Genomic DNA, 178,218 nt, shown 5'->3' on the forward strand with positions numbered 1-178,218 from the left:
TCACTATTAAATCCCTGTATTATATCATAATTTAAAATTTTGTTATATTCATCACAATTTTGATCAACAATAATACCAAATTTTAAATTAAGTTTATTAGATATAGATTTTTTAATATATCCAAGTTCATTTGCAACTTCGATAACTTTTTCTCTAGTTTTTTGACTTATATCTGTTCCACCATTGAGGGCTTTAGAAACAGAACTTATAGATATTCCTAAACTATCCGATATATCCTTAATCGTTACCATATTTTCACCCCTTAAAAATCTAAATTTATCAACATGCATTATAGATTTTTTCGTAAACAATCTTAAATTCTTTATAAATTTTACAAAAAATAACCAAATTTTTTATTATACTACATAATGTTGACAACTTAAAAAAAATTCCTATATACTTAGCTTAATTTAAGATTTAAGCATATATATATAAAATTTTTATTTAAAGGATGGTATACAATGAGTACAGGATACTCTATTAAAATAGATAAGGATTCCCAAAAATTTTGGGAAAATCAAAAAATAGCTGAATTCAATTTAACAGATGATAAAGAAAAATTATATATTCTTGAAATGTTCTCATATCCATCAGGAAGTAATTTACATGCTGGACATTGGTTTAATTTTGGGCTAGTAGACTCTTATGCACGATATAAAAAAATGAATGGATTCAATGTATTTCAACCAATGGGATTCGATGCTTTTGGCCTCCCTGCGGAAAACTATGCTATAAAAACTGGGATACACCCTAAAGATTCTACAATGAAAAATATAGATAACATGAGACTACAGCTTAGAAATATGGGAGCAATATTTAATTTTGAAAATGAAATAATTACATGCACACCTGAATACTACAAATGGACTCAATGGATATTTCTAAAACTGTATGAAAACAATTTAGCCTACAGAAAAAATGCTCCTGTTAATTTTTGCCCTTCTTGTAATACAGTTCTAGCAAATGAACAAGTTATAGATAATTCCTGTGAAAGATGCTCGACTGAAATCAAAAAGAAAAACTTAACTCAGTGGTTCTTTAAAATAACTGACTATGCTAATGAACTAGTAGACAAATTAGATTCATTAGATTGGCCAAACAAAACAAAATCAATGCAAAAAAACTGGATTGGAAGGTCATTTGGAACTATAGTTAATTTTTCTATCGAGAATTCCATTAAAACATTTGATATATTTACTACAAGGGTCGATACTCTTATGGGAGTTTCTTACGTAGTTTTAGCTCCTGAGCACAACTTAGTTTTGGAAATAACTACTGAATGTAATATAAATAAAGTTAAAAATTACATAGAAGAATCATCTAAACAATCAGAAATAGATAGAATAAGTTCATCTAAAGAAAAAACGGGAGTATTTACTGGATCTTATGCAATTCACCCAATATCAGGTAATAAAATTCCTATTTGGGTTTCGGATTACGTTATAGCAACCTACGGAACTGGAGCTGTTATGGCAGTTCCAGCACATGATGAAAGAGACTTTGAATTTGCAACTAAATTCAATCTTCCAATAAACAAAGTTATTTCAAATAGTAAAAATGATAAACTTCCCATGACTAAAAAAGGAATATTAATAAATTCTCTACAATTTGATTCATTATCATCAGATGAAGCTAAAAATAAAATTACTAAACACTTAGAAAGTATGAATAAAGGTGGTTTTAAAACTACATTTAGGCTTCGTGACTGGCTAGTATCTAGACAAAGATACTGGGGAGCTCCTATACCTATTGTATATTGTGACGATTGTGGAATTGTACCAGTTCCATACTCATCACTTCCAGTAGAGCTTCCTTACAATGTTAATTTTAAATCAAATGGTAAATCTCCACTTGAAGAATGCTCTGAATTTAAAGAAACAACTTGTCCAAAATGTAATAAAAAAGCCACAAGAGAAACAGACACACTAGATACATTCGTCTGCTCTTCATGGTATTACTTAAGATACGTTGATCCCAAAAATGAAAATTCTCCATTCAATACTGATAATGTCAATAAAATGCTCCCTGTTGATAAATATGTCGGAGGACCTGAACATGCTTGTATGCACCTTTTATATGCAAGATTCATAACAAAAGCTCTACGTGATATGGGATATTTGAACTTTGATGAACCTTTCATATCCTTAACTCATCAAGGACTAATACTCGGTCCTGATGGATTTAAAATGAGTAAGTCTCGAGGAAATACAATTTCCCCAGACAAATATATAGAAGAATACGGATCAGATGTATTTAGAATATACTTGATGTTCTCATTTACATACACAGAAGGGGGAGCTTGGAGTGATGACGGAATAAAAGCTATTCATAAATTTATACAACGAAGTGAACGACTCATAAATAGGGCATTAGACATATTAAAAGACAAAAATTTTGATTTTGTATATAATGAAGATGTACACAAAGAACTTCTATTTGCTCTTAATACTTCAATTAAAATGATAAGAAATGACATAGAAGAACTTCAATTTAATACTTGTATTGCTCATTTTATGAAACTTACAAATGAATTTTCAAAATATTTAAACACAAATAAAATAACTTATGATGTTTTAAATAATCTGCTGTTAAATTATATAAAAATATTTTCACCATTTGCTCCTCATTTCTCTGAATATTATTTTGGTATAATTAAAGAATTAAATAATGAGCCGAAAACTTCTGTATTCTTTGAAGAATATCCTAAGGCAAATCAAAAGTACTTAACTCGAGATGAAGTGGAAATTGCTATACAAATTAACGGAAAAATTAAAACCAAAATATATGTAGAAACAAACTCTAGCGAAGAAACTATTAAAAATATTTCTTTATCAAATAATGAAATATTGCCCCATATAAAAGGAAAAAATATAACCAAAGTTATAGTAATTAAAAATAAACTTGTAAATATTGTTGTAAAATGATAAAAAATATTATAAAATTTTTAAGTATCAAATACCATGGAGGTAGAATATATGAACTTTGTAACTATTAGTAATGAAACTTTTAATGAGTTTAAAAAATTACTTTCAGACAATGATATAGATTCAAATATAATCAGAATCAATTTAGCAGGTATGGGATGTGGGGGGCCAACATTCAATATCGTGTTATAGATGAAAAAAAAGAAAATGATATATCATGTACAATTGAAGATATAACATTTATTATATCTAATGAATTACATGATAAATTTGGAGACTTCGTAATAGAAGGCACTGCTGAAAATAATAAAGGCTTAGTTTTAAGACCTATAAATAAGCCTAGTGGCGGTGGATGTGGCAGCTGCGGTGGCGGATGTCAATAAATAATAAAAAATGCTTAGATTAAAATCATTAATCTAAGCATTTTTTATATAAAATTCCCCTACAAATTTACATTCAAAATTTTAACTCTATTATAAATCTTGTAAAATAAATAAAAATAATATAGAATATACAGATAGATTAATTTACATAAACATTATGAATAAACTCTTTTAAAAACTTGATGAAACTTTCTAAATACAAATTTTAAAAATTTTTTCTACGAAAGTAGGCATTTGATGAAAAAAGTCAATATAGGAAAGATAACTGAGTTTTCCAACTTTAATAATGGAAATGACGGTATTACTATTTACAAAAAAAATAAATTAAATATGAAGTACTATGAATTTACAAGAGATGGTATACATGTTTGGTTTGATGTCCCATCTATGCGCAATATAACATACATAACTAAAATATATATTGATGATCAAAATACTTTGAAGGGATTTTCTTGTTCTTGTACATATAAAAATACGATAAATGATGTTTGCAAGCATATTATAGCTAGTTATATATTTTTCTTAAATGAACTTAAGGATAATATTAAACCTAATGTAATATACGATTTTTCACAATTAGACCAAATAAACAAATTAAATGAAGAAAATACATTAGATATTGATATAGACTATTTTAAAATAGATTATTTTGTATATGTAAATGATATTAATGATATCATGTTAGAAATTAAACTTATATCAAACAAAACTTATTCTGTATCAGATATATCTGAATTTCTAAATTCTATATTATCATCACATCCATACAGTATAAATAAAAATACTTCGTTAAATATAACTACAAATAGTTTCAATGAAAAAGATAGAATTTTTATATGTAAATTATTAACTATATATTCTCTCATCAAAATCAATGCTGTGATTATAGAAAATATATTTTCTAACCAATATATAAAACTAAACTCTTATCTATTTGAGAGTTTGGTTACCTCTTTAGGGGAAGATAATTTACATATAAAATTTAAACACTTATTATTTGAATCCTGCAAAATAATAAAAGAAGATTTAGATATATCTCCTGTTATATCAACGGATGAAAATAATAATATAACGCTATCTTTAAAGGCACTAAATATTATTGAATTATTTAGCAATAAACCTTATTTCTATTATGATGGAACAATATTTGAAACTTCACTCTCATTTATAAAAAATTATAATTGTATAAAAGAGTTAGTTCTACGCAACAACACTTCCTATTTTACAATAACTGATGATAATAAAAATATATTCCTTAATCAGATCATACCAAAACTATCTTTAAATTTTAATTTAAAAATTTCAGAAAGTTTAAATAACATACTAAATATTGAGGAATGTAAATGTAAATTCTACATAAACAAAGTTTCGAATGATATAGTCATAATAAAGGTTATATTTAATTACAAAGATTTAAACATAAACCCACTGGATACTAGCTGTCTTAATACATCTATCCTTAGAGATTATAATATTGAAAATAAAGTATTAACTACATTAAATAGACTTAGTGAATCTAAAAACTCAATTTACTACATTATTAAATCACCTGAAAAAATAATTGATTTTAAAGAAAATGGAATTCCTACGCTTAAAACCTTAGGAGAAATTTATTACACAAAAAAATTTAAACAATACAAAATAATTTCTTCATCTTCTTATAAAACTTCCTTTAGTATAGGGTTAAATAATCTATTAAATATATCATTCTCATTTGATGGAATAACAAATGATGAATTATATTCTGCAATTAAAAACATACGAAAAGGTGAAAAATACCTGAAATTGAAAGATAAGGGTATCCTAAATCTGGAAAATGATTACTTAAAACAGATTAATTCAATCCTTAAAGATTTAGATATAGATGAAAAAGAACTTAAGAATGATTCATTAAATATTGATAAGTATTATGCATTTTACATAAACAACACATATTCAAATAATTTTAAGTCAATGGGTGAATTAACTAAAAATGAAAATTTCTTAAAAATAACAGATGATCTTTCTAACATTTCTAATATTGATTTATCTCCTCCGAAGAATTTAAACGCTTCTCTTAGAAATTATCAATTAGAAGGATTCAAATGGATTAAAACACTAAAAGAATACAATTTATCTGGGATCTTAGCAGATGAGATGGGACTTGGTAAAACTCTACAAACCATAGCATTTCTTCAAAAAGAATACGAAAATAACTCACTTGAAAATGCAATAATAATCTGCCCTAAGTCTCTTATATACAACTGGTTTGATGAGATTAAAAAATTTGCCCCAAATCTTAAAATTCTTATATTTAATGGAAACAAAAATGTTCGTTCAAAACTCATAAATGAATTTCAAAATTACGATATCATATTAACTTCTTACGGAATAATTCAAAAAGATATAGACCTCTTAAAGTTAAAAAATTTTAATATTTGTATAATAGATGAAGCTCAAAATATAAAGAATAAATCATCCAAAAACACAATCTCTTTAAGAGAACTGAATGTAAATTACAAATTTGCATTAACAGGTACTCCCATAGAAAACTCCATAGAAGAACTATGGTCTATATTTAATTTCCTAATGCCAGGATATCTATATTCCTATTCAAAATTTAGATCGATATATGGGGATCAGGAAAATTATACTTCATCTAATTTAAACAAAAAAATATCTCCTTTCATATTAAGGAGACTTAAAAAAAATGTATTAACTGAACTTCCACCTAAAATTGAAACTAAAATAATGATTGATTTAAATAATGAACAAAAAAAATTATACTATTCATACATAAATAAATTTAAAGAAGAATTTAATTTTGAAAATAACAGCTCAAATGATAAAAATCTTAAATTTAAAATGCTAAGTGCATTAACACGTTTAAGACAGATTTGTTGTGATCCTAAGGTAATATCTGAAGATTATTCCTATGGTAGTTCCAAAATAGATACATTAATGGAAATAGTAAATGAACACATTAAGAATAACAAAAAAATTATAGTATTTTCAAATTTCACAACCGTACTTGGAATTATTAAAGATAAATTCATAAAAAATAACATTAAATATACATACTTAGATGGAACAATTCCTTCCAAAGATAGAATTGATATTGTAAATGATTTTAATCAAAATGATTATAATATATTCCTAATTTCTCTTAAAGCTGGGGGATTTGGTTTGAATATAACATCTGCTGAAATTGTAATTCATTTTGATCCTTGGTGGAATAATGCTGTTGAAGATCAGGCCACAGATAGAGCACATAGGATTGGACAAAAAAATACAATTCATGTTATAAAATTAATAACTAAAGGAACTATTGAAGAGAAAATATTTGAGATACAGGAGAAGAAAAATATATTAATAAATTCTATAATAAGAGATAATGAACTAGAATATAATTCAATCTCTAAAATGTCTATTGAGGATCTTAAAAATTTATTTACAATTGATACATTATAGAAAACCTGTAGCAATAATTTTTGCTACAGGTTTTCTAGTATATCCTATTCCTTTTTGAAAACTTAGTAAGCATCAATAAGAGTCCAACTATCAAAAATATGTTTAATGAAAATCTACCAAAAAATAATATAAACAATGATATTCCAGCAATAACAGTAAATTTAACTAGACTATGTAAAATTCGGTTCATTACTTATTCACCTCATAATAATAGTCTAAACGGTAATAATATTATTACACCTTGTAAATATTGAGAATAAACCCCATTTATTAAATAAATCCAATTTTTTTCTTAACTTTCCTAAGCATTCTATAAGATGCTTCTCTTGCCTTATCTGCACCATTTTTGTAAACACTCTCTAAATAATCCTTATTATCCATAAGTTCCTTGACCCTATTTTGTATTGGAATAAGTTCATCTATTAATGCATCTGAAACCTCATTTTTCAACTCCCCATAACCCTTATTTTTAAATCGTTCTACAATATCATAAGTGTCCTCTCCAGTTATAGATGATAATATATTAACTAAATTTTTAATACCCAATTGTTCATTACTATAGTTAATAGTTCCTATAGAATCCGTAATACTCCTAGATATTTTTCTTCTTATAAGACTCTCATTATCTAAAATTTTTATGTATGAACTCTCATTTTCATCAGACTTAGACATTTTTTTATCTGGACTTTGAAGATTCATTATTCGAGATGATGTTGAGCTTATATAAGGATCTGGTATTTTAAATGTATTTGAATAAATATTATTAAATCTTTCTGCAAGGTCACGCGCTAACTCTAAATGCTGTTTTTGATCTGATCCAACTGGAACGAGATCTGTATTATAAAGCAATATATCAGCCGCCATTAAAATTGGATATGTAAACAATCCAACTGGTATAGACTCACCTGATTTTAATGACTTTTCCTTATATTGAGTCATTCTAGATATCTCTCCCATATATGTAAAACAATTTAATATCCAAGAAAGTTCGGAATGAAAAGAAACGTGAGATTGGATAAACAATGTATTTTTGTTCGGATCTATTCCTGATGCGATATAAATTGCTAAAGTTTCTAATATTTTTTCTCTAAATTTTTTAGGATCCTGTCTTATAGTTATAGCATGCAAATCTACAATACAAAAAAAACAATTATATTGATATTGTAATTTTAACCAATTTTTTATTGCCCCAAAATAATTACCAATAGTTAAATCTCCTGATGGTTGTATACCACTAAATATATTTTTTATATTATCAATCAATTTAATTCCCTCCCTAAATTAAAAAGAGATCTTATAAATAAGATCTCTTTCTAAAACTATCTTCTTACTTCTCTTCTTTGATTCTTTCTTGCACGTCTGCAATCTGGACATCTTACTGGATCATTTTCAAATCCTTTTTCCTTAAAAAAGTCCTGCTCCCCTACCGTGAACACAAACTCTTTTCCACAATCTTTACAAGTAATATTCTTATCACTCACGCTAAACACTCCTCACGTTCATAGGAATTATTTGAATGGGACCCCTTATCCTCTCATATCAAGAATTTATGAACGAAAGAATGTGTGCCTTAAACCAAATCTATTCCTTATATTTATTACAAATGTAATTATATACTTAATTTATAAACAATTCAATATAAAAATTTATTATTTTTTTTATAAATGTAATTATATATTCTATATTTCTATACTAATTTCTACATATTTTTTATTAAATTAATAAACATTATATATTTAGTTAATAATAAAGATGAAACTTTTATATAAAGAAGGTGTTTAAAATGACATCATCAAAGGATACGATCAACAATACTCCATCCATAGAGCTTGATGTATATAAGAAGCTTGTAAAAGAAGAATCTGATAGATTAAAACAACAAAACGATTCTCTTCAGTATAAACTTTCAATAACAAGCAATCTACTTGATATAAGCAAATATTTAAATACACGTATTGCTAATGATAATATTTTTAATGTAATAAATGACGTTGCAATAGCTATATTTGGAGTTAAATATTCCACAATTATAGTAAAAGAATCAGAAAATACTTACTTAAACATTTCAAATGTAAATAGTAAGAATTATAAAAACTTTAACTTTATGCACAAGTTTTTTGGAGAAGAAACATTTCTCATATCATGCAAACAAAAATTAAATATAGACTCCATAAAAGAACATGACTCTAAATCTCTACTTGGTTATCCAATATTCCGTAAAAAAGAATTTGTTGGATACATGATACTTGAGCATCCGTACGAAAATTTCTTCGATACTCATAAAGTTCATTTCTTGGGAGCTCTTGCAGATCTTTTAGCTATGACATATGAAAACTATATGTTATATAAACAATTAGATGAAAAATCTAAAAATGATCCCATATTAAATATTCTAACAAGAGCTGAATTCATAAATAGATTAAATAAAATTATAAACAAAAAACCTCAAAAGGATTTTGCATTAGTTATGATAGACGTTGATAATTTTAAACATATAAACGATTCACATGGACATATATTCGGAGATTCTGCTTTAATACAAACAACAAATGTTATAAAAGAACTCTTAAATGAAAATGATATATTTGCAAGATATGGAGGGGATGAGTTTATCTTATATACAAACTCATTTGACTCCATAAAAGAATTAGTAACAAAGATTGAAAAACTAAGAATGAGCGTTGAAAAAAATACAATTGAAGTTAATGGATCTAAATCAAGTGTTACTATGAGTTTTGGGATATCTGTATATCCATATGATGGTAAAACACTCGATTCTTTATTAAATTTTGCTGATAATATGCTATATAAGGCTAAAGAAAATGGAAAAAATAAAGTAGAAATAAATTTATAATTTATTGATGCCCTTATGCGTTGTATGTATAATATAACTTGCAGAGATTTTTAGGGAGTGATTAATTTGAACTTATTTGCAATATCAGACTTACATTTATCATTTAATTCTGAAAAACCAATGGATGTTTTTGGAAAAATATGGATTGATCACTTTAATAAAATTAAGGAAAATTGGTTAAAACTAGTTTGCGATGATGATTTAATTCTAATATGTGGAGATACGTCATGGGCAATGAACATAAATGATGCCATTCCAGACCTTAATTGGATAGATAATCTTCCTGGTAAAAAAATCATCATAAAAGGCAACCATGATTTTTGGTGGACTAGTATAAATAAATTAAACTCTATTTACGAGAATATAAAGTTTATTCAAAATAATTATATTTCATTTAAAGAGTATGCAATCTGTGGAAGTCGAGGTTTTAATATAGATATTCTAAACTCACAAGATGAAAAAAATCATCTAAAAATATTGGAGAGAGAAAAAGTAAGAATGAATTTATCCTTACGCTCTGCTAAAAAAGATGGATACGAAAAAATAATTTATATGAGTCACTATCCCCCTTTTTCAATAAATAATATCTCTCCAAATAAAAATATTTTTATAAATATATTGAATGAATATAATGTGGAAATAGTCATATATGGACATATCCACAATAATTTTGAAAAATTTTATGATAGAAAGATAAATCATACAAAATACTACTTAACATCTTGTGATTATTTAAACTTTATTCCCCTAAAAATCTTATAAAATTATTTATTTTCTAGCTAATGGGTGATTATTATGGCTATAAAACAATGGAAAACCTTTCTTATGCCATACCAACAAGCTGTTGAGGAACTAAAAATTAAATTTAAAAGTATTCGTAAAGAGTTTAAATTTAAAAATGAGTATTCCCCTATTGAGTTTGTTACAGGTAGAGTTAAAGAAGTGGCTAGTATACTTGAAAAAGTTAAGAAGTTTAACATTCCTATAGATAGAATAGAATTTGAACTCGAAGATATCGCTGGAATTCGAATAATGTGCCAATTTGTAGATGATATAATGAAGGTAGTAAATATAATAAGAAAACGAAAAGATTTAACTATTCTATATGAAAAAGACTACATAACAAATGTAAAAGAAAGTGGTTACAGAAGTTACCATATCATAATTAAATATCCTGTTAATTTATCCATAGGATGCAAAGAGATCATATCAGAAATACAAATTAGAACTCTTGGAATGAACTTTTGGGCAACAGCAGAACATTCCTTAAACTATAAATATAAACAGCATATACCTAATAATTTAAAAAATAAACTCAAACAAGCTGCAGATACTGTATACAAACTAGACGAGTTAATGATGCAAATAAAAGATGAGATAAGAGATGCTCAGAGATTATTTGATGTTAAATCACACATAGTTTCAAATATAACTGATGCTCTAACGAGTTTAATATCACTAGGTGGACTAAAAGAGTTTACAAATTATCAAATGCAACTTACAGCGCTCATAGAAATTGGAGATGTAAATCAATTAAATTCTCTGCTACTTAAAATACAGAGGGATATCGATAAATATAAAAATTTTTAAAGACTTCTAAACATATTTAGAAGTCTTAATTTATACTAACGAGGTTTAATAATGAATAATTTTATAGATGAAATTAAAAAAAGAAGAACATTTGGTATAATATCACATCCAGATGCAGGTAAAACTACTTTAACAGAAAAATTATTATTATATGGTGGGGCGATACGTCTTGCTGGATCTGTTAAAGCTCGTAAATCTTCAAAACACGCCACATCTGATTGGATGGATATAGAAAAACAGAGAGGAATATCTGTTACAAGTTCAGTTCTTCAATTTAACTATGATGGATTTTGTATAAACATATTAGATACCCCTGGACATGAAGACTTTTCAGAAGATACATATAGAACTCTTGTGGCATGCGATTCTGCTGTAATGGTTATAGATGGTTCAAAAGGTATTGAGTTACAAACAAAAAAACTATTCCATGTGTGTGCCATTCTAAACATACCTATTTTTACTTTCATAAATAAAGTTGATCGTGAAATTAAAAATCCTTTTGATTTAATTGAAGAAATTGAACAAGAACTAGGTATAAATTGCTATCCTATGAATTGGCCAATTGGATGTGGAGATAATTTTAAAGGAATATATCAAAGAGATGAGGAGAAGATATATACATTCTTAAATAAAAATCATGGACAAGATATTATAGATTCATATGACGGTAATTATAAAGAAGAGATTTTCAAAGATATATTAGGAGAACAATTACACAAAACTTTAATTGAAGATATAGATCTATTAAACATATTAGATACACCATTTGATCATGATAAAATATTAGAAGGTAAAATTACCCCTGTATTTTTCGGATCTGCAATAACGAATTTTGGAGTTGAAATATTTCTAAAAAACTTTCTTAAATATTCTTCAATTCCAATTAAACGTGAATCTACAATTGGCTACATTTCACCTTTTGAAGATTATTTCTCAGCATTTGTGTTTAAAATACAGGCAAATATGAATCCAAAGCATAGAGATAGAATAGCATTTATGAGAATATGCTCAGGTAAATTTCAAAAAGGTATGGAAGTATCTCATATACAAAACAACAATAAAATTAAGCTTTCTCAACCCCAGCAATTCTTTGCTCAAGAAAAAGAACTAATAGATGAAGCATATGCAGGAGATATAATAGGTGTATTTGATCCAGGTATATTTTCAATTGGTGATACACTAACAACTTCAAAAACTCAATTTAAATTCAATGGTATGCCATCATTCTCTCCTGAATTATTTGCAACTATTAAACCAACTAATTCAATGAAAAGAAAACAATTTTTAAAAGGAGTTACTCAAATTGCCCAGGAAGGAGCTATACAAGTATTCAGAGAATTTAACTTTGGTATGGAAGAAGTTATAATTGGAGTTATTGGAAATCTACAATTCGAAGTTCTTGAATATAGATTAAAACACGAATATAACACAGATATTAAAATAAACAAAATCCCTTATTCTTTCATAAGATGGATTGAAAAATCAGATGTTCCAGTTGATAATTTAAATCTAACTAATGATACTAAAAAAGCAATAGATTTGAAAGGTAGAAATATATTGATATTCCAAAATAATTGGGAAATACAATGGGCATTAGATAAAAACCCATCAATTATTTTATCTGATATAGGAAAATTTCAAGATTAAAATATTAATAAAATGTTAATACTAACCTTAATTAAAATTTAAAAGGAGTTGTTTTCTTATGGATAGAAAGTATGGTCCTAAGATACGTATATCTGATAAAACGAACAAGGCTATTGAAAATTATAATAAGGTTAATAACACTAATATTCCAAACCCTAAAACAGACCCTATCGTTGTTAATAATATAGCTTCTATGGAATTTGATTATACAGAGGAAGATTAAATGTGCTTCATTGAGGCACATTTTTATTTTTTATAACGAATTTTAGAATTCAAAAATAAAGTATCACTTTAAATGCACATAACATAAACTTACATATTATCATTAAAAAATATTTTCTAAGGAGAATAATGGAATGAATTTATTAATTATCGGTGGAGATGAGAGATCAATATGCTTAAAGAACATACTTGAGAATAATAACTTTAATACACATTCCTTATTTTTAAACACGGACAAAAATGAAATTAAAAATTTAAACAATTTCGATACAATTTTCCTCCCAATACCATTTGAGAGAAACTCAAAATTAAATGCACCATTTTATAATGAAGAAATAAACCCCTCATATATACTCGAAAAGCTAAAACATTTTAATGGAACAATAATTGGAGGATTTGATAAAAAAAGTGAAGATTTCTTTATAAACGAAAATTTAAACTTTAAAAATATATTAAAAGATGAAACTTTCACATTAATCAATGCCATAATAACAGCTGAAGGCTCAATAGAAAAATTAATACATGAAAGCGAGAAAAGCCTATTTGAGTCAGATGCATGTATATTAGGGTATGGACGAATAGGAAAAGCCCTTGCTAGAAGAATAGATCCTATATGTAATAAATTAATAGTATATAATAATCCATCTATAAATTTAACTCATACAAGAATAGATAACATAAAATCTTACCAAATTAAATATTTTAAAGATCATGCATCACAATATGACATAATAATAAACACCATACCTCATTTAATTATAAATTCAGAAATCTTAGATAATTTAAACCAAAACACACTAATATTAGATCTTTCATCTTATCCTGGTGGCGTTGATTTTTCTTATGCCAAAAAACTTAAAATAAAAGTTATACATTACTTAGGAATACCAGCTAAAGTCTCAAAATATAGTTCATCAAATGCAATTTTCAATTTCTTTTTAAAAACTTTAAAATAGGCTGAATAATTTGTTTACTTTCTTCTAAAAATAACACAGAAGGAAGTGATTATACATGGATCCTAGAGATATTTGGGATGTAGAAGATATATTTGATTTAGTTGAAAATAATCATAACAAATTCAACAATAATATAGAATACAATGAATTTGAAAATAATAAAGATGATAATTTTTATGATTTCTCAAACGATGATTTACCATATTAAAAAGGCTAGTTTAAAAACTAGCCTTTTTAATTTAATAAATTTAATATGTAGAAATTTTTCTTGCCTCTTTTTAAAATAACTTTCCCATCTTTAAAATGCTCTTTCTTTAATAAAAAATTTGAATCAGTTATCTTTTCATCATGTATTGAAACTCCACCCTGAGATATAAGTCTTCTTCCTTCAGACTTTGATGGTAATATCTTAAGATCAACCAAAACATCTAAAAATAAATTTCCACTTTCTTGAATCTTAATATAATAATTAAGTGCCCCTTCTAAATTTCCAATACCTGAAAATAAAGCTCTAGCTGCTTCTTGACATTTAATAGCCTCATCTTCACCATGTATTATTTTAGTAACCTCAAAGGCTAAAACCTCCTTAGCCTTATTTATTTCAGCACTCTCAACTTTACATAAATCTTCTATCTCATCTAATGGTAAAAATGTTAACATCTTTAATGTTCTCTCTACATCACCATCTCCAATATTTCTCCAATATTGATAAAAATCATATACAGATGTTTTTTCCTTATCAAGCCATACAGCACCACTCTCTGTCTTACCCATTTTTTTACCATCACTTGTAAGAAGTAAATTACACGTCAAAGCATACACCTGTTTACCTGTCTTCTTCTTAATTAAATCCATACCAGCTATCATATTTGACCATTGATCATCTCCTCCGAGTTGCATTATACAATTATACTTCTCATTTAAATACAAAAAATCATATGCTTGCATAATCATATAATTAAACTCAATAAAACTTAATCCCTTCTCAAGTCTCTGTTTAAAACACTCTGCTCTGAGCATATTATTAACAGAAAATTTGGTACCGATTTCCCTAAGGAAATCAATATAATTAAGTTTTAAAATCCAATCAGCATTATTAATCATAATAGCTTTATTATCCGAAAAATCTATAAACTTTTTCATTTGATTTTTTATCTTATGTAAATTATCACTTATTGTATCGACAGATAACATTTTTCTCATATCTACTTTACCTGTGGGATCACCAACCATAACAGTACCACCGCCAACAAGTACAATAGGTTTATGACCATACTTCTGCATATGAGACATAAACATAAGTGTCACAAAATGACCAACAGTTAAACTATCTGCTGTAGGATCATATCCTATATAAAAAACCACTTTTTCATCATTTACAAGTTTCTTTATTTCTTCTAAATGAGTGGCCTGTTTAATAAAACCCCGATTCTCTAATTCATTAAATAAACTCATACTAAATTCCTCTTATTCCAAAGTTTTATATGCTCATTATATCATAGAATAACATTTTATAATAGAAATCGTATCACCAATAGTAATATACTCTTTATTCATTATTAAAAAAATGACTTTTACACAGTTACAATGTGCAAAAGTCTCCAATAATAAATTTATATAGTTAAATCTATTATTTTTATATCTTTATCTTTAAATCTTATAAACTTATCTTTATATTTTTCACCATTTATTTTTAAACAATGATTATGTCCTTTTCTAACAACAATTCTAAAATATTCATTAAACAAACTACATTCTACTGTATAACTACTCCAAAAAGAGGGTATACGAGGTTCTATATAAAATCCATCCTTTCTCAGAATTATACCCAAAACCTCTTCAACAACTATCCTATAAAATAATGAAGAAATATAATTAAAATCCTCATTTACTACCTTAAATAAACTATTTCCCCTAAATAATAATTTGTATGGAATTAAATAAGGTTCATATCTATATATATTTACATCATTTCTACTTGTTGTTCTTAATATAGGGTTTAAAAACTTCATATACTTGTATGCCTTATCATTGAAATTAAGCCTAAGTAACTCTTTTACAAATAATAATAATGTTTTATTATTTTGAATACTATCAAATTCTTTTACAATATTAGTTGTTTTATCAAAATACTCCCTTACAAATCCTAAATCATCATTAACCAAATATTTTTCAATAGTAAACATTACCTTATCAATAGTATCCGGTATAATTCCCAAAGACAATACTTGTGGCAATAAATATACCTCATTATAAAATTTACTACTATCTTTAACATTTAAATTATTTATATAAAACTCTCCATTAAAACATTCATTTCTAATAAACTCTAATAAACCCTTCTTAGTTGCAATAATTAACTCCTTAGTGCTTATATCACCCATATTTATAGATATATCCAAAAAAGAATCTAAAGTTTTGTATAACATAAATAATACTTTAGTTTCATTAATATCTATACCAATTAATGACCTAAATTCAACAAATTTATTTATAATTATCAAACATTTGTCATATATAGTAGAAAATTTAATCACTGAACTCTTATTATCATTATTATTTAAGAACTTTATATCCAAATTCAATAAATCAATATCATTAGTTACTTTTATATAATCAGTAACTAAATATACTAAATTTAATAAATCATATGGATTTGAATTTATTTCAAAATTTTTATTTAAATAACTCCATTTATCCTTAAATTTACCATCTTCATACATGTTTGAAAAAACTTTAATTATATTCCTTTTACTTTTATCAGGATTTATATAATTATAAATTAAACATTTTTCCATTAAATCAATACATGAATTCAATTCACCCTTAGATGAACTATTCAATAAAAATTTCTCATTAGTATTTTGATGTAATACCCAACCATTAATAAGAATATCTACAAAATCATCAGGAGTATTTATTTTAAATTTTTTATATTCCTTTTTTAACAACTCATCATTCTCATCATTCAATGCATCAAATAGAGTAGGATTTTTTATAAATTTATTAATTTCATTATTTATATTTTCAATATTATCATCGTAACCTAAAATTACATATACATTTTTTTCTTCATTAGACTTTAATTCTAAATCTCCTAAAATACATAAACATGAATCTGAAAATATGCCTGACAAATTACTAAGTTTATCCTTATACATACCAATAGGATTAAAATATCCTTTATTAATACCCAAAAACTCCCTCTTACTACCAGTAAAAGATACATTATCACATCCAAATAATTTTAAATAACTCTTAATATTACTAAAATCTTTAGATAAACTATTCTGTCCATACATGTATTGTAAATCAAAATCTACATATGTATATAATTTTTTGGAATAATCATTGTTGGCAGACAATAATAGTGGTGCAAAATAACATACATTTAATAGCTTATCGTATGTAGAAAGATTCTTAAAATTAATTCTTATTACCTTATACTTCTTATCTTTAGGTATAAAATATTTAACTTCTGTTTGTAGATCATTATATTTATTTTTTATTTTAGTATAATTAAATGAATTATATACTACATAATCTTCACCATTGCTAATAGGATTTAATGTTGGAGACCATACCATATCTCCATCTTTTATATAAATGCACTCTCCCTTATAATTATAATTATCCTTCCCCAATTCTTCAGTAAGTAAAAATTCTCTACATTCAAAAGCCCAAGTGTTAACAAACCCTTTAGATGATATAATAGTGAAAATATATTTACTACTTAATATATTCCTATAATAATTTGGAGTTATATTTGTTTCATTCAGTTTGAGTATATACTCAAAATTATTTTGATCAAATCCTCCATAAGAATTATAAAATTTGAGTTTCCTCTTAGGCATATCATATTTTGTTACATTATCATAATTAACAATTTCATCAGATACTTCAAATAAATATTTACCAAATAAAGTACTATTACCAAATATATCATTATGATTATTACCTATTTCAACTAATCTATTACTTCTCTCTTCCCTTAAAATTTCTTGAAAATCCTTAATTTTAAACCCAATCTGGTTATATATACTCTCTCCTCCAGAAACTATATGTAAATTAGAAATATTTTTTACGATATCGCAAGCACTCTTATACAAACTAGATAAAATCACATATATACCATTATCCACATTTATTTTATCCTTCAAATTATACTTTAATATAATCCTATCTATTTCATTTTCTATATTTTTATCATAACTTATATAACTATTTAAAATTATCAAATTAATTTCTAACTTATTTATTGAAAAATAACAAAAAGCTTTAACTAAAATTTCTAAATTATCTAAATCTCTAAATGAATTAACCTCTATAGATAAAATTGGTATATTAGGATTAACATTATGTGAAGTTAGATCTTTAATATTTAACTTATTATTAATAACTTTATTATTATCTAATGAACCATATATTATAGATGATGTCATATAATTAAATAAAGATAATTCTACTAATGTTATATTTAAATTAGACATCATCGATTTTAAATTATATATATTATTCTGAAATAATCCATCCATAACATCTATATTTCTATATTTATCAATAATACTACATAAATCCATTTTACTTTCATTAATTGAGTTTAAAAAATATACACTTAAATGATCATATGGATCTAATTTTATTCTGCTCCTTAAACTCATAATAACATCATTACCATTTGAAATATAATTTCCATATGAAGATCCTGCATTCATAGAAATTGGAAATTGAATTGTTCCATTTCTTCCTATAAAGCCTTCTTTCTTACCTTCAAACTCTACATGGTTTAAATTACCATTATCAAAATATATACTATGACCTATAAATAAATCATTATTTTCATTACCACATATACATATATTCTTATCATTAATATAATCTATACTATGATTTATAATATCACTTTCAAAATAACTAGTTATTTCTATATTCTTTTCATTAGATGTTAAATTTTTTAATATTACCTTCCTTATCTCTATATTCTCATCTTTAGATACTGTAATCTCACTTATAACATTTATTGTTTTATTTTTACATATAAATCTAACCTTATTAAGATCAAATTCACATATATAATCTAAATTATCATTCTTACATGGCAAATATGTATTACTAAATAACTCATGCTCATCTAAATCTTTTATGTAAATATTCCCCCATGAATTCTCATTGGTAAAATCTCTACTTAATTTTGAAACATACTTACCTTTATATTTTAAATATCCTCCGCCACTACTGCTAATACACATAGAATAATCATCATTAGAGTAAATTTGCATATCACATATATCATTTTTTCGATATTTAACTACTCTAGGAATAAATTCATTTTCTAATGAATCTATGCTTCTCACAAAATTAAATTCATCATTATCTTTTTTAATATTTATATTTAAACTACTCTCATTTAATAATTCTCCTATACTTTGAACATCTACTATATTTTCAAACCTACTCTGAAATACGTCATCCATTAATAAATTTGAAAGTGCCATCAAACTCATTCCTTGATGATGTGCCATATAGTTTTTTACAATACAATATCCATTGTTATTGTTTATCCTAGATTTAGTAAAATCCAGCGCTTCGTAAAATCCATATCGTCCTAATGCTCCTAATTTACGCAAAACATTTAAATTCTTCATAGAACTTACGTAATCCACCATTAAACTCATTATGCTTGAATATGAACTCACAACTAAATTATCTAAATCTTTCTTAATAGACAAATTAGGAACTCCAAATGCCTTATACTGATAATTTAATTCACTATCTAATTCATAAAAACATGATTCTGATATGCCAAATGGTATCTTATTTAAACTTGCATATTTAATTTGTGATAATACACATCCTCTATACGTATCAAAAAACATAGTCCCAGGATATGCTCGCATATATAACATAGGCATTAAATATTCAAACATAGTTCCACTCCAAGATAATAAACTACAGATACCATTTTGTTTAATCCCATTTCTTCCCAATTTAAACCAATGATCAATAGAAATATCCTCTTTAGCAATACCTAAAAAACTTGCAATCCTAACTTCTGACGCTAATAAATCATAACAATTTTCATCTAATCTATCGTTATCACAATCATATCCTATAGACAACAAATTTTTCCTATCATTATATAAAAATTTAAAATCCATTAAATTAATTTTACTAGATAATCTATCAATTAAAGAATATATATTACCCGTTAATCTCTTAATATTGTCCAATATATTCGAAATCCTTATATCTACCAATTCATTTCTAACAGAGGAATTATTATAATTAAGCTTATATTCTAAGATCTTTTTTTCAAGTTCATTTAAATTAACATCTATAAATAACTGACCAAACTTATTTATTTTAAAATTATTTATCTCATTGATATTACAAGTTAATCCAAGAATCTCATTCAAAAAACTATTTGAAGTTTCATTTATCTTTATATGCCAATACACATCATCACCATTTTTACTTAAACTATCAATATTCTTATTTGATTCATTTAACATATTCTTTAAAAAATTAATGTAACTACTATAATCCGTACACATAAATCCAGACGCTATAATATCTCTATATAAATGATCCTTGCTAAAATTACTTGATAAATAACTAAGTTCTTCAAAAGTTTTTATTAAGTCAATATGTATAATAGGCTTATTTAACATATCCTCTAATGATTTCCTAACCAAATAATAGCTAGCAAGCAAATTACCACTATCAACTGTAGAAATATATCTATTACAAAGTGAAATATTATTCTCTATATCATACCAATTATATAGATGCCCCCTATGCGTTGGAAGCATATCTATAGAATCTAATATATGTTTCAATTTATCTACCATATCGATAAGTGTTATAAACCCAAAATCTCTTCCCGATACAAAAGAAGTTAAACTCATTCCTATATTAGTAGGTGATGTTTTTTTAGCTACTCCAATAAATGGATCTTCCTGATAATTATCACATACCAAATAATTTGTGCTTTCATTTACAAAATCTTCAAAATAAGCAAAGATACTCCTTGATAACGATCTTAAAAATATATTTTGCTCACTACCAATACGTGGCTTTCTTATCCTATACTCCTGAGATAATCCATATGCAATAAATGGGGATAGTACAAATATAAACGATGGAATAATCATCTCATATAATTTATAATAAATACTTAATCCTAAAAATAATGATCCTAAAATTAAAGCTGGAAACATGAATATTAAATAATTTAACAATAAATTATTAGTTTCTTTCTCAACCTCACTAAATGATTTCCACTCCAATAAATTTTTCTTTGTAAAAATAAGTCTAACAAAAACCCTAACCATAGCATCAAAAGTTATATATGCCTGATATGGTATAATCGAAAACATTACGAAACTCTGTATCAGTCTATCTTTTAATTCATTAAAACTAAATAATATTTTATCACTTGATACTTTAATCAAATTAATAGATGGTATAGTTAAAATAAATGGAAATATTATCCCTAAAGTTAATATACCGTAATATAAATTTTTCTGTCTTACTCCTATAAAAAACAATCCAATGATAAGAATTAAATAGCTTATAGGTAATAAAATCTTCCTCAAATTATCTAATATTTTATATTTAGAAAGATTATTAATGCCTCGTCCGTTTATTAAATAAGGTATTAATTGTAAATCTCCCCTATTCCATCTGTGTAATCTCATGAAATTAGATAAAATATTCGATGGGAAAGACTCTTGAAGTTCAATGTCAGAACTAAAGGAAACTCTTGAAAAACATCCCTCTATTAAGTCATGACTTAATATTCTATTTTCAGGTATAACATCCCATAATACCTTATCAAAAACATCTATATCTATAATTCCCTTTCCAATAAATATACTCTCGAAGAAAATATCATGATATATATTAGAAACACTTGAATTATATGAAGATGTTTCCGTATTACCGCAAAATAATCTCGAATAAATAGTATTTAAAGAACTCTTAAATGAAATCGACACTTTAGGTTGGACTATACCATATCCTCGTACAACCTTATTTTTATTATTTATATTTTTAACAACGGCTCTATTTAAAATATGATCTATTGCTCCAATTAACTTAAAAGCTGAATTTTTTATAAGTTTAGTATCAGAATCAATTGAAATTATATATTTTACATTCTTTAGTTCCTCATAATCTAAAATATTATTTTTATAACTGCTCTCCCTACCCTTGAGAAATTTTATAAATTCCATAATTTTGCCACGTTTACGTTCCCATCCCATATAAACCTTATTGCTTTCATTATAAATCTTATCCCTTATGAAAATATAAAACTTTTTATTGTGAAATTTATATTTACTATTTAAATCTTCAATTAATTTATTCACATATTCTAAAATTATACTATCTTCAGATTTATCATAAGAAATTGTATCAGTATAATCCAATAATAAAGAAAAATATAAATTATTATTTCTATTACATATGTATGCTAATTCTAAATTTTTTACAAGATCTTCCATATCTGATTTATTAGTCAATAATGCTGGAATAACAATAACTGTCTTTGAAGTATCTGGTATTTTCTTAGAATAATCCATTTTAGGCACAAATCTTTTCTCTACTTTAGCTAAAAATATATAATTAATAAAATTAATCCATATATCACTAACTATTAACAATACAAAAAAACTAAAAATAAACAAAATATACTTATTTTTAAACACATTATTTAAACTATACAATATAGCTACTCCGCTTAATATTATTGAAGAAAATATACATAAAAAATAATTTATTCTATTACTTATAATATTTCTTTTAACCTTATTAAATCTATAACTTCCATTATCAATTAAATAATATCCAATATGCCTAGAATAACTAGTATCTCCATTAGAACTTAACTTCACAATGTTCACTGCTTCTTCATATTCATTTAATTTATTTATTTTACACAATTTTTGCAAAACATATCTATAATGATTTCTACTTTCATAATCCATATTAGGATATACCCCAGATGGATCTTTTAAAAACTCTTTATGAACAGAGCTAACTTTCTCTAATTGAAGTTTCCAATTAAAATCAGATAAATCTTTTAAATGCTGTATATAAATACTTATTCTAATCCTATTATCTTTCAAATTATCTAAATTTTTTTCTTTAAATTTCTCATAAGTTAATTTTTCATTATTCAATATATTATCTAAAAATTTATTTATCAAATTATTATCAATTCTATTATCTTCCACAAGTTTCATAAAATAATCCAATGTATATAAAGAAATATTATTTTTTAATAAATATGATAATTTATTTGAAACTGATTTAAACCTTCCATTGTTTATATATTTAATAACATTATTAAATAACTTATAACCTTTATAATAATCCTCTTCAATTTTTCTTATATCATTTGCTAAATTAAATATTTTTTCTAATACTACATAATTTAAAAAAAACGGTATACTCCATAATTCATCTAAACTCGGTTTATACTTACTCTCATATAAGTTCAATTCATTAAAAAATTCTTCCTCTCGCAAAACAGTTTTTAAATTATTACAAAAATCGTTACAAAATAAATAAACACTAGGAAAATAAATATCATTTAATTTTATACAATTAAATTTTCCATTTCTAAAATACTTGCTCTCTAATAAATTAGTAATCCTATTTTGAATATACAAAAAATTATCCGTTAACCATAAAGAAGCTTCAGTTACATTACATCCCAAAGATTTTACTAACTCAATATACTTTATATTATCTAAAAACATCTTATTTTTACCCTTAAATGTACTAGCTAAATTAACTCTTTTTCTATAAATATTACTATATAAAATGTTCTCATCTGATAACATGCCATTTATCATATTATATCCCCTTTTCTAGTTAAAGACTGTAGCTTTTCCTATGATTTTTTGAAATATATTCTATTATTACCAATTTTTTATTATATATTCACTTTTTAACATTAATCCAATAATTAACTATTGATGTTTTTAAAACATTAGTGATATAATAAATTTGTTATTAAAATAACACTATAGGTTATTTTAATAACAAATATGAATATTTTCTTATTAAAAATAGTAATATAATTAAGTAATTGCTGCTATTATTTAGTACTACTATCTATTACTTAATAATTTAGAATTGGAGGATAATAATATCAATGAAATCAAAAAATCAAATACAAGAAAAAGAAACTTCAAATATAAGCTTAGTTATTAATTCTCTAGTAAATAATGCTAAAAAAGCTGAACAAAAACTTTTGAAATTAAATCAAAATCAAATAGATAAAATTGTATCAGCTATGTGTATTGCTGGTGCTGATAAAAACATAGAATTATCAAAATTAGCTATCGAAGAAACTAAACGTGGAGTTTTTGAAGACAAGGTTATTAAAAACCTTTTTGCTACTGAATACATTCATCATGATATTAAACATATTAAAACTGTTGGAATTATAAATGATGATCCAACTAAAGATTATTTTAATGTTGCTGAACCAGTTGGTATTATCGCTGGGGTTACTCCAGTTACAAATCCAACATCAACTGCTATGTTTAAAGCTATAATATCAATCAAAACAAGAAATCCAATAATATTTGCATTCCATCCGTCCGCCCAAAAATGTAGTTCAGAAGCTGCTAGAGTAGTTTATGAAGCTGCTATATCTGCTGGGGCTCCAGAACACTGCATTCAATGGATAAACGAACCATCCATCGAAGCTACTAATTTACTAATGAATCATCCAGAAATAGCTCTCATTTTGGCAACAGGTGGATCCGGAATGGTTAAATCTGCATATAGTTGTGGAAAACCTGCTTTAGGAGTTGGCCCTGGAAATGTTCCAGCTTATCTTGAGAAAACTTGTAACCTTCAGAGAGCTGTATCAGATATCATCATATCCAAAACTTTTGATAATGGTATGATTTGTGCATCAGAACAAACTGCTGTAGTAGATGAAGAAATCTCAAAATATTTTGAAAAATTAATGAAAGAATTAAATTGCCATTTATGTTCTGAAGATGAAATTAAAAAACTCGAAAAATATGCATTTCCTGAAGACAAAAACTCTTGTGTCTTAAATGCCAATATAGTCGGAAAATCAGCTAATGAGATAGCTAAAGAAGCTGGTTTTGAAGTTCCTGAAAAAACAAAGATATTAATTGCAAAAATAGATTCTATAGGCCCTAACTCTCCTCTATCACGTGAAAAATTAAGTCCTATTCTCTCATATATCATTGTTAAAAACTCTGATGAAGGAATCGAAAAATCTTGCCAAATAGTCGAGTTTGGAGGTCTTGGACATTCTGCAGCTATTCATTCATCCAATGAAGATATTATTAAAAAGTTCTCAGAAAAAGTTAAAGCTGGAAGAATAGTTGTAAACTCACCATCAACTCATGGAGCTATAGGTGATTTATATAATTCAAATAGAGCATCCCTAACATTAGGATGTGGTTCTTACGGTAAAAATTCGATAATATCTAATGTTACATGTGAGAATTTAATCAATCTAAAGAGAGTCGCAAGGAGAAAAACTAATATGCAATGGTTTAAAATACCAAAGAAAATATTCTTCGAATGGGGTTCTACCTCATACCTAGAAAAAATGCCTGATATATCTAAAATAATGATAATTACTGATGCTGGAATGGTCAATCTTGGATATGCAGATATAGTTGTAAATCACTTAAATAACAGAATAGATAAAGTAAGTATTGAAATTTTCTCTGATGTTGAACCAGATCCATCTGTTGAAACTGTATTTAATGGTGTTAAAGCTATGAACAGATTTAAACCTGATTGTATCATTGCTTTAGGTGGAGGATCTGCAATAGATGCCGCAAAATCTATGTGGTTATTCTATGAACACCCAGAAATAAACTTCAATGATATAAAACTAAAATTTGTTGATATTAGAAAAAGAATTTACAAATTCCCTAAACTTGGTAATAAAGCTCAATTAGTTGCAATACCTACAACATCTGGAACAGGATCAGAAGTTACTTCATTCTCAGTAATTAGTGATAAAACTAAAAATATCAAATACCCTCTAGCTGATTATGAATTAACTCCTAATGTAGCTATAATAGATCCTCAATTTGTTATGAGCTTGCCAAAATCTGTTACAGCAGACACTGGACTTGATGTTTTAACTCATGCAATTGAAGCATATGTTTCAATATTAGCATCAGATTATACAGATGCCTTAGCTATAAAAGCTATACAATTAGTATTTGAATACTTACCAAGAGCATTTAAAAATGGAAATAATGATAAAGTCGCTCGTGAAAAAATGCATAACGCTTCTTCTATAGCTGGAATGGCATTTACAAACGCCTTTCTAGGTATAAATCACTCACTTGCTCATAAACTTGGAGGAGAATTCCATATACCTCATGGACGTGCAAATGCTATACTCTTACCTCATGTAATTAAATTTAACTCTGAAACACCAACAAAACTTCCATCATTCCCTAAATATGAGAAGTTTATTGCACATGAAAAATATGCAGAGATTTCAAGATCTCTAGGACTTAAAGCTTCTACTACAGAAGAAGGTGTTAATAGTCTAATTAGTGCTATTAAAAAGCTTATGAGTGAACTTGAAATGCCGACAAAAATTTCTGAATGTAATATAAATAAAGAAGAATATATGAGCAAAATAGAATTACTTGCTCTCAAAGCATTCGATGATCAATGTACTGGGGCAAATCCAAGATATCCTCTTGTTGAAGAATTACACGAAATATACAAAAATATATACTAAAAAAGAGTGCATCACTGCACTCTTTTCTTATAACCATTTATAATATAAAATTCTCTTCTATTACTCTCACCTAAAACTTTAGCCCACTTACTCTCAAAAGGAATATCATCCTTTAATATTAAATTAATCTCTTCTATTTCTATATTATATTTATAATATAACGGTCTAAAAATATTTCTAAAATACTCATCATTAAATAAAGGCAAATTCCTCTTTTCTATCTCCATCTTTTCAAATTTATCATTATAGGAAAAACATATTTTAATCATTCCACCATCTATCAATAATTTAGATATATTATGTACAATACCTAGTTCTTCCTTAAATAAACCTTCAAGTAAACTACCCCAAGGTAAATTTATATAAACTTCTGAAAACATATTATATAATAAGTTATCTATATTCTGAACATTCATAATAATATAAATTAAATTACTTACCTTATTTTTATATTGCTTAATTGCATACTTTTTCATAGAATTTCCACAAGAATCTAACCCAATATAAAAATTATTTTTATTATCCAATGCACTAAAATATACAAATGCTCCCTGTCCTGTACCCAAATCAATTATCAACTTATCATACGACTTTATCTTATCTAAAAAATCTTCATTACCTAACTCAATTTCCTTACTACTCCTAAGTATCCTCATAATTCACCTCAATAAATAAGGATAATTTAACCAAAATTAAATTATCCTAAAATCTAGAAATTATTTTAAAAATATAAACGCTTCTGGTCCCAAAGGTAATTTTAAAACCATCCATAATACTAATAATATGATCCAACTTACTAATAAAGCTATCGAATATGGCAACATTAATGATATTAATGTACCTATTCCACTTTTTTTATCATATTTCTTAACAAGCATTGCAATTATTGGGAAATATGGAAGCAGTGGAGTTATTATATTTGTAGTTGAATCACCTATTCTGTATGCCATCTGAGTAAACTCTGGACTATAACCTAGCCTCATAAATAATGGAACAAACACAGGAGCTATTATGGCCCACTTAGCTGATGCACTTCCTATAAATAAATTTATAAAACCAGTTATAATTATAAATCCTATTATGAGCGGTATTCCTACAAACCCTATATTCTCTAGAATTTCAGCTCCATCTACTGCAATTATTGTAGCAATCTTACTTTTCTCAAATAAATTTATAAACTGTGCTGCAAAGAATGACAATACCAAATATGACCCCATAGATGACATAGATTTTGACATAGCATTGATGATATCACTATCTTTCTTAATTTTCCCTGATCCAATCCCAAAAAACACTCCAGGAATTAAAAATAACAGCGCAAGTATAACAACAATACCACTAATAAATGGTGATTTATTAATTATTGAACCTGTCTCTGGATTCCTAAGCATCCCACCAGGCAAAAGTCCTATTCCAATTATGATACAAAATACCAATAAAGAAATTCCTGCATATAAAAGACCTTTTTTTTCACTTTTAGTAAACTTAAATGAATTCTCATCTTGAACTTCAACTTGCTCAACTAAATTATCAGGATTTTGATTTTTTTCAAGTCTTGGAATTATTACATATTCGGTTATAAGTGTTCCAACTATAGTTATTAAAAAAGTAGAAACTACCATAAAATAATAATTACTTGTTGGATTTACCATATATGATGGATCTATTATATTTGCTGCTGATTGACTAAGTCCACTTAATAATGGATCTATAGTTCCTATAAGAAGATTTGCTGAAAATCCCCCAGAAACACCAGCAAAAGCAGCAGCAATACCGGCTATAGGATTTCTACCAAAACTCTTAAATATTATAGCACCTAGTGGAACTAACACAACATATCCGGCATCAGAAGCTACATTAGACAAAACTCCTAAAAACACAACAACAATTGTTATCAATCTTTTTGGAGTGCTTAATATAAGTTTCTTTATTAAAGCATCTATTAAACCAGTTCCTTCAGCCACTCCAACTCCGAGCATAGAAACCAACACGACACCTAAGGGCGCAAAACTTGTAAAATTAGTAACTATACTGGTCAGAAAATTAGACATAGCTTCTTTTGTAAGTAAATTTGTTACCTGAACTTTAACTGCCTCAGATACACCATCTTTTAATGTTTCATACTCAGCTACAATGTTCATATTACTTAAAATATAAGAAGCAATAACAGTTATTATACTTAATAAAACAAACAATGTTACTGGATCTGGTAACTTATTACCTACAACCTCAATAAAATTAAGACTTTTATTAAGTATCCCAACTTTTTTATTATCTAATGAATGTTTCTCTTTTCTACTTCTTTTTTGAGTCAAATTATTTATCTTCCTTTCATTTATAAATATTTTAAATTATAATACTAATATCTCAATATTATTTTAGTATTTGAACAATTATTATACAATATTATTATAAATATCTCAATGAAAAAAACATTTTTTTGTTAAATTATATAATTAAAGGAGATTCTTAAATGTCAAATATAAAACTTTGCGTATTTGATTTAGATGGTACACTTTTAAATTCTAACAAGGAAATTACAAAGGAAACACTACAAGCTTTGCAAAAACTAAAAAATAAAAATATACAATACACAATAGCAACTGGAAGAATAGACATCCTCGCTAGAAAGTATCAAAAACAAATAAAATCCAACTTACCTATAATATCTTGTAATGGATCTCTCATACGTGATTTATCTAATAATATACTTTATAAAAAATCTTTAGATTTCAATATTGTTAAAAATTTAGTAGACTTCTATAATTTAAATAATCTAAACTTTATGTTATATACTGAAACTGCTATATTAAGTACGCCCAATAATCCAAGATTAAAATTACTAGAAAAACTAAATCTATCATCGGATCTAAAAGATAAATTTGAAGTTGAAATAATACATAAAGATATACAAAACTATTCTAATCTATCATTTTTAAAATCACTAACACACATAGATAATAGAGAAAAACTTTTAAATATAGAATCTCAATTAAATAAAAAATTTAAAAATTTATCTATTGTATCATCAGATGAAAAATTACTCGATATAATGCCTCCAGGTGTAAATAAAGGAACTGCACTCCATAATTTATGTAAAATATTAGACATCGATAAAAATGAAATTATTGTATTTGGTGATAACTTTAACGATATAGAAATGATTAATTTTGCACATATATCTGTTGTCCCTTCAAACAGTGAACAACATATAAAAAATATGGCAACATATGTAACAAAAAGTAACGACGATAATGGTATTGCCTTTGCAATAAATGAATTCATACTAAAGAGTGTGTAGTATAAAAATACTACACACTCTTTAATTTAAGATTAATAGCCCCTACAATATCATCAACAATATTTTTAATCATATCCATATCTTCACCTTCAGCCATGATCCTAATTAAATTCTCTGTTCCGGATTCTCTAACTAAAATTCTACCATTCCCTGAAAGCTCATTCTCATATCTATTTATCAAGTCATTAACTTCTTTATCCTCTTTATATATCCTTTTATTAAATTCATCAACCTCTATATTAACTAATAATTGTGGAAATTCCTTTATAACTGAACATAAATCTTTTAAACTCTTTCCTTTTTCCTTAACTATCTTGCTTATTATTAAAGATGTTAAAATTCCATCACCTGTTTTATTATCAAAAAGTATTATGTGCCCAGATTGCTCTCCTCCAACTACATAATCATTCTCATTCATGTTTTGAAAAACATACTTATCTCCAACACCTACTGTAGATATAGATATATCAAACTTATCTAAAGATTTATAAAGTCCCAAATTACTCATAACTGTTACGACTATTGTATTCTTATTTAAAATTCCTTGTTCCTTAAAATAAATAGCAATTAAACCCATTATATGATCACCATTTATTATATTACCCTCATGATCAACAGCTAAGCATCTATCTGCATCTCCATCATATGCAAATCCTAAATCGCAATTATTTTCAACAACAAATTTAGATATCTCATCCATATATGTAGATCCACATTTATTATTAATATTAACCCCATTAGGATAATCGTTTATAATCAAAAACTCAGCACCTGTAGCCTCAAATACTCTTCTTGCAATAGAATAAGCTGCACCATTAGCACAATCTACACCAATTTTCAACCCACTTAAATCATTTTTTCCCAAATTACTCAACAAAAAATCAATGTAATCGGTAATCATTTCACTAGAAAATTCAATTTTACCAATATCATCAAAACCATCCATATTGCTAACATTTAATAAATTAAAATACAAATTCTCAATTTCATTTTCTAAATCATCATTAAGTTTTACACCATTACTATCAAAAAACTTTATTCCATTATACTCATATGGATTATGTGATGCAGAAATCATAACACCACCAAGCAACTTAAATTTTTGAATTAAATAAGCTATAGCTGGTGTAGGAACATTCGATACTCTTATAACATCTATACCAGTAGATGCTATACCTGCACATATACTATACTCAATCATAGAGCTTGAAATTCTTGTATCAATGCCCACAACTATTTTTCTATTATCTATCACACCTTTAGATAATACCTTAGCTCCACACTTACCAATATTATAAGCAAGTTCTCCAGTTAATTTAATATTTGCGATTCCTCTAATACCATCTGTACCAAATAATTTACCCATAAATTAACTCCTTATTTACACAAAATCATATCCTATTTTCAAAGCCCTTTTATTATCTTCAATACTAAATTTAGCATTAGTATAACTAGTAAAAACATCAAATATAGAATCCATAGATATTTTATTCATAACCTTAATTAAAGATCCAAGCATAACAATATTCCCAAAAACCTTTTCTGATATACTTTTAGCCATACTCTGAATAGGTATATCCAAATAATTAACACTTGATCTTCTATTATATGATTTAACTATATCTGAGTTAATAAGCATAAATCCACTATCCAAAACCTTACTTTCATATTTATTAAAAGATGGATAATTCATAGCAACCATGTATTTAGGCCTAAGTACAATCGGCGATAAAATCTTTCTATCACTCATTACAACAGAACAACTTGCTGTTCCTCCTCTCATTTCTGGGCCATAGGATGGGAACCATGTAACATTTAATCCACTCTCAAGTGCAGCATAAGACAACATTTTTGATATAAATAATATACCTTGTCCCCCAAAACCAGAAAATAAAACTTCCAAATTCATATTATCAACTCTATTCCTTAAATATTTTAATATCAAATTCTTTACACATATTCTCTTCAACCCATTTTAATGAATCTACTGCACTTTTTCCCCAATTAGTTGGGCATGTTGATAATATTTCTATTAAACAAAACCCTTCACCATTTCTAACATACTCAAAAGCTTTACTTATGGACTTTTTAGTATTTATAATACCCTTTAAATTATGAGTTGAAACTCTTTCCAAATATCTAACACTCTCTATAGTTTCAAGCATTTCACATATCTTAATAGGAGTACCATAATGATCCTTATTTCTACCCATAGGAGTAGTCTCTGTAACCTGACCATTTAACGTCGTAGGTGCCATTTGCCCTCCTGTCATTCCATAGGTTCCATTATTTATAAATATAACAACTATATTTTCTCCTCTTGAAGCTGCATGTATAATTTCAGAAGTCCCTATAGCAGCCAAATCCCCGTCCCCTTGATAAGTAAATACAACTCTATCTTTTAAAAGCCTTGACACAGCAGTTGCTACTGATGGTGCTCGTCCATGTGCCGCACTAATAAAATCACAATTTATATACTCATATATAAAAACTGAACATCCTACTGATGCAATCCCAACTGATTTATCTAATATATCAAGCTCATCTAAGACTTCAGCAATAATATTATTTATTATTCCATGAGTACATCCTGGACAATAATGACTCTTAACATCTATAATTCCTTTAGAAGGTTTAAACTTTATACTCATTAACTTCTCCTTTAATAATACCTTTCACATATTTGATTACACTCTCATAATCTATTATATCTCCAGAAACCTCTGCATAAGAATAAACTTTATTATTACCATAAGAAGATAAAATTACATCTTCAATCATTTGTCCAAAATTCATCTCAACACATAAAAATCCATATTTAGTATTCTCAGACATATGCTTTATAATATCATAAGGAAATGGCCATAAAGTTATGGGTCTAATTATACCAACTTCTATATTTTCCTTCTTTAATTCCTCAGCAGCTTTTTCACATGTTCTTGAAATCATGCCAAAACATACCAAAATAATATCTACTTTTTTATCTAAATAAATTTTTTCATATCTAATCTCATTTTTCTTTATTTGTAAATATTTATTACTAAGATTATCCATATGCCTCTTCAAATCATCATTATCTAAATTTAATGATTTTATTATATTTCTATTCTTCCTATGTAATTTACCATTTGAACTCCATGGCTTTAAGCTTATTATATCACTTAACGTATGCACCCTATCTTCATATTCATCCTCTATATCTAATGACTCCATAACTTGTCCGAGAGTACCATCTAAAAATATAATTACTGGATTTCTATATTTATCAGCTAAATCAAACGCCTCTATCGTTAAATCATATATTTCTTGAACACTGTTTGGCGCTAAAACAATGGCTCTAACTCCTCCATGCCCCAATCCTTTAGTCATAAAAAAATAGTCCTGTTGAGAAGGTTGTATTCCTCCTAGTCCTGGTCCAACACGGCACACATTAACTATAACGCATGGAAGTTCAGATCCAACTATATAAGATATACCTTCCGCTTTTAAACTCATTCCAGGACTAGCTGTTGAAGTCATAACCCTAAATCCTGCTGCTGCTGCTCCATAAACCATATTAATCGCAGAAATTTCACTCTCAGCTTGAATAATTAGCCTATTATGTTCCGGCATTTTTTTTGATAAATATGCAACTAGCTCTGTCTGCGGAGTTATAGGATATCCAAAAAACGCATTACATCCAGCTCTTATAGTAGCCTTCCCTAAAGCTTCACATCCTTTACATAAAATTCTCAATATTATTACCCCTCATTATTAATTATAGTTATTACTGAATCTGGACATATCCTAAAACAAGATCCACATCCTATACATTTTTTTTGATTATCTAAAGTTATCCTAGCAAAATTATATCCTATTATATTTAAATTATCTGACATACTTATTATCCCTTTAGGACAAAATGTCTCACATAATCTACATCCTTTACACCTATCTTCCCTAAATAATACTTTATAAATAATTATCACCTCCATTCTAACATTAAAATTTAATTCTACTGATCAATTTTACTAACCTTAACTTTTATAACTACAGAATTTTTATTATCAATAGTTTCTATACCACTTGCTATCTTAAAAGGTACTTCTATTATGGAGTTTTCAGTTATTTCTGACAAATTTACACTCTCAGATGAAATTTTATATATATTTGATATAACATCCTCTATACCTATTATTTTTATTACCTTAGGAATAACTTCAACACTTTCTAGTTTCAACCCTTCTGGTAAATTATTAATAAATGGTACATCAATTTCTACTTCTTTCATAGCCCTAACCATAATATACATCTCTACAACATCTGGATATATATCTAAAAACTCATTTATTTCCTTACCATCTTTATTTAAAAATTTAACCTTTAAACTCTGATATATATCCTGTTTTAAATCGGTAAAACTTGCGTTAACAACTGCTTTATCTACTTCATTTACATATTTAGATGCTCCCGATACTATAACATATTCAGGAGTTATTACAGGTTCAAAAGAATAAAATCCATCTATATTAACATTATCAATTACTTTATCTATAGATACTCTTTTCTCAACAAATTCATCTATTTGAACTTTAATATCCAAATCATTAGGCTTTGTTATAGATATATTTGGAGGAATACTCCTTATATATCCCCTAACTATATTTTCACCCTTTTGAAGATCATATAAGCTTAAGTCTAAAAATATCTCAAAATTATCAGGTTTCAAATTATAAATATCATTTGCCTTACCTTCTACACTCAAATTAACCGTAAATTTTTGATTAGGTAAAACAATCAATCCATTTTTCTTAAGACTCAAACTATTTATAACATTAACAGGTATGTTATAAACTTTAGTAGTTAATACAGGATTCAAAGAGATAACTATATATACCCAAAGTATAAATGAAATTACAAAACATAATATCTTCACAATTATTCCTTGTGTTTGTTTTTTACTTTTCCCCTTATCCAACCTTTTACCCTACCTTTAAATGATGATGTTTTTAAGCTATTATACTCAAACATCCTATTTAGTAAAGAATTTAACTTTTCAAAATCATAATTTCTAGTTATCTTACCATTTACGAATAAAGATATAATTCCTGTTTCTTCTGATACCACAATAACAGCAGAATCACTTACCTCGGATATACCAAGAGCAGCCCTATGACGTGTCCCCAAACTCTTATCTATATTTTGATAACTCAACGGAAGGAAACAACCAGCCGCCTCAATTAAACCACCCTTTATAACTATAGCTCCATCATGAAGAGGACTATTAGGAAAAAATATAGTCTCTATTAACTCAGATTTTACCTTCGAATTAATCGTTGTACCACTCTCTATAATATCTCCAAGTTTTGTATTTCTCTCGATTACAATCAATGCTCCAATATTTTTATTAGACATGTTCGCAATAGCTTTACATATTTCCACTATAAAATCATTTTTAATATACTCATAATTTTTATTATATCTATTTCTATCTGAAAATGCACTCCTGCCTAAATGTTCTAAAGCCTTTCTTATCTCTGGTTGAAACAATATAACAATTGTCAAAACTCCTATAGTTAAAGTATTTTTTAATATTGAATATACCATAGTTAAATTTAAAAGATAACTAATAGGCATAAGAAATAACATAAATAAAATACCCTTTAACAATTGTTCCGCTCTTGTTTCTTTTATTAACATGTAAACCTTATATAAAGCATATGCTACTATAGATATATCTATTAAATCAAATAGATTAATATTTTTTATAGTATTAAAAACTATATTTAAAAAACCCAATTATTTACCTCTTTTTTCTTTTTTAAGAATTTATTAACTAAATAAATAATATAATAAACTAACTAATTTTAAAAGGGGAGAAAATTTTGTATATAAAAAAAACTCTATTTAAATTTATATCCATATTCCTATTTGTTATTTTTTTTAGTATATGTTGTTTTATAACATACTTAATTATAAAGAAAGAACATAACCATAAATATAAATTAGATTCCTATATATCATATCTAAATAGCACATATAAAATTTTAGATAATGATATAAATTCCGAGGAAAACATAAATAAATCTCTTGATAACATAAATATAATGCAAAAATCTAAAAAAAATTTAAATACATCTATGAAATTAAATGAGATAGAAACATTTAATCACCTAATACATTCCTCTGAATTATATATTAAACAATTACAAAACCTCAAAAATGACAAAAACACTATAAATGAAAATATAGTTTCCTTAAAAAACTATTTTGACGATATATTATCTAGTCTGAAATCTTTACCCGCAAATTCAAATTTATTAAATGAAATAATTGAAACAATCACAAATGTACAAACTGCATATGAAAATAATTTTTATACAGAAAAAATAAACTCCATATCAAATGTAAACTTACATAATTTTATAAATAAACTCAATTCTATACTGTATGATTTTCTCCCACTTATGGAAAACATAGAGGAAAAACTAAATCAGGCTAGAGAAAATAAATATGATTATCAGCTAATTATTAATAAGTTAGAAAAAAATCTAACTGTAAATGATAATCTTAAAATATCTTTGTCGAAATTACCTATTCCACAAGATGGACTCAATTTATACCATCAAATGGAGGAAATCTTAGAAACATACAATGAATATAATACAAAATTAAAATACTGTATTAAAAATGAAAATTTATCAAAAAAAGAAGAATTGACTAAAGAATTTATAGGTAAAATATATGAACAGACAGATTATATATATTCAAAACTTTTAAACCAATATAACACCTTAAAGCATAAAATAGATTCTAAATTAAGTATCTCAACTTACTTATATAAATAAACTAATAATTTTCAAAATTTTTGTACAAAATAAAAACGATTTACTATACCTTTAAATTTTTCGGAGGTATTTATGAACAATTTAAAATTTATAGCATTAAGTTTATCGTTAGGTACAATGACAATAATTCTTCCTTTCATAAACACACAAGCCCTACCTATATATGATGATACTAATGAAAAACAAATAATTACTCCATTAAATATGTTTAATACTGAAAACAAACACATCAAAAGAAACCAAAAGGAAGAAATGAGTGAAATCTTAGTAAAATTATATAATAATTATAATGCAATTTTAAAGAGAGGTCTGGAAATAAATGATGTGAAAAATTCAGATCTATATTTTAATATAACCAAACAAAAATCTAATATAAAAGAATTATTGTATAATATTATAAATTATCCGTACTATATTGTTAATTCAGAAATAGAACAGAATTTTTTAAAATCTAATATATCATTTTGCAACTTAAGTAAAATATATATGCAAGAAGAAAATTTAAATCGCATATTCAATATTACAAATATAGATGAGATAAAATATGATTTAAATAATATATTAGATATTATAACATTATCCGTAGATATAGTAAAAAATTTTGAAGGAGAATATAATAATGACTTCTTAAATGAAAGTACTCTCCATCTAAATTTCTTAGTTCATAATAACATATATGATATGGATTCATTCAATGAAAATAAATATACTATTAAAAATTTAATAAATAAAATATCTTCATATATTGATAATATTTTAGTAGAATATAGATAATAAAAGAGATGCTATTTAAGCATCTCTTTTATTATCTATTCTTATTAACAAAATCAACTAAGTCTTTCTTTTGCATAGCACCAATAAACCTATCACATACCTCCCCATTCTTAAATAAGATAACAGTTGGTATACTCATAACCCTATATGTTCTAGCACTTGTACTCTCATCAACATTCATTTTAACACATTTTACGTCGCTAACTTCTTTAGAGAACTCTTCAAATATAGGCGCAAAATTTTTACAAGGACCACACCAATCTGCATAAAAATCTATCAAAACAATCCCTTTATGCTCTAAAACTTCTGTTTTAAAATTTGTATCATTAACCTGAATCATATTTTTTTACTCCTTAATAAAAGTTTCCTTAGCTAATATTTTACCTTCCTCCATCATCTTTTTACCATTTGAAAACACGTATTTTAACTCATAATCTTTATTATCTACAAGTATAAAATCCGCATCATTATATCTCTTTATTTCACCTTTATAATGTAATCCTAAAATATTAGCCACATTTTTAGTTACAATAGATATTATATCACTTTTCGGCAAAGAATTGCTAATTAATAATTCTTTAATTTCATTGTAAAGAGATTTTGGTTTTCCTATTCCGATACCAGCAAACTTTCCATCATCACCAATAATAGGAAGACTACCTTGAGCATCTGAAGAACAAGTAATATGAGATATTGCTACTCCATCAGATATAATATTTGGCAATATATTACTAACTCTTAATTCTTCTTCTTCTTTTATTCCTCTAACATAACTACTAGTTAAATCAAAGTATCCACCTTTTATTCCATATTCAATCGCACTATTTAAAAGTTTTTTATTCCTATTAACATGTGTTGGTATAATCTGATCCAAAGATATATCCTTATTCATACACAATTCAAATAAATATTTTAAACCATCTTCAGAATCTCCTATATGTATGTGGACAATACCTTTTTTATTTGCCAACAATCCTCCAACTCTTGCATCATAAATAACCTTAATAAATTCTTCAAAACTTGGTTTAGAAGATCTATAATCAGATAAAGCAATTTCTCCAACTCCAATTACTTTAGGAATTAGCATTAAATCACTCTTTATGCTATTTGTTATAGTCTTAACTGGTATTTCATAAGATCCTGTATAGATATATGAGCTTATTCCTTCTTCCTCAAGTCCATATGCTTTAGCAAGTAAATTATTCATATTTCTACATATACTATCCGTACCTAAACATCCAACAACTGTTGTAATACCACCAGATATTAGGTCAAAAAAATTAATCTCAGGAGTCCTACTCTTAAATCCAGATTCTCCTCCACCTCCTGATATATGAACATGTGAATCTATAAGTCCTGGGAACATAATTAATCCAGTACCATCAATTATTTCATATTCAGTAAAACAATTACCATACTTAAATTCATCATATATACCCTCTATTTTATTAAATAAAATAACAACATCTTTTTTCCCAATATTATCTGGAGAATATATTTCCACATTTTTAACTATAGTTACAATTAAAATCGCCCCCATAAAAATAATATATAAATTATTTCTTATTTAATATTTCTAATATTTGCTTTTTTGCTGGCAGAATAGATGTTGCAGACATAGAAAATTCATCTAATCCATATTCTAATAATTTCGGAATAGCCTCCTCATCTCCTGCCATTTCCCCACACATTCCTACCCATTTTCCTTCAGCATGTGCTCCGTCTATAGTCATTTTTATAAGAGACAGTACCGATGGATTCATTGGATTATATAAATATGATACTTTTTCATTCATCCTATCACATGCAAGTGTATATTGAATTAAATCATTTGTACCAATGGAAAAAAAATCAACTTCTTTTGCAAATTCTCTGGCAGAAACTGCTGTAGAAGGTATCTCAACCATAATCCCAACTTCAATAGAATCACTTACATCATATCCCTCATTAATAAGTTCACTTCTACATTCTTCTAAAATTTTCTTACACTGTGTAAACTCCTCAATACATGAAATCATAGGAAACATGATCTTAAGATTACCATAAATAGATGCACGTAAAAGAGCTCTCAACTGTACCTTAAATATATCAACTCTATCTAAACAAAGTCTTATCGCTCTATATCCTAAAAATGGATTCATCTCTTCTCCAACATTTAAATAACTTAATTTCTTATCTCCACCTATATCCAATGTTCTTATAACAACAGGCTTACCATTCATTTTATCAAGAACTTCTTTATAAGAATTAAATTGTTCTTCTTCAGATGGCATAGAATTTCTATCCATATATAAAAATTCAGTTCTAAATAAACCTACACCATCAGCTCCATTTTCAATTACCTGATCTATATCTTTAACAGATCCAATATTCCCACATATCTCAATATGCCTCTTATTAAAATCATAAATTTTAATATCTTTTAATTCCTTTAATCTCTCTTTCTCTTCTTCATACATCTTTATCTTAGATTTAAATTCATTAATTTCACTATCACTTGGGTTTAAAATTACAACTCCGTTGATACCATCAACTAAAATTTCATCTCCAGATTTGACAATTTCAGTTATATTACCCATCCCAACAATTGCAGGTATTTCCATAGTTCTTGCCATTATAGCAGAATGTGAAGTCCTCCCTCCAATATTGGTTAAAAAAGCACATACTTTTGATTTATCCAATTGTGCTGTATCAGACGGTGTTAAATCATGTGCAACAACTATAGTGTTATATTCATTAATACTTACATCATTACTAATACCTAATAAATTTCTTATTATCCTATCTCCAACATCTTTAATATCTGTAGCACGCTCTCTCATATATTCATCATCAATACTTGACATTATTGATACTAACTCATTTCTAACCTCATCTATAGCATAATCTGCTGTTATAGCTTTACTCTTTATAATATCCTTAGCCTTATCTATAAATTCAGGATCATCAAGTATCATCTGATGACTTTCAAATACTAAAGATTCCTCCTTTCCTACTTCAATTTCAGTCATCTTTCTTAAGGTCTCCAATTGTTCTCTAGTTTTATCTAAAGAAACATTTAATTTTTTTATTTCACTTTCTACATCATCAATTTTTGATTTATTAATTTCTATCTTTATATCTTTCTTTATAAATGCTTTTCCTATAGCATACCCCTTAGAAGCCGCAATTCCCTTCATCATAATAAAGAATTCCTCCCATAAAATACATAAAAAAAACAATAAATTACTTTTAAAATTATATAATTATAATTCATTTTCATTTATAATAAATATACTAAAGTAATAAATATACAATAACTATTTTTACAATAATAAGTGTAAAACTTTTCCCAAATATATTCAAGCACAATTATGACAAATATTTATCTCTATACTACTGAAAAAAAATATTTCCTAAGTTCTGAATACTTACTACTTAAAAATTTTATTATTTGCTCTCTATTATGTTTTTTATTTATATCACAATTAATATATTCTTCGTTACGACATATAGGACAAATCCTATAATCTGAATTAGACTCACTTCTTTTTATAAATCTATTCTCTATTTTATCATATACCATATAAACTCCCAGCATTCCTAAGTCATCTTCATCCTCAAATACAGACATATCATGCTTTAAACTAAAGGAATCTTTATTTATAACAACAAATATTATAGGTCCTTCTTCATCACTCATAATCATTTTAAAAGTCATATAATCTCCATATAATGACTCAAGCTTATCAATAATCAAATTTAAAATAGAAAGAGACACCTCTGCTTTTTTAACTTCCTTATAATAAATAGGTCTAATTATCACAATATTACCTTCAGATTTTGCAAGCAAATTGTCAATAAATATACTTGATTGTATCTTACCTTTAAAATTAAATATCAATATTCATTACCTCCCATTAAAGTAATCATCAATAGCCATTCCTAAAGAATTACAAAATTCATATTGGTATGATTCATCCTTCAATTTACGCTCTTCCTCATCATTAGAGATAAATCCACATTCAACTATAACGGATGCACCATCATAGCCATCCCTTAAGATTACATAATCATTTTTAACACCTTTTGGTTGTCTATTATGTTGTTGATTCAAAGTATTCTTAAATTGTTTGTGCATATTTTCAGCTAACTTTTTACTCTTCTCGCTATAAAATGGATACCATACTTGGGAACCTTTAGCAGAAGCATCTGGAAACTTATTCATATGAATACTTATAAAAACATCACAAGCAACCTCTCTTTTCATAATACATCTCTTATTTAAATCATCTCTTTTCTGCTGTTTAACACTTCCACCACTTGATAAAGAAACATCGTTTTCTCTTGTCATAAATACCTTATATCCTTTATTTTCTAATATCTCCTTCAACTTAATAGACATCTCTAAATTTAAATCTTTTTCTAAAGTATTATTTCTAGAAACAGCTCCGCCATCCATTCCACCATGACCAGGATCTATTAATATAACTTTTCCTGTATTATATATTTGTGCTTTTACATTAAAGGAAAGGCATGTAAATATAAAAATACATATCAAAAAAACTTTACATAAATTATATATTTTCATTTTTAAAAACTCTCCTACACAATCTAATCTCAGTTTTTATAATTAACATTTTTAATTATTTTTATGTAAACTAAAATAAAGTCCGAACAAAATTTGTTCGGACTTTATTTTTAATAAAACTTATATTATCTCTTAGAAAATTGAGGAGCTCTTCTAGCCTTCTTCAATCCATATTTCTTTCTTTCCTTCATTCTTGGATCTCTTGTTAAAAATCCTTCTTTTTTAAGAATTGATCTTAAATTATCATCAACCTTAATTAAAGCTCTCGAGATTCCATGCCTTATAGCTCCTGCTTGACCTGTAAGACCTCCGCCATGAACATTCACCTTGACATCATAACTCGACATAGTATTTGTTAAAACAAGTGGTTGATTAACTATATACTTTAAAGTATCTAATCCAAAGTAATCGTCTATATTTCTCTTATTTATTATAACATTACCACTCCCAGGAACTAAAAACACTCTAGCAACAGATTTCTTTCTTCTTCCTGTTCCCATATACTGAATTTTACTCATCTACTAATCCTCCTCTCAAATTAATACTTCAATTCCAACTTTACTGGATTCTGAGCTTGGTGATTATGCTCATTTCCCTTATATATCTTAAGTTTCTTAATTTGACGTCTTGCAAGAGGACCACTTGGTAACATCCTTCTCACAGCCTCATAAAATAAAAACTCAGGTTTTTTATCTAAAAGCTTATTGTACGAAATCTCCTTACGTCCACCTGGATAGCCTGTATGGTAACTATACATCTTTTGACTAAGTTTTTTACCAGTTAAAACAATTTTATCTGCATTCAATACTATTACAAAATCTCCTAAATCCATATTAGGTGTAAACTCTGGCTTGTGCTTACCTCTTAATATAGAAGCTATTTGACTTGCTGCTCTTCCTAAAACCATTCCTTCTACATCAACTACATACCATTGTTTCTGAATATCATTCTCTTTTGGTAAATGTGACTTCATAATATCCTCCTAACAAAAGTGATACTTCTTATTTATAAAAATCCGGGGCAGTGGATTTATTTTTCAACTTAATACATAACATTGCTATTATAATAAAATTTAATTTCTATGTCAATTCTCATAAAAAACTTTTTTTAAGCATAAACCCTTTGCTTCGCTAACAAAACCTGCTTTATTCCTATTCCTAGATTTTATTATATGTTGAATATCTTGAGACTCAATTTTACCCTGACCTACCATTATCAAAGTACCTACAATTATTCTAACCATATTATATAAAAAACCATTTCCTAAAATATTGTAAATTATAATATTATCTTCCTTATAAATACTACTTTTAAAAATTATTCTAATCGTATTTTTTATTGAAGAATTACTACTCATAAATGCCCTAAAATCATGTTCACCTTCAAAATACTTACATGCCTTATACATAGAATTAAAATCTAATTCATATCTAAAATGCATATAATATTGATATTTAAAAGGATCCATAACATCTCCGTTAAATATCTTATATTCATATTCTTTTTTCAAGGCATCATATCTCGAATGAAACTTTTCATCCACATAAAATACATCTAAAATTCTTATATCATAAGGTAAATAAGTATTTAATGCATTCTTTATATTTACACATGACACTCTAAAATTATCTAAATGAATATTAAAATAAAATTCTTTAGCATGAACACCAGCATCAGTTCTACTACATCCTATAATATTTACTTTTATTTTAAATATTTTGTAAAAAACATCCTCTATAACACCCTGTATACTTATTTTTTCCTTCTGTTTTTGGAATCCATGATAATTTGATCCTAAATAACATATTTTAAAACAAATATTCAATTTTATATCACCTATAAAAAATAAATCAAAATAACAAATAATATAAACAAAATTAAACTTAGATAATCTCTAATATTAAATTTTAAAACTTTAAATTTAAATCTATCTTCACTTCCATTATAACACCTAGATTCCATAGCTATAGCTAATTCATCAGCTCTCCTAAATGAGTTTATAAATAATGGTATTAAAATTGGTACTATATTTTTAACTCTACTTATAATACCACCCTTTTCAAAATCAACACCTCTCGATTTTTGAGCCTTAATAATCTTATCTGTTTCATTTAAAAGTATAGGTATAAATCTTAATGAAATGCTTACCATTAGAGAAATTTCGCCAACCGGAACATTTAACTTTCGCAAAGGATACATCATAGATTCAAATCCATCAGTTAATTCAACTGGTGATGTTGTTAATGTCAAAATAGTAGATCCTAATATCAAAAATATTACTCTAAGACTTATAAATATTGAAGTTTCTATTGCTTTATCATATATACTCAAAAAACCTAATTTAAAAATCAAATTTCCTTCTCTAATAAAAAATACATTAAAAAATGCAGCAAATATTATAAACAAACTTACTACTTTTATGGAATTTAAAATATAATAAAATTTAATCCTTGCACCCAATGTAATTAAAAATATCATAATTAAATAAAATAAATACTTAAATACACTATCAATAAAAAAAATACCAATAATATAAACAATATTTAATATTATCTTAACCCTAGGATCTAACCTATGTATAAATGAATCAATCTTTAAATATTGTCCAATTATAATGCTTTCAATCATTATTTACTCCTTTTATATAAATAATTATAAATTAACTTCTCCATATTCTCTATATCTCTTGGACATTCCTTAATATCGATTCCATTTTTCCTCAATTCTAAAAACAACTTCACTAAATATGGCTTCTCAATATGATACTTATTACATAAATTTTCATCAGTAAAAATATCATATGGATAATCAAATCTCACAATCTTTCCATTATCTAATAACATAACTTTATCAGACATACCAAAAACCAAATCCATAATATGTGTAACCATTATGATTGTTTTATTAAACTGTTTATTTAAATTCTTAATAATTAATTCAACTTCTTCACAACTCTTAGGATCAAGACCAACAGTAGGTTCATCTAAAATTATATAACTTGGGTCTAATACAAGTATAGATGCTAAAGATAATTTTCTCTTCTCACCTCCACTTATATCAAATGGATTTTTATCTTTATATTTATCAAAATTAAGGCATACCATATCCATAGCTCTTCTTATCTTGTTTTCAATTAACTCTTCATTTTCTCCCCTAATTTTTAATGAAAAAGCAATATCCTTATATATTGTATCTTCAAAAAATTGATATTCTGGATACTGAAAAGAAAATCCAAACTTTTTCCTAATCTCTGCTTTATTTACTTTCTTATTCTTTACATTCAATGAATCTATAATTATATCCCCTTCAAATCCACTGAGTAAAAGATTCATAAGTTGAATCAATGTAGACTTACCACTACCAGTATGACCAATAATAGAAATAAAATTTCCCGTATCAATTTTAAAATTAATATCATGTAAAACCTTTTTTTCAAAAGGGGTTCTCTTGAAATATGTATATCCTACATCCTTAAATTCAATTGACATAATAAATTCACAAGCTCCTCTAACTCAAATATATCTTTATTATTATGGAGTCCATATTTCATTAAAGTATTTGAAATTCTGCATGAATATGTAGTGGTAAGATTATTCTTAACTAAAAAATCTTCATTGGATAAAATATTCCTTGGATCACCGTCATACTTAATAACCCCATCTGTTAAAATTATACCTCTATCACATGCCAAACACTCATCAACAAAATGTGTTATTAATATCACTGTTATACCGTAATTTTTATTCAAATCTGTTAATATATTTAATACCTCCTTTTTTCCAAAAGGATCCAACATAGAGGTAGATTCATCAAAAATAATATAATCAGGCTTCATAGACAAAACACCTGAGATGGATACTCTCTGTTTCTGACCACCAGATAGCATATTTGTATTATAATTTCTATAGTCAAACATATTCACTTTATATAAGGCATCATTAGCTCTTCTTTCCATCTTTTTTCTATCTCTTAATATATTTTCAAGACCGAATACAACATCATCCATAACTATAGTTGAAACAATCTGATTATCCGGATTCTGAAAAACTATAGATACTTTTTTCCTAATATCTAAAATATTCTTTCTATCCTTAACACTAAGCGAATCAACATATATATCTCCATACTTTAACTCATAAATACCATTGATTAATTTAGACAATGTTGATTTTCCTGAACCATTTCCACCCATAATACATACAAATTCTCCCTTTTTTATATTAATATTTACATCCCTCAATATAAAATCATTTAACTCATCATATTTAAATGAAACATTCTTAATACTTATACAATTATCCATAAAAACACCTTTTCCAAATTGATATGTAAATTATAACAAAATTCCCATAAAAAAAAAGAGAAATTAAGACATTATTCCTAATTCCTCAATAAAAGATATTATACAAACTCCAAGATAACCATTTCTGATCCATCACCTTTTCTTGATCCAAGTTTTATTATTCTAGTATACCCACCATTTCTCTCCTGATACTTAGGTGCAACATCTGAAAATAAACTAGCAACAACTTTCTGCTCTTTAACAAAAGAAAGAACCTGTCTTTTTGCATGCAGATCTCCTCTTTTAGCAAGAGTTATCATTTTTTCAGCTAAACTCTGAGTTTCCTTAGCTCTAGTAAGTGTAGTAGTTATCTTACCGTGCTTCAGAAAACTAGTAACTAAATTTTTTATCATTGCAATCCTTTGATCTGTTGACCTCCCTAATTTTCTTTGCCAAGCCATCTTAACACCTCCTATTATTCATCACTTTGTTTTAAACTTAATCCCAAATCCTTAAGTTTCTTTTCAACTTCTTCTAAAGATTTCTTGCCTAAATTTCTAACTTTCATCATATCTTCTAAAGATTTTTGTGCAAGTTCTTGTACTGTATTTATACCTGCCCTCTTTAAACAGTTATAACTCCTAACAGAAAAATCTAACTCTTCAATAGTCATCTCAAGTACTTTCTCTTTTTTATCTTCTTCTTTTTGTACCATTACAACAACTTCATTTGCCTCTTTAGTTAAACCTAAAAATAATTTAAAATGTTCAATTAATATTTTAGCCGAATAACTTATTGCCTCATCTACTTTTATAGAACCATTAGTCCATACTTCTATAGTTAATTTATCATAATCAGTAACTTGCCCCACTCTAGTATTCTCAACAGTAAAATTAACCCTCTTCACTGGAGTATAAATAGAATCAATCGGTATATATCCAATATTCCCATCTATTTTATTCTTATTTTGGGGGACATACCCTCTTCCTCTATTAACAGTTATCTCCATATTTAAATGCCCATCATCTTCAAGTGTTGCTATATGTAAATCTTTATTTATAATTTCAATTCCTTCTTCTTCAATTATATCTGCAGCAGTAACTTCCTTGCTTCCCTTAATATCTAAATGTAATACTTTACTTCCTTCTTCTTCCATCCTTAAAGCAAGTTGCTTAATATTCAAAATAATTTCTGTTACATCTTCTTTTATACCCTTAATTGTAGAAAATTCATGTAATACTTCGTTAATTTTTATAGAAGTAGTAGCTACACCAGGTAGTGATGATAGCAAAATTCTTCTTAATGAATTGCCAAGAGTTGTTCCATACCCTCTTTCAAGAGGATCTATAACATATTTCCCATATGTCCCTTGTTCATTAGATTCTATACATTCAATCTTAGGTGTTTCAATATCAAACATATATAATAAACCCCTCCCTTAATATATATTTTTAAGGGCATCTGATTCAAAAATTATTTGCTATAAAACTCTACTATTAAAGTTTCATTAAATGGCACATTTAAATCATCTTTAGATGGTAATGACATAACTTTACCCTTATATTTATCTTCCTCTACACTAATCCATTGCGGAATTACTTTCCTATTTTCAATTAGTATCTTAAATTTTTCACTTGATCTACTTCTATCTAATAATTCAATAACATCATTTATTTTAACAACATATGATGGTATATTAACCTTTTTACCATTCACTAAAAAATGACCATGAGATACTAATTGACGTGCTTCTCTTCTAGAATTAGCGAATCCTAATTTAAAAACTACATTATCTAATCTCATCTCAAGTAAACTAATTAAATTTTCGCCAGTAATACCAGGTTTTTTATCTGCTCTATTATATATAATTCTAAATTGCTTTTCTAGCAAACCATATATTTTTTTAGTTTTCTGTTTTTCTCTTAATTGAAGTGCATAGTTGGATAATTTTTTTCTATTCTTACCATGTTGACCTGGAGCTCCAGCACTTTGTCTCTTAACAACAGAACACTTAGATGAATAACATCTATCTCCCTTTAAAAATAATTTTATACCTTCTCTTCTACACAATTTACATTGTGGGCCGTTGTATTTAGCCATTTCACACCTCCAAATTACACCCTTCTTCTTTTTGGCGGTCTACACCCGTTATGAGGAATAGGTGTCACATCCTTTATTAAAGTTATTTCTAATCCAGCTGCTTGCAAAGATCTTATAGCTGCTTCTCTTCCTGATCCAGGTCCTTTAACATATACTTCTACACTCTTAAGTCCATGTTCCATAGCAGTAACAGCTGCAGTTTCAGCTGCCATTTGTGCAGCATAAGGTGTACTCTTTCTAGACCCTTTAAATCCTAATGAACCAGCGCTAGACCAAGATAAAGTATTACCATTGACATCAGTTAAAGTAACAATTGAATTATTAAAAGTTGATTTTATATGTGCAGATCCCCTATCTATATTTTTCCTATCTTTCTTACGCCTATTAACTTTTTTAGATTTTTGCATTGCCATTTAGCTAACTTACCTCCCTACTTCTTTTTATTCGCTATAGTTTTTCTTGGCCCTTTAATAGTTCTTGCATTTGTTTTGGTTCTTTGACCTCTTAAAGGCAACCTTTTTCTATGTCTTATCCCTCTATAACATCCTATCTCTATCAATCTTTTTATATTCAATACTATATCTCTTCTTAAATCTCCTTCTACTCTAAGGTTTTTATTAATAAAATCTCTTATTAAATTCACCTGTTCTTCAGTTAAATCTTTAACTCTTATATTAGGATTTATATCTGTTTCCTTTAAAATCCTTTTAGATGTAGATAATCCTATACCATAAATATAAGTTAAACTCACTTCAACTCTCTTATCCTTAGGTATATCTACCCCAGAAATTCTAGCCATTTTAAATATCCACCTCCATCTTATCCTTGTTTTTGTTTATGTTTTGGCGTTTCACAAATTACCATAATCCGTCCTTTTCTTTTTATAATCCTACATTTTTCACATATAGGCTTTACAGATGCTCTTATCTTCATAAATTATCCTCCAACAAACTTTACTTAGCTCTCCAAATTATCCTACCACGGGTTAAGTCGTAAGGCGACATTTCTATTTTAACTTTATCTCCAGGAATTATCCTTATAAAATTCATTCTTAATTTACCTGAAATATGTGCAAGAATTATATGTCCACTCTCAAGTTCAACTTGAAACATTGCGTTTGGTAACGACTCTTTAACAATTCCTTGCATTTCTATAATATCATCTTTAGCCATTCACTTTAACCCTCCCTAAATAATATTTTACATTTTGCTTATAGTGTTATAATTTCCGGATCACCGTCAGTTATAATAACAGTATTTTCATAATGTGCAGATAAACTATTATCTATTGTCACAACTGTCCAGTTATCATCAAGTATTTTAACATGTTCCTTACCTAAATTAACCATAGGCTCAATTGCAATAGCCATACCCCTCTTGATATGAAATCCCGTTCCTTTTTTCCCAAAATTCGGAATTTCAGGGGCTTCATGTAAACTCCTACCAATACCATGGCCCGTAAAATCCTTTACTATAGAATAACCTTTATTTTCAACATATTCTTGAATAAAGCTAGATATATCACCAATAAAATATCCTTCCCTCGCATATTTAAGAGACTTGAAAAAACTATCACAAGTAGTTTCTATAAGATTTTTAGCCTCACTTGATACATTACCGATAGCAAAAGTCCTAGCTGCATCAGCATGAAATCCATAAATATTGGCTCCGCAATCAACACTAACTATATCTCCCTCTTTAATAATTCTATCAGAAGGTATACCATGTATAACTTGATTATTTATTGATACACATAATGTTGATGGAAAACCATAATATCCCTTAAATGATGGTTTGGCTTTGGATCTTATTATATAATCTTCTGCTTTACTATCTAAATAATTAGTTGTTACACCTTCCTTTATAATTGATTCCACAATTTTCAAAGTATCACCAACTATTTTACCAGCCTTTTTCATTAAAGAAATTTCTTCATCGTTCTTAATATAAATCATAATATTCTCCTATTACCTTTTTTACCTGACTAAAAATTTCATTAATTCCATACGAAGCATCTATTTCATACAAAACATCTAAATTCCTAAAATAATCTACTACTCTAGAGGTTATTCTATAATATATTTCAAGTCTTTCCTTAAGTATATTAACCTTATCATCCGATCTTATTATTAACCGATTTCCACAAATATCACATTTCCCATAAATCTTAGGTAAATCATTTTGTAAATTATAAATATTTCCGCAGTTTATACAAGTTAATCTATTAGAAATCCTATTTAATATGTATTCATTACTAGTACTTAAATAAATCACTAAATATTTCTCATTTTTATTCAAAATATTATTAATATAAAATTCTGCTTGAGATACTGTTCTAGGATAACCGTCTAATAAATATGATTGATCTAAAATCTTATCAGATTTCAATTGACTGACTATACTATTAACTAAATCATCTGATACAAATTTCCCACAATCTATACCATAATTTGAAATTCTTTTTCCTATCTCACTATCATCTGAAATATATTTCCTAAGTATATCACCTGTTGAGATATGTTTAAGATTATATTTACTACAAATAAGATTTGCTTGTGTTCCCTTTCCAACACCTGGCGGTCCAATTAGTAATATTCTCATAATATATATCACCTAATCTACTTTAAAAACCCTTGATAATGTCTTAAGATAAGTTGTGATTCAATTTGTCTCATTGTATCAACAGAAGTACTTATTAAAATCAATAACATAGTACCTCCAAATTGCAATCCCTTAAATGGTGTAAACAAATCTATAAATATTGGAAACAGCGCTAACATAGCACCAAATATTCCCCCAATAATAGAAATCTTATCTAATATATTTTCTATATATTTAGCCGTAGACTCACCTGGTCTTATTCCTGGAATAAACCCAGCAGATTTATTCATGTTTTCCGCCATTTCATCTGGTTTATATGTAACTTGGGTATAAAACCAGGTAAAAAAGATTATCAATAATGCAAATAATATTGTATATAAAGCAGAATTAATCCTAAATGGACTGTAGCTTCCATTAACTAAAATTCTATTTATCCATGAATCTGGAGAAAAAAATGTACCAATAGTTGCTGGAAATTGTAATACAGATGTAGCAAAAATAATTGCTATCACCGCAGATCCAGTTATACTAAACGGTATGTGAGCTTTATTATTCTTATTACTGCCTGATAATTGCTTTCCTGCATATTGAACAGTTATTCTTCTTTCAGCTAATGTCATATATATAGTCCAAATTAATAGACCAATAGCAACTAATATAAAAATTATACTTTCTATAAAACCAACTTCTCCAGATTTATTCAATGCACCAATCTGTAAAAACATATTCGGAAATCTAGAAACTATATTTACAAATATAAACAAGGAGACACCATTACCTATACCATGTAAACTAACTTGATCACCTATCCATACTAAAAATACAGATGCAGCAACCAATGTAAATACTACAAATATCATAGAAAATATAGAATTATTAGTAATTGCTCCTGCATTTAATATTAAAAAATACGATCCATATGCTTGAATAAATGACAGAACTATAGATAAGTATCTAGTTATATTTTGAAGTTTCTTTCTTCCTTCCTCTCCCTCCTTTGATAGCTGCTCAAATTTGGGGATAGACATAGACAATAATTGAACTATTATAGAAGAATTTATATATGGAACAACTCCTAGTGCAAATATACTAAATCTTTCTAAAGCTCCTCCAGATATCAAATCATAGAATCCAAATAAACCAGTTGATGTTAATTGTTTTAAACTTTCAGTATTAACACCTGGAACAGGTATAAAATTCCCCAATCTAAATACTATAACAATAAACAACGTAAAAAATATTCTTTTTCTAAGATCCTTAACTTTAAAAGCATTACCTAAAATTTTAAACATTTAACCTAAATCACCTCTACTTTTCCACCAGCAGCCTCAATTTTCTCAATAGCCGACTGTGAAAATTTAGAAACTCTAACAGTTAAACTCCTCTCCAAATTTCCTTTTGCTAATATTTTAACACCATCTCTTATCCTATTTATTATTCCCATGTCTAATAGCACATCTTCAGTAACTTCTGAACCATTTTCAAATATATTTAATCTATCTAAATTTAAAATAGCATATTCCTTTTTAAATATATTAGTAAACCCTCTTTTAGGAACTCGCCTATATAATGGCATTTGACCACCTTCAAATCCTACTCTTACTCCTCCACCACTTCTAGACTTTTGTCCCTTTTCACCTTTTCCTGAATTCCTACCTAACCCTGATCCAGTACCTCTTCCTAATCTTTTACAATTTTTTCTACTTCCAGGAGCCGGTTTTAATTCATGTAATTTCATTCTTAACCCCCCTTAAACTTCTATAATATTTAATAAAAACTTGACCTTATTTACCATACCAAGTATCTGGGGAGTTCCATTATGTTCCACTTGATCCCCAATTTTTTTTAATCCCAAAGCATATACTGTATCTCTTTGCTCTTTATTTCTACCTATTAGGCTCCGTGTTAAACAAATTTTGATTTTATTCATTTATATACCCTACCTAACCTATTATTTCTATAACTTTCTTATCTCTAAGTTCTGCAATTTTTTCTAATGTCCTCAAAGATAATAATGCATTAAATGTAGCATTAACAACATTTTTAGGATTATTTGAACCCAAAGATTTAGCTGTAATATTTTTTACTCCAACTAATTCTAAAACGCTTCTAACTGGACCACCTGCTATAATTCCTGTACCTTTCCTTGCTGGCATTATTAAAACCTTAGACTTTCCAAATACCCCAACAGTTTCATGTGGTATAGTTTCTTTAATTATTGGTACATAAATCATATTTTTCTTAGCATCTTCTATACCTTTTCTTATAGCGTCAGGAACTTCTGCAGATTTACCTGTTCCAACACCTATAAATCCTTTTCCATCTCCTACAACTACTAAAGCACTAAATCTAAAATTCCTACCACCTTTAACAACTTTAGTAACCCTATTTATGAAAATTACTTTTTCTTTTAATTCTGAGCTATTATTTTTAATTTTCATTGTTAAAACCAACCTCCCTTATTAAAATTGTAATCCAGCCTCTCTTGCTCCCTCAGCTAACTCAGAAATTCTTCCATGATATAAATAACCATTTCTATCAAAAACAACGTTAGTTATAGACTTTTCTAGTGCTTTCTTGGCTATATTCCTACCTATAATTCTAGCTGCCTCCTTATTACTACCAATACCATTAAAATTTTTATCCAATGTAGATGCAGCAACTAATATATTCCCACTAACATCATCAATTAATTGTGCATATATATTTTTTGAACTCCTAAAAACACATAATCTTGGTATATTCAATGTACCATTAAGTTTCTTTCTTATTCTAAAATGTCTTCTTTTTCTCTTAGCAGTTTTATTGTATTTACTCATTACTATCTCCTTTCTTCAATTATCTAATTTATTTTTTACCTGTCTTCCCTTCTTTTCTCCTTATAATTTCATCAGAATATTTAATCCCTTTTCCTTTATAAGGTTCAGGTTTTCTCCATTGTCTAATTTTAGCTGCTACTTCCCCAACTAACTGTTTATCAATACCACTAACAATTATTTGAGTTTGATTTGGTACCTCAAAAATAATTCCATCTACACTGTTAATTTCCACAGGATGAGAATAACCTAAATTCATGACTATATTCTTCCCCTTTAGTTGAGCTCTATATCCAACACCGTTAAGTTCTAAAGTCTTACTATATCCCTCAGATACACCTTTAACCATATTAAAAATCAAAGCCCTAGTTAAACCATGTAATTGTTTTTGTTTTTTTGTCTCATTTTTTCTTTCAACAAATATCTGACTTTCTTCCTGTCTTATAATTATATCGCTAGACATTTGTTTCTCTAATTTACCTTTTTTACCTTGTACTGTAATAAAATTATTTGAATCTATATTAACCAAAGTGCCTTCAGGCAAAATAATAGGTAATCTACCCACTCTAGACATTTGTACACCTCCTATTATAATTTTTTACCAAACATAACAGATAACTTCTCCACCTAATCCTTGTTTTCTAGCCTCACGATCAACCATCATGCCTTTAGATGTTGAAATTATAGCTACCCCTAATCCACTTAATACTCTTGGTATATTATCTTTTTTGCAATAAACTCTTAAACCAGGTCTTGAAATTCTCTTTAAACCCACTATTACCTTTTCTCTGTTTTTTCCATATTTTAAAGATATTTTACACATTGGAACTACTCCATCATCATAATCTTCATACGACTTTATATATCCTTCATTCAATAAAATCTTCAAAATTTCTTTTTTTACCTTAGACATAGGAACTTCTAAAGTTTCATGCCTTGCCATATTAGCATTTCTTATCCTAGTCAATAAATCTGCGATTGGATCTGTCATTACCATTTATACCTTACCTCCCTTCTAAAATTACCAACTTGATTTTGTACATCCAGGAATTTGCCCCTTATAAGCCAATTCTCTAAAGCAAATTCTACAAATACCAAATTTCCTTAACACCGCATGTGGTCTACCACATAAACTACACCTAGTATAAACTCTTGTTTTATATTTAGCCATTTTCTTCCATTTCTCAATCATTGCTTTACGTGCCACAATTTTACCTCCTTTTAATAAAATTAACTCATAAATGGCATTCCTAGATATCTCAATAATTCTCTAGCCTCTTCATCAGTTTTTGCAGTTGTTACAAATATTACTTCAATACCCCTAATTTTATCTATTTTATCATATTCAATTTCCGGGAATATCAAATGTTCCTTTAGTCCTAAAGTATAATTCCCTCTCCCATCAAAACTTTTTTCAGATACACCTCTAAAATCTCTAACTCTAGGTAAAGCTACATTAAATAATTTATCTATAAAATCATACATTCTACTTTTTCTTAAAGTTACTTTGCACCCAATAGGCATATTTTCCCTAAGTTTAAAATTAGATATGGACTTCTTAGCTCTACATATAATTGGTTTTTGACCAGATATTAATTGCATATCATTAACAACTGATTCTAATACCTTTGAATTATCCTTAGCCTCTCCAACTCCCATATTAATAACAACTTTTTCTATTTTAGGAACCTGCATCAAATTACTATATTTAAATTTTTCTACCAATTTACTTGTAACTTCGTTAATATATTTTTCTTTAAGTCTTGACAAAATTACAAACCCCCCTTTAATCAAATTGTTCGTTCGCAATGTCTACAAACTCTTACTTTTGTACCATTATCAATAAATTTTTGTTTTAATCTTGTAGATTTTTTACAATTATTACAATATAACATAACCTTAGATACATTTATTGGAGCTTCAACTTTTGTTATACCCCCTTGCATATTTTGTCTGTTAGGCTTTATATGTTTAGTTACTATATTTATACCACTTACAATAAGCGTATTCTTATTAGGATTTACTTTAAGAACTTCACCTATTTTATCTTTATCCTTACCTGAAATAATGTAAACCGTATCATTTTTTCTGACATGCATTCTATCACCTCTAATCTATAAAACTTCTGGAGCTAATGAAAGTATTTTCATACACTCTTTATCTCTTAATTCTCTAGCAACAGGTCCAAAAATTCTGGTTCCTCTAGGCTGACCATCTTCTTTCAAAATTACAACAGCATTATCATCAAATCTAATAAAAGAACCATCTGAACGAACAACACCTTTAACAGTTCTAACTATTATAGCCTTAACAACATCACCTTTTTTAACAACACCACCTGGTGATGCATTTTTTACGCTAGCAACTATAATATCTCCTATATTCCCACTTTTCCTGCGTGATCCCCCTAATACTCTTATACACATCACTTCCTTAGCACCTGTGTTATCAGCAACTTTTAATCTAGTTAATTCCTGTATCATCTTATATTCTCCCCCCTTAATTATTTAGCTCTTTCTAATACTTCTACCAACCTCCATCTTTTATCTTTTGATAGTGGTCTTGTTTCCATAATTAATACTCTATCATTAATCTTAGCTTCATTATTCTCATCGTGAGCCTTAAATTTATTAGTAACTTTAAGAACCTTACCATACAACGTATGCTTCTTCTTACCCTCTACCGCAACAACTATAGTTTTTTGCATCTTATCTGATACTACTACACCAGTTTTAACTTTTCTTGAATTTCTTTCCACTTACTTACCCTCCTTTACAAAATTATTTTAACTGCATTATTTCATGTTCTCTTATAGCTGTTTTAATCTGAGCAATTGATCTCTTAACTTCTCTAATTCTCATAGGATTAGATAGTTGACCAACAGCCAATTGAAAACGCAAATTAAAAAGTTCCGATTTTAATTCAATTAATTTAACATTCATTTCAGTAATATCCAATGACCTTAATTCTCTAAGTTCACTTATCTTCATTTGTCCTATTCACCACCAACTCTTTCAAAATCTTTTCTAGTCAAAAATTTAGTCTTTACTGGTAATTTATGCGAAGCTAACCTCATAGCTTCCTTTGCTAATTCTTCTGAAACGCCCGATAATTCAAACATAATCCTTCCCGGTTTAACAACCGCAACAAAAAATTCTGGCGCACCCTTACCAGATCCCATACGAACTTCAGCTGGTTTTTTAGTAACTGATTTATGAGGGAATATTTTTATATGTAATTTTCCACCTCTTTTTATATATCTATTTATAGCAATCCTTGCAGACTCAATTTGATTACCAGTTATCCAAGAAGTACTTGTAGCAACTAAAGCATAATCTCCATAAGCTATCATTGTGCCCGCTTTAGATACGCCTCTCATTCTACCTTTTTGTACCCTACGATATTTAACTCTTTTAGGCATTAACATATACAAAATTCCTCCTTTCTAATTTTTATCATCATTAATTAAAGTTTTTTTAGATAAAACTTCACCTTTATAAATCCAAACCTTAACACCAAGTTTACCATAAGTAGTGTTAGCCTCAGCAAACCCATAATCTATATCAGCTCTTAAAGTTTGTAATGGTATTGTTCCATCATGATAATGCTCAGTTCTAGCAATATCTGCTCCACCCAATCTTCCTGAAACAGCAGTTTTTATTCCTAAAACTCTCATTTTCATAGTTCTTTGCATTGCCTGTTTCATAGCTCTCCTAAACGATACTCTTCTTTCTAATTGCAAAGCTATATTTTCAGCAACTAACTGTGCATCTGTATCATATGATTTAATCTCAACTATATTTATTACAATTGAACTACCAGCTGAATCTATCTTTTGAATCTCTGATTTAACAATTTCAATTCCAGCTCCACCTTTTCCAATAATAACACCAGGTCGTGCCGTATATATATTTATTTTTAACTTCTTTACACTTCTCTCAATCTCTATCTTTGATATTCCTGCAGAATAATACTTATTCTTAATTACTTTCCTAATTTGAAAATCTTCAAACAAATACCTGGAAAAATCTTTTTTATCTGCATACCATCTAGAAGACCAATCTTTAATAACTCCCACTCTTAGACCATGAGGATTAACTTTTTGACCCATTCTATTATTACCTCCTTTATTTGCTATTTTCTCCAACTATTATAGTAATATGGCTAGTTCTTTTATTAATTCTAAATGCTCTACCCTGAGCTCTTGGTTGAAACCTTTTTAATATAGGACCATTATTAACATAAGCAGACTTAACAATTAATAAATTTCGATCCATATTATTATTATTTTCCGCATTTGAAACTGCTGATTTTAAAACTTTTTCTATAACGGCAGCCGCTCTTCTATTTGTATATAACAAAATAGAATATGCTTCCTTAATCGATTTGCCTCTTATTAGTTTTAATACAACATTTATTTTCATAGGAGACATTCTTACATATTTGGCTATAGCTTTTGTATCCATAACAACAACTCCTTTCTATATATTATCTAACTCTAGATGTCTTCTGATCAACATGACCTTTATAAGTTCTTGTTAACGCAAATTCACCCAATTTATGACCAACCATATCTTCAGTTATATAAACTGGTACATGTTTTCTTCCATCATGAACAGCAATTGTATGGCCTATCATTTCTGGAAATATTGTAGAACTTCTGGACCATGTTTTTATCACTTTTTTTTCACTGTTCTTATTCATCATGACAATTCTATCTAAAAGAATCTTTTGAACAAAAGGACCTTTTTTAGCAGATCTTCCCAATATTTAAACCTCCTATCATCTATCTATTTTCTTTTTCTTACTATTAAATTATCAGAATACTTTTTATTTCTTCGGGTCTTATAGCCAAGAGTTGGAACTCCCCAAGGAGATACAGGCGACGGTCTTCCAATCGGGCTTCTTCCTTCCCCTCCTCCATGTGGATGATCACAAGGATTCATAACAGATCCTCGAACTGTTGGTCTTATACCTTTATTCCTATTTCTTCCAGCCTTACCCATGCTAATTATTGAATGTGATTCATTAGATAAAATACCTATAGTAGCTCTACACTCTATTCTTACATATCTCATTTCACCACTTGGTAACCTAAGTGTAGCATAACTTCCCTCTTTAGCCATTAATTGAGCAGATAAACCAGCAGATCTAACTATTTGACCACCTTTGCCCTTTTTTAATTCAATATTATGGATCATTGTACCAACTGGTATACTACTCAATGGCAAACAATTCCCAGGCTTAATATCCGCATTAATCCCAGAAAATATCTTATCTCCAACATTTAATCCATTCGGAGTTAATATATACCTCTTTTCACCATCTGCATAAGCTATTAAAGATATAAAAGTTGATCTATTTGGATCGTACTCAATTGTTTTAACCAAGCCAGCTATATCATCTTTATTTCTCTTAAAATCAATTATCCTATACTTTCTTTTATTGCCACCACCCTTATGTCTAACCGTTATCTTTCCCTGAGCATTTCTTCCACCACTTTTTCTCAGACCATAAACCAGAGATTTTTCAGGTTTATTAGTAGTTATTTCCTCATAAGAATTTACAGTCATATTTCTACGCGAAGCTGTTGTTGGCTTTAATTTTTTTACTCCCAAAGTTCATTACCTCCTCATAACAAATTACTCCATAGAATTCATTGAATTAAAAAATTCTATTCCATTACTATCTGGCGTAAGTTGAACTATAGCCTTTTTATAATCAGATCTTTTACCCAGATTAAATCGTATCCTTTTCTTTTTCCCACTATAATTCATAGTAAAAACTCTATCTACTTTAACTCCAAATATAGCTTCAATTGCATTCCTAACTTGTATCTTATTAGCACTCTTCTTTACAATAAATGTATACTTCCTATCAACCATAATAGACATGCTTTTCTCTGTTATTATAGGTCTTATAATTATATCATAATCTGTTAATTTCAATTCGAATACACCTCCTCAAGTTTTCTAACTGCACCTTGAGTCATAACAAGCTTATCATACTTTAACAAATCATAAACATTTATATTATTCACAGGAATCACCTTTACATTTTGCAAATTCGTACTAGATCTGTAAACATTTTTATTAGAAGTTTCAGTAACTAATAACATATTGCTCTCTATATTAAAGTTATTCATAACTTTGACCATCTCTTTAGTTTTAGGAAAATTAAATGATATACTATCTAAAACTAATAAATTTTCATCCTTAACTTTACTAGTTAATACAGAAGTAATCGCTACTTTTCTTAATGTTTTAGAAACATTCATTCTGTAATCTCTTGGTTTAGGTGCAAAAACAACCCCACCATGAATCCATTGCGGTGCCCTTATAGATCCTTGTCTAGCTCTACCCGTACCTTTTTGTCTCCAAGGCTTTTTACCTCCACCAGAAACTTCAGATCTTGTTTTTGCAGACTGAGTTCCTTGTCTCTTATTAGCTAATTGGGTAACAACAACCTGGTGTACAGCATATTTTTTTATTTCCACATCAAATATTTCTTTTAAAAGTTCTAATTCTCCAACCTTTTCCCCACAAATATTATATACTGCTACTTTAGACATCTAGTCTCCTCCTTTCATAAAATAAACTAACCTTTTATACAATTTCTAATTTGTACAATTGACTTATTAGGTCCAGGTATGCAACCTTTAATTAACATAATATTCTTATCTTCAATAATTTGTACAATTTCAAGGTTTTGCATTGTACATCTCTTACCGCCCATTCTTCCTGGCATTTTCTTGTTTTTAAATGTTCTTGAAGGATCAGATGAAGCACCCATAGAACCTACAGATCTATGAAATTTAGATCCGTGAGACATTGGACCTCTATGTCCATTCCACCTCTTTATAGTTCCTTGAAAACCTTTCCCCTTAGATTTACCTATAACATCTACTTTTTCTCCAACTGAAAATAAATTAATACTAATTTCAGTTCCCACTTCATAAGAAGAACAATCTTCTAATCTAAGTTCTTTTAAATGCCTTTTTATATCAATTCCTGATTTTTTGAAATGTCCCTTTATAGGGTTATTAACAAGTTTTTCTCTTATAATTCCATACCCAACTTGTATAGCATTATATCCTTCTTTTTCCTCTTTCTTAACTTGAACTACAACATTCGACTCAACTAAAATAACACTAACCGGAATCATATTACCATCTTCTGTAAAAATTTGAGTCATTCCGATTTTCTGTCCAAAAATTGCTTTTTTCACGCTAACTTTCCTCCTTTATGAGCGGATTAAAATATTAATCAATCATAAAACCAATCATTATAATTTCAATTCTACATCAACACCTGTTGGAACATCCAACCTCATTAGAGCATCAACAGTTTTAGGCGTAGGATTAACTATATCAAGCAATCTTTTATGTGTTCTTATTTCAAACTGTTCTCTTGAATCTTTATACTTGTGAGGAGATCTTAATATAGTAATCTTCTCCGTCCTCGTTGGCAACGGTATTGGTCCACACACCTTAGCTCCAGTATTATTCGCTACCTCAACTATTTTTAAGACAGCATTATCAAGCATTACATGATCAAATGCTTTTAATTTTATTCTAATTTTCTGATTTAAGCTCATTTTTTTCCCTCCTTTTATGGACACATCAAAAAACAACACTACATGATTCTATCCTACAATTGTCTACATATATATGTATAACTACTTAATTATACTATAAATAAAAATACAACTCAATACTTTATTTATTACAATAACAAATATAAAGGGACTAATTAAATTATCAGTCCCTTTAAATATATAAAACTATTTATTTATTTTTGAAACAACCCCAGATCCTACTGTTCTTCCACCTTCTCTTATGGCAAACCTTAATCCCTCATCCATAGCTATCGGAGTTATCAATTCAACCTCCATATCTATATGATCTCCTGGCATAACCATCTCTTTTCCTTCTGGTAATTTTATATTACCTGTAACATCTGTCGTTCTAAAATAAAATTGTGGTCTATATCCATCAAAAAATGGCTTATGTCTACCACCCTCTTCTTTCTTAAGAACATATACTTGACCTATAAAATTTGTATGTGGATTTACTGTCCCAGGTTTAGCTAATACCTGACCTCTCTCTATATCAGACCTCTGAATCCCCCTTAACAACGCACCTATATTATCTCCTGCTTGAGCTTCATCTAATAATTTCCTAAACATTTCTATCCCAGTAATTACTGTCTTGCTCTTTTCTTCTTTCAATCCTATTATTTCTACTTCCTCTTGCACCTTCAATACACCAGTCTCTACTCTTCCAGTAGCTACTGTTCCTCTTCCTGTTATAGTAAACACATCCTCAACCGGCATTAAAAAAGGCTTATCCGTAGCTCTCTCAGGCGTAGGAATATAGCTATCTACGGCATCCATTAACTCCATTATACAAGCTGTAGCATCCGTATCAGTAGGATTCTCTAACGCCTTTAATGCTGATCCCTTTATAATAGGTGTATCATCCCCAGGAAATTTATACTCATTTAATAAATCCCTTACTTCCATCTCTACTAATTCCAATAACTCTTCATCATCAACCATATCAGCTTTATTTAAAAACACTACTATATAATCAACTCCTACTCTAGAAGCCAACAATATATGTTCTCTTGTCTGTGGCATAGGTCCATCAGCTGCAGATACAACCAATATCGCACCATCCATTTGAGCAGCTCCAGTTATCATATTCTTAACATAATCAGCATGCCCCGGACAATCAACATGTGCATAATGCCTTCCATCCGTCTCATACTCAACATGCGCTGTATTTATCGTTATACCTCTCTCTTTCTCCTCCGGAGCCTTATCTATCTCGTCATATTTAAATGCTTCAGCATATCCTTTGTTTGCTAATACTGTCGTTATAGCCGCTGTCAATGTAGTCTTACCATGATCAACATGTCCTATCGTCCCTATATTAACATGCGGTTTATTCCTCTCAAATTTAGCTTTTGACATCTCTATAAATACCTCCTATTTTTTACTAACTATCTGTTCTTGAATATTTTTTGGCACTTCATCATAATGATCAAATTCCATACTATAAGTACCCCTCCCTTGAGTTCTAGATCTCAAAACTGTAGCATATCCAAACATTTCAGACATAGGTACTTGTGCTTTTATTATTTGAGCTCCAAATCTTGATTCCATCCCCTCTATTCTTCCTCTACGAGAGTTCAAATCACCCATTACATCACCCATATATTCTTCAGGCACAGTTACTTCTACTTTAACAATAGGTTCTAATAAAACAGGATCTGCCTTAGACATACCATTTTTAAATGCCATAGAACCTGCAAATTCAAATGCCATTTCAGATGAATCAACATCATGATATGATCCATCATGCAATCTAACCTTAAAATTAATCGTTGGATAACCTCCTATAACACCATTAAGAGCAGCATTTCTAATGCCATTATCAACAGCTGGTATGTATTCTTTCGGTATTACTCCACCAACTATTGCATTTTCAAACTCATAATCACCTGAACATGGTATAAGATCTATAACACAATGTCCATACTGACCTCTACCACCAGATTGTCTTATATACTTACCTTCACATGTAACTTGTTTTCTTATTGTTTCTTTATAAGCAACCTGAGGTTTCCCTACATTGCAATCAACCTTAAATTCCCTCTGTAATCTATCCACGATAATCTCAAGATGCAACTCACCCATTCCAGCTATTATAGTTTGATTTGTTTCCTGATCAGTGTATGTTTTAAATGTAGGATCTTCCTCTGCTAACTTAGCTAAAGATAGACCCATTTTCTCCTGGCTAGCTTTAGTTTTAGGCTCTATAGCTACGGATATAACTGGCTCTGGGAATTCCATACTCTCAAGTATGATTTTCTTTGTATCATCACACAAAGTGTCTCCAGTTGTCGTATCTTTTAATCCAACAATAGCTCCTAAATCCCCAGCTCTTAATTCATCTACTTCCTGCCTATGATTAGCATGCATTTTAAGAAGTCTTCCAATTCTCTCTTTTTTGCCTTTCGTAGAATTATAAACATACGATCCACTTTTTAATACTCCAGAATAAACTCTGGTATATGCAAGCCTTCCAATAAATGGATCAGTCTGTATCTTAAATGCTAAAGCAGACATTGCTATATCATCACTTGCTTCTCTTGAATCTTCATTACCATCTAAATCAACACCTTTTACGGCATCAATATCAATAGGTGATGGTAAATACTCAACAGCAGCATCTATCATTTCTTGAACACCTTTGTTTTTATAAGAAGAACCACATATAACTGGTATAACTTGTATATCAATAACCGCTTTTCTAAGAGCAGTTTTTAGCTCAGATGCACGTATTTCTTCACCTTCTAAAAACTTAATCATAAGTTCTTCATCTGTTTCAGCTATTGATTCAATCATAAGTTCTCTATATTTACTAGCATCTTCTTTATATTCTTCTGGAATATCCTCTCTAGAAACCTCAGTCCCTAAATCATTTTTATAAATTATAGCAACATTTTCAATCAAATCAATTATTCCTATAAACTCAGATTCACTACCTATAGGTATTTGTACAGGTACTGCATTAGCCCTTAATCTATCTTTTATGGAATCTACACAATTATAAAAATTAGCTCCAATAGCATCCATTTTGTTAACATATACTATTCTAGGTACTCTATATTTATCAGCTTGCCTCCAAACAGTTTCAGTTTGTGGCTCAACACCACTTTTAGCATCAAGAACGGCTACAGCACCATCTAAAACTCTCAATGATCTTTCAACCTCAACTGTAAAATCAACATGACCAGGAGTATCTATAATATTTATCACATAATCCTTCCATTGGCAAGTTGTTGCTGCTGAAGTTATTGTTATGCCTCTCTCTTGTTCCTGAACCATCCAGTCCATGGTAGCCTGCCCTTCATGAACTTCACCTATTTTGTGAGTCTTACCTGTATAAAATAAAATCCTCTCCGTTGTGGTAGTTTTACCAGCATCTATATGAGCCATAATTCCAATATTCCTAAATTTTTCTAGTGGAAATTCTCTAGCCATAATTCGCCTCCATTTAATATGAACTTTGTGTATTTAATTATCAAAAAATATATATAGTAATAAAACTGTTTTGATCGCTACAACCAAAACAGTAAATATTAAATACTTAATACCTATAATGTGCAAATGCCTTATTAGCTTCAGCCATTTTATGAGTATCTTCTCTTTTTTTAACAGCCGCTCCAGTATTATTAGAAGCATCTATTAATTCATTAGCTAATCTTTCTTTCATATATTTTTCACTTCTTTTCCTAGCAGCGATCAATAACCATCTTATTCCCAAGGTTTGTTTTCTTTCTGATCTCACTTCTACAGGCACCTGATATGTAGCTCCACCAATTCTACGTGATTTAATCTCTAAAATAGGCATTATATTATTCATAGCAGTTTCAAAAACTTCTAAAGCATCCTTAGATGTCTTTTCCTCTACTATTCTAAACGCATCATAACATATCTTCTGAGCAACGCCTTTTTTACCATCCTTCATTATATTATTTATAAGTTTCGTCACAACTAAATTATCATAAATAGGATCAGGTAAAATCTCTCTTTTAAATACATGTCCTTTTCTTGGCATTTTACTTCCCTCCTTAAAAACCAATTCTAATTCACCGGTACTCGACCAAACTGTCGTAAAGCCAAATTATATATATGTTTATTTAGCAGATTTCTTAGCTTTCTTAGTTCCATATTTTGATCTTGCTTGCATTTTATCTTGCACACCTGCAGAATCAAGAGCTCCTCTTATTATATGGTATCTAACTCCTGGTAAGTCCTTTACTCTCCCACCTCTTATCAAAACAACACTATGCTCTTGTAGGTTATGTCCCTCTCCAGGTATATATGCCGTAACTTCGTAACCGTTACTTAATCTAACCCTAGCAACTTTTCTTAAAGCTGAATTAGGTTTTTTAGGGGTCATAGTTTTAACCAATGTACAAACTCCCCTAACTTGCGGACATCCTTTCATAGCTGGAGCTGTTGATTTATATGCTACTTTCTTTCTACCTTTTCTGATCAATTGATTAATAGTTGGCATTATTATCACCTCTTTCTAATTCTTATTAAAACTAAAATAACTCGAACAAAATAAATAAAACTTTTTACCAAATGAATTAATTATTAACTTAAGTATTTTAACACCCTAGATATATTAAGTCAATACATACAGGAATATCAAACCATAGTGTATTCAAGATTATCATCATTCCCATAATTTATTTTCATAGATCTATAATGATTCATTCCTGTCCCTGCAGGTATTAATTTACCTATTATTACATTTTCCTTTAATCCTATCAAGGGATCTATCTTTCCTTTTATTGCAGCATCAGTTAATACTTTTGTGGTTTCTTGAAATGATGCTGCTGATAAGAAAGATTCAGTAGATAAAGATGCTTTTGTTATTCCAAGCAAAACCCTCTCACATTCAGCCTCATTGAGTCCATCATCTTTAACTCGTTTATTTTCATCATTAAAATATGATATATCAACAATAGAATTCGGAAGTATTTCTGTATCACCTGCCTCCACAACTCTAACTTTTCTAGTCATCTGCTTTATTATGACCTCAAGATGTTTATCATTTATGTCAACACCCTGTAATCTATAAACTTTTTGAACCTCAGATAATAAATATTCCCTAACAGCATCTATTCCTTTTATTCTTAATATATCTTGTGGATTTATAGATCCCTCAGTAATTATAGAACCCGCTTCTATACGCATACCATTTTCAACCTTCACCCTAGATCCAAAAGGTATATCGTACTCCCTAAATTCTCCCTCATTAGATACAATCTTAACAAGTCTCTTTTTCTTAGTATTTTCAAACTCTACAATGCCATCTATTTCCGAAACTATAGCAAGCCCCTTCGGTTTTCTTGCTTCAAATAATTCTTCAACTCTAGGTAACCCTTGAGTTATATCCGCACCGACAACTCCTCCTGTATGGAATGTCCTCATTGTAAGCTGTGTACCAGGCTCACCTATGGATTGAGCAGCAATTATCCCAACCGATTCTCCTATGCTTATCTCTCTTGCAGTTGCCATATTCATGCCATAACACTTAGCACAAACACCAATTCTAGAATCACAAGTAAATACACTTCTTATTTTGACCTTCAATATTTTTTCACTTTCTTCTCTATCAGTATCTTCATTAATATCAGCTATAATTTTAGCCATACTATTAGTTATATATTGGTCTCTTTTAATTAAAATCCTATTACTTTTAGGATCTATTATATCCTCAGCTACATATCTCCCTATAAGTCTCTCACTTAAACTTTCAACAATAGAATTATCATCCTTAATCTCACTTACATAAATTCCATCAACACTCCCACAATCTTCACTTCTTATTATAACATCTTGACTTACATCAACTAATCTCCTTGTTAAATATCCAGAATCTGCTGTTTTCAAAGCTGTATCAGCATTCCCTTTTCTAGCCCCATGCGTTGATGTAAAATACTCTAAAACATCAAGTCCCTCTCTAAAAGAAGCCTTAATTGGGAGCTCTATTATTTTACCCGATGGATTACTCATAAGCCCTCTCATTCCAGCAAGTTGTTTTATCTGACTTTTAGATCCTCTAGCTCCTGAATCTGCCATCATCGATATAGGATTAAATTTATCCATACTATTCATAAGCACATCTGCTATTTTATCGGTTGTGCTATTCCAAATCTCTATAACTGAATTATATCTCTCATCTTCAGTCATCAATCCACGTCTAAACTTTTTACTCACTGTATCAACTTTTTCTTCTGATTCCCTAATTATATTTTCCTTTTCTGTAGGAACTATCATATCAGATGCAGCAACTGTTATTGCCCCTATAGTAGAATAATGATATCCCTTAGTTTTAATTTGATCAAGCATAGATGCGGTTTCAGATGGACCATGTTTTAAATAACATCTATCTACTATTTCTGTTAACTTACCTTTATTAACAAGAAAATCTATTTCAAACTCAAATAAATTTTCTTCCTTTTCCCTATCGACAAAACCCAGATCTTGAGGTATAGATTCATTAAATATAATTTTACCTACAGTTGTTTCTATTAATTTAGATTTTTTTTCACCATTTATCTCTTTCTCAACCCTTAGTTTTATCTTTTCATGTATATTTAAATACCCCAATTCAAAGGCCATTATAGCTTCTTCAGAATTCGAATAACTCTTTATATCCCTATCATTAAATGAAGGGTTATCCATAGTTAAATAATATGATCCTAATATCATATCTTGAGACGGAACACATACTGGTTTACCATCAGAAGGTTTCAATATATTAACAGCTGCTAACATTAAAAATCGAGCTTCAGCTTGTGCCTCCATAGATAAAGGTACATGAACAGCCATCTGATCTCCATCAAAATCCGCATTATAAGCCGTACAAACGAGTGGGTGCAATTTTATTGCCCTACCCTCAACTAAAACTGGTTGAAATGCTTGAATTCCCAATCTATGTAGTGTTGGTGCTCTGTTTAATAACACTGGATGATCAGTTATAACTTCCTCTAATATATCCCAAACTTGATTCATATTTTTTTCAACCATTCTTTTTGCTGCTTTAATATTATGAGCAATACCTGAATCTACTAATTTCTTCATCACAAATGGCTTAAAAAGTTCCAAGGCCATCTCTTTAGGTAATCCACATTGATACAATTTCAACTCTGGACCAACAACTATTACAGACCTTCCAGAATAATCGACACGTTTACCTAAAAGATTCTGTCTAAACCTTCCCTGCTTTCCTTTAAGCATATCTGATAAAGATTTAAGCGGCCTATTCCCAGGTCCAGTTACAGGTCTACCTCTCCTACCATTATCTATTAAAGCATCAACAGATTCTTGAAGCATCCTCTTCTCATTTCTTACTATTATATCTGGTGCTTTTAAATCCAATAATTTTTTTAACCTATTATTTCTATTTATAACTCTTCTATATAAATCATTTAAATCTGATGTGGCAAACCTTCCACCGTCTAACATTACCATAGGTCTAAGTTCAGGAGGTATAACTGGTATAACGTCTATTATCATCCACTCCGGTTTATTATTAGATTTCCTAAAAGACTCAACTACTTCAAGTCTCCTAATAACTCTAGCCTTCTTTTGACCAGTACTATTTTTCAATTCTTCCTTAAGTTTATTTGATAAACTATCTAAATCTAAATCCATAAGAAGTTGTTTTATTGCCTCTGCTCCCATGCCAACCTCAAATGAACCTTCCCCAAACTTCTCACTATATTCCCTAAAATCTTTCTCTGATAATATTTGCCCTTTTTGTAGTAAAGTAACTTCCTTCGGATCTAATACAACATACGATGCAAAATAAAGTATTTTTTCTAAAACCCTTGCCTGCATTTCAAGTAACAAAGCCATTTTTGATGGAGTACCCTTAAAATACCATATATGTGATACAGATGTTGCTAATTCAATGTGACCCATTCTTTCACGTCTAACCTTTGATTTAGTAACCTCCACACCACATCTATCACAAACAATACCCTTATACCTAACTCTCTTATACTTTCCACAGTGACATTCCCAATCTTTAGTAGGTCCAAATATTCTCTCACAAAAAAGACCATCTCTTTCTGGTTTTAAAGTCCTATAATTTATAGTCTCGGGTTTTTTAACCTCTCCCCTAGACCACTCTCTAATTTGCTCAGGAGATGCTAAACCTATTCTTATGGCATCAAAATTATTCAACTCAACCACTAATAAATCTACTCCTTCCTAATAGTCATTATCAGAAATGAATTCTTCGGCATTCATAATATCTTCTGTTAATAACACATCATCAAATTCATCTTCATCTTCATCTTCATGATAATCAGAAATTTCTGACTCAGGCGGCAACTCTCTAGCATCATCATATTTAATAGAATCTTCAAAAGATACATCTATATCATTCATTTCATCTTCTAGAGTCTCTTTAATTTCTATTTCTTCATAATTTTCATTCAAGACTTTTATATTCAAACATAAAGCTTGTAATTCCTTTATTAAAACCTTAAATGATTCTGGGACACCCGGCTCGGGTATATTTTCACCCTTAACAATTGCTTCATATGTCTTAACCCTACCAACAATATCATCAGATTTAACAGTAAGTATCTCTTGTAACATATGAGCTGCACCATATGCCTCTAATGCCCAAACTTCCATCTCCCCAAATCTTTGTCCTCCAAATTGTGCCTTACCTCCAAGCGGCTGCTGAGTTACTAGAGAATATGGTCCCGTAGATCTTGCATGTATCTTATCATCAACTAAATGAGCTAACTTTAATATATACATATAGCCAACAGTAACACGATTATCAAATGGTTCGCCAGTTCTTCCATCATAAAGTGTTAACTTACCATCCCTATCAAATCCAGCATTCTCTAAACATTCTTCAATTTCCTCTTTCGTGGCCCCATTAAATACAGGTGTTGCAACATGCCATCCTTGAGCACTCGCAGCAAGACCCAAATGAACTTCTAAAACTTGACCTATATTCATACGGCTAGGCACTCCAAGTGGATTTAAACAAATTTGAAGTGGCGTTCCATCAGGTAAAAACGGCATATCTTCTTCTGGTAAAACCCTGGAAATGACTCCCTTATTTCCGTGACGCCCCGCCATTTTATCACCAACTGATATTTTTCTCTTCTGAGCTATATAACATCTAACTAATTGATTAACTCCTGGAGGTAATTCATCACCATTTTCACGAGTAAATATTTTTACATCAACTATTATTCCTTGCTCACCATGAGGAACTTTTAAAGAAGTATCTCTAACCTCCCTAGCTTTCTCGCCAAAAATAGCACGTAAAAGTCTTTCTTCCGCAGTAAGTTCAGTTTCACCCTTAGGTGTTACCTTACCTACAAGAATATCACCTGTCCTAACCTCTGCTCCTATCTTTATTATACCATTTGAATCTAAATCTTTTATAGCGTCTTCACCCACATTAGGTATATCACGAGTTATTTCTTCCGGACCCAACTTTGTATCGCGTGAATCACATTCATATTCTTCTATATGTATAGATGTAAACACATCATCTCTAACAAGCTGTTCAGATATGAGCATTGCATCTTCATAATTGTATCCTTCCCAAGTTATAAAACCTATCTTTATATTTTTACCTAAAGCAATTTCTCCAAGATCTGTAGACGGTCCATCTGCTAAAACAGTTCCTTCTTCTACAAAATCCCCCCTATTAACAATAGGTTTCTGATTAATACATGTACCTTGATTAGATCTCTTAAACTTAAGAAGCTTATATGTATCTATTTTATTATCCAGCTCCCTCCTTACTCTTATTTCTTGAGCACTTACATAGCATACCATTCCAGCTTTCTTAGCTTTAACTAAAACACCCGAATCTATAGCAGCCTTATATTCTATTCCAGTCCCAACTATCGGTGCACTAGCCTTAAGTAATGGAACAGCTTGACGTTGCATATTAGATCCCATAAGTGCTCTAGTGGCATCATCATTTTCTAAAAAAGGAATCATGGAAGTTGCAACAGATACAATTTGTCTTGGAGATATATCTAGATAATCAACCTTATCTGATGATACTAAAAGCATACCCTCTTTACTTCTAACAACGATCCTAGAATTTAGAAATTCTCCTTCACTGGAAATAAGCTCATTAGATTGAGCTATCAAATATTGATCTTCTTCATCAGCTGTCATATATATAATTTCATTTGTAACCTTACCAGTATCCTTATCAACTTTCCTATAAGGAGTTTCTATAAATCCATAATTATTAACCTTAGCATAAGTTGCAAGTGAATTTATAAGCCCTATATTAGGTCCCTCAGGAGTCTCTATAGGACACATTCTCCCATAATGCGAATTATGAACATCCCTTACTTCGAACCCAGCTCTATCTCTAGATAATCCTCCAGGACCTAGAGCAGATAACCTCCTTTTATTAGTAAGTTCAGATAACGGATTAGTTTGATCCATAAATTGCGATAGCTGCGAACTCCCAAAAAATTCTTTAACAGCAGCTGCAACAGGTCTAATATTAATAAGATTTTGGGGAGTTATCATTTCAGGTTCGATAGACATCATTCTTTCTTTTATATTTCTTTCCATTCTGACCAAACCAACTCTAAATTGATTTTGCAAAAGTTCTCCAACAGATCTAAGTCTTCTATTTCCTAAATGATCTATATCATCTTCATATCCAATACCATTATTAAGTCCGAGTATATAACTTATAATTGAAAAAATATCATCTGTGGTTATATACTTTGGTATTAAATCATGTATATTCTTAATTAATTCTTTCTTAATTTCATCACTTGAGGAACAATTATCAAGTACAGATCTAAGAACAGGATAATAAACGTAATCATTAATGCCAACGTCACTCAAATCAAAATCTACAAATTCTTTTATATTAACCCAATTATTCCCAACAACCTTAACACACTTATCATTTATTAATAAATCCATAAAATTTATACCTGAATTTTGAATTCTATAACTACTCTCTACAGTTATTTTTTCTCCTTTTTCAACTAATATTTCCCCTGTTATAGGATCAAAAACATCGTTAAATGCGATATGATTGACAATCCTATTCCTCAATGATAATTTTTTATTAAACTTGTATCTACCAACTTTTGATAAATCATATTTCTTAGGATCAAAAAAATATTGATCTATTAAATTTTTAGCACTTTCAGGTGTAGCTGGTTCTGATGGTTTTAACTTGTCATATATTTTTATAAGGGCCTGTTCCTGATTTTCAGAATCATCCTTATTTAAAGTATTTTGCAAACGTTCATCATTACCAAAATAATTTATAATATCTTCAGAAGATGATATACCCAGAGCCTTTATAAACCAAGTTACATATAACTTTTTTTGTTTATCAATTCTAACATACAACACCTCATTAGAATCAGTTTCATATTCAAGCCAAGCACCTCGATTGGGTATAACACTCGATGAAAATAATTTTTTACCATTTTTATCAACTTCATAATTATAGTATACTCCTGGAGATCTGACTAATTGACTAACTATTACACGTTCAGCTCCATTAATAATAAAAGTTCCTTGAGGCGTCATTCTTGGCAAATCTCCCATAAAAACTTCTTGTTCTTTAAGCTCCCCAGTATCTAAATTTTGTAACCTAACCTTAACCTTCAATGGAGCGGCATATATAGCATCTCTTTCTTTACATTCTTCCATGTTGTATTTAGTAGAAGCAATATCTAATTTAAAATCAATAAATTCTAATATATGTTTACCATTGAAACTTTTTATAGGATTTACATCCGCAAAAACTTCTAATAATCCTTCTTTCAAAAACCATTCATAAGAATTTAACTGAACCTCTATAAGATTCGGCATATCAATTATATCTTTAACTTTGCCGAAACTCATTCTAGTTCTTTTACCTACCTTAAGAGGATATATCATGAATTTCACTCCTTATTTTCAAGTAAAATCACGTAAATTTATTTTAAATTACAAACACTTACACTTAACAAATTTCTATAGTACTATATAAAAAATAATAAAAATATATCTTTATTAATATTTCTACCAACTTTAAATATAAATTTACACATAAAATAATAATAAAACATATAAAATCAGACATTTATATACATTTTAAGATAGTACCACATATATCTCGCTTAGTCAACCAAACAAAATCAATAACATATGAAATTAGGAGAGGGCGAAAACACCCTCTCCTAATTTCAATAATATCATTATTTCAATTCAACAGTAGCTCCAACTTCATCTAGTTGTGACTTAATTTTCTCAGCTTCATCCTTAGAAACAGCTTCTTTTAACGTTTTTGGAGCTCCATCAACTATCTCTTTAGCCTCTTTAAGACCAAGTCCACATATTTCTTTCACAACCTTCACAACTTTCAATTTTTCTGATCCAGCATTAGAAAGTACAACATCAAATTCTGTCTTTTCCTCAGACGAATCAGCAACACTAGTTCCTACTATTACAGGAGCAGAAGCACTAACACCAAACTCTTCTTCACACATTTTTACTAAATCATTTAAATCTAACACACTCATATTTTTTATTGCTTCAATTATCTGTTCTTTATCCATAAATATCATTCCTCCTAAAATAAATCAATTTTCACTATCTTTTTTATCTTTTATAGCATTAAATACGTATACAAAATTTAAAACTGGCGATTTTATACTGCCAAGTAATTTTGATATGAGTATCTCCTTTGAAGGTATATTAGCAAGTTTCTGAAGCTTTTCTTTATCATAGTATTCACTTTCAACTACACCAACTTTAAAAGAAAATTTTTCCAATTTTTCAGAAAACTCACTTAAAATTTTAGCCGGTGCTATGATATCTCCATAACTAAATGCTATAGATGTAGTTCCTTCCAAATGTTCCAATAAAAAATCATACCCTAATTCTTCAGCTACAATTTTGACTAATCTATTTTTATATACCTTATATTCAAGATCTAAATCTCTCATTTTTTTTCTTAATTTAGTATCTTGCTCCACATTTATTCCTTGATAATTTACTAAAATTATAGACTTAGCTCTTTGAAATTTTTCCCTAATTTCACTTACTTTTTCAACTTTCTTTAACATATTTTTTGTCAAGTTAATCACACCCCCTTATATAAAAATAAAGCTCCTCTAAATTATTTAAGAGAAACCTTTGCAATCAAAATCATATAAATGCAATAACATAAATACAAACTTTCTCCTAAATAGGCGCATAAACATTATCCAATTTTTAAAACTAGACCTATTATCTCTGGATTAACTTATTTTTGAAATATTTATTCTTAACGCAGGACTCATAGTGCTACAAACTGATATACTTTTTATATACTGCCCTTTAGTTGAAACTGGTTTAGATTTTATTATAGCTGACATTATAGTATTAAAATTTTCTAGTAAAGATTCAACAGAAAAAGTTTTTTTACCAATACCAACATGTATTATAGCTGTTTTATCTATCCTATATTCTACTTTACCTGCTTTTATTTCCGAAACAGTCTTACTAATATCAAAAGTTACTGTTCCAGATTTAGGATTTGGCATTAATCCTTTTGGACCTAACAATTTTCCAATCCGTCCAACTACACCCATCATATCTGGAGTAGCAACTATTATATCAAAATCAAACCAATTTTCATTTTGTATCTTATTAACTAATTCATGATCTCCAACATAATCAGCTCCAGCATCTACAGCTTCTTTCGCCTTATCTCCCTTAGCAAAAACTAATATCTTTATATCCTTCCCTGTCCCATTAGGTAACAATACTGTACCTCTAACTTGCTGATCTGCATGTCTAGGATCGACTCCTAATTTTACATGTAATTCCACCGTTTCGTTAAATTTAGCTTTAGATATCTTAGATAAAACCTCAAAAGCTTCTTTTGGATTATAAAAATTATTTCTATCAATCAATTTTATACTTTCTAAATAATTCTTACCCATGCTATACACCTCCCTCTAACTAATTATTTTCTACCTCTATACCCATGCTCCTAGCAGTACCACATATCATATCCATAGCTGAATCAATATTAGATGCATTTAAGTCATCGAATTTCAACTCAGCAATCTCCCTAACTTTATTAATACTAATCTTTCCAATTTTAGATTTATTAGGCTCTGAAGAACCCTTCTCAAGACCTAGAGCTTTCATAAGCAACACAGCTGCAGGGGGGGTCTTCATTATAAAACTAAACGATTTATCTTGATACACAGAAATAACTACTGGTATTATCAATCCAGATTTATCTGCAGTCTTAGCATTAAACTCTTTACAAAATGCCATTATATTAACACCATGCTGACCCAAAGCAGGACCCACAGGTGGTGCTGGAGTTGCTTTTCCTGCAGGTAATTGTAATTTTATCATACCTACTATTTTTTTAGCCATAATTCACCTCTCCTATAATTATAGTTTCATAATCTATCTAATTGACAAAAATCTATCTCCACAATATTATTGCCAATAACATCTATACTTGCTTTTATTCTTTTATTTTTATTATCAACTTCCCTTATTACAACATATTTACCTTTTAAAATTCCAGATTTAATTTTAACACTATTCCCAACCTTATATAAATCATCCTGATTTTCAGCTACATACGATTCTATAAATCTTATTTCTTCTTGATCTAACGGAACAGCTTCCTTGCCTGTAGGTCCTACAAATCCTGTAACTCCTCTTATATTGCGCACTCTATACCACATTTCATCACTCATTATCATTTTTACAAATACATATCCTGGATAAACTTTTTTAGACACTTTTTTAATCTTATTACCACTTTTTTCTATAGTTTCATGTGTTGGCACAACTATTTCTAATATATAATCGTGTAAACTATTGCTTTCAATCAATTTCTCCAAGCTATTTTTAACCTTATTTTCATATCCTGAATAAGTATGTAAAACGTACCAATTGGATAATACAGTGCTCATAGATATTCTCCTTAAAATTTATCACTTAAACAATAAATCAAAAACTTTCTTCAATATTAAATCAAAAAAACCTATATAAACTATATACAAGAAAACAAATATCAAAACAATACCAGTGGTACTTTTGAATTCCTTAGATTTAGGCCAAGTAATAATTTTAAATTCATTAACAATTCCAGAAAATAAATTCTCTTTTTTGTTTTTTCTATTACTCAACTAAAACCCTCCCTACACTTCTATTTTGTTTCCTTATGAAATACATACTCTTTACAAAACTTACAATATTTTTTCAATTCTATCCTCTCAGGATCATTTTTTTTATTCTTAACCGTATTATAATTTCGTTGCCTACACACGCTACAAGCTAGTATTACATTAATCCTCATTAAATACGCACCCCCAAACTTCAACTGTAGTTTAAAGTATCATATATAATTTTATTTGTCAATAAGATCGTGAGTAAATATCTACTCACGATCTCAAAAATAAAACTATTTATTTATTTTTGAAACAACCCCAGATCCTACTGTTCTTCCACCTTCTCTTATGGCAAACCTTAATCCCTCATCCATAGCTATCGGAGTTATCAATTCAACCTCCATATCTATATGATCTCCTGGCATAACCATCTCTTTTCCTTCTGGTAATTTTATATTACCTGTAACATCTGTCGTTCTAAAATAAAATTGTGGTCTATATCCATCAAAAAATGGCTTATGTCTACCACCCTCTTCTTTCTTAAGAACATATACTTGACCTATAAAATTTGTATGTGGATTTACTGTCCCAGGTTTAGCTAATACCTGACCTCTCTCTATATCAGACCTCTGAATCCCCCTTAACAACGCACCTATATTATCTCCTGCTTGAGCTTCATCTAATAATTTCCTAAACATTTCTATCCCAGTAATTACTGTCTTGCTCTTTTCTTCTTTCAATCCTATTATTTCTACTTCCTCTTGCACCTTCAATACACCAGTCTCTACTCTTCCAGTAGCTACTGTTCCTCTTCCTGTTATAGTAAACACATCCTCAACCGGCATTAAAAAAGGCTTATCCGTAGCTCTCTCAGGCGTAGGAATATAGCTATCTACGGCATCCATTAACTCCATTATACAAGCTGTAGCATCCGTATCAGTAGGATTCTCTAACGCCTTTAATGCTGATCCCTTTATAATAGGTGTATCATCCCCAGGAAATTTATACTCATTTAATAAATCCCTTACTTCCATCTCTACTAATTCCAATAACTCTTCATCATCAACCATATCAGCTTTATTTAAAAACACTACTATATAATCAACTCCTACTCTAGAAGCCAACAATATATGTTCTCTTGTCTGTGGCATAGGTCCATCAGCTGCAGATACAACCAATATCGCACCATCCATTTGAGCAGCTCCAGTTATCATATTCTTAACATAATCAGCATGCCCCGGACAATCAACATGTGCATAATGCCTTCCATCCGTCTCATACTCAACATGCGCTGTATTTATCGTTATACCTCTCTCTTTCTCCTCCGGAGCCTTATCTATCTCGTCATATTTAAATGCTTCAGCATATCCTTTGTTTGCTAATACTGTCGTTATAGCCGCTGTCAATGTAGTCTTACCATGATCAACATGTCCTATCGTCCCTATATTAACATGCGGTTTATTCCTCTCAAATTTAGCTTTTGACATCTCTATAAATACCTCCATCTATTTAGGACTCATTAGTAGAATTTATGCAATAATATTAAAAATCGCAATATATCACTAAATTACATGAATATTACTTAAATAAATTTTAATCTATTTAAAAATAAGTGTCAACACACTTAATCTTTATATTAATTAATTTATTTAATCTTTATTAAAGCATTTTATTAATTTCCTCTTTATTCGTTGTATTGCGTTATCTATAGATTTAGGTTGTCGATCCAATAAATATGCAATTTGCTGATAACTCCTACCTATAATGTAATAATGTAAAACTACCTTTTCATATTTAGATAAATTCCTTAAAACATGTCTTTCTATCTCACTTATTTGTTCCTTATCAACAAATAAATCCTCTGGATCAGATATTTTTAATGATTCAGTAATATCTAATAATGTTTTATCAGATTCATCATCATAAATAGGTTTATTTAAAGATATATATGTATTCAGTGGTATATGTTTTTGCCTAGTGGCAGTTTTTATAGCTGTAATAATTTGTCTAGTTATACAAAGTTCGGCAAAGCATTTAAAACTAGATAATTTATCACTATTATAATCTCTAATAGCTTTATATAATCCGATTAATCCCTCTTGATATATATCTTCCTTATCTGCCCCTATAAGGAAGTAAGATTTTGATTTCAACTGTATAAATTTCTTATATTTATTAATAAGTATCTCTATCGCCTTACTATCACCTTGCTTAGCTTTATCTAAAATAAATTCCTCTTCTATATCATAATTACCATTCAAACCATCTATATCAAACGAGCTATTAATCATCTATTCACCTCTTAAGTCACTTAATCCTTCTCATATTTTCTAATTTTTGTAAAATATTATCATCTAAATTATCAATAAGTAAAAAACCTGAGTTTTTATGATTATTTTTAGTTATTTGCTTATTTATTTTTTTATCAATTCTATATACATCATTGTAAAACTCTAAACAAGACATTCTATAAGCACCTCTCTGAAAAATAATTTGCTGTTCCATATAGTCCGAGGTAACTACTATAATTTCTACTTTTTTGGCCATCTTATGTGCTATTCTCTCTATATAAGTATCTGCAAATTCATCTTTATTAGTATATATTATACTTAAATTATCGGATATATCTATCTTTCTCTCATTTGTAGAATCAGAATTATAAGCATCAAATATTAAAAACACTCTGTATCCATTAAATAGAGCATAGCTTTCTACCATACTAATAAGTTTTTCTCTAACTATGCTAAAATCTAAATCCCTACTATTTTTAAAATTCGGCCATGAATTTATAACATTGTATGCATCAACAAAAATAATTTTCACCGTATCAATACCTGCTTTGAATATTTTTAATTTCATACATTATAATACCTGCCGCTACAGAAACATTAAAAGAATCAATATTCCCGTACATCGGTATTTTAATTTTAATATCGCAGTGATTTAATAAATCTTCACCTATTCCCATTTCCTCATTTCCAATAATTAAAATTAATGGAAAATTATAATTTATATCACATAAACTTGATGTAGAATCTAAACTTGTTGCAACAATTTTAAATCCCATATTTTTAAATTTAGATAAGACATTAATAATATTATTAATCCTACAAATATTTAAATATGCTAATGATCCCATAGATGCCTTCCAAACAGTACTATTTATCCCACAGCTTCTTTTTTGAGGTATAATTACATTCTTTATTCCCATAATTTCTGCAGTTCTCAATATAGATCCTAAGTTTCTTGGATCTTGTATACTATCTAAAATTAACACAATATCATTACTATTAGTATCGATATTATCTATAATCTCGTTAATCTTAAAATATTTATATTCAGATATTTTAATCGCAATTCCTTGATGTACCCCATAATCACATAGAACATCCATATCACTATTATAAATCTCTTTTATATTTATACATTTTTTTTTAGCATACTCCAATATACCTAAAATTTTATCCTTCTTCACATTCTTACTTATATATATGCTCTCCACCTTAATTTTACTATTCAAAACTTCTTGTACAACTCTTCTTCCATAAATAATACTCTCTTTTCCCAAAATTAACCTTCTCCTTAAATTAGTTTAAATATTTCATTAAATATAAAATCCAATCTTTTAAAATTTCCAATCATGTATAAATAACCTATAACACTTTCCAATCCAGTTGCTATTTTATAATTTCCAATACCACAATTTTTAGGAATAGTTTTAATTCTACTATTCCTCCCTCTCTTAAAATAGTAAATCTCATTTTCTTTAAATATATCCTTTATTTTATAATAAATATTAGTTTGAAATTTAGCATTTACATATTTTATAACCTCTAAATGTAATTTATTAGAATCTATATGGCCAAATCTTTTTATAATATAATTCCTAAAATACATTTCATACACGCAATCACCAATATATGCCACACTCAATATATTAAAATATTTCATCTTATCTTCATCATATACATATATACCTAATATACTCCAATCCATTAATACCCCACATTTACATAAAAATAACTTATAATAAAACTGTATATATCAAATTATTATCATTTGTATCTAAAATTCTTGTTCCACCTTTTATATCTTCCAATATATACCCCTTTTTTTCTAATTCAGACCTTATTAGATCTGATTTATCAAATTGCCTTTTTTGTTTAAATTCAAGCCTCTGTATTACCATATCCTTTATATCATCTTCTAAATTTTTACAATCAACATTATTATCATCATATTCTAAACCAAAAATATCAAAAAAAATTTTAAAAATTTTAATACTTTCCATTACTTCTAATCTATTAAAACTATTTGCAAACCTATTAATATATTTAATAAATTCAAAAATTACTGATATTGCATCTGAAGTATTAAAATCATCCTCCATTTTATTTATAAATTTAGCATAATATTTTTTGATCTCATCTAAATAATTATCACTATCAGCATTATTACAAGATTTAATATTTATCAAATTAACATATGATTTTTTTATCCTAGCTAATGATTTTTTAGCAGATTCCATATGTAAATTACTAAACGAAATATTATTTCTATAATGAACTGACAACAAAAAAAATCTTATAACGTTAGGATTATAAACATTTAAAACTTCTCTAACTGTTAAAAAATTACCTAATGATTTAGACATTTTCTCATTATTCATATTCAGAAAAGAACAATGCATCCAATAATTAGCCAATTTTTTATTTCCCAATGCTTCAATTTGTGCTATTTCATTTTCATGATGTGGAAATATTAAATCCATACCTCCACCATGTATATCAATAGTATTGCCATCAAAATATTTATATATCATAGAACAACATTCTGTGTGCCAACCAGGCCTTCCTACACCCCAAGGAGAATTGTATCCAGGCTCTTCCCCCTTATTTTTCTTCCATAATATAAAATCCAACGCATCTTTTTTATTTTCATTTATTTTTATTCTAGATCCAGATTTTAATGTATTTAAATCTTGCCCAAATAATTTTCCGTAACTTCTAAATTCCCTAATAGAAAAATAAACATTTCCATCTATTTCATAAGCAAATCTATTGTCCATTAGCTCTGATATCAATTCAATTATTTCATTTAAGTAATCAGTTGCTCTAGGATTTTGAGTTGCTCTTTTTATATTTAAACTATCGGAATCAATATAATACTCCTCTATATATTTATCAGAAATTTCATATATAGTCTTATTTTCTTGTAAAGATTTATTTATTATTTTATCATCTATATCAGTAAAATTTTGTATGAAATTTACTGAGTATCCCTTGTATTCAAGATAACGTCTAACACAATCAAAAAATATAAATGTTCTAGCATTGCCTATATGAAATAAATCGTAAACAGTAGGTCCACAAACATACATATTTATAATATCTTTATTGATTGGTTTGAACTCTTCCTTAGATCTAGTTAATGTATTAAATATTTTCATTATATAACTCTCCTAAAATACTTTCTGAATCGATTCTCCAATATAAATATCTTCTCGACTTGTTATTTTAATATTAAATCTATTTCCTAAATAAAAATATGTCCTTTCTCCAATTAGATCTAGAGCACTACTCTCATCATTTATAATTATTCCATGTTGCTTTACATACTTATACGCAGAAACCAACTTACTTTTCTCAAAGCACTGAGGTGTTTGAATTACCAATAAATTTTCCCTATTCAAAGTTTTAATTTCACCATTATAATTAATTTTTATTGTATCATTAGAAGTTATATAACATGATGCGGCACCATATTCATACGCATATTTAATTGCATCATCTATACATTCTTTAGTTAAAAATGGTCTGGCAGCATCATGTATTAAAACGTACTTGCCTTTAACGATATTCAATGCGTTATACACAGAATCTTGCCTATTATCACCACCAACTACTATTGTTATTTTATTACTGTCAAAAAACCATTTATCAATTATATTTTTTTGGCAATATTCTACATAAATATCTTCTAAAACTAAATATATATTCTCTATACCCTCATTATTTAAAATACTATTTAAAGAATAATATAATATAGGTTTATCATTAATTTCCATAAATTGTTTACTTATTCCCGAATTCATACGTCTCGACCTACCAGCTGCCAAAAGTATACAATCAGATTTTTTATACATTTAACCAATCTCCAAAAGTTAATATTTAAATTAATATTTAAGTTTATTATAATCATATTTCCCACTAATTGGCAATTTTTTTTAAAATAATTAAAGATATAGTTAAAACAACTATATCTTTATGTATTTTTTATATAACAAATCTTATCATCCTTTAATATAACTTCCACACTATCATTAGCCTTAATGTTCCCTAATAATATTTGATCAGATAAACTATCCTCAATATACTTAGTTATTGACCTTCTCAATGGTCTAGCTCCATATTTTTCACTTGAGCTATTCTCAAGTATATAATTTTTAACATCATCATTAAAATTAATTATTATATTCTGATTTAATACTCTTGATTTAAAATCATCTAACATCTTATCCAATATTTTTACAAGACTCTTTTTATCTAATGGCTTAAATACTATTATATCATCTAATCTATTTAAAAACTCAGGTCTAAAACTTTTCTTGAGCTCACTCAAAACATTATCCTTAATTTTATTATAAACTTCTTCATCACCATTCTTATGATTAACAAATCCCAAAGATGAATCTTTATTAATAATATTTGCACCTATATTTGAAGTTAATATTATTATTGTATTTTTAAAACTAATTTTTTTGCCATTCGAATCAGTTAAATGACCATCTTCTAAAATTTGCAACATTATATTAAATATATCTGGATGAGCCTTCTCTATTTCATCAAATAATATAATAGAATATGGAGATCTTCTTACCTTTTCCGTTAATTGTCCTCCTTCTTGAAATCCAACATATCCCGGAGGTGATCCTATAATTTTTGATACTGTATGCTTTTCCATAAATTCAGACATATCAAATCTTATAATATTATCTTCACTCCCAAAAACAGCATCTGCTAAAGCCTTACACAACTCAGTTTTACCAACTCCAGTAGGGCCTAAAAATATAAATGATCCAATAGGTCTTTTAGGATCCTTCAATCCAACACGTCCACGTTTAACAGCTCTGGCAACAGATATAACAGCTTCATTTTGATCTATAACTCTACTCCTCAATATATCATCTAATTTTAATAATTTCTCAGACTCTGTATGTGTTAATTTCTCAACAGGTATTTTAGTCCAACTAGCTACAACAGATGCCAATTCTTGCTCAGTAAGTATAAATTCCTTATCATATTTTTCAACTTTCCACTTCTCTTTTGAATTTTCTAATCTTTCTTTAAGCTTCTGTTCTTTATCTCTAAGAGATGCGGCTTTTTCAAAATCTTCCAAAGTTATTGCTTCTTGTTTCTCCTTACCAACTTTTGCTATCTCTTCCTCTATTTCCTTAACTTCAATAGGAACCGTCAAATTTCTAACTCTTATTTTAGCTGATGCCTCATCTATTAAATCTATAGCTTTATCTGGTAAATATCTATCTGGAATAAATCTAACTGATAAACTAACTGCAAATTTTATAGCTTCATCAGTGATTTTAACTTTATGATGCGTTTCATATTTATCTCTTATACCTATCAATATATCTATAGTTTCATTTTCATTAGGTTCTCCAACAAATATAGGCTGAAATCTCCGCTCAAGAGCCGTATCTTTTTCTATATACTTTCTATACTCATCAATAGTTGTAGCCCCTATACATTGTATTTCACCTCTAGCCAAAGCAGGTTTCAATATATTAGATGCGTCTATTGCCCCCTCAGCTCCACCTGCACCAATTATAGTATGTATCTCATCTATAAATAAAATTATATTCCTAGACCTCTTTATCTCTTCCATTATTTTTTTTAATCTTTCTTCAAACTCACCCCTATATTTTGTTCCTGCAATTAAAGACGATAAATCTAAAGTTATAACACGTTTATTTTTTAATATTTCCGGAATATTGCCTTCTATTATTTTCTGTGCCAAACCCTCAATAATAGCAGTTTTACCCACACCAGGATCACCTATCAAGCATGGATTATTTTTTATTCTTCGACATAATATTTCAAGAACCCTCTGTGTTTCTGTATCTCTTCCGATAACAGGATCCAATTTGCCTTCATTAGCCAGTTTAGTAAGATCTCTACCATGCTGATCTAACACAGGAGTCGGTAGATTTTTAAGTTGTTGCTCTTTTTCATGTGGATTTTGCACATCAATTGTAACATTTAATGCATTTATAGTTTGATTCCATATTTTTACTACAGATACACCCTTTTTATCCAATATCTTATACGCAACTCCATCAGGTTCATTTATGATAGCCAATAATATATGCTCAGGTGATACGTGATTATGACCCAGTTTCTTAGCCTCATCTATGCTGCTTTCTATAACTTTTTTAGTTCTAGGTGTCAATGGTATTTCACTATTCTTTATCTCTATCTCTCCTGGAGACAATATAGTTCTAATTTCTTTAAAAATATCATCATAATATACATCAAATGAATTCAGTATCTTCTGTGCAGGACCATCTTCTCTTAATAATCCTAATAATATATGCTCTGTTCCTATAAAACCATGTCCTAATTTTAATGCATCATCACCAGAATAACTAATAACTTTTCTAGCCCTTTCAGTCAATTTTTCAAACATTAAACTACCACCTTTCTTAATTTTTATCTATTATCTCTATATTCTTAATGGAATTCCTCAAAAATTTAGCTCTCTCAATATCTCTTTCCTTAGAATTCATCTTATTATTTACATCAGATTGTAAAGATGCTGGTTGACAACCTATCAGTATCTTATTCATACAAATATTAGAGCTTAATAAGCCTTCTTCAATGCCAAATCTTATATACGATAAATATTCTAAAGCTTCCTTAGATGTTATAGAATAACAATTACCCAATATACCAACACTCCTAAATATTTTATCCTTTATCTCAATTCCGAAATCATTAAATAATGACTTTCTAACATTACATTCTTTATCTACTAATTCATTCACTATGGCATGTAAATTATTCAATATATCTTTCTCGCTCACACCTAACGTTATCTGATTAGATACCTGATAGATATTCCCATCTATCTTGCTACCCTCCCCATAAAGTCCTCTTATAGTCATACCAATTTGAGTTAAAGCCTTATACACTTTTGATATTTGATCAGTCATAGAAAGTGCAGGTAAATGCATCATAACTGATGCTCTCATCCCAGTTCCTAAATTAGTAGGACATGTGGTTAAATATCCTATCTTTTCACTAAAAGCATAATCTAGCTTTTCCTCTATAAAATCATCCAATTTCATAGCTTCATCAAATGCCTCTTTAAGATTATATCCAGAATTAAAAAACTGCATTCTTAAATGATCTTCCTCATTAGCCATTATACTAATAGTCTGATCTTCATTTATAAAACAAGCACTCTTAGTAGAAAATTTAATTAAATCATTACTTATCAAATGTTTCTCCAATAACACATTATTATCTATATAGTCTTGGTCATTCAATTTTATTTTCTTAAAACTATATTCATAACCAGATAATCCTCTTTCAATTTTATCTATCACAGCAATTGCATTATCATCATCTAATTTATGAGGAAAATTTATGCCTTTTAAATTTCTAGCTAATCTAATCCTACTGCTCAAGATAAAATTATTATAACTGTCCGATGAATTAATCCAATTAGTTAACATCTAATCTTCCTCCTTAATTTTACTTTCTATACTCCTTATACTATCTCTTAATTCTGCTGCTTTCTCATATTCTTCCGATAAAATAGCCTTTTGTAATTTATCTTTTAAAATAATCAATTCCCTTTTAATAATTACATCATATCCACATCTAGAAGGTATTTTCCCTATGTGTTCTGAACTTTTTTGAACTCTTTTTATAAAAATAGTCAGTATTTTTATAAACTGATTATAGCATTCATCACATCCTAACAAACCACTATTTTTAAACTCAGCATAAGTTGTACCACAATTCATACATTTAGAATCATTTATTTTTATTACTGATGATTGCTGATTATTATTAAAATACTCTAACAATCCTCCCAAAATATTTAAAGAAAATGCATCTTCAACATTTACCATATAATTTAAATTAAACTCTCCAAGCTCCTTTGCACATTTCTCACATATATTTAGTTCCTTTTTTATCCCATCAAAAACCTTAATTATGTGGACATTTGCTTTATACTTATTACACCTCTCACATCTATCCAAAATATCACCTCTAAAATATACTATTACTCTTATTCTTATATTATCAATATATATATCTATTTAAACATATTTTAACATAATTACTAATTTTAAAAAAATAACAGAGGGTAAATTTCCTCTGTTACCTTAACTATTCTTGGCTTATAGCACTAACAGGACATACACCTGCACAAGTTCCACAATCTATACATTCTTCTGGATTTATCTTATATCTCCCATCATGCTTTTGAGATATACACATAACAGGACAATCTGCTGCACAAGTTCCACATCCTATACACTCATCACTAATATTAAAAGCCATCAAAAATACCTCCAAAAATTATATATAATAAATTTAAATTTATCCATATATAATCTATAATACTATATTTTAACTACTAATAAAATATTTTTTGATCAATTTTAAACTTTTATAGAATATCATTTATAAAATAATTCGTATTGTTATCATTATCCCTGCTATTTTTAAAAATACACTCTTTTATATCACTAATATCTATATCTCTCACAATCTCTTCATCCTGATCAACAATAATCTTAACTTTAATTCTTTCTTTCAATATACTTAATCCTATAACTTCAGCTCTACCAAAACTAGTATCAACTATACTGCCAATCTTAGGCATATTCTTCTTTATATCATCATATGTATCCTGCTCATACTTTAAACAGCACATTAATCTACCACACATACCAGATATTTTACTTGGATTTAATGATAATTCTTGTTCTTTTGCCATTTTTATAGATACAGATGTAAAATCACCAAGAAAGGTCGAACAACATAATGTCCTTCCACAAGTACCTATCCCACCAACACTTTTAGCTTCATCTCTTACACCAATTTGTCTCAATTCTATTCTAACCTTAAAAATTGAAGCAAGAATTTTAACTAAATCTCTAAAATCAACCCTACCTTCTGCAATAAAATAAAAAATTATTTTATTATTATCAAAAGTGTACTCAACTTCAATTAGATTCATTTTTAAATTAAGTTCTCTTATTTTATCATTTGCTATACTAAAAGCTTCCTTTTCCTTCCTTTTATTTTCATAATAAATGCTCTCGTCTTCTCTTGTCGCAATTCTTATACATTTTTTTAAAGGATTGTTTAAATCCTCATCATTAACATACTTCATTCCTATAACACACTTACTATACTCAATACCTCTCGATGTTTCAACAATAACATTATCTCCAACTTTTACCTCAAATTCCTCACATGAAAAATAATATATCTTACCAACATCTTTAAATCTAGCTCCTATTACGCATCTCATCAGTCTCCTCCAATCCTAAATATAAATAACCTAAGACTTAATCCAAAATTAATATTTAAATTAACCCTAGATTTAAATTTCTCTAACTCAAAAATACTTTTATCTATATTAAAATAATTTAACAAATTACCTAACTCTAAAATATATCCTAAAAATTTATCATTAGAAATTATATCAGTATCTTTCATTTTAATATATATAAATAAATCCCTAATAAATATGTACATCATATCCGTTATTAAATCCAATTTATTTTTATATGCAACTAAACTATTAATATTTTCGCTGAAATTATTAAACTTAAACATTCTAAAATTAATTAATGAATTTATTAATAATTCATATATTTTTTCAGAATCTTCTCCACCATATATACGTCCAAAATTATTCTCGCTAGATTTTAAAATTGAATTGAAATTAATAACTATGCACCTAGATATTATTGTATCCAAAATTTTATTAATATCATTAAGAATCAATACTATAAATACATTTTTACTTTGATCTTCCAGTGTTTTTAAAATAGCATTCTGAGCTTCCACACTCATTCTCTCAGAATTACTTATTAAGACTACTTTATTTTTATGATAAATAGACTTTTTAATCACCTCAGATTTAATAAACCTAATATCATTTATAGTAATAGATTTAATGTTATTTCCCAAAAATATTATACTGTCCATAATATTTGTTTTACTTCCAATAACCCTATATGCAAATTCCAAGGAAAATTTATTTATTAACTCTATATCATCACCAAAAAAAATATATGATTGTGATAATCCTAAGTTATTAAAAATTTCATCTAATATCTTCATAATATTCAGCCTTTATATCCAATTTTATTCAGAATCTTACTGTATATCTTTTCATTTATACTTTGTATTGAAAATAAACTTTTCCCATCATCACATTCTATATTAATAAAATCATACATACTACATACATACTGAGCAGTTTTATAACACTTAATTATAAAATCATAATCTTTCTCATAGATATCTTTATTATTTCTCTTCTTTATCATATCTAAATTTATATCCAATGATAAATTCATAAAAAACGTCATATTTTCTTTAGGTAAACCACATATATCATATTCAAATTCTAACACCCATTTAAAAAACTTGTCTCTATCATCTTCATTATCTATAAGACTTCCTTGATATATTAAGTTTGAATATATATATCTATCACATAATATAAAATACCCTTCATCTATGTATCCACTCATTTCCCTCTTATATACCCCAAATCTATCTAATCCAAAAAATGTAGAAATTAAATATGGATTCAAATTATTCCCAAAATCACCATTTAAATACTCTTTAACAAACAAAGAATACTTATTACAATAATTTGGAAATTCTATTCTTATAGTTTTTAATCCTATATCATTTAATCTCTTCTCTATTAATTTTGTTTGGGTCTCTTTACCACTACCATCTAATCCCTCGAACACTATTATCATTGCTTAATATTCTCCTCTAATACTTTTAAATATTTCCCATCAAATACACCATTTACTCTACAGTTTAATTTTAAATACTCAAAAATAACTTCCATATGTTTACTTTCTATATATTCACCTCTTACAATTATAGGAGTACCTGGGGGATATAAAAATATATCATTAAATGCTACCTTTCCAACACATTTTTCTATTTCTAAAAATTCATAAGGTTTATGTAGTATTTCATAAGGCTCAAATACCTTTATGATATCTAAATCATAAATCTTAGGAAATATTTCAAATATATTATTTATATACTCATTTCCCTTAAACTCATTGATACTATAATATAATTTTTGAAAATCATTCTTTTTACTACAATAAGTTGGTATTAATACAATACCATTAAAATACGTCATCTCACACACAATCTTTTTCTTTAATAGATAATTGTATAAATCGTTAGAAGACATATTCCCATATTTAAACTTTAAACATAATCTTGAATCATCATACAGAAAATTACTATTACTTCTATTAATTATACAATTATTATCTATTCCTATTATCTCACAATCCACTAATAATTCTCTAAAATTATCACACTCATCGACATAACTATATCCTATATTTTTATATTTTACACAATCATCTAAACCTTTTTCTAAAGACATTAATATAAGATATGATGGACTAGTAGTGGTAAATATACAAAAATATTCATCTACCTTACTTATTAGATCACTCTTATTAACATGCAAATACGCTCCCTGTGTAAGAGATGCAAGAGTCTTGTGTGCACTCATAACACTAATATCACAAAATTTGTTTACACAATCAATCTTTTTATTAAAAGCCTTTATATGTGCACCATGTGCACCATCTATCAATAGTAAAATATTTCTCTTTTTTAAATAAGAATAAATTCCTTTTTGATCCACATATATCCCATAATAATTTGGATTTGTTAAAACAACACCTCTTACATTCTTATTATTTTCAATGATATTAACTATATCACTAAAAATAATATCCTTCTCATTATAATCTATAAATGAGAATTTGTCTGGCATTAATAAATCTACGTTATATTTATCTCTATTTACATATAAAACTTTAAGCTTTCTTAAAATAAGAGCATTTATAACGCTTTTATGACATCCTCGTTCAACTAAAATCGTATCTCCTTCATCAAAACAGCTAAAAAACATAATATGTATTCCACTTGTTGACCCATTTACTAAATAATAAGATTTCTTACTCTCATAAAATTTACTCAAATTATTTAACGAATCATTTATACATTCATATGGATTATGCAGATTATCAAGCCCCTCAATCTCCGTTAAATCATATTTAAATAAATTTTCTGTGTAATTATATCCATTCCCTTGTTTATGTCCAGGTGTAGTAAAAAATGAATATTCTTCACCCAAATATCTTTCTATAGATTTAATTAGTTCTCCCACATAATTCTCCTATTTTAAAAATTATTATTATTTGATATACTTCTATATATCTTAAATTTTTTATTCTAGGGGATTTTAAATGATTTGTATATATAAAACTTCAAACAATATTCTTGAAAGAATCGATAATATTGAATCTGGTTGCTGGATAAATATCGTTCAACCATCCGAACAAGAACTTCTATTCATATCAAAAAAAACAGATATATCTCTTGATCTCTTAAACGCAGCACTTGATGAAGAAGAAACTTCAAGGATAGATGTTGAGCTATCAAATATTTTAATAATAGTAGATGTACCATTTACTAGCATAGAAGAAAATTCATTAACATATGGTACATATCCTCTAGGCATAATTTCAAACGATAATTACATAGTCACTATATCTATTAAAAAAAATAAGGTTATATCTGATTTCATAGATGGTAAAATTAAGAATTTTTACACAAATAAGCGCCCTAGATTCACACTTCAAATATTAAATAAAATAACAACTTATTTCCTCCTCTATCTAAGACAAATTGATAAGAAAAGCCAACTTATTCATAACAAAATACATAAATCAATGAAAAACAAAGAACTCATACAATTATTATCATTAGAAAAATCTCTTGTATATTTTTCAACATCTCTAAAATCTAATGAAATGACCTTAGAAAAATTGCTTAAATACGATTTTATACAGAAATATGAAGAGGATAAACACCTACTCGAAGATGTTATTATTGATAACAAACAAGCCATTGAAATGGCTCATATATATGCAAGTGTCCTATCAAGTCTTCTTGAATTCTTCGCTGCACTTATATCTAACAATTTAAATATGGTTATGAAATTTCTTGCTTCTATGACTATAGTTATATCAGTTCCATCTATAATTTTTACCATGTGGGGATCAAATGTACCCCTCCCTTTTGCAAACAATCCATTTGGATTCTTAATACTTTTACTTATAGCTCTACTATTATCTTCAATAATTGCCATTATTCTCTATAAAAAAGGCATGTTTTAGTATTTAATTAAATATATCTATTAATAAATTTCAGTTTTAAATTGGAGGTTATAATGGCTATTCCCTGCAAAAAATTAATTTTCGGAGATAAAATATCTGTTATCTCTCCTTCCTCTCCATCTTCGAAAGAAACCATCAAAAATGCTCTTAATTTACTTAAATCTCTTAATTTCGATTACAAAATATATGATCATCTATACGATGATATTGGATACCTAGCAGGACTCGATATCCATAGAGCTAAAGACTTCAATAATGCATTAAAAGACAAAGAAACTAACGCAATAATATGTTTAAGAGGGGGATATGGAACCCTTCGTATTATGGATCTCATAGAATGGTCATTATATAAAAAAAATCCCAAGATATTCATGGGATTTAGCGATATCACACCAATTTTAAATTATATATTTAAAAAATTCAATATAATTACATTTCACTCACCTATGTTAACATCAAATCTAATGGATGAACACTCTAGAGATAGTTTAATAAACTCTATTACAATTCAAAAAAGCAATTACTTTATCAAAAATCCAGAAAATATATCTCTTAAATCCTTCCCTTCTAACAAAAATATAGTCACAGGAAACATAATAGGTGGGAACTTATCACTCATATGTTCTACAATATCAACAAAATATGAAATACCGTTTAAAAATAATATTCTGTTTATTGAAGAAATAAATGAATCTCCTTATAAAGTGGATAGAATGTTATCCCATCTCTATTTAAGCGGTAAAATTCAAAAGTGTTCAGGAATAATATTGGGTCAGTTCACAGATTGTAAAGATGACAATGGTGTAAACATAGAAGATCTTCTTCTGGAAAAATTACGTTTATTTAAAAAACCTTGCATATACAACCTATGTGCAGGACATGGTTCTCCAAGACTCACTATACCAATAGGAGCCCGTGCAAGAATTAATACTAATAATTCAACTATTGAAATACTAAAAAGTGTAGTAATATAAAACACATTAAAATTAAAGTAGATATTTAAAATATCTACTTTTTTATATACCCATTTAAATAATTTTATAATATAATATCGTTATCTCTTGCATTATTTTGTCGGAGGATATATGAGACAGGATTTTAAAGACTTTAAAACTAATATTAAAAACAAACACGTTGCAATCGTTGGATTAGGTATAAGTAATATTCCATTAATAAATTTTTTATCTAAATTAGGTTGCAAAATCACTCTATTTGATAGGAAAGATATTGAAAATTTTTCGAATTTGGAAATAAAATCATTCAATAAACTAAACATTAAATTTGTATTTGGAAAAAATTATCTAAATTACATTAATAATTTCGATTATATATTTAAGACTCCTTCTATTAGGTCTGATATTTTAGAGTTCGAAAATGCTAAAAAAAACGGTTCTATAATAACCTCCGAAATAGAAGAACTCCTTAGGTATTGTCCATCAAAAATATATGGTGTGACAGGAAGTGATGGAAAAACTACCACTACTAGTATTTTATATAACTTATTAAAAAACTCAGGATATAAAACATGGGTTGGAGGTAATATAGGATTCCCTTTATTTAGCAAAATTGAAGAAATGAGAGAAGATGATAAAGTTGTCTTAGAACTATCTAGTTTTCAACTTATGAACATAAATATATCTCCTGATGTATCTATAATAACAAATATATCTCCTAATCATTTGGATTATCATAAGGACATGAATGAATATATCGATTGTAAGAAAAACATATTTAGATTTCAAGATGATAATAGCATTACAATATTAAATAGAGATTGTTCTATTACTAATTCCTTTGATAAAGAATTAAATGGAAGATCTAGAAAGTTTTCTATTAATCATTTCGATGATAAAGAAGTTATAAAAAATGGTTCATATTTAAAAAATGATGAGCTCTATGTATTAAACCAAAGAATACTTCACAAAAATGATCTAAAAATTAAAGGTGATCACAATATGTTAAACTTTGCAGCTGCAATACTTGCAACAATACCTGATATATCTTACTCTACAATTAAAAATTTTGCTAAAGAATTCAGTGGGGTAAAACATAGAAATGAATTTGTCGATACAATAAATAACATACATTTTTATAATGATTCCATAGCCTCAACTCCTACACGTACTCTTGCTACCTTATCGTGTTTTGATCAAAAAGTCATTCTAATTGCCGGAGGATATGATAAAAACATTTCCTATGTTCCGTTATTAAATGGTTATGATAAGATTAAAAAACTCTACCTAATAGGCGCAACTAAACAAAAAATATACGATGTATTTAAAAAATACTCTTCTGATATAGAAATAATCATATTTAATGATTTTAATGAACTCGTTTCACATGCATATAAAAATGCATGTGAAAATGATGTTATACTTCTATCACCAGCTTCGGCAAGCTTTGATATGTTCAAAAATTTTGAAGAACGAGGAGATAAATTTAAAGAAATCATCCAAAAAATAAAAGCTAGTAAATAAAAATTTACTAGCTTTTATTAAAATTCAAATTTAAGATTAAAATATTCATCCAAACAATCTATATTAATCCTAACTTGATCCATTGTATCTCTATCTCTAATGGTTACACTATTATCTTCAAGCGAATCAAAATCAATAGTTACACAATAAGGAGTTCCTATCTCATCTTGTCTTCTATATCTCTTACCTATAGCTCCTGATTCATCATACTCACAATTATATTTTTTACTCAATTTTTCGTAAACTATCATAGCTTTATCAGATAATTTTTTTGATAAAGGTAATACACCAATTTTTACAGGAGCTATAGCTGGGTGAAATCTCAAAACTGTACGAATATCACCATCTTTTATATATTCCTCATCATATGCACTACACATTACGCTCAAAAGAAGTCTATCAACTCCAAGAGATGGCTCTATACAATAAGGAATATATTTTTCATTTAATTCTTGGTCAAAATATGTAAGATCCTCCGATGAATGATTCATATGTGCTTTTAAATCGTAATCCGTTCTATCAGCAATTCCCCATAACTCACCAAATCCAAAAGGAAATTTAAACTCAATATCAGTTGTAGCATTTGAATAAAATGAAAGCTCTTCCCTAGAATGATCCCTAATTCTCAATTCTTCTTCCTTTATTCCAAGATCTCTTAAAAATTTTAAACAATACTCTCTCCAATATTCAAACCAATTTAAATCCTCACCAGGTTTACAAAAAAACTCAAGCTCCATTTGTTCAAATTCTCTAGTTCTAAATATAAAATTCCCTGGAGTTATCTCATTTCTAAAACTCTTACCAATTTGAGCTATTCCAAAAGGAAGCTTTTTTCTTGAACTTCTGAGTACATTTTTAAAATTAACAAATATCCCTTGAGCAGTCTCAGGTCTTAAATAAATTTCAGCCTTATTATCCTCAGTAACACCTTGAAATGTCTTAAACATCAAATTAAAACTTCTTATATCCGTATAGTTCTTCTCCCCACACTTAGGACAAACTATATTTTCATCATCTATAATTTTCTTTAACTCTTCTTTAGAATAACCATCAATTCCAAGAATCTCACGTCCACTGTCTATAAAATAATCATCTATTAATTTATCTGCCCTAAATCTACTCTTACATTCCTTACAATCCATAAGAGGATCAGAAAATCCACCAATATGACCAGATGCTATCCAAACCTCTTTATTCATTAAAATAGCAGAATCAAGCCCAACATTATATTGACTTTCATATACAAATCTTTTCCACCAAGCCTTCTTTAAATTATTCTTAATTTCAACTCCTAACGGACCATAATCCCAAGAATTTGCAAGTCCACCATATATCTCAGATCCCTGAAATATAAATCCCCTGTTTTTACATAATGATAGAATTTTTTCCATTGAAACGTCCATAATTTCCTCCAATAATAAGCATTCCCTTTATTATAACAAAAATATATAAATTAAAAAATATAAATTAAAAAATATGCACTTAAACCATTATCTATAATTCTATATCCTTATCTCTGCTTATAGATAGATCATACAAATTATCTTTAAACATTTCATGTATAGTGGTTCTTATAGCTCTTGCTCCTAATGGATGATTCAAACATTTATCTACAATATTTTTGATTACTTCTTTTTTTATTTTTATAGATTTCCCCATCAAACTAAAATAATTTATAACTTCTCGTTCAAGCTCTATTTCTGTTATAGCTATTAAATTCTCTTTAGTTAACGCATTTAGACAAACAATTAAAGGAAATCTTCCTATAAATTCACTAAGTATTCCATAATTAATAACATCCTCAAGTTTAACATAACGTCTTAAGTCATCTACTTCTAAATTATAATTGTAATTGCTATTTTCTTTAAAACCAAATATTTTTTTAAAACTTCTCTCTCTAACATACCTCTCAATTCCTGTAAATGCACCTCCACCTATGAAAAGGATATTTTTTGTATCAACCTCTATAGTTTCATTATCATCAGTTTGTATTCTAACTATTGTTCCTTCAAGCATCTTAAGAAGATTTTGCTGAACACCTTCTCCAGATACATCCTTAGCCTCTCCATTTTGTCCGCTTTTTGAAATCTTATCTATCTCATCTATAAACACAATTCCATACTCCGCAATCTTAACATCACCATTAGCCTCTTTAAGTAAATTTTTTATAATATCATATACATTTAATCCAACATATCCAACCTGAGTGTACGCAGTAATATCAACCTCAACAAATGGAAGCTTGACTATCTCAGATAAACTTTTAATAAGAAGAGTCTTACCACTACCACTGGGTCCGATAAGCATAATATTTCCTTTGTTTAAATTTAATATATTAGAATTTTTAATCCTAAGTATATGTCTATACATCTCAAAAGACAATACCTTCTTTGCATAATCCTGTCCTATAACTTTTTTATCAAGCTCTCTTTTTATTTCATTTGGGTATATTATGTCTATCTGTACCTCAGACAACTCACTAAAAAATAATACCTCACAATCCTTACAAAGAACTAAATCATTATTATTAGAATCATTTCTCACAACATATGTTTCAGTTTCCTTAAGACAACACATGCACTTTCTCATACCTATATACCCCTATATACCCCTTAAAATTAAATCTCTAAAAACTAATATTTATTATGCTCAATTAAAAACATTTTAAACAAATAAAGGAGCTAGGTGACTCTACCCCTTAAATATTATTTCATATATTTAAATTTCCTATAGAATTCAAATGTAATTAGTATGTTATAAAAACAGTACTTTTCCATTTACATAAAAAAATAAAAAAACTCCTAAAAGATATTCATTTTTTAGGAGCTACATAAATCTCAAACTAAATTAAATAATTAAATTGTATTATCTAATCATTCCTTAAGGGTTTCATTGTAGGAAATAATATTACATCTCTTATAGAATAAGAATTCGTCAAAAACATTACAATCCTATCAATTCCAATTCCAAGACCACCCGTTGGAGGCATACCATACTCAAGAGAATACATAAAATCCTCATCTATAGAATAAGCCTCATCATCTCCAAGTTCACGCTCAAGCTCTTGCTTTAAAAATCTTTCCCTCTGAACTATAGGGTCATTAAGTTCTGAATACGCATTGCATATTTCACGACCATATATGAATCCTTCAAATCTTTCAGTAAAATCATCATCTCCTCTTTTCTTTTTCGTAAGTGGAGATATTTCAACTGGATAATCGATAATAAAAGTTGGCTGTATTAATTTATTCTCCACATATTTTTCAAACATTGCATTTAAAATTTCACCTTTAGAACAATCTTTAAGATCCTTTTTAAACTCAAGCTCATGTTCTTTTGCAATATTATAAGAATCTTCTATTGTTAAAGTTTTAAAATCAATACCAGAATATTCTCTTACAGCATCAAGCATAGTTATCCTTCTCCACGGAGGAGTAAAATCAATCTCTGTTCCCTGATACTCAACTTTCATACTTCCACAAACTTTTAAACACACGCTAGATATTAAATCTTCTGTAAGTCTCATCATATCATTATAATCAGAATAAGCTTCATAAAGCTCAATCATAGTAAATTCTGGATTATGTTTTATATCGATTCCCTCATTCCTAAAATTTTTACCCATTTCATAAACCTTATCAAATCCAGAAACTATAAGCCTTTTTAAATAAAGTTCTGTTGCAATTCTCAAATACATATCCATATTAAGCGTATTATGATGAGTTAAAAACGGACGCGCCGCAGCACCTCCTGCAATTAAGGAAAGTATTGGAGTTTCAGCCTCTAAATACCCTCTATTATCTAAAAACAACCGTATCTCAGATATTATCTTGCTTCTCTTTAAAAAAACATCTTTAACATCCCTATTCATTATTATATCTATTTCTCTGTGTCTATATCTTAAATCCGGATCTGTTATACCGTGAAACTTCTCTGGAAGAACTCTTAGAGATTTTGATATCAAATCAATCTTTAAAACTCTTATAGTAACTTCTCCAACTTTAGTTTTAAACACTTCACCTTCAACCCATATGATATCACCTATATCATAAGAAAAAACGCTATCTAACGTCTCTTTACCCACTATATCTACTTTAATAAAAATTTGAATCTGCCCTAATGTATCCTGTATAGTTATAAATCCTGCCTTTCCTTGTCCTCTCTTAGTCATAATTCTTCCAGCAAGCTTTACAATCTTACCTTCATAATCTAAATAATTATCAATTATATTCTTAGAATAATCTGAAACATCTACCTTATAAACATTAAATGGATCCATTCCTTTTTCTTGAAGATCACTGAGTTTATTACGGCGTATTATCTCTTGTTCATTAAATTCCATATTCGTACTCCCCTTAAATTATCTACTTCCTCTGTATTTTAACAATCTTATACTTGCAGTTTCCACCTGGAGTATTAACTATAAATTCTTCATCTACTTTCCTTCCTATAATCTCTGCACCAACAGGCGACTCATTTGATATCTTATTTTCAAAAGTATTGGTCTCAGCCGACCCAACTATTGTATATGTAACTTCCTCTTCAAATTCAAAATCATAAAGTGTAACTACAGATCCAATAGATACGACATCTGTTGAAATCTCACTTTCATCTATAAGTTCAATATTTTTAAGTTTATTTTCTATCTCAGCAATTCTTCCTTCAACGAAAGCTTGTTCATTCTTAGCCTCATCATATTCTGAATTCTCACTTAAATCACCATATCCACGAGCAACCTTAATCTTTTCTGTAACTTCTTTTCTTTTAATAGTTTTTAGATATTCAAGCTCTTCCTCTAATTTGCGCAAACCATCATTAGTAATTAGATATTTCTTATCACTCATAAATACAATCTTCTCCTTTAATAAAAAATTACTAATAAAAAACTATTTGATAATTATAAAATAATATTAGTTTGTGTGTCAATGTAATCAAGCTATATTCTTATATTCTTCCAACAAATTTAATATTTTATTAGGATCAGTCATTTTAAATATCTCACTTTTAAGTTCAGTCGCTCCGTGAAGTCCTTTAAGATACCAACCTATTTGCTTACGCATCCCAAACACTGCCACTCTCTCCTCTTCATATTTTAAAGCTTTATTATAATGTTCAATTAAATCGCTAACAATAAATTCATGTGTTCTTACTTTAGGAATATACTTCTTACCTTCAAGCTTCGAATTTAAATAATTATTTAAATCTTCAAATATCCAAGGCCTACCATGAGATCCACGGGCAACAGCTGCAAATCTACATCCAGTATGATCTAAAATATCAAATCCATCATTACAATTAAATATATCACCATTTGCAATGATAGGAGTTTTAACCATCTTATTAGCTTCTCTTATAACATCCCAATCTGCCTTCCCTTTATACATCTGCTTTGTATATCTACCATGTATTGTTATAAAATCAATATCATTACATTCAAGTACTTTTATAACATCATAACAATTTATCTTATTTTCATAATATCCAATCCTTATCTTAACCGATAATGGCTTCTTTACTGCACTTCTCAATTTATATGTTATCTCATCAACTTTCTTGAGATCGAGCGTAAGAGCAGACCCATCACCGTTTTTAATTATCTTTGAGGCAGGACATCCCATATTAACATCTAATATTTTTACATAATCAAGACTTGATATAATTTCACCTGCATGTACTAAATGCTCAGGATTACTCCCAAATATCTGAACTCCAACTTTCTCTTCCAAGTCACCCTTTTCAAATATTTTCTCAGTTTTATCACTTTTATAATAAAGTGCCGTTGAACTCACCATTTCTGTAAAATTTATCCCATCATGATACTTTACACACATCTCACGAAAAGCAATATTATTTACACCTGCCATCGGAGATAAAATAAATCTACTTTTAAATTCATCATATACCATCGTTTAATTTTCTCCTTATAAACATAAATAAAAAAGTCTTAGATAAAATCTAAGACTTACTTTTAAGAGTTTTTGAATAATTCTTCAAACTCTTCACCATCAAGCTTTTCTTTCTCTATTAGAGCCTTGGCAACTGCATGAAGTTTTGATATGTTCTCTGACAAAAGCGTTTGAGTTTTATTATACGCTTTATCTACTATTTTTTTAATTTCTTTATCAATTTTAGATCCTAGCTCTTCTGAAAAATTTCTACTCTTTGTGAAATCTCTTCCCAAAAATACTTCATTATCTCCTCCAAAAGAAATAGTTCCAATTTCTTCACTCATACCATATTCCATAACCATTTTTCTTGCGATGTTACTAACTCTATCAATATCATTTTTAGCTCCTGTGCTTATATCGCCTAGAACTAATTTCTCGGCAACACGACCACCTAAAAGTGATATCATATCTTTCTCAAGGTCAGACTTAGAAATATAATCCTTATCCTCATCAGGTAAATGCATAGTGTATCCACCTGCCATACCTCTTGGTATAATACTTATCTCATGAACTTTATCATATTTATCTAACAATCTAGATACAACCGCATGACCAGCTTCATGATAAGCTGTAAGCTTATTAGTTTTCTCAGTCCTAATCTTACTTTTCTTCTCAGGACCAGCTAATACCCTAGTTATAGCTTCTTCCATTTCATTCATAGTTATAAATTTCTTGCCACGTCTAACTGCTAATAAAGATGCTTCATTAGTTAAATTTTCAAGATCAGCTCCAGTAAATCCAGGAGTTCTTTTAGCAAGTACATCTAATTTAATTTCCTCTGATAAAGGTTTATTTTTAACATGTATCTTAAGTATTTCTTCTCTACCCTTAACATCAGGTGCTCCAACTATTATTTGTCTATCAAATCTTCCTGGTCTTAATAATGCAGGATCTAATATATCAGGTCTATTTGTTGCTGCAATTATTATTATTCCCTCATTTACTCCAAATCCATCCATTTCTACAAGTAACTGATTCAAAGTTTGCTCTCTTTCATCATGTCCTCCACCAAGACCTGCTCCTCTATGTCTACCTACAGCATCAATCTCATCTATAAATATAATACATGGAGAATTTTTCTTAGCTTCATTAAATAAATCTCTAACTCTTGATGCACCTACACCAACAAACATCTCAACAAAGTCTGAACCAGATATACTGAAAAACGGTACTCCTGCTTCACCAGCAACAGCTTTTGCAAGAAGGGTCTTACCAGTTCCAGGTGGTCCAAATAACAACACACCTTTAGGAATCCTTGCTCCCATTTCTATATACTTCCTAGGTTCTCTTAAGAAATCTACAATTTCTTCAAGCTCCTCTTTTTCTTCTTTAGCACCAGCAACCTCTTTAAAAGTTATCTTTTTAGTATCTTGAGTAGCCATTTTAGCCCTACTCTTACCAAAATTCATAACTCCTCGTCCGCTTCCTCCACCTTGGGATTGTTGCATAAATAAAAACCACAAACCAAGGGACATTACAATAATTATTAAAGACGGAACAAATTGAAGCCAAGCAAAAACATTGCTTTGTTCTTCGTATAATTCAACTACTTCTCCATTTTTCGGATATTTATCAAATAATAAATTTAATCTATTTTGAGGTACAACAGTAACAAATTGCTCTCTGTTTTTAAGGCTACCCTCTATAGCCAAACTTCCTTCTCTTATTTTTATACTTTGTACTTCATCATTTATCCAATACTGTTCAAACTTACTATATGGTATAGTTTTATCTGTCCTTGTAGATTCAAAATAAAAAAGTCCAACTATAAAAATCATAACAACTATTACAATCCAAGTTGTTATATTCGAAAAGCTTTTCTTCATTATTTTAACCCCCCTCCCTTTATCAAAATAAATACTATAAAATTTTATCACACCAATTTTTATTAAACAAGTCAGTTGTTTTATTATTTATCAAGTTATTTTATTTTTAGATATCTTCTTATTTACTAATCATTCCAATATAAAATATTACCAATTTTAAATTTATTTATACACACTCTCATCAAGCACACCTATGTATGATAAATTTCTATATTTTTCAGCATAATCAAGCCCATATCCAACTACAAATTCATTTCCAACTTTAAATCCTTTATATTTAGCATCTATATTTACCTTTCTACCACTAGGCTTATCCAATAACGTTATTATTTCAACACTTTTAGCACCCTTGCCTTTTATATAATTACAAATATAATTTAGCGTTATTCCCGTATCTATAATATCCTCAACAATTAATATATCCTTTCCCTCAACAGACATATCTAAATCTTTCATTATTCTAACTTGTCCTGAACTAATAATTGAATTACCATAAGACGATACACCCATAAAATCAATTTCAACATATGTATTTATATATTTCATGAGATCAGCCATAAACATCAAAGACCCCTTTAATATACACACAAGGAGTAACTCTCTATCTTTATAATCTCTACTTATTTCTTCTCCCAATAATTTAACCTTACCTTGAATTTGTTCCTTACTTATTAATATATTTTTAATATCATTATTTATCATAAATATTCTCCTCTATAAAATCTAATTTTATTTTCAATAATTTTTTACTATCAGGCATTACCTTATAATCATTACTATTTCTAACTCCAACCACCCAAACAATTGTATTATCAAAGCAAATTAAAGGTATACAACTCCTATTAAAAACCTTCTCATTTATAAAAAAATCTTTTAATTTTTTGTCCCTGTCCATCCCAAAAGGTTTAAATAAATCTCCTATCTTCTTATTCCTAATAGCTATAGATTCTTTCAAATCATCTATAGAGAAATATTTTTCATAATTTAAAGTAAAATCTAAGTTGCAATTTTGATTCTCTAATACTTTAAAGCTAATTCTTAACTTTGAACCTAAAAACTTAACATTTCGCTCTATGAAATTCACTTCTCCAAGTTTAAGTTTTAATATATCATTTCTATCAATTAATTCTAAAAATGAATATTCAACATCCAAAATGTTTGGAGCTTTACTTAAAATTTTTATACATTTATTATAATTTACAACAAATAAATTTTTCTTAATCTGTATGATCTTATATACATTTTTAATTGATAAATCTTCTATGTACTTTATATGTTTAAAACTTACATTATTAATATGTCCACAAAACATAAAAATACATTGTCTAATAAGTCTATATAAAATAGATTTATGTAATGTAAATACATTTTTTTGTATAGTTATACAATCACAATCAATACTTACGTATTTATCTATAAAACGTTTTACAATATCTGAAAAATATTCATTGTCATAGCTCGAGATTTCTTTTAAGGTTAAAATATTTTTAGATATATCCTTAGAGAAACTTTCATTTATTTTTGGAATAAGCGATAGTCTAATTTTATTTCTTAAATAATCTTCAGACAAATTACTCTTATCTATTATGAACTCTATATTATTGTTATTTAAATACCTCTCTATATCATTTAATCTACTTAAACACAATATAGGTCTTATATAAAAACCATCTCTTTTTACTTTTATTCCCTCTATTCCTTCTATTCCAGTACCATTAAAAATTCTCATAATAATAGTCTCAACATCATCATCAGCGTGATGTGCTAAAGCACATTTTGTTATGATACCTTTATTTTTCAAATTGGAAAATATATTATATCTAGTTTCCCTCCCTCCCATCTCTACAGATATCTTTCGTTCATTACTGTATTTTAAAACATCAACTCTAAATGATTTAAACTCAATATTATTTTTTATACAAAAATTTTCAGAGAACTTCTCATCTAAATATGAATCGTTCCCTCTTAACATGTGATTTACATGAATTGCTAAAATCTTAAATCCTAAAGATAAAGATAATTTATTCAAAACATATGTCATAAAAACAGAATCGGCTCCACCAGATAAAGCGCATCCCACAATTTCCCCATAGGAAATTAAATCATTTGAGATAATAAAATTCTTAATTTTCTTTATAGTATCATCCATAAAATTTCTCCAAATATGCAATTTAATCTAATTATAAGGATTTTTCAAAAAAAAATCAAAAGCCCTTTTATATTTAATAAAAGGGCTCTTATTTTTAATTTAATTTTTGTATACTTTAGATACTATTACACTAACATCATCTTGAAAAGATCCTGAATTTAATATTTTAAATTCTCTTAAAATCTCTTCACATAATTTATCAGGAGATGATACATCACATCTCTTAAGAAATGTATATAGCCACGCTTTATTTGATAAATCCTTAAAATGAATAAGTCCATCTGTTAAATGAACTAAAATATCTCCGCACTCAAGATCAAATTCAGAGCTTAATATTCTTATATCATCATCTAAAGAGTTATCATTTAAATCCCTTTCATTTCCTAATATAAATACCTCATTATTCCTTTTTATATATGTAATAATAGATGAAAATTTTAAATAATTCATTTTCCCTGTATACAAATCAATTCTAGCAAAATCTATAGTAGATATTGCCTCATCTCTAAAAAATTTAAGGGAAATTATTGATATTATTTCTTTAATACAAGATGAAAGAGATAAACTTGTCCTTACAAATTTATATATTAAATCAACTGTAAACTTACTTTTATTATAAGCCTCAATTCCAGATCCTATCCCATCACTCAATATAATTAAATAATCATCATTAATACTATTAGTACAAATATAACTATCTCCATTTTTATCTTTTTTAGATAATTGAAGGCAATGAGATACAACATTATAACAATACTTCTCAACATATGTAACAATTATTTCATCATTAGAATTTATATATTTAGATGGTTCATCTTGTATAATCATCTCTCTATCTAAAGCAATATTTATAATATCTAACAAATCATTTTTATACTCTATAAATATATTATAAGGAAGAATTATCTTAACTTTTAATCGTTCGCTTTCTTCGTAACAAATAATATCAAAATATTTTATGTTAAATTTATTAAATTTACTTATAAGACTCTTTTCATAATTAACCTTTATTACAATGTCTTTTTTAACCTCTTTAATACTCTGATTAATTATATTGTGAAGATTTTTTAATTCATAAGACAACATATCTTGAGCTTCATAAATCCTTTCTTCATAAACCTTCTGTATATTATAAAAATTAGAAATCTTATATAACTCATTTTTGAATTTATCTTTCCTTATACATAAACCATCTATATATTCTGTTAAACTTTTATCACCCTGTATAAAATTATCAAGACTTAAAAGCATCTCTGTTCTAACTTTATTAAAATTAACTTTCCAACATTTATTAACATTACTACATTCTCCACAAACACTTTCTGCAAGTATTTCAATATATATTTTCTTATCTAAAATTTTATATTTGAAATTGACATTAGATACTATCATATCTGACAATTCCTTAATTATATCATTAAACTCATTTATCTTTTGTATTCTCATATCAAGAGTATTAAATAATCTCTTATTTGTATAAAATTCCTTTTTATATTCTTCATTAAAATACATGGTTATCTTCATCAAATAACTTTTAGGAACAACATCAAATATCACTGATCCTATAAATATCTCTATTAAAAATAAATTACTTCCAATATCCATAGATGACATATTAGATAATTTTAATATTAATACACACACTATAGAAATAACAGATACAGTAAACCTTGATGATAAAGATAAAAACGAAGATACAGTTGCAATCACACTATATATAGCTATATACTCTGTAAAATTTCCATAAATAAATCCCATTATACTCCCAGAAAATACAGCACATATAACTCCAACTGACATTCCATTTATGTAAGACATCATAAATACAAATAACACAATTAATATATTTGATAAATCAAGGTTAAAAATTTTAAACCCATTAATACCACAAAGAATTAAACATGTAGTTATTACCAAACATATTATATCTTCTTTTTTAAATATATAATTAGTATTAAAATAACTTATACTCTTAATAAATATGTCGAAAACATAATATAGTACATAAATAATCCCAACCTCTATAGTAATAGAAAATAAGGTAGGATATATAGAAAACCTCACATAAAAATATTTATATATATAACTTATCAAACAAATTAAAAGCAATATAAATAATCTGTGTTTCTTTTTAATGTTAAAAAATATTCCTAAAAATATCAGAATCATATTTATTATTATATATAAATCAAAAGAATCAAAATTTGATCTTATACTAAAATATCCCAATATACTAAAAATACCTACAAGAACAGTTAAAACCTTATTATTTTTAAACATGATAATAGCAGTAAATGCTATACCAATAGGAGCTATATAAAATAGTATGTTTATACGACTTAATAATAATGCAATCAGAGCATATATTAAAAGTTTCTTAATATCCAATAAATTACTCAGCTTTTCATAATAATTTTCTCCATTATTATTGAATAGTTTTCCATTATAAATCATTACTTCACCTTTAAAATAATTCCAATTTTTGTAAATAATTATATCACTTATTTACAAAAAAACATATTAATTTAATGTTAAGTAATTCCATAAAAAACTAAAAAAGAACAACCAAGAATGGTTGCTCTTAAATATTCGATAATGGTAGCGGAAATAGGACTCGAACCTACGACACACCGGGTATGAACCGATTGCTCTAGCCAACTGAGCTATTCCGCCAAAATGGTTGCGGGGGCAGGACTCGAACCTGCGACCTTCGGGTTATGAGCCCGACGAGCTACCAACTGCTCCACCCCGCAATAATATGGTGCTGAAGACCGGACTCGAACCGGTACGGTATTTTAGTACCGCAGGATTTTAAGTCCTGTGCGTCTGCCAGTTTCGCCACTTCAGCTTATTTATTAAATTGTTATTTTCTACTTTGTTAGTATATATCTTTTTAAATTATATGTCAATACTTTTTTAATATATTTTTATCCAAAATTTCTTTTATTATATCCTCTTTGTTTAGAATCTTGGTTCTTTCTAAAATCTTGCATCCTTTCCTCACTATCTTTTAAATATTTAGATAAAATATCCTCAAAATTTGATGCATTACTTTTTGGAGTAGCATGTATTCTATCATTATTTTTTTTATAGTTATTATTGCCCACATTTAATGAATTACCTTCTGCTTGTTTTAAAGATAAACTAATTTTACCAGAATCATCTATAGATAAAACCTTTACCCTAACATCTAACTTATCCTTTAAATAATCTCTTATATCCTTTATATATTTATTCGAAACCTCTGATATATGTACAAGCCCCGTTTCTCCATTAATATCTACAAAAGCACCGAAGTTAGTTATGTTAACAACCTTTCCTTCGTATATGTTCCCTATGACTAAAGCCATATTAATTTTATTCCTCCTTAAAATAATCTAATATTCTACTTAACTATATTAATTATAGATTTTTCTCCCTCAAATACATAACCTAGTCTATCTCTAACTAAAACCTCTAAGTATTCCTTAGTATTTGATAAATTTAATTCATCTTTTAATAATTGAATTTCCCAGGTTATATCCTCTAGTTTATCCTGATACTTCATAAATTCAACTTCTACATTATATCGATCAAAATCATTTTTAAACAGAGTGATCAAACTATAAATTAATATGACCAAAATCACAATATTCCTAATAAAAAAAATACGTTTCCTTTGTTTAACCAAAATAACCTCTTTGTAAATTAAATTTTCAATACATAAATATTTTAATACAATTTAGTTTTTTTTCAATATATTCTAATAATTTTTTTTATTTACAACTCTTGAAATAATATATATTAAATTTTTAAATATATATCTAATTATTTCCAAAAGGAAACCTACTAAATTATTGATTATCCTATATATAAATATAGATATACACTTTGTATAAAATATAATACCTAATAATATATAAAAATAAGTATAAAACGATAGTATAGCATACTGTGTGTTCAATAAAAATATAAACACTAATACCCCCACAACCATCCAATATATATGATCAATTATAATTCTAAAAACTTTATAATATACATCTCTAAATAACACTCTATATATATCAAACCCTATTCCAAATATAACTCCAGATATAAAACTATAAAACAAAATCAATATCTGTATATCTAGGTTAATCATTTATTCTTACCCAGTATTTTTTTAACTATACCTAACTTATTCTTATCACCTTTAAACTTCTTATCATCTAAATACTTACACTCATTAATGTTACCTGTAATACTAATTTCCCCATTTTTTAAATCTAACTTACTAATCTTAAGATTATTCCCTATAATTTCTAGTTTCTTTAGAACAGTATTTAGAGTTACCTTTTCTTCATCAAAAGATAAAACTTCAAATACTCCAGTTATACTTATATTTTTTCTATTCTCAAGTAATATATTACTCTTCTTTATTAATTCTGTAGTATTATCTTTTTTATATTCCATAATTACCTCCAATTAATATTCTTCATTAAATTAATATGAATATTAATTGGTAAGTATTACATTAATAAATTATATAATTCTATACATTTTTTCAGCTTCATCCTTTCTTACATTTTCCTTTATATCTAAAATCTCTATCTTAAAATTATTATTTCCAAAAATTATTTCCAAAACATCACCAACATTAACCTTAGATGATGGCTTTGATAATTTCCCATTTATTAAAACCTTATCTGAATCACATGCATCCTTTGCAACAGTCCTTCTCTTTATTATCCTAGTTACTTTTAAAAATTTATCTAATCTCATATTATCTCCTCCTATAAATAAAGATCCGAGAAAAAACTCGGATCTCTATTTATTAACTCTATCTTTGAATTCTTTACCTGCTTTAAATACCGGAACCTTGGCTGCAGGAATCTTTATTGGTTCATTGTTTTGAGGATTTCTTCCTTCTCTCTCAGCTCTCTCCCTAATTTCGAAAGTTCCAAAGCCTACTAATTGAACTTTGTCTGCATTTTCTAACGCTTCAAAAACACTCTTTATAAATGCATTTAGAGCAGCTTCAGCATCTTTTTTACTAAGTTCACTCTTCTGCGCTATACTAGCAACCAATTCAGCTTTATTCAATCCTATATCCTCCTTAGATTGAGTTGTTAATTCGTTATACAATAAACTATAACTAATTAAAACTACTATGTAATACTAAATTTATTTTTCTGTGTTAATGTTATCATAACTAAAAATATTATTCAACAACATTATTTCTAAGTATTATATTTCCATACTACACACTTATTTAATAGATGTAAATATACTACTTAACTCTCTCATTTTAAATAAAACAAGACTCAAAATGTATATAATACCTCCAATTATCCCACATATAAAAATACTTAACACTGTACTCCCAGACATCTTATAAAAATAATCAAATGATAATAATGCTATTATTATCATTAAAAGAGAAGAAAATAGAGGTGTTATTATTATATCCAATATATTCAAATTTATATTTAATTTTTTCTTAATTGCACTAAAATTCAAATAACTTGTTAATATGTATGAAAATATTGTAGCTAAAACTGCACCATATATATTAAATTCAGAGTTTCCAGTTAAAATTAAGGTCACTATGACTTTAATAAAACACCCTATCAAAAGATTAATAACTGGTCTTATATAATTATTTGTACTTTGAAGTATAGATATTGATACTTGAGAAAAAATTATAAAGGGTATACTAACTGCTGCATATCTCAATATATTGTATCCATCTGTATTGTTTGGAAATATCACATTCATTATAGGATATGCTAAAAAATACATAGATATAAAACAAGGAAATGCTATATAGCTTGACAATTTAAAACACATAATAACCTTATCTTTAAACTCTTCCATTTTATTTAAAACAAAAAGTCTAGATAACGTTGGTATCACAGATGTTCCTAAAGCAACCGCAAGTGCAAGAGGAACATTTATAATAACAGAAACCTTACCAGTTAACTGTCCATATAATACCGTGGCCTCTCTATTAGTATATCCAGCATTCAAAAGCATTTGAGGGACTAAAATCGAATCTATCAAAACCATTATTGTTGATACTGTAGCCCCAAGAGATAATGGTATTGCTATTTTTAATATCTTACCTACATATTTCCTACCATTTATATTTTTTCTATTTATGCCATCAAAATATTTTATACTAAATTTCAAATACATAATAACAATAAATACCGTTGCTATTATTCCACCTATTACAGCACCAAAAGATGCGCCTCCAGCTGCATAGTGTATGCCCTTATATAAAAGCAGGTAAGCAAGCGATACTCCAACCACAACTCTTATAATTTGTTCAATTATTTGAGAAATCCCTGTTGGAACCATATTCTCCATTCCCTGAAATACTCCCCGAAAAACACCCAAAAGACATACACTAATAGGTGCTATAGATATTCCAATGAAACAAAGATAAACCTTACTATCCCATTTGAGTAAATTTATTATCGGATTTGAAAATACTAACAAGATAATGCTTGTACCTACTCCTAAAAATATCATAATCCTAAGAGAAGCTTTTATTATACTTACTATAGATTCCTTATCTCCATATGCAGATCTCTCAGATACAAATTTTGAAACAGCAATAGGCATTCCTGACACAATACCAATAAAAAACATGTATAATGGATATGTCATTTGATAGTACCCAATTCCTTCATCACCTATAAGCATAACAAGAGGCCATCTGAAAAATATCCCCAAAAATTTTGCAATTATACTGCTTACACTAAGTATAAGTGTTCCTTTTATTATCTTATTTTTCATAAATCCCCCAAACAATAAATGATAATACACTTAATTATTATTTAATAATATAAAAAATATTACTAAATAAAAAAATTAAAAAGCTATGAAATCATAGCTTCTCAATATGTAAAATTTATTCCATTTGCTTCCCTAAAAATGATGCAGCTGTTTCAGCAAGCTTTTGCTCAACTATCCCAAGCTTATCGTCACCCTCTTTTGATAATATTATTACAGAACCTATTGTATCTCCTTCTGCAACAATTGGTGAAATTATTTGAGAAGAGTATTTATTCTCTAAATTCTCATCAATGCATAATGGTAAAAATTCTTCTTGATTTGTTATACACAACGTTTTTCTATTCTCTAATACTTTCTCAAGCTCCGGACTTATTTTCTTATCTAAATACTCTTTTTTAGATATACCACAAACCGATATGAATTCATCTTTATCAGAAATTAAAACTATATTACCTATGGCCTGTTGAAGTGACTCTGCATATTCTTTTGAAAAATCACTCAATTCTTCTATTGGAGAGTACTTCTTTAATATAACCCCACCATCTCTATCAGTAAATATTTCGAGTGGGTCACCCTCTCTTATTCTTAGAGTCTTTCTTATTTCTTTAGGTATTACAACTCTCCCTAAATCATCTATTCTTCTAACAATTCCAGTTGCTTTCATTAATTCTTTTCCTCCTCAAATTCACAGATAACTTACTTGACATACTTATTATTTATCATTTCTGTTATTTTATACATAACATAGAAAAAAAGAGTAGTAATACTACTCTTTTTTACCAGTTATATTCTCTGTATATATCTTTACATCATATTTTTCCTTTACCTTTGTAAACAAAGAATTTATTGTTTCATTTATTTTATCACTCTTTAATGTATCTTCTATATCTTTAGAAACTCTATCTAAATCTTGAGTCCATTCTTTAGAATTAATATTTTCAACTTTTATAATGTGATATCCAAATTGAGTCTTAACAGGTCCTCGAATTTCGCCTTCTTTCATATCCTTTACTTCATCCATAAACTCTTTTACAAGTTGTGAATTATCAAACTCTTGGTAACCTAAATATCCATCAACATTAGCACTTCCATCTTGGCTATAAGTTCTTGCAAGTTTACCAAAATCTTCTCCATCATTTAGTTTTTCTAATACAGTATTAGCAGTGTCTTCATCTGCTACAAATATATGGTATACATCTGCCCCTGGACCCTTTACAAATTTAGTCTTATTGTCATTATAATACTGTTTTATTTCACTTGATGATATTTTCAAATTATCAGTCTCTTTATTTATAAGTTCTTCTATAATAAGTGATATTTTAAGCTTATTTTTATAATCTTCTTCATCTTTAAATCTACTATTTATTATAGCCGTTTCAAATGCCTCATCACTTCCGAAAATGCTCTTCATATTTTCAAATTCTTCGTCTACTTTCTCTTGTATCTCAGCATCATCAACTAATGATTCATCCTTTGCATATTGAACTAATGCTTTTTGTTCTACATACTGTTCAACTAAATCTAAATATACATTTTTAAAATCTTCAGATTCCTTATAATTTTCTCCATATTGAGTTATAAATCCATTTTTAAGCCCACTATAGTATTCATCTACTTCTGTTTTGGTAATATCCTCTTTCTTTATTCTTGCAACAATATTTTCATCTTTCGGTGTACCCCCACCAATACAAGAATATAAAAAACATATTGTTACTATTGGAGCTAAAACTAATGATGTAATCTTTCTAAATTTCATATTATAATTCCTCCTAAGATTATCGAAGCATTAAGATTATTTTACCTTAAGTTTCTTCTCTTTAAATAAATTCTCAGAAAACTCAGTAACAGCCTTATTCTTTTTCTCATATAATAACGTCTCTTCTATTTCAGATTTCACAGATTCAAAATCAGTATATTGATCCTCAGTTCTAACATCTGTAACTTTTATTATATGATAACCAAACTGAGTTTTAACAGGGTCTGATATTTCACCCTCTTTTAAATTCTTTGCGCCAGCTAAAAAATCAGCATCATAATTAGTATTATCATACTCAACAAATCCTAAACTTCCACCTGTTTGACTAGTTGCATCCTTGTTTAATTCTTTTGCTATATCTTCATATTTCTCTCCATTATTAAGTCTTTCTTTAACTTTTAGTGCCTCTTCTTCTGTGTCAACTAAAATATGATACATAATAGCTCCAGGACGTGTTATGTATTTAGTATCTTTATTATCTTCATAATATTTATTTAATTCCTCTTCAGTGACACTAACATCCTTTATAAGATCATCAACTAAAGCATTTATCTTTATTATGTCCCTCTGTTTATTTTTATAATCTTCCTCATCTACATAAAAAGCTTCATTCAATGCTTTATTAAATCGTTCTTGATCTATTTTATGACCGTGCCCATCATCCACACCATTCTCTTCATCTATAAATAAATCCTTAACTGCGTGTAATGACTCCTCTACCTTATTATTTATCTCTTCTTCAGAGATAAGCCCTCTTTTATCAAACTCTTCTATTAAAATAGAATTTTGAGAATAATTCTCTGCAAAAGCTTTCAATTGATCATTCAAATATCCAGCATCATTTTTATAATTTTCTCCATATCTTTGAACTAAAGCATTATGAAATCCTGCAAAGTAATCCTCAACCTCCCCTCTAGTTATCTTTCTCCCTTCATAAGTTGCCAAAACTTCCTTTCTTATAGCCTCTTCTGTTTTTTCAATAGTACTACAAGAAGAAACTGTAAAAAGAATCGATAATGATATACAAACCCTACTTAATATTTTGTTAAATTTCATTTTAAAATATCCTCCCAGTTATTAAGCTTTATTGTTTTTTAACATCTTTTATTAAATTTTCTAACAATTTTATAAATTCATCAATCATAACACTCTTATCGTCACAATCAATTTTATAATAAAAACAAGGCTTATCACCCAAATTAAATGTTACCTTACCTTGATAATTATTACATATATAATTAAATCCATAATCATCTAAAAAATCTTTGCTCTTATACTCAAATAAAATCTTATCGCCTATTTCTTTTATTTGAGAAAAACCCAATTTCTTCCCTAGAGCTCTTATATATGATATCTTTATTAAATTATCGATCTCAAAAGGTATTACAGAAAACCTATCCATAAGTTCCTCTTTTATATATGATATATCCTTTTTATCCTCAATACACGATATTTTTTTATATATTTCAAGTTTTTGCATTTCATCTTCTATGTAATTATCTTTTATATAGACATCAATCTTTATATCAACAACTGTATTTACTTCTACACAAGTAACTTCTCCCTGAAGCATCTTTATAGCATCCTCAAGCATCTTACAATAAAGATCATACCCAACAACACTCATTTGGCCATGTTGAGACTCACCAATTAAATTCCCAGATCCCCTAATTTCCAAATCTTTCATTGCTACTTTAAACCCAGATCCAAGTTCTGTAAAATCCTTGAGCGTCTTTAATCTCTTCTCTGCAACTTCACTTAAAACTCTATCTTTTTTATAAGTTAGATATGCATATGCTACTTTATTACTTCTACCAACTCTACCTCTTAGTTGATATAACTGAGATAAACCAAATTTATCTGCATTATGTATAATTATAGTATTAGCATTTTTTATATCAATCCCTGTTTCAATTATAGTTGTACAGACAAGAAAATCTATATCCTTATTTAAAAATTTTATTAATATATCTTCTATTTCTCTTTCGCCCATTTGACCATGAATAACAGAAAATCTACATTCAGGAACCAAATTTTGAAGATAAATATTCATTTTATCTATGTTTTCAACACTATTATACAAGAAAAATCCTTGTCCACATCGTGAAATTTCTTTCATAATAGCTCCTCTTACTAATTGATCACTATATTCAACAACAAAAGTTTGAACTGGGTATCTATCTTCGGGTGGAGTATCTATTACACTAATATCGCGTACACCAACCATTGACATATGAAGTGTTCTAGGTATAGGTGTTGCACTTAAACTAAGAACATCAATACTCTCTTTCATCTCTTTTATCTTTTCTTTATGTTTAACTCCAAACCTTTGTTCCTCATCTATAATTAAAAGTCCTAAATTTTTAAATTGAACATCTTTAGATAAAAGTCTATGGGTTCCTACAATTATATCAATCTCTCCAAGTTTTAATTTAGATAATGTCTCCTTCTGCTGTTTAGTGGTTCTAAACCTACTTAAAACATCAACGTTAAATGGGAATCCTTCAAACCTCTTCTTTATATTATTATAATGCTGATCTGCAAGAATCGTTGTTGGTACTAAAAATACAACCTGTCTTTTATCAACTACAGCCTTAAACATTGCTCTAAGGGCAACCTCAGTTTTCCCATATCCAACGTCACCACATAGTAGTCTATCCATAGGTTTATCTGACTCCATATCCTTTTTAATATCTTCTATAGCCAATAATTGATCTGGTGTTTCTACGTATGGGAATTCTTGCTCAAATTGAGACTGCCAAGTACTATCTTTAGAATAAGCATATCCCTTTAAAATATTTCTCTTAGCATACAATTTAACTAAATTATATGCAATTTCATCAATGGACCTCCTAGTTTTTGTCTTTATCTTAATCCATTCACTTCCACCTAATTTATTTACTTTAGGACTCTTACCTTCAATACCTATGTACTTTTGAACCAAATCAAGCTGTTCTATAGGAACATATAACTTATCTTTTTTATCATACTCTATATCTAAATAATCTCTCTCAATTCCCTGAAAATCTATCTTCTTAATTCCTTTATATACCCCAATTCCATGATTCACATGTACTATATAATCACCTGGTTTAAGATCATAAAAACTCCTTATTTTCGTCAATCCTTTTTTAGATGACGAGAAGCTCTTTCTCTGTTTTCTTTGTTGATCATAGCCAAAAATTTCCTGATCACATATAACATATAAACTAAAATCTGAAAAATCATATCCTTCATTTAAATATCCAAGAGATATAAAAACCTTACCATTACAAATATTGTTAATATCATTACATAAAGTAGACTCTATACCATATTCAATCAATAATTCCTTTAATTTTTTACATCTAGGTTCAGATGAAGATAGTATTATAACGCAATAGTCTTCGCTAAGTTTATCCTTTATTTCATTTAATATAACGCTTATTTTGCCATCCATTTTTATGATGTTCTTAGTTTTAAATTCAATAATAGTATCTTTATTATAATAATTAAATAAATTAAATGATAAATTATTTATTTTATTAACCTTTGATATTAACTTATCTTTATCTATAAGAAGATTAATTTGATTTGGTAAAACCTCACCTCTCAAAAGAAGCATATCAAAATTACTAATAAACCTATCATATACTATATCTAAGGTTTCCATACATTTTTTATACTCATCTAAAAGTACAACAGAGTTACTCATAAATTCAAAAAATTCAGAAAGATATTTATGTAAATAGGGTATTATAATATTGTATTCATCATAAAAATTACCCTCTCTTAATTTATCCAATATAAAATTAAACTTGGTGCTTAATTTTTCTTTCACCTCTAAATCATTTATCCCTGTTATATGTTCTCTAAAATCCTTCTCAAGATTTTCATAAAGCTTACTTTTCTCTTCATCATTTAAAATAAATTCCTTACACTGTATGATTTTAATACTTTGAATAGATTCAATACTCATTTGAGTTGTCACATTAAAACTCTTTATATTATCTATTGTATCTCCAAAAAATTCGATTCTATAAGCACATGAGAAGTTTATAGGAAAAATGTCTATAATTCCACCTCTTACAGCATACTGTCCCTTCTGTTCAACCTTATATACTTTTTCATATCCAATAGAAAATATATCATTTATAAACTTTTCAAATTCATACTCCATATTTATATAAATATCAATATCTAATTTAATAAACCTACTATTGTTACTCATATATAATGAAATTAAGCTCTCTATAGAAGTGCATATTATCTTATTCTCAGTTGAACACACCTCTCTGAAAGCTATAATTCTATCAAATTTTAAATCACTTGAAAACGCCTCTATATTATAAAAAACATTTTCTCTTTCTTGAAAATACACGCAATTATCTGTATAAACTCTTATATTTTCATACATTTCTTTAGCCTCATAATTGCTTGCTGATATTACAAAAATTTTCCTATTAATTTTTTCAAATATACCATAAATTATATTAGCCTTAGTGGAACCGACAAGTCCACATACATCAATATTCTTATTATTTTCTATTGAAAATAATATATTTTGAAATTTTTCAGAATTAAAAATTCTATTATTAATTCCTTCTAGTTTCATAAAACACCGCCCATTACTTAATTGAACAAATTCATAGCCTCAACTAATTTTCCTTCTATAATCATTCTAATACAAGTAGATATATCTTCATATTTACTATCTAACATACGCATTTCATCATATGTGAATTTAGACAACACATAATTAGATAAATCAATATTTTTATTTTCTCCAATTCCTATCTTTATCCTTTTAAATTTATCAGTATTTATCTTATTAATTATATCTTTTATGCCATTATGACCACCATGAGATCCTCTCTGCTTAATTCTAATCTTTGATACATCTAAATATATATCATCATAAATAACAAGCAAATCATCAATACTTATTTTAAAGTAATTAATAATTTCAAGCACAGCACTCCCACTTAAATTCATAAAAGTTTTTGGTTTCATACACATGATATTCTTACCTGAAATAATACCAGTACCATAATATGATGTATCATTTTCATTATCTAAACTAATATTAAGATCTTCACAAATTCTATCAAGCATAATAAATCCAACATTATGTCGAGTATTATTATATCTACTTCCAATGTTACCAAGCCCAACAATTAAAAACATTAAACTCCAACTCCTAAACATCAAAATAAGAGTGCAACAAATAATAAACTAAGTTGCACTCTTTATAATATCCTGCACAATTTTTATAACATCTCCTGATGAAATATAAGTTGATTCACAATCAGATAATTTGAATTTTTCATTTAACGCACAACTACTCATACCAATTATTTCTCCATTTATATTACATATAGGTCCACCTGTATTTAAAATATTAGTACAAAAATTGCTTTTTATAAACTTCACTTCTCTATCTAAATCATCTTTAAGTATATTTATACCACTAACTACTCCAGGATAAATAGAATACGAATTAACCTTTCCAAAAGAATTGCCTATAGAAATAACATTTAAACCATATGATACTTCTGATAAATCTTCTTTTAAATCTCCCTTGGTATAATCATTCCCATTTATTTTTAACAAACAAATATCACACTCTTTATCATAACCAATAACTTTCGCTTCCTTTATGAAATCAAGAGCAGTCGGAAATTTCACATAAATCCTATCAGCATTCTTAATACCACTAAAATTCGTCAATATGTATCCATCTTCAGAATAAATAATCCCTGTTAAATTATTTTGAAACAAATCTTCACTATCCCTTATATAAGCATTTACACTAACTATGGATTTATTTATTTTATTCAAAACACTCACTATATTATAATCATACTCGTCTCCAAACCTATCATATCGTATACTATCATACATATCTGAAAAAAATACATTATGCACAAAAACGCTTCCCATTATCCCAAACAAAAAAGAAATTATTGTATTTACTAAAATAACCCACAACATCTTATTTACATTTATCATTCTTTTTTGCTTAAATACTATGTGGACCTTATCTCTACGCATATTTTCTCTATTAAACACAATAACCCCTACCTAAAATAAAAATTTATAGAACTTATTAATATCAACTAGATAATTGCAATGTGAAAATAAAACTAACTCCTTGTTCCTTAGTCCTATTTTCAACCCATATATCTTCTCTAAACTGAGATATTATATTCCTAACTATAGATAACCCAAGGCCAGTACTCCCTCTTCTAGTCCTAGACTTATCATTTTTATAAAATCTTACCCAGATATTATTAAATTCATCCTCACTTAAAAGTTTAGCTGTATTAAAGATATTAACTACAGCTTTATTATTCTTTATTTTTGTAGAAATATTTATTCGTTTCTTATTATCACAATACTTAATAGCGTTAGCAATTAAATTATTTAAAACCTGTACAAGTCTATCCTCATCAGCAACAACGTTTATAGAATTTTGTTCAAAAAATACTTCCATAACTATATCATTTTGCTCTATCTCCTGCTCAAAATTTTTAACTGTATACTTTATGAGAGAATTTAACTCTATTACTCTTGGTCTTAATGTAAATTTACCAGATTCTATAGCAGTTAAATCTAATAAATCATTTACAAGTCTAGATAATCTTTTTACCTCATCATATACGATAGTTAACTTTTCAATATGATCCTTAGGTGATATTATGCCATCTAAAATACCACTCAAAAATCCTATAATCGTTGTAAGAGGTGTTCTCAATTCATGAGATACATTGGATAAAAACTCCCTCCTATTCGAATCAATTTTATCTAATGACTCTGCCATGTAATTAAATGAATTTGATAATTCGCCAATCTCATCCTTAGAATTTATATATACTCGCTTACACACATCACCTGAAGCAAATCTTTTAGCTGTATTATTTATAATTTCTATAGGTTTAACTAATATCTTCCTTAACAATAAATAGTAAATAACACCAATAATAATCATGAGAAAAATATATAAAATAATCATAAATACCTTAATATTCAATAATTTTAAAGATATATAGCCATCATCTAATATTAAAGTAATAGAACCTTTGTAAATATTTGAATTATACAAAGGTTTAGTAAGTTTATACACTTTCTTTTGAAGATCAGAATCATATACACTAATTTTTGTTATTACATCTTTCTCAATATTTATTTGCTTACCTAACAGATTCTTATGTACTGAATTAGATACTAAATAAACATACCCAATAGCATCTGATAAAATCAGATCAACCCCTGAATATTTATTAAATTTCTCAACATATTCCCATAAATATTTACTATTTTCAATTGTTGAATTATTTATATATTCAAGAGCTAAATCTGATATTACATCTGACTGAATTTCTAGATCATCCATACATAGATCAACTAGTGTTAATTCATAAAATGAATAAATTAAAAAGGAAAATAACATAAAAACAATAGTTGTTACCGATAAAAAATAAAATAATATTTTATTAATAATACTATGTTTTGACACTACTTCACCTCAAATTTATATCCTACACCCCAAACTGTTTCTATTTGCCAATTCATTCCACCATTTAACTTCTCTCTCAGTCTTTTTATATGTACATCAACCGTTCTAGAATCCCCTGGATAATCATATCCCCAAACCTCACAAAGCAAATTTTCTCTAGTAAAAACCTTATTTCTATTTGATGCTAAATAATGCAATAATTCAAACTCTTTAGGTGGCATTTTTATATCATTACCTTTAAAAATAACTGTATAAGAGTTTATATCTATGATCAAATCTGTAAATAAAAGGCTCTCCCTTATATAGTTATCGGTATTAAATCTTCTCATTACAGCCTTTATTCTAGCCAACAATTCTTTAGGCTCAAATGGTTTAACCATATAGTCATCAGCACCAAGTTCTAAAGCCAAACATTTATCAAACAATTCACCTTTAGCTGTAAGCATTATTATTGGAACACTTGAATCCCTTCTAATCCATTTTAAAACCTCAGTACCATCTAAAACAGGCATCATAATATCAAGTATTACCAAATTAGGTTTATAATCTGGAAAAATTTCTTGGACTTCTCTACCATCACTACAAGACCTTATATCATAACCAGAGTTACCTAGATACATTTTTAAAACTTCTAATATGTTAACATCATCATCTACTATTAGAACCTTAACTGCATTTCCGTCCATCTTAACACTCCCTTATTTTGTGAACATTTTTATTATTTATATATAAATTCTAAATTATAAAAAACTCTCCTAACTATAATTACATTTATTGGTTAAATTTAATATTTTTAACATAAAAATACAACTAATTTCCCTTATAGTTTCCCATTATTTCGAAAAAATATACTAAAATATAGAGTTAAAATTTACCAAACAAAGGACTTAAACTCCTGCAATCATGTATTCTTCTTATAGCTTCTGCAAATATCGGTGCAACTGATAACATCTTAAATTTACTATTTTGTTCACACAATGAATACTGTGAAATAGTATTTAAAAATACTAATTCTTTTATTTCTGAATTATTTATTTTTTCTACCGCATCACCAGAAAATACCCCATGAGTACAACAAGCATACACTTCTTTTGTTCCAAGTTCCATAAGTTTATTTGCAGCATTAACAATAGTACCAGCAGTATCTATCATATCATCAACCAATATAGCTATCTTATCTTTAACTTTCCCAATTACAGATAATACTTCTGAAACATTTTGGATAGGTCTTCTTTTATCTATAATAGCCATAGGTACATCTCCACTTAATTTCTCAGCAAATCCACGTGCTCTTTTAACACTTCCTACATCAGGAGAAACTATAACCAAATCACCATTAAATTCTTTTTTATCATAATACTTTGTAAGTACAGGTAATCCTAATAAATGGTCAACTGGTATGTTAAAATATCCTTGTATTTGAGGAGCATGTAAGTCCATAGTAAGAACCCGATTAGCTCCAGCTACAGTTATGATATCTGCTACTAATTTAGCTGTTATTGGATCTCTTGATTTAGCCTTTCTATCTTGACGAGCATATCCATAATAAGATATAACTGCAGTAATCCTCCCTGCAGATGCCCTCTTTAATGCATCTATTATTATCAAAAGTTCCATTAAGCTATCGTTTACTGTTAGTTTATCTGTTGCACAAATAGATTGAACAACAAATACATCCTCTCCTCTAATTGTTTCACTTATATCTACATTTATTTCTCCATCACTAAAATTCATAACTTTAGATTTTACAAGAGATGTATTTAAGCACGTTGCTATATTTTTAGATAATTCAAGATTAGAATTACCAGCAATTATTTTTATATTGTTGATCTGTTCTATCATTTAAAAGTTTCCTCCAATTACTTAAATTTATTTGTCACCCAATTCTCCTTATTAACTTGTTTACACCTACCAATAGCTAAACTATTTGATTTAACTTTCTCTGTGATAGTAGTCCCTGCTGCTACATAAGAATTTTCCTCTACAACAACAGGTGCAATCAGATTTGAATTACAACCAATAAAGCAATCATTACCTATAATAGTTTTATTTTTATTCTTACCATTATAATTAACCGTTATTGTAGAACAACCCAAATTACATCTCTCTCCAACTTCTGAATCTCCAATATAAGATAAATGTGGAATTTTTGTTCTATTACCAATTACAGAATTTTTAATTTCTACAAAATCCCCTAGTTTAACATTATCACCTATTAATGATCCCGGCCTTACATAAGCAAATGGGCCTATATTAGTGCCATTACCCACCTTAGAATCACAAATTATAGAAGCATCTATTATACAATCTTTTCCAATAAAACTATTAGATATCCTAGTATTGGGATATATTTCACTACCTTCTTTTACTAAAGTATTCCCTTTTAAATACACATTTGCATGTATAATTACATCACTCTCTATCCTAACATCAGAATCTATATAAGTAGAATCACTATCTATGATTGTGACTCCATTTTCCATATGTTTATCATTTATCTGTGATCTTAAAATACTATTAGCTAACCACAACTGTCTTCTAGTATCCACTCCAACTAATTCATTTTCATCAACCTTAACACTTCCTATTTTTTTACCACTCTTGCTAAATATCTCAATTATATCAGTCAAATAAAATTCGCCCTGATTATTAATTTTACCAATATTTCTTATGTCATTTCTTAAATCATCTATTTTAAAGCAATATATACTAGAATTAATTTCATTTATCATAAGTTCTGACTCGGAACAATCTTTAGCCTCTTTAATACGCTCAATTCCATTTTTCCCTCTGATTACTCTTCCATATTTTAAAGGATTTCTCAATTCAGATGTAATAATTGTGGATGAATTACCATCACTTATATGTCTTTCTATAAGCTTTTTAATATTCTCCTCTTTAATAAGTGGCATATCACAAGCAATAACCAAAACATCCCCAGATTTATTACCCCAAAATTTTTCAGCACACAATACGGCATCAGCAGTTCCTAATTGTTTCTCTTGAATAGAATACGACACATTTCTATTACCTATTGAATCAACTAAACTTTCTTTATGTTCCCCTATAATCACATTAATATCTTTAATTCCACATAATTCTAATTTATCTATTATTATGTTTATCATTTCCTTACCACAAATTTTATGAGTAGCCTTATGACGCGTAGACTTCATTCTACTTCCCCTACCCGCCGCTAGAATTATAGCACAAACATTCATAATAAACACCTCAAAGTTAATACTAATTCTATTATAAATTAACATTGTTAATATTTGCAATAATATAAAAAAAGATAGTTAACTTTAACTATCTTTCTTAAAATTCTGCATTTTGGGGCGTTCTCGGAAATGGTATAACATCTCTTATATTATTCATTCCAGTCAAATACATAACAAGTCTTTCGAGACCAAGACCAAATCCTGAATGTACAGTTTCTCCATATTTCCTTAAATCTAAATACCACCAATAATCTTCTTCATTAAGACCAAATTCATTTATTCTATTCTTTAAAACCTCATACCTTTCTTCTCTTTGACTACCTCCAATTACTTCACCAATTCCAGGTACTAAACAATCAAAAGAAGCTACAGTCTTATTGTCATCATTTAATCTCATATAAAAAGCTTTTATATATTTAGGATAATTATATAAAAATATAGGCCTCTTAAAATATTCTTCTGTTAAGTATCTTTCGTGTTCTGACTGTAGATCGATTCCCCATTCAACTCTATACTCAAATTTCTTACCACTCTTTAATAATATATCTACAGCATCTGTATAAGTAATTCTATCAAATCTATCATTAACAAGCTTATTTAATTTATCTAGTAATCCTTTTTCCACAAAATTATTTAAGAATTCAATTTCATCTTTACAATCTCTTAATACAAATTCAATTACATATTTAAGCATGCTTTCAGCTAGGTCCATAGCACCAAAAAGGTCAACAAATGAAGCTTCAGGCTCAATCATCCAAAACTCAGAAGCATGACGTGATGTATTTGAATTCTCTGCTCTAAATGTCGGTCCAAAAGTATATACTTTCCCTAGGGCAAGAGCCATAATTTCAGCTTCTAGCTGCCCACTAACAGTTAAATTAGCCATCTTACCAAAAAAATCCTTAGAGTAATCCACTTCTCCATTATCTTCTCTAGGTATATTTTTAAAATCAAGTGTTGTTACTTTAAACATTTCTCCAGCACCTTCACAATCACTTGCTGTAATTATCGGAGAATTGATATATTCATATCCATTTTCCCTAAAAAACAAGTGTATTGCATAGGATACAACACTCCTTATTCTAAATACAGATAAAAAAGTATATGTTCTCGGCCTCAAATGCCCTATACTTCTTAAATATTCAAAAGTATGTCTCTTTTTTTGAAGTGGATAATCTTGATTCGAATTTCCTTCTAAATATATAGATATAGCTTTTATTTCAAAAGGTTGTTTATTTTTCGGTGTTAATACAACAGTACCTTCTATCTTAATAGTTGATGAAATTACATATGAGCAAACTTCATCATAATTTTTTAGATAATTTTCCATGACAATCTGTACATTTTTAAAAGAACTCCCGTCATTTATTTCTAAAAAAGCAATATTATTATTACTCCTTACACTCCTTAACCAACCATAAATTATTACATTTTTATTGCTATACTTTTCACAATTCTTATATAAATCATTAATATTTATTCTCAACTTCAATCATCTCCTTTTAATATGTATCTATATCATATGAATTTATAAGTATTTCTGGAAAATTCATCATCTTCATATCTTTATTAATTTTAGAAAATAAATGTTTACACTTCAATATCTTATAGTTATACACATTATTTGAAATATCCAAAACCCCACAAGAAACACCACCTATACTTGACACTGGTTTACCACAGCTTCCTGGTATTATAATACATTTTCCTTTACCAACTTTAATTTTATTTGGCGTATGTTCATAACCACAAACTAAAATATCTTCCTGAATATCTTGATCACTCTTATAAGGATTTTTATGTACAAACTTTATATCAAAATTTCCAAAATTCATAATTAATTCAGAAGGTAAACTAGATAAATAATATAAATTATTTTTTGTTAATTCCATAAACGTAAAATTTACGGAAAAACTATTTATAGTCCCCTCATTTATACAAGAAAAATCATTATTAATAACTGCAGAATCATATATACCCTTAATAGATACTATATGTTTCCTTTTAATAAAATTTACAACCTCATTAGGATGAGGTCCGTATCCAACAATATCTCCCAAACACAAGATAAATTCCACGCATTCCTTTTCCAATAAATCATAAATCTCCATTAAAGAATATAAATTTGAATGAACATTACTTATGATACCTATTTTCAATAAAGTCACAACCCCTTAAATTAAAATAAAGAGGTTAAAAAACCTCTCAAAACTACATATATATAAATTTATTACTTAATTCATAAATATTACCTGCACCAACCACTAAAAAAACATCTCCTTCTTCTCCCTTACCTTCCATATACTTAATCGCATCATCAAAACTTTTAGAATAATAACATTTCTGTCCGGTTGAAGCTATTTTTTCCTTTAAATCTATAGCTGTAATACCCCATATGTTTTTTTCCCTTGCCGCATATATATCAAATAATATAAGTTCTTCAATTCCATTAAAACTTTTTAAGAATTCATCAAGCAAAAATAATGTTCTACTATAAGTATGAGGTTGAAAAAAACAATATATCTTACCCTTAGTTACAGACTTAGTCATATCTATAAGAGCCTTTATCTCAGTTGGATGATGGGCATAATCCTCAATAATTTTAATCCCATATCTCTGCCCTTTTATCTCAAATCTTCTTTTAGGTAAATAAAAATCTAAAAGTGCTTCTTTAGTCTTACATATATCAATATCAGATATTAATGAAAATGTAATACCTGATAGAGCATTGAGTAAATTATGATCACCTATTACATTTATCTTAAATCCTTCATAAATCATATTTTTATATAAAATATCAAAACATATACTATTTTCAGTTCTAGATATATTAATAGCACTTACATCTCCGCACCCTATCCCATAAGATACTTTTTTGCAACTTGTATTATACAATACATCATATATAAGTCTATCAGAAGCACAATATATTAAGTATCCATCACTTGATATATTTTCTGCATATTTACTAAATGCCATTTTTATGTCACTTAAATCTTTATAATAATCCAAATGATCCCTATCTATATTTAATATAACACCTATATCTGTCTTGAAATTTAAAAACGAATGTTTATATTCACAAGCCTCTATAAGCAAATACTCGCTTTTACCTGATCTACAATTCCCATTAATTAAATCCAGCTCTCCTCCTATTAATATGGTAGGATCCAATCCATTATATATCATAATATAACTAAAAATAGATGTAGTACTTGTTTTACCATGAGTTCCCGATATAGTAACACACTTACTATATTTCTGGGTTAATTCTCCTAAAAATTCCGCTCTATTAATTACAGGTATTTTTTTTCTAATAGCTTCTTTAATCTCATCATTTTCATAATTAACAGCTGAAGTACACACAACAAGCCCAACAGTATCCTTAATATTCTTAGAATTATGTCCTACACTTATCTTACAACCTCTATTTTCCAAATTAATTGTTAATTGATTTTTACAAATATCACTTCCTGAAACCCTAAAACCTCTATCTAATAAAATTGATGCTATACCACTCATGCTAATTCCAGAAATTCCAACTAAGTGTATATATTTATTGTTTTTGATAATTCTATCTAAAAATATATCTCGCAAAAAAACACCCCTTAATTATATAGGACTTTTTATAATTATATACATTTTTTACTAAAAAAAATACACATTTATTAAATAATAATATATTTTTTTAAAACTTATTGTTATATTAATATATTTTTCTGTTTTTTACATAAACTACTTTCATAAATCGAAAAACTTATAGAGGTGAATTGAATGCAAGTTACAGATGTTAAAATCAGAAAAATCACTAACGAAGGAAAAATGAAAGCTATAGTTTCAATAACTTTAGATAATGAATTTGTTGTTCATGATATAAAAGTTATTGAAGGGGAGAATGGATTATTTATAGCTATGCCTAGCAGGAAAACTCCTAATGGGGAGTTCAAGGATATAGCCCATCCTATTTCAACAGAGGTAAGACAAAAATTCCAAACCGAAATATTAAAAAATTATAATATTGCACTAAATGAACAAGAGCAAATGTAATTCAATTAAAATAATGTATATAATATCATTTAGTTAAAAATTTATTTAAATAAGTTTTTAACTAGTATACTTATGTTATAAATTAAAAAGAAGACCACACATATACATATGGTCTTCTTTTTATTTAATAATTTTAAACTTAGAATCATTGACTATTTTTACAAAAATTATATAACAGTTCAACGACAGCACCTGTTGCACCTTTTTTAGGAAATATCTTTGTAGAAAAATCATTCCACGCAACATAAGCTATGTCTATATGAGCCCATGGTTTACCTAAAGTAAATTCCCCAACAAACAATCCAGCCGTTATAGTTCCGCCATATCTTCCACCAATATTTTTATAATCAGCAATATCGGACTTCAAAGTCGATAAATATTCCTTATCTCCTGGTAACCTCCATATACTATCTACAGTATTTTTACTTGCATCATTCAACTTATTAAATATACTTTCATCATTATCTATAATGGCAGCATACTTAGTCCCAAGCGCTATACCACACGCTCCTGTTAGCGTAGCAATATCTATTATTAAATCAGAATTTAAATTTTTCGCTGCATAATAAACTCCATCTGCAAGTGCTAATCTACCCTCTGCATCCGTTGATATAATCTCAATAGTTTTGCCTGAAAGTGATCCTATTACATCCCCAGGTTTAAACCCATTTCCATTTATCATATTTTCACACGTAGGTATCACACCAAAAACATTTATTTTCAAATTTTGTTTCGCAAGTAAAATTATTAAAGATAAAACGCTCGCTGCTCCTGCCATGTCACATTTCATAGTTACCATTCCATCAGAACTCTTTATAGAATACCCACCAGAATCATATGTTAATCCCTTACCAACAAAAGATATAGTTTTATCGCTTTGTTTATCTCCAAAATATTTCATAACAATAAATCTTGGTTTATTTACGGATGCCTTTCCAACCTCATATAGAGCATTTAAATTGTTTTCCTTTATCCAATTTTCATCATATACATTAATCTCTACATCCAAACCCTTAACTTGTTCAATACACCTATTTCCAAACTCTTCTGGAGTTAAAATATTTGACGGTTCATTAACTAAGTCCCTGGTTAAATTTATTGCATCTCTTATATTCAATAGTTCATCTAAATCTTCACTTTTATTAGTGTATATATCAATCTTTACCTCTGTCTCTCCTAATTTCGTGGTCATATACCTATCAAATTTATAATTTGCTGCACTAAATGATAAAATAATACCTTTTAGCATATTTTTAATATTTAAATTATCACATTCAAAAGAATAAAATAAAATATTTTTTAATAAATTTATTTTCATTTTTTCAAATAAAGAAACTAAGGATTTATACCAAGAATCATATGTTAACTCGTCTTTTTTCCCAATACCCACAAATACAAGCGTAGAAATACCATTCACATCATTCTGATTAAGCGAATACTTTGTACCAATTTTACCTTCAAACAATCCCTGATTTTTAATCTTATTAAAAATATCGCTATATCTAGATATTTCATAATCTTCAAAACAAGGTATAATTTCTACTTGATATTCACTATCTAATTTATCAACTAACTTAAATTCCATTTAGTACTCTCCTTAAAAATAAGATGTATATTTAAAAATTTAATAACCAAAATAATACAAGGTGATTATTTTGATCAATAAAAAAAATATATTAATATACTCTATAATTTTATTATTTTTTATGCATATCATTATTAATTGTATGTATATTTTTTACAACAGCAAGAACAATTTAAACTACTATATAAATAACTTTAATGAAAAACAATTTAAGATAAATAACACTTATATAACTTATTACGAAAAAAATATAATAAATAACTATAGTAACAGAACAAAAAATGTTATACTACTTCATGGTCCATTTGAATCATCTCTTAACTCATATAACCTAATTAATAAATCTCTAGAAACATTAACCAATTTAAAATGCAACTTTAACATTTTTCTTATAGATTTACCTGGGCACGGAAAATCATTCAAAATAAATAATTTCGATTACTCATTTAGGAATGTTTCTTCATATATCAACTACTTACTAGAAAATTTAAATATAACTGATACTTTACTGATATGTAGCAATTTCTCATCAAGTATAGGATTAAATATGATTTCCTTAAATGATAAAATATTCTCACAAATTATTCTTATAGATCCTATTTTTAATTACAACCCAACATGGGAAAATTCCAAGTTATTTATTAAAAATAAACTATTGTTATTATCATCATTTATTATTTTAAATATAAATAAATCATCTTTAAATTTGAGTAATTATACTACATTATACTTCAACAATAAAAACTCATCAAATAAATATGCTTCAAAAATGATAAACGAAAGTTCTCCAATATCAACTTTAGATATTAGATCCAATATACCTATATTCGCTATAATTAATAGAAAAAGCTACTTTAATTCAACTTATATTGCAAATCTATCTAATAGATTTGCATCAATTATATTTTTACCCCATATATTCCCCCTAGAGGATATAATAGATAGTAGGTTTAAAAATTAAACCTACTATCTATTTAACCTCAAATCTTTTGTAATCATATTCCATTATAATATATTTTTTTGAATTTTCATAATCATATATATATTTATTAAATCCTGTTTCTCCATCATACGGCAATTTAAAATTATTATCAAGATCACCCTCTACTCCATATACAAGGTTAGAAATATCTTTTCCATCACAATTAATTCCTATAATAAAATAACCACGATCTACAAAATATGGATACATAAAAACCATTGGATAATATATTATTGCATATTTTATATTATCTGTTTTTCTAATATTTTCTATTTGTGAAAAATTATCTACATAAACTTTAAAAAATCTATAATTATCCTGATTTAAAGAATAAAATTCCTCATACTCACTCAATATATTTAAAAAAAACTTATAATCATAATCATAATCTATATGTCTATTAATATCACAAAAATTTTGGAGTAAACTCTTTACCATTTTCTTTATTTCACCATCATCCTTTAACAGAAGTTTTTTTAATGAATCTATATGTTTCTTTGCTTCATTAAAAATATTTTTAGATTTATCTATGTCATTCTTTATTTCATTCTCATATTCATAATATACATTATCATTTTTATTTTCAAAGTCTCTAGTTGAATCTAAAGAATGTGTCCTTAAATATCTATCCATGATAAAATCACCTCTATTAAATTTAAATAAGCTTAAATTTTTTTCATTACACAAACATTTAGATTCATCAATTTTATCATCATTTTCCACTAAAACCTCAATTCCAATTTCCTTATCTACTTTAACAAATTTATTTTCACAGTTTTTATTATCATTTTTAGTATATTCAACTCCATCTTCATAATCTTTTTTATCTTCCTTTTTCTGTATATCCCTCTTTGTTTCAAACATAAAACTATCTCTTCTAAAGGTCCTATTTTTAATTAATCTAAACTGATTAACCTTCCAATTAAAAACTTTTTTCTTAGCTAAAAATCCACTTAATGGATATTTGACCCCACCTTTCAAATCTTTAAAACAAACTGTACTACCATGCAAACATTCAAGTAATGTATCATCAAATTCATATGATACATCAATTTTTCCATTCTCATCTGGTTTAATATCTCCAATTGATATAATATCTATTTTAGATTCATTTTTAATTATTAAACTCAAGCTATAAGTATTTTCATTATTTAAATTCTGTATATAATAAAATATTCTAAATTTAGAATCTTTGGCTTCTATCTTTGTATAACCTGAAGGTTTCTTATTTTTAAATGAGTACCCTTTATCATCCTCTTGAAGTATTATAAATTTTTTACTATCAGAAATAATCATTTAATTCTCCAATATATAATTTTAATACTATGCTATGCATAATTATATTAAAAATTACTAAATAAAAAACAGATCAAATTATATTTAATCTAATCCATTTAAAATTTTAAATATTTTAACAAACTCATCCACTGTCAAATTTTCTGCTCTTTTATTAAAATCAATATCCATGTAATTAAATATTTTCATCAAAATTTCTTTATCCTTAGTAAAATTAGACAACACATTATAGAGTGTCTTCCTTCTCATACTAAAACATCTTTTAACGAATTTTAAAAAATTATCTTCTATTTCTCTATTTTCAAATTTTCTATTATCCAATATTTCAAACTTTATAAATACAGAATCAACTTTCGGTTTAGGTATAAAATTAACAGCCGGTATATATTTAACAACATGAGGCACTGAAAAATAATTTACAAAAACACTCAAAGATCCATATTCTTTTGTAGAAACATTTGCTAAAATACGATTCCCTACTTCTTTTTGCACCATAATAGCAATAAAATCTATACTTAACTCACTCTTAAACAATTTCTCCAGTATAGGTGTTGTTATATAATAAGGTATATTAGCTACAACCTTAAACCTCCCATTTAAATTTCCCAAATCTTCTAAATTCATTTTCATAAAATCATTATGTATAAGTTTGAAATTATCATACTCTTTTAAATTTTCATTTAAAATGGGTATAAGTCTATCATCTATTTCAATTGATATAACTTTTTTTGATTTCAAAAGTAATTTTTCTGTCAAAACACCAAATCCTGGTCCAATTTCAATAACAATATCATTCTTTGTAATATCTAATTTATCTAATATTTCATTAAGCAAAATATCATTATTAAAAAAATTCTGTCCTAAATATCCTTTAAATAAAAATCCATATTTTCTCTGCAATTCTCTAACACTCGTCATCTATTAACTCCTCTAATTTTTTTAGTGAAGATAAAAACACTTCTCTAGATATATTAAAACTATTTAGCCTAGATAAAAACTTCTTTCCATTTGCTGTACCGATTCCTAAAATATTCCCTAGTATTTCTCTACGTTTTAATGAATCCCTATTTCCAACAAGTTTATTATTAAATAAATCCTTTTGTGTAAACTCCTCTCTTCTATAAGACAATTCACATTTTGCATTTTTTATTGCTAAAATTATATCCTTAGGATGAGCATTTTCCACTCCTATATCACCATTTTTAATACTCTTATTTTTTGGTATATACGCATGCTTAACACCTTTTACCTCATCTGAAATTTTTTTTCTTATTCTTTCTCCCGCAGAATCAGAATCCATAAGTAAAATAACTCCACATCTTTCTTGTGCATTCTTAATCAAATTCATCGTTCTACTAGATATCCCAAACCCAGATACGTATATAACCTCTGCATTAATTCCTCGCTTAACTGCAATTTCATCACATATACCCTCAACTACTATAACTTCCTTAATTTTAATCATTAAGTCCTCCTATAAAAAATAATGCTACAATACTTTACACAAATATTGTAGCAAAACTTCAACTTATTCTAGTATATATATTTTTACTCCCTTTTTTCTACCCCAATTATATGCAGCCTCTCTACTAGGCATAAAAACATCTATTATATTCCCTCTGATAGCTCCACCAGTATCATGAGCTATGGCAAAACCATATCCTTCAACATATACCTTTGTATTAAGAGGTATAACTTTTGGATCAACTGCAATAGTACTCCATCCATCAGGATTATAAAGAGTTGGATTACCTGTAGCTGTTATATGATTACCATTAGATCCACTATTATAAAAAGCAGTAGACTCCACTAATTTAGAATATTTAATTGAATATTCCTCACCTAAAAACGTTATTTTACCTCCATTTAAATACGAATTATTTATAATATTTGATAATGCTTGATTCTCATCCTTAATAATAGATCTATCCTTTGTCCCTTTTTCAATTACTTTATTAATTGGCTGTCTCTCTACATCATCATAAATTACATTATCACTTACTTCAATATTATTTTCATAACGCTTTTCTCTTTTAATAAGTCTTAATCCATCTCTACCTTCTTGAATTACTCTATTTTCATCTGAATATAAAGAATTATTGTATCTAATTTCAGTGTCATATGGAATTGCTATACTTTCTTCATTAATCCTTATATCAACATATTTAATAAAAATTTCTTCATCTGGAATAATATCACTATATAATGATGGTTCAACTATATCATTTTCATCTATATCTATATCTCTCTCTTTCAAAAAATCTTCTATAGTTTTAGACATTGTCATAACTTCATATGGATCACTATTTCCTAAATACAAAATAACAGGAACTGGATTATTAAAAACATCATTATCTCCATATTCTATATTAGAAAGTTTTGATGGATATACCCCCACTTCATCCTGTAAGACTATGCTATTCTCCTTCAAAACATCTCTAGTTGTATTTTCTATTACATAAGTTGAAATTTCAATTCCATCAACAACAAGTGTAACTGGTTTATTTATATAAATAACCAAATAAAATAGTATAACAGAAATTAACAAACTAGCTAAAGAAAATAACATAGTCTTTATCGACCTTGATTTTACCATAATTCCCCCCTAATAAAACTTTAATATACATTATAAACTAAAAAACTTTAATGCATTTTTATATAACATATCCCCAATTTTATAGAAGTCTTCATTTCTTACATCAGCAATTTTTTTTATAATATACTCTATATTTATTGATTCATTTCTTTTACCTCTAAGTGGTACAGGTGAAAGATAAGGACAATCTGTCTCTGTCAAAAGATATTCAATTGGAATTTCTTTTATTACTTCTATTATCTTGACAGCATTTTTAAATGTAGAAATACCTGATATTCCCAAATAAAATCCTAGCTTAATCAATTCTATAGCGATTTCTAAACTGCCAGAAAAACAGTGGACCACACCTCTTATTGGCATAAATTCCTTAATTATCCTGAGCGTATCTGCATATGCATCTCTACAATGAATAATAACTGGCTTATCCAAATCTTTTGCAATTTTTAATTGATTTCTAAATACCTCTTTTTGAATTTCCTTATCAATATTATCATAGTAGTAGTCTAATCCAATTTCACCAATTGCTAAAACTTTTTTATGTTTATTAAATTTATATAAATCATCCTCATAAGTTATTTTATAATAATATTTAGAATAACTTGGATGTATTCCACAAGCTCCATAAATAAAATCATATTTATCAATAATATCAATTGTTTTTTTACAAGAATCAATGTCTACAGCACAATTTAATATTTTTTTTACCCCGTAATTAAATTGCCTCTCAATAACTTCATCCCTATCGTGCAAAAAGCTATCATCATAATAATGAGAATGAGTTTCAAAAATTTTCAAAGACATCTTATTTCTCCTTTCATAGTTTAAAATAATACATTTATTATCTTTTAGTGTCAACTTGACAAAATATGGATTTTATGTTCCATCTAATTTGTAAAAACCTTCAATATTTTTTAAATACTTATGTAAAAAATATTGACATGAATAATATTATACTATATAATTTGTAAGGTAGTAAATTAGTTGGCCCGTTGGTCAAGCGGCTAAGACACCACCCTTTCACGGTGGTAACACGGGTTCGATTCCCGTACGGGTCACCATAATTTTATATTTGGGCGCATAGCTCAGCTGGGAGAGCATCTGCCTTACAAGCAGGAGGTCACAGGTTCGATCCCTGTTGTGCCCACCATTTGGCTCAGTAGCTCAGTTGGTTAGAGTGCCGGCCTGTCACGCCGGAGGTCGAGGGTTCGAGCCCCTTCTGGGTCGCCATTTATGGCCCGTTGGTCAAGCGGTTAAGACACCACCCTTTCACGGTGGTAACACGGGTTCGATTCCCGTACGGGTCACCAAAACAAAAAAACAATGAAGTAATACTACTTTATTGTTTTTTTGTTTTTTATAAAAAGTAGGAAATACATCCCACTTAATAATCTAATAAATTCTTGCATTCATTAATTATTTGTTCACTTGTCATACCATATTTATTAAGCAAGAAACCTATAGATCCCACTTCTCCAAAATGATCTTTTATTCCAATATTTCTTATTAATGATGGTGCATATCTACATGAAACTTCACAAATAGCACTATAAAGCCCTCCTATAACATTATGATTTTCAGCAGTAACAGCTTTTTTAGTTTTAAGTAAAGAATTTTTAACTGTCTCTACATCAATCGGTTTTATAACTGGTATTGATATAAGTTCTATGCTCACACCTTCCCTTTCTAAAATATCACTAGCCTTAATTGCCTCATCTACCATAATACCAGTAGCAAATATTGTGATATCATCTCCGTGTTTTAAAATATCTGCTTTATTAATATCAAATTTATAATTATTATCATACACCTTAGGAACCTGTTTTCTCGCTAATCTTATATATATAACTCCTTTTTTATCTACTGTATCTAAAAGTACTTCTTTCAATTGAATTTCATCAATAACATCTATTATAGTTATACCTGGTATACTTCTTAAAACTCCTATATCTTCAAAACTCATATGAGTTCCTCCATTTAATTCGGCACAAACCCCTGAATCTGTTGCTATAATTTTAACATTTTGCTTTGCATAACACATAGAAATAGCTATTTGATCACATATCCTTCTTGACGCAAACGGTGTAAATGTACATATATATGGATTCATACCATAGGCACTCATACCAGCTGCCATACTAGCCATATTAGCTTCACTTATACCAACATCAAATGCTCTATCCTTATAAATCTTCCTAAGCTCCATAGTTCCATTAGCCTCAGCTAAATCTGCATCCATAAATATAACATTATTATTCTTATCCATAATTTCTTTCATTGTGCTAAATAATACCTGTCTCATTTCCATAATTAAACCCCCCCTTATAATAATTCTACAATTGATTTTTTAAAATCATCATCTGTTAATCCCATACTGTGATTTTTATAACCTGCATTTTCTATTATAGAAACACCCTTGCCCTTTACAGTGTTAAGAACTATAGCTATAGGCTTATACTGCTTCTTACCATTACAAATAGCATTATGCATTTCTTCAAAATTATGTCCATCTACACTCTCAACATAAAATCCAAATGATTCCCATTTTTTATGCATATCACCCATATCCAATATATCAATTAATTTACCATCTAACTGCATTTTATTATAATCAATAAATACTATAAGATTATTTAAACCAGATGAAGATGCAGCCATAGCAGCCTCCCAAACCTGCCCCTCATTACATTCTCCATCACCAACTATACAGTATATATAACAATTATCATTTTTTATTTTGGATGCTTTAGCCATACCAACTGCACAACTTATACCTTGACCTAAAGATCCCGTAGTCATATCAACGCCAGTTGTTTTATTCATATCACAATGACTTGGAAGACATGTATTTTCCTTGTTAAGGGTATTTAAATCTTCTTTACTTATGTATCCTTTATCTGCAAGAACCGCATATAAAGCCGGCCCCGCATGACCTTTGGACAATACAAGCCTATCTCTATTTTCCATTCCTGGATTAGTAACATCTATATTCATTTCAACATTATACAAAAGTACTAGTATATCTACTATAGACAAACTTCCTCCATAATGTCCCTTCCCTAAATTATGAATCTCCTCTATCAACATTTTTCTTATTTCTCTAGATTTACTATTCAATTTTTCTAAATCTCCAAAACTCATATGTTAAAATACCTCCAATTTTAAAATTTACTTTAATTAAAACACCGGTTTTACAAAACCACTATATCTTTCATTTATAAATTTAAAATTTTCATAACTATTTAAATAATTAGCAATTTCTTTTAATTTTATTGATGTCTTCATATCCTCTCTAGTTACAAAAATACTAAATTTCATACCATCATTAAATGAATCTTCATAAAAAATACCCACCTCCCTAGGATCTATATTATTTTCCATAGCCACATTAGTATTTAGAACAATTAAATCTGATATATTAAAAAAATCTGGAATATCATTAATATCGACCTGATTTATAACTAAATTTTTAGGATTACTTATAACAATATAAGACCCATCTAATTCTTCTACAAGCGTGATCAACCCAGCATCTTCTAAAAGCTTTAAAGATCTATTCCTATTTATAAAATCATTTGGTATATACACAATATCTCCATTCTCCACCTTATCAATCGATCTATATTTACTACTATAGATAATCAAAGGTTCAATGTGCACAGATGTAATTTCTATAAGTTTACTTTCGCTACTCAAGTTAAATCTATTTAAATAATCTCTTGTCTGAAAAAAATTAGCATCTAAATTACCATTAACTAGATCTCGATTCAATGTATCATAATCAATATAATTTACTATTTCAAAGTCTTCCTTAAATACATTCTTTATATTCTGCAAAATTTCTCCATAAGGAACAGTCGTAACTCCTATTTTTAATTTTCTATCAGTTGTATTAATCACTCCTATATCAGATATGCATGACATAAAAATATAAACAAAAATAAACATCAAGAATATTCTTAAATATTTATTCATAATGTCCTCCTAATCAATATATACACTACAAGAGCTAAATTCCAGTTAAACCAAAATTAAATTTAAGTAAATTATATTTATTAACTACAAATCTACATTTATCTATTATGCTCATTGTATTTTTTATAAAAAAATCATTTGTTGAATAAAAAATACTGCTCTTCAAGAATTCATTATCAATTATAGTCAATAAATCATTAAGTAAATTAACTAAATATCTTTTATTTAGATCACAATAATATAAATTTCTATTTATATTATTAATAATTGATATTATTGTGAATTTAATATCTGTATATCCATCACGAATTTCTTTTACAAAATATTTACTTACTACATTAGTTTCCATATACTTATTATTTTCTTCAATAAACATATTTTCTAAACCATTCAAATCATTAAATATTTTTTCAATGTCATGTATATATATATTCTCTATATTTCTACTATCTATATGAATAAAACTTAAAATTCCTAAAAATATACTAAATATAATTAAAATTAAAAAACATCCGTTAACTTTTATATTCATAATTCCCCCAAATAAATCATATATATCCCCATTTAAATTATATCATTTATATTTAAAATAATAAATCAAAACAACTAAATATTACTTAAAAAATAAAAAATAACTACTGATTAAAATCAATAGTTATTCAATAAAATTAATACCTAATTGGAGACACCTTATCGATAGGAGAATATGGAATAAAATTTCTTAATACCTTTGTATCATATCTGAGTTCAGCCATTTCAGTTACTGCAACATAGACATTAGAAATCGCATACCAGGTATCATACTCAACAACACCTGATACATTAACATTAAATATCTCTTGAAATTTTTTAACAGCATCCCTAGTAGCATTTCCATATATACCATCTTCAGAAACTTTAGGTATAGCTGGGTAATTTTTCGAAATTGTATTCAAATATTTTTGTATATTCCTCACATCAGAACCTCTGCTCCCAACTTTTAGTGCAATACCTGGATAAGATATTGGTATGCCTTTAACTTCTTTTGCTGTTACTAAATCTAAATTTGTTCCATAAAAATTAGTCAATATCTCATAAGGAGTATATCCTTCATCTGCCAGATATTTGCTCCCCCATTGAGTCATCCACCCAGGACACTTTACTTTTTTACCATCACAATATTGTGACAATAAAGGCTGTTTAGATCCTGGTCTCTTCATATATGTTGAAAAAATTTCATCGACAATATTTGATATATTTTTAAATATATTTCTTCCATAATTAAATGCATGATCATACGCTGTAGAATTTGTTATTGTAAAATCCTTTCCCTTGCCTCTGTACCATTCCGTATATACTCTATTTAATGTGAATGATATTATTGCATATATATTAGCTCTTATAGCATTTGATGGCCATGTTGAATATATTTCACAGGAGGCAACATTTTTGATATATTCAGAATATCTCACCGTATAATCATTTCCATTAGAATTCGGAGAGCCTATATGAACTGTAATAAATTCAGGTACTACAACCTCTGATAATACAACTTGACCTGTTGATTGCATCATAGTTTTTTCTTCGGCTTCAGGTATCTTAGGTGGATAATTGCCATAAAGAGTATTTGCCTCTATATTAATTTCCTCTATCTGACTATACAATGATTTATTCCTATTAACTAAATTTAAATTAATGGGCTGAATCGATTCCTCGTCTCCAAATAATTGACATCCTTTTACAAATGTTTCAATAAATCCATCTTTGGAAACTGCTACATCACATAATCCATATGGTCTCTCAGTCTCATATTCATTTAAAGATAATTCTATAGGTGGTGTAACTATTCCATCTAAAATAGCTATACCAGAATCATTTGTTTTTAAATCAACAACCTCTCTAACTATATTGTTCTGATCATATAAAGTAACTTTAATATTTGCATTACTTACCGGTTCAGGATTATTACCCATATAAGTTTGAATTTTTAAAGACCCTGTGGACATAAAAACTCCTAAAAAAATATTATATACTTAAAACTATTCTTAAAAATTAATAAAGTTTACTTGTTTTTCCTATTTCCCCTAAAATAATCCCTTTCTTGTTTAAATTCATCAAATAAATGTGATATTTCCATATTTATAGATGTATCCGTAACCGTTGCAAATATTATATTTTTACCTAAATTCTTTCTAAGTAATTTAAAATATATATCTACTTCTTTAGATACAATATTCTGAAATATAACTACTTTTTCTCCACAACTATACTCACCATTAGTATTAAATTTTTTGTCTTTTATTACATCCCCTAAAGTTCTATTGAAATCACTATCATCGAATGTTAAATATTGTATATTACTACTAATAAATTTTACCGTCTTTTGAATTCTTAATATTTCATCTTCTGAAAATCCATATAATATAAATTTCTTCATCCTATATTACCCCACTTAATATTTTATGACAACGTAGTACTTTTTCATTATCCAAAGAATTATATATTTGAACCCTAGTATTTAAATTATCTATAGTTTTATTAATTAAATTATTTTCTATAAGTCTACGTCTAAGTTCCATCGCTGTACCTAATGATCCATCAAATATTCTTACTCCTTCACCAAAAATATCTTTAATTATATTTTTCACAAAATAATAATGAGTACACCCTAATACAATACAGCTAACATTATTTATATATTTATGTAATCTTTCATAAAGGTAGTCATAAATACTTTGTTCACTTTCATTATGTTCGATCATATAAGCTAAATAATCAAGAGCAAAACACTCTATTGTATTCTTACTATATTTATTAATTAAACATCTTAACTTATCCCCATTTACTGTAAACGGTGTAGCCAATAATAATATATATCCTTTTTTGTTATTTGAATTAACAAACTCTACTGCTGGTTTTATTGCTGGTTCCACTCCTATTATTGGTATTTTAGGCTCATACCTTTCTCTTAAAAACCTTATTGCCGCACTACTAGCAGTATTGCAAGCAACAACAATTGCCTTACAATTATTTTCAAAAATCAGAAAATTACATATATTAATAGATAAATTGATTAATTCACTCTCAGATTTACTTCCATAAGGAGAATTTCTAGAATCACCAAAATAAATAAACACTTCATTTTCTAAAAGTTTCATTGTTTTTCCTAAAATAGAAATACCTCCAATTCCAGAATCAAAAAAACCAATACTACCATTTTTAAAATCCATAATAAAACCCTTTCGAATTTGACAATAAGTAGAATTAATTATATCATAAAATTCAAAATATCATCAAAAATAAAAGGAGGAAATCAAATAATTTATTTGATTTTAAAGATTTATGGTTGAAAATTTAATTTATATAATTAGAAAAGAAAATATATCAAAAAGTTCTATTATAAATTTACTAGTTAATCATCCTGAAATAAAATTCATATCACTCATGGCTATAGATTTAAATGCTAATGATACTGATGAAAAAATACCTACAGAAATCTTTATTAATGATATTGATTTATTCTTTGATGGATGTGCTATTCAAACAGATGGATCTTCAGTAGTATTAACTGGAATAGCAACACTAAATGATGCAAAAGTAGACATGATCATAGATAAACATTCAAACTGGTTTGTTGATTATAATTTTGATAACGTAGATCAACTAACAAACAAACCTGTAGGAACACTTAGAATACCTAGTTTTTTAACACACAATAAAAAATATATCGACTCTAGATCTATCTTAAAAAGATCAATTAATTTCATGAAATGTACCCTTATAGACCTATTTAAAAAAAATCCTAACTACCTTAAATCAATTAATTTTGATGATATAGATGATATAATAATAAATACTGCAACTGAACTTGAATTTTGGGTTAAAACTCCTGAAGAATATATTAACATAGAAGATTTAACAACTTCTCAGGGTTTACATGAACAATACTGGAATATGACAAAAGGAATTGTTAGAACTGCTTTAGAAGATTCATTAATAATGATGGAAAACTATGACTTGCACCCAGAAATGGGACATAAAGAAGTTGGCGGTGTTAAATCAAAGATAGACTCTAATGGAAATTATCACATTTTAGAACAGTTAGAAATTGACTGGAAATATTCAACTGCAATGCAAACATGCGATAATCTTTTAATTGTGAAAAGTATAATAAAAGAAACATTCAAACGCCATAAGTTAGATGTTACATTTTTAGCTAAACCTATCGAAAAAGTAGCTGGGAATGGTGCTCATTTACATTTTAGTATTTTTTTAAAACTTAAAAATGGTAATCTAATAAATATATTTTCAGATAATGATAGTGAATTTATGAGTCCTATAGGATATGGTGCGATTATGGGAATCTTAAAAAACTACGACATAATAAATCCATTCATATCCAATACAATAGACTCATTAAAACGTCTCAAACCAGGATTCGAAGCTCCAATATGTACAGTTGCATCACTTGGTATATCTAAAGACATACCGTCTAGAAATAGGTCTATATTGATAGCTCTTATAAGAGATAGTGAAAATAATAAATCAACAAGATTTGAATTAAGATCACCAAATCCAAAAACAAATATGTATTTAACTATTTCAGCTATAAATATGTGTATTATAGATGGAATTAAATACTCTATAGATAAGAATGAAAAATATCTGTTAAAAGAACTATCAAAAAAATCTGGTGAATATTATGGGTATCTAGATGAATCTAGAATGTATCGAAGTGAAGAAAATATATTTGAAAAATACTCAGAGGATGATAGTAATAACATTTTTGGCAAAGCTCCTAAGACTGTTTATGAAAATTTATTAAATATTGAAAAAAATGATTGTAGTATATTAACACAAAATTCTGTATTTACTACTGATATAATAAACAGTTTTAAAACATCCTCATTAGACCAATATATGATGGAAATAGAGCATAGACTTTTACCGAAATATAAAAAAGAACTAAATAATTTAATTAAAAACATAGAAATAAATTCAAAATTAATATCTCTTAACTATTTGATATTAAACGAAATATACTTCAATTTATTCATTGATAGTCTCGACCACATAAGCTTATCATCTAAAATAAAAAACTATATCCAAAATCGCAACTACGAAATGATATCAACTCTCCATATAGAAATTGAAAACATAATAGATGATTTTATACATTTATACAATTTATGTTAGGTATCTATCAAATTGATAGATACCTTTTTTATTTTTTCTTATATTTATACTTAACTATATAGTATATAAAAACTAATCCTAACAGGCCAAAAAATGGATATATAATAGAAATTAAATTAGTAAACCCAAATATAGATACAGGCACAGAAACAAATAAGATCAATAAAATACTCTTAAATAACGAAAATCTATACTTGTTAGAAATACCTTGGGCAAGTGAATAAAGACTAGATATTTCTGTAGAAAGCATCTCAACCCATATTAAAACAAGTATAATCACCTGAAATGTTTTTCCAAATATCTTAGATACATAAAGAAGAGGTATATCATATTTGGCTATGTATGGCATATTGGATAAAATTAAATAATTTATAATCATACTTATTAAAATTAAAAACAATGACCCCATAAATATGCCTTTTTTAAAATTACTGCTCTTATGACGAATAGAAAGCGGAGCCAAAATACCTGTGGAACTCAAAATATTAAATCCACCGTATAAAAGACAAGATAAGATTATATTATTATCTAACTTTATATCTTTATTCTTAAATATAAATAATGCTCCTGTTTCAAGGTTTATTGGATCCGAAAATAATTCAAATAATATAAATATTAGAAATATTATACAAATCATTATTGGTACACTTAATGAATTAACCCAAACGAGTCCCTTCATACTAAATTTTAAAATCACAACTGAAACTATTATCATTAATATCGTCCCAAAAATACTTGGTATAGAAAAAAATTGACTTATTATAGATCCACTTGCTGCAAATATAATTGAAGAGGAAAACAAATAGTATAAACTCACGAAACTATTTAAAATTTTTGCTGAAGTTCGAGGACATATTTCATTTATCAAAAGATTATAAGAAGATAAGTTTTTTTTATTACATATATCACACAATATATTTCCAATAAATACATACATTAAAAAACATACTATAAATCCAAAAAAACTATCTAAACCATATATGGAAAAAAATTGATATATTTCCTTCCCTGATGCAAGTCCGGCTCCAACAACTGTACCAATAAAGATACATGATACCTTAAACATACTCATTAAATTATTTAAATTTGTCAAAATCAACTACCTTCCTTTTTTTATATCGTATTTAATTTTTATTTTCTTATATGTTAAAATATGAATCTATTATTTTTGAAAGGAAATAAACTATGATTTTTGATAATAAACCTTATTATTCTTTAAATTTATTCCTTAGAAATAAATTTAAAGAAAAAATAATAAAAATAACATTAGATGGGGGATTTACATGTCCAAATAGAGATGGAAAAATATCTTTTGGTGGGTGTACATTCTGTAGTACTATGGGCTCTGGTGAATTTTCAGGAAATAGATCTAAATCAATATCAGAACAATTTATTGAACAAAAAAAAATTATGAAAAGGAAATGGAACTCAAATAAATACATAGCATATTTTCAAGCTTATACAAACACATACGCTTCCATAGATTATTTAAAGAAAATATATGATGAAGCAATAAGTCAAGAAGGAGTTATTGGATTATCAATAGGAACTAGACCTGATTGTCTATCCAACGAAATATTAGACTTACTATCTCATTATAATGAAAAAATATTCCTAATGGTTGAACTTGGACTACAAACATCAAAAGATTCAACTGCTATATTAATAAATCGAGGTCATGATACAGAATGTTTTAAAGAAGCAGTAATAAAATTACGTAAGAAGAACATAAACGTAGTCACTCACATTATTTTTGGACTACCATATGAATCATATGATGATATGATAGAAACAGTAAAATTTATAAATACACTAGATATACAAGGTATAAAATACCATCTCCTCTATATAATTAAAAACACACAACTTGCAAAAGAGTATTTAAAAAATCCATCTATATATACTCTAACAAGAAATAGTTATATAAAAATAATAGGAGATGCTATATCACTTACAAATCCAAATATAGTAATACATAGAATAACTGGGGATGCTAAAAGAGAAGACATAATAGAACCTAAATGGAGCATAAAAAAATGGGAATTATTAAACTCAATACATGACTATTTAAAAGAAAATAACATATATCAAGGTAAACATTTTAATAAATAGTTAATATTGATTTTAAAGATAGTATTGTGTATACTTTTTGTGTGAAAATAAAATATATTCTTAATCAAGGAGGATTCAGCATGAAAAACTCTTCCATATCTATTAAAAATATTGTAGCAATAGGTATTGGTTCTGCTGTTTTTTTAATTTTAGGGCGTTTCGCATCTATACCATCAGGAATTCCAAACACAAATTTTGAATTATCTTATGCTTTCTTAGCATTAATGGCTGTAATTTATGGTCCATTGTCTGGTTTGCTAATTGGTTTTATAGGACATGCATTAAAAGATATGTTGTTCTACGGTACACCTTGGTTTAGCTGGGTTTTAGCCTCTACAATTATAGGTTTTATAATTGGTCTATGCTCTAAATCTATTAATCTAAAAGTATTTAATAAATACTCAATAATAAAATTTAATATTGCACAAATTATATCTAATCTTATCGCTTGGCTTATAGTTGCACCAATTTTAGATGTGCTAATATATTCTGAACCCATAAAAAAGGTATTCATCCAAGGAGGAATGGCATCAATTACAAATATATTAACTGTAGGTATAATCGGAACAAGCTTATTATCATTATATTCTAAATCTATTGTAAAAAAAGGAAGTCTATCCAAAGAATCCTAAAATAAAATTTCCAAATTTGAGGTAAACATCCAAATGAAAAAAAAATTAATTGAATTTACAAATTTCAGTTTTAAATACAATTCACAACAATTTCCCACATTGAAAGACATAAATCTAACCATCTACAAAAATGAAAAAATACTCATACTTGGAGAATCAGGATGCGGTAAAAGTACTCTATTTAACTCCATAAATGGTCTTGTTCCTTTTTTTTATCCTGGAGAAATTTCTGGTAATTTAAAAATTAATGACAAAGATACCAGAAATATGTCTATTTTTGAAATATCAAAAAATGTAGCTACAATCCTTCAAGATACTGATAATCAATTTATAGCATTAACATCTGCAGAAGATATAGCATTCAAGTTAGAAAATTTATGTGTAAATTCAGAATTAATGCATAAAAAAGTCAATAATATATCTAATCTTATTGGTTCCAATGATTTTTTAAATTCAAGTCCTCATAATCTATCTGGTGGACAAAAACAAAGAGTAACTCTAGGCGGTGCACTTGTAGACAATAGTGAAATATTAATTTTTGATGAACCTTTAGCAAATTTAGATCCAAAAACAGCAGAGGAAACCATTAATTTAATTAATACAATCACAGATAAAAATCCGAAAACTATAATAATAATAGAACATAGACTTGAAGAAGTATTGAAACTTAATTTTGATAGAGTATTACTTATGCATGATGGTAAGATAGTTTTTGATGGTGAAATAAATAAATTATTATCAACCTCATTATTAAAACAATGTGGTATAAGGGAACCTTTATATTTAACAGCTTTAAAATATGCAGGATGCGATATAAATGAAAATCCAAACCTTAATAACATAGAAAATTTAAATATTTCATCTTTTAAAGATAATATTAAAAGATTTTATAAATCATTAAAATACACTAATTTTCATGCTAATATATGCTCTGCCCATCCTCTTTTAAAATGCGAAAATATAAACTTTGGCTACAAGAATGATAAACTTGTTTTAAATAATTTATCATTTGATGTTTACAATAATGAATTACTATGTATTGTCGGTAAAAACGGTGCTGGAAAGTCCACAATTTCAAAAATTATATGTGGGTTTTTAAAACCGTCTTCAGGTAAAGTATTTTTAAATAATAAAGATATAACATACGATACAATATTTCAAAGATCTTCTTCAATTGGATATGTAATGCAAAATCCAAATCAAATGATAAGTAATACTTTATTGTTTGATGAAGTAGCATTTACTCTTAAAAATATGAATTTACATAAAATTGAAATTGAAAATCGTGTATATGATATATTAAAAATATGTGGCTTATATGAGCTTAGGAATTGGCCTATATCTGCGCTGAGTTATGGACAAAAAAGACGTGTGACAATAGCATCTATCTTAGTAAGCAACCCAAAAATACTTATTTTAGATGAACCAACAGCTGGTCAAGATTTTAAACACTATAATCAAATAATGGAATTTATACAAAGATTAAAAAAATATAACATAACTTCAATTATAATAACTCATGATATGAACTTACTGATGGAATATGCAGATAGATGTATTGTTCTATCTGATGGTAAAAAAATAGGTGACGATATACCATCTAAAATTTTATCAAACGAATATATAATAGATAACGCTAACCTAAGGAAAACATCATTACATAATATTTCTAAAAAATTATCATTAGATGACACTGATATATTTATAAACAAATTTATAACTTATGACAGGAGCACAAGGTATAAAAATGAAGTTGATTCTTGAATATATTGATAAGAATTCGTTTATTCACAATTTAACAGGTGCAACTAAATTAATATGTTTTATTCTTTGGTGTGTTGTAACAATAATAACATATGATACAAGATTATTAATATTCTTAATTGTATTAAGTGTATTTTTATTTAAATTATCAAAGATAAAATTTAGGGATATTTCCTTTGTAATAACATTCATACTAATATTCCTATTATTGAATAACATACTCATATATGCTTTTGGTCCAAATACAGGACCAGAAATATATGGAACTAAAACTATACTATTAAATTTTAATAATGCATATTCAATTACTGCTGAACAGCTTTTCTATCAACTTAATATTACATTAAAGTATTTTAGCGTAATTCCTATTTCTCTACTGTTTATACTAACAACAAATCCGAGTGAGTTCGCGGCATCATTAAATAAAATAGGTATAAACTATAAAATTTCTTATGCTATATCTTTAGCACTTAGATATATACCTGACATAATAGAGGATTACAAAAATATATCATTATCCAAACAAGCACGCGGAATCGATATGTCCAAAAATGAAAAACTATCTATAAGAATAAAAAATATGTTCTTTATAATAATTCCTATAATTTTTTCAAGCATTAATCGTATAGATAAAATTTCATGTGCAATGGAACTTAGAGGGTTTGGTTATAAGAAAAAACGTACATGGTATACACAAAGAAAATTTAAAATAAATGATATAGTATCAATATTATTTTTCATTATATTAGACTTAATAGCTATCTGGTTGTTTTATATGAATAATGGTAGATTCTTTAATCCGTTTATTAAATAAAGGGGAGGATACTAAAGTATCCTCCCCTTTATTTATCTGATTCTTCTATAAGTTCTATAATTTTACTCCTACACCTAGCTCCTTTACATCCACCTCCAGTTGCTCCAGTCTTTTCTTTTATTTTATCAACTGTATCAGCACCATCTTTTATACATTCATTAATGGTAAACTTATCAATTCCCCTGCACAAACATATCTTTGTTAATTTATCTTTTATCATAGTATCCTTATCCATTAATTTATCACCTCATAAACATTATACACTTTATTAACTCTATATTTCAATGTATAATAAGCTATATAGTATTTAGTATTTTTCATTTTAACTTAAATATTATGCTTAAAAATTTTAATAATAATGAAAAATATAATAGTAAGCTTATAATTCAATACATTATAATCTGTATACTGTTCTTCATTTTAATTGAATTAATACATAGACAAGACCTTAAATCTATATACAATTTTTTAAGTTCAAACAATATATATATATACTTATATCTAATACTATTTTTTATATTTTCAAGTTTATATACGTTCATATTTAAAAAACCTCTTATATTTTGTGCAATGCACTATAGTGTATGGTGTTTTATTGCATTTATAAGTAATGTAAATATTTATTTTAAAGGTAGTCCATTAATTTTTGAAGATTTATTCTTAGTAAATGAAGCAACTAATATTATTTCAAAGTATCTAAATACCAAACTAATAACTAATGTATTGATATTAATTATTTTATTCTCCATTATATTTATAATTGTAGTAAAAATATCTAAAAACATTAAATTTAAGTTATTTAATTTAAAATATAGGTATTTAAACTTTATACTATACACATTATTTATATATATTTACTTGTTATCTATGGATAAACTTTATAATTATGGTAAATCTATTACATATGTACTAAGTGATTTTAATTTATCAGATACATATTTTAAAAATGGATTTTTACATTCTTTTTATGACTCAACAACCTTATTCTTTTCAAACAATAAAAACCTCGATTACGATATAGATAAAATCTTAAAAATCAAAAATATGTTATCTGAAAATGATTATAATTTTGAAAATCCAGATGTTAATATAATCTTAATTCAATTAGAATCAATATTTGATCCACTTAAATTAAAGGATGTTAAATTTTCTAATGATCCACTTAAAAACTTAAGAAATCTATCAAAAATAAACGAAAGTGGAGAAATAATTGTTCCAGTTTTAGGCGGTGGGACAATTCAATCAGAATTTGAAATACTTACAGGAATTAATATAAAAAACCTTTATACAAAAATGCCTTACTTAAACTTATTAAATAATACTCAAGTAGAAAGCATTCCTTATATATTAAAAAATTATGGATACGCAACAACAGCTATACACAATTATTTTTCGACATTCTATAATCGTACTAAAGCTTACGAAAATATTGGATTTGAAACATTTATACCTATTGAAGCTATGACATCAAGAGAAATAAGTCAAAATTTTTGGTATAAAGATAATATCCTAATAAATGAAATTATAACTAAAATTAAAAATACTCCGGAAAAAGATTTTATATTTGGTGTTACTGTAGAATCACATGGTCCATATAATACGTTAATAAATGGTGACATTGTAGTTGAAAGTAATTCACTTAGTGAGAAAGACTTAATAGAGCTCCAAAATTATACAAATATTATTAAACATGTGGACGATTTCATTCTAAATTTAATAAATGAACTAAATAACACAAATGAAGAATATATTCTAATACTTTATGGTGACCATTTACCTTCTCTTGGAGAAAATCAAAGTACCTTTTCTTCATTAACTAAAGAAGATTTATTTAAGACCCCTTATTTAATAATTGAATCAAATAATAAAAAAATGATATCTATTGATAAAAATACAGAAATTCATGCTTATGAATTTCTGTATGAAATTTTTTCAGATTTAAATATAAATTCCACAATATATCATAGATTCAGAGAAATTTTTAAGGAAGATACAAAATATAACGATTATGAAAAACAATTAATTTTAGATATAAAAAAACAAAATATATACGATAATAGTAAATTTCCTTATGAAATATCACCTATAAAAATAGGCAATAACACTCAAATTATAGAAGATATTAATATAAATAATGATGGAGTCTTTATAATTGGAAATGGTTTTACTGAAAATTCAAAGATTTTAGTTAATGGTAAAAAAATAGATACACAATATATATCTACTAATTGTCTAAAATCTATAAACTATATTCCCAATAATGAGGATGTATTTATAGTTATACTATTTTCAAATAAGAATTCCCCTCTAAACATTAGCAATAAATTCATATTTTAAAAAATAAATGAAAGGATAAATGAAATAATGAAAAATACCTACTATATAACGACACCTATCTATTATGCATCGGGAGATTTACATATTGGACATACATACACAACAATAATAAGTGACTCAATTGCTAGATTTAAAAGACTGCAGGGATACGATACAAAATTTTTAACAGGAACTGATGAACATGGATTAAAAATTCAACAAAATGCAGATAAATATTCAAAACATCCAAAAATATATGTTGATGAGATAGTTGAAAAAATTAAATCTCTTTGGAGACTATTTAATATAGATTATGACATATTTGTAAGAACTACTGATGATTATCATATAAAAACTGTACAAAATATATTTGAAACACTATATAAAAATGGAGATATATATAAAGGCACATATGAAGGACCTTATTGTATTCCTTGTGAATCATTTTTTACAGAAACCCAATTGATTGACAAAAAATGTCCAGACTGTAAACGTGATATAACCATTCAAAAAGAAGAAGCTTATTTCTTTAAGATAAGTAAATATGCAAATAGATTATTAAAACACATAGAGGAAAACCCATCATTTATTCAACCTGAATCAAGGAAGAATGAAATGATAAACAATTTTATAAAACCTGGACTTCAAGATCTATGTGTTTCAAGAACTAGTTTAAAATGGGGAATACCTGTAAAATTTGATCAAAAACACGTTGTCTATGTATGGATAGATGCTTTATCAAATTACATATCTGCTCTTGGTTACAAAAATAATGAAAAAAATCTGATGAATTCTTTCTGGCCTGCTGATCTTCATGTTGTAGGAAAAGAAATTGTAAGATTCCATGTGATTTATTGGCCTATTATGCTATTTGCACTAAATCTTCCACTTCCAAAGCAAGTATTTGGACATGGTTGGCTTCTTATAGACGGAAATAAAATGTCTAAATCCCAAGGTAGTGTAATTGATCCAATTATTTTATCACAACACTTTCCAATTGACTCTATAAGATATTTTCTTTTACGCGAAGTTAATTTTGGAAATGATGGAGTATTTAACAATGAGTTATTTATGTTAAAAATAAATTCTGATTTATCTAATCTATTGGGTAACCTCATATCAAGGACTATATCTATGATAATAAAATATTTCGATGGATTTATTCCTAATCAACTTGAAATATTAAATGAAGATATAGAACTTATAAATTCGGTTAAAAATTTAAAAGATAAGGTTACATCATGTATGGATCAATTAAAAATATCAAATGCCTTATCAGAAATATTTAACTGTATAAGCCTATCAAATAAATACATAGATGAAACTAAACCTTGGATTCTTGGAAAAGAGGAACAATCAAAGGATAGACTCAAAACTGTTTTATATAATCTATGTGAATCAATACGTGTATTCTCAATTCTGCTAGGTCCATTTATGCCAAATACATCAAAACAAATTAAATCTAAATTAAATTATGATGTAGACTCATTTGATTCTATTTCAAATTTTAATGGAACAAAAGCTGGAACCAAAGTTGAAAAAGGTGAAAATTTATTCCCAAGAATAGATATTGAAGACAAATTAAAACAGCTTCTAAATAATTAAATTTAAAAATGCAAATAGAAATTACTCTATTTGCCTTTTATTATACTTTGGATAATAATATACAAATGTATATATATTTTACATTACTTAATTAAGAATTTTTAAATAAATTTTAAACAATACTATAACTGTTAATATGTTATAAATATTATGTTTTTAATATCTAATAATTTTAATAAATACCTCTAAAGCCTTGAAATATATAATTATTAAAACTAAAATATTAATTACTATAATGTAAATTTTTTATTTTACGGAGGTATTTTTATGAAAGTTATACTAACTAATGATATTAAAAATCTAGGAAAGAAAAATGATTTAGTTGAAGTATCAGATGGGTATGCAAGAAACTTCCTATTTCCTAAAAAATTAGCCATAGAAGCTAATAATTCAAATTTAAATACACTAAATTACCATAAAGAGATGGAACGTCAGGCACACATCGAAAAAATTGAAGAATTTCAAAAAATAGCAAATAATTTAAGAGGAAAAGAAATTATAATAAATACAAAACTTGGAAATAATGGAAAACTATTTGGTACAATTACATCTAAAGATATTTGTAATAAAATAAACTCAAAATTCAACTTAAATATAGACAAAAAGAAAATATCGTTTGAACAAGTTAAATCATTGGGAAATTATCCAATCTCCATAAAATTATGTACAGAGGTTTCGGTTAACATGATATTAAAAGTTATTAGTGAATAATTTTTAACTTAATTTAATTTTTATTAAATAATAAGGGGGAGATAATTTGAATTCTAATGTTACAATTGATGAAATTGAGAAACTAATTGAAGAAAGTAATAATATTGAATTTAGAGTTAATGTTTTATATGAAATGCTTGAAAAATTATTCGATAAAAATACCATTAATAGTAGAATTTCTAAATTTAAATTACCAAAATATATTTCAAGTAAAAATATTAATGAAAAACTTTATAGCATAAATGTAATTGCTAGTAATGGAAAATCCTTAATTGACGTTCCTTCTTATGATGAATTAGAAAAAGTTTATTTAATTACCAAGGATATTATAGTTGAAGAAATCAGTCGCAGATACATTCAAAGTAAAATTGAAAATGAAGTTGAAGATATATTAAATGAAAAACAAGATAAATATATTGATGAAATAAAACTACAAATCATTAAAAAAAATAAAGGTCCAGAAAATACCAAAACTCTAAAAAAATATGCCCAACTTGAGATGCTCAATAAAAAACAATTAAATAAAAGTATACAACATCTTTTAAGACCTAAATCATTTGATGAAATAATAGGTCAAGATAGACCTATTAAAGCATTGATTTCAAAACTTACTTCTGAATATCCTCAACATATATTAATTTATGGACCACCCGGGGTAGGTAAAACTTCTGCAGCTAGACTTGCTCTAGAAGAAGCTAAAAAATTTGATTTTACTCCATTTAATAATAAATCAAATTTCATAGAAGTTAATGGAACAACATTAAGATGGGATCCAAGAGAAGTTACAAATCCTCTTTTAGGATCTGTTCATGATCCAATTTATCAAGGTAGTAAAAAAGACTTAGCAGAAATAGGAATACCTGAACCAAAACCAGGACTTGTTACAGATGCACATGGTGGAGTATTATTTATAGATGAAATCGGTGAACTTGATTTAATATTACAAAACAAATTATTGAAGGTACTTGAAGATAAGAAAGTAGAATTTTCATCAGCATATTATGATCCAGATGATGAGAATATACCTAAATACATTAAATTTTTATTTGATAATGGAGCACCTGCAGATTTTATATTAATCGGTGCTACTACCCGTGAACCACATGAAATAAATCCTGCTCTTAGATCCAGATGTACCGAAGTATTTTTTGAACCTCTAACATCAACTGATATAGAAAAAATTGTAGTAAATTCCGCTAAAAAATTAAATATAACATTAAAAGATGATGTACCGTCAATAATAAGCGAACATTGTATAGAAGGTAGGAAAGCAACAAGTATAATAAGTGACGCATATGGTTATGCGATATACAAGAACAAAGGAAATAAAAATTCAAATATTGTGATAACAAAAGATATAGTAAAGGAAGTTTTATCATTATCTCGTATTTCTCCTTTTGTAGAGAAAAATAAAATAGAAGATCCTAAAGTTGGTTTAATAAAAGGACTTGGAGTTAATGGATTTTTAGGTTCCGTTTTAAATTTTGAATGTGAAACTTTTAAAGCCAAAAATCCCTCAAAAGGCAAACTTAGATTCAATGAAACAGCTGGTTCTATGGCAAAAGATTCAGTATTCAATGCCTCAACCGTTATACGTAAGCTTACTGGTCTAGATTTAAACGACTATGATATACATTTAAATGCTATAGGTGGTGGTAAAATTGATGGTCCATCTGCAGGAGTTGCGGTAACTATATGTATATTAAGTTCTATTTTAAATAAACCAGTACCTCAAAATATAGCCATAACAGGTGAAATATCAATTAAAGGAAACATTAAAAAAGTTGGAGGTATATTTGAAAAGATATATGCTGCAAGAAAAAGTGGATTAAAACATATCATAATCCCAAAAGAAAATGAAAATGATATTCCTAAAAATATAAAAGATATTAACATTATTTGTTCAGATAATATTAATGATATTATAAAATTTATATTTAAAGATCCTTCCTTAGTTAATATTATTTAAGGTTTAAAAATTTGGAGGAGTACTTACCCAGATGACACATGCCTCAATATGATTAGATGTATTCTCTATATAGTGATCTGTTTCTGGTGAAAAATAAAAGGACTCTCCTTTTTTTACCCTTATCTTCCTATTTCCCAAATTTAAATAAATACTTCCTGAAATAACATATCCAAACTCTTCTCCTTCATGTGGATCTTCTTTAAATGTTTTTCCTCCACCCTTCAAATACACTATAATAGGTTCCATTCTATTTTTCTGAGAATTTGGAACAATCCAATGTATATCATGTTTTAATTCTTCATTATTAGTTATAAAAAAATCATTCTTACCAAAACATATTTTCTCATTATCTTCCTGACTAAAAAATTCTTTTAAATTAGTTCCTAAACACTCTAAAATATCCACAAGTGTAGCTATTGAAGGTGAAGTTAAATCCCTTTCTAATTGAGATATAAATCCTTTAGATAATTCACTTCTATCTGCCAATTCTTCCTGAGTAAGACCATTTTTAATTCTTAAATGTTTTATTTTTTTACCGATCTTCATTACAAACTCCATATAAAAAATTAATAAATATTAAACTTAAAGTTTAAAATAGTAAACTTATTATAATTTAACATTATTTTATTTGTCAATTAACATAATTACCTTCTATAATATATAATGAAATATTTTATAGAAGGAACTAATTTTATGGATAATAAGATTTCACCAAATAATATAGAATCAGAACAAACACTATTAGGTGCAATGATAATACATAAAAATACCATTCATGAGATACTAGACAATATAAATGTGGATGATTTTTATAAAGATGTGCACAAAAATATTTTTAAAACTATAAAAAAGATGTTTTTAAAAGATATACATGTAGATTTAATTTCTCTTATTGAATATTTAAAGAAAGATTCTCTATTAGAATTATCTGGTGGAGCATTATACATAACTGATATATCAAATTCAATAGCCACAATTGCCAATATACAAACACATATCAAAATAGTTAAGGATAATTCCATACTTAGAAAACTTATCAAAATTTCTAATGATACTCTCGAACGTATTTATAAAAAAGAGGATCCCAATCTATTAATAGAAAATATACAAAAAAGTGTATTTGATCTCTCAATATCAGAAACTAAATCTGATATTGAACCACTTAATAACATATTAGATAGAACAATTAAACACATTGAAAATTTATATGTTAATAATTTATCTTTTGTTGGATTATCCACAGGGTTTTATGATTTAGATATAAAATTATCTGGATTACAAAAATCCCAAATGATATTAATAGCTGCAAGACCATCTATGGGAAAAACTACTTTTGCTTTAAATATAGCTGAAAATGTAGCAATTAAAGAAAATAAAACTGTACTTATATTTTCTCTTGAGATGAGTAAGGAACAATTAACTAGTAAATTAATATCATCAATAACAAAAATTAATATACAAAAACTTCAAACGGGAAATTTAGATGATTCTGATTTAGATAGATTAGTTAAAGGCACAGAAATTATATCTAAAGCAAAAATATATATCGATGATACCCCTAATATATCAATAACAGAAATGAGATCAAAATGTAGAAAACTTAAATTTTCTACCAACATAGATTTAATAATTATAGATTATCTTCAACTTATGAGTGGAAATACGAGAAATGAAAACAGACAGCAGGAAGTTTCAGAAATATCTAGATTCATAAAAGCATTATCGAAAGAAATTAATTGTCCTATAATTGCATTATCCCAGTTATCCCGTGCTCCAGAGCAAAGATCTGATCATAGACCAATGTTATCTGATTTGCGTGAATCAGGATCTATTGAACAGGACTCTGATATAGTAATGCTCCTATATAGAGATGAATACTACAATAAAGATACAGAATATAAAAATATTGCTGAATGTATAATTGCAAAACACAGAAATGGTGAAGTTGGAAACATAAAACTTGCATGGATAGGTCAACATTCAAAATTTGCAAATCTAGATAATAAACATTAAAGGGAGTATTCAAAATTGAATACTCCCTTTAATGTTTTTAAAAATATACTTTATCAGTATAAATTACTTATGATATGGTTCATTATTGATTATTTTATATGATCTATATATTTGCTCCAATACAATTAAAAACAATAAATCTATATCTACATTAAAACATACAAAACAAATATTATGATATAAATTAGATGTTCCAAAAACAATATTAATATTTTTTATTCTATCCATACTTTTAAATCTTATAATATTACTAAATTCAATAGAATCCATATACTCTCCATCTATTGATATATTAATATTATACGAATCACTCTGATCAAACAATTTACTATTTAAACAATAATAAATATTAATCTTTACAAACTTGTCAATTCTTCTAAAATAATCCATTATTGCAGGAAATAAATCAGAATTCCTTAAGTCCTTCTTATTTAAAAATAAATTTATCCTCATTTATAAAACATCTCATTTATAAATTTCAATGCAATTAACCTAAATATCTGATGTGGATACGTAAAACTACTTAACCTAATTGTATAATTACACTTAGTCTTTATTTCATTACATACCCCTTCACTACCACCAACTATAAAATAGATATTTTTATTAATATTCTTAAGTTTATTAATTTCACCTAAGTCTCTGACACCATTTACATCAAACAATACATATAAACTATCCTTGTTCTTATTTATTATATTCAATATACTCTTACTCTCTAAGATTCTATCACTTTCTTTTATAGTTATTAAATCAACAGAACCTTTATAATATTTCTCTGATTTCTTAAAATAATCTTTCAATGTACCAACAGAAATTAAACTTACCTTCCGCAACATTTCTTATATTTTTTACCACTACCACATAAACACAATTCATTTCTTCCAATTTTTATACTATTTACTACAACTTTAGATGATCTCCATTTGGTTGTAATTTCTTTAATCTTATCACTAGATAAAATATCCTTCCATTCTTGTAAATTGAATAAATAATCAGCTTTAGCATCCAACATATTAAAATATAATTTTTCCACATCAATATTAAAATCTATTTCATCATTTAATGTAATATTTTCTATATCTACATTCGTATTTAAACTCTCACTTATACCATCAACAAACCCTACTATAAATTCCTCACTTATACCATATTTCTTAGATAATTGACTAATACTAGAGGTAAATCTAAAACTTTTATTCCCAAGTATATCCTTATAAATTTTTAATTCTACACTTTTATACTCATTCCAAAATACTGCTTCACCTTTTGTCTTAACGAATTCAGTAACCATATTAGTCCATTTATCATATAAATTCATAAAAACACCTCTTTAAAATATAATTAATCCATTACAATATATTTTGCATACTTATTGCAATAATTACAATAATTATTATCCCTATCAAATTCAATATTCGGAACTAATTCATATGTGTTAATAAAATCATCAATAACATAACCTATATGTTCCTCACATGAACAATATATATTATCTATCATTATACTCAAAACCTCATATAATTACTTGGTAAACTTCTGTGTGCAATAGTTAACTTCAAATCTTTTCCAATTTTCATACCATGATTTAAAATAATTTTTTCTGAAGTTTTGTATGCAAGTTCAGGAAAATTACTTGTAATACTTAAATGTCCCAAAATAACTCTTTTATAAGATATTTCTGCTAATTTAACTATCGTTAATGCGCATTCCTCATTTGACAAATGCCCATGATCACTAAGTATTCTTTCTTTTAAAAAATAAGGATAATTACTAAGTCTAAGCATATCTTCATTATAATTACTCTCAATCAATATCACATCTGAATCTTTTATATTATCAAAAACATCCTTTGACATATAACCAATATCAGTAGCTATACTCAACTTTTTTGTTCCATCTAAAATACTATAGCCAATTGGATCAACAGCATCATGAGGTAATTTAAAGGTTCTAATATCTAAATCACCAATCGAAAATTCTTTATTATCTATTATGTTTATTCTTTCTACACCTTTTAATTTATCCTCAATATTTTTAAATGTCAATTCATTTAAATACAATGGAATATCTAAACTTTTACATACTACACTGGCTCCTTTATAATGATCTAAATGTTCATGCGTTATTAATATACCACTAATTAAATTAGGTTTCACATTAATCATATTAATAGCATTTAATAATGATTTTTTTGATATTCCTATATCTATTAAAATATTTGTTCTATCACTTCCAACAAAAAAACAATTACCAGAACTACCACTACTTATAGAACAAAATTTCATTTTACCCCCAGATAAATTATATTATATTTTTAAATTCCTTAATATCACTTCTGTATTCTCTATATATATTAGCACCCAATTTCCTAAATTTTTCTTCTATATGAGGATATCCCCTATCTATATGTTTTATTGAAACTATTTCTGTAGTTCCCTCTGCCACTAATCCAGCTATAATCATAGCAGCCCCAGCTCTAAGATCTGTAGCTCTAAGCTTACATCCCGTAAGCCTATTTACTCCATTTATAATAGCAGCTCTTCCCTCAATCTTAACATTTACCCCCATTTTCTTTAATTCATCAAAATATTTAAATCTATTTTCAAATATACTCTCACTTATAATACTAGTCCCTTCAGAAATACTCATAAGGACACCTATTATTTGTTGTACATCAGTTGGAAATCCTGGATATGGCGCAGTTTTAATATTTACGCCTTTCAAACGTTCAACACTTTTAACCAAAATACTGTCATCATATTCAAAAATAGTTACGCCCATTTCTATAAGTTTTGCTGTTATGGACTCTAAATGCTTTGGTATTACATTTTTAATCAATACTTCCCCTGTACAAGCTGCAGTTGCCATCATGTATGTAGATGCTTCTATTTGATCTGGTATTATTGAATAATTACATCCTAAAAGTCTATTAACACCAGTTATTTTTATAATATCTGTACCTGCACCTTTTATATTTGCTCCCATTAAATTCAAAAAATTCGCGACATCAACAACATGTGGTTCTTTTGCAACATTTTCAAGAACAGTAACTCCATCTGCAAAACATGCTGCTAACATTACATTTATAGTTGCCCCTACACTTACCACATCAAAAAATATATTATTCCCAACCAATTTATCAGTTTCAGCAATCACTGATCCATGTTCAATCCTAATATTAACACCAAGTTTCTCCAACCCTCTTATATGTTGGTCTATAGGACGATCACCTATGCTACAACCTCCTGGTAAATCTACGATTGCTTTCTTAAATCTTGCTAATAGCGCACCTATTAAATAATAAGAGGCTCTCATATTATGTACATCATCACTATCAGCTCGATAACTTTGTAAATCAGAGTTATCTATTATTAATGTATTATTTATTTTTCGTACATTAGATCCCAAAGTCCTCAATATTCTCACTAATTTATTTACATCTTCTATATCAGGCATATTATCTATTACACAAATTCCTTCACTACACATAACTGTAGCTGGTATCACAGCAACTGCTGCATTCTTCGCACCACTAATTTCTATACTTCCATAAAGTGGATTAGATCCATTTATTATAATCTTTTCCATCTATTCTCCCTACTTTAAATTGAGTTTAAATATAATAAAAATATCTCATAAACAATTCTTATTAAACTTTTTTAAAGTCGCTCCTAAATATTCTAATTTTATTGGTGTTTTTTGTCAATATTCTTAACAATCAACCTAATATTTTTCTAAATTTTAGTTATTATTATTTCTTCGTTTAAATAATTTTATTCATATCAAAAAATAAAGCATTCCCCACTAACTACAATTAATTATAGTATAGGAATGCTTCATCACTATTTCATAGACTGAAAACTTGCACAATCTGTTGACTCTATATTTTTGACTATTGCATCATGTTTAGTTATCTTTATTTTGTCTAAAGTACAGTATTGATTTTTGTCATTAAATTTACATTCTACTACATTACACAATATATTGTTATTCTTCAACATTTTTTTACCTCTATCTTAAAACAAACTCACTATTTTATTATTAATTCTTATTATTTTTTTATTCTATATTATGTTATAATCCTATTATTACATTTAGAGGAGGATTTTAGGTTCATATACCTATATTAATATGAAATATATTATTAAGTGTGGACTTACAGATAATTCTATAAAAGACTTAAAATATTTTGAACATAAAATTTCAAAAAAATATAATCAAATAAAAAATAAAAATATATTTTACGTACCATTAATTAGCTTTAATTACAATGATTATATTAAATTCAATCCACAGTTATTAAAAAAACTACAAAAATTTCAAACATTCAGAATTAATGTATCTGATATTAAATTTCAAAATAAAATAGTTTATTTACTTATAAAACCTCTTGGTTTCATATCATCAATACAGAGGTTGTTAGAAGAATATTTTATAACCAATAATATTAAGTATAGTAAACTGAATAAATGGGATTATTTATTCATAGAATATACAACTATCAACAAACTGAATATAAATATAGATGATTTATTTTTCCCATCATATATAAAGATTTCATCAATAAATATATTTAGAGAAAATAGCAAAAAAAATACTCCAATAGAATCCATAAATTTAAAAAATATATAAAAAAATCACCTTAATTAATCAATATAATAAACTAAATTATATATTAATTTTAAGGTGATTTTTATGATTACTATTAAAAATAAAATACACACTAATCTTTTAAATATATTTAACAAACGTACACTTACTAATTACAGAATAATATTAGAACTAAACAATAGCTCTCCAAAAATAATAAAAAAAATCCAAGACAATCAAAATTGTACTCTAATACACCATATGTGCGATTTAAATATCATATGTTGTATAGTATCTCATAAATTATTAAACATGTTAATAAATTCCCCTGAAGTTAAATACATTTCTTTTGACTCTGAAGTTTTCTTATGTGGAAACAAATTATATTCAGAAATTGAAAAACCCAATTATAAAACTATGCCATATAACACTAACTTAACTGGTAAAAACATACGCATAGGTATAATAGATTCAGGAATTTATCCATTAAATATTTTTATTAAACCAAAAAATAGAATAGTATTATTTAAAGATTTTATAAACAACATTTCATATCCATATGATGATAATGGACATGGTACAGCTATGTGTAATATAATAGGTGGAAACTTCATATATAAAAACACCGTACTTAAAAATTCCTCAGAATGCGACTTTTGTGTAATCAAAACATTTGATAAATACAATAAATCGTATTGCTCATTGATTTTTAAAGCTATTGATTTAATATATGAAATTTCTGCTAAATTTAATATTCAAATATTATACCTTCCATTTGAACTTCATGAATTTAATAAATTTATACTAGATATATTCCAAATTTTAATAGATAAAATATCCAAATCTAATATTATTGTATTAGTACCATCAGGAAATAATTCAACTAATTACTGTTCACTAAAAGGTCTATCATTACTTGATAATTGCCTTGTAGTAGGAGGTATTAACTTCAAAGATTCATCAAAAGGTATTTATAGTAATAAATTTATTAAACCTAATATAGTATCTATTTACGAAAATATCTATTTGCAAAATATAAATACCAAGTATGTTCCAGAAAAAAATAATCAATATATATATCCAACTAAACCCAATAATTCATTAATTGAGTATTTTGGTACCTCCTGTTCATGTGCTTATGTATGTGCTTTGATAACATTACTTAAACAAAAAAACATATCAGTAAATATAAATGATGTTATGTCTTTACTAAAAATAAGTTGTAATAAAACTAACAATTTAGATGATTCTATACAAGGATTAGGTACAATCAACTTAACCCAATTATTAGAATAAATAAACAATATTAATATTGTTTATTTATTCTAATATGCTACATAATTTAATGGATTATCTGCTTTGCCATTAACCCTCACTTCAAAATGCAAATGCGGTCCAGTGCTTCTGCCAGTATTACCTATCTCTCCTATTATCTGACCCTTTTTCACATATTCACCTTCCTTTATAAACATAACATCACAATGTCCATATAATGTTTCAACTCCTTTTCCGTGATTTAATTTCATATAATTGCCATATACATTATTATATGACACCAAATTTGCAAACCCAGATTCTGCTGCAAATATAGGATCACCTATATCACCTGCAATATCAATCCCATGATGTTTCTCTCCACCCCACCTTAATCCAAAAGGAGAAGTTATTACATTGCCTTTAGAAGGATTATTTAAATAGAATAATTCACCATTTTGAACCTCATTTAAAGGAGATCTTAACATCTTAGTAGATACTTTCTTCATCCCCACATACTTATCATTATTATAAGTAATTTCTCTAACAACTTCACGATCAAATCCATTCTGGTATATTTTCTCTTTATTACTGCTTTGATTATAGAGTTTCATGATTTGTACTTTATTTCCTTCAATATTTTCCAAAAAAGTCTTACTAGCTACTATTTCGACGGTAGCTAAAATATTGTTGTTTTCATTATTACTTAAAATAAAGTCATATAATTGATCTTCATTCATGGTATCTTTAAAACTTAAAACTTCTTCACTAAATTCAACTTTTTCTTTAATCTTAATCCAATTAATAGGAATATCATTTAAATTGTGCTTTCCTATATAATAATCAAATAATCTCTTCTTTACATTATTGAATACATCCCTATTATCTATGTTTGCAATTTTTTTATCACCAAGAAATAAACTATAAGCTTTAATATAAAAGTCTAAATTTTCATCTAAAATTTTAATAGTTTCATCAACAGATAAACATTCTATCTTATTAACTAATCCTATTTTAAAATCTAAAGAATCCATTTTTACAATTTCCTGTGATTTGATATTATTATTGTGCAATTTTTCCTCATAATATTCATTAAATATTTTTTTATTTTTTGTAACTCCAATCTGATTTCCATTAACCAAAATTACATAACCTAAGGTTTTACCAGATATTAAGTAAAGTATTAATATTATAAAGATAATATTAATAGCAAAAATTATATTCCCAATATTTATTTTACCTTTAAAATTATGCATAAATTTTACGTCATCTCCTATATCTTTTTTGACTATTATTTATACATTTTTTATAAAATATTCCTTTTTTTATTCTTACCTGGAAAAAAAAATGTTATAATTTAATTCAAAATTTATTTTAGAAAGGCAAAATCAAATGAGTTTATATAAATTAACTTCTCCATTTGTAAACTACACTTTAATCGATAATAGTTTTATTGATAATTTTTTACCTACTGCTCGTGGAGAGTATGTGAAAATATATATCCTTATTCTCAAATACGCATCTTCTGGAGAGCTAGGATTCAATACATCTTTTATTGCTAAAACTCTTAATTTATTAGAATCTGATGTCAAAAATGCTCTTAATTATTGGAATGATTTAGGATTAATAAAAATTTCAACATTAGACAATAAAATTTCTAATGTTGAATTTAATCAATTATCAGAATCAAATAACTATACATCATCCTTAAATTTAATAGATCAAATAAATGATAACAATCTTATAGATTTTTTTAGAGATATTGAAACAACTATAGGTAGACCACTATCACAAAAGGAAATGGAAACATACATAAATTGGACCAAAAATTATAAATTTTCATATGAATTAATTCTCTACTTAATAAGTTATTGCGTAAATAAAAATAAAAAAGATTTTAGGTATATAGAAAAGGTTGCCATTTCATGGTCTGATTTAAATATTAATACCCTTGATCAGGCTATGGTGTATACAGAAAAAAGAGAGAAACAATTTTCTAATATAAAAAAAATACTGAATTATATAGGATTAACTGATACTGAAATTAGCAAACCTCATGAAGAATTATTTAATAAATGGCTTATAACTTATAATATGCCCCTAGAACTAATTTATAAAGCATGTGACATATGCTGTTCAAAATTATCAAAACCTGATCTAAATTATATTGATGGTATATTAAACAACTTTAAAAATTCAAATATATTTTCTCTTAAAGATTTGGAAAAATATGAATCAAATAAAAATTCAATATCAAAAAATTTTTCAAATAAATCTATTAATAAAAATTCATTTTCAAATTTCCCGCAAAGAGACTATGACTATGAGAAACTTGAAAAAATATTGACTCAAAATAACTATGAAGGAAATAATACAAATGATTAAAGGATATGGTGAAAAATTAAATAATTTATATCAAGAAATAAGATCGAATAATTTAAAAGAACATATTAAAAGATTAGAAAATGTATATAACATTAATCCAGAATTAAGAACCTTAAATAATAATATAAAAAAGTTAACATTTCAATTAATAAAATCAAATAATAATATCACATCAAATCAATTAAAAATAAAAATAAATGAAATAAGAAGTAGACTTAAAACCATATTAAATAACTTAAATTTTCCAGATAATTATTTGGATAATATTTATAATTGCAATATGTGTAATGATACTGGGTATATATTAAATGAAAAATGTTCTTGTTTAATAACAAATCTAACTAAACTTTACTTAAATGACTCAGAGCTAAAATTATCTATACTAAAAAATAATTTCGAAAATTTTAACTTTTCTTTTTATTCTGACAATATCACTCAAAACAACAAAATATCACCAAGTAATAATATAAAAAACATATACACTAATATTTTAAATTATATAAAAACATTTAAAACAAATAAATTAAATTTACTATTTAATGGAGAATGTGGAAGTGGTAAAACCTTTATGACTCATTGTATAGCTAAAGATTTATTAGATAAAGGATATTCAGTACTATATAAAACTTCTGAAGATTTATTAATAGAATTATTCCATTACTACACTAATAAAAATGTAAATAATTTTAATGAAAATATTAATGATTCATTTCTAATGCAATGTGATTTACTTATAATTGATGATCTAGGTACAGAGAACCAAAACAAATTATATAACTCAATTCTTTTTAATTTTATTAACAAAAAATTAATGTTGGATAAAAGAATGATTATTTCTACTAATTTTACCCTTAGAGATTTACAGCAAACATATTCTGATAGAATATTTTCTCGTATTGTAGGAAACTTTAGAATTCATAACTTTTTCGTTCATGAAGATATACGAATTCAAAAACAACAGATTAAGAGGGAGGGATAAAATCCCTCCCTCTTAATCTGTTGTAAAAGGAAGCAAAACTATATTCCTGGCAAGTTTTATAGCTCTTGTAACTTCTCTCTGATGTCTCGCGCATGTACCTGATATTCTTCTTGGTAAAATCTTACCTCTCTCCGTAACAAACTTTCTTAATTTATTAACATCTTTATAATCTATAAAATCAGACTTTTCAACACAAAAGGAACACACTTTCTTTCTTGTTTTCCTCATCCTAAAATTGTTTTTTTTAATTTCTTGTTGCTTGTTAGAAACATTACTTGTCTGAGAAACATTATTCATCATTCCACCTCCTATAATTTTATCAAAACGGAACATCATCATCAATTAAGGTCATATCATCTCCAATAGGAATATCACCATAATCAACACCATTACCAAAATCATCATTATCTGATAACTTCCTATAAGATGATTTATTACCCCATTCTATAAATGATACCTCATCTGCTACAACTTCCGTTACATATCTTTTATTATTGTCTTTATCAATATAAGTTCTCGTTTGAATTCTACCACAAACAGCAAATTTACATCCTTTATTTATATAATTAGCTGTAGCTTCAGCTTGCTTACCCCAAATTATAACTTGTATAAAATCAGTACTTTTTTGTTGTTCCTTGGAATTAATTTTTCTATCAATAGCTAGTGTAATTGTTGATACTGCCGTACCGCTTGGTGTAAATCTCAATTCAGGATCTTTAGTTAATCTACCTATTAAGATCACTTTATTCATGGATATACCTCTATTTTCTATTTACTATTATATGTCTTATAATATCATCCATTATTTTAAAATTTCTATCTAATTCCTTAGGCAAATCCTCACTACTTGAAAAATTTATTAAAATAAAATATCCTTCACTTTTTTTATTTATTTCGTAAGCTAATTTTTTCCTTCCCCAATGATCAATACCTTCTATATCACCATTATAATTTTCTATAATATTAGTTACTTTATTTACGATATCAGATATCTTTTCTTCAGTACTATCTGGATTTAGTATAAAAACAGTTTCATATTTCCTCACATTCTCACCTCCCTCTGGACTTAAGGCTACATAATAAGTAGCAGGGCAATACCTGAATTATAGCATTTTTAAATGTTATAATCAAATTTATTTATATATCCTCCAATTTCTTTTTATTAATATTATCATATATATCTTTAACAATTATTTTTTTGTCATTTATAAGCTTAATTATATCATTTAAATCTTCTTTATTAATTCCAATACCGATACCACAACTGCTAGTTATGTGTGATGGCACAGGTACTATAGTCAATCTTATTTTAATATCATTCAAAATTTTTTCACACTTTAAAGCTCTATATGTATTTGAAAAAATTAATATATATTCCATATTCTAACTCCTTTAAATTATTATATAATTTCTGATATATTAATATTGGGTGATAAATTTATGAATTTATATTTTGATAATTCTTCAACAAGTTTTCCAAAACCTCAGAACGTAATAGATTCTATAAATAATTTCTCTATCAATATTGGAGCTAGTCCAAGTAGAGGATATTACGATTTATCAATAAAATCTAGTAAAATTCTCTTTGAATGCCGAGAATTATTGTGTGATTTCTTTAAATTTGATTCTCCTGAAAATATAGTGTTTTCATATAATGCAACCTATGCATTCAATATACTACTTCAAAGCATCGTAAATTCAAATATTTTTAATGATATACCCCATTTTTTGGTTTCAAACTTAGATCATAACTGCACCTTAAGACCACTAATTAATTTAAAAAATAAAAATAAAATAACACTAGACATAATTAGTTGTGACCAAAATATGTTCTTAAATTTCAATGAACTATATTGTAAAATAACATCTAAAACAAAATTTATAGTAATATCTCATATGTCTAACGTTTTAGGTAATATCCAAAACATTGAAAAATTATCTGATATTTGTAAAAAATTGAAAATTTTCTTAATTTTAGATATAGCTCAAAGTGCAGGTCTTGTAAATATAGACCTAACTAAAATTTATTTCTCAGCATTAATTTTTACTGGCCATAAAAACTTATTTTCAACCTCTGGAATTGGTGGATTTATAATATCAAATGAACTTTTAAATGTGTGTGATAATTATTTTTTGGGTGGAACTGGAAGCTCTTCATCATCATTATTGTCTAAATCCGATATGCCTGACTATTTTGAAATTGGAACACATAACATGATCGGTATTTATTCTTTACTAAATGGTGTAAAATTTATAAATACATGTGGTTTAAATTTTATATACGATAAAAAAAAGGAGGTTGTTAAAAATATATATGACCAACTTTCTAATATTAATGATATAATTATAATAAACAACGTCCTTTTAAAACATCAAAATTCTAATCTGTGTATTAATTTTAAAAATTTATCTCCAGATGTAGCCGCACATATGTTGAACAAATATTATGGCATATGTGTTAGATCTGGCTTGCACTGTTCTCCAAATACCCATAAAATTATTAATACATACCCATTAGGCTGTATCCGTATAAGTCCCTCAATCTTTAACGATGTTAAAGATGTTAATTATCTGGTTTCATCCATTAAAAAAATTTGTAATGTTTCACGTAGAACATAAAAGGTGGTGTTTAAATTTAGTATGAAAAAAATATGTGTGTTTAATCAAAAAGGTGGTGTTGGTAAAACAACTACTAATATTAATTTGGCTAGTTATCTGTCTTTAGAAGGTTTTAAAACCCTAGTTATTGACATGGATCCTCAGGGTAATGCTTCTAGTGGTTTAGGTGTTGATAAAAACAAATTCAATTGGTCAATGTATGATTTATTTGTCTATGATAGAGATATTAACTCATTAATAATTGAAAGTGATATAATTAAAAATCTATATCTCATCCCTTCTAGTATAAATCTTGCTGCAGCAGAAGTAGAGTTAATTAATATCAAAAACAGAGAATTCCTGTTGAAAGAATATATTGCCAAATTAAATAATTCTTTTGACTTCGTTTTTATCGATTGTCCGCCTTCTTTAGGCTTTTTAAGCTTAAACTCTTTGGTTGCTAGCGATAGTCTTATAATTCCTATACAATGTGAGTTTTATGCTTTAGAAGGTTTAAGTCAATTAATAAATACGATAAATCTGGTTAATCAATCTCTTAATAAGTCTCTCTATATTGAAGGAGTTATTCTTAATATGTTTGATTCACGTGCAAAGCTTAGTAATGAAGTTGTATCTGAAGTTAATAAATTTTTTAAGGATAAAGTGTATTCCACTATAATCCCTAGGAATATTAAACTCGCTGAATCTCCTAGCTATGGCCTTCCTATTATGTTGTATGATGAAAAATGTAAAGGCGCCATTTCTTATAAAGCTTTAGCTAAAGAATTCATTTTCAAACAAAGGAGAAGTGGTCTATGAAAAAAAATGTTCTAGGTAAAGGATTGAATTCTCTAATACCGAATTATGAAAATAAAAATTCTGATCCTAATAATTATACCCTCTTAAATATTGAATTACTATATGCTAATGTTAATCAACCTCGCAAACATTTTAATGATTCTAGTTTGCACGACCTAAGTAAATCCATCGAAATTCATGGAATAATTCAACCACTAATTGTTAGTGAATCTAATGGTAAATATTTGATAGTTGCTGGTGAGCGCAGGTATAGGGCAGCTAAAATAATAAAACTTGATAAAATACCATGTATAATTATTGAAAAATCTACTGATGAGATACTTGAATTATCTCTTATAGAAAACATACAAAGAGATGATTTAAATCCAATAGAAGAAGCTAGGGCATTCAAAAATCTTATAGACAATTTTAATATTACTCATGAATGTCTGTCAGAAAAATTATCTATTTCAAGAACTTCTATAACCAATAAGCTAAGATTATTAAAATTATCTTCTATAGTTCAAGATTATATATTAAATGAAGATATAACAGAGGGGCATGGTAAAATTTTAGCTGGAGTAAAAGATGAACACCTTCAGATAGAAATATCTAATAAAATAATAGATGAAGATCTTAATGTGAGACAAACGGAAAAATTAATTCAATCTATATTCTCAAAACCTAAAGAAAAAATTAACTGTAAAAATGATGTATATATAAATGATTTGAAGCTCAATTTAGAAAACTATTTTGGAACAAAAGTATCAATACATAACAAAAAAAATAAAGGTAATATTCAAATAGAATATTACTCAGTAGAAGATTTAAATAGAATATTAGATTTAATATATTCAAAAGACGTATAATTTAAATAAAAATACTCTTTCATATTTTTATTTTCTTCAATGAAGATATTTAATAACAAAATTAAATATCTTTTTATTTTTTTTTTGTTCCCATACTTTATACTTTGATTCAAATTCCGTATATATTTATTTTTAAGTCTAAATGAATCACTTTTTTTAATACTCTCCATATACTCTTTATATTTATCATATTGATTATTTTTCTTTATATGTCTTACGATATCTTCTTTCTCTTTGAGAGTTTCCACCCATTTTTTATTTAATTCTATATCATATTTTTCACTTACTCTTAAAAAAAATTTTTCTTGATTAGATAATTCCAAGATACTATGTGCACTTAAATTATACATTCCAATAAGTATAAATATATTCAAAAAAAATAATTTAATATATTTTATCAATATTACCATCTCCTTAATTAATATTCTATCTAATATATTTTTAATTATTCTGTAATTTTTTTAATCATATTTAATAATATTTAACATAACTTTATCTATGTAATAATATTTGGAGATGCTCTTTATGAAAATAAACGAAAATCTAGTTAGATATAATTTTTCATCAAGACAAGAAACTAAAATAGAATATATTGTTATACACGATACTGGAAACACATCCAAAGGAGCAGATGCAAATGCCCATTTCTCATTTTTTAATTCAGCTGACAGACAAGCATCAGCTCACTATTTTGTTGATGATACCCAAATATTGAGAATTATTAAAGACTCAGACAAAGCATGGCACTGTGGAGACGGTAAAGGAAAATACGGTATAACAAATGAAAATAGTATTGGAATTGAAATGTGTATTAATATAGATGGTGACTTCAGTATAACATTAGATAAAACCATTGAATTAACAGCATACCTTATGAAAAAATATAATATTCCTATAAAAAATGTTGTGAGACACTATGATGCAAGTAGAAAAGTTTGTCCAAATATAATGAGTAAAAATAACTGGGCTCTATGGAATGAATTTAAATCTGATTTAAATATTTATTATAATAATCTGAATCCAAATTCTAATACTATAATTATTTCAGATAATATAAATAATTTTATTGATAATATCTATATAGTATTTTTTTATAGATATCCCGATGATGAAGGTAAAAATTTTTGGTACAATAAAATAAAATCTAAAAATTCAACAATAGAAAACTTTGTAAATTCTCTAATGGATAGTCAAGAATTCATAGAAATTAAATCTATGTATATATAAAAATTTATAGCGAAAGCTAATTTAGCTCTCGCTATAAACTCTTTTTAGCTATTAATCTATATTCTCTAGGATAAAATTCTGGTGTTTTAAATACCTTGTTTATTACTATTAAATTACTATTAAACTCCGGTATATTAATTATATTCTCAAATTCACCTCCCAATATTCTAATGGCATTTATTGCTTCATTCAACTCTACCATTGACTTTAACCCTTTGAATGCTATGTATTTACCATTTACTTTGACAAGTGGAAATGACAACTCTAATAATTCATTTAATCTTGCCATTGCTCTTGACACAACATAATCATATTTTTCTCTATAAATTTTATTATGTGCTAATTCCTCAACCCTTATGTTTATTACTCTAATATTGTCTAAATTTAATGTAGTTATTACATTATTTAAAAATTTAGTTTTCTTAGATATCGATTCAATTAAATCCACATTAATATCACCGCGTATTATTTTTATGGGTATCCCCGGAAATCCTGCTCCACTTCCAACATCACACAACTTAGAATTATATTTAATTTTATAATTAAATATTGATAAAGAATCTAGAAAATGTCTTGATACAATTTCATCCCTATTTCTTATAGCTGTTAAATTAATATTTTTATTGTATTCTATTAACATTTCCATATATATATTAAATTTTTCATACATCTGATTTGAAAAATTTATATCTAACTTAGAACAAAATGTTTTCATTATATCAAAGTATTTCATATATTATTCCTCTTAAATAATTCAATATATAATATAAGAACAGATATATCAGCTGGAGATACCCCAGATATCCTCATAGCCTGACCTATACTAGTTGGTCTTATAGAATTTAATTTCTGAATTGCTTCTTGTCTTAATCCTTTTATATCACTATAATTTATATTTAATGGAATTAATTTATTCTCCATTTTTTTGAAGTTTTTAACCTCATCCTCTTGTTTTTTTATATAACCGTCATATTTTATTACCACATTAATTTGATCAATTATATCTTTATCTATTATAGTAGGTCTATCTTTATCCAATAAGTATAAAATATTATAGTCTAATTCTGTTCTTTTAATTAATTCATATAATGTAGTTGGTTTTTTTAATGGTTTTGAATTTATAGATTCTAATATTCTATTAGTTTCAGAAGAATTATTTATTATCACATTATTTATCCTATTTAACTCATCGTTTAAAATTTTTACTTTTAATTTGAATATATTATACCTATAATTATCTACTAAACCAATTTCATATCCTTTATCTGTTAATCTTAAATCAGCATTATCTTGTCTTAATAATAGTCTATACTCAGCTCTCGATGTCATCATTCTATAAGGTTCATTTGTTCCTTTATTTATAAGATCATCAATTAAAACCCCAATATATCCATCACTTCTATCTAATATAAATGGCGATCTATTTTTCACATATAATGCTGCATTAATTCCAGCTACTATACCTTGTGCTGCTGCTTCTTCGTATCCGGATGTTCCATTTATCTGTCCTGCTGAAAACAATCCTCTAATACTTTTTAATTCTAATGTATGTCTAAATTCTTTAGTATCCAAAACATCATATTCTATAGCATAACCTGTCCTCATTACTTGAATATTTTCACAACCTCTTATAGTTTTTATCATTTCAATTTGTATGTTTTCAGGTAAAGATGACGACATTCCTTGTAAATACATTTCATTTGTATTTAATCCTTCTGGCTCTATAAAAATTTGATGCCTATTTTTGTCACCAAATCTCATTATTTTATCTTCAATTGATGGACAATACCTGGGTCCAATACCACTTATAGTTCCATTATAAATTGGTGATTTATCTATGTTATTCTTTATTATATTATGTGTTTCAGAATTAGTATAAGTTAAATAACAATCTACCTGTTTTCTATCTATATTTTTATTAAGAAATGAAAATGGAGTTATTTCATAATCACCTGCATGAACTTCTACTTTCGAAAAATCAATACTCAACTTATTTACTCTAGCGGGGGTTCCTGTTTTAAACCTCCTTATACTCATTCCCAAATCAACCAATTTACTTGTTAAAAACTTCGAATTTGATAAACCATTGGGACCTGAATCAAATATATTATCACCAATTATAACCTTAGAATTTAAATATACACCTGTACAAATTACTATAGACTTACATTTAAAATAAGAACCCGTTGTTAATTTTAGTCCCTTTATTTTATTTTTCTCAATATCTATATCCTTAACTTCTCCCTGAACTATACTTAAATTTTCTTGAGTTTCCAAAATATATTTCATGTAGTTTTGATATTGTACTTTATCTATTTGGAATCTTAATGAATGAACTGCAGGTCCTTTTGACATATTAAGCATTCTTGCTTGAATAACACACTTATCCGCACTTAATCCCATCTGTCCACCTAACGCATCAATTTCTCTCACCAGATGTCCTTTTGCAGTTCCTCCTATACTAGGATTACAAGGCATAAATCCAATTGAATCTAAATTTAATGTTATAAGTAAAGTTTTAACTCCCATTCTTGCAGAAGCAAGAGATGCCTCAATGCCAGCATGTCCTCCACCTATAACAACTACAGAAAACTCTCCCCTTAAATAACTCATAAATTACCTACTTTCCAATACAAAATTTCGAAAATATGTTGTCAATAATTGATTCTGTTACATCTTCCCCTGTTATATTCATTACAAAACTTAATGCTCTTCTAACATCTATAGATACAATATCTAACGGAATAGAATTGCTTAACGAAGTTATAGCATTATTTAAAAATATTCTTGCATTATTCAAAGCCTCAACATGACGTGAATTAGTTAAAACTATAGAATCCCCTATAAAATCCAAATCGTTTAATATAAATTTATCTCTAATAATTTTTTCTAAGTCCTCGAATCCTATATCATCCTTAACTGATAAATTAATTATATTATCTATTAATAAATCTTCAAGATGTCTACTTACATAATTTTTATCAATTAAATTCTTAATTTCACACTTATTTATTATAACAATTACATTTTTATTTTTTACCAAATCATATATTTTAAAATCATCCTCACTAAGCTCCCTTGTTCCATCTAATAAAAATAATATCAAATCACTTTCACTTATCTTCTTCATTGCCATATTAATACCTATAGTTTCTACTATATCTGCACTTTCCCTTATTCCAGCAGTATCAAATAAATTTAATATAATCCCTCTAAAATTAACACTCTCTTCTATCACATCTCTAGTAGTTCCAGGAATATCTGTTACAATTGCCTTATCAAATCTACAAAAATAATTTAACAATGATGATTTCCCAACATTCGGTTTGCCCACAATACAAGTAGAAATACCTTCTTTTATTAAATTGCCTTGATCCTTATACTTTAGTATATCATTTACACTCTCTATAATATTTATCAAATTCTTTCTTATATCATCTGAATATATTTCCTCTACCTCATCTTCAAAATCAATAATTACTTCTATTTTAGAAATTATATTTAAAATATCATCTTTAATTATTTTTAATTTATTATATAATTTACCTAATTTTTGATTAATAGCACATTTGAGCTCAATATCTGACTTAGCATAAATTAAATCCACTATTGATTCTGCCTTTGTCAAATCTATTTTACCATTAATAAATGCTCTCTTTGTAAATTCTCCATGATCAGCCACTCTAGCTCCAAGACTAACAACTAAATTAAGTATTTTATTAGTGATAAGTCTTCCACCATGACAATTAATTTCTATTATATCCTCACCTGTAAAACTTTTTGGTGCCTTCATAAAACTTACTAATACCTCATCATAAATCTCCCCATCATATTTTATAAATCCATACTTAATTTCATTTGGATTTAATTCTTTTTTAGTATGAAAAATTTTTTCTGCAATCTCTAAACTCTTATCTCCAGAAATTCTTATTATATTTACAGCACTACTAGATAATGCTGTTGCTAATCCAACAATCGTACTCATTACTTCCTACCTCCAAATAAAAAAAGAGTTGTCTTACAAACAACCCTATAACTAATTTTTTAATATTACCTTATCATTATTTCTAAATACATTATTTATTATAACACTTATTATAATTGAAATTATGTTAGAAAAAACATAGTATATTCCTACTGCTGAGGAAACAGATATTGTAAATACCCCAAGCATAACTGATAATACAATATTCATAATCCTACTTTGTTGAGCTTGAGTTTTACTATCTTCCGATACTGGTGTAGGTATACTTAATTTGCCTTGTAAAAAACCAGTTATAACAGCCAATATTGGCAGTATAAAATACGGATCTTTAGTCGCTAAATTAGGAATCCATAAAAATGAAATCGTATTTTCCTGTAAACCTGGTAATCTCAAAAATAATTGAAAAAATAATAAAAGTATCGGCAATTGTATAAATGTAGGTAAACATCCAGATAATGGATTGATTTTATAATCTTTATATAATTGTAATATTTGTTGTTGCTGTTTTTGTGGATCAGATTTATACTTTGCTTGTATTTTTTGAAGCTCTGGTTGTATTTTTTGTAAAACTTTTGTTGTCTTTACTTGTTTTATATGTAATGGTAGGGTAATTACTTTTATAATTATTATAGCTAATATAATTGTTAACCCATATGATAAATTAACATTTGGAATAATATTGAAAACCACATTATGTAATCCCTCAAACCCCTTAATCAATAAATTAATTATACTATCAAACAATTATTAATCCCCCTTAAAACTATCAATACATTATAATTCTAATACAAAAAATATAAAAAGTACATTGTTTATTTTAATGGATCATATCCCCCTTTGAAGAATGGATTACATTTACAAATCCTTACAATCACTAAAAAAGTAGCCTTAATAAAACCGTATTTCTTATAAGCTAAAATAGCATAATTAGAACATGTTGGATAAAACTTACACCTAGGCATTGTATAAGATGATATATATTTTTGATAAATTTTTATTATTCTTATAATAAGCTTTTCATACCTCATAACAATATTAAACTCTTATTAAACAAATCATTAATACTCTTCTCTATCTCTCCGTAAATTCTATCTTTAGCTGCCATTCTTACAATAAATACTATATCATATCCATTTTTTAATTTATGCAAATTTAACCTATAAACCTCATAAATAAGTCTCCTTATTTTATTTCTAATAACACTTTTGCCTACTTTTTTACTTACACTTATACCTAGTCTATTAATATCTAAATTTTTTTTATTTTTATATATATATAGTATAAATAATTTATTAGAAAATGATCTTCCTCTATTATATACAATTCTAAAATCATAATTTTTCTTAATTTTATAAACCTTCATAATTAAAATGTAATCTCCCTCAAAATATCAAAGAGGCACATTTTTGAAATAAAAAGTGCCTCTTTGATATTTCATATTAATAAGTTAACTTTTTTCTTCCTCTTAGTCTTCTTCTTTTTATGATAGCTCTTCCAGAAGCAGTTCTCATTCTTTTTCTAAATCCATGCTCCTTTTTACGCTGTCTCTTTTTTGGTTGATATGTCATAAACATGAAACCACCCCATTTTAATTAATTTCTAAACTTTCACTTTTGTAAATTATATATCTAATTTCTAATTGTGTCAATTATTATTTTACAAACTTTAATTTATCTAATTAATTATTGAACGAGTGTACAATATTATGATATTATGTTCTTACTTGTTGATAACTATATTTAATTTTAATATTTTTATCAACAACTCAAATTATTGTTTAAATATTTGTGTATTTTGTTTTATTCTTATGATTTTTACTGCATTTTTTGTAGTTAATGTTTTGTTTATAACTTTCTTATAGATATTTTTTTTTGAACTTATACATACTATTATTTTAAATATATATTCAATATATATCTTTGTTTATAACTTGTTATTAATTTGTTAATTATTAATCATATCAAAATTTTTTATTTATTGGAGGTAATGTTT

189 protein-coding genes and 7 tRNA genes (1 of these 196 cut by a window edge) are annotated in these 178,218 nt (G+C 27.3%); 42 read left to right on the top strand and 154 right to left on the bottom strand.

Translation table 11 applies throughout. The features are described 5' to 3' along the window. Positions 1 to 251, bottom strand: partial view of a LacI family DNA-binding transcriptional regulator gene (locus tag SFBM_RS06840; protein WP_014018062.1) — the 5' portion only. 733 nt of this gene lie to the left of the window's left edge; only the first 251 of its 984 coding nucleotides appear in the window; it begins with the start codon at positions 249 to 251; its stop codon lies off the left edge, out of view. Between the two features lie 210 nt (positions 252 to 461). Between SFBM_RS06840 and leuS the strand changes: the two genes are divergently transcribed. From leuS to SFBM_RS06855, 4 genes are all read left to right on the top strand, one after another. Further along, entirely contained in the window at positions 462 to 2,924 is a 2,463-nt protein-coding gene (gene leuS, locus SFBM_RS06845; RefSeq protein WP_014018063.1) for a leucine--tRNA ligase, read from the top strand. Positions 2,925 to 2,975: 51 nt separating this feature from the next. Next, positions 2,976 to 3,116, top strand: coding sequence for a hypothetical protein (locus SFBM_RS08215; RefSeq protein ID WP_242821624.1), 141 nt, complete (start codon positions 2,976 to 2,978; stop codon positions 3,114 to 3,116). After that, positions 3,083 to 3,307, top strand: coding sequence for a hypothetical protein (locus tag SFBM_RS06850; RefSeq protein WP_242821625.1), 225 nt, complete (start codon positions 3,083 to 3,085; stop codon positions 3,305 to 3,307). Before SFBM_RS08215 ends, SFBM_RS06850 begins: the two co-directional genes overlap by 34 nt. A 237-nt stretch (positions 3,308 to 3,544) precedes the next feature. Further along, complete coding sequence (locus SFBM_RS06855) at positions 3,545 to 6,757, top strand: DEAD/DEAH box helicase (RefSeq protein WP_005805265.1); 3,213 nt, start codon at positions 3,545 to 3,547, stop codon at positions 6,755 to 6,757. A 34-nt stretch (positions 6,758 to 6,791) separates the two neighbouring features. Here the strand turns inward: SFBM_RS06855 and SFBM_RS08020 are convergent, their stop codons facing one another. The 3 genes from SFBM_RS08020 to SFBM_RS06865 form a co-directional block, all read right to left on the bottom strand. After that, positions 6,792 to 6,947 (bottom strand): hypothetical protein, encoded by a 156-nt coding sequence (locus SFBM_RS08020; RefSeq protein WP_005805259.1) that lies wholly within the window; start codon positions 6,945 to 6,947, stop codon positions 6,792 to 6,794. 80 nt (positions 6,948 to 7,027) lie between these two features. Next, positions 7,028 to 8,020: a tryptophan--tRNA ligase gene (gene trpS, locus SFBM_RS06860; RefSeq protein ID WP_005805257.1), complete on the bottom strand. Its 993-nt coding sequence runs from the start codon at positions 8,018 to 8,020 to the stop codon at positions 7,028 to 7,030. Positions 8,021 to 8,076: 56 nt separating this feature from the next. Beyond that, a complete protein-coding gene (locus SFBM_RS06865; protein ID WP_005805255.1) occupies positions 8,077 to 8,238 on the bottom strand; it encodes a zinc-ribbon domain-containing protein in 162 nt (53 codons plus the stop codon). A gap of 302 nt (positions 8,239 to 8,540) precedes the next feature. On the opposite strand from SFBM_RS06865, the gene SFBM_RS06870 reads away from it, so the two are divergent. The 7 genes from SFBM_RS06870 (at position 8,541) to SFBM_RS08085 (ending at position 14,234) form a co-directional block, all read left to right on the top strand. Then, positions 8,541 to 9,611 (top strand): sensor domain-containing diguanylate cyclase, encoded by a 1,071-nt coding sequence (locus tag SFBM_RS06870; protein ID WP_005805253.1) that lies wholly within the window; start codon positions 8,541 to 8,543, stop codon positions 9,609 to 9,611. Between the two features lie 66 nt (positions 9,612 to 9,677). Continuing rightward, positions 9,678 to 10,373 (top strand): metallophosphoesterase, encoded by a 696-nt coding sequence (locus SFBM_RS06875; RefSeq protein ID WP_005805250.1) that lies wholly within the window; start codon positions 9,678 to 9,680, stop codon positions 10,371 to 10,373. Positions 10,374 to 10,406: 33 nt separating this feature from the next. Continuing rightward, positions 10,407 to 11,201: a GTP pyrophosphokinase gene (locus tag SFBM_RS06880; RefSeq protein ID WP_005805248.1), complete on the top strand. Its 795-nt coding sequence runs from the start codon at positions 10,407 to 10,409 to the stop codon at positions 11,199 to 11,201. A gap of 51 nt (positions 11,202 to 11,252) precedes the next feature. Next, entirely contained in the window at positions 11,253 to 12,848 is a 1,596-nt protein-coding gene (locus SFBM_RS06885) for a peptide chain release factor 3 (RefSeq protein ID WP_005805246.1), read from the top strand. Between the two features lie 58 nt (positions 12,849 to 12,906). Then, complete coding sequence (locus SFBM_RS08080) at positions 12,907 to 13,071, top strand: hypothetical protein (RefSeq protein WP_005805243.1); 165 nt, start codon at positions 12,907 to 12,909, stop codon at positions 13,069 to 13,071. Positions 13,072 to 13,204: 133 nt separating this feature from the next. After that, positions 13,205 to 14,026 carry a dipicolinate synthase subunit DpsA gene (locus SFBM_RS06890; RefSeq protein WP_014018064.1) on the top strand — a complete coding sequence of 274 codons (822 nt, stop codon included), beginning with the start codon at positions 13,205 to 13,207 and terminating at the stop codon, positions 14,024 to 14,026. A 55-nt stretch (positions 14,027 to 14,081) separates the two neighbouring features. Further along, the gene (locus tag SFBM_RS08085; RefSeq protein WP_005805236.1) at positions 14,082 to 14,234 is read left to right on the top strand and encodes a hypothetical protein; all 153 of its coding nucleotides are present in this window, start codon (positions 14,082 to 14,084) and stop codon (positions 14,232 to 14,234) included. Positions 14,235 to 14,260: 26 nt separating this feature from the next. On the opposite strand, the gene tyrS is transcribed toward SFBM_RS08085, so the two are convergent. Together tyrS and SFBM_RS06900 are read right to left on the bottom strand one after the other, a co-directional pair. Beyond that, positions 14,261 to 15,481 (bottom strand): tyrosine--tRNA ligase, encoded by a 1,221-nt coding sequence (tyrS, locus tag SFBM_RS06895; protein WP_005805234.1) that lies wholly within the window; start codon positions 15,479 to 15,481, stop codon positions 14,261 to 14,263. A gap of 158 nt (positions 15,482 to 15,639) precedes the next feature. Then, positions 15,640 to 23,889, bottom strand: coding sequence for a glucoamylase family protein (locus SFBM_RS06900; RefSeq protein WP_005805233.1), 8,250 nt, complete (start codon positions 23,887 to 23,889; stop codon positions 15,640 to 15,642). 302 nt (positions 23,890 to 24,191) lie between these two features. Between SFBM_RS06900 and adhE the strand changes: the two genes are divergently transcribed. Next, positions 24,192 to 26,798 (top strand): bifunctional acetaldehyde-CoA/alcohol dehydrogenase, encoded by a 2,607-nt coding sequence (adhE, locus tag SFBM_RS06905; RefSeq protein ID WP_005805230.1) that lies wholly within the window; start codon positions 24,192 to 24,194, stop codon positions 26,796 to 26,798. Between the two features lie 11 nt (positions 26,799 to 26,809). On the opposite strand, the gene SFBM_RS06910 is transcribed toward adhE, so the two are convergent. Both SFBM_RS06910 and SFBM_RS06915 read right to left on the bottom strand, forming a co-directional pair. After that, positions 26,810 to 27,454 carry an rRNA methyltransferase gene (locus tag SFBM_RS06910; RefSeq protein WP_005805228.1) on the bottom strand — a complete coding sequence of 215 codons (645 nt, stop codon included), beginning with the start codon at positions 27,452 to 27,454 and terminating at the stop codon, positions 26,810 to 26,812. A gap of 60 nt (positions 27,455 to 27,514) precedes the next feature. Then, positions 27,515 to 29,113: an AbgT family transporter gene (locus SFBM_RS06915; RefSeq protein WP_005805226.1), complete on the bottom strand. Its 1,599-nt coding sequence runs from the start codon at positions 29,111 to 29,113 to the stop codon at positions 27,515 to 27,517. A gap of 158 nt (positions 29,114 to 29,271) precedes the next feature. Between SFBM_RS06915 and SFBM_RS06920 the strand changes: the two genes are divergently transcribed. Further along, positions 29,272 to 30,099, top strand: coding sequence for a Cof-type HAD-IIB family hydrolase (locus tag SFBM_RS06920; RefSeq protein WP_014018065.1), 828 nt, complete (start codon positions 29,272 to 29,274; stop codon positions 30,097 to 30,099). A 10-nt stretch (positions 30,100 to 30,109) separates the two neighbouring features. On the opposite strand, the gene glmM is transcribed toward SFBM_RS06920, so the two are convergent. Genes glmM through cdaA form a run of 7 tightly spaced genes read right to left on the bottom strand, consistent with a single transcriptional unit; the run spans position 30,110 to position 35,877 of the window. After that, positions 30,110 to 31,465, bottom strand: a complete 1,356-nt coding sequence (gene glmM / locus SFBM_RS06925) for a phosphoglucosamine mutase (protein ID WP_005805221.1) — start codon at positions 31,463 to 31,465, stop codon at positions 30,110 to 30,112. Positions 31,466 to 31,480: 15 nt separating this feature from the next. Continuing rightward, on the bottom strand, positions 31,481 to 32,008 hold the full coding sequence (locus SFBM_RS06930; protein WP_007439922.1) for a 2-oxoacid:acceptor oxidoreductase family protein: 528 nt from the start codon (positions 32,006 to 32,008) through the stop codon (positions 31,481 to 31,483). A gap of 10 nt (positions 32,009 to 32,018) precedes the next feature. After that, entirely contained in the window at positions 32,019 to 32,750 is a 732-nt protein-coding gene (locus SFBM_RS06935) for a thiamine pyrophosphate-dependent enzyme (protein ID WP_005805218.1), read from the bottom strand. After that, positions 32,734 to 33,834 carry a 3-methyl-2-oxobutanoate dehydrogenase subunit VorB gene (gene vorB / locus SFBM_RS06940; protein ID WP_014018066.1) on the bottom strand — a complete coding sequence of 367 codons (1,101 nt, stop codon included), beginning with the start codon at positions 33,832 to 33,834 and terminating at the stop codon, positions 32,734 to 32,736. The genes SFBM_RS06935 and vorB overlap by 17 nt, the downstream gene beginning before the upstream one ends. Positions 33,835 to 33,839: 5 nt before the next feature. Beyond that, complete coding sequence (locus SFBM_RS06945) at positions 33,840 to 34,073, bottom strand: 4Fe-4S dicluster domain-containing protein (RefSeq protein ID WP_005805214.1); 234 nt, start codon at positions 34,071 to 34,073, stop codon at positions 33,840 to 33,842. A gap of 20 nt (positions 34,074 to 34,093) precedes the next feature. Further along, entirely contained in the window at positions 34,094 to 35,056 is a 963-nt protein-coding gene (locus tag SFBM_RS06950) for a CdaR family protein (protein WP_005805212.1), read from the bottom strand. Continuing rightward, positions 35,017 to 35,877, bottom strand: coding sequence for a diadenylate cyclase CdaA (gene cdaA, locus SFBM_RS06955; protein WP_005805210.1), 861 nt, complete (start codon positions 35,875 to 35,877; stop codon positions 35,017 to 35,019). Before cdaA ends, SFBM_RS06950 begins: the two co-directional genes overlap by 40 nt. Positions 35,878 to 35,963: 86 nt before the next feature. On the opposite strand from cdaA, the gene SFBM_RS06960 reads away from it, so the two are divergent. Both SFBM_RS06960 and SFBM_RS06965 read left to right on the top strand, forming a co-directional pair. Beyond that, complete coding sequence (locus SFBM_RS06960) at positions 35,964 to 36,926, top strand: hypothetical protein (RefSeq protein WP_007442294.1); 963 nt, start codon at positions 35,964 to 35,966, stop codon at positions 36,924 to 36,926. 72 nt (positions 36,927 to 36,998) lie between these two features. Then, complete coding sequence (locus SFBM_RS06965; RefSeq protein WP_005805207.1) at positions 36,999 to 37,700, top strand: hypothetical protein; 702 nt, start codon at positions 36,999 to 37,001, stop codon at positions 37,698 to 37,700. A 31-nt stretch (positions 37,701 to 37,731) separates the two neighbouring features. Here SFBM_RS06965 and trxA read toward each other — a convergent pair whose 3' ends face one another. The 70 genes from trxA to SFBM_RS07315 form a co-directional block, all read right to left on the bottom strand. Next, on the bottom strand, positions 37,732 to 38,040 hold the full coding sequence (gene trxA, locus SFBM_RS06970) for a thioredoxin (RefSeq protein WP_005805205.1): 309 nt from the start codon (positions 38,038 to 38,040) through the stop codon (positions 37,732 to 37,734). A gap of 6 nt (positions 38,041 to 38,046) precedes the next feature. Next, entirely contained in the window at positions 38,047 to 39,240 is a 1,194-nt protein-coding gene (gene iadA, locus SFBM_RS06975) for a beta-aspartyl-peptidase (protein ID WP_005805203.1), read from the bottom strand. A 16-nt stretch (positions 39,241 to 39,256) separates the two neighbouring features. Beyond that, positions 39,257 to 40,882 carry a phosphoenolpyruvate--protein phosphotransferase gene (gene ptsP, locus SFBM_RS06980; RefSeq protein ID WP_005805201.1) on the bottom strand — a complete coding sequence of 542 codons (1,626 nt, stop codon included), beginning with the start codon at positions 40,880 to 40,882 and terminating at the stop codon, positions 39,257 to 39,259. 188 nt (positions 40,883 to 41,070) lie between these two features. Further along, positions 41,071 to 41,583, bottom strand: coding sequence for a citrate lyase holo-[acyl-carrier protein] synthase (locus SFBM_RS06985; RefSeq protein WP_005805199.1), 513 nt, complete (start codon positions 41,581 to 41,583; stop codon positions 41,071 to 41,073). A 6-nt stretch (positions 41,584 to 41,589) separates the two neighbouring features. After that, complete coding sequence (locus tag SFBM_RS06990) at positions 41,590 to 42,270, bottom strand: N-acetylmuramoyl-L-alanine amidase (protein ID WP_014018067.1); 681 nt, start codon at positions 42,268 to 42,270, stop codon at positions 41,590 to 41,592. 125 nt (positions 42,271 to 42,395) lie between these two features. Further along, positions 42,396 to 42,788: a 30S ribosomal protein S9 gene (gene rpsI / locus SFBM_RS06995; protein ID WP_005805195.1), complete on the bottom strand. Its 393-nt coding sequence runs from the start codon at positions 42,786 to 42,788 to the stop codon at positions 42,396 to 42,398. A 20-nt stretch (positions 42,789 to 42,808) separates the two neighbouring features. Beyond that, positions 42,809 to 43,243: a 50S ribosomal protein L13 gene (gene rplM, locus SFBM_RS07000; RefSeq protein ID WP_005805193.1), complete on the bottom strand. Its 435-nt coding sequence runs from the start codon at positions 43,241 to 43,243 to the stop codon at positions 42,809 to 42,811. 111 nt (positions 43,244 to 43,354) lie between these two features. Continuing rightward, positions 43,355 to 44,095 (bottom strand): tRNA pseudouridine(38-40) synthase TruA, encoded by a 741-nt coding sequence (gene truA, locus SFBM_RS07005; protein WP_005805191.1) that lies wholly within the window; start codon positions 44,093 to 44,095, stop codon positions 43,355 to 43,357. Between the two features lie 11 nt (positions 44,096 to 44,106). Beyond that, a complete protein-coding gene (locus SFBM_RS07010; RefSeq protein ID WP_007439908.1) occupies positions 44,107 to 44,898 on the bottom strand; it encodes an energy-coupling factor transporter transmembrane component T family protein in 792 nt (263 codons plus the stop codon). Then, positions 44,898 to 45,758 (bottom strand): ATP-binding cassette domain-containing protein, encoded by an 861-nt coding sequence (locus SFBM_RS07015; RefSeq protein ID WP_007439907.1) that lies wholly within the window; start codon positions 45,756 to 45,758, stop codon positions 44,898 to 44,900. Before SFBM_RS07015 ends, SFBM_RS07010 begins: the two co-directional genes overlap by 1 nt. Further along, entirely contained in the window at positions 45,734 to 46,573 is an 840-nt protein-coding gene (locus SFBM_RS07020; protein ID WP_007439906.1) for an energy-coupling factor transporter ATPase, read from the bottom strand. The genes SFBM_RS07015 and SFBM_RS07020 overlap by 25 nt, the downstream gene beginning before the upstream one ends. Before the next feature lie 98 nt (positions 46,574 to 46,671). Then, on the bottom strand, positions 46,672 to 47,013 hold the full coding sequence (rplQ, locus tag SFBM_RS07025) for a 50S ribosomal protein L17 (protein WP_005805189.1): 342 nt from the start codon (positions 47,011 to 47,013) through the stop codon (positions 46,672 to 46,674). Positions 47,014 to 47,027: 14 nt separating this feature from the next. Next, on the bottom strand, positions 47,028 to 47,972 hold the full coding sequence (locus SFBM_RS07030; RefSeq protein WP_005805187.1) for a DNA-directed RNA polymerase subunit alpha: 945 nt from the start codon (positions 47,970 to 47,972) through the stop codon (positions 47,028 to 47,030). Positions 47,973 to 48,025: 53 nt separating this feature from the next. Further along, positions 48,026 to 48,652, bottom strand: a complete 627-nt coding sequence (rpsD, locus tag SFBM_RS07035; protein WP_005805186.1) for a 30S ribosomal protein S4 — start codon at positions 48,650 to 48,652, stop codon at positions 48,026 to 48,028. A 14-nt stretch (positions 48,653 to 48,666) separates the two neighbouring features. Further along, positions 48,667 to 49,065 (bottom strand): 30S ribosomal protein S11, encoded by a 399-nt coding sequence (rpsK, locus tag SFBM_RS07040; RefSeq protein WP_005805185.1) that lies wholly within the window; start codon positions 49,063 to 49,065, stop codon positions 48,667 to 48,669. A gap of 17 nt (positions 49,066 to 49,082) precedes the next feature. After that, on the bottom strand, positions 49,083 to 49,451 hold the full coding sequence (gene rpsM / locus SFBM_RS07045) for a 30S ribosomal protein S13 (RefSeq protein ID WP_005805183.1): 369 nt from the start codon (positions 49,449 to 49,451) through the stop codon (positions 49,083 to 49,085). A gap of 20 nt (positions 49,452 to 49,471) precedes the next feature. Then, positions 49,472 to 49,585 carry a 50S ribosomal protein L36 gene (rpmJ, locus tag SFBM_RS07050; RefSeq protein WP_005805181.1) on the bottom strand — a complete coding sequence of 38 codons (114 nt, stop codon included), beginning with the start codon at positions 49,583 to 49,585 and terminating at the stop codon, positions 49,472 to 49,474. A gap of 20 nt (positions 49,586 to 49,605) precedes the next feature. Continuing rightward, positions 49,606 to 49,824, bottom strand: a complete 219-nt coding sequence (gene infA, locus SFBM_RS07055) for a translation initiation factor IF-1 (protein ID WP_005805179.1) — start codon at positions 49,822 to 49,824, stop codon at positions 49,606 to 49,608. 38 nt (positions 49,825 to 49,862) lie between these two features. Further along, positions 49,863 to 50,606: a type I methionyl aminopeptidase gene (gene map, locus SFBM_RS07060; protein ID WP_005805177.1), complete on the bottom strand. Its 744-nt coding sequence runs from the start codon at positions 50,604 to 50,606 to the stop codon at positions 49,863 to 49,865. Next, on the bottom strand, positions 50,593 to 51,252 hold the full coding sequence (locus tag SFBM_RS07065; RefSeq protein WP_005805176.1) for an adenylate kinase family protein: 660 nt from the start codon (positions 51,250 to 51,252) through the stop codon (positions 50,593 to 50,595). The genes map and SFBM_RS07065 overlap by 14 nt, the downstream gene beginning before the upstream one ends. Positions 51,253 to 51,269: 17 nt before the next feature. After that, positions 51,270 to 52,544 (bottom strand): preprotein translocase subunit SecY, encoded by a 1,275-nt coding sequence (gene secY / locus SFBM_RS07070; protein WP_005805174.1) that lies wholly within the window; start codon positions 52,542 to 52,544, stop codon positions 51,270 to 51,272. A gap of 5 nt (positions 52,545 to 52,549) precedes the next feature. After that, the gene (gene rplO / locus SFBM_RS07075; RefSeq protein WP_005805172.1) at positions 52,550 to 52,990 is read right to left on the bottom strand and encodes a 50S ribosomal protein L15; all 441 of its coding nucleotides are present in this window, start codon (positions 52,988 to 52,990) and stop codon (positions 52,550 to 52,552) included. A gap of 12 nt (positions 52,991 to 53,002) precedes the next feature. Then, entirely contained in the window at positions 53,003 to 53,182 is a 180-nt protein-coding gene (gene rpmD, locus SFBM_RS07080) for a 50S ribosomal protein L30 (RefSeq protein ID WP_005805170.1), read from the bottom strand. Between the two features lie 13 nt (positions 53,183 to 53,195). Next, positions 53,196 to 53,693 carry a 30S ribosomal protein S5 gene (gene rpsE, locus SFBM_RS07085; protein WP_005805168.1) on the bottom strand — a complete coding sequence of 166 codons (498 nt, stop codon included), beginning with the start codon at positions 53,691 to 53,693 and terminating at the stop codon, positions 53,196 to 53,198. Positions 53,694 to 53,714: 21 nt separating this feature from the next. Further along, positions 53,715 to 54,071, bottom strand: coding sequence for a 50S ribosomal protein L18 (rplR, locus tag SFBM_RS07090; protein WP_005805166.1), 357 nt, complete (start codon positions 54,069 to 54,071; stop codon positions 53,715 to 53,717). A gap of 28 nt (positions 54,072 to 54,099) precedes the next feature. Continuing rightward, positions 54,100 to 54,642, bottom strand: a complete 543-nt coding sequence (rplF, locus tag SFBM_RS07095) for a 50S ribosomal protein L6 (protein ID WP_005805164.1) — start codon at positions 54,640 to 54,642, stop codon at positions 54,100 to 54,102. 24 nt (positions 54,643 to 54,666) lie between these two features. Then, the gene (gene rpsH / locus SFBM_RS07100) at positions 54,667 to 55,065 is read right to left on the bottom strand and encodes a 30S ribosomal protein S8 (RefSeq protein WP_005805163.1); all 399 of its coding nucleotides are present in this window, start codon (positions 55,063 to 55,065) and stop codon (positions 54,667 to 54,669) included. 24 nt (positions 55,066 to 55,089) lie between these two features. Beyond that, positions 55,090 to 55,275: a type Z 30S ribosomal protein S14 gene (locus tag SFBM_RS07105; RefSeq protein ID WP_005805161.1), complete on the bottom strand. Its 186-nt coding sequence runs from the start codon at positions 55,273 to 55,275 to the stop codon at positions 55,090 to 55,092. A 23-nt stretch (positions 55,276 to 55,298) separates the two neighbouring features. Beyond that, on the bottom strand, positions 55,299 to 55,841 hold the full coding sequence (gene rplE / locus SFBM_RS07110) for a 50S ribosomal protein L5 (protein WP_100181639.1): 543 nt from the start codon (positions 55,839 to 55,841) through the stop codon (positions 55,299 to 55,301). A gap of 17 nt (positions 55,842 to 55,858) precedes the next feature. Then, on the bottom strand, positions 55,859 to 56,167 hold the full coding sequence (gene rplX / locus SFBM_RS07115) for a 50S ribosomal protein L24 (RefSeq protein WP_005805157.1): 309 nt from the start codon (positions 56,165 to 56,167) through the stop codon (positions 55,859 to 55,861). A 15-nt stretch (positions 56,168 to 56,182) separates the two neighbouring features. Continuing rightward, positions 56,183 to 56,551: a 50S ribosomal protein L14 gene (rplN, locus tag SFBM_RS07120; protein WP_005805155.1), complete on the bottom strand. Its 369-nt coding sequence runs from the start codon at positions 56,549 to 56,551 to the stop codon at positions 56,183 to 56,185. A gap of 20 nt (positions 56,552 to 56,571) precedes the next feature. Then, positions 56,572 to 56,826 (bottom strand): 30S ribosomal protein S17, encoded by a 255-nt coding sequence (gene rpsQ, locus SFBM_RS07125; protein WP_005805153.1) that lies wholly within the window; start codon positions 56,824 to 56,826, stop codon positions 56,572 to 56,574. 22 nt (positions 56,827 to 56,848) lie between these two features. Continuing rightward, complete coding sequence (rpmC, locus tag SFBM_RS07130; RefSeq protein WP_005805151.1) at positions 56,849 to 57,058, bottom strand: 50S ribosomal protein L29; 210 nt, start codon at positions 57,056 to 57,058, stop codon at positions 56,849 to 56,851. A gap of 5 nt (positions 57,059 to 57,063) precedes the next feature. After that, positions 57,064 to 57,495, bottom strand: coding sequence for a 50S ribosomal protein L16 (gene rplP, locus SFBM_RS07135; protein ID WP_005805148.1), 432 nt, complete (start codon positions 57,493 to 57,495; stop codon positions 57,064 to 57,066). A gap of 18 nt (positions 57,496 to 57,513) precedes the next feature. After that, positions 57,514 to 58,179 (bottom strand): 30S ribosomal protein S3, encoded by a 666-nt coding sequence (gene rpsC, locus SFBM_RS07140; protein ID WP_014018069.1) that lies wholly within the window; start codon positions 58,177 to 58,179, stop codon positions 57,514 to 57,516. 16 nt (positions 58,180 to 58,195) lie between these two features. Then, positions 58,196 to 58,534: a 50S ribosomal protein L22 gene (gene rplV / locus SFBM_RS07145; protein ID WP_005805144.1), complete on the bottom strand. Its 339-nt coding sequence runs from the start codon at positions 58,532 to 58,534 to the stop codon at positions 58,196 to 58,198. A 22-nt stretch (positions 58,535 to 58,556) separates the two neighbouring features. Continuing rightward, complete coding sequence (rpsS, locus tag SFBM_RS07150; RefSeq protein ID WP_005805142.1) at positions 58,557 to 58,835, bottom strand: 30S ribosomal protein S19; 279 nt, start codon at positions 58,833 to 58,835, stop codon at positions 58,557 to 58,559. A 23-nt stretch (positions 58,836 to 58,858) separates the two neighbouring features. Then, positions 58,859 to 59,686, bottom strand: coding sequence for a 50S ribosomal protein L2 (gene rplB, locus SFBM_RS07155; RefSeq protein WP_005805140.1), 828 nt, complete (start codon positions 59,684 to 59,686; stop codon positions 58,859 to 58,861). Between the two features lie 24 nt (positions 59,687 to 59,710). Next, positions 59,711 to 59,962, bottom strand: a complete 252-nt coding sequence (gene rplW, locus SFBM_RS07160) for a 50S ribosomal protein L23 (RefSeq protein WP_255325492.1) — start codon at positions 59,960 to 59,962, stop codon at positions 59,711 to 59,713. A gap of 50 nt (positions 59,963 to 60,012) precedes the next feature. Next, positions 60,013 to 60,639, bottom strand: a complete 627-nt coding sequence (gene rplD, locus SFBM_RS07165) for a 50S ribosomal protein L4 (RefSeq protein ID WP_005805138.1) — start codon at positions 60,637 to 60,639, stop codon at positions 60,013 to 60,015. A 26-nt stretch (positions 60,640 to 60,665) separates the two neighbouring features. Beyond that, positions 60,666 to 61,295 (bottom strand): 50S ribosomal protein L3, encoded by a 630-nt coding sequence (gene rplC / locus SFBM_RS07170; protein ID WP_005805137.1) that lies wholly within the window; start codon positions 61,293 to 61,295, stop codon positions 60,666 to 60,668. Positions 61,296 to 61,352: 57 nt separating this feature from the next. Further along, entirely contained in the window at positions 61,353 to 61,664 is a 312-nt protein-coding gene (gene rpsJ / locus SFBM_RS07175) for a 30S ribosomal protein S10 (protein ID WP_005805136.1), read from the bottom strand. 186 nt (positions 61,665 to 61,850) lie between these two features. Further along, positions 61,851 to 63,044, bottom strand: coding sequence for an elongation factor Tu (gene tuf, locus SFBM_RS07180; RefSeq protein ID WP_005805135.1), 1,194 nt, complete (start codon positions 63,042 to 63,044; stop codon positions 61,851 to 61,853). A gap of 15 nt (positions 63,045 to 63,059) precedes the next feature. Then, positions 63,060 to 65,120 (bottom strand): elongation factor G, encoded by a 2,061-nt coding sequence (gene fusA / locus SFBM_RS07185; protein WP_005805134.1) that lies wholly within the window; start codon positions 65,118 to 65,120, stop codon positions 63,060 to 63,062. Positions 65,121 to 65,226: 106 nt separating this feature from the next. Beyond that, the gene (gene rpsG, locus SFBM_RS07190) at positions 65,227 to 65,697 is read right to left on the bottom strand and encodes a 30S ribosomal protein S7 (protein ID WP_005805133.1); all 471 of its coding nucleotides are present in this window, start codon (positions 65,695 to 65,697) and stop codon (positions 65,227 to 65,229) included. A gap of 78 nt (positions 65,698 to 65,775) precedes the next feature. After that, on the bottom strand, positions 65,776 to 66,159 hold the full coding sequence (gene rpsL / locus SFBM_RS07195; RefSeq protein WP_005805132.1) for a 30S ribosomal protein S12: 384 nt from the start codon (positions 66,157 to 66,159) through the stop codon (positions 65,776 to 65,778). 137 nt (positions 66,160 to 66,296) lie between these two features. Beyond that, on the bottom strand, positions 66,297 to 69,857 hold the full coding sequence (gene rpoC, locus SFBM_RS07200) for a DNA-directed RNA polymerase subunit beta' (RefSeq protein ID WP_005805130.1): 3,561 nt from the start codon (positions 69,855 to 69,857) through the stop codon (positions 66,297 to 66,299). Positions 69,858 to 69,875: 18 nt separating this feature from the next. After that, positions 69,876 to 73,577 carry a DNA-directed RNA polymerase subunit beta gene (rpoB, locus tag SFBM_RS07205; protein WP_005805129.1) on the bottom strand — a complete coding sequence of 1,234 codons (3,702 nt, stop codon included), beginning with the start codon at positions 73,575 to 73,577 and terminating at the stop codon, positions 69,876 to 69,878. 299 nt (positions 73,578 to 73,876) lie between these two features. After that, positions 73,877 to 74,236, bottom strand: a complete 360-nt coding sequence (gene rplL, locus SFBM_RS07210; RefSeq protein ID WP_005805127.1) for a 50S ribosomal protein L7/L12 — start codon at positions 74,234 to 74,236, stop codon at positions 73,877 to 73,879. Positions 74,237 to 74,260: 24 nt separating this feature from the next. Continuing rightward, positions 74,261 to 74,758 (bottom strand): 50S ribosomal protein L10, encoded by a 498-nt coding sequence (rplJ, locus tag SFBM_RS07215; protein WP_005805126.1) that lies wholly within the window; start codon positions 74,756 to 74,758, stop codon positions 74,261 to 74,263. A 162-nt stretch (positions 74,759 to 74,920) separates the two neighbouring features. Next, entirely contained in the window at positions 74,921 to 75,607 is a 687-nt protein-coding gene (gene rplA / locus SFBM_RS07220) for a 50S ribosomal protein L1 (protein ID WP_005805124.1), read from the bottom strand. Positions 75,608 to 75,626: 19 nt separating this feature from the next. Then, positions 75,627 to 76,055: a 50S ribosomal protein L11 gene (rplK, locus tag SFBM_RS07225; protein WP_005805123.1), complete on the bottom strand. Its 429-nt coding sequence runs from the start codon at positions 76,053 to 76,055 to the stop codon at positions 75,627 to 75,629. Between the two features lie 26 nt (positions 76,056 to 76,081). Continuing rightward, complete coding sequence (nusG, locus tag SFBM_RS07230; protein ID WP_005805121.1) at positions 76,082 to 76,606, bottom strand: transcription termination/antitermination protein NusG; 525 nt, start codon at positions 76,604 to 76,606, stop codon at positions 76,082 to 76,084. A 21-nt stretch (positions 76,607 to 76,627) separates the two neighbouring features. After that, positions 76,628 to 76,822, bottom strand: coding sequence for a preprotein translocase subunit SecE (secE, locus tag SFBM_RS07235; protein ID WP_005805119.1), 195 nt, complete (start codon positions 76,820 to 76,822; stop codon positions 76,628 to 76,630). A gap of 20 nt (positions 76,823 to 76,842) precedes the next feature. After that, positions 76,843 to 76,992, bottom strand: a complete 150-nt coding sequence (gene rpmG, locus SFBM_RS07240; protein ID WP_005805117.1) for a 50S ribosomal protein L33 — start codon at positions 76,990 to 76,992, stop codon at positions 76,843 to 76,845. Between the two features lie 105 nt (positions 76,993 to 77,097). Continuing rightward, entirely contained in the window at positions 77,098 to 78,291 is a 1,194-nt protein-coding gene (gene tuf, locus SFBM_RS07245; RefSeq protein ID WP_005805135.1) for an elongation factor Tu, read from the bottom strand. Between the two features lie 162 nt (positions 78,292 to 78,453). Further along, on the bottom strand, positions 78,454 to 79,095 hold the full coding sequence (sigH, locus tag SFBM_RS07250) for an RNA polymerase sporulation sigma factor SigH (protein WP_005805115.1): 642 nt from the start codon (positions 79,093 to 79,095) through the stop codon (positions 78,454 to 78,456). A 16-nt stretch (positions 79,096 to 79,111) separates the two neighbouring features. Continuing rightward, positions 79,112 to 79,663, bottom strand: a complete 552-nt coding sequence (locus tag SFBM_RS07255; RefSeq protein ID WP_005805114.1) for an NYN domain-containing protein — start codon at positions 79,661 to 79,663, stop codon at positions 79,112 to 79,114. Continuing rightward, on the bottom strand, positions 79,632 to 80,372 hold the full coding sequence (gene rlmB, locus SFBM_RS07260) for a 23S rRNA (guanosine(2251)-2'-O)-methyltransferase RlmB (RefSeq protein ID WP_005805113.1): 741 nt from the start codon (positions 80,370 to 80,372) through the stop codon (positions 79,632 to 79,634). Before rlmB ends, SFBM_RS07255 begins: the two co-directional genes overlap by 32 nt. Before the next feature lie 14 nt (positions 80,373 to 80,386). After that, positions 80,387 to 80,800: a Mini-ribonuclease 3 gene (locus tag SFBM_RS07265; protein WP_005805112.1), complete on the bottom strand. Its 414-nt coding sequence runs from the start codon at positions 80,798 to 80,800 to the stop codon at positions 80,387 to 80,389. A gap of 28 nt (positions 80,801 to 80,828) precedes the next feature. Further along, complete coding sequence (cysS, locus tag SFBM_RS07270) at positions 80,829 to 82,253, bottom strand: cysteine--tRNA ligase (RefSeq protein ID WP_007440646.1); 1,425 nt, start codon at positions 82,251 to 82,253, stop codon at positions 80,829 to 80,831. Positions 82,254 to 82,265: 12 nt separating this feature from the next. Next, on the bottom strand, positions 82,266 to 82,949 hold the full coding sequence (ispD, locus tag SFBM_RS07275) for a 2-C-methyl-D-erythritol 4-phosphate cytidylyltransferase (protein WP_005805109.1): 684 nt from the start codon (positions 82,947 to 82,949) through the stop codon (positions 82,266 to 82,268). Positions 82,950 to 83,068: 119 nt separating this feature from the next. Next, a complete protein-coding gene (locus SFBM_RS07280) occupies positions 83,069 to 85,507 on the bottom strand; it encodes an ATP-dependent Clp protease ATP-binding subunit (RefSeq protein ID WP_014018070.1) in 2,439 nt (812 codons plus the stop codon). A 16-nt stretch (positions 85,508 to 85,523) separates the two neighbouring features. Beyond that, on the bottom strand, positions 85,524 to 86,558 hold the full coding sequence (locus SFBM_RS07285; protein ID WP_005805107.1) for a protein arginine kinase: 1,035 nt from the start codon (positions 86,556 to 86,558) through the stop codon (positions 85,524 to 85,526). Further along, positions 86,559 to 87,092, bottom strand: a complete 534-nt coding sequence (locus tag SFBM_RS07290) for a UvrB/UvrC motif-containing protein (protein WP_005805106.1) — start codon at positions 87,090 to 87,092, stop codon at positions 86,559 to 86,561. A gap of 130 nt (positions 87,093 to 87,222) precedes the next feature. Beyond that, complete coding sequence (locus tag SFBM_RS07295; protein ID WP_005805105.1) at positions 87,223 to 87,396, bottom strand: 4Fe-4S binding protein; 174 nt, start codon at positions 87,394 to 87,396, stop codon at positions 87,223 to 87,225. Between the two features lie 109 nt (positions 87,397 to 87,505). Continuing rightward, a complete protein-coding gene (locus tag SFBM_RS07300; RefSeq protein ID WP_005805104.1) occupies positions 87,506 to 88,375 on the bottom strand; it encodes a PSP1 domain-containing protein in 870 nt (289 codons plus the stop codon). Then, positions 88,375 to 89,193, bottom strand: a complete 819-nt coding sequence (locus tag SFBM_RS07305; protein WP_005805103.1) for a DNA polymerase III subunit delta' — start codon at positions 89,191 to 89,193, stop codon at positions 88,375 to 88,377. The genes SFBM_RS07300 and SFBM_RS07305 overlap by 1 nt, the downstream gene beginning before the upstream one ends. Before the next feature lie 5 nt (positions 89,194 to 89,198). Beyond that, a complete protein-coding gene (locus SFBM_RS07310) occupies positions 89,199 to 89,846 on the bottom strand; it encodes a dTMP kinase (protein WP_005805102.1) in 648 nt (215 codons plus the stop codon). Further along, the gene (locus SFBM_RS07315; RefSeq protein WP_005805101.1) at positions 89,843 to 91,297 is read right to left on the bottom strand and encodes an aminotransferase class I/II-fold pyridoxal phosphate-dependent enzyme; all 1,455 of its coding nucleotides are present in this window, start codon (positions 91,295 to 91,297) and stop codon (positions 89,843 to 89,845) included. The genes SFBM_RS07310 and SFBM_RS07315 overlap by 4 nt, the downstream gene beginning before the upstream one ends. Positions 91,298 to 91,376: 79 nt before the next feature. Between SFBM_RS07315 and SFBM_RS07320 the strand changes: the two genes are divergently transcribed. The 3 genes from SFBM_RS07320 (at position 91,377) to murD (ending at position 94,786) form a co-directional block, all read left to right on the top strand. Continuing rightward, the gene (locus SFBM_RS07320) at positions 91,377 to 92,309 is read left to right on the top strand and encodes a magnesium transporter CorA family protein (protein WP_005805100.1); all 933 of its coding nucleotides are present in this window, start codon (positions 91,377 to 91,379) and stop codon (positions 92,307 to 92,309) included. 53 nt (positions 92,310 to 92,362) lie between these two features. Further along, a complete protein-coding gene (locus SFBM_RS07325) occupies positions 92,363 to 93,283 on the top strand; it encodes a S66 peptidase family protein (protein ID WP_005805099.1) in 921 nt (306 codons plus the stop codon). Positions 93,284 to 93,394: 111 nt separating this feature from the next. Then, on the top strand, positions 93,395 to 94,786 hold the full coding sequence (gene murD, locus SFBM_RS07330) for a UDP-N-acetylmuramoyl-L-alanine--D-glutamate ligase (RefSeq protein ID WP_014018071.1): 1,392 nt from the start codon (positions 93,395 to 93,397) through the stop codon (positions 94,784 to 94,786). Between the two features lie 17 nt (positions 94,787 to 94,803). On the opposite strand, the gene SFBM_RS07335 is transcribed toward murD, so the two are convergent. The 32 genes from SFBM_RS07335 to murC all read right to left on the bottom strand — a co-directional run bounded on the left by SFBM_RS07335 (position 94,804) and on the right by murC (position 127,546). Continuing rightward, entirely contained in the window at positions 94,804 to 96,189 is a 1,386-nt protein-coding gene (locus SFBM_RS07335; protein ID WP_005805097.1) for a glycine--tRNA ligase, read from the bottom strand. Positions 96,190 to 96,280: 91 nt separating this feature from the next. Then, complete coding sequence (locus tag SFBM_RS07340; RefSeq protein WP_005805096.1) at positions 96,281 to 97,375, bottom strand: AAA family ATPase; 1,095 nt, start codon at positions 97,373 to 97,375, stop codon at positions 96,281 to 96,283. Positions 97,376 to 97,655: 280 nt separating this feature from the next. Beyond that, the gene (lysS, locus tag SFBM_RS07345) at positions 97,656 to 99,128 is read right to left on the bottom strand and encodes a lysine--tRNA ligase (protein ID WP_005805095.1); all 1,473 of its coding nucleotides are present in this window, start codon (positions 99,126 to 99,128) and stop codon (positions 97,656 to 97,658) included. 22 nt (positions 99,129 to 99,150) lie between these two features. Next, entirely contained in the window at positions 99,151 to 99,630 is a 480-nt protein-coding gene (greA, locus tag SFBM_RS07350; protein ID WP_005805094.1) for a transcription elongation factor GreA, read from the bottom strand. Positions 99,631 to 99,717: 87 nt separating this feature from the next. Continuing rightward, on the bottom strand, positions 99,718 to 100,692 hold the full coding sequence (locus tag SFBM_RS07355) for a tRNA dihydrouridine synthase (RefSeq protein ID WP_005805093.1): 975 nt from the start codon (positions 100,690 to 100,692) through the stop codon (positions 99,718 to 99,720). A gap of 62 nt (positions 100,693 to 100,754) precedes the next feature. Continuing rightward, the gene (ftsH, locus tag SFBM_RS07360; RefSeq protein ID WP_014018072.1) at positions 100,755 to 102,560 is read right to left on the bottom strand and encodes an ATP-dependent zinc metalloprotease FtsH; all 1,806 of its coding nucleotides are present in this window, start codon (positions 102,558 to 102,560) and stop codon (positions 100,755 to 100,757) included. A gap of 162 nt (positions 102,561 to 102,722) precedes the next feature. Further along, on the bottom strand, positions 102,723 to 103,262 hold the full coding sequence (hpt, locus tag SFBM_RS07365; RefSeq protein WP_005805091.1) for a hypoxanthine phosphoribosyltransferase: 540 nt from the start codon (positions 103,260 to 103,262) through the stop codon (positions 102,723 to 102,725). Then, a complete protein-coding gene (gene tilS / locus SFBM_RS07370) occupies positions 103,252 to 104,709 on the bottom strand; it encodes a tRNA lysidine(34) synthetase TilS (protein ID WP_005805090.1) in 1,458 nt (485 codons plus the stop codon). Before tilS ends, hpt begins: the two co-directional genes overlap by 11 nt. Before the next feature lie 99 nt (positions 104,710 to 104,808). Continuing rightward, positions 104,809 to 107,163: a SpoIIE family protein phosphatase gene (locus tag SFBM_RS07375; protein ID WP_005805089.1), complete on the bottom strand. Its 2,355-nt coding sequence runs from the start codon at positions 107,161 to 107,163 to the stop codon at positions 104,809 to 104,811. Positions 107,164 to 107,305: 142 nt separating this feature from the next. Further along, positions 107,306 to 107,382: transfer RNA gene (locus tag SFBM_RS07380), tRNA-Met, on the bottom strand. 4 nt (positions 107,383 to 107,386) lie between these two features. Then, positions 107,387 to 107,462, bottom strand: a tRNA-Met gene (locus tag SFBM_RS07385). A gap of 6 nt (positions 107,463 to 107,468) precedes the next feature. After that, positions 107,469 to 107,557: transfer RNA gene (locus tag SFBM_RS07390), tRNA-Leu, on the bottom strand. A 79-nt stretch (positions 107,558 to 107,636) separates the two neighbouring features. After that, a complete protein-coding gene (locus SFBM_RS07395) occupies positions 107,637 to 108,059 on the bottom strand; it encodes a S1 domain-containing RNA-binding protein (protein ID WP_005805088.1) in 423 nt (140 codons plus the stop codon). A 35-nt stretch (positions 108,060 to 108,094) separates the two neighbouring features. Then, on the bottom strand, positions 108,095 to 108,379 hold the full coding sequence (locus SFBM_RS07400; protein ID WP_007440410.1) for an FtsB family cell division protein: 285 nt from the start codon (positions 108,377 to 108,379) through the stop codon (positions 108,095 to 108,097). Positions 108,380 to 108,451: 72 nt separating this feature from the next. Then, positions 108,452 to 108,832: a spore cortex biosynthesis protein YabQ gene (gene yabQ / locus SFBM_RS07405; RefSeq protein WP_005805085.1), complete on the bottom strand. Its 381-nt coding sequence runs from the start codon at positions 108,830 to 108,832 to the stop codon at positions 108,452 to 108,454. Next, the gene (yabP, locus tag SFBM_RS07410) at positions 108,829 to 109,143 is read right to left on the bottom strand and encodes a sporulation protein YabP (protein ID WP_005805084.1); all 315 of its coding nucleotides are present in this window, start codon (positions 109,141 to 109,143) and stop codon (positions 108,829 to 108,831) included. Before yabP ends, yabQ begins: the two co-directional genes overlap by 4 nt. 69 nt (positions 109,144 to 109,212) lie before the next feature. Further along, positions 109,213 to 109,452 carry an RNA-binding S4 domain-containing protein gene (locus SFBM_RS07415; RefSeq protein ID WP_005805083.1) on the bottom strand — a complete coding sequence of 80 codons (240 nt, stop codon included), beginning with the start codon at positions 109,450 to 109,452 and terminating at the stop codon, positions 109,213 to 109,215. Between the two features lie 45 nt (positions 109,453 to 109,497). Then, positions 109,498 to 109,773, bottom strand: a complete 276-nt coding sequence (locus tag SFBM_RS07420) for an HU family DNA-binding protein (protein ID WP_005805082.1) — start codon at positions 109,771 to 109,773, stop codon at positions 109,498 to 109,500. Between the two features lie 165 nt (positions 109,774 to 109,938). Beyond that, positions 109,939 to 111,474 carry a putative polysaccharide biosynthesis protein gene (locus tag SFBM_RS07425; protein WP_005805080.1) on the bottom strand — a complete coding sequence of 512 codons (1,536 nt, stop codon included), beginning with the start codon at positions 111,472 to 111,474 and terminating at the stop codon, positions 109,939 to 109,941. Between the two features lie 115 nt (positions 111,475 to 111,589). After that, positions 111,590 to 112,138 carry a stage V sporulation protein T gene (spoVT, locus tag SFBM_RS07430; protein WP_005805079.1) on the bottom strand — a complete coding sequence of 183 codons (549 nt, stop codon included), beginning with the start codon at positions 112,136 to 112,138 and terminating at the stop codon, positions 111,590 to 111,592. A gap of 102 nt (positions 112,139 to 112,240) precedes the next feature. Then, complete coding sequence (locus SFBM_RS07435; RefSeq protein ID WP_007440409.1) at positions 112,241 to 113,230, bottom strand: peptidylprolyl isomerase; 990 nt, start codon at positions 113,228 to 113,230, stop codon at positions 112,241 to 112,243. Between the two features lie 36 nt (positions 113,231 to 113,266). Beyond that, entirely contained in the window at positions 113,267 to 114,286 is a 1,020-nt protein-coding gene (locus tag SFBM_RS07440) for a peptidyl-prolyl cis-trans isomerase (RefSeq protein ID WP_007440408.1), read from the bottom strand. A gap of 28 nt (positions 114,287 to 114,314) precedes the next feature. Further along, the gene (gene mfd / locus SFBM_RS07445) at positions 114,315 to 117,824 is read right to left on the bottom strand and encodes a transcription-repair coupling factor (protein ID WP_005805077.1); all 3,510 of its coding nucleotides are present in this window, start codon (positions 117,822 to 117,824) and stop codon (positions 114,315 to 114,317) included. 17 nt (positions 117,825 to 117,841) lie between these two features. Continuing rightward, positions 117,842 to 118,396 carry an aminoacyl-tRNA hydrolase gene (gene pth, locus SFBM_RS07450; RefSeq protein ID WP_007439774.1) on the bottom strand — a complete coding sequence of 185 codons (555 nt, stop codon included), beginning with the start codon at positions 118,394 to 118,396 and terminating at the stop codon, positions 117,842 to 117,844. 48 nt (positions 118,397 to 118,444) lie between these two features. Further along, complete coding sequence (locus SFBM_RS07455; RefSeq protein ID WP_005805075.1) at positions 118,445 to 119,281, bottom strand: S1C family serine protease; 837 nt, start codon at positions 119,279 to 119,281, stop codon at positions 118,445 to 118,447. Between the two features lie 43 nt (positions 119,282 to 119,324). After that, the gene (locus SFBM_RS07460; protein WP_005805074.1) at positions 119,325 to 120,728 is read right to left on the bottom strand and encodes a sensor histidine kinase; all 1,404 of its coding nucleotides are present in this window, start codon (positions 120,726 to 120,728) and stop codon (positions 119,325 to 119,327) included. Then, positions 120,728 to 121,414 (bottom strand): response regulator transcription factor, encoded by a 687-nt coding sequence (locus SFBM_RS07465; RefSeq protein ID WP_005805073.1) that lies wholly within the window; start codon positions 121,412 to 121,414, stop codon positions 120,728 to 120,730. Before SFBM_RS07465 ends, SFBM_RS07460 begins: the two co-directional genes overlap by 1 nt. Before the next feature lie 178 nt (positions 121,415 to 121,592). After that, on the bottom strand, positions 121,593 to 122,570 hold the full coding sequence (locus SFBM_RS07470; protein ID WP_005805072.1) for a ribose-phosphate pyrophosphokinase: 978 nt from the start codon (positions 122,568 to 122,570) through the stop codon (positions 121,593 to 121,595). Between the two features lie 17 nt (positions 122,571 to 122,587). Next, entirely contained in the window at positions 122,588 to 123,949 is a 1,362-nt protein-coding gene (gene glmU / locus SFBM_RS07475) for a bifunctional UDP-N-acetylglucosamine diphosphorylase/glucosamine-1-phosphate N-acetyltransferase GlmU (RefSeq protein ID WP_014018073.1), read from the bottom strand. Between the two features lie 97 nt (positions 123,950 to 124,046). After that, on the bottom strand, positions 124,047 to 125,435 hold the full coding sequence (asnS, locus tag SFBM_RS07480) for an asparagine--tRNA ligase (RefSeq protein WP_005805070.1): 1,389 nt from the start codon (positions 125,433 to 125,435) through the stop codon (positions 124,047 to 124,049). Positions 125,436 to 125,451: 16 nt separating this feature from the next. Further along, positions 125,452 to 126,117: a metallophosphoesterase family protein gene (locus SFBM_RS07485; RefSeq protein WP_014018074.1), complete on the bottom strand. Its 666-nt coding sequence runs from the start codon at positions 126,115 to 126,117 to the stop codon at positions 125,452 to 125,454. 43 nt (positions 126,118 to 126,160) lie between these two features. Continuing rightward, positions 126,161 to 127,546, bottom strand: coding sequence for a UDP-N-acetylmuramate--L-alanine ligase (murC, locus tag SFBM_RS07490; protein ID WP_005805067.1), 1,386 nt, complete (start codon positions 127,544 to 127,546; stop codon positions 126,161 to 126,163). Between the two features lie 177 nt (positions 127,547 to 127,723). On the opposite strand from murC, the gene spoVG reads away from it, so the two are divergent. Further along, complete coding sequence (gene spoVG / locus SFBM_RS07495) at positions 127,724 to 127,996, top strand: septation regulator SpoVG (protein WP_005805066.1); 273 nt, start codon at positions 127,724 to 127,726, stop codon at positions 127,994 to 127,996. Between the two features lie 145 nt (positions 127,997 to 128,141). Here spoVG and SFBM_RS07500 read toward each other — a convergent pair whose 3' ends face one another. Continuing rightward, positions 128,142 to 129,581, bottom strand: a complete 1,440-nt coding sequence (locus tag SFBM_RS07500; protein ID WP_005805065.1) for a leucyl aminopeptidase — start codon at positions 129,579 to 129,581, stop codon at positions 128,142 to 128,144. A 61-nt stretch (positions 129,582 to 129,642) separates the two neighbouring features. On the opposite strand from SFBM_RS07500, the gene SFBM_RS07505 reads away from it, so the two are divergent. Further along, entirely contained in the window at positions 129,643 to 130,542 is a 900-nt protein-coding gene (locus SFBM_RS07505; RefSeq protein ID WP_242821626.1) for an alpha/beta fold hydrolase, read from the top strand. Between the two features lie 9 nt (positions 130,543 to 130,551). On the opposite strand, the gene SFBM_RS07510 is transcribed toward SFBM_RS07505, so the two are convergent. The 5 genes from SFBM_RS07510 to SFBM_RS07530 form a co-directional block, all read right to left on the bottom strand. Further along, the gene (locus tag SFBM_RS07510) at positions 130,552 to 131,859 is read right to left on the bottom strand and encodes a hypothetical protein (RefSeq protein ID WP_005805063.1); all 1,308 of its coding nucleotides are present in this window, start codon (positions 131,857 to 131,859) and stop codon (positions 130,552 to 130,554) included. Positions 131,860 to 131,943: 84 nt separating this feature from the next. Then, positions 131,944 to 132,777 (bottom strand): 16S rRNA (adenine(1518)-N(6)/adenine(1519)-N(6))-dimethyltransferase RsmA, encoded by an 834-nt coding sequence (gene rsmA / locus SFBM_RS07515; protein WP_005805062.1) that lies wholly within the window; start codon positions 132,775 to 132,777, stop codon positions 131,944 to 131,946. Further along, positions 132,764 to 133,324, bottom strand: a complete 561-nt coding sequence (gene rnmV / locus SFBM_RS07520) for a ribonuclease M5 (RefSeq protein ID WP_005805061.1) — start codon at positions 133,322 to 133,324, stop codon at positions 132,764 to 132,766. Before rnmV ends, rsmA begins: the two co-directional genes overlap by 14 nt. 63 nt (positions 133,325 to 133,387) lie before the next feature. Beyond that, positions 133,388 to 134,455: a G5 and 3D domain-containing protein gene (locus tag SFBM_RS07525; protein WP_005805060.1), complete on the bottom strand. Its 1,068-nt coding sequence runs from the start codon at positions 134,453 to 134,455 to the stop codon at positions 133,388 to 133,390. Positions 134,456 to 134,485: 30 nt separating this feature from the next. Next, positions 134,486 to 135,256, bottom strand: a complete 771-nt coding sequence (locus SFBM_RS07530) for a TatD family hydrolase (RefSeq protein ID WP_005805059.1) — start codon at positions 135,254 to 135,256, stop codon at positions 134,486 to 134,488. Positions 135,257 to 135,438: 182 nt separating this feature from the next. Here SFBM_RS07530 and SFBM_RS07535 point away from each other — a divergent pair. The 4 genes from SFBM_RS07535 to SFBM_RS07550 all read left to right on the top strand — a co-directional run bounded on the left by SFBM_RS07535 (position 135,439) and on the right by SFBM_RS07550 (position 135,762). Next, positions 135,439 to 135,513 (top strand) — tRNA-Glu (locus SFBM_RS07535). Between the two features lie 13 nt (positions 135,514 to 135,526). Beyond that, positions 135,527 to 135,602 (top strand) — tRNA-Val (locus SFBM_RS07540). A gap of 3 nt (positions 135,603 to 135,605) precedes the next feature. Then, a tRNA-Asp gene (locus SFBM_RS07545) sits at positions 135,606 to 135,682 on the top strand. A 5-nt stretch (positions 135,683 to 135,687) separates the two neighbouring features. Beyond that, positions 135,688 to 135,762, top strand: a tRNA-Glu gene (locus SFBM_RS07550). A gap of 74 nt (positions 135,763 to 135,836) precedes the next feature. On the opposite strand, the gene SFBM_RS07555 is transcribed toward SFBM_RS07550, so the two are convergent. The 7 genes from SFBM_RS07555 to murI all read right to left on the bottom strand — a co-directional run bounded on the left by SFBM_RS07555 (position 135,837) and on the right by murI (position 141,636). After that, a complete protein-coding gene (locus SFBM_RS07555; protein ID WP_007439791.1) occupies positions 135,837 to 136,760 on the bottom strand; it encodes a transketolase family protein in 924 nt (307 codons plus the stop codon). Between the two features lie 14 nt (positions 136,761 to 136,774). Further along, positions 136,775 to 137,593 carry a transketolase gene (locus SFBM_RS07560; protein WP_014018075.1) on the bottom strand — a complete coding sequence of 273 codons (819 nt, stop codon included), beginning with the start codon at positions 137,591 to 137,593 and terminating at the stop codon, positions 136,775 to 136,777. Between the two features lie 36 nt (positions 137,594 to 137,629). Further along, complete coding sequence (locus SFBM_RS07565) at positions 137,630 to 138,427, bottom strand: MetQ/NlpA family ABC transporter substrate-binding protein (RefSeq protein WP_005805058.1); 798 nt, start codon at positions 138,425 to 138,427, stop codon at positions 137,630 to 137,632. A gap of 34 nt (positions 138,428 to 138,461) precedes the next feature. Continuing rightward, positions 138,462 to 138,959: a hypothetical protein gene (locus SFBM_RS07570; RefSeq protein ID WP_005805057.1), complete on the bottom strand. Its 498-nt coding sequence runs from the start codon at positions 138,957 to 138,959 to the stop codon at positions 138,462 to 138,464. Between the two features lie 136 nt (positions 138,960 to 139,095). Continuing rightward, positions 139,096 to 140,412: a peptidoglycan-binding protein gene (locus SFBM_RS07575; RefSeq protein WP_005805056.1), complete on the bottom strand. Its 1,317-nt coding sequence runs from the start codon at positions 140,410 to 140,412 to the stop codon at positions 139,096 to 139,098. 56 nt (positions 140,413 to 140,468) lie between these two features. Then, positions 140,469 to 140,843, bottom strand: a complete 375-nt coding sequence (locus tag SFBM_RS07580; protein WP_005805055.1) for a DUF3783 domain-containing protein — start codon at positions 140,841 to 140,843, stop codon at positions 140,469 to 140,471. 1 nt (position 140,844) lies between these two features. After that, a complete protein-coding gene (murI, locus tag SFBM_RS07585; RefSeq protein ID WP_005805054.1) occupies positions 140,845 to 141,636 on the bottom strand; it encodes a glutamate racemase in 792 nt (263 codons plus the stop codon). A gap of 112 nt (positions 141,637 to 141,748) precedes the next feature. Between murI and SFBM_RS07590 the strand changes: the two genes are divergently transcribed. Further along, positions 141,749 to 143,602: a glutamine synthetase gene (locus SFBM_RS07590; protein WP_007439793.1), complete on the top strand. Its 1,854-nt coding sequence runs from the start codon at positions 141,749 to 141,751 to the stop codon at positions 143,600 to 143,602. A gap of 28 nt (positions 143,603 to 143,630) precedes the next feature. On the opposite strand, the gene SFBM_RS07595 is transcribed toward SFBM_RS07590, so the two are convergent. Beyond that, positions 143,631 to 144,695: a YkvI family membrane protein gene (locus SFBM_RS07595; RefSeq protein WP_005805053.1), complete on the bottom strand. Its 1,065-nt coding sequence runs from the start codon at positions 144,693 to 144,695 to the stop codon at positions 143,631 to 143,633. A 92-nt stretch (positions 144,696 to 144,787) separates the two neighbouring features. Between SFBM_RS07595 and SFBM_RS07600 the strand changes: the two genes are divergently transcribed. From SFBM_RS07600 to SFBM_RS07615, 4 genes are all read left to right on the top strand, one after another. Beyond that, entirely contained in the window at positions 144,788 to 145,714 is a 927-nt protein-coding gene (locus SFBM_RS07600) for a TIGR01212 family radical SAM protein (RefSeq protein ID WP_005805052.1), read from the top strand. Between the two features lie 80 nt (positions 145,715 to 145,794). After that, on the top strand, positions 145,795 to 146,346 hold the full coding sequence (locus SFBM_RS07605) for an ECF-type riboflavin transporter substrate-binding protein (RefSeq protein WP_007439797.1): 552 nt from the start codon (positions 145,795 to 145,797) through the stop codon (positions 146,344 to 146,346). 33 nt (positions 146,347 to 146,379) lie between these two features. Next, positions 146,380 to 148,110, top strand: a complete 1,731-nt coding sequence (locus SFBM_RS07610) for an ABC transporter ATP-binding protein (RefSeq protein ID WP_005805050.1) — start codon at positions 146,380 to 146,382, stop codon at positions 148,108 to 148,110. Further along, complete coding sequence (locus SFBM_RS07615) at positions 148,094 to 148,924, top strand: energy-coupling factor transporter transmembrane component T family protein (protein WP_014018076.1); 831 nt, start codon at positions 148,094 to 148,096, stop codon at positions 148,922 to 148,924. Before SFBM_RS07610 ends, SFBM_RS07615 begins: the two co-directional genes overlap by 17 nt. A 28-nt stretch (positions 148,925 to 148,952) precedes the next feature. Here SFBM_RS07615 and SFBM_RS07620 read toward each other — a convergent pair whose 3' ends face one another. Then, the gene (locus SFBM_RS07620) at positions 148,953 to 149,159 is read right to left on the bottom strand and encodes a (2Fe-2S)-binding protein (protein ID WP_005805048.1); all 207 of its coding nucleotides are present in this window, start codon (positions 149,157 to 149,159) and stop codon (positions 148,953 to 148,955) included. A 151-nt stretch (positions 149,160 to 149,310) separates the two neighbouring features. Then, entirely contained in the window at positions 149,311 to 149,466 is a 156-nt protein-coding gene (locus SFBM_RS08090) for a hypothetical protein (RefSeq protein ID WP_007439798.1), read from the bottom strand. 28 nt (positions 149,467 to 149,494) lie between these two features. Here SFBM_RS08090 and SFBM_RS07625 point away from each other — a divergent pair, with 28 nt between their 5' ends. The 4 genes from SFBM_RS07625 to lonC all read left to right on the top strand — a co-directional run bounded on the left by SFBM_RS07625 (position 149,495) and on the right by lonC (position 155,525). Beyond that, the gene (locus SFBM_RS07625) at positions 149,495 to 151,261 is read left to right on the top strand and encodes an LTA synthase family protein (RefSeq protein ID WP_242821627.1); all 1,767 of its coding nucleotides are present in this window, start codon (positions 149,495 to 149,497) and stop codon (positions 151,259 to 151,261) included. 27 nt (positions 151,262 to 151,288) lie between these two features. Next, positions 151,289 to 152,845 carry a methionine--tRNA ligase gene (gene metG / locus SFBM_RS07630; RefSeq protein ID WP_014018079.1) on the top strand — a complete coding sequence of 519 codons (1,557 nt, stop codon included), beginning with the start codon at positions 151,289 to 151,291 and terminating at the stop codon, positions 152,843 to 152,845. Positions 152,846 to 153,112: 267 nt separating this feature from the next. Continuing rightward, positions 153,113 to 153,556 (top strand): 50S ribosomal protein L9, encoded by a 444-nt coding sequence (gene rplI / locus SFBM_RS07635; protein WP_005805045.1) that lies wholly within the window; start codon positions 153,113 to 153,115, stop codon positions 153,554 to 153,556. Positions 153,557 to 153,602: 46 nt separating this feature from the next. Then, positions 153,603 to 155,525 carry a Lon family ATP-dependent protease gene (gene lonC / locus SFBM_RS07640; RefSeq protein WP_005805044.1) on the top strand — a complete coding sequence of 641 codons (1,923 nt, stop codon included), beginning with the start codon at positions 153,603 to 153,605 and terminating at the stop codon, positions 155,523 to 155,525. A 3-nt stretch (positions 155,526 to 155,528) separates the two neighbouring features. Here the strand turns inward: lonC and SFBM_RS07645 are convergent, their stop codons facing one another. Beyond that, positions 155,529 to 156,071, bottom strand: a complete 543-nt coding sequence (locus SFBM_RS07645) for a helix-turn-helix domain-containing protein (RefSeq protein ID WP_007440293.1) — start codon at positions 156,069 to 156,071, stop codon at positions 155,529 to 155,531. A gap of 147 nt (positions 156,072 to 156,218) precedes the next feature. Here SFBM_RS07645 and dnaB point away from each other — a divergent pair, with 147 nt between their 5' ends. After that, the gene (gene dnaB, locus SFBM_RS07650; RefSeq protein WP_007440294.1) at positions 156,219 to 157,538 is read left to right on the top strand and encodes a replicative DNA helicase; all 1,320 of its coding nucleotides are present in this window, start codon (positions 156,219 to 156,221) and stop codon (positions 157,536 to 157,538) included. Between the two features lie 63 nt (positions 157,539 to 157,601). Here the strand turns inward: dnaB and SFBM_RS07655 are convergent, their stop codons facing one another. The 7 genes from SFBM_RS07655 to SFBM_RS07950 all read right to left on the bottom strand — a co-directional run bounded on the left by SFBM_RS07655 (position 157,602) and on the right by SFBM_RS07950 (position 161,542). Then, the gene (locus SFBM_RS07655; protein ID WP_005805041.1) at positions 157,602 to 157,991 is read right to left on the bottom strand and encodes a 23S rRNA (pseudouridine(1915)-N(3))-methyltransferase RlmH; all 390 of its coding nucleotides are present in this window, start codon (positions 157,989 to 157,991) and stop codon (positions 157,602 to 157,604) included. Beyond that, positions 157,988 to 158,377, bottom strand: a complete 390-nt coding sequence (locus SFBM_RS07660) for a 23S rRNA (pseudouridine(1915)-N(3))-methyltransferase RlmH (protein ID WP_005805038.1) — start codon at positions 158,375 to 158,377, stop codon at positions 157,988 to 157,990. Before SFBM_RS07660 ends, SFBM_RS07655 begins: the two co-directional genes overlap by 4 nt. Next, positions 158,362 to 158,859: an SEC-C metal-binding domain-containing protein gene (locus SFBM_RS07665; protein WP_005805037.1), complete on the bottom strand. Its 498-nt coding sequence runs from the start codon at positions 158,857 to 158,859 to the stop codon at positions 158,362 to 158,364. The genes SFBM_RS07660 and SFBM_RS07665 overlap by 16 nt, the downstream gene beginning before the upstream one ends. Before the next feature lie 23 nt (positions 158,860 to 158,882). Beyond that, positions 158,883 to 159,041, bottom strand: coding sequence for a CxxH/CxxC protein (locus SFBM_RS07870; RefSeq protein ID WP_005805036.1), 159 nt, complete (start codon positions 159,039 to 159,041; stop codon positions 158,883 to 158,885). Between the two features lie 5 nt (positions 159,042 to 159,046). Then, positions 159,047 to 159,826, bottom strand: coding sequence for an MBL fold metallo-hydrolase (locus SFBM_RS07670; protein WP_005805035.1), 780 nt, complete (start codon positions 159,824 to 159,826; stop codon positions 159,047 to 159,049). A gap of 16 nt (positions 159,827 to 159,842) precedes the next feature. Beyond that, positions 159,843 to 161,129, bottom strand: coding sequence for a UDP-N-acetylglucosamine 1-carboxyvinyltransferase (locus SFBM_RS07675; RefSeq protein ID WP_014018080.1), 1,287 nt, complete (start codon positions 161,127 to 161,129; stop codon positions 159,843 to 159,845). Between the two features lie 254 nt (positions 161,130 to 161,383). Further along, a complete protein-coding gene (locus SFBM_RS07950) occupies positions 161,384 to 161,542 on the bottom strand; it encodes a DUF1540 domain-containing protein (protein ID WP_005805033.1) in 159 nt (52 codons plus the stop codon). A 130-nt stretch (positions 161,543 to 161,672) separates the two neighbouring features. On the opposite strand from SFBM_RS07950, the gene SFBM_RS07680 reads away from it, so the two are divergent. After that, positions 161,673 to 162,173 (top strand): hypothetical protein, encoded by a 501-nt coding sequence (locus tag SFBM_RS07680; RefSeq protein ID WP_014018081.1) that lies wholly within the window; start codon positions 161,673 to 161,675, stop codon positions 162,171 to 162,173. 63 nt (positions 162,174 to 162,236) lie between these two features. Further along, positions 162,237 to 163,427, top strand: a complete 1,191-nt coding sequence (locus SFBM_RS07685; RefSeq protein ID WP_014018082.1) for a S8/S53 family peptidase — start codon at positions 162,237 to 162,239, stop codon at positions 163,425 to 163,427. A gap of 29 nt (positions 163,428 to 163,456) precedes the next feature. Here SFBM_RS07685 and SFBM_RS07690 read toward each other — a convergent pair whose 3' ends face one another. Further along, positions 163,457 to 164,641: a M23 family metallopeptidase gene (locus tag SFBM_RS07690; protein ID WP_005805030.1), complete on the bottom strand. Its 1,185-nt coding sequence runs from the start codon at positions 164,639 to 164,641 to the stop codon at positions 163,457 to 163,459. A gap of 136 nt (positions 164,642 to 164,777) precedes the next feature. Here SFBM_RS07690 and SFBM_RS07695 point away from each other — a divergent pair, with 136 nt between their 5' ends. Together SFBM_RS07695 and SFBM_RS07700 are read left to right on the top strand one after the other, a co-directional pair. Next, entirely contained in the window at positions 164,778 to 165,770 is a 993-nt protein-coding gene (locus SFBM_RS07695) for a DnaD domain protein (RefSeq protein ID WP_005805029.1), read from the top strand. Further along, positions 165,763 to 166,749 carry an ATP-binding protein gene (locus tag SFBM_RS07700; RefSeq protein ID WP_014018083.1) on the top strand — a complete coding sequence of 329 codons (987 nt, stop codon included), beginning with the start codon at positions 165,763 to 165,765 and terminating at the stop codon, positions 166,747 to 166,749. Before SFBM_RS07695 ends, SFBM_RS07700 begins: the two co-directional genes overlap by 8 nt. A 12-nt stretch (positions 166,750 to 166,761) precedes the next feature. Here the strand turns inward: SFBM_RS07700 and rpsR are convergent, their stop codons facing one another. The 4 genes from rpsR to SFBM_RS07720 form a co-directional block, all read right to left on the bottom strand. Continuing rightward, the gene (gene rpsR, locus SFBM_RS07705; protein ID WP_144238986.1) at positions 166,762 to 166,977 is read right to left on the bottom strand and encodes a 30S ribosomal protein S18; all 216 of its coding nucleotides are present in this window, start codon (positions 166,975 to 166,977) and stop codon (positions 166,762 to 166,764) included. 91 nt (positions 166,978 to 167,068) lie between these two features. Next, positions 167,069 to 167,500: a single-stranded DNA-binding protein gene (locus tag SFBM_RS07710; protein ID WP_005805026.1), complete on the bottom strand. Its 432-nt coding sequence runs from the start codon at positions 167,498 to 167,500 to the stop codon at positions 167,069 to 167,071. A 10-nt stretch (positions 167,501 to 167,510) separates the two neighbouring features. Continuing rightward, entirely contained in the window at positions 167,511 to 167,795 is a 285-nt protein-coding gene (gene rpsF / locus SFBM_RS07715; protein ID WP_005805025.1) for a 30S ribosomal protein S6, read from the bottom strand. Between the two features lie 91 nt (positions 167,796 to 167,886). Next, positions 167,887 to 168,129 (bottom strand): DUF3343 domain-containing protein, encoded by a 243-nt coding sequence (locus tag SFBM_RS07720; RefSeq protein WP_005805024.1) that lies wholly within the window; start codon positions 168,127 to 168,129, stop codon positions 167,887 to 167,889. A 60-nt stretch (positions 168,130 to 168,189) separates the two neighbouring features. Between SFBM_RS07720 and SFBM_RS07725 the strand changes: the two genes are divergently transcribed. The 3 genes from SFBM_RS07725 to SFBM_RS07735 are packed head-to-tail and all read left to right on the top strand — an operon-like array spanning position 168,190 to position 171,014. Continuing rightward, positions 168,190 to 169,368: an aminotransferase class V-fold PLP-dependent enzyme gene (locus tag SFBM_RS07725; RefSeq protein ID WP_005805023.1), complete on the top strand. Its 1,179-nt coding sequence runs from the start codon at positions 168,190 to 168,192 to the stop codon at positions 169,366 to 169,368. 21 nt (positions 169,369 to 169,389) lie between these two features. Further along, a complete protein-coding gene (locus tag SFBM_RS07730) occupies positions 169,390 to 170,166 on the top strand; it encodes a ParA family protein (protein ID WP_005805022.1) in 777 nt (258 codons plus the stop codon). Then, positions 170,163 to 171,014 carry a ParB/RepB/Spo0J family partition protein gene (locus tag SFBM_RS07735; RefSeq protein ID WP_005805021.1) on the top strand — a complete coding sequence of 284 codons (852 nt, stop codon included), beginning with the start codon at positions 170,163 to 170,165 and terminating at the stop codon, positions 171,012 to 171,014. The genes SFBM_RS07730 and SFBM_RS07735 overlap by 4 nt, the downstream gene beginning before the upstream one ends. On the opposite strand, the gene SFBM_RS07740 is transcribed toward SFBM_RS07735, so the two are convergent. Then, positions 170,957 to 171,424 carry a hypothetical protein gene (locus tag SFBM_RS07740; protein WP_014518798.1) on the bottom strand — a complete coding sequence of 156 codons (468 nt, stop codon included), beginning with the start codon at positions 171,422 to 171,424 and terminating at the stop codon, positions 170,957 to 170,959. The genes SFBM_RS07735 and SFBM_RS07740 overlap by 58 nt on opposite strands. A gap of 115 nt (positions 171,425 to 171,539) precedes the next feature. On the opposite strand from SFBM_RS07740, the gene SFBM_RS07745 reads away from it, so the two are divergent. After that, the gene (locus SFBM_RS07745) at positions 171,540 to 172,241 is read left to right on the top strand and encodes an N-acetylmuramoyl-L-alanine amidase (protein WP_007439967.1); all 702 of its coding nucleotides are present in this window, start codon (positions 171,540 to 171,542) and stop codon (positions 172,239 to 172,241) included. Between the two features lie 31 nt (positions 172,242 to 172,272). On the opposite strand, the gene rsmG is transcribed toward SFBM_RS07745, so the two are convergent. The 7 genes from rsmG to rpmH form a co-directional block, all read right to left on the bottom strand. Next, complete coding sequence (gene rsmG / locus SFBM_RS07750; RefSeq protein WP_005805018.1) at positions 172,273 to 172,974, bottom strand: 16S rRNA (guanine(527)-N(7))-methyltransferase RsmG; 702 nt, start codon at positions 172,972 to 172,974, stop codon at positions 172,273 to 172,275. Continuing rightward, positions 172,971 to 174,854, bottom strand: a complete 1,884-nt coding sequence (gene mnmG / locus SFBM_RS07755; protein ID WP_005805017.1) for a tRNA uridine-5-carboxymethylaminomethyl(34) synthesis enzyme MnmG — start codon at positions 174,852 to 174,854, stop codon at positions 172,971 to 172,973. The genes rsmG and mnmG overlap by 4 nt, the downstream gene beginning before the upstream one ends. 7 nt (positions 174,855 to 174,861) lie before the next feature. Beyond that, the gene (mnmE, locus tag SFBM_RS07760; RefSeq protein WP_005805016.1) at positions 174,862 to 176,226 is read right to left on the bottom strand and encodes a tRNA uridine-5-carboxymethylaminomethyl(34) synthesis GTPase MnmE; all 1,365 of its coding nucleotides are present in this window, start codon (positions 176,224 to 176,226) and stop codon (positions 174,862 to 174,864) included. A gap of 51 nt (positions 176,227 to 176,277) precedes the next feature. Continuing rightward, the gene (gene yidC / locus SFBM_RS07765) at positions 176,278 to 176,970 is read right to left on the bottom strand and encodes a membrane protein insertase YidC (RefSeq protein ID WP_005805015.1); all 693 of its coding nucleotides are present in this window, start codon (positions 176,968 to 176,970) and stop codon (positions 176,278 to 176,280) included. 68 nt (positions 176,971 to 177,038) lie between these two features. After that, complete coding sequence (yidD, locus tag SFBM_RS07770; RefSeq protein ID WP_005805014.1) at positions 177,039 to 177,254, bottom strand: membrane protein insertion efficiency factor YidD; 216 nt, start codon at positions 177,252 to 177,254, stop codon at positions 177,039 to 177,041. Beyond that, complete coding sequence (rnpA, locus tag SFBM_RS07775; protein WP_005805013.1) at positions 177,251 to 177,589, bottom strand: ribonuclease P protein component; 339 nt, start codon at positions 177,587 to 177,589, stop codon at positions 177,251 to 177,253. Before rnpA ends, yidD begins: the two co-directional genes overlap by 4 nt. Positions 177,590 to 177,665: 76 nt before the next feature. Further along, on the bottom strand, positions 177,666 to 177,800 hold the full coding sequence (rpmH, locus tag SFBM_RS07780) for a 50S ribosomal protein L34 (RefSeq protein ID WP_005805011.1): 135 nt from the start codon (positions 177,798 to 177,800) through the stop codon (positions 177,666 to 177,668). Positions 177,801 to 178,218: the final 418 nt, after the last annotated feature.

This window comes from Candidatus Arthromitus sp. SFB-mouse-Japan (genome assembly GCF_000270205.1).
In the GTDB taxonomy this organism is placed as follows: Bacteria; Bacillota; Clostridia; order Clostridiales; family Clostridiaceae; genus Dwaynesavagella.

Coding starts and splice junctions, on each gene's coding strand:
- leuS (WP_014018063.1), top strand. CDS start 462: ATGAGTACAGGATACTCTATTAAAATAGATAAGGATTCCCAAAAATTT.
- SFBM_RS08215 (WP_242821624.1), top strand. CDS start 2,976: ATGAACTTTGTAACTATTAGTAATGAAACTTTTAATGAGTTTAAAAAA.
- SFBM_RS06850 (WP_242821625.1), top strand. CDS start 3,083: ATGTGGGGGGCCAACATTCAATATCGTGTTATAGATGAAAAAAAAGAA.
- SFBM_RS06855 (WP_005805265.1), top strand. CDS start 3,545: ATGAAAAAAGTCAATATAGGAAAGATAACTGAGTTTTCCAACTTTAAT.
- SFBM_RS08020 (WP_005805259.1), bottom strand. CDS start 6,947: ATGAACCGAATTTTACATAGTCTAGTTAAATTTACTGTTATTGCTGGA.
- SFBM_RS06870 (WP_005805253.1), top strand. CDS start 8,541: ATGACATCATCAAAGGATACGATCAACAATACTCCATCCATAGAGCTT.
- SFBM_RS06880 (WP_005805248.1), top strand. CDS start 10,407: ATGGCTATAAAACAATGGAAAACCTTTCTTATGCCATACCAACAAGCT.
- SFBM_RS06885 (WP_005805246.1), top strand. CDS start 11,253: ATGAATAATTTTATAGATGAAATTAAAAAAAGAAGAACATTTGGTATA.
- SFBM_RS08080 (WP_005805243.1), top strand. CDS start 12,907: ATGGATAGAAAGTATGGTCCTAAGATACGTATATCTGATAAAACGAAC.
- SFBM_RS06890 (WP_014018064.1), top strand. CDS start 13,205: ATGAATTTATTAATTATCGGTGGAGATGAGAGATCAATATGCTTAAAG.
- SFBM_RS08085 (WP_005805236.1), top strand. CDS start 14,082: ATGGATCCTAGAGATATTTGGGATGTAGAAGATATATTTGATTTAGTT.
- tyrS (WP_005805234.1), bottom strand. CDS start 15,481: ATGAGTTTATTTAATGAATTAGAGAATCGGGGTTTTATTAAACAGGCC.
- SFBM_RS06900 (WP_005805233.1), bottom strand. CDS start 23,889: ATGATAAATGGCATGTTATCAGATGAGAACATTTTATATAGTAATATT.
- adhE (WP_005805230.1), top strand. CDS start 24,192: ATGAAATCAAAAAATCAAATACAAGAAAAAGAAACTTCAAATATAAGC.
- SFBM_RS06910 (WP_005805228.1), bottom strand. CDS start 27,454: ATGAGGATACTTAGGAGTAGTAAGGAAATTGAGTTAGGTAATGAAGAT.
- SFBM_RS06920 (WP_014018065.1), top strand. CDS start 29,272: ATGTCAAATATAAAACTTTGCGTATTTGATTTAGATGGTACACTTTTA.
- glmM (WP_005805221.1), bottom strand. CDS start 31,465: ATGGGTAAATTATTTGGTACAGATGGTATTAGAGGAATCGCAAATATT.
- SFBM_RS06930 (WP_007439922.1), bottom strand. CDS start 32,008: ATGAATTTGGAAGTTTTATTTTCTGGTTTTGGGGGACAAGGTATATTA.
- SFBM_RS06935 (WP_005805218.1), bottom strand. CDS start 32,750: ATGAGTATAAAGTTTAAACCTTCTAAAGGAATTATAGATGTTAAGAGT.
- SFBM_RS06945 (WP_005805214.1), bottom strand. CDS start 34,073: ATGGAGGTGATAATTATTTATAAAGTATTATTTAGGGAAGATAGGTGT.
- SFBM_RS06965 (WP_005805207.1), top strand. CDS start 36,999: ATGAACAATTTAAAATTTATAGCATTAAGTTTATCGTTAGGTACAATG.
- trxA (WP_005805205.1), bottom strand. CDS start 38,040: ATGATTCAGGTTAATGATACAAATTTTAAAACAGAAGTTTTAGAGCAT.
- iadA (WP_005805203.1), bottom strand. CDS start 39,240: ATGGGGGCGATTTTAATTGTAACTATAGTTAAAAATGTGGAAATATAT.
- ptsP (WP_005805201.1), bottom strand. CDS start 40,882: ATGATGAAGGGAATTGCGGCTTCTAAGGGGTATGCTATAGGAAAAGCA.
- SFBM_RS06990 (WP_014018067.1), bottom strand. CDS start 42,270: ATGAAAATATATAATTTATGTAAAGTTTTTTTGATATGTATTTTTATA.
- rpsI (WP_005805195.1), bottom strand. CDS start 42,788: ATGAGTAAAATTCAGTATATGGGAACAGGAAGAAGAAAGAAATCTGTT.
- rplM (WP_005805193.1), bottom strand. CDS start 43,243: ATGAAGTCACATTTACCAAAAGAGAATGATATTCAGAAACAATGGTAT.
- SFBM_RS07010 (WP_007439908.1), bottom strand. CDS start 44,898: ATGATTGAAAGCATTATAATTGGACAATATTTAAAGATTGATTCATTT.
- SFBM_RS07015 (WP_007439907.1), bottom strand. CDS start 45,758: ATGTCAATTGAATTTAAGGATGTAGGATATACATATTTCAAGAGAACC.
- SFBM_RS07020 (WP_007439906.1), bottom strand. CDS start 46,573: ATGGATAATTGTATAAGTATTAAGAATGTTTCATTTAAATATGATGAG.
- rplQ (WP_005805189.1), bottom strand. CDS start 47,013: ATGGCTTGGCAAAGAAAATTAGGGAGGTCAACAGATCAAAGGATTGCA.
- SFBM_RS07030 (WP_005805187.1), bottom strand. CDS start 47,972: ATGTTTGATATTGAAACACCTAAGATTGAATGTATAGAATCTAATGAA.
- rpsD (WP_005805186.1), bottom strand. CDS start 48,652: ATGGCTAAATACAACGGCCCACAATGTAAATTGTGTAGAAGAGAAGGT.
- rpsK (WP_005805185.1), bottom strand. CDS start 49,065: ATGGCAATGCAAAAATCTAAAAAAGTTAATAGGCGTAAGAAAGATAGG.
- rpsM (WP_005805183.1), bottom strand. CDS start 49,451: ATGGCTAGAATTTCTGGGGTAGATATACCTAAGGATAAGAGAGTTGAA.
- rpmJ (WP_005805181.1), bottom strand. CDS start 49,585: ATGAAGATAAGAGCATCTGTAAAGCCTATATGTGAAAAATGTAGGATT.
- infA (WP_005805179.1), bottom strand. CDS start 49,824: ATGGCTAAAGATGATATTATAGAAATGCAAGGAATTGTTAAAGAGTCG.
- map (WP_005805177.1), bottom strand. CDS start 50,606: ATGATTTATATTAAGAACGATGAAGAAATTTCTTTAATGAAAAAGGCT.
- SFBM_RS07065 (WP_005805176.1), bottom strand. CDS start 51,252: ATGAGAATATTACTAATTGGACCGCCAGGTGTTGGAAAGGGAACACAA.
- secY (WP_005805174.1), bottom strand. CDS start 52,544: ATGTTTAAAATTTTAGGTAATGCTTTTAAAGTTAAGGATCTTAGAAAA.
- rplO (WP_005805172.1), bottom strand. CDS start 52,990: ATGAAATTACATGAATTAAAACCGGCTCCTGGAAGTAGAAAAAATTGT.
- rpmD (WP_005805170.1), bottom strand. CDS start 53,182: ATGAATAAAATCAAAATTTGTTTAACACGGAGCCTAATAGGTAGAAAT.
- rpsE (WP_005805168.1), bottom strand. CDS start 53,693: ATGAAAATTAAAAATAATAGCTCAGAATTAAAAGAAAAAGTAATTTTC.
- rplR (WP_005805166.1), bottom strand. CDS start 54,071: ATGAGTAAATACAATAAAACTGCTAAGAGAAAAAGAAGACATTTTAGA.
- rplF (WP_005805164.1), bottom strand. CDS start 54,642: ATGTCTAGAGTGGGTAGATTACCTATTATTTTGCCTGAAGGCACTTTG.
- rpsH (WP_005805163.1), bottom strand. CDS start 55,065: ATGGTAATGACAGATCCAATCGCAGATTTATTGACTAGGATAAGAAAT.
- rplX (WP_005805157.1), bottom strand. CDS start 56,167: ATGCATGTCAGAAAAAATGATACGGTTTACATTATTTCAGGTAAGGAT.
- rplN (WP_005805155.1), bottom strand. CDS start 56,551: ATGATACAGGAATTAACTAGATTAAAAGTTGCTGATAACACAGGTGCT.
- rpmC (WP_005805151.1), bottom strand. CDS start 57,058: ATGAAGATAAGTGAACTTAGAGAATTAAGGTCATTGGATATTACTGAA.
- rplP (WP_005805148.1), bottom strand. CDS start 57,495: ATGTTAATGCCTAAAAGAGTTAAATATCGTAGGGTACAAAAAGGTAGA.
- rpsC (WP_014018069.1), bottom strand. CDS start 58,179: ATGGGTCAAAAAGTTAATCCTCATGGTCTAAGAGTGGGAGTTATTAAA.
- rplV (WP_005805144.1), bottom strand. CDS start 58,534: ATGGATACAAAAGCTATAGCCAAATATGTAAGAATGTCTCCTATGAAA.
- rplW (WP_255325492.1), bottom strand. CDS start 59,962: ATGTCTATTATGGTTGATAGGAAGTATACATTTATTGTAAAGAAGAGT.
- rplD (WP_005805138.1), bottom strand. CDS start 60,639: ATGTCTAAAGTAGCAGTATATAATATTTGTGGGGAAAAGGTTGGAGAA.
- rpsJ (WP_005805136.1), bottom strand. CDS start 61,664: ATGAGCTTAAATCAGAAAATTAGAATAAAATTAAAAGCATTTGATCAT.
- tuf (WP_005805135.1), bottom strand. CDS start 63,044: ATGTCAAAAGCTAAATTTGAGAGGAATAAACCGCATGTTAATATAGGG.
- fusA (WP_005805134.1), bottom strand. CDS start 65,120: ATGGCTAGAGAATTTCCACTAGAAAAATTTAGGAATATTGGAATTATG.
- rpsG (WP_005805133.1), bottom strand. CDS start 65,697: ATGCCAAGAAAAGGACATGTATTTAAAAGAGAGATTTTACCTGATCCT.
- rpsL (WP_005805132.1), bottom strand. CDS start 66,159: ATGCCAACTATTAATCAATTGATCAGAAAAGGTAGAAAGAAAGTAGCA.
- rpoB (WP_005805129.1), bottom strand. CDS start 73,577: ATGATATATCCTCTTAAGGTAGGTAAAAGAACTAGAATGAGTTTCGGC.
- rplL (WP_005805127.1), bottom strand. CDS start 74,236: ATGGATAAAGAACAGATAATTGAAGCAATAAAAAATATGAGTGTGTTA.
- rplA (WP_005805124.1), bottom strand. CDS start 75,607: ATGGGTAAGAATTATTTAGAAAGTATAAAATTGATTGATAGAAATAAT.
- rplK (WP_005805123.1), bottom strand. CDS start 76,055: ATGGCTAAAAAAATAGTAGGTATGATAAAATTACAATTACCTGCAGGA.
- nusG (WP_005805121.1), bottom strand. CDS start 76,606: ATGAGCACTGTATTATCCAATTGGTACGTTTTACATACTTATTCAGGA.
- rpmG (WP_005805117.1), bottom strand. CDS start 76,992: ATGAGGATTAATGTAATACTAGCTTGTAGCGTGTGTAGGCAACGAAAT.
- tuf (WP_005805135.1), bottom strand. CDS start 78,291: ATGTCAAAAGCTAAATTTGAGAGGAATAAACCGCATGTTAATATAGGG.
- sigH (WP_005805115.1), bottom strand. CDS start 79,095: ATGATTAATAGCTCGTTTGATATAGATGGTTTGAATGGTAATTATGAT.
- SFBM_RS07255 (WP_005805114.1), bottom strand. CDS start 79,663: ATGAAATTAAAAATATTCAAAGCAGGTATTGATACGGTGAAAATTATT.
- SFBM_RS07265 (WP_005805112.1), bottom strand. CDS start 80,800: ATGGATTGGAGTATATTAGGTATATATGTATATGATGAAGATAAGATG.
- cysS (WP_007440646.1), bottom strand. CDS start 82,253: ATGAAAATATTTAATACATTAACTAGATCTAAGGAAGAGTTCAAACCA.
- ispD (WP_005805109.1), bottom strand. CDS start 82,949: ATGTATAAAAAATCTGATTGTATACTTTTGGCAGCTGGTAGGTCGAGA.
- SFBM_RS07280 (WP_014018070.1), bottom strand. CDS start 85,507: ATGTTTGAAAAATTGACTGAAAGGGCTAGAAAAGTTATTAGTTATTCT.
- SFBM_RS07285 (WP_005805107.1), bottom strand. CDS start 86,558: ATGTTAACTAATTGGATTAATTCATCGGACAGTTATAATAATTTTATC.
- SFBM_RS07295 (WP_005805105.1), bottom strand. CDS start 87,396: ATGGCTTTTAATATTAGTGATGAGTGTATAGGATGTGGAACTTGTGCA.
- SFBM_RS07300 (WP_005805104.1), bottom strand. CDS start 88,375: ATGAGATGCGTAATAGGAGCTAGATTTAAAGATGTTGGTAAGATATAT.
- SFBM_RS07305 (WP_005805103.1), bottom strand. CDS start 89,193: ATGAAGATATTAGATGAAATTTTTAATAACTTAGGATTATCACAATCA.
- SFBM_RS07310 (WP_005805102.1), bottom strand. CDS start 89,846: ATGATAATAGTGTTCGAGGGATTAGATGGTAGTGGTAAAGAGACCCAA.
- SFBM_RS07320 (WP_005805100.1), top strand. CDS start 91,377: ATGATTTGTATATATAAAACTTCAAACAATATTCTTGAAAGAATCGAT.
- SFBM_RS07325 (WP_005805099.1), top strand. CDS start 92,363: ATGGCTATTCCCTGCAAAAAATTAATTTTCGGAGATAAAATATCTGTT.
- murD (WP_014018071.1), top strand. CDS start 93,395: ATGAGACAGGATTTTAAAGACTTTAAAACTAATATTAAAAACAAACAC.
- SFBM_RS07335 (WP_005805097.1), bottom strand. CDS start 96,189: ATGGACGTTTCAATGGAAAAAATTCTATCATTATGTAAAAACAGGGGA.
- SFBM_RS07340 (WP_005805096.1), bottom strand. CDS start 97,375: ATGAGAAAGTGCATGTGTTGTCTTAAGGAAACTGAAACATATGTTGTG.
- lysS (WP_005805095.1), bottom strand. CDS start 99,128: ATGGAATTTAATGAACAAGAGATAATACGCCGTAATAAACTCAGTGAT.
- greA (WP_005805094.1), bottom strand. CDS start 99,630: ATGAGTGATAAGAAATATCTAATTACTAATGATGGTTTGCGCAAATTA.
- SFBM_RS07355 (WP_005805093.1), bottom strand. CDS start 100,692: ATGGTATATGATGAATTTAAAAGTAGATTTATTTTATCTCCGATGGCA.
- ftsH (WP_014018072.1), bottom strand. CDS start 102,560: ATGAAGAAAAGCTTTTCGAATATAACAACTTGGATTGTAATAGTTGTT.
- hpt (WP_005805091.1), bottom strand. CDS start 103,262: ATGATAAATAATGATATTAAAAATATATTAATAAGTAAGGAACAAATT.
- tilS (WP_005805090.1), bottom strand. CDS start 104,709: ATGGATGATACTATAAAGAAAATTAAGAATTTTATTATCTCAAATGAT.
- SFBM_RS07375 (WP_005805089.1), bottom strand. CDS start 107,163: ATGATTTATAATGGAAAACTATTCAATAATAATGGAGAAAATTATTAT.
- SFBM_RS07395 (WP_005805088.1), bottom strand. CDS start 108,059: ATGGCTTTAGTCATAGGGAACATATACGAAGGAAAGGTTGTTAACATA.
- yabQ (WP_005805085.1), bottom strand. CDS start 108,832: ATGATTAACCTAGATATACAGATATTGATTTTGTTTTATAGTTTTATA.
- yabP (WP_005805084.1), bottom strand. CDS start 109,143: ATGGAATATAAAAAAGATAATACTACAGAATTAATAAAGAAGAGTAAT.
- SFBM_RS07415 (WP_005805083.1), bottom strand. CDS start 109,452: ATGAGATTAGATAAATTTTTAAAAGTAACTAGGATAATAAAGAGAAGG.
- SFBM_RS07425 (WP_005805080.1), bottom strand. CDS start 111,474: ATGAAAAATAAGATAATAAAAGGAACACTTATACTTAGTGTAAGCAGT.
- spoVT (WP_005805079.1), bottom strand. CDS start 112,138: ATGAAAGCAACTGGAATTGTTAGAAGAATAGATGATTTAGGGAGAGTT.
- SFBM_RS07435 (WP_007440409.1), bottom strand. CDS start 113,230: ATGAAATTTAGAAAGATTACATCATTAGTTTTAGCTCCAATAGTAACA.
- SFBM_RS07440 (WP_007440408.1), bottom strand. CDS start 114,286: ATGAAATTTAACAAAATATTAAGTAGGGTTTGTATATCATTATCGATT.
- mfd (WP_005805077.1), bottom strand. CDS start 117,824: ATGAAACTAGAAGGAATTAATAATAGAATTTTTAATTCTGAAAAATTT.
- pth (WP_007439774.1), bottom strand. CDS start 118,396: ATGTTTTTAATTGTTGGGCTTGGTAACATTGGAAGTAGATATAATAAT.
- SFBM_RS07465 (WP_005805073.1), bottom strand. CDS start 121,414: ATGGACGGAAATGCAGTTAAGGTTCTAATAGTAGATGATGATGTTAAC.
- SFBM_RS07470 (WP_005805072.1), bottom strand. CDS start 122,570: ATGATAGAACAGATCAACAATATAAAAATAATTGCTGGTAATTCTAAT.
- glmU (WP_014018073.1), bottom strand. CDS start 123,949: ATGAATGTTTGTGCTATAATTCTAGCGGCGGGTAGGGGAAGTAGAATG.
- spoVG (WP_005805066.1), top strand. CDS start 127,724: ATGCAAGTTACAGATGTTAAAATCAGAAAAATCACTAACGAAGGAAAA.
- SFBM_RS07500 (WP_005805065.1), bottom strand. CDS start 129,581: ATGGAATTTAAGTTAGTTGATAAATTAGATAGTGAATATCAAGTAGAA.
- SFBM_RS07510 (WP_005805063.1), bottom strand. CDS start 131,859: ATGATTATTTCTGATAGTAAAAAATTTATAATACTTCAAGAGGATGAT.
- rsmA (WP_005805062.1), bottom strand. CDS start 132,777: ATGACGAGTGTTAGAGAATTGCAGAGAAAATATGGATTTTTATTTAAA.
- rnmV (WP_005805061.1), bottom strand. CDS start 133,324: ATGATTAAAATTAAGGAAGTTATAGTAGTTGAGGGTATATGTGATGAA.
- SFBM_RS07525 (WP_005805060.1), bottom strand. CDS start 134,455: ATGGTAAAATCAAGGTCGATAAAGACTATGTTATTTTCTTTAGCTAGT.
- SFBM_RS07530 (WP_005805059.1), bottom strand. CDS start 135,256: ATGTCTTTGAAAATTTTTGAAACTCATTCTCATTATTATGATGATAGC.
- SFBM_RS07555 (WP_007439791.1), bottom strand. CDS start 136,760: ATGGAAATGAGACAGGTATTATTTAGCACAATGAAAGAAATTATGGAT.
- SFBM_RS07560 (WP_014018075.1), bottom strand. CDS start 137,593: ATGAGTTTTGGAGATTTAGAAAAATTGAATAGTAAATCTAGAGAAATA.
- SFBM_RS07565 (WP_005805058.1), bottom strand. CDS start 138,427: ATGAATAAATATTTAAGAATATTCTTGATGTTTATTTTTGTTTATATT.
- SFBM_RS07570 (WP_005805057.1), bottom strand. CDS start 138,959: ATGAATATAAAAGTTAACGGATGTTTTTTAATTTTAATTATATTTAGT.
- SFBM_RS07575 (WP_005805056.1), bottom strand. CDS start 140,412: ATGTCCACAGGGTCTTTAAAAATTCAAACTTATATGGGTAATAATCCT.
- SFBM_RS07580 (WP_005805055.1), bottom strand. CDS start 140,843: ATGAAGAAATTTATATTATATGGATTTTCAGAAGATGAAATATTAAGA.
- murI (WP_005805054.1), bottom strand. CDS start 141,636: ATGGATTTTAAAAATGGTAGTATTGGTTTTTTTGATTCTGGAATTGGA.
- SFBM_RS07590 (WP_007439793.1), top strand. CDS start 141,749: ATGGTTGAAAATTTAATTTATATAATTAGAAAAGAAAATATATCAAAA.
- SFBM_RS07600 (WP_005805052.1), top strand. CDS start 144,788: ATGATTTTTGATAATAAACCTTATTATTCTTTAAATTTATTCCTTAGA.
- SFBM_RS07605 (WP_007439797.1), top strand. CDS start 145,795: ATGAAAAACTCTTCCATATCTATTAAAAATATTGTAGCAATAGGTATT.
- SFBM_RS07610 (WP_005805050.1), top strand. CDS start 146,380: ATGAAAAAAAAATTAATTGAATTTACAAATTTCAGTTTTAAATACAAT.
- SFBM_RS07615 (WP_014018076.1), top strand. CDS start 148,094: ATGAAGTTGATTCTTGAATATATTGATAAGAATTCGTTTATTCACAAT.
- SFBM_RS07620 (WP_005805048.1), bottom strand. CDS start 149,159: ATGGATAAGGATACTATGATAAAAGATAAATTAACAAAGATATGTTTG.
- SFBM_RS08090 (WP_007439798.1), bottom strand. CDS start 149,466: ATGAACGTATATAAACTTGAAAATATAAAAAATAGTATTAGATATAAG.
- SFBM_RS07625 (WP_242821627.1), top strand. CDS start 149,495: ATGCACTATAGTGTATGGTGTTTTATTGCATTTATAAGTAATGTAAAT.
- metG (WP_014018079.1), top strand. CDS start 151,289: ATGAAAAATACCTACTATATAACGACACCTATCTATTATGCATCGGGA.
- rplI (WP_005805045.1), top strand. CDS start 153,113: ATGAAAGTTATACTAACTAATGATATTAAAAATCTAGGAAAGAAAAAT.
- SFBM_RS07645 (WP_007440293.1), bottom strand. CDS start 156,071: ATGAAGATCGGTAAAAAAATAAAACATTTAAGAATTAAAAATGGTCTT.
- dnaB (WP_007440294.1), top strand. CDS start 156,219: ATGGATAATAAGATTTCACCAAATAATATAGAATCAGAACAAACACTA.
- SFBM_RS07655 (WP_005805041.1), bottom strand. CDS start 157,991: ATGAGGATAAATTTATTTTTAAATAAGAAGGACTTAAGGAATTCTGAT.
- SFBM_RS07660 (WP_005805038.1), bottom strand. CDS start 158,377: ATGTTGCGGAAGGTAAGTTTAATTTCTGTTGGTACATTGAAAGATTAT.
- SFBM_RS07665 (WP_005805037.1), bottom strand. CDS start 158,859: ATGAATTTATATGATAAATGGACTAATATGGTTACTGAATTCGTTAAG.
- SFBM_RS07870 (WP_005805036.1), bottom strand. CDS start 159,041: ATGATAGATAATATATATTGTTCATGTGAGGAACATATAGGTTATGTT.
- SFBM_RS07670 (WP_005805035.1), bottom strand. CDS start 159,826: ATGAAATTTTGTTCTATAAGTAGTGGTAGTTCTGGTAATTGTTTTTTT.
- SFBM_RS07675 (WP_014018080.1), bottom strand. CDS start 161,129: ATGGAAAAGATTATAATAAATGGATCTAATCCACTTTATGGAAGTATA.
- SFBM_RS07950 (WP_005805033.1), bottom strand. CDS start 161,542: ATGTTGAAGAATAACAATATATTGTGTAATGTAGTAGAATGTAAATTT.
- SFBM_RS07680 (WP_014018081.1), top strand. CDS start 161,673: ATGAAATATATTATTAAGTGTGGACTTACAGATAATTCTATAAAAGAC.
- SFBM_RS07685 (WP_014018082.1), top strand. CDS start 162,237: ATGATTACTATTAAAAATAAAATACACACTAATCTTTTAAATATATTT.
- SFBM_RS07690 (WP_005805030.1), bottom strand. CDS start 164,641: ATGCATAATTTTAAAGGTAAAATAAATATTGGGAATATAATTTTTGCT.
- SFBM_RS07695 (WP_005805029.1), top strand. CDS start 164,778: ATGAGTTTATATAAATTAACTTCTCCATTTGTAAACTACACTTTAATC.
- SFBM_RS07700 (WP_014018083.1), top strand. CDS start 165,763: ATGATTAAAGGATATGGTGAAAAATTAAATAATTTATATCAAGAAATA.
- rpsR (WP_144238986.1), bottom strand. CDS start 166,977: ATGAGGAAAACAAGAAAGAAAGTGTGTTCCTTTTGTGTTGAAAAGTCT.
- SFBM_RS07710 (WP_005805026.1), bottom strand. CDS start 167,500: ATGAATAAAGTGATCTTAATAGGTAGATTAACTAAAGATCCTGAATTG.
- SFBM_RS07720 (WP_005805024.1), bottom strand. CDS start 168,129: ATGGAATATATATTAATTTTTTCAAATACATATAGAGCTTTAAAGTGT.
- SFBM_RS07725 (WP_005805023.1), top strand. CDS start 168,190: ATGAATTTATATTTTGATAATTCTTCAACAAGTTTTCCAAAACCTCAG.
- SFBM_RS07730 (WP_005805022.1), top strand. CDS start 169,390: ATGAAAAAAATATGTGTGTTTAATCAAAAAGGTGGTGTTGGTAAAACA.
- SFBM_RS07735 (WP_005805021.1), top strand. CDS start 170,163: ATGAAAAAAAATGTTCTAGGTAAAGGATTGAATTCTCTAATACCGAAT.
- SFBM_RS07740 (WP_014518798.1), bottom strand. CDS start 171,424: ATGGTAATATTGATAAAATATATTAAATTATTTTTTTTGAATATATTT.
- SFBM_RS07745 (WP_007439967.1), top strand. CDS start 171,540: ATGAAAATAAACGAAAATCTAGTTAGATATAATTTTTCATCAAGACAA.
- rsmG (WP_005805018.1), bottom strand. CDS start 172,974: ATGAAATACTTTGATATAATGAAAACATTTTGTTCTAAGTTAGATATA.
- mnmG (WP_005805017.1), bottom strand. CDS start 174,854: ATGAGTTATTTAAGGGGAGAGTTTTCTGTAGTTGTTATAGGTGGAGGA.
- mnmE (WP_005805016.1), bottom strand. CDS start 176,226: ATGAGTACGATTGTTGGATTAGCAACAGCATTATCTAGTAGTGCTGTA.
- yidD (WP_005805014.1), bottom strand. CDS start 177,254: ATGAGGTATGAAAAGCTTATTATAAGAATAATAAAAATTTATCAAAAA.
- rnpA (WP_005805013.1), bottom strand. CDS start 177,589: ATGAAGGTTTATAAAATTAAGAAAAATTATGATTTTAGAATTGTATAT.
- rpmH (WP_005805011.1), bottom strand. CDS start 177,800: ATGTTTATGACATATCAACCAAAAAAGAGACAGCGTAAAAAGGAGCAT.